190 protein-coding genes, 2 tRNA genes, 4 pseudogenes and 1 riboswitch (2 of these 197 running past the window's edge) are annotated in these 230,686 nt (G+C 61.9%); of the genes and pseudogenes, 89 read left to right on the top strand and 107 right to left on the bottom strand.

What is annotated here, in order from left to right:
* Window positions 1-2,460 carry the 3' portion of a dermonecrotic toxin domain-containing protein gene (locus AC3ISR_RS02685; RefSeq protein ID WP_489324566.1) on the top strand. Its footprint begins 1,497 nt before the window's first position, so only the last 2,460 of its 3,957 coding nucleotides appear in the window; its start codon lies beyond the left edge, outside the window; its stop codon occupies window positions 2,458-2,460.
* Between the two features lie 6 nt (window positions 2,461-2,466).
* On the opposite strand, the gene dnaB is transcribed toward AC3ISR_RS02685, so the two are convergent.
* The 7 genes from dnaB to rnr all read right to left on the bottom strand — a co-directional run bounded on the left by dnaB (window position 2,467) and on the right by rnr (window position 9,756).
* Complete coding sequence (gene dnaB / locus AC3ISR_RS02680; protein WP_192300266.1) at window positions 2,467-3,864, bottom strand: replicative DNA helicase; 1,398 nt, start codon at window positions 3,862-3,864, stop codon at window positions 2,467-2,469.
* Between the two features lie 110 nt (window positions 3,865-3,974).
* On the bottom strand, window positions 3,975-4,421 hold the full coding sequence (gene rplI / locus AC3ISR_RS02675; RefSeq protein WP_003171376.1) for a 50S ribosomal protein L9: 447 nt from the start codon (window positions 4,419-4,421) through the stop codon (window positions 3,975-3,977).
* Window positions 4,422-4,439: 18 nt separating this feature from the next.
* Window positions 4,440-5,333 (bottom strand): YybS family protein, encoded by an 894-nt coding sequence (locus AC3ISR_RS02670; protein WP_192300267.1) that lies wholly within the window; start codon window positions 5,331-5,333, stop codon window positions 4,440-4,442.
* A gap of 36 nt (window positions 5,334-5,369) precedes the next feature.
* Window positions 5,370-5,600: a 30S ribosomal protein S18 gene (gene rpsR, locus AC3ISR_RS02665; RefSeq protein WP_003171373.1), complete on the bottom strand. Its 231-nt coding sequence runs from the start codon at window positions 5,598-5,600 to the stop codon at window positions 5,370-5,372.
* 28 nt (window positions 5,601-5,628) lie between these two features.
* Entirely contained in the window at window positions 5,629-6,051 is a 423-nt protein-coding gene (gene rpsF / locus AC3ISR_RS02660) for a 30S ribosomal protein S6 (RefSeq protein WP_003217491.1), read from the bottom strand.
* A gap of 313 nt (window positions 6,052-6,364) precedes the next feature.
* A complete protein-coding gene (gene rlmB, locus AC3ISR_RS02655; protein ID WP_192300268.1) occupies window positions 6,365-7,126 on the bottom strand; it encodes a 23S rRNA (guanosine(2251)-2'-O)-methyltransferase RlmB in 762 nt (253 codons plus the stop codon).
* Entirely contained in the window at window positions 7,123-9,756 is a 2,634-nt protein-coding gene (gene rnr / locus AC3ISR_RS02650; RefSeq protein WP_192300269.1) for a ribonuclease R, read from the bottom strand. Before rnr ends, rlmB begins: the two co-directional genes overlap by 4 nt.
* A 225-nt stretch (window positions 9,757-9,981) precedes the next feature.
* Between rnr and AC3ISR_RS02645 the strand changes: the two genes are divergently transcribed.
* The 4 genes from AC3ISR_RS02645 (at window position 9,982) to AC3ISR_RS02630 (ending at window position 13,057) form a co-directional block, all read left to right on the top strand.
* Window positions 9,982-10,068, top strand: a tRNA-Leu gene (locus AC3ISR_RS02645).
* Between the two features lie 153 nt (window positions 10,069-10,221).
* Window positions 10,222-10,308 (top strand) — tRNA-Leu (locus tag AC3ISR_RS02640).
* A 158-nt stretch (window positions 10,309-10,466) separates the two neighbouring features.
* The gene (locus AC3ISR_RS02635; RefSeq protein WP_192300270.1) at window positions 10,467-11,492 is read left to right on the top strand and encodes an extracellular solute-binding protein; all 1,026 of its coding nucleotides are present in this window, start codon (window positions 10,467-10,469) and stop codon (window positions 11,490-11,492) included.
* Window positions 11,492-13,057: an ABC transporter permease gene (locus AC3ISR_RS02630; protein WP_192300271.1), complete on the top strand. Its 1,566-nt coding sequence runs from the start codon at window positions 11,492-11,494 to the stop codon at window positions 13,055-13,057. The genes AC3ISR_RS02635 and AC3ISR_RS02630 overlap by 1 nt, the downstream gene beginning before the upstream one ends.
* A gap of 100 nt (window positions 13,058-13,157) precedes the next feature.
* Here the strand turns inward: AC3ISR_RS02630 and AC3ISR_RS02625 are convergent, their stop codons facing one another.
* The 12 genes from AC3ISR_RS02625 to AC3ISR_RS02570 form a co-directional block, all read right to left on the bottom strand.
* Entirely contained in the window at window positions 13,158-15,092 is a 1,935-nt protein-coding gene (locus AC3ISR_RS02625) for a methyl-accepting chemotaxis protein (protein ID WP_489324565.1), read from the bottom strand.
* Window positions 15,093-15,231: 139 nt separating this feature from the next.
* Window positions 15,232-16,521 (bottom strand): adenylosuccinate synthase, encoded by a 1,290-nt coding sequence (locus AC3ISR_RS02620; RefSeq protein WP_192300273.1) that lies wholly within the window; start codon window positions 16,519-16,521, stop codon window positions 15,232-15,234.
* Window positions 16,522-16,575: 54 nt separating this feature from the next.
* Window positions 16,576-17,763, bottom strand: a complete 1,188-nt coding sequence (locus tag AC3ISR_RS02615) for an ATP phosphoribosyltransferase regulatory subunit (RefSeq protein ID WP_192300274.1) — start codon at window positions 17,761-17,763, stop codon at window positions 16,576-16,578.
* A 293-nt stretch (window positions 17,764-18,056) separates the two neighbouring features.
* A complete protein-coding gene (gene hflC, locus AC3ISR_RS02610; protein WP_192300275.1) occupies window positions 18,057-18,923 on the bottom strand; it encodes a protease modulator HflC in 867 nt (288 codons plus the stop codon).
* Entirely contained in the window at window positions 18,923-20,098 is a 1,176-nt protein-coding gene (gene hflK, locus AC3ISR_RS02605) for an FtsH protease activity modulator HflK (protein WP_192300276.1), read from the bottom strand. Before hflK ends, hflC begins: the two co-directional genes overlap by 1 nt.
* 96 nt (window positions 20,099-20,194) lie before the next feature.
* Window positions 20,195-21,496 carry a ribosome rescue GTPase HflX gene (hflX, locus tag AC3ISR_RS02600; protein ID WP_017734959.1) on the bottom strand — a complete coding sequence of 434 codons (1,302 nt, stop codon included), beginning with the start codon at window positions 21,494-21,496 and terminating at the stop codon, window positions 20,195-20,197.
* 12 nt (window positions 21,497-21,508) lie between these two features.
* A complete protein-coding gene (gene hfq / locus AC3ISR_RS02595) occupies window positions 21,509-21,769 on the bottom strand; it encodes an RNA chaperone Hfq (protein ID WP_176997135.1) in 261 nt (86 codons plus the stop codon).
* 95 nt (window positions 21,770-21,864) lie between these two features.
* Window positions 21,865-22,836, bottom strand: coding sequence for a tRNA (adenosine(37)-N6)-dimethylallyltransferase MiaA (gene miaA / locus AC3ISR_RS02590; protein ID WP_192300277.1), 972 nt, complete (start codon window positions 22,834-22,836; stop codon window positions 21,865-21,867).
* Window positions 22,836-24,749, bottom strand: a complete 1,914-nt coding sequence (gene mutL / locus AC3ISR_RS02585) for a DNA mismatch repair endonuclease MutL (protein WP_370694879.1) — start codon at window positions 24,747-24,749, stop codon at window positions 22,836-22,838. Before mutL ends, miaA begins: the two co-directional genes overlap by 1 nt.
* A complete protein-coding gene (locus tag AC3ISR_RS02580; protein WP_192300278.1) occupies window positions 24,749-26,170 on the bottom strand; it encodes an N-acetylmuramoyl-L-alanine amidase in 1,422 nt (473 codons plus the stop codon). The genes mutL and AC3ISR_RS02580 overlap by 1 nt, the downstream gene beginning before the upstream one ends.
* Window positions 26,171-26,185: 15 nt before the next feature.
* Window positions 26,186-26,656, bottom strand: coding sequence for a tRNA (adenosine(37)-N6)-threonylcarbamoyltransferase complex ATPase subunit type 1 TsaE (tsaE, locus tag AC3ISR_RS02575; protein ID WP_192300279.1), 471 nt, complete (start codon window positions 26,654-26,656; stop codon window positions 26,186-26,188).
* The gene (locus AC3ISR_RS02570; protein WP_463984688.1) at window positions 26,644-27,504 is read right to left on the bottom strand and encodes an NAD(P)H-hydrate dehydratase; all 861 of its coding nucleotides are present in this window, start codon (window positions 27,502-27,504) and stop codon (window positions 26,644-26,646) included. Before AC3ISR_RS02570 ends, tsaE begins: the two co-directional genes overlap by 13 nt.
* 63 nt (window positions 27,505-27,567) lie before the next feature.
* On the opposite strand from AC3ISR_RS02570, the gene queG reads away from it, so the two are divergent.
* Complete coding sequence (gene queG / locus AC3ISR_RS02565) at window positions 27,568-28,635, top strand: tRNA epoxyqueuosine(34) reductase QueG (RefSeq protein WP_463984687.1); 1,068 nt, start codon at window positions 27,568-27,570, stop codon at window positions 28,633-28,635.
* On the opposite strand, the gene AC3ISR_RS02560 is transcribed toward queG, so the two are convergent.
* Together AC3ISR_RS02560 and orn are read right to left on the bottom strand one after the other, a co-directional pair.
* Window positions 28,632-29,246 (bottom strand): trimeric intracellular cation channel family protein, encoded by a 615-nt coding sequence (locus AC3ISR_RS02560; RefSeq protein ID WP_012721908.1) that lies wholly within the window; start codon window positions 29,244-29,246, stop codon window positions 28,632-28,634. The genes queG and AC3ISR_RS02560 overlap by 4 nt on opposite strands.
* A gap of 185 nt (window positions 29,247-29,431) precedes the next feature.
* Window positions 29,432-29,974 carry an oligoribonuclease gene (gene orn, locus AC3ISR_RS02555; protein ID WP_003171343.1) on the bottom strand — a complete coding sequence of 181 codons (543 nt, stop codon included), beginning with the start codon at window positions 29,972-29,974 and terminating at the stop codon, window positions 29,432-29,434.
* Window positions 29,975-30,082: 108 nt separating this feature from the next.
* On the opposite strand from orn, the gene rsgA reads away from it, so the two are divergent.
* Window positions 30,083-31,114, top strand: a complete 1,032-nt coding sequence (gene rsgA, locus AC3ISR_RS02550; protein WP_192298253.1) for a small ribosomal subunit biogenesis GTPase RsgA — start codon at window positions 30,083-30,085, stop codon at window positions 31,112-31,114.
* A 125-nt stretch (window positions 31,115-31,239) separates the two neighbouring features.
* Here the strand turns inward: rsgA and motB are convergent, their stop codons facing one another.
* Together motB and motA are read right to left on the bottom strand one after the other, a co-directional pair.
* Window positions 31,240-32,256 (bottom strand): flagellar motor protein MotB, encoded by a 1,017-nt coding sequence (gene motB / locus AC3ISR_RS02545; protein ID WP_463984686.1) that lies wholly within the window; start codon window positions 32,254-32,256, stop codon window positions 31,240-31,242.
* Between the two features lie 3 nt (window positions 32,257-32,259).
* Entirely contained in the window at window positions 32,260-33,111 is an 852-nt protein-coding gene (motA, locus tag AC3ISR_RS02540) for a flagellar motor stator protein MotA (protein WP_122308461.1), read from the bottom strand.
* A gap of 167 nt (window positions 33,112-33,278) precedes the next feature.
* Between motA and AC3ISR_RS02535 the strand changes: the two genes are divergently transcribed.
* Genes AC3ISR_RS02535 through asd form a run of 3 tightly spaced genes read left to right on the top strand, consistent with a single transcriptional unit; the run spans window position 33,279 to window position 36,564 of the window.
* Complete coding sequence (locus AC3ISR_RS02535) at window positions 33,279-34,814, top strand: HDOD domain-containing protein (RefSeq protein ID WP_192298255.1); 1,536 nt, start codon at window positions 33,279-33,281, stop codon at window positions 34,812-34,814.
* Window positions 34,815-34,871: 57 nt separating this feature from the next.
* Complete coding sequence (locus tag AC3ISR_RS02530) at window positions 34,872-35,687, top strand: rhodanese-like domain-containing protein (protein ID WP_463984685.1); 816 nt, start codon at window positions 34,872-34,874, stop codon at window positions 35,685-35,687.
* A 16-nt stretch (window positions 35,688-35,703) separates the two neighbouring features.
* Window positions 35,704-36,564 carry an archaetidylserine decarboxylase gene (asd, locus tag AC3ISR_RS02525; protein WP_463984684.1) on the top strand — a complete coding sequence of 287 codons (861 nt, stop codon included), beginning with the start codon at window positions 35,704-35,706 and terminating at the stop codon, window positions 36,562-36,564.
* A gap of 123 nt (window positions 36,565-36,687) precedes the next feature.
* Here asd and serB read toward each other — a convergent pair whose 3' ends face one another.
* Window positions 36,688-37,902 (bottom strand): phosphoserine phosphatase SerB, encoded by a 1,215-nt coding sequence (gene serB, locus AC3ISR_RS02520; protein WP_028615502.1) that lies wholly within the window; start codon window positions 37,900-37,902, stop codon window positions 36,688-36,690.
* Window positions 37,903-38,035: 133 nt separating this feature from the next.
* Here serB and AC3ISR_RS02515 point away from each other — a divergent pair, with 133 nt between their 5' ends.
* A complete protein-coding gene (locus AC3ISR_RS02515; protein ID WP_192298258.1) occupies window positions 38,036-39,541 on the top strand; it encodes an AhpA/YtjB family protein in 1,506 nt (501 codons plus the stop codon).
* Window positions 39,542-39,748: 207 nt separating this feature from the next.
* Here AC3ISR_RS02515 and AC3ISR_RS02510 read toward each other — a convergent pair whose 3' ends face one another.
* The 8 genes from AC3ISR_RS02510 to AC3ISR_RS02475 all read right to left on the bottom strand — a co-directional run bounded on the left by AC3ISR_RS02510 (window position 39,749) and on the right by AC3ISR_RS02475 (window position 48,703).
* Window positions 39,749-40,459, bottom strand: coding sequence for a PqiC family protein (locus tag AC3ISR_RS02510; RefSeq protein ID WP_192298259.1), 711 nt, complete (start codon window positions 40,457-40,459; stop codon window positions 39,749-39,751).
* A 175-nt stretch (window positions 40,460-40,634) separates the two neighbouring features.
* On the bottom strand, window positions 40,635-42,899 hold the full coding sequence (gene parC, locus AC3ISR_RS02505; RefSeq protein WP_192298260.1) for a DNA topoisomerase IV subunit A: 2,265 nt from the start codon (window positions 42,897-42,899) through the stop codon (window positions 40,635-40,637).
* Between the two features lie 70 nt (window positions 42,900-42,969).
* Entirely contained in the window at window positions 42,970-43,965 is a 996-nt protein-coding gene (locus AC3ISR_RS02500; RefSeq protein ID WP_192298261.1) for an esterase-like activity of phytase family protein, read from the bottom strand.
* Complete coding sequence (gene parE, locus AC3ISR_RS02495) at window positions 43,965-45,872, bottom strand: DNA topoisomerase IV subunit B (RefSeq protein ID WP_192298262.1); 1,908 nt, start codon at window positions 45,870-45,872, stop codon at window positions 43,965-43,967. The genes AC3ISR_RS02500 and parE overlap by 1 nt, the downstream gene beginning before the upstream one ends.
* Window positions 45,873-45,917: 45 nt before the next feature.
* Window positions 45,918-46,526 carry a YqiA/YcfP family alpha/beta fold hydrolase gene (locus AC3ISR_RS02490; RefSeq protein ID WP_192298263.1) on the bottom strand — a complete coding sequence of 203 codons (609 nt, stop codon included), beginning with the start codon at window positions 46,524-46,526 and terminating at the stop codon, window positions 45,918-45,920.
* 206 nt (window positions 46,527-46,732) lie between these two features.
* Window positions 46,733-47,548 carry a 3',5'-cyclic-AMP phosphodiesterase gene (gene cpdA, locus AC3ISR_RS02485; RefSeq protein WP_463984683.1) on the bottom strand — a complete coding sequence of 272 codons (816 nt, stop codon included), beginning with the start codon at window positions 47,546-47,548 and terminating at the stop codon, window positions 46,733-46,735.
* Window positions 47,549-47,645: 97 nt separating this feature from the next.
* Window positions 47,646-48,095: a DUF1249 domain-containing protein gene (locus tag AC3ISR_RS02480; protein WP_017734937.1), complete on the bottom strand. Its 450-nt coding sequence runs from the start codon at window positions 48,093-48,095 to the stop codon at window positions 47,646-47,648.
* Complete coding sequence (locus AC3ISR_RS02475; protein WP_192298265.1) at window positions 48,086-48,703, bottom strand: NUDIX domain-containing protein; 618 nt, start codon at window positions 48,701-48,703, stop codon at window positions 48,086-48,088. The genes AC3ISR_RS02480 and AC3ISR_RS02475 overlap by 10 nt, the downstream gene beginning before the upstream one ends.
* Window positions 48,704-48,894: 191 nt before the next feature.
* Between AC3ISR_RS02475 and AC3ISR_RS02470 the strand changes: the two genes are divergently transcribed.
* Complete coding sequence (locus tag AC3ISR_RS02470) at window positions 48,895-49,641, top strand: RsiV family protein (RefSeq protein ID WP_192298266.1); 747 nt, start codon at window positions 48,895-48,897, stop codon at window positions 49,639-49,641.
* Here AC3ISR_RS02470 and cytX read toward each other — a convergent pair.
* Both cytX and thiC read right to left on the bottom strand, forming a co-directional pair.
* On the bottom strand, window positions 49,610-50,896 hold the full coding sequence (cytX, locus tag AC3ISR_RS02465) for a putative hydroxymethylpyrimidine transporter CytX (RefSeq protein ID WP_463984691.1): 1,287 nt from the start codon (window positions 50,894-50,896) through the stop codon (window positions 49,610-49,612). The two genes, AC3ISR_RS02470 and cytX, sit on opposite strands and share 32 nt — an antisense overlap.
* A 101-nt stretch (window positions 50,897-50,997) precedes the next feature.
* Entirely contained in the window at window positions 50,998-52,887 is a 1,890-nt protein-coding gene (gene thiC, locus AC3ISR_RS02460) for a phosphomethylpyrimidine synthase ThiC (RefSeq protein WP_192298267.1), read from the bottom strand.
* Window positions 52,888-53,039: 152 nt separating this feature from the next.
* Window positions 53,040-53,145: riboswitch (TPP riboswitch) on the bottom strand.
* A gap of 194 nt (window positions 53,146-53,339) precedes the next feature.
* On the opposite strand from thiC, the gene AC3ISR_RS02455 reads away from it, so the two are divergent.
* Window positions 53,340-54,779: a TolC family outer membrane protein gene (locus tag AC3ISR_RS02455; protein ID WP_192298268.1), complete on the top strand. Its 1,440-nt coding sequence runs from the start codon at window positions 53,340-53,342 to the stop codon at window positions 54,777-54,779.
* A gap of 137 nt (window positions 54,780-54,916) precedes the next feature.
* Here the strand turns inward: AC3ISR_RS02455 and waaA are convergent, their stop codons facing one another.
* Together waaA and AC3ISR_RS02445 are read right to left on the bottom strand one after the other, a co-directional pair.
* Window positions 54,917-56,194 (bottom strand): lipid IV(A) 3-deoxy-D-manno-octulosonic acid transferase, encoded by a 1,278-nt coding sequence (waaA, locus tag AC3ISR_RS02450; RefSeq protein ID WP_463984682.1) that lies wholly within the window; start codon window positions 56,192-56,194, stop codon window positions 54,917-54,919.
* Between the two features lie 23 nt (window positions 56,195-56,217).
* Window positions 56,218-57,108, bottom strand: a complete 891-nt coding sequence (locus tag AC3ISR_RS02445; protein WP_192298270.1) for a LysR family transcriptional regulator — start codon at window positions 57,106-57,108, stop codon at window positions 56,218-56,220.
* 102 nt (window positions 57,109-57,210) lie between these two features.
* On the opposite strand from AC3ISR_RS02445, the gene AC3ISR_RS02440 reads away from it, so the two are divergent.
* Genes AC3ISR_RS02440 through AC3ISR_RS02425 form a run of 4 tightly spaced genes read left to right on the top strand, consistent with a single transcriptional unit; the run spans window position 57,211 to window position 60,587 of the window.
* Window positions 57,211-57,546 (top strand): DMT family transporter, encoded by a 336-nt coding sequence (locus tag AC3ISR_RS02440; protein WP_192298271.1) that lies wholly within the window; start codon window positions 57,211-57,213, stop codon window positions 57,544-57,546.
* A 55-nt stretch (window positions 57,547-57,601) separates the two neighbouring features.
* On the top strand, window positions 57,602-58,777 hold the full coding sequence (locus AC3ISR_RS02435; protein ID WP_192298272.1) for an NAD(P)/FAD-dependent oxidoreductase: 1,176 nt from the start codon (window positions 57,602-57,604) through the stop codon (window positions 58,775-58,777).
* Window positions 58,774-59,586, top strand: coding sequence for an aldo/keto reductase (locus AC3ISR_RS02430; protein ID WP_192298273.1), 813 nt, complete (start codon window positions 58,774-58,776; stop codon window positions 59,584-59,586). Before AC3ISR_RS02435 ends, AC3ISR_RS02430 begins: the two co-directional genes overlap by 4 nt.
* A gap of 41 nt (window positions 59,587-59,627) precedes the next feature.
* On the top strand, window positions 59,628-60,587 hold the full coding sequence (locus AC3ISR_RS02425) for a metal ABC transporter ATPase (protein WP_192298274.1): 960 nt from the start codon (window positions 59,628-59,630) through the stop codon (window positions 60,585-60,587).
* A gap of 140 nt (window positions 60,588-60,727) precedes the next feature.
* Here AC3ISR_RS02425 and AC3ISR_RS02420 read toward each other — a convergent pair whose 3' ends face one another.
* From AC3ISR_RS02420 to AC3ISR_RS02405, 4 genes are all read right to left on the bottom strand, one after another.
* Window positions 60,728-61,654, bottom strand: coding sequence for an NAD-dependent epimerase/dehydratase family protein (locus AC3ISR_RS02420; protein ID WP_463984681.1), 927 nt, complete (start codon window positions 61,652-61,654; stop codon window positions 60,728-60,730).
* A complete protein-coding gene (gene hldE / locus AC3ISR_RS02415; protein ID WP_192298276.1) occupies window positions 61,647-63,071 on the bottom strand; it encodes a bifunctional D-glycero-beta-D-manno-heptose-7-phosphate kinase/D-glycero-beta-D-manno-heptose 1-phosphate adenylyltransferase HldE in 1,425 nt (474 codons plus the stop codon). The genes AC3ISR_RS02420 and hldE overlap by 8 nt, the downstream gene beginning before the upstream one ends.
* A 148-nt stretch (window positions 63,072-63,219) precedes the next feature.
* Complete coding sequence (gene msbA / locus AC3ISR_RS02410) at window positions 63,220-65,028, bottom strand: lipid A export permease/ATP-binding protein MsbA (RefSeq protein ID WP_192298277.1); 1,809 nt, start codon at window positions 65,026-65,028, stop codon at window positions 63,220-63,222.
* Between the two features lie 8 nt (window positions 65,029-65,036).
* Window positions 65,037-66,215, bottom strand: coding sequence for an O-antigen ligase family protein (locus AC3ISR_RS02405; protein ID WP_463984680.1), 1,179 nt, complete (start codon window positions 66,213-66,215; stop codon window positions 65,037-65,039).
* A 150-nt stretch (window positions 66,216-66,365) separates the two neighbouring features.
* On the opposite strand from AC3ISR_RS02405, the gene AC3ISR_RS02400 reads away from it, so the two are divergent.
* A complete protein-coding gene (locus AC3ISR_RS02400) occupies window positions 66,366-66,932 on the top strand; it encodes a BUD32 family EKC/KEOPS complex subunit (protein ID WP_192298279.1) in 567 nt (188 codons plus the stop codon).
* On the opposite strand, the gene AC3ISR_RS02395 is transcribed toward AC3ISR_RS02400, so the two are convergent.
* Genes AC3ISR_RS02395 through AC3ISR_RS02365 form a run of 7 tightly spaced genes read right to left on the bottom strand, consistent with a single transcriptional unit; the run spans window position 66,921 to window position 74,972 of the window.
* A complete protein-coding gene (locus tag AC3ISR_RS02395; RefSeq protein WP_463984679.1) occupies window positions 66,921-68,006 on the bottom strand; it encodes a glycosyltransferase in 1,086 nt (361 codons plus the stop codon). The genes AC3ISR_RS02400 and AC3ISR_RS02395 overlap by 12 nt on opposite strands.
* A gap of 46 nt (window positions 68,007-68,052) precedes the next feature.
* Window positions 68,053-68,814: a glycosyltransferase family 2 protein gene (locus AC3ISR_RS02390; RefSeq protein ID WP_192298281.1), complete on the bottom strand. Its 762-nt coding sequence runs from the start codon at window positions 68,812-68,814 to the stop codon at window positions 68,053-68,055.
* A gap of 46 nt (window positions 68,815-68,860) precedes the next feature.
* A complete protein-coding gene (locus AC3ISR_RS02385) occupies window positions 68,861-69,817 on the bottom strand; it encodes a glycosyltransferase family protein (RefSeq protein ID WP_226455583.1) in 957 nt (318 codons plus the stop codon).
* Window positions 69,818-69,834: 17 nt separating this feature from the next.
* Complete coding sequence (locus tag AC3ISR_RS02380; RefSeq protein WP_463984678.1) at window positions 69,835-71,208, bottom strand: PIG-L family deacetylase; 1,374 nt, start codon at window positions 71,206-71,208, stop codon at window positions 69,835-69,837.
* Window positions 71,205-72,101: an antimicrobial resistance protein Mig-14 gene (locus tag AC3ISR_RS02375; protein WP_192298284.1), complete on the bottom strand. Its 897-nt coding sequence runs from the start codon at window positions 72,099-72,101 to the stop codon at window positions 71,205-71,207. Before AC3ISR_RS02375 ends, AC3ISR_RS02380 begins: the two co-directional genes overlap by 4 nt.
* The gene (locus AC3ISR_RS02370; RefSeq protein WP_463984677.1) at window positions 72,101-73,231 is read right to left on the bottom strand and encodes a glycosyltransferase; all 1,131 of its coding nucleotides are present in this window, start codon (window positions 73,229-73,231) and stop codon (window positions 72,101-72,103) included. Before AC3ISR_RS02370 ends, AC3ISR_RS02375 begins: the two co-directional genes overlap by 1 nt.
* Entirely contained in the window at window positions 73,215-74,972 is a 1,758-nt protein-coding gene (locus AC3ISR_RS02365) for a carbamoyltransferase family protein (RefSeq protein WP_192298286.1), read from the bottom strand. The genes AC3ISR_RS02370 and AC3ISR_RS02365 overlap by 17 nt, the downstream gene beginning before the upstream one ends.
* A gap of 268 nt (window positions 74,973-75,240) precedes the next feature.
* On the opposite strand from AC3ISR_RS02365, the gene AC3ISR_RS02360 reads away from it, so the two are divergent.
* Window positions 75,241-77,331, top strand: coding sequence for a TonB-dependent receptor family protein (locus tag AC3ISR_RS02360; protein WP_463984676.1), 2,091 nt, complete (start codon window positions 75,241-75,243; stop codon window positions 77,329-77,331).
* 1,374 nt (window positions 77,332-78,705) lie between these two features.
* Here the strand turns inward: AC3ISR_RS02360 and AC3ISR_RS02355 are convergent.
* The 8 genes from AC3ISR_RS02355 to glnE are packed head-to-tail and all read right to left on the bottom strand — an operon-like array spanning window position 78,706 to window position 88,646.
* Window positions 78,706-80,145, bottom strand: coding sequence for a lipopolysaccharide kinase InaA family protein (locus AC3ISR_RS02355; protein ID WP_463983867.1), 1,440 nt, complete (start codon window positions 80,143-80,145; stop codon window positions 78,706-78,708).
* Window positions 80,145-80,897 carry a lipopolysaccharide kinase InaA family protein gene (locus tag AC3ISR_RS02350; RefSeq protein ID WP_192298289.1) on the bottom strand — a complete coding sequence of 251 codons (753 nt, stop codon included), beginning with the start codon at window positions 80,895-80,897 and terminating at the stop codon, window positions 80,145-80,147. Before AC3ISR_RS02350 ends, AC3ISR_RS02355 begins: the two co-directional genes overlap by 1 nt.
* Window positions 80,894-81,628, bottom strand: a complete 735-nt coding sequence (locus tag AC3ISR_RS02345) for a lipopolysaccharide kinase InaA family protein (RefSeq protein ID WP_192298290.1) — start codon at window positions 81,626-81,628, stop codon at window positions 80,894-80,896. Before AC3ISR_RS02345 ends, AC3ISR_RS02350 begins: the two co-directional genes overlap by 4 nt.
* On the bottom strand, window positions 81,628-82,434 hold the full coding sequence (rfaP, locus tag AC3ISR_RS02340; protein ID WP_192298291.1) for a lipopolysaccharide core heptose(I) kinase RfaP: 807 nt from the start codon (window positions 82,432-82,434) through the stop codon (window positions 81,628-81,630). Before rfaP ends, AC3ISR_RS02345 begins: the two co-directional genes overlap by 1 nt.
* A complete protein-coding gene (locus AC3ISR_RS02335) occupies window positions 82,431-83,555 on the bottom strand; it encodes a glycosyltransferase family 4 protein (RefSeq protein WP_192298292.1) in 1,125 nt (374 codons plus the stop codon). The genes rfaP and AC3ISR_RS02335 overlap by 4 nt, the downstream gene beginning before the upstream one ends.
* Complete coding sequence (waaC, locus tag AC3ISR_RS02330; protein WP_192298293.1) at window positions 83,555-84,616, bottom strand: lipopolysaccharide heptosyltransferase I; 1,062 nt, start codon at window positions 84,614-84,616, stop codon at window positions 83,555-83,557. Before waaC ends, AC3ISR_RS02335 begins: the two co-directional genes overlap by 1 nt.
* A 1-nt stretch (window position 84,617) precedes the next feature.
* Window positions 84,618-85,652 carry a lipopolysaccharide heptosyltransferase II gene (waaF, locus tag AC3ISR_RS02325; protein WP_489324563.1) on the bottom strand — a complete coding sequence of 345 codons (1,035 nt, stop codon included), beginning with the start codon at window positions 85,650-85,652 and terminating at the stop codon, window positions 84,618-84,620.
* 54 nt (window positions 85,653-85,706) lie between these two features.
* Window positions 85,707-88,646 (bottom strand): bifunctional [glutamate--ammonia ligase]-adenylyl-L-tyrosine phosphorylase/[glutamate--ammonia-ligase] adenylyltransferase, encoded by a 2,940-nt coding sequence (gene glnE, locus AC3ISR_RS02320; RefSeq protein WP_463983866.1) that lies wholly within the window; start codon window positions 88,644-88,646, stop codon window positions 85,707-85,709.
* 383 nt (window positions 88,647-89,029) lie between these two features.
* Between glnE and aceE the strand changes: the two genes are divergently transcribed.
* The 4 genes from aceE (at window position 89,030) to msrA (ending at window position 97,062) form a co-directional block, all read left to right on the top strand.
* Window positions 89,030-91,675, top strand: a complete 2,646-nt coding sequence (aceE, locus tag AC3ISR_RS02315) for a pyruvate dehydrogenase (acetyl-transferring), homodimeric type (RefSeq protein WP_192298296.1) — start codon at window positions 89,030-89,032, stop codon at window positions 91,673-91,675.
* An 11-nt stretch (window positions 91,676-91,686) separates the two neighbouring features.
* Complete coding sequence (gene aceF / locus AC3ISR_RS02310) at window positions 91,687-93,330, top strand: dihydrolipoyllysine-residue acetyltransferase (protein ID WP_463983865.1); 1,644 nt, start codon at window positions 91,687-91,689, stop codon at window positions 93,328-93,330.
* 317 nt (window positions 93,331-93,647) lie between these two features.
* Window positions 93,648-96,341, top strand: coding sequence for a putative bifunctional diguanylate cyclase/phosphodiesterase (locus tag AC3ISR_RS02305; RefSeq protein ID WP_463983864.1), 2,694 nt, complete (start codon window positions 93,648-93,650; stop codon window positions 96,339-96,341).
* Window positions 96,342-96,414: 73 nt separating this feature from the next.
* Entirely contained in the window at window positions 96,415-97,062 is a 648-nt protein-coding gene (msrA, locus tag AC3ISR_RS02300) for a peptide-methionine (S)-S-oxide reductase MsrA (protein WP_192298299.1), read from the top strand.
* 155 nt (window positions 97,063-97,217) lie between these two features.
* Here the strand turns inward: msrA and AC3ISR_RS02295 are convergent, their stop codons facing one another.
* Window positions 97,218-98,054: a 23S rRNA (adenine(2030)-N(6))-methyltransferase RlmJ gene (locus tag AC3ISR_RS02295; protein WP_192298300.1), complete on the bottom strand. Its 837-nt coding sequence runs from the start codon at window positions 98,052-98,054 to the stop codon at window positions 97,218-97,220.
* A 220-nt stretch (window positions 98,055-98,274) separates the two neighbouring features.
* Between AC3ISR_RS02295 and AC3ISR_RS02290 the strand changes: the two genes are divergently transcribed.
* A complete protein-coding gene (locus AC3ISR_RS02290; RefSeq protein ID WP_192298301.1) occupies window positions 98,275-99,552 on the top strand; it encodes an O-acetylhomoserine aminocarboxypropyltransferase/cysteine synthase family protein in 1,278 nt (425 codons plus the stop codon).
* Here the strand turns inward: AC3ISR_RS02290 and AC3ISR_RS02285 are convergent.
* Together AC3ISR_RS02285 and AC3ISR_RS02280 are read right to left on the bottom strand one after the other, a co-directional pair.
* Window positions 99,538-100,221 carry a DUF4123 domain-containing protein gene (locus tag AC3ISR_RS02285; RefSeq protein ID WP_463983863.1) on the bottom strand — a complete coding sequence of 228 codons (684 nt, stop codon included), beginning with the start codon at window positions 100,219-100,221 and terminating at the stop codon, window positions 99,538-99,540. The two genes, AC3ISR_RS02290 and AC3ISR_RS02285, sit on opposite strands and share 15 nt — an antisense overlap.
* A 16-nt stretch (window positions 100,222-100,237) precedes the next feature.
* Window positions 100,238-102,232 (bottom strand): type VI secretion system Vgr family protein, encoded by a 1,995-nt coding sequence (locus AC3ISR_RS02280; protein ID WP_463983862.1) that lies wholly within the window; start codon window positions 102,230-102,232, stop codon window positions 100,238-100,240.
* A 334-nt stretch (window positions 102,233-102,566) separates the two neighbouring features.
* Here AC3ISR_RS02280 and AC3ISR_RS02275 point away from each other — a divergent pair, with 334 nt between their 5' ends.
* Window positions 102,567-103,514: a hypothetical protein gene (locus AC3ISR_RS02275; protein ID WP_463983861.1), complete on the top strand. Its 948-nt coding sequence runs from the start codon at window positions 102,567-102,569 to the stop codon at window positions 103,512-103,514.
* Complete coding sequence (locus AC3ISR_RS02270) at window positions 103,504-103,878, top strand: hypothetical protein (RefSeq protein ID WP_463983860.1); 375 nt, start codon at window positions 103,504-103,506, stop codon at window positions 103,876-103,878. Before AC3ISR_RS02275 ends, AC3ISR_RS02270 begins: the two co-directional genes overlap by 11 nt.
* Before the next feature lie 68 nt (window positions 103,879-103,946).
* Here the strand turns inward: AC3ISR_RS02270 and putP are convergent, their stop codons facing one another.
* Complete coding sequence (putP, locus tag AC3ISR_RS02265) at window positions 103,947-105,431, bottom strand: sodium/proline symporter PutP (protein ID WP_192298306.1); 1,485 nt, start codon at window positions 105,429-105,431, stop codon at window positions 103,947-103,949.
* Between the two features lie 459 nt (window positions 105,432-105,890).
* On the opposite strand from putP, the gene putA reads away from it, so the two are divergent.
* Together putA and AC3ISR_RS02255 are read left to right on the top strand one after the other, a co-directional pair.
* Window positions 105,891-109,844 carry a trifunctional transcriptional regulator/proline dehydrogenase/L-glutamate gamma-semialdehyde dehydrogenase gene (gene putA, locus AC3ISR_RS02260; protein ID WP_192298307.1) on the top strand — a complete coding sequence of 1,318 codons (3,954 nt, stop codon included), beginning with the start codon at window positions 105,891-105,893 and terminating at the stop codon, window positions 109,842-109,844.
* A gap of 213 nt (window positions 109,845-110,057) precedes the next feature.
* Window positions 110,058-111,860 (top strand): acyl-CoA dehydrogenase, encoded by a 1,803-nt coding sequence (locus AC3ISR_RS02255; RefSeq protein WP_192298308.1) that lies wholly within the window; start codon window positions 110,058-110,060, stop codon window positions 111,858-111,860.
* A gap of 474 nt (window positions 111,861-112,334) precedes the next feature.
* Here AC3ISR_RS02255 and AC3ISR_RS02250 read toward each other — a convergent pair whose 3' ends face one another.
* Window positions 112,335-112,631: a cell division protein ZapA gene (locus AC3ISR_RS02250; RefSeq protein ID WP_192298309.1), complete on the bottom strand. Its 297-nt coding sequence runs from the start codon at window positions 112,629-112,631 to the stop codon at window positions 112,335-112,337.
* On the bottom strand, window positions 112,628-112,858 hold the full coding sequence (locus AC3ISR_RS02245; protein ID WP_124525484.1) for a hypothetical protein: 231 nt from the start codon (window positions 112,856-112,858) through the stop codon (window positions 112,628-112,630). The genes AC3ISR_RS02250 and AC3ISR_RS02245 overlap by 4 nt, the downstream gene beginning before the upstream one ends.
* Before the next feature lie 267 nt (window positions 112,859-113,125).
* Between AC3ISR_RS02245 and AC3ISR_RS02240 the strand changes: the two are divergent.
* From AC3ISR_RS02240 to trxC, 6 genes and pseudogenes are all read left to right on the top strand, one after another.
* Window positions 113,126-113,848, top strand: a pseudogene (locus AC3ISR_RS02240) (MCP four helix bundle domain-containing protein); the annotation flags it as partial.
* Between the two features lie 30 nt (window positions 113,849-113,878).
* Window positions 113,879-114,751 (top strand): methyl-accepting chemotaxis protein, encoded by an 873-nt coding sequence (locus tag AC3ISR_RS02235; protein WP_370694905.1) that lies wholly within the window; start codon window positions 113,879-113,881, stop codon window positions 114,749-114,751.
* 234 nt (window positions 114,752-114,985) lie between these two features.
* Window positions 114,986-116,728 carry a potassium/proton antiporter gene (locus AC3ISR_RS02230; protein ID WP_192298311.1) on the top strand — a complete coding sequence of 581 codons (1,743 nt, stop codon included), beginning with the start codon at window positions 114,986-114,988 and terminating at the stop codon, window positions 116,726-116,728.
* A 50-nt stretch (window positions 116,729-116,778) separates the two neighbouring features.
* On the top strand, window positions 116,779-120,117 hold the full coding sequence (gene mscK / locus AC3ISR_RS02225) for a mechanosensitive channel MscK (protein WP_192298312.1): 3,339 nt from the start codon (window positions 116,779-116,781) through the stop codon (window positions 120,115-120,117).
* A gap of 48 nt (window positions 120,118-120,165) precedes the next feature.
* Window positions 120,166-121,629, top strand: coding sequence for a protein adenylyltransferase SelO (selO, locus tag AC3ISR_RS02220; protein WP_463983859.1), 1,464 nt, complete (start codon window positions 120,166-120,168; stop codon window positions 121,627-121,629).
* A gap of 25 nt (window positions 121,630-121,654) precedes the next feature.
* Window positions 121,655-122,089: a thioredoxin TrxC gene (trxC, locus tag AC3ISR_RS02215; protein WP_192298314.1), complete on the top strand. Its 435-nt coding sequence runs from the start codon at window positions 121,655-121,657 to the stop codon at window positions 122,087-122,089.
* A gap of 100 nt (window positions 122,090-122,189) precedes the next feature.
* Here trxC and AC3ISR_RS02210 read toward each other — a convergent pair whose 3' ends face one another.
* Together AC3ISR_RS02210 and AC3ISR_RS02205 are read right to left on the bottom strand one after the other, a co-directional pair.
* On the bottom strand, window positions 122,190-122,405 hold the full coding sequence (locus tag AC3ISR_RS02210) for a DUF6124 family protein (RefSeq protein WP_192298315.1): 216 nt from the start codon (window positions 122,403-122,405) through the stop codon (window positions 122,190-122,192).
* Window positions 122,406-122,858: 453 nt separating this feature from the next.
* The gene (locus AC3ISR_RS02205; RefSeq protein WP_071482694.1) at window positions 122,859-123,629 is read right to left on the bottom strand and encodes a ParA family protein; all 771 of its coding nucleotides are present in this window, start codon (window positions 123,627-123,629) and stop codon (window positions 122,859-122,861) included.
* Between the two features lie 348 nt (window positions 123,630-123,977).
* Here AC3ISR_RS02205 and AC3ISR_RS02200 point away from each other — a divergent pair, with 348 nt between their 5' ends.
* From AC3ISR_RS02200 to AC3ISR_RS02105, 20 genes are read left to right on the top strand one after another with little or no spacing between them, the layout of a single operon-like run.
* Window positions 123,978-124,694, top strand: coding sequence for a beta-ketoacyl synthase chain length factor (locus AC3ISR_RS02200; protein ID WP_463983858.1), 717 nt, complete (start codon window positions 123,978-123,980; stop codon window positions 124,692-124,694).
* The gene (locus tag AC3ISR_RS02195) at window positions 124,673-125,488 is read left to right on the top strand and encodes a lysophospholipid acyltransferase family protein (RefSeq protein ID WP_192298317.1); all 816 of its coding nucleotides are present in this window, start codon (window positions 124,673-124,675) and stop codon (window positions 125,486-125,488) included. Before AC3ISR_RS02200 ends, AC3ISR_RS02195 begins: the two co-directional genes overlap by 22 nt.
* Window positions 125,463-125,735 (top strand): phosphopantetheine-binding protein, encoded by a 273-nt coding sequence (locus AC3ISR_RS02190; protein WP_192298318.1) that lies wholly within the window; start codon window positions 125,463-125,465, stop codon window positions 125,733-125,735. Before AC3ISR_RS02195 ends, AC3ISR_RS02190 begins: the two co-directional genes overlap by 26 nt.
* A 9-nt stretch (window positions 125,736-125,744) precedes the next feature.
* The gene (locus AC3ISR_RS02185; RefSeq protein ID WP_003209389.1) at window positions 125,745-125,999 is read left to right on the top strand and encodes an acyl carrier protein; all 255 of its coding nucleotides are present in this window, start codon (window positions 125,745-125,747) and stop codon (window positions 125,997-125,999) included.
* Window positions 125,996-126,541 (top strand): COG4648 family protein, encoded by a 546-nt coding sequence (locus AC3ISR_RS02180; protein ID WP_463983857.1) that lies wholly within the window; start codon window positions 125,996-125,998, stop codon window positions 126,539-126,541. The genes AC3ISR_RS02185 and AC3ISR_RS02180 overlap by 4 nt, the downstream gene beginning before the upstream one ends.
* Window positions 126,538-128,208, top strand: coding sequence for an ApeI family dehydratase (locus tag AC3ISR_RS02175; RefSeq protein WP_463983856.1), 1,671 nt, complete (start codon window positions 126,538-126,540; stop codon window positions 128,206-128,208). The genes AC3ISR_RS02180 and AC3ISR_RS02175 overlap by 4 nt, the downstream gene beginning before the upstream one ends.
* 17 nt (window positions 128,209-128,225) lie before the next feature.
* Window positions 128,226-128,960: a glycosyltransferase family 2 protein gene (locus AC3ISR_RS02170; RefSeq protein ID WP_463983855.1), complete on the top strand. Its 735-nt coding sequence runs from the start codon at window positions 128,226-128,228 to the stop codon at window positions 128,958-128,960.
* Window positions 128,957-129,892, top strand: a complete 936-nt coding sequence (locus AC3ISR_RS02165) for a lysophospholipid acyltransferase family protein (RefSeq protein ID WP_192298322.1) — start codon at window positions 128,957-128,959, stop codon at window positions 129,890-129,892. Before AC3ISR_RS02170 ends, AC3ISR_RS02165 begins: the two co-directional genes overlap by 4 nt.
* Window positions 129,876-131,417, top strand: coding sequence for an HAL/PAL/TAL family ammonia-lyase (locus AC3ISR_RS02160; protein WP_226455553.1), 1,542 nt, complete (start codon window positions 129,876-129,878; stop codon window positions 131,415-131,417). The genes AC3ISR_RS02165 and AC3ISR_RS02160 overlap by 17 nt, the downstream gene beginning before the upstream one ends.
* Window positions 131,410-131,835, top strand: coding sequence for an acyl-CoA thioesterase (locus tag AC3ISR_RS02155; protein WP_192298324.1), 426 nt, complete (start codon window positions 131,410-131,412; stop codon window positions 131,833-131,835). The genes AC3ISR_RS02160 and AC3ISR_RS02155 overlap by 8 nt, the downstream gene beginning before the upstream one ends.
* 29 nt (window positions 131,836-131,864) lie before the next feature.
* Window positions 131,865-132,518 carry an outer membrane lipoprotein carrier protein LolA gene (locus tag AC3ISR_RS02150; protein WP_192298593.1) on the top strand — a complete coding sequence of 218 codons (654 nt, stop codon included), beginning with the start codon at window positions 131,865-131,867 and terminating at the stop codon, window positions 132,516-132,518.
* Window positions 132,502-134,820, top strand: coding sequence for an MMPL family transporter (locus AC3ISR_RS02145; protein ID WP_463983854.1), 2,319 nt, complete (start codon window positions 132,502-132,504; stop codon window positions 134,818-134,820). Before AC3ISR_RS02150 ends, AC3ISR_RS02145 begins: the two co-directional genes overlap by 17 nt.
* A 33-nt stretch (window positions 134,821-134,853) precedes the next feature.
* A complete protein-coding gene (locus AC3ISR_RS02140; RefSeq protein WP_318652592.1) occupies window positions 134,854-136,101 on the top strand; it encodes an NAD(P)/FAD-dependent oxidoreductase in 1,248 nt (415 codons plus the stop codon).
* A complete protein-coding gene (locus AC3ISR_RS02135; protein WP_463983853.1) occupies window positions 136,098-136,832 on the top strand; it encodes a class I SAM-dependent methyltransferase in 735 nt (244 codons plus the stop codon). The genes AC3ISR_RS02140 and AC3ISR_RS02135 overlap by 4 nt, the downstream gene beginning before the upstream one ends.
* Entirely contained in the window at window positions 136,829-137,311 is a 483-nt protein-coding gene (locus tag AC3ISR_RS02130) for a hypothetical protein (RefSeq protein ID WP_192298326.1), read from the top strand. The genes AC3ISR_RS02135 and AC3ISR_RS02130 overlap by 4 nt, the downstream gene beginning before the upstream one ends.
* Window positions 137,308-138,474 carry a beta-ketoacyl-[acyl-carrier-protein] synthase family protein gene (locus tag AC3ISR_RS02125; protein WP_192298327.1) on the top strand — a complete coding sequence of 389 codons (1,167 nt, stop codon included), beginning with the start codon at window positions 137,308-137,310 and terminating at the stop codon, window positions 138,472-138,474. Before AC3ISR_RS02130 ends, AC3ISR_RS02125 begins: the two co-directional genes overlap by 4 nt.
* Window positions 138,471-138,932 carry a hotdog family protein gene (locus AC3ISR_RS02120; RefSeq protein WP_192298328.1) on the top strand — a complete coding sequence of 154 codons (462 nt, stop codon included), beginning with the start codon at window positions 138,471-138,473 and terminating at the stop codon, window positions 138,930-138,932. The genes AC3ISR_RS02125 and AC3ISR_RS02120 overlap by 4 nt, the downstream gene beginning before the upstream one ends.
* Complete coding sequence (fabG, locus tag AC3ISR_RS02115) at window positions 138,929-139,657, top strand: 3-oxoacyl-ACP reductase FabG (protein ID WP_226455547.1); 729 nt, start codon at window positions 138,929-138,931, stop codon at window positions 139,655-139,657. Before AC3ISR_RS02120 ends, fabG begins: the two co-directional genes overlap by 4 nt.
* Window positions 139,657-140,883, top strand: coding sequence for a beta-ketoacyl-ACP synthase (locus AC3ISR_RS02110; protein WP_463983851.1), 1,227 nt, complete (start codon window positions 139,657-139,659; stop codon window positions 140,881-140,883). Before fabG ends, AC3ISR_RS02110 begins: the two co-directional genes overlap by 1 nt.
* 26 nt (window positions 140,884-140,909) lie before the next feature.
* Complete coding sequence (locus AC3ISR_RS02105) at window positions 140,910-141,353, top strand: hypothetical protein (protein ID WP_192298331.1); 444 nt, start codon at window positions 140,910-140,912, stop codon at window positions 141,351-141,353.
* Window positions 141,354-141,578: 225 nt separating this feature from the next.
* On the opposite strand, the gene AC3ISR_RS02100 is transcribed toward AC3ISR_RS02105, so the two are convergent.
* Together AC3ISR_RS02100 and AC3ISR_RS02095 are read right to left on the bottom strand one after the other, a co-directional pair.
* Window positions 141,579-141,965, bottom strand: coding sequence for a type II toxin-antitoxin system PemK/MazF family toxin (locus AC3ISR_RS02100; RefSeq protein ID WP_192298332.1), 387 nt, complete (start codon window positions 141,963-141,965; stop codon window positions 141,579-141,581).
* An 87-nt stretch (window positions 141,966-142,052) separates the two neighbouring features.
* Window positions 142,053-142,946 (bottom strand): LysR family transcriptional regulator, encoded by an 894-nt coding sequence (locus AC3ISR_RS02095; RefSeq protein ID WP_463983850.1) that lies wholly within the window; start codon window positions 142,944-142,946, stop codon window positions 142,053-142,055.
* Between the two features lie 157 nt (window positions 142,947-143,103).
* Here AC3ISR_RS02095 and AC3ISR_RS02090 point away from each other — a divergent pair, with 157 nt between their 5' ends.
* From AC3ISR_RS02090 to AC3ISR_RS02080, 3 genes are all read left to right on the top strand, one after another.
* The gene (locus AC3ISR_RS02090; protein ID WP_463983868.1) at window positions 143,104-144,348 is read left to right on the top strand and encodes an MFS transporter; all 1,245 of its coding nucleotides are present in this window, start codon (window positions 143,104-143,106) and stop codon (window positions 144,346-144,348) included.
* Window positions 144,349-144,424: 76 nt separating this feature from the next.
* The gene (locus AC3ISR_RS02085; RefSeq protein WP_463983849.1) at window positions 144,425-145,693 is read left to right on the top strand and encodes an AAA family ATPase; all 1,269 of its coding nucleotides are present in this window, start codon (window positions 144,425-144,427) and stop codon (window positions 145,691-145,693) included.
* The gene (locus tag AC3ISR_RS02080) at window positions 145,690-146,334 is read left to right on the top strand and encodes a retron system putative HNH endonuclease (RefSeq protein WP_463983848.1); all 645 of its coding nucleotides are present in this window, start codon (window positions 145,690-145,692) and stop codon (window positions 146,332-146,334) included. The genes AC3ISR_RS02085 and AC3ISR_RS02080 overlap by 4 nt, the downstream gene beginning before the upstream one ends.
* Here AC3ISR_RS02080 and AC3ISR_RS02075 read toward each other — a convergent pair.
* The 11 genes and pseudogenes from AC3ISR_RS02075 to pilM form a co-directional block, all read right to left on the bottom strand.
* Entirely contained in the window at window positions 146,292-146,870 is a 579-nt protein-coding gene (locus tag AC3ISR_RS02075; protein ID WP_305391918.1) for a cytochrome b/b6 domain-containing protein, read from the bottom strand. The genes AC3ISR_RS02080 and AC3ISR_RS02075 overlap by 43 nt on opposite strands.
* 193 nt (window positions 146,871-147,063) lie before the next feature.
* Window positions 147,064-148,131 carry a uroporphyrinogen decarboxylase gene (hemE, locus tag AC3ISR_RS02070; RefSeq protein WP_192298336.1) on the bottom strand — a complete coding sequence of 356 codons (1,068 nt, stop codon included), beginning with the start codon at window positions 148,129-148,131 and terminating at the stop codon, window positions 147,064-147,066.
* A gap of 242 nt (window positions 148,132-148,373) precedes the next feature.
* Window positions 148,374-149,792, bottom strand: a complete 1,419-nt coding sequence (locus AC3ISR_RS02065; protein WP_463983847.1) for an FAD-dependent oxidoreductase — start codon at window positions 149,790-149,792, stop codon at window positions 148,374-148,376.
* 124 nt (window positions 149,793-149,916) lie between these two features.
* Entirely contained in the window at window positions 149,917-154,362 is a 4,446-nt protein-coding gene (gltB, locus tag AC3ISR_RS02060) for a glutamate synthase large subunit (RefSeq protein ID WP_489324562.1), read from the bottom strand.
* A 350-nt stretch (window positions 154,363-154,712) separates the two neighbouring features.
* Window positions 154,713-156,287 (bottom strand): SPOR domain-containing protein, encoded by a 1,575-nt coding sequence (locus tag AC3ISR_RS02055; RefSeq protein WP_192298339.1) that lies wholly within the window; start codon window positions 156,285-156,287, stop codon window positions 154,713-154,715.
* Window positions 156,288-156,297: 10 nt separating this feature from the next.
* Window positions 156,298-157,398 (bottom strand): 3-dehydroquinate synthase, encoded by a 1,101-nt coding sequence (gene aroB, locus AC3ISR_RS02050; protein ID WP_192298340.1) that lies wholly within the window; start codon window positions 157,396-157,398, stop codon window positions 156,298-156,300.
* A 125-nt stretch (window positions 157,399-157,523) separates the two neighbouring features.
* The gene (aroK, locus tag AC3ISR_RS02045) at window positions 157,524-158,042 is read right to left on the bottom strand and encodes a shikimate kinase AroK (RefSeq protein ID WP_192298341.1); all 519 of its coding nucleotides are present in this window, start codon (window positions 158,040-158,042) and stop codon (window positions 157,524-157,526) included.
* A gap of 4 nt (window positions 158,043-158,046) precedes the next feature.
* Window positions 158,047-159,303, bottom strand: a pseudogene (locus tag AC3ISR_RS02040) (type IV pilus secretin PilQ); the annotation flags it as partial.
* A gap of 124 nt (window positions 159,304-159,427) precedes the next feature.
* Window positions 159,428-160,399 carry a pilus assembly protein PilP gene (locus tag AC3ISR_RS02035; RefSeq protein WP_463983845.1) on the bottom strand — a complete coding sequence of 324 codons (972 nt, stop codon included), beginning with the start codon at window positions 160,397-160,399 and terminating at the stop codon, window positions 159,428-159,430.
* Complete coding sequence (locus tag AC3ISR_RS02030) at window positions 160,396-160,947, bottom strand: PilN domain-containing protein (RefSeq protein ID WP_192298343.1); 552 nt, start codon at window positions 160,945-160,947, stop codon at window positions 160,396-160,398. The genes AC3ISR_RS02035 and AC3ISR_RS02030 overlap by 4 nt, the downstream gene beginning before the upstream one ends.
* Window positions 160,947-161,600, bottom strand: coding sequence for a type IV pilus biogenesis protein PilM (gene pilM, locus AC3ISR_RS02025; RefSeq protein ID WP_463983844.1), 654 nt, complete (start codon window positions 161,598-161,600; stop codon window positions 160,947-160,949). The genes AC3ISR_RS02030 and pilM overlap by 1 nt, the downstream gene beginning before the upstream one ends.
* A 220-nt stretch (window positions 161,601-161,820) precedes the next feature.
* Here pilM and AC3ISR_RS02020 point away from each other — a divergent pair, with 220 nt between their 5' ends.
* Window positions 161,821-164,283, top strand: coding sequence for a penicillin-binding protein 1A (locus AC3ISR_RS02020; RefSeq protein WP_412547872.1), 2,463 nt, complete (start codon window positions 161,821-161,823; stop codon window positions 164,281-164,283).
* Window positions 164,284-164,416: 133 nt separating this feature from the next.
* Here the strand turns inward: AC3ISR_RS02020 and AC3ISR_RS02015 are convergent, their stop codons facing one another.
* The gene (locus AC3ISR_RS02015) at window positions 164,417-165,685 is read right to left on the bottom strand and encodes a malic enzyme-like NAD(P)-binding protein (protein ID WP_192298346.1); all 1,269 of its coding nucleotides are present in this window, start codon (window positions 165,683-165,685) and stop codon (window positions 164,417-164,419) included.
* A gap of 287 nt (window positions 165,686-165,972) precedes the next feature.
* On the bottom strand, window positions 165,973-166,206 hold the full coding sequence (gene rpmE / locus AC3ISR_RS02010; protein WP_005784030.1) for a 50S ribosomal protein L31: 234 nt from the start codon (window positions 166,204-166,206) through the stop codon (window positions 165,973-165,975).
* A 217-nt stretch (window positions 166,207-166,423) separates the two neighbouring features.
* Between rpmE and AC3ISR_RS02005 the strand changes: the two genes are divergently transcribed.
* From AC3ISR_RS02005 to AC3ISR_RS01960, 10 genes are all read left to right on the top strand, one after another.
* Complete coding sequence (locus tag AC3ISR_RS02005; protein WP_192298347.1) at window positions 166,424-168,643, top strand: primosomal protein N'; 2,220 nt, start codon at window positions 166,424-166,426, stop codon at window positions 168,641-168,643.
* Between the two features lie 182 nt (window positions 168,644-168,825).
* Window positions 168,826-170,562 carry an arginine--tRNA ligase gene (gene argS / locus AC3ISR_RS02000; RefSeq protein WP_192298348.1) on the top strand — a complete coding sequence of 579 codons (1,737 nt, stop codon included), beginning with the start codon at window positions 168,826-168,828 and terminating at the stop codon, window positions 170,560-170,562.
* Between the two features lies 1 nt (window position 170,563).
* The gene (locus tag AC3ISR_RS01995; protein WP_192298349.1) at window positions 170,564-171,265 is read left to right on the top strand and encodes an SPOR domain-containing protein; all 702 of its coding nucleotides are present in this window, start codon (window positions 170,564-170,566) and stop codon (window positions 171,263-171,265) included.
* A 257-nt stretch (window positions 171,266-171,522) separates the two neighbouring features.
* The gene (gene hslV / locus AC3ISR_RS01990) at window positions 171,523-172,053 is read left to right on the top strand and encodes an ATP-dependent protease subunit HslV (protein WP_003171209.1); all 531 of its coding nucleotides are present in this window, start codon (window positions 171,523-171,525) and stop codon (window positions 172,051-172,053) included.
* A 37-nt stretch (window positions 172,054-172,090) separates the two neighbouring features.
* Window positions 172,091-173,428, top strand: coding sequence for an ATP-dependent protease ATPase subunit HslU (hslU, locus tag AC3ISR_RS01985; protein WP_012721807.1), 1,338 nt, complete (start codon window positions 172,091-172,093; stop codon window positions 173,426-173,428).
* A gap of 149 nt (window positions 173,429-173,577) precedes the next feature.
* Complete coding sequence (locus AC3ISR_RS01980; RefSeq protein WP_192298350.1) at window positions 173,578-173,955, top strand: gamma-butyrobetaine hydroxylase family protein; 378 nt, start codon at window positions 173,578-173,580, stop codon at window positions 173,953-173,955.
* Window positions 173,956-174,206: 251 nt separating this feature from the next.
* Window positions 174,207-175,886 carry a class II poly(R)-hydroxyalkanoic acid synthase gene (phaC, locus tag AC3ISR_RS01975; RefSeq protein WP_192298351.1) on the top strand — a complete coding sequence of 560 codons (1,680 nt, stop codon included), beginning with the start codon at window positions 174,207-174,209 and terminating at the stop codon, window positions 175,884-175,886.
* 149 nt (window positions 175,887-176,035) lie between these two features.
* The gene (gene phaZ / locus AC3ISR_RS01970; RefSeq protein WP_017738853.1) at window positions 176,036-176,881 is read left to right on the top strand and encodes a poly(3-hydroxyalkanoate) depolymerase; all 846 of its coding nucleotides are present in this window, start codon (window positions 176,036-176,038) and stop codon (window positions 176,879-176,881) included.
* An 88-nt stretch (window positions 176,882-176,969) separates the two neighbouring features.
* Window positions 176,970-178,652 (top strand): class II poly(R)-hydroxyalkanoic acid synthase, encoded by a 1,683-nt coding sequence (gene phaC / locus AC3ISR_RS01965; RefSeq protein ID WP_192298352.1) that lies wholly within the window; start codon window positions 176,970-176,972, stop codon window positions 178,650-178,652.
* A 27-nt stretch (window positions 178,653-178,679) separates the two neighbouring features.
* Window positions 178,680-179,297, top strand: coding sequence for a TetR/AcrR family transcriptional regulator (locus AC3ISR_RS01960; RefSeq protein WP_192298353.1), 618 nt, complete (start codon window positions 178,680-178,682; stop codon window positions 179,295-179,297).
* Between the two features lie 41 nt (window positions 179,298-179,338).
* Here the strand turns inward: AC3ISR_RS01960 and AC3ISR_RS01955 are convergent, their stop codons facing one another.
* Window positions 179,339-180,034 (bottom strand): response regulator transcription factor, encoded by a 696-nt coding sequence (locus AC3ISR_RS01955; RefSeq protein ID WP_225595423.1) that lies wholly within the window; start codon window positions 180,032-180,034, stop codon window positions 179,339-179,341.
* A 307-nt stretch (window positions 180,035-180,341) separates the two neighbouring features.
* Here AC3ISR_RS01955 and AC3ISR_RS01950 point away from each other — a divergent pair, with 307 nt between their 5' ends.
* The 8 genes from AC3ISR_RS01950 (at window position 180,342) to AC3ISR_RS01915 (ending at window position 188,330) form a co-directional block, all read left to right on the top strand.
* The gene (locus AC3ISR_RS01950) at window positions 180,342-180,920 is read left to right on the top strand and encodes a fimbrial protein (RefSeq protein ID WP_192298354.1); all 579 of its coding nucleotides are present in this window, start codon (window positions 180,342-180,344) and stop codon (window positions 180,918-180,920) included.
* Between the two features lie 91 nt (window positions 180,921-181,011).
* Window positions 181,012-181,788, top strand: a complete 777-nt coding sequence (locus AC3ISR_RS01945; RefSeq protein ID WP_192298355.1) for a fimbrial biogenesis chaperone — start codon at window positions 181,012-181,014, stop codon at window positions 181,786-181,788.
* Between the two features lie 8 nt (window positions 181,789-181,796).
* Entirely contained in the window at window positions 181,797-182,564 is a 768-nt protein-coding gene (locus AC3ISR_RS01940) for a fimbrial biogenesis chaperone (protein ID WP_412547868.1), read from the top strand.
* Between the two features lie 123 nt (window positions 182,565-182,687).
* Window positions 182,688-185,255, top strand: coding sequence for a fimbria/pilus outer membrane usher protein (locus AC3ISR_RS01935; RefSeq protein WP_192298356.1), 2,568 nt, complete (start codon window positions 182,688-182,690; stop codon window positions 185,253-185,255).
* 64 nt (window positions 185,256-185,319) lie between these two features.
* Complete coding sequence (locus tag AC3ISR_RS01930; protein WP_318652593.1) at window positions 185,320-186,258, top strand: fimbrial protein; 939 nt, start codon at window positions 185,320-185,322, stop codon at window positions 186,256-186,258.
* 18 nt (window positions 186,259-186,276) lie between these two features.
* The gene (locus tag AC3ISR_RS01925; protein ID WP_192298358.1) at window positions 186,277-186,804 is read left to right on the top strand and encodes a fimbrial protein; all 528 of its coding nucleotides are present in this window, start codon (window positions 186,277-186,279) and stop codon (window positions 186,802-186,804) included.
* A 36-nt stretch (window positions 186,805-186,840) separates the two neighbouring features.
* Window positions 186,841-187,785: a fimbrial protein gene (locus tag AC3ISR_RS01920; RefSeq protein WP_192298359.1), complete on the top strand. Its 945-nt coding sequence runs from the start codon at window positions 186,841-186,843 to the stop codon at window positions 187,783-187,785.
* A 17-nt stretch (window positions 187,786-187,802) separates the two neighbouring features.
* On the top strand, window positions 187,803-188,330 hold the full coding sequence (locus AC3ISR_RS01915) for a fimbrial protein (RefSeq protein ID WP_192298360.1): 528 nt from the start codon (window positions 187,803-187,805) through the stop codon (window positions 188,328-188,330).
* Between the two features lie 409 nt (window positions 188,331-188,739).
* Here the strand turns inward: AC3ISR_RS01915 and AC3ISR_RS01910 are convergent, their stop codons facing one another.
* From AC3ISR_RS01910 to AC3ISR_RS01900, 3 genes are all read right to left on the bottom strand, one after another.
* Window positions 188,740-189,657, bottom strand: coding sequence for a phasin family protein (locus AC3ISR_RS01910; protein ID WP_192298361.1), 918 nt, complete (start codon window positions 189,655-189,657; stop codon window positions 188,740-188,742).
* 12 nt (window positions 189,658-189,669) lie between these two features.
* The gene (locus AC3ISR_RS01905) at window positions 189,670-190,092 is read right to left on the bottom strand and encodes a phasin family protein (protein WP_192298362.1); all 423 of its coding nucleotides are present in this window, start codon (window positions 190,090-190,092) and stop codon (window positions 189,670-189,672) included.
* 104 nt (window positions 190,093-190,196) lie between these two features.
* A complete protein-coding gene (locus AC3ISR_RS01900) occupies window positions 190,197-190,472 on the bottom strand; it encodes a polyhydroxyalkanoic acid system family protein (protein ID WP_053140503.1) in 276 nt (91 codons plus the stop codon).
* A 300-nt stretch (window positions 190,473-190,772) separates the two neighbouring features.
* Between AC3ISR_RS01900 and ubiE the strand changes: the two genes are divergently transcribed.
* The 12 genes and pseudogenes from ubiE to AC3ISR_RS01840 all read left to right on the top strand — a co-directional run bounded on the left by ubiE (window position 190,773) and on the right by AC3ISR_RS01840 (window position 200,763).
* Window positions 190,773-191,543, top strand: a complete 771-nt coding sequence (gene ubiE, locus AC3ISR_RS01895; protein ID WP_060754560.1) for a bifunctional demethylmenaquinone methyltransferase/2-methoxy-6-polyprenyl-1,4-benzoquinol methylase UbiE — start codon at window positions 190,773-190,775, stop codon at window positions 191,541-191,543.
* A complete protein-coding gene (locus AC3ISR_RS01890; RefSeq protein ID WP_192298363.1) occupies window positions 191,543-192,166 on the top strand; it encodes a ubiquinone biosynthesis accessory factor UbiJ in 624 nt (207 codons plus the stop codon). Before ubiE ends, AC3ISR_RS01890 begins: the two co-directional genes overlap by 1 nt.
* Window positions 192,163-193,767: a ubiquinone biosynthesis regulatory protein kinase UbiB gene (ubiB, locus tag AC3ISR_RS01885; RefSeq protein ID WP_463983843.1), complete on the top strand. Its 1,605-nt coding sequence runs from the start codon at window positions 192,163-192,165 to the stop codon at window positions 193,765-193,767. The genes AC3ISR_RS01890 and ubiB overlap by 4 nt, the downstream gene beginning before the upstream one ends.
* A 41-nt stretch (window positions 193,768-193,808) precedes the next feature.
* A complete protein-coding gene (gene hisI, locus AC3ISR_RS01880) occupies window positions 193,809-194,201 on the top strand; it encodes a phosphoribosyl-AMP cyclohydrolase (protein WP_122810867.1) in 393 nt (130 codons plus the stop codon).
* A 2-nt stretch (window positions 194,202-194,203) separates the two neighbouring features.
* Window positions 194,204-194,536 carry a phosphoribosyl-ATP diphosphatase gene (locus tag AC3ISR_RS01875; RefSeq protein ID WP_105695035.1) on the top strand — a complete coding sequence of 111 codons (333 nt, stop codon included), beginning with the start codon at window positions 194,204-194,206 and terminating at the stop codon, window positions 194,534-194,536.
* Between the two features lie 25 nt (window positions 194,537-194,561).
* Window positions 194,562-194,840, top strand: coding sequence for a twin-arginine translocase TatA/TatE family subunit (locus AC3ISR_RS01870; RefSeq protein ID WP_017738835.1), 279 nt, complete (start codon window positions 194,562-194,564; stop codon window positions 194,838-194,840).
* 10 nt (window positions 194,841-194,850) lie between these two features.
* Window positions 194,851-195,246 carry a Sec-independent protein translocase protein TatB gene (gene tatB / locus AC3ISR_RS01865; RefSeq protein ID WP_192298365.1) on the top strand — a complete coding sequence of 132 codons (396 nt, stop codon included), beginning with the start codon at window positions 194,851-194,853 and terminating at the stop codon, window positions 195,244-195,246.
* Complete coding sequence (gene tatC, locus AC3ISR_RS01860) at window positions 195,243-196,031, top strand: twin-arginine translocase subunit TatC (RefSeq protein ID WP_192298366.1); 789 nt, start codon at window positions 195,243-195,245, stop codon at window positions 196,029-196,031. The genes tatB and tatC overlap by 4 nt, the downstream gene beginning before the upstream one ends.
* Window positions 196,028-196,735: a 16S rRNA (uracil(1498)-N(3))-methyltransferase gene (locus AC3ISR_RS01855; RefSeq protein WP_192298367.1), complete on the top strand. Its 708-nt coding sequence runs from the start codon at window positions 196,028-196,030 to the stop codon at window positions 196,733-196,735. Before tatC ends, AC3ISR_RS01855 begins: the two co-directional genes overlap by 4 nt.
* 97 nt (window positions 196,736-196,832) lie before the next feature.
* Window positions 196,833-197,891, top strand: a pseudogene (locus AC3ISR_RS01850) (methyl-accepting chemotaxis protein); the annotation flags it as partial.
* Window positions 197,877-198,749: a methyl-accepting chemotaxis protein gene (locus tag AC3ISR_RS01845; RefSeq protein WP_370694902.1), complete on the top strand. Its 873-nt coding sequence runs from the start codon at window positions 197,877-197,879 to the stop codon at window positions 198,747-198,749. The pseudogene AC3ISR_RS01850 and the gene AC3ISR_RS01845, both read left to right, overlap by 15 nt.
* 106 nt (window positions 198,750-198,855) lie before the next feature.
* Entirely contained in the window at window positions 198,856-200,763 is a 1,908-nt protein-coding gene (locus AC3ISR_RS01840; protein ID WP_192298369.1) for a HAMP domain-containing methyl-accepting chemotaxis protein, read from the top strand.
* A gap of 139 nt (window positions 200,764-200,902) precedes the next feature.
* Here AC3ISR_RS01840 and AC3ISR_RS01835 read toward each other — a convergent pair whose 3' ends face one another.
* From AC3ISR_RS01835 to hutC, 20 genes and pseudogenes are all read right to left on the bottom strand, one after another.
* On the bottom strand, window positions 200,903-201,637 hold the full coding sequence (locus tag AC3ISR_RS01835; protein WP_017738829.1) for an amino acid ABC transporter ATP-binding protein: 735 nt from the start codon (window positions 201,635-201,637) through the stop codon (window positions 200,903-200,905).
* On the bottom strand, window positions 201,630-202,589 hold the full coding sequence (locus AC3ISR_RS01830; protein ID WP_192298370.1) for an amino acid ABC transporter permease: 960 nt from the start codon (window positions 202,587-202,589) through the stop codon (window positions 201,630-201,632). Before AC3ISR_RS01830 ends, AC3ISR_RS01835 begins: the two co-directional genes overlap by 8 nt.
* 141 nt (window positions 202,590-202,730) lie before the next feature.
* Window positions 202,731-203,528 (bottom strand): transporter substrate-binding domain-containing protein, encoded by a 798-nt coding sequence (locus AC3ISR_RS01825; protein ID WP_192298371.1) that lies wholly within the window; start codon window positions 203,526-203,528, stop codon window positions 202,731-202,733.
* 219 nt (window positions 203,529-203,747) lie between these two features.
* Window positions 203,748-204,548 (bottom strand): transporter substrate-binding domain-containing protein, encoded by an 801-nt coding sequence (locus AC3ISR_RS01820; protein ID WP_192298372.1) that lies wholly within the window; start codon window positions 204,546-204,548, stop codon window positions 203,748-203,750.
* Between the two features lie 186 nt (window positions 204,549-204,734).
* Window positions 204,735-207,305: a glucans biosynthesis glucosyltransferase MdoH gene (mdoH, locus tag AC3ISR_RS01815; RefSeq protein ID WP_192298373.1), complete on the bottom strand. Its 2,571-nt coding sequence runs from the start codon at window positions 207,303-207,305 to the stop codon at window positions 204,735-204,737.
* Window positions 207,298-209,034, bottom strand: coding sequence for a glucan biosynthesis protein G (locus tag AC3ISR_RS01810; RefSeq protein WP_318652594.1), 1,737 nt, complete (start codon window positions 209,032-209,034; stop codon window positions 207,298-207,300). Before AC3ISR_RS01810 ends, mdoH begins: the two co-directional genes overlap by 8 nt.
* Before the next feature lie 267 nt (window positions 209,035-209,301).
* Window positions 209,302-209,739: a D-aminoacyl-tRNA deacylase gene (dtd, locus tag AC3ISR_RS01805; protein WP_305391908.1), complete on the bottom strand. Its 438-nt coding sequence runs from the start codon at window positions 209,737-209,739 to the stop codon at window positions 209,302-209,304.
* Window positions 209,736-210,707 carry a prolyl aminopeptidase gene (pip, locus tag AC3ISR_RS01800; protein ID WP_192298376.1) on the bottom strand — a complete coding sequence of 324 codons (972 nt, stop codon included), beginning with the start codon at window positions 210,705-210,707 and terminating at the stop codon, window positions 209,736-209,738. Before pip ends, dtd begins: the two co-directional genes overlap by 4 nt.
* Window positions 210,708-210,810: 103 nt before the next feature.
* A pseudogene (locus AC3ISR_RS01795) lies at window positions 210,811-211,128 on the bottom strand (alpha/beta hydrolase); the annotation flags it as partial.
* A gap of 230 nt (window positions 211,129-211,358) precedes the next feature.
* Entirely contained in the window at window positions 211,359-212,159 is an 801-nt protein-coding gene (hutG, locus tag AC3ISR_RS01790) for an N-formylglutamate deformylase (RefSeq protein WP_489324561.1), read from the bottom strand.
* Between the two features lie 11 nt (window positions 212,160-212,170).
* A complete protein-coding gene (gene hutI, locus AC3ISR_RS01785) occupies window positions 212,171-213,376 on the bottom strand; it encodes an imidazolonepropionase (RefSeq protein ID WP_192298380.1) in 1,206 nt (401 codons plus the stop codon).
* 139 nt (window positions 213,377-213,515) lie between these two features.
* Window positions 213,516-215,048 carry a histidine ammonia-lyase gene (hutH, locus tag AC3ISR_RS01780; protein WP_192298381.1) on the bottom strand — a complete coding sequence of 511 codons (1,533 nt, stop codon included), beginning with the start codon at window positions 215,046-215,048 and terminating at the stop codon, window positions 213,516-213,518.
* A 23-nt stretch (window positions 215,049-215,071) separates the two neighbouring features.
* The gene (hutH, locus tag AC3ISR_RS01775) at window positions 215,072-216,580 is read right to left on the bottom strand and encodes a histidine ammonia-lyase (protein WP_489324560.1); all 1,509 of its coding nucleotides are present in this window, start codon (window positions 216,578-216,580) and stop codon (window positions 215,072-215,074) included.
* Window positions 216,581-216,717: 137 nt separating this feature from the next.
* Window positions 216,718-217,542: a quaternary amine ABC transporter ATP-binding protein gene (locus AC3ISR_RS01770; RefSeq protein ID WP_192298383.1), complete on the bottom strand. Its 825-nt coding sequence runs from the start codon at window positions 217,540-217,542 to the stop codon at window positions 216,718-216,720.
* Window positions 217,539-218,390, bottom strand: coding sequence for an ABC transporter permease (locus tag AC3ISR_RS01765; RefSeq protein ID WP_012721776.1), 852 nt, complete (start codon window positions 218,388-218,390; stop codon window positions 217,539-217,541). Before AC3ISR_RS01765 ends, AC3ISR_RS01770 begins: the two co-directional genes overlap by 4 nt.
* A gap of 72 nt (window positions 218,391-218,462) precedes the next feature.
* Window positions 218,463-219,428 (bottom strand): ABC transporter substrate-binding protein, encoded by a 966-nt coding sequence (locus AC3ISR_RS01760; protein WP_192298384.1) that lies wholly within the window; start codon window positions 219,426-219,428, stop codon window positions 218,463-218,465.
* Window positions 219,429-219,497: 69 nt separating this feature from the next.
* Entirely contained in the window at window positions 219,498-220,946 is a 1,449-nt protein-coding gene (locus AC3ISR_RS01755) for a purine-cytosine permease family protein (protein WP_192298385.1), read from the bottom strand.
* A 157-nt stretch (window positions 220,947-221,103) separates the two neighbouring features.
* The gene (gene hutU / locus AC3ISR_RS01750) at window positions 221,104-222,774 is read right to left on the bottom strand and encodes a urocanate hydratase (RefSeq protein ID WP_124525413.1); all 1,671 of its coding nucleotides are present in this window, start codon (window positions 222,772-222,774) and stop codon (window positions 221,104-221,106) included.
* Between the two features lie 404 nt (window positions 222,775-223,178).
* Window positions 223,179-223,739 carry a HutD/Ves family protein gene (locus AC3ISR_RS01745; RefSeq protein ID WP_192298387.1) on the bottom strand — a complete coding sequence of 187 codons (561 nt, stop codon included), beginning with the start codon at window positions 223,737-223,739 and terminating at the stop codon, window positions 223,179-223,181.
* Window positions 223,736-224,446 (bottom strand): histidine utilization transcriptional repressor HutC, encoded by a 711-nt coding sequence (gene hutC, locus AC3ISR_RS01740; protein WP_225595445.1) that lies wholly within the window; start codon window positions 224,444-224,446, stop codon window positions 223,736-223,738. The genes AC3ISR_RS01745 and hutC overlap by 4 nt, the downstream gene beginning before the upstream one ends.
* A gap of 147 nt (window positions 224,447-224,593) precedes the next feature.
* Between hutC and AC3ISR_RS01735 the strand changes: the two genes are divergently transcribed.
* Window positions 224,594-225,958 (top strand): formimidoylglutamate deiminase, encoded by a 1,365-nt coding sequence (locus AC3ISR_RS01735; RefSeq protein ID WP_463983838.1) that lies wholly within the window; start codon window positions 224,594-224,596, stop codon window positions 225,956-225,958.
* A 117-nt stretch (window positions 225,959-226,075) separates the two neighbouring features.
* On the opposite strand, the gene AC3ISR_RS01730 is transcribed toward AC3ISR_RS01735, so the two are convergent.
* The 5 genes from AC3ISR_RS01730 to AC3ISR_RS01710 form a co-directional block, all read right to left on the bottom strand.
* Window positions 226,076-226,645: a lipocalin family protein gene (locus tag AC3ISR_RS01730; RefSeq protein WP_192298390.1), complete on the bottom strand. Its 570-nt coding sequence runs from the start codon at window positions 226,643-226,645 to the stop codon at window positions 226,076-226,078.
* Between the two features lie 30 nt (window positions 226,646-226,675).
* Complete coding sequence (locus AC3ISR_RS01725; RefSeq protein ID WP_017734861.1) at window positions 226,676-226,930, bottom strand: hypothetical protein; 255 nt, start codon at window positions 226,928-226,930, stop codon at window positions 226,676-226,678.
* Between the two features lie 239 nt (window positions 226,931-227,169).
* Window positions 227,170-228,180, bottom strand: coding sequence for a class 1 fructose-bisphosphatase (locus AC3ISR_RS01720; RefSeq protein WP_033897713.1), 1,011 nt, complete (start codon window positions 228,178-228,180; stop codon window positions 227,170-227,172).
* 108 nt (window positions 228,181-228,288) lie between these two features.
* Window positions 228,289-229,638 carry a DUF3999 domain-containing protein gene (locus tag AC3ISR_RS01715; RefSeq protein ID WP_463983837.1) on the bottom strand — a complete coding sequence of 450 codons (1,350 nt, stop codon included), beginning with the start codon at window positions 229,636-229,638 and terminating at the stop codon, window positions 228,289-228,291.
* A protein-coding gene (locus AC3ISR_RS01710) for a DUF2339 domain-containing protein (RefSeq protein WP_463983836.1) crosses the window boundary here: on the bottom strand, window positions 229,638-230,686 show its final stretch. It continues 2,473 nt past the right edge of the window; 1,049 of the gene's 3,522 nt are visible here — the last part of the coding sequence; its start codon lies off the right edge, out of view; its stop codon occupies window positions 229,638-229,640. Before AC3ISR_RS01710 ends, AC3ISR_RS01715 begins: the two co-directional genes overlap by 1 nt.

Here is a 230,686-nt window from a genome sequence, read left to right as displayed (position 1 = left end):
CAGCAGCCGTATCTGAAGCTGGATGATCACCCCCATGCCATTCAGCGCTCACCCGATGGCACACAATGGGAGTTGTCACACCCCAGCGATGCGCACGCGTATTCACCTCCCTTGCTGAACAACGAAACCGGCGGCTGGCGCCATGTACACGAAACGCCAGATGAGTGGGACACACTCAAACTGATCAAGCGCCTGGGTCCCGATGCGGCCAACATAACCCAGCCGTGCGTGGAGCCCATCCTGCTGATCAGCGGACTGGACAGCGCCACATTGCGCCAGGCCCATCAAGAGATGGTGCGCCCTGCGCCCTTGCTGTGCGATACGGTTACACACTTCAACCTGGACCAGGAAATCAGTGATTTCAACCTGAGCCGCGCCGAGGGCAGCTCCGTGACGGCTCACTCGCCGCTGATTCAAGCCCACCTGCTCACCTCGCTGCCCGAATGGCCCGCCACTTACGGGCTGAAGGTGGTCGACCAGCAGCAACAGACCGTGATGCAGTTCGGCCAGGGCAGCGGCGAAATCAAGGTCAGCGAAGCCCGTTTCAGAAAGGGCGAGTTGTTGCATGCCGTAGAGGCGCAAATGCCTCAGACCGCGTTCAACAATCTGCTGCCCTCCCCGCCTATCGACTACTTCAGTAAAACCGAAAACCTGGCCATCCGATTGAGAGAGCAGGCCGCACAGAAAAAACAATGGCTGTTTTCCCAACTCAACGCGGCCAATGAAGCAGCGGTCACCCCCACCGAAAAAAGTCTGCGCACACTGATGCCGCAACTGTCCAAACGACATCTTGAAGAGATAGAGCGCACACTCCCGGCAAGCAAACGCCAACGCTTGCAAGCGGGAGGCGGCCTGGACCCCGTATCGCTCGAAGAAGCAGGCCACTACACCAAGATGGCAAAGGTCGCCCAGCTGCAAGCGAGTATTTTCCTGGATGCCTTGCGCAGCCGGGAAAGCGTGCAATTGATGCTCTACACACTGGAGCAGATACCCGGTTGGCCTGGGTCGCGCCGCATTGATGTGTATGACGACAGTACCGATGGGCCGCTTCTGGGGAGTATCGGTAACGCGGATGCCCCTTCGAGCCATACGCTGATCCGCAAGGGCGAGCTATACGCGCTTCACGCCTCACCAGGCACGCTCACGCCCCCGCTGACCGATCTGCCCGACGCCATCGCGCAAACACTTTCCCCCCTGGAGCAGCGTGCACTGCTGCGCCAATCGGGTGCGGATTCGTTTGAGCAGGCGCTGCACAAGTCCGGCGAGTCACTGATGGCCAGCAGCCTTGCACGTCTGCGCGGCAAGCCCCTTCCCCTCGAAACCCGGCCCCCGGCAGGGTTGCCACTCGACCCCTTGTTCGCCGAACCAACCCCGCCGGCCGGGCTGACAAGGCTGGCTGACCACAGCTTTCAAGCGCCGCCACTGCCTGACGGAAGTTTTCGCTATTACGTACAGGACAAGCAGAACTACTACCAGATCAAAAAAGACCCGCAGGGATGGCGACTGATCGATGCGCGCAGCCGTTTCCGGGCCTACTCGCCCTACCTGCGCAAAAACGCCGACGGGGGCTGGGAAATCGACCCCGCCAAGGGTGGATTACCGGGCGGAGGGGGCTCGCCTGCGCCATCACTCGAAAGCGTCGACTCCATTGACGGGTTTGAGTCGGCACACTCGTCCAGCCCTTACGGATCAGCCGAGGAAGGTCCTGTAAACGCGCTCTACACCCCGCAGGAATTGGCCCACATGCGCACCGAGCGCAGCTACCAGTACAGCCAGAACTATCGGCGTATTTATGACCGCGCCAACTGTGGCCGCTACCCCCTGCGCGATGAAAATGGCCAGCCCATGCGGATCCGGCTCATGCAAGCCCAAGGGAAGTCGTTAACGTCCGGCACGGTATTCAGCAAAGACCAACTGCTGCCGTACATTCGCTGGGAAGGTTATGAAAACGTCGCGCGCCTGTATGAAGACAAGCTTGAGGTTTTACCCTTCACCGCCGCTCATCAAAAATTCCCCCAGGAGGCCGCAATGATCGGCGAAGCCACGGTCATCACGCGGCGCCCGCTGAGAAAGGGCGAAGCGCTGGGCGTGTATGGAGGGGACATCCTGCCGTTTTTCGTGGCGAACGCGCGCCGAGATCCTTATCTGATGGCCGTCAAGGATGTGAGGCCTGTGTCGCCCCACGCGCTCAACACGCAGCCGGTACTGTCCGGCGACAACGCGTTGTCGAGGATCAATACCATTTTTGAATATGAGGCCGATGTTCCGGTGCGACAGGCCGCCTCGGGCTACAACGTTGAGGCGGCACAATTCAGGGTCCAGACCCAGGTCGGCAACCGACAGGATCAAATGATACTCACCGGATTATTTGCCAGCGAATCCATTCCCGCCGGCACTGAGTTGCGCTGGAACTACCAATACGACGAAGCCACCATCCGTGCGCTGTTTGCCCGGCCGTAAGGCGCGTTATTCGTCGTCGTCGAAGTTGTAGCTGCCCGGGGCGAGGTTTTCGAAGCGAGTGTACTTGCCGATGAACGCCAGGCGGATAAAGCCGATGGGGCCGTTCCGCTGTTTGCCGATGATGATTTCGGCAATGCCTTTGTGCTCGGTCTCGGGGTGATACACCTCGTCGCGATACACAAACATGATGACGTCGGCGTCCTGCTCGATCGCTCCGGATTCCCGCAAGTCGGAGTTCACCGGACGCTTGTTGGGACGCTGTTCCAGGGAGCGGTTGAGCTGGGACAACGCCACCACCGGGCAGTTGAATTCCTTGGCCAGGGCCTTGAGGGACCGGGAAATCTCGGAAATCTCGTTGGTGCGGTTGTCGCCGCTGGAGCCGGGAATCTGCATCAATTGCAGGTAGTCGATCATGATCAGCGCGATGTCGCCGTGCTCACGCACCAGGCGGCGGGTACGTGCGCGCATCTCCGACGGGCTGATGCCCGCGGTGTCATCGATGAACAACTTGCGATCGTTGAGCAGGTTGACCGCCGAGGTCAGGCGCGGCCAGTCGTCGTCTTCCAGGCGACCGGCACGGACCTTGGTCTGGTCGATACGGCCCAGGGACGAGAGCATCCGCATGATCAGCGATTCACCTGGCATCTCCAGGGAGTAAACCAATACGGTCTTGTCGCTGCGCAACACGGCGTTTTCCACCAGGTTCATCGCAAAGGTGGTTTTACCCATGGATGGACGGCCGGCGACGATGATCAGGTCGGCCGGTTGCAGGCCGCTGGTCTTCTCGTCGAGGTCGGTGTAGCCGGTGGAAATACCGGTGATGGCGTTGTCGGTGTTGAACAGCGTGTCGATACGGTCGATGGCCTTGGTCAACAGCTCGTTGACGCCCACCGGGCCGCCAGTCTTCGGGCGTGCTTCGGCGATCTGGAAGATCTGGCGTTCGGCTTCGTCGAGGATCTCGGCGGCGGTGCGGCCTTCGGGGTTGAAGGCGCTGTCGGCGATTTCGGTGCTGATGCCGATCAACTGGCGCAGGGTGGCGCGCTCGCGGACGATCTGCGCATACGCCTTGATGTTGGCGACGGACGGCGTATTTTTTGCCAGCTCACCGAGGTAGCCCAGACCGCCGACTTGGGAGGTCTGGCCTTCCTTGTCCAGCTGTTCGGCCAGGGTCACCACGTCGATCGGCGAGTTCTGGTCGGCCAGCTTGGCGATGGCACGGAAGATCAGGCGGTGGTCATGGCGATAGAAATCACCGTCCGAGACTTGATCCAGCACGCGCTCCCAGGCGTTGTTGTCCAGCATCAAGCCACCGAGCACGGCCTGTTCGGCCTCGATGGAATGCGGCGGCACCTTCAGGGCAGCGGTTTGCAGATCGTATTGCTCAGGAGCTGAAATATCGTTCATGGCCACTTGGAATTTGGGGTGTGTAGAAAAACAAAAGGCACGACCTGTAAACAGGATCGTGCCCGATGTTAACCGGCTGACACCGTAGGTGCCAGTCAGTTAGGTGCGACTTAAGCTGCTACCACGACAACGCGTACGGTGGCTTCAACTTCGGCGTGCAGGTGCACGGCTACGTCGAATTCGCCTACGTTGCGGATGGTGCCGTTCGGCAGACGAACTTCGCTCTTCTGCACTTCAACGCCGGAGGCGGTCAGTGCATCAGCGATGTCGTGGGTGCCGATCGAACCGAACAGCTTGCCTTCGTCACCGGCGGTGGCAGTGATAGTCACTTCCAGCTCAGCCAGTTGGGCAGCGCGAGTTTCGGCCGAAGCTTTCTTGTCTGCTGCTGCTTTTTCCAGCTCAGCACGACGCTCTTCAAACGCAGCCAGGTTGGCAGCGGTTGCAGCGGTGGCTTTGCCGTATGGCAGCAGGTAGTTACGACCGTAGCCGGCCTTAACGTTCACTTTGTCGCCCAGGTTGCCCAGGTTGGCGACTTTTTCCAGAAGGATCAGTTGCATGTGAAAATCCTCTAACTTTTAACCTTCACCGTTCGCGTTGTCGGCGTCTTTCGGCGCCAGACGACCGCGAAAATCAATCAGGCCGTCGACAATGGCCAAGACCACGAGTAACGGATAGATCAGCTGCATGAACAGCAACAGCGTGACGTACAACCCCACCAGCCAGAATTTGGCCAGGCGCTTTCGCGCAACCAGCCCATGAATCAGGGCCAATCCGGCAAACACCAGCGGTACGCTGCAAATCGGCGCCAACACGGCCATCTGTGGACCGAAATTCGGCCCGACAACCATGCACGCCAGCAGCAACATCGCCGGCCCCGCTGGGATTCTGATACTGCGAAATTCGCGACCAAAACCACCCGGGTTGTACAACAACGCCTGCCAATAGCGCCCAACAATCAGGCTCAGCACGCTGACGACCTGCAACAATGCCGCAATCAGGCCGGTCAGGACCGGGGCAATCAGTGACGCAAACCGCGCTCGCTCATCTACCGACAATTGCTGGTAGAGATCCCCGAGGGCCATCGGCAGGATCTTGACGATCTCTTGCGACAGCGCTTCGATTTGCGGGCGGAAAGCCGCGCCAAGCATCACTGAGTACACCAACCCCAATGCCACGCTGACCAGCAGCGTGCGGACCCAGGACTCACTTGCGCGCAGAACCAACGCAAGGCTCGATGACCCCAGCAGTACCAGAAGTACCCGTGGATCACCCAATTGCACCCACCAGATCAAGGCAGGCAACAATCCCAGGGCAAGAACGCCAAGGGCGTCCTTCAAACCGCGCCGCAGCAGCACAAGGCAACCAGCGGCAGCACCCAACCAATAAAGCAACGGCAATGCCGCACATCCAGCCACTACCAGAGTGGCCTGCACACGACCGCGCATGATGAACTCAGCTAAGGCGCGCATGCATTCAATCCCTTACTACTTGTCGACTGCCCGGTCTCAGCGGCCGTGGCTGTCGGTGTAGGCCAGCAGGGCCAGGAAGCGGGCGCGCTTGATAGCGGTGGCCAGCTGACGCTGATAACGAGCTTTGGTACCGGTGATACGGCTTGGAACGATTTTGCCGGTCTCGGATACGTAGGCTTTCAGAGTGTTGAGATCTTTGTAATCGATCTCCTTCACTTCTTCAGCGGTGAAGCGGCAGAATTTACGACGACGGAAGAAACGTGCCATTTGATAGGCTCCTTAAAAGGTCCGTGGATTACTCGTCAGCGTTGTCGCTGTTGTCGCTGTCATCACTATCAGCGCTTTCAGCGCCTTCGTGCTCAGGACGGTCGCGACGCTCACGGCGCTCACTGCGGTTTTCTTCAGCCTTGAGCATCTCGGATTGGCCGGTAACGGCTTCTTCGCGACGGATGACCAGGTTACGGATCACTGCATCGTTGTAGCGGAAGTTGTCTTCCAGCTCGGCCAGGGCCTTGCCAGTGCACTCAACGTTCAGCATCACGTAGTGAGCCTTGTGAACATTGTTGATTGCGTAGGCCAGTTGACGACGGCCCCAATCTTCCAGACGGTGGATTTTGCCGCCGTCTTCTTCGATCAGCTTGGTGTAACGCTCAACCATGCCGCCGACTTGCTCGCTTTGATCCGGGTGGACCAAAAAGATGATTTCGTAATGACGCATGAATGCTCCTTACGGGTTGTAGCCTGCCGCTCAAAAACGGTCAGACAAGGAGTGAATGACACTTATGGATCTTGCCGAAGGGGGACACATCGGTGCCCGCCAGGAAGGCAAGGGGCGCAATTGTAGAGAAGGGGGATCAAGGGTGCAAGGTGATTGGTGATTATTTGAACAATCACTCTCCCATGCTAAACACAAAACCAATGTGGGAGCGGGCTTGCTCGCGAAAGCGGTGTATCAGTCACCAAAAATGTTGACTGAAGTACCGTATTCGCGAGCAAGCCCGCTCCCACATTTTGACTTGCGCCAGACCCGATTACTTCTTCGGCTTGGCCTTGGCCTTGGCGCCGCGCTGGCGCTGGGCCTCGAACAGGCACACCCCGGTCGCAACCGAGACGTTCAAGCTGCTGACGCTACCGGCCATCGGCAGGTGCACCAGATAATCGCAGTGCTCACGGGTCAGGCGACGCATGCCCTTGCCTTCGGCGCCCATGATCAGGATGGTCGGGCCGGTGAGGTCCTGGTCATAAATGCTGACCTCCGCCTCCCCTGCCGTGCCCACGACCCACAAGCCGCGCTGCTGGAGTTTCTCCAGAGTGCGCGCCAGGTTGGTCACGGCCACCAGCGGAATCACTTCCGCTGCACCGCAGGCAACCTTGCGCACAACCGGCGTCAGGGTGGCCGACTTGTCTTTGGGCACGATCACCGCGAGTGCGCCGGCAGCATCTGCCGAACGCAGGCAGGCGCCGAGGTTGTGCGGGTCGGTCACGCCGTCCAGCACCAGCAACAGCGGCGCACCTTCGGTACGGTCGAGCAGCTCGTCGAGCATCGCCTCGCCCCAGACCTGGCTCGGGCTTACGTCTGCAACCACGCCCTGGTGAACGCCTTCGACCCACACGTCCATTTCACGACGCTCGGCTTGACCGATGGCAACCTTGTTTTGGTTCGCCAGCTCAACCAGCGCCTGAACGCGCGGCTCGCTGCGACCTTCTGCCAACCACACTTGCTTGACGCGCTTCGGGTGGTGACGCAGCAGTGCTTCCACGGCGTGTACGCCGTAGATTTTTTCCAGACTCATGACTTGGCCTTAGGTTTGCGCGACCCGCTGCTTTTGGCAGGGGCCGAGCCCGCTTTCGGCGGGCCTTTACGGTGTTTACTCGGCTTGCTCGACGGTTTTTCCGCCCCGTGGGACTTTCCCCCAGACGCCGCTTTACCACCGCTTTTGGCTTCGTTGAGCAACTGCTGCTTCAACTCACGACTCTTGCGCAGCTCGGCATTTTTCGCCGCGGCGTCGCTTGGGCGGTAAGCCTCGGGGGCTTTTTCCTTGGCCGCAGAGCGACGACCAGCCTTGGCCGGCTCAGGCTCAGGCGCTGCTTTGGCAGGGGCACCCTTGCCTTTGCTTGCCGGAGCAGTGGGTGTGCTGCCACGCTTCTTACGGCTACCCGGCGACTCGGCTGGCTTGTCGGACATACCAAAGTCGATCTTGCGCTCGTCGAGATCGACGCGCATGACCTGCACTTCCACGGTGTCGCCCAGACGGAAGCTGCGACCGGTGCGCTCGCCCGCCAGGCGGTGATGCACAGGATCGAAGTGGTAGTAGTCACCCGGCAAGGCGGTAACGTGTACCAGGCCTTCGACGTAGATGTCGGTCAGCTCCACAAACAGGCCAAAGCCGGTGACGGCGGTGATCACACCTGGGAACGACTCGCCTACGCGATCCTTCATGAACTCGCACTTGAGCCAGTTCACCACGTCACGGGTGGCTTCGTCGGCGCGGCGCTCGCTCATGGAGCACTGCTCGCCCAACTGTTCCAGGGCCGCTTCGTCGTACGGATAGATCCGTGCCTTCGGAATGGTCATGGCACCGGCGCGCTTGACGTGCGGGGTGTTCTGCTTGGAATGGATCACGCTGCGGATCGCGCGGTGCGTGAGCAAGTCCGGGTAACGACGGATCGGCGAAGTGAAGTGCGTGTACGCTTCGTAATTCAGGCCGAAGTGGCCCTGGTTATCGGCGCTGTACACCGCCTGGCTCAGGGAGCGCAGCATGACGGTCTGGATCACGTGGTAATCCGGACGATCCTTGATGCTCGCCAGCAGAGCCTGGTAGTCCTTCGGCGTCGGGCCGTCCTTGCCTTTGTGCAGGGACAGGCCGAGCTCGCCGAGGAACGCGCGCAGCTTCTCCAGACGCTCCGGCGGCGGGCCGTCGTGCACGCGATACAGCGCAGGAATTTCGTGCTTCTGCAGGAATTCGGCAGTGGCCACGTTGGCCGCCAGCATGCATTCCTCGATCAGCTTGTGGGCATCGTTACGCGTGGTCGGGGTAATCGCGGCGATCTTGCGTTCGGAACCGAAGACAATCCGGGTTTCCTGGGTTTCAAAATCGATCGCGCCACGGGTATGACGGGCGCCCAGCAACACTTTGTACAGCGAATAAAGCTGCTTGAGGTGCGGCACTACGCCAGCGTATTCAGTACGCAGGGCCTTGGCTTCGCTGGTCTTCGGCGTTTCCAGGATGGTGCTGACCTTGTTGTAGGTCAGACGCGCCTGGGAGTGGATGACCGCTTCATAGAACTGGTAGTCGGTCATTTCGCCGGTTTTCGAGATAGTCATCTCGCACACCATGGCCAAACGGTCGACTTTCGGGTTCAGGGAGCACAGGCCGTTGGACAGCTGCTCAGGCAGCATCGGAATCACGCGCTCAGGGAAATACACCGAGTTGCCGCGCACCTGGGCTTCGTTGTCCAGGGCCGAACCGATCTTCACATAGCTGGACACGTCGGCAATCGCGACGAACAACTTCCAGCCGCCGGAAAACAGACGCAGCTTGCCCGGCTTGGCTTCGCAGTAGACCGCATCGTCGAAGTCGCGGGCATCTTCGCCGTCGATGGTGACGAACGGCAGATGGCGCAGGTCGATGCGTTTTTCTTTGTCTTTTTCTTCCACTTCCGGCTTGAGCTTGGCGGCTTCTTTCAGCACAGCCTCAGGCCAGACGTGAGGAATATCGTAGGTGCGCAGCGCAACGTCGATTTCCATGCCCGGCGCCATGTAGTTGCCGACCACTTCAACAATATCGCCCTGTGGCTGGAACCGTGCGGTTGGCCAGTGGGTGATCTTCACCTCGACGAACTGACCGACCTTGGCGGCGCCATTGCGACCCGGGGTGATCAGCACTTCCTGCTGGACCTTCGGGTTATCCGGCACGACAAAGCCGATGCCGCCTTCTTCGAAGTAACGGCCAACGATGGACTCGTGGGCACGGGACACCACTTCGACGATCACGCCTTCACGGCGACCACGACGATCGAGGCCAGACACGCGCGCCAGCGCACGGTCGCCATCGAACACCAGACGCATTTGCGCCGGGCTCATGAACAGGTCGTCGCTGCCGTCGTCCGGGATCAGGAAGCCGAAGCCGTCACGGTGGCCGGCGATGCGGCCCAGGATCAGGTCAAGCTTATCCACAGGTGCATAAGTGCCACGGCGGGTGTAGATCAGTTGTGCGTCGCGCTCCATGGCACGCAAGCGGCGGCGCAGGGCTTCGAGCTGGTCTTCGGTGGTCAGACCGAATTCTTCAACCAACTGCTCGCGGCTAGCAGGCGAACCCCGATCGGCGAGATGCGCCAGGATCAGTTCGCGGCTAGGAATAGGGTTTTCATATTTTTCCGCTTCACGAGCGGCCTCGGGATCGAGGGACTGCCAATCGGCCATTAGAGAGTTTTCACCTTGTCTATATGCGGGTTAGTTTGGCATACGCGTATTGAAACGGGAAATTTCAGGCATCAACAAGCGTTTAAAAGCCTTTTGATGCCCTTTCCAGGCACCTTGCACGACCACTGGAGAAATATTCCAGGTTTTTTTCATGGCAGGGGTTTACAGCTCAAAAGCCCCTCCGTATAGTGCGCGCCATCGACGACGGCAACGTTGCTTGATAATGCCCAGGTGGTGAAATTGGTAGACACGCCAGCTTCAGGTGCTGGTGACCTTACGGTCGTGGAAGTTCGAGTCTTCTCCTGGGCACCAAATTCAGATCAAACCCGCGAAAGCGGGTTTTTTCGTTTCAGGCCTTTGATTTTTAACGCAAATCCCGATTTATTTTTTTGAATCAGGGGTTTACAGATCTAAAAGCCCGCCGTATAGTTCGCCCCATCAACAGCGGCAACGTTGCTTGATAATGCCCAGGTGGTGAAATTGGTAGACACGCCAGCTTCAGGTGCTGGTGATCGCAAGGTCGTGGAAGTTCGAGTCTTCTCCTGGGCACCAAATTCAGATCAAACCCGCGAAAGCGGGTTTTTTCGTTTCCGGGGTTTGAAAACCCCAACTTGAAAAGTTGCATACCTATTCCCCCCTCGCCCGCACTTGAGAAGTTTTATCGTTTATCCTTGCAATGATTTGTTGCACTCAAGCGAGGAAACCTCCGGATGATGATCCGCGATACCCGTCTCAAGACATCCCTTCTGCGTGGCCTGACCATCACTCTGCTCGGCCTGACCCTGCTCTCGCCCGCCGCTTATTCTGCCGACAAGGTCTCCCTGACCCTGTACAACGGTCAGCACAAGGAAGTCGGCGATGAACTCGCCAAGGCCTTCGAAGCCAAGACCGGCATTCACGTCAACGTGCGCAAAGGCAGCAGCAACCAGTTGGCCAGCCAGGTCGTCGAAGAAGGCGCGCGCTCCCCGGCCGATGTGATCTACACCGAAGAGTCGCCGCCGCTGAACAAACTCGGCGAGCAAGGCATGCTGGCCAAGATCGACGCCGCCACCCTCGATGTCTTGCCCAAGGACTATGTCGGCGCCAATGGCGACTGGATGGGCGTGACCGCGCGCACCCGCGTCGTGGCCTTCAACCCGAAACTGATCGCCGAAAAAGACCTGCCCAAGTCGGTGCTGGATTTCGCCGGCCCCGAGTGGCAAGGCAAGGTCGGCTTCGTGCCCACCAGCGGCGCGTTCCAGGAACAGGCCGTGGCGATCATCAAGCTGCACGGACGTGACGCCGCCGAAGAATGGCTGACCGGCCTGCGCGCATTCGGCAAGGTGTACAGCAACAACATGGTCGCCCTCAAAGCCGTGGAGAATGGCGAAGTGGCCACCGTGCTGGTGAACAACTACTACTGGTTTGCCCTGAAAAAGGAAAAAACCAACCTGGATTCGCAACTGCATTACTTCACGGATGGCGACGTTGGCGGGCTGATCACCGTGTCGTCCGCTGCTGCGCTGAAATCCAGCAAGCATCCCAAGGAAGCCCAGCAACTGCTGGCGTTCATGGCCAGTGAAGAAGGCCAGCGCGTGATCACCAACACCTCGGCCGAATACCCGCTGCGCAAGGGCATGGAATCCAGCCGCGGCCTCAAGCCTTTCAGCGAGTTGCAACCGCCGAAAGTCACCCCCGCCGACCTGGGCAACGCCGAAGAAGCCCTGGACCTGGAACGTGACGTTGGCTTGAACTGATGAACCCATCGCTCTGCGCCCCCGCCCTACGCGGGGGGTTAAGCCCGCGGCGCAAGCGGCCGTCGATCTGGCTGCTGTTGCCCGTGCTGTTTCTGGTGGGCTTGAGCCTGCTGCCGCTGGTGTATGTCGGGCTCAAGGCCTGGCAGGCGGGCTGGGCCGAGGCCGTGCACCTGCTGTGGCGCCCGTATGTATTCGGCCTGCTGCGCAACACCCTCGCGCTGATGGTCGGCGTGACGGTGACGTGCGCCGTGGTCGGGCTGTCCCTGGCGTGGCTGCTGGAACGCAGCAACCTGAGCGGTCGGCGTATCTGGGGCGTGATCCTGTGCCTGCCGTTTGCGGTACCGGCGTTCGTCAGCAGCTTTACCTGGGTGTCGTTGAGTGCCAACTTCGAAGGCCTCGGCGGCGCGATCCTGGTGATGAGCCTGTCGAAATACCCGCTGGTCTTCCTGCCGGTGGCGGCGACCCTGCGAAACCTCGACCCGTCCCTGGAAGAGTCCGCACGCACTCTGGGGCTGAACCGTTGGGGCGTGTTCTGGCGCGTCACCCTGCCCTTGCTGTGGCCGTCGCTGCTGGCCGGGGCGTTGTTGATCGCGCTGCATATGCTGGTGGAATTCGGCGCGCTGTCGATCATCGGCCTGCAAACATTCACCACCGCGATCTACCAGCAATTCGAGCTGGAATTCAGTAACGCCAACGCCGCGATGCTCTCGGCGGTATTGCTGGTGATGTGCCTGACATTGCTGTGGCTGGAGCTGCGTGTACGCGGCAAGGGCCGACACGTGCGCATCGGCCAGGGCGCGGCGCGACATGCCGGGCAGGTGCGATTGGGCAAGTGGGCACCGCTGGGGCAACTCTATTGCCTGGCACTGGCGATCATCGGCAGCGGCATTCCGTTGGGCATGCTTGGTTACTGGCTAGCGGTAGGTTCATCGGCAGCGTTTCCGGTGGCCGCGATCAGTGAGGCGCTGCTGTCCTCGCTGGCGCTGTCCCTCGGCGGCGCAGCGTTGTGCCTGGTGCTGGCGGTGCCGGTAGGCTTGCTGGTGGTGCGTTATAAAGGCCAGTTGGCGATCTGGGCCGAGCGCTTGCCCTACCTGCTGCACGCCCTGCCCGGCCTGGTGATTGCGTTGACGCTGGTGTATTTCGCACTGCATTACGTGCCGGCGCTGTATCAGACGTCGGCGCTGTTGCTGATTGCGTATGCGTTGCTGTTTTTGCCTTTGGCTCAAGCACCGATCCGTACGGCGTTGAACAAGGCCGCTCCGCAATTGGAAGAGGCTGCACGCACCTTGGGCGCGTCGTCGTTCAGCGCGTTTTGCCGGGTGACCTTGCCGATCATCTTTCCTGCATTGGGTGCGGCGTTCGCACTGGTATTTCTGGATGCCATGAAGGAATTGACGGCGACCTTGCTGCTCAGCCCGACCGGGTTGAATACCCTGGCGACGGCGGTGTGGGCGCACACTTCGAATGTGGAATTTGCAGCGGCGGCGCCGTATGCGGCGCTGCTGATTCTGGTGTCGGGGTTGCCGGTTTATCTGCTGACGACTCGGATGTATCTGAGCCGCTGATACCGCTATCGCAGGCAAGCCAGCCTCCCACATTTGACGGTATTCACAAATCAAAATGTGGGAGCTGGCTTGCCTGCGATGAGGCCGGAGCTGACGACCTTCAAGCCCGAAACTGCCCCAGGCTGGCCTTCAACTGCGCCGCCAACCCATCCAGCACCTTGCCACTGGCGGTCGTCTCCACCACCGCCTGCGCCGCCCGCTCGGCCTGGGCATGGATCACCTCGACCCGCCCACGCACCGCCTGCGCGCCTTGCGCCTGATGCTCCGCCGCACGCGTCGCCAAACCAATAGCCGCATGCACTTGCTCCACCGAAGCCTGTACGGTCTGCTGCAAGCGCACGCTGTCGCGCAGCACCAGCAAGCCTTCATTGGCCTGACGCCCGGCCTTGCCGATGGTTTCCACCGCTTCACGCGCGCCCTGCTGCAACGCGACGATATGCGCCTGAATGTCGCCGGTAGAGCTCTGGGTCTTGCTGGCCAATGCCCGCACTTCGTCCGCCACCACCGCAAAGCCGCGCCCGGTTTCGCCGGCACGTGCCGCCTCGATGGCGGCGTTGAGCGCCAACAGGTTGGTTTGCTCGGCAATGCCATGGATCACCGTCAACACCACCTCAATCTGCTCACTCTGCTGGGCCAGGCGCTCGATCACCTTGGAACCGGCCTGCACCTGCCCCGCCAGCGCTTCGATCAGGCTGCCGACTTCCGTCGAGGTGCGTGAGTTTTCATCCGTGGCCTGGCGAATGTCCACCACCTGCTGCAAGGCGGCCTGCATGGCATGGCTTTCGGCCTGGGCCTCGTCAGCCATTTGTGACAGCGCCCGCAGGCTCTCGGCCACCTCATCGCGTTGCAAACCGGCAGCGGCGTCGGCGCCAGCGTTGCGCAGGGTCATCGCGCCGATTTCCACGCCGGTGCGTTGGGCCACATCGCCGGCTTCACGCACGATGGGTTGCAACTTATCCACAAAGCGATTGACCGCCGAAGCCATGTCGCCGATTTCATCCTTGCTGCTGATTTGCACACGTTTGGTGAGGTCGCCCTCGCCCGCGGCCAGGTCATCCATTGCGGCAATCAACAGCTTCAGGCGATTGACCACACGGCGCCCGAGCACGATGGCGATCAGCAGCAGGACACCCAGACCGACCAGCGCGAGCCCCATGCCGATGCGCCAGCGCAGCCTGCCGGCGGCCTCCTGTACGGCGCTGGTGGTGTTGGCGGTCATCTGGGTGGCGGTGGCTTGTGCCGATTGCAGGCGTGCGCCCATGGCGGCAGCGCTGTCAGCGGCGGCGCCTTTGAGGCTGTCACCAACCAGTTGATCACCGCTGGCAATCAGGGTGGCGAAACGCTTATCCAGGGCTTGCAGGTCGGCCTCGACCGAAGCCGTCGAAACGCCCATCAGAACCTTGCCGATTTCCACGCCGTTGGGGCTTATGGAGGCCTCGACGTAGTACACCGACGGATCGTTCTTCGCCGCATTCAACACTTTGTCGAGTGCACGGTCACCCTGGCCTTTTTCCAGCAACGCCTTGTTGATCGGGTTTTCCCGGTTCAAGTAGCGCGTCAGGTGCTCACCCGCCGCGTCGTCGTAGACCACGAACAGCACGTTGGGATTGCGCTGGGCGCGCCGGGCGAACTCGGACAAGGTCGGCACATCGCTGTCCCACATGGCGCGTGGCGCCACCGAGGCCAGTAGTTGCGCCATATCGTTGGCGGAGTCTTTCAGGTCTTTTTCCAGGGTCGCACGCAGTTGCTTCTGTTCTTCCTGCAAGCGCGTCGAAAGTCCGGCGGTCAGACGCTGACGGGTACTGGTCGACAAGCTGTCGAGGCTGGACGTGACTTCCTTGCCGGCTTGCGCCAACTCGCCAGACAGTTTCTGGCTGTCGATCCCCAGGCGATTACCCAAATCCGCTTCCAATGCAGTCACCGTGCTCCGCGTCAGAGCGACGGCCACCAGCACTTGCACCAAAAGGGCGATACCTAGGGTAACGAACACGGGCCGCAACAGACGACTTTGTAACAATGAGAGAACGGCAGACATCGGGAATCCCTCCACCACGGGTGCCATTAAATTGATAGCACCGCGAAAGAAGGATTCAAAGCAAGGGTCGTGCCGCTTGGTCGCCAGAAACGACAAAGGGCTCCCGAAGGAGCCCTTTGCTTTTTACATCAACAGCTTATTAAGCGAACGGGTGACGCAGAACGATGGTTTCGTTGCGGTCCGGCCCCGTCGAAATAATGTCGATCGGTGCGCCGATCAGCGCTTCAACGCGCTTGATGTAGGCACGGGCGTTGGCCGGCAGTTCTTCCAGGGTTTTGGCGCCCACGGTCGATTCGGTCCAGCCCGGCACTTCTTCGTACACAGGCAGCAGGCCCACGTAGCTGTCAGCGTCGGTCGGGGCAACATCATTACCGTTTGCGTCTTTGTAGCCGACGCAAATGTTGATGGTTTCCAGGCCGTCGAGTACGTCCAGCTTGGTCAGGCAGATGCCCGAGATGCTGTTCACATCGATAGCGCGACGCAGGATAACGGCGTCGAACCAGCCGCAACGACGGGCACGGCCGGTGGTGGCACCGAACTCGTGGCCTTGCTTGGCCAGGTGAGCGCCGACTTCGTCGAACAGCTCAGTCGGGAACGGACCCGAACCTACACGGGTGGTGTAGGCCTTGGTGATGCCCAGGATGTAGTCCAGGAACATCGGGCCAACACCGGAACCGGTCGCAACGCCACCAGCGGTGGTGTTGGAGCTGGTCACGTACGGGTAGGTGCCGTGGTCGATGTCCAGCAGGGAGCCTTGGGCGCCTTCGAACATGATGTCTTTGCCGGCGCGACGCAGGTCGTGCAGCTCGGCGGTCACGTCCAGCATCAGCGGCTTGAGCAGCTCAGCGTATTCCTTGCACTCAGCCAGGGTCTTGTCGAATTCGATAGCCGGTTCTTTGTAGTAACCGACCAGCATGAAGTTGTGGTAATCCACCAGTTCACGCAGTTTGTCTTCGAAACGCGGCATGTTGAGCAGGTCGCCCACACGCAGGCCACGACGTGCGACCTTGTCTTCGTAGGCCGGGCCGATGCCGCGACCGGTCGTACCGATCTTCAGCTCGCCACGCGCCTTTTCACGGGCCTGGTCCAGCGCGACGTGGAAGGACAGGATCAGCGGGCAGGACGGGCTGATACGCAGGCGCTCGCGCACTGGTACGCCTTTCTCTTCCAACTTGATGATCTCGCGCAGCAGGGCGTCAGGTGCAACCACCACGCCGTTGCCGATCAGGCACTGCACGCCTTCGCGCAGCACGCCCGACGGGATCAGGTGCAAGACGGTTTTTTCGCCATCGATGACCAGGGTGTGGCCAGCGTTGTGGCCACCTTGGTAGCGCACTACGGCGGCAGCATGTTCGGTCAGCAGATCAACGATCTTGCCTTTGCCCTCATCACCCCATTGGGTGCCCAGGACTACGACATTCTTACCCATAACACTTGTCCTCATTCGCGCAAACTTGGTGCCGGCGATGGCCGGCAGGAAAACTCAAGAAGCCAGTGGCGATACTTGCCAAAGCCCGTTCTGCTGAATCAATTGCCGGTCGCAGTCCGCTTCACGGGCGGCGGCCAATGGCTGCCCAGGCAAAGCCTGGACGACACGCTGACCCTCACTGCGCAACTGGCAAACCTGCTGCCAGAGTGCCGCGTCCGTACTGTCGGGCATCCAGATGCCACCAGACGGCAGCTCGACCTCAGCACGCCCCAGGGTCACCAGGGTTTTCAAATCGGTAGAGAAGCCGGTCGCCGGACGGGCACGACCGAAGTCGGCGCCGATGTCGTCATAGCGACCGCCTTGGGCGATGGCCTGGCCAACACCCGGTACAAACACCGCGAACACCACACCAGTGTGGTAGTGGTAACCGCGCAATTCACCCAGGTCAAAGTACAGCGGTAACTGCGGGAAGCGCGCCGACAGTTGCTCGGCGATAGCCAGCACATCGTCCAGTGCAGCCAGTACCGGCGCCGGCGCCTTGGCCAGACGTTCGCGCGCAGCCACCAGCACTTCACGACCACCGCACAGGTTGACCAGTGCACGCAGCATCTCGGCCAACTGCGCAGGCACGCCTTCGGTCAAGGCAATCACTTCATCGATCGCCTTGCGTTGCAGGGCGTCGAACAGCTGTTGCTCCACTTCACCGGACAAACCGGCCGCACGGGCCAGGCCGCGGTAGATACCGACGTGGCCCAGGTCCATGTGGACATCAGGTACGTCAGCCAGTTGCAGCATGGCCAGCATCAAGCTGATCACTTCAACGTCGCTGCTCGGGCTGGCATCGCCATACAACTCGGCGCCCAGCTGGATCGGGCTACGGGAAGACGACAAGGCACGTGGCTGCGCATGCAGCACACTGCCGGCGTAGCACAGGCGGCTCGGGCCTTCGCGACGCAGGGTGTGCGCGTCAATGCGCGCCACTTGCGGCGTGATGTCGGCACGGAAGCCCATTTGCCGGCCCGATTGCGGGTCGATGACCTTGAAGGTGCGCAGATCCAGGTCCTGGCCCGCGCCGGTCAGCAGGGATTCCAGGTACTCGATATGGGGGGTCACGACAAACTCGTAACCCCAGCTCTGGAACAGATCCAACACCTGGCGACGCGCTACTTCAATGCGCGCAGCTTCCGGTGGCAGTACTTCTTCGATGCCATCTGGCAGCAGCCAGCGGTCTACCGTTGCCATTACGCCATTCCCCTTTGATCCGGGCGGCCAGCCCTAGGCCGAGCCTTGAGTGAAGCAGAAAATGCCCGCCGCCTGCATAAACCACGCGCAAGAGCGACGTGACGAATGGCCTGCAATCGGCCTCGTCGGGCACTTTCCTCGAAAAACCTGTCACGCCTGCCGAATCAAACATGCAGACGCAAAAAAGCCGGGAATTTCCCGGCTGCCGCATCATACACCCGTTTTCTGAAAGGATCACCCCGCCAGGCGTTTTAGCCGCCCGACGGAGTGCGTCCTACACAGTGACGAGCTGATTACTTGGCTTTTTCCAGGTAGCGGAAGAAATCGCTACTTGGGTCCAGCACCATGACGTCGGTTTTGTTCGCGAAGCTTTCACGGTAGGCGCGCAGGCTACGGTAGAACGCGTAGAACTCCTGGTCCTGGCCGTAGGCCTTGGCGTAGATCGCTGCGGCTTGAGCATCACCATCACCACGGGCCACTTCGGACTCGCGATAGGCTTCTGCCAGCAGTACACGGCGCTGACGGTCGGCATCCGCACGGATACCTTCAGCCAACTCGTTACCCTTGGCGCGGTGCTCACGAGCCTCACGCTCACGCTCGGTGCTCATACGCTCGAACACGCTGCGGTTCACTTCCTTCGGCAGGTCAATGGCCTTGACCCGGACATCAACCACTTCAATGCCCAGCTCTTTTTCCGCCATCGCGTTCAACGAACGCGTGATGTCAGCCATCAGCGCGTCACGTTCACCGGACACCACCTCGTGCAGCGTGCGTTTACCGAACTGGTCACGCAGGCCCGACTCAAGACGACGCGACAAACGATCGTCGGCGAGTTGCTTGATACCAGAAGTTGCCGTGTAGAAACGCTCGGCATCCTTGACGCGCCACTTGGCGTAGGCGTCAACCATCACGGCTTTCTTTTCCAGGGTCAGGAAGCGCTGCGTCGGTGCATCCAGGGTCATCAGGCGAGCATCGAACTTGCGCACCTGGTTGACGAAGGGGACTTTCACATGCAGGCCTGGCTGGACATCCGCCTGGACCACGCGACCGAATTGCAGCATCACCGCGCGCTCGGTCTGAGACACGATGTAGAAGCAGTTCCAGGCCGCGATGACCACGACGACGCCCACAATCAGGGCGGTCAGCGATTTATTGCTCATCAACGACTCTCCCTGCTACGTGTTTGCTGTTGCAGCAAGTCAGCGGCCGCACGGGCGCTCGCTTCATTGGCAGCGGCTGTCGAACCTGTGGCCGGTGCGCTGGTGCTGCTACGACCACCTTCGATCATCTTGTCCAGAGGCAGGTACAACAGGTTGTTCTGCCCACCTTTGTTGCCGGTCACGAGAACCTTGCTGGTGTTGCTGAAGACTTCCTGCATGGTGTCCAGGTACAGACGCTCGCGGGTGACTTCCGGAGCCTTGCGGTACTCGGCGACCAGCTTGGTAAAGCGATCCGCCTCACCCTTGGCGCGGGAGACCACTTCGTCACGGTAACCGTTGGCATCCTCAAGGATACGCTGGGCCTGACCACGGGCTTCCGGCACGACGCCGTTGGCGTAGGTTTCAGCCTGGTTGCGCGAACGCTGCTCGTCTTCACGGGCGCGGATCACGTCATCGAAGGCTTCCTGAACTTCACGCGGTGCGGCTGCGCTCTGTACGTTCACCTGGGTCACGGTGATACCGGTGCGATAGGTATCGAGGAACCGCTGCAGGCGCTCCTTGATCTCGCTGGCCATCAGTTCACGGCCTTCGGTCAGTACCTGGTCCATGGCGGTGGAACCCACCACGTGGCGCAGGGCACTTTCGGTCGCGTGTTGCAGGCTGATTTCCGGCTGGTCGACGTTCAGCACGAAGTCCTGCAGGTTGCTGATCTTGTACTGCACGGTCAGCGGCACTTCGACGATGTTCTCGTCTTCGGTCAGCATCTGGCCCTGCTTGGTGTAGGCACGCTCACGCGTGACGTTTTCCATGTACTTCTTGTCGATCGGCGGGAAGTAGATGTTCAGGCCCGGGCCGACAGTCTCGTAGTACTTGCCGAAGCGCAGCACCACGGCCTGCTCCTGCTCGTCCACGACGTAGACAGCGCTGTACAGCCAGACGGCTGCCAGCACGACAAGGCCCAGGCCCAGCAGGCCGTAGCCGCCGCCCTTGCTTGTGCGACCACTGTCGTCACCACCACGTTTTTTTCCACCACCGAACAACCCATTCAGGCTTTCCTGCAGCTTTCGGAAGGCCTCGTCGAGATCTGGTGGCCCCTTGCGGTCGCCATTATTGCGGCGTTTACCACCCCAAGGATCCTGATTATTCGAGTTGCCACCCGGCTCATTCCAAGCCATAGCGCTCTCCATCTGATAAAGCAAAGGCGCACCCACGGCGCGCCGACCAATGCTACAGAATGCCTGCTACTGCGGCACAACCGCTTTCGGAGGCTTTTATTGCAAAGTGTGTTGTTCGATGAACTCTGTCGGTACTACGCCTTCACGACTGACCAGCCGATTAAGCTCCGTGCGCGGCAATCGAACAGCCAGCAAGCTGACACCTTCTTCGTCGTATTCTTCTTTCTGTACTGCGCCCAACTCGAAAAACTGTGCACGCAGTCGAGCAAAACGCTGGGGCAAGCGCAAGGTGCCGACGAACAAATCGCTGCCGAGCAATTCGGCAATGGCTTGTTCAAGCAGCTCCAGGCCACTGCCGTCGCGCGCCGACAGCCATACCCGCTGGGGCTTGCCGTTCTCATCGCGCTGGATCTGTGGCTCAACGCCTTCAAGCAAATCGAGTTTGTTATAGACCTCGAGGATCGGCAAGTCCTGGGCGCCAATCTCGCCCAATACCAGCATCACCTGCTCGATCTGCAACATGCGATCCGGTTCGGCCGCATCGATCACGTGCAACAGCAAATCGGAATTGCTCGACTCTTCGAGCGTAGACCGAAATGCCTCGACCAGCTTGTGGGGCAAGTGACGAATGAAGCCCACGGTGTCCGCCAGGACAATCGGCCCCAGGTCGTCGAGATCCAGACGGCGCAAGGTCGGGTCGAGAGTGGCGAACAGTTGGTCGGCCGCGTACACGTCGGATTTGGTCACGTTGTTGAACAGCGTGGACTTGCCGGCGTTTGTGTAGCCCACCAGGGACACGGTAGGTATGTCCGCACGCGAACGCCCACGGCGCGATTGCTCGCGCTGGCTGCGCACTTTTTCCAGCCGGCCCTTGATCTGGCGCAGGCGCACCCGCAGCAGACGCCGGTCGGTTTCCAGTTGGGTTTCACCCGGGCCACGCATGCCGATACCGCCACCCTGACGTTCAAGGTGAGTCCAGCCGCGAACCAGCCGCGTGCTCATGTGGTCAAGCTGGGCCAGTTCAACCTGGAGCTTGCCTTCATGGGTACGGGCGCGTTGGGCGAAAATATCGAGAATCAGGCCGGTGCGGTCGATCACGCGACACTCGAAGACACGTTCGAGGTTGCGTTCCTGACTGGGCGTGAGGACGTGATTGAAGATCACCAGATCGGCTTCTTCGGCGTGGACCAGGTCGCGCAGTTCCTCGACCTTGCCGCTGCCAATCAGGAATTTGGCGGTTGGCCGATGACGCGGCACGTTAAAAAACGCAACGGTCTCGGCGCCGGCCGAATTTGCCAACTCCTGAAACTCCTGCGGATCTTCGCGCGCCTCAGGGTCCTGTCCATCCAAGTGAACGAGGATTACCCGCTCACCACCACCGTGGCGCTCAAAGAACAAAGGAGACTCCTATCAGGCGTTACCTGGCTCAGCGTCAGCTGCGTCATCACCGGTCGCGCTAGGCAGACGGATTGGACGAACTGGAACCACTGTAGAGATAGCGTGCTTGTAAACCATCTGGCTGACGGTGTTTTTCAGCAGGATGACGAACTGGTCGAACGATTCGATAGTGCCTTGCAGCTTGATACCGTTCACCAGGTAGATGGAAACCCCCACTTTCTCTTTACGTAAAGTATTCAAGTAAGGGTCTTGTAGCGAATGCCCTTTTGACATGTGCCGCACTCCTTTAAGGATCAATAATAAAAAAATCGGAAAATAGATAACTCATGGCCGTCACACCCCCAAGGATAGACGGCAATTGCAAGGACTCAGCTCAATATGGAGACCGTTCCCAAGTATTTCAAGGCGCGTGACAGATTGTCGCTGTCCAGGCTGTCCAGCCAGTGCAAATCGCTCCAGCTGCGCAACCAGGTGAACTGGCGTTTCGCCAATTGGCGCGTGGCGATGATGCCGCGCTCCTGCATTTCGGCTGACGTCAGCTTGCCATCCAGATGATCCCAGACTTGGCGGTAGCCTACAGCACGTATCGAAGGCAACCCTGGATGCAGGTCACCTCTGGAACGCAGTGCTACGACCTCGTCTATAAACCCCTGTTCCAACATAATTGTGAATCTTTGTGCAATTCGTTCATGCAGCACCTGGCGATTTGCCGGAGCGATGGCCAGATTCGCCACAGTATAGGGCAATTGTGACTGTCCAGATGCGCCTGCATCAGCACTTTGCGCAGATTGTCGCTGCCGATGCCAGGTCATGGTCTGGCCGCTGACACGCCAGACTTCCAGGGCGCGACTGAGCCGTTGGGGATCATTGGGGTGAATACGCGCGGCGGACACCGGGTCCACAGCCGCCAACTGGTCGTGCAAGGCTTGCCACCCAAGGCGTGCAGCCTCTTCTTCCAGCTCGGCGCGCACCTGGGGATCGGCCGGTGGCATCTGCGCCAGGCCTTCCTGCAAAGCCTTGTAGTAGAGCATCGTGCCCCCGACCAGCAGCGGAATATTGCCGCGCGCGGTGATCTCGGCCATGGCGGCCAGGGCATCGGTACGGAAATCCGCCGCCGAATAGCTCTGGGACGGGTCAATAATGTCGATCAGCTTGTGCGGATACTGCGCCAGCAGCTCTTTGGAAGGTTTAGCCGTGCCGATGTCCATGTCCCGGTAAACCAGGGCAGAGTCGACGCTGATCAGCTCGCACGGCAGCACCTTGGTCAGCTCGATGGCCAGGTCAGTCTTGCCGGCAGCCGTGGGGCCCATCAGGAAGATCGCGGGGGGCAGGGCACTCATCAGCGACCGCGCAAGAACAGTTTGTCCAGATCGTCCAGGCCCATCTGGGTCCAGGTCGGTCGGCCATGGTTGCACTGCCCGCTGCGCTCGGTGTTTTCCATGTCACGCAGCAGGCCGTTCATTTCCGGCAGCGCCAGGCGGCGGTTGGCGCGGATCGCACCGTGGCAGGCCATGGTGCCGAGCAGTTCGTTGATATGCGCCTGGACGCGGTCGCTGGTGCCGTATTCCATCAGGTCGGCAAGCACGTCGGCGACCAGGCGGTTGGCTTCGGCCTGCTTGAGCAGCGCGGGAATCTGGCGGATGGCCAGGGTTTCCGGGCCCAGGCGCTGCAACTCAAAGCCGAGCTTCTGGAACACCCCGGCATGCTCTTCGGCGCAGTCGGCTTCGCGCTGGCTGACCGCCAGGGATTCCGGCACCAGCAGCGGCTGGCCGCTGAGACCCTCGCTGGCCATGGCGATCTTGAGGCGCTCGTACATGATCCGCTCGTGGGCGGCGTGCATGTCCACCAGCACCAGGCCGTGGGCGTTTTCCGCGAGGATATAGATGCCCTTGAGCTGCGCCAACGCGTAACCCAACGGCGGAATATCACCGCCACCTTCCGGCAGAGCCACGGCACCGGGCTCGGCGCCCGGCAGCGGCGCGAAGAACTCGCGATACGCCGCCTGCGCTTCGGCTACCGGCACTGCCGATTGCGGACGCGGAGTGTATTGATACTGATAGCCGGCACCTGCGCCGGAACCCGGTGCAGCAAAGGACGGCTGTGGCGGCGTCGATTGCAGCAGGTTGCCCGCCAGGCTCATTTCGCCCTGAGGCCCGAACTCACCGGCCTGCGGACCGCTCGGGCGTACCACCGCGGTCACGATCGGCGCGGACAGCTGATCATCCGGACGCACATCGCCCAAGGTGCGGTGCAAAGTGCCATAAAGGAAGTCGTGCACCATGCGCCCATCACGGAAACGGACTTCGTGCTTGGTCGGGTGCACGTTGACGTCCACCACCGACGGGTCGACCTCAAAAAACAGCACAAACGTCGGATGCCGCCCGTTGAACAGCACATCGCGGTAGGCCTGGCGCACCGCGTGGGCCACCAGTTTGTCGCGCACGGCGCGACCGTTCACAAAGAAGTACTGCAAGTCCGCCTGACTGCGGGAAAAGGTCGGCAAACCGACCCAGCCCCACAGGCGCAAGCCGTTGCGTTCGATTTCAATCGGCAGCGCCTGCTCCAGAAAGCCCGCACCACAGATCGCCGAGACACGGCGCGCACGCGCTGCCTCGTCATGGGCCTCGTGCAGGCTGAGGATGGTCTTGCCGTTGTGGCGCAGGTGAAACGCCACGTCGAACCGCGCCAGGGCCAGGCGCTTGATGACTTCTTGCAGGTGATCGAATTCGGTTTTCTCGGCCTTGAGGAATTTGCGCCGCGCCGGGGTATTGAAGAACAGGTCGCGCACTTCCACCGAAGTGCCCACCGGATGAGCCGCCGGCTGGACCCGGGGCGCCATGTCGCGGCCCTCGGTTTCCACTTGCCAGGCCTGTTCGGCGGCGCGGGTGCGCGAGGTCAGGGTCAGGCGCGCCACGGAGCTGATGGACGCCAGCGCCTCACCCCGAAAGCCCAGGCTCATCACCCGCTCAAGGTCTTCCAGGTCGCGGATCTTGCTGGTGGCGTGACGGGCCAGGGCCAGCGGCAGGTCATCGGAGGAGATGCCGCTGCCGTCATCCCGCACCCGCAGCAGTTTGACGCCGCCCTGCTCCACGTCCACGTCGATGCGCTTGGCGCCGGAGTCGATGCTGTTTTCCAGCAGCTCCTTGATCACCGATGCCGGGCGCTCAACCACCTCACCGGCGGCAATCTGGTTGGCCAGGCGCGGGCTGAGCAGCTCGATACGCGAGCCGTTGTTCAACGCTGATTCACTCATTACTGTGCCGCCAATTCGGTGCCAGGGATGGTCAACACCTGGCCGACTTTCAATTCATCGGTCTTCAGGCTATTGGCGCTGCGCAACGTCGCGGCCGAGACCTGGAAACGCACGGCCAGCATGGCCAGGGTGTCGCCCGGCTGCACGCGATGGTCACGCGGGCCCTGGGCGATTTTGCCGGAGTCGCGCAGCCAGGCGATATAGGTGCCAGGCGGAGGATTCTGCTGGAAGAACTGACGAATACCGGCACTGATCGAACGCGCCAAGGCCTGCTGGTGACTGGCGCTGGCCAGCTTCGAGGCTTCGTTGGCGTTGGAGATAAACCCGGTTTCCACCAGGATCGACGGGATGTCCGGCGACTTCAGCACCATGAACCCGGCCTGCTCCACGCGTTGTTTGTGCAGCGACGTGACCCGGCCGATATTGCTCAGGACTTTCTGGCCGACGTTCAGGCTGGAGGTGAGCGAGGCGGTCATCGACAGGTCGAGCAACACGCCAGCGAGCATTTTGTCCTTGTCATCGAGGGACACGTTGCCGGCCCCACCGATCAAGTCGGAACGGTTTTCGCTGTCGGCCAGCCAACGGGCGGTCTCGGACGTGGCGCCGCGATCCGACAAGGCAAACACCGAAGCACCGAATGCGGCAGTGGACGGCGCGGCGTCGGCGTGGATCGAGACGAACAGGTCGGCGCCTTTCTTGCGCGCGATCTCGGTACGCCCGCGCAACGGGATGAAGTAGTCGCCAGTACGCGTCAGCTCGGCGCGGTAGCCTTTCATGGCATTGACCTGACGCTGCAGTTCGCGGGCGATGGCCAGCACCACGTCTTTTTCATGCTGCCCACGGGAACCCGAGGCACCCGGGTCTTCGCCACCGTGACCGGCGTCGATCACCACGATAATGTCGCGCTTGCCCGCCGGGGCCGGTGGCAACGGTGGCAACTTGACCTGCGGTTGCGCCGGGCTGACCGGGACGGCGGGCACGGTCGCCACGCTCGGGGTAGGTGCCGGTGGCGGGTTGGCGTCGGCGGCGTTGTCGAACAGGTCGACCACCAGCCGGTTGCCGTACTGGGCGTTGGGCGCCAGCACAAAGCTCTTCGGGGTCACGGCTTTTTTCAGGTCGATGACCACGCGCAAGTCAGTCGGCGTACGTTGGGCCGAACGCATGGACGTAATCGGGGTGTTGGCGGTGGAGACTTTCAGCGGCGCAGCCAAGGTCGCACCGTTGATGTCGATCACCAGTCGATCCGGCGCCGACAAGGTAAAGACACTGTGCTGGACCGGGCCAGACAGGTCGAACACCAGTCGCGTGTTATCCGGCGCTCGCCACAGGCGCACACTTTTCACCTGTGAAGCAGCCAGAACATTGACAGTCATTGCCGCAAGCAACACCCCTACGACAGCAACCAACGCGCGAAAGCGCATACCTAACCCCACCAATTATTTGAATTCCAATGCCAAAGCGGCGCACCACGACTGGCCGCGCGCGCTCTGGGGCAACAACTTCAACTGACGTCCTGTTTCATGCGGCGTAATGGTAATGGTCAGGTCCGGCTTTGGCAAAAAGCCTGTGCCTTTATCTGGCCACTCGATCAGGCACAACGCATCTTCATCGAAGTAATCCCGGATCCCCATGTACTCCAGCTCCTCGGGGTCGACCAAACGGTAGAGGTCGAAGTGAAAGGCGCGCACGGCGCCAATCTCGTAAGGCTCTACCAGGGTGAACGTCGGGCTTTTTACCGCGCCCGCATGGCCCAAGCCGCGAATGATTCCCCGGGACAACGTGGTCTTGCCCGCCCCCAGGTCGCCCTCGAGAAAGATCAGCCCCGCACCGGCCGTGACCTGCGCGATGCGCTGACCGAACGCGACCATGGCGTCTTCATCGGCCAGGAATAGGATTACTTCAGACACGGTGACTGTTCCTCCAGCAATTGACGAATGGCAGGTATCAGGTCACTGGCCGCCAGGCCGCGACCAAAGCTGCCCTGGCGATCCCCCGCCGTGGCGTGCAACCACACAGCCAGGCAGCTGGCGTCATAGGCTGGCATGCCCTGGGCCAGCAATGCTCCGACGAGACCGGCCAATACATCACCCAAGCCTGCCGTGGCCATTGCCGGATGGCCTTGGTCACAACGCGAAACACGTCCATCCGGGCTGGCAATCAAACTGCCAGCCCCCTTGAGAATAGCCACTGCATTGAATTTCCGGCTCAACGCGCGCGCCACCTTAAGACGATCAGCCTGAACCTCGGCTGTCGACAGGCCCAACAACCGCGCAGCCTCACCCGGATGCGGGGTGATGACACTGTTGGCCGGCAAGTTGACGTTGCCCGTGGCCAGTTGGTTCAAGGCGTCGGCGTCCCAGACCTGTGGCCGGTGCGCATTGGCAGCGACGGACAACAGGCTTTTGCCCCAGGCGGCATCGCCAAGGCCTGGACCAACCACGATGACCGAAATTTTCTCCAGCAAGCCCATCAACTGGTTGGCCGAGCTCACGCCAACGGTCATCACTTCCGGCAAACGGGCCAAGGCGGCAGGCACGTGCTCCGGGCGCGTCGCCAGGGAGACCAGGCCTGCGCCACTGCGCAAGGCACTTTCCGCGCTGAGCAGCGCAGCCCCGCCCAAGCCACGGTCACCGCCAATCACCAGCAGGTGGCCGAACCGGCCTTTGTGGGCGTCCGGGGAACGCGCAGCCAGTTGCGGTAAATCGCCAGGCAACAGGGGCTGAACGTCGTTAATTGAGTGTTTTGTCTGCGGCATGCGTCTTCGGGCTCCGATGTCTGGCAGAATTATACGCATCTAACCTGTGGTTTCCCCTGTCTCATGCCCGCGATTACCTCCGATCTGCCCGCCCTCGCCCAATCGATCAAAGACTGGGGTCGCGAACTGGGCTTTCAACAAGTCGGCATCAGCGGCCTGGACCTCGCCAAGCATGAACAGCACCTGCAACGCTGGCTCGACGCCGGCTACCACGGCGAGATGGACTACATGGGCGCCCACGGCAGCAAACGCTCCCATCCCGATGAACTGGTGCCCGGCACGCTGCGCGTGGTCTCGCTGCGCATGGACTACCTGCCCGGCGACACCCAAATGGCGCAACTACTGGCCAAGCCGGAAAAAGCCTACATCTCGCGCTACGCCCTCGGCCGCGACTACCACAAGCTGATCCGCAAGCGCGTGCAACAACTGGCCGACCGCATCCAGGCGCAGATCGGGCCGTTCGGTTTCCGCGCCTTCGTCGACAGCGCGCCGGTGCTGGAAAAAGCCATCGCCGAACAGGCCGGCCTGGGCTGGATCGGCAAGAACACCCTGGTGCTCAACCGCAAGGCCGGCAGTTACTTCTTCCTCAGCGAGCTGTTTGTCGACCTGCCGCTGCCGGTGGACGAGCCCCATGGCACCGAACACTGCGGGCGTTGCACGGCGTGCCTGGACATCTGTCCCACCAATGCCTTCGTCGGCCCCTATGTGCTGGATGCCCGGCGCTGCATTTCCTACCTGACCATCGAACTGAAGAACGCGATCCCGGAAGAGCTGCGCCCGCTGATCGGCAACCGGGTATTTGGCTGCGATGACTGTCAGATCGTGTGCCCGTGGAATCGTTTCGCCCGAGCCACCGACGAAAGCGATTTCAAGCCTCGCCACAACCTGGACAATGCCGAGTTGGCCGAGCTGTTTATGTGGGACGAGGACAAATTCCTCAGCAGCACCGAAGGTTCACCCCTGCGTCGCGCCGGGTACGAGCGCTGGCTGCGCAACCTGGCGGTGGGCCTGGGCAATGCGCCATCGAGCATCCCCGTGCTGGAAGCCTTGAAGGCACGGCGGGACTCCCCCTCAGAGCTGGTGCGCGAGCATGTGGAATGGGCGCTGAAGCAGCACGCCACGCGCGGCTAGTGGACGTCGTCGTTATAGACGAACTTGGGCATTTCCCAGTGAAAACGGATCGCCAGCAGGCGTAAGAGAAAGCCGCTGAACAAAGTCAGCAGAATCGCCTGTTCGCTGGGCAGCTCCAGATACAGACACAGCAGGTAGAACCAGGCGGCGAGGAACGACACGCTGGCGTACAGCTCACGTCGAAAGATCAGCGGGATGTCGTTGCAGAAAATGTCCCGCAGGATGCCGCCGAACACGCCGGTGATCACGCCACTGACCGACGCCACCAGCATGCCATGCCCCATTTCCAGGGCGGTCATGCAACCGATCAAGGTGAACGCCACCAACCCCACGGCATCCAGCGCCAGGAACAGCGAGCGCAGATGGCGCATCAACGGCGCGATAAAGATCGTCACCAGCGCCGCCACCGAGGTCAGCACCAGGTATTCCGGGTGTTTGACCCAGGTCAGCGGGTAATGCCCCAGCAGCACGTCACGCACCGAACCGCCGCCCAGCGCCGTCACGCAAGCGATCAGCACCACACCAAACCAGTCCATACCGCGCCGCCCGGCGGACAGGGCGCCAGTCATGGCTTCGGCGGTGATGGCGATGAGGTAGAGCATCAGCAGCATGGTGGCGATCCTTGCGATGTTGTAGTGAGCGGGCTTGCCCCGCGCTGGGGCGCGCAGCGGCCCCAAAGCAGGCAATGATACCTGCTTGGACGAGTATGTAGGCTGCATTCGGGGCGCTTCGCGCCCCAGCGCGGGGCAAGCCCGCTCACTACAGAAAGAGATAGGCGCTCATCGCAGGGGTTGGCTCAAGCCTTGATGAAATGCTTGCGGTAATGCTGCAACTCGGCGATCGACTCGCGAATATCATCCAGCGCCAGATGGGTGCTGCCTTTATGGAAGCTGTCTTTGACTTCCGGCGCCCAACGCGCGGCCAGCTCTTTCAAGGTGGACACATCCAGGTTGCGGTAGTGGAAGTAGCTCTCCAGCCCCTTCATGTGGGTATAGAGGAAGCGGCGGTCCTGGCAGATGCTATTGCCGCAGATCGGCGACTTGCCCTTGGGCACCCACTTTTCCAGGAACGCGATGGTCTCGGCTTCGGCTTCGGCCATGCTGATGCGGCTGTCGCGCACGCGCTGGGTCAGGCCGGAGTTGCCGTGGGTGCGGGTGTTCCATTCGTCCATGGTGGCCAGCACGGCGTCGCTGTGATGGATGGCGATCACCGGACCTTCGGCCAGGGTATTGAGGTTGCTGTCGGTGACAATGGTGGCCATCTCGATGATGACGTCGGTGTCGGGGTTCAGACCGGTCATTTCCAGATCGATCCAAATCAGGTTCTGTGGGTTTTGCATGGCTCTATTCTCTTGGCACCTTGGCGTAGCTGCGCAGTTTAGCAGGCGGGGCCGTGCTAGACTCGCGACCGTTTTACCCAACCTTTGCATTATCGACACGGAACACCAATGGCCAAACGCCAGCTCAATCGTCGCCAAAACTGGCGCATCGAAAAGATTCAAGGTGAACGCGCTGCTCGCGCCGCCAAACGTGAATCCTCCGCCGTGGAAGCGCTCGAGGGCGGCGACCTGGGCCCCGAGCAAACGGGCCTGGTGATCGCGCACTTTGGTGTGCAGGTCGAAGTCGAGGCGCTGGAAGGCGAACTCACAGGCCAGGTATTCCGTTGCCACCTGCGCGCCAACCTGCCTGCGCTGGTCACCGGCGACAAGGTGGTATGGCGTGCCGGCAACCAGGGCATCGGCGTGATCGTCGCCCAGTTGCCGCGCACCACTGAACTGCGCCGCCCGGACAGTCGCGGCCAGCTCAAGCCGGTGGCGGCCAACGTCGACATGATCGTGATCGTGTTTGCGCCGCTGCCCGAGCCCCACGCCAACCTGATCGACCGCTACCTGGTGGCAGCCGAGCACGCCGGCATCCGCCCGCTGCTGCTGCTGAACAAATTCGACCTGATCGACGAGCAGAACGCCCCGGCGCTCAATGCGCTGCTGGCGGTCTACCGCACCCTGGGTTACCCGGTGCTGGAAGTGTCGGCGCACCACGGCAACGGCATGGAGCAACTGCAACAGCAGTTGGATGGACGCATCAGCGTGTTTGTCGGCCAATCGGGCGTGGGTAAATCCTCGCTGGTCAACAGCCTGCTGCCGGAAGTCGAAACCCGTGTAGGCCCGTTGTCGGAACTGTCCGGGCAGGGCACCCACACCACCACCACCGCGCGGTTGTTCCACTTCCCCGGCGGCGGCGAACTGATCGACTCCCCGGGCATCCGCGAATTCGGCCTCGGCCACGTCAGCCGCAGCGATGTGGAAGCGGGCTTCATCGAGTTCAACGACCTCATCGGCACTTGCCGCTTCCGCGATTGCAAACACGACCGCGAGCCAGGCTGTGCGTTGCTCAAGGCGCTGGAAGATGGACGCGTGCAACAGCAGCGGATGAACAGCTATCGGTCGATTATTGCGAGTCTTCCTGAAAGCAGTTACTGACCCTTGCTTGCGCTGGGGTGCGCAGCGCCCCTAAAAAGTCGGTGACTGCTGCGCAGCATAGAAAGCTGCGCCACAGGGCAGGAACAAAAAGGCCGCGATCATCGCGGCCTTTTTGCGTGTGCAGCTTAAGAACCAGCTTTAGGCACCGTAGGATCTTTCACCCCACCATCGTCAAACAGGTTCAGCTTCTGCCGCAGCTCATGGGCCGGCAACGGCTCCTGCCCTGGCGGGAGGGCGTTCGGGTCGGCCGGTACTTCACCGGGCGCACCCGCACCTGAGGTCGGCGCCGGTTTGGGTTGATCACCTTCAATCGCACGCTGGGCCTTTTTGGTCAGCACGACGATGTCGATCCGCCGGTTGATCGGGTTGAACGGGTCTTTGGGATCAAACAGCTGCGAGGAGGCAAAGCCCACCACGCGCGCCACTTGCGGGTCCGGGTAGCTGCCGGCCACCAGCGCGCGGCGGGCGGCGTTGGCACGGTTGGCGGAGAGTTCCCAGTTGCCGAAGTCGCCTTGGCCCGCGTACGGCTTGGCGTCGGTGTGGCCGCTGATACTGATCTTGTTCGGCACCGCCTTGATGGTGTCGGCCATGGCCAGCAGGATGTCTTCGAAGTAAGGCTTCAGGCGCGCGCTGCCGGAGTCGAACATCGGCCGGTTGGCCGCGTCGGTGATCTGGATGCGCAGGCCGTCCGGGGTGATCTCAAACGAGATCTGATCCTTGAACTTCAGCAGTTGCGGGTTCTCCTCGACCTTGGTCTGCAACTCTTGCAGCAACAGTTCCAGGCGTTCCTGCTCGACCTGCTCGGCCATGGCTTCGACGGTGTCGCGCTCAATCGGGATATGTTCCTGCGGCGCTTCGGTCTTGACCTCCGGGTTGATGGTGCGCTCCGGCGCCAACTGCGGCGAGCCGCCCAGGTCGATCACGAAAGGCGTGCCGCTTTCCGAGAAGCCGATCGGGTCCTTGAAGTAACCGGCGATGGCGATCTTCTGTTCCGGCGTGGCGGTGGACATCAGCCACAGCACCAGGAAGAACGCCATCATCGCCGTGGCAAAGTCAGCGAAGGCGATTTTCCAGGCACCGCCATGGTGCCCCGCAGCGAAGCGCTTGACGCGCTTGATGATTATCGGCTGGTTGTTTTCCATGGCTTAGCGACCGCGAACCGCTTGTTCCAGCTCGGCGAAGCTTGGGCGATGTTTCGGGTACAACACTTTACGACCGAACTCCACCGCCAGCGATGGCGGCATGCCGGAAGCGGACGCTACCAGGCTGGCCTTGATCGATTCGTACAGGTTGATTTCTTCCTTGGCATCGTGGGCCAGGGAGGTGGCCAGCGGGCCGAAGAAGCCGTAGGCCGCGAGGATACCGAAGAACGTACCCACCAGCGCCGCACCTACGTGCATGCCGATGGCCGCCTGGTCGCCTTCGCCCAGGGAAGCCATGGTCACCACGATACCGAGTACCGCCGCAACGATACCGAAGCCGGGCATGCCGTCGGCGATGCCGGTCACGGCGTGGGACGGATGCTCCAGTTCTTCCTTGAGGCTGAACAACTCCATGTCGAACAAGCCTTCCAGCTCATGGGGGGCCATGTTGCCGGAGGACATGATGCGCAGGTAATCGCAGATGTAGGCGGTCATGCGCTCGTCTTTGAGCACCGCCGGGTACTTGGCGAAAATCGGGCTGGCGGCAGCGTCTTCGATGTCGGCCTCGATGGCCATCATGCCTTCGCGGCGGCTCTTGTTGAGGATCTCATACACCAGGCCCAGCACTTCAAGATAGAAGGTGTGGGTAAAGCGCGAACCGAACATCGCCAGGGATTTCTTGACCACGTGCATGGTCATGTAGCCGGGGTTCGCCTGCAGGAATGCGCCCAGTGCGGCGCCACCGATAATCATCACCTCGAAGGGTTGAATCAGCGCGGCAATTTTACCGTGGGACAGGACGTACCCACCGAGCACGCTTGCGAAGACGACGATGATGCCGATAATTTTAGCCATAGGGGATGAGTACTTGCGCCGTCGGGTTCATGGACATATTTGGTGGAACTGAAAAACTCTTGTTCTACTTATCGGCAAAACTGCGCCAGACTATAGCCCGTTAAGGCGAAAAGCCAGTTCGGCCCGCTCCGGGCGTGTTGACCGCAAGTGATGATCGCGCCCCAATCATGGCTAATGAAACGACAGTCCCAACTGCAAAACCCAATTCTCTCGCCGCTTGGATCAAGCGCCTGGACGATGTGCTGCTGCCCGTCCCCCAGGCCAGTCACGAGCGCGTGTGCAAAGCCATCCGCGATAACCGCAGTTCGTTGCGCGATATTGCCGAGCTGATGCAAAACAGCCCGGCGCTGGTGCTCAGCGTGATTCGCGAGGCCAACAGCCATACCCATGGCAGCTTCACGGAACCGGCGGAAAACCTCGAAGTGGCGCTCAACCGCCTCGGCCTCAAGCGCGCCGAAGAGCTACTGGCGCGCCTGCCGTCGGTGCCGGCCCAGGAAATACCGGTGGCCTTGCGCCAACTGTTGCTGGTCAGCCAGCACGCCTCGCAGCAGGCCAACGGTTTGTTCGCCAGCCGCCTGGCGCGGTTGTGGCAGGACATCCACTGGGGCAGCCTGTTGTTCCTGTCGCCGCTGTGGCCGATGGCCGTCGCCTACCCCAAGCTCCTTGAAGAATGGGAGCTGCGGGTGATCCACAAAGGCCAGTCCGCGCGCCAGGTCGAACAGGAACTGTTCGGCGTGCGCCTGCTCGACCTGTGCCTGGGCTTGACCGAAACCTGGCACCTGCCGATCTGGGTGTCCCAGGGCTACAACCTGCTACTCAAAGAGCAGCGCTTGCTGGTCAAGGCCCTGCGCATCGCCCGCGAGGACGACGCGCTGCGCCACCAGCAATTGCTCGACGCCGAACCCAACCTGCGACGCTGGCTGAACCAGCCGGCCAACACCGTGCTGCTGGCCAACGGCCTGGCGATGTCGGCCCAGGAATCCTGGACTTGCCCGCACACCGAGCGCTGGCAATACCTCACCGCCCTGTACCTGCAACAGCCGCTGGGCGATGTGCAGCAACAGGTGCACCAGCAAGCCGTGACCAGCGCCCGCAGCACCTTGATGCCCGACCTCTGGCACCCGGCGCTGTCGCTGATCTGGCCGTGGCATGTGCAAAAAATCCATCGCGGCCTGCTGCCGGCACCACCGCCCACCGCCGAAGCACTGGCCCTGTGGCGCAGCCGCTGCACCGAGTTGCTGGTGGAACCGAGCCGCTTCGCCAACGCCATGCACCTGACCACCTGCGCCAAAGAGGCACTGGTGGCCAGCGGCATGCAACGGGTCATGCTGCTGATGACCGACCGCGCCCAAAGCACCTTGCGTGTGCACCAGGCCGACGGCCTGCCAAAGGACGCCGCCAACCTGAGCCTTGATGTGACCAACAGCACCTTGCTGCAGCGCCTGCTGGAAAAATCCGCCCAGGTGCGCCTCAACCCGGACAACCACGCGCAGTTCTCGGCCTTGTTGCCGCCGATCCTGCGTCGCCTGTTCAACGGCGAGCACCTGCTGCTGCGCTCCCTGAGCTGCAACGGCAAGGTGGTGATGCTGATGGTGGCCGACCAGGGCGGCGGGCCGTTCTCGGAAACCACCGTGCAAGCCTTCGGCAAAACCGCCCAATGCATCGAGAAAGCCCTGCACTGCTTTACCAACCGCAGCGCCTGATGCTTGCGCTACAATCGCGGTCCTTTATCGCCAACATTTGTGCCCAGGAGACCTCACATGCCTGACTTCTCTGGCTTGCCGCTGGTGATCGAATCCAGCGACCTGCAAGGTCGCCTCGATGCCGAACACCTGATACTGGTGGACCTCACCAGTGCCGCCCGCTACGCCCAGGGGCATATCCCCGGCGCGCATTTCGTTGACCCCAAGCGCACCCAACTGGGCCAGGCGCCTGCACCGGGGCTGCTGCCCAACAAGGCAGACCTGGAAAAACTCTTCGGCGAACTGGGTCACACCCCGGACGCGACCTACGTGGTCTACGACGACGAAGGCGGTGGCTGGGCCGGCCGCTTCATCTGGATGCTCGACGTGATCGGTCACCAGAAGTATCACTACCTCGACGGCGGCCTGCTGGCCTGGCTGGAAGGCCAACACCCGGTCTCCACCGAGGTCCCCGCACCCGTCGGCGGCCCGGTCAGCCTGACGCTGCACGACGGCCCCACCGCCACCCGCGAATACCTGCAAAGCCGCCTCGGCGCTGCCGACCTGGGCATCTGGGACGCACGCGGCCCGCTGGAGTATTCCGGCGAGAAAGTCCTCGCCGCCAAAGGTGGGCACATCCCCGGCGCCGTGAACTTCGAATGGACCGCCGGCATGGACCCTGCGCGCAACCTGCGCATCCGCCGCGACATGCCGCAGATCCTCGAAAACCTCGGGCTGACCCGCGACAAAGAAATCATCACCCACTGCCAGACTCACCACCGCTCTGGCTTCACCTATCTGGTGGCCAAGGCGCTCGGTTATCCGCGAGTCAAAGGTTATGCCGGTTCCTGGGGCGAATGGGGCAACCACCCCGACACCCCCGTTGAGATTTAAGGTTTAAGGACAGTAAATGAAAAAGCAGTTGTTTATCCTCAGCCAGTACTTGCTGCCGCACCACTTGCTCTCGCGCTTGGCCGGCTGCATTGCCGAGTGCCGCGTGCGCTGGTTCAAGAACGCGTTCACCAGCTGGTTCGCCAAGCGCTATCAAGTGGACATGTCCCAGGCCCTGGTAGAAGACGTGACCGCCTATGAGCACTTCAACGCCTTCTTCACCCGCGCCCTGAAAGACGGCGCGCGCCCGCTGGATCAAACCCCAGGCGCGGTACTCAGCCCGGCCGATGGCGCCGTCAGCCAGTTGGGCCCGATCGAGCATGGCCGTGTGTTCCAGGCCAAGGGCCACAGCTTCAGCGTGCTGGAGTTGCTGGGGGGTGATTCCGCCGTGGCGGCACCGTTCATGGGCGGCGACTTCGCGACGGTCTACCTGTCGCCGAAGGATTACCACCGCGTGCACATGCCGCTGGCCGGCACCCTGCGCGAGATGATCTATATCCCGGGGCGCATCTTCTCGGTCAACCAGACCACCGCCGAAAACGTACCGGAGCTGTTCGCACGTAACGAACGCGTTGCCTGCATTTTCGACACCGAACGCGGTCCGATGGCGGTGGTATTGGTGGGCGCGATGATCGTCGCGTCGATTGAAACCGTGTGGGCTGGCTTGGTGACACCGCCCAAGCGCGAGTTGAAAACCTTCCGCTATGACGAAGCCGCACGTGCGCCGATTCATCTGGAGAAAGGTGCCGAGCTGGGCCGCTTCAAGCTGGGTTCGACGGCGATCGTGCTGTTCGGGCCGGATCAGGTGAAGTGGGCCGAAGAGTTGGCTGCGGGCACACCAGTGCAGATGGGCCAGGGCATGGCACTGCCAAAAGCCTAACGCAGAACCCAATGTGGGAGCTGGCTTGCCTGCGATGCAGGCACCTCGGTGCATCAGTGATGCCGAGGTGATGCTATCGCCGGCAAGCCAGCTCCCACATTTTTTACTGCGTTTCTTCAGTGACTACAGCTGGCCATCGCGGTCGCGGAAACCCAGCAGATACAACACCCCATCCAACCCCAACGTCGAAATCGCCTGCTTCGCCGACTGTTTCACCAATGGCTTCGCCCGGAATGCCACACCCAACCCGGCAATCGCCAGCATCGGCAAGTCATTTGCACCGTCGCCGACCGCAATGGTCTGCTCCAGACGCAAACCTTCCTTATGGGCCAATTCCTTCAGCAAGTCCGCCTTGCGCTGTGCGTCGACAATCGGCTCGACCGCCACGCCAGTCACCTTGCCATCCACCACTTCCAGCTCGTTGGCGAATACATAGTCGATGCCCAACTTGGCCTGCAGCTGCTTGGCGAAATAGGTGAAGCCGCCGGACAGGATCGCGGTCTTGTAGCCCAGGCGCTTGAGTTCGGCGAACAGGGTTTCGGCACCTTCCGTCAGGCGCAGCGAGGCACCGATGGAGTCCAGCACGCTCACGTCCAGGCCCTTGAGCAGCGCCAGGCGCTCCTTGAAGCTGGCGCGGAAGTCCAGCTCACCGGCCATGGCGCGCTCAGTGATCTCGGAGACCTGCTCCCCCACGCCGGCCGCCTTGGCCAGTTCGTCGATGACTTCGGCTTCGATCAGCGTCGAGTCCATGTCGAACACCGCCAGGCGGCGGTTACGGCGGAACAGCGAGTCTTCCTGGAAGGCGATGTCGACATTCAGCTCCTGGGCCACGCTGAGGAACTCGGCGCGCAGGGCTTGCGGGTCGGCCGGCTCACCGCGCACGGAGAATTCGATGCAGCCCTTGCCTTTGTCGGCCGGGGTGTCCAACGGCATGCGCCCCGACAGACGGTCGATATGGTCGATATTCAAGCCATACTGCGCCGTGATCGAGCTGACGCGCTGCAGTTGCTCGGCCGTGACCTTGCGGGTCAGCAGGGTGACGATATGGCGCTTCTTGCCCTGGCCGGCGACCCATTGCTGGTAGTCCTCTTCCGATACCGGGGTGAAACGCACCTGTTGATCGAGCTTGTACGCGGTAAACAGGATGTCCTTGAGTACCGAAGACGCCTGTTCAGTGCTCGGGATCTCAACCAGGATGCCGAATGACAACGTGTCGTGGATCACCGCCTGGCCGATGTCGAGAATGTTCACACCACCCTGGGCCAGAACACCGGTAATGGCGGCGGTGAGACCCGGGCGATCTTCACCAGTGATGTTAATCAGGACAATTTCGCGCAAGGCGCACCCCCAGGCTGGAAAAAAACCGCATTCTACCCACTTTCAGTGACCATCGGGCACAGCCAGCGCTTTGACGCTCTGGGGCCTGTCGCTATACTGCGCGTCAACTTCACGGACCAAGAGCCGAGCGCAAGTGAACCGGCCCACGCCAGTAAAAACCGACAACTTCTTCCTGCTGATCTTCCGGGCACTGCGCCATCGCCGTGTACCGATCGCATTACGCATCGCCAGCCATAACGTGATCCTGGTCGCCCTGGCCCTGGTGATCTACGCCTGCGTGATGGGTTTGCAGTTCAAGCAGGCCATGCACGAGCAAGCCGACGCCCTGGGCGAGAGCCTGACCACGCAAACCGCCACCTCGGCGACTGAGCTTTTGGTGTCCAACGACATCCTCAGCCTCAACGTGCTGCTCAACAACCTGACCAAGAACCCGCTGGTGGCCCACGCCGCCATCTACAGCGTGGACAACCGGATCATGGCCGAAGCCGGGCAGCGCCCGAAAAACGGCCTGCTGGGTGAGGCCGAAGGCTTGTACCAGAGCAACATCACGTTCCAGGACGTGAAGGCCGGCCAATTGCGCATCAGCCTGGACATGCAGCAATTCCAGCAGCCAATGACCATCAGCCTGCAAAGCATGGGCATCCTCAGCGCGATCCTGCTGGCCCTGGCGTTGGCCCTGAGCCTGCGCCTGGGTCGGCATATCTCCACGCCTCTGATGCAACTGCGCATCTGGCTGCGGGACATCGACGAACACACCCCGGCCACCGACCGCCAGGATGAAATCGGTGACCTTGCCCGCCAACTGCATGCCAGCTTCGCCCCGGAGCCGGTCGTGCGCGAACCTGAGCCCGAGCCGGAATACGACGACGAGCCCGAGTTCGACGTGGGCGAGCCAGGCTTTGCCGAAAGCGCACCGGTCGCCGGCCTCAAGCCTGCCACCCGTAAGGCGATCCGGGCCGAAGAAGACGAACTGGACGACGAAGACCCGTTCGCCGACCTGCGCGACACGGCGTCCGACAGCCCGGCCATCGCGCCGAAGCCTGCCCCGGTCAAAAACGCCGAACCCCAGCACAGTGCGGTGCTGGCTGTGCAACTGGGCTCCCAGGATCAACTGCGCCGCCTGCCCCGCACCCGTCTGACGGAACTGCTGGAACGCTACCGCGACTGCCTCGACCAGGCCGCATCGCTGTACCAGAGCGAACTGCACACCCTGAACGACGGCAGCACGCTGATGCTGTTCCACAGCGAAGACAGCGGCGAAGACTACCTGACCAACGCCATCTGCTGCGGCGAGTTGCTGCGTGCCCTGGGCCATGCCTTGCAGATCGAAGTGGCGGACAGCGGCATCACCTTGCAACTGCAACTGGGCCTGACGGTGGGTGATGATCTGTTCGGCATGAGCCAGATCGACCTGCTGCTCACCGAAATCGCCCAGGATGCCCTGGCCTTGTCGCAGCACAGCCGCAACCTGCTGCTGGTGGAGCGCAAGATCAGCGAAGACACGCTGATCCGCCAGCGCGCACGTATCCGCCCGATTGCCAGCCCTGAAGGCGCGAGCTGTGTAGAGCGGTTGATGGAGCCGTACCCGTCGATGCTGGAGCGCCAGTTGGCCCGGATGCACGAGACCCGCAAGCCCTAAGCAACACCGCAACATCCACTGTGGAGTGGGCTTGTGTGGGAGCGGGCTTGCTCGCGAATACGGAGTGTCAGTCGATACATCAGTGACTGAATCACCGCATTCGCGAGCAAGCCCGCTCCCACAATTGATCTTCAGTGCTCCCCACATCGCGCACAAACAAAAAGGCCCGCTGAGTCAGCGGGCCTTTTTTTGTGTCGGTGATTCAGCTCAGAACCTGAACACTTCCATATCCGTACGGATCGGCGTTGCCATCGGCATCTTTGGCTTCTGCGGTTCTGCCGGCTTGGCCGCCTGCACCGGTGCCTGTTTGCGCGGCGCCTCGGCAATCGGCGGTTGGTTGGCCAATGGCTTGAGGGCCACCGACAACTGCTCGGCCAAATGCTGCAACAACACGCCCTGAGCCTGGACCTGGGACGCAGTGGTGCCGGCATGTTCTTCCTGCAAGTGCACGATGCGGCTGTCACGCACTTGGCCACGACGGTCGATCAAGCGCCACTGCGCATCGAGGATCGCTGGCTGCGACTTGCCGGAGTCAAGGCGCGTGATGGTCAACAACACCTGTACATCCGGGCTGAAGCCCGTCGGTGCCGGCGACAGCACCACGCGCTGGCTGTCCAGGTGACCCGCCACCTGGCGCAGCATCAGCTGGTTGATGTCGGACGACAAACTGCCCGCCCAACGACCATCGATGGAACCTTGCAGGCTGCCGTCGTTCTGACGTTGCAGCAGGGTTTCGCGTTGCAGGTAGTCAGCCACGACCACAGGGCCGAGCAAAACGGCCATACCGGCAGCCTGGGCGGGCTGCGCCGGACTTCCGCTGTCCAGCTGGTACAGCGACACCGGCTGGTGTGTGCTGCAACCCGCCAGCCCCAAAAGGCCAGCGAGCATCAAAAATAAAGGCACGCGTGGAGCGGTCATCATCCCATCCAGGTGGCTGCCACAAGGCTAACCACAACTAATACTAAAAATACCCTAAACACGCGCGGCCACGCCGGCGCTGGAAAGGCCATATCATCCGTGAATATGCGCTATGACTCCAGCGCCAAAGCGTCGATCTACGCGTTAAATCGTAGATCGAGGGCTCTAATGCGCGTTAAACCGGCGCTTCCACCAGCAAAGCATCCACCCGCTGGAAGCCCCGTGGCAGTTTGTTACCGCGCCGGCCGCGCTCGCCTTTGTAATGCTCAAGGTCGTCAGGGCGCAGCGACAGCGTGCGCTTGCCGGCTTGCAGCACCAGCGTCGCGCCCTCCGGAATCACCGCGATGTCGGTCACATACTCTTCGCGACTGGCCACTCGCTCGCCAGGAATCCCGATGATCTTGTTGCCCTTGCCTTTGCCCAGCTGCGGCAGGTCGCTGATCTTGAACACCAGCAGGCGGCCTTCGGTGGTCACCGACGCCAGCCAGTTGCTCTCACGATCGTCCACCGGTCGCGGCAGGATCACCTTGGCGTTGTTCGGCAGGCTCAACAGCGCCTTGCCCGCCTTGTTCTTGGCCTGCAGGTCTTCACCCTTGACCACGAAACCGTAACCCGCGTCGGACGCGATCACGTACAGCGCATCATCCTCCGGCAGCAGCACACACTCGAAATTCGCCCCTGGCGGCGGCGTCAGACGCCCGGTCAGCGGCTCGCCCTGGCCCCGTGCAGACGGCAGGGTATGGGCCGGCACCGAATAACTGCGCCCGGTCGAGTCGATAAACACCGCAAACTGGTTGGAACGCCCAGCCGCAGCGGTCTTGAAGCCGTCGCCAGCCTTGTACGACAGACCAGTGGCGTCAATATCATGCCCCTTGGCCGATCGAACCCAACCCTTTTCCGACAGAACGACGGTAATTTTCTCGTTTGGCAGCAGCTCGGTCTCTGTCAGCGCCTTGGCTTCAGCGCGCTGCACGATGGGCGAGCGGCGGTCGTCGCCATAGGTTTCGGCGTCTTTGATCAGCTCGGTGCGCACCAGCTTCTTCAGCTTGGCTTCACTGCCCAGAAGGGCTTGCAGCTTGGCTTGTTCCTTGAGCAGCGCGTCTTGTTCGTCGCGCAGCTTCATTTCTTCCAGGCGTGCCAACTGGCGCAAGCGAGTATCGAGGATGTAATCGGCCTGGATCTCGCTCAGTTGGAACTCGGCGATCAGCTCAGCCTTGGGATGTTCGGCAGTACGGATGATGTGGATCACCCGGTCCAGATTGAGATAGGCAATCAGCAAGCCATCCAACAGGTGCAGGCGGCGCTCGACCTTGTCGAGGCGGAATTGCAGGCGGCGACGCACGGTCTGCACGCGGAACTCCAGCCACTCCACCAGCAGGTTGCGCAGGTTTTTCAGCTGCGGCTTGCCGTCCAGGCCGATGATGTTGACGTTGACCCGGTAGCTCGACTCCAGGTCGGTGCTGGCAAACAGATGCTGCATCAGCACTTCATGGTCGACCCGGCTGTTGGTCGGAATGATCACGATACGGCATGGGTTTTCGTGATCGGACTCGTCACGCAGGTCGGCAACCTGCGGTAGCTTCGACGGTTTGGCCTGCATCAGCGCCGCGATCTGCTCCAGCACCTTGGCGCCGGACACCTGGTGCGGCAAAGCGGTGACAATGATGTCGCCATCTTCGACGTGGTACACGGCGCGCATGCGCACCGAGCCCTTGCCGGTTTCGTACATCTTCAGCAGGTCGGCGCGCGGCGTGATGATTTCCGCTTCGGTCGGGTAGTCCGGGCCCTGGATATGCTCGCAGAGCTGCTCGACCGTGGCCTTTGGCTCATCGAGCAGGCGCACGCAGGCCGTGGCGACTTCGCGCAGGTTGTGCGGCGGCACGTCGGTGGCCATGCCCACGGCGATGCCGGTGGTGCCATTGAGGAGGATATTCGGCAAACGTGCCGGCAATACCAGGGGTTCGTCGAGAGTACCGTCAAAGTTCGGGCCCCAGTCGGCGGTGCCCTGCCCCAGTTCGCTGAGCAATACTTCCGAGTAACGCGACAAACGCGCCTCGGTGTATCGCATGGCGGCGAACGACTTCGGATCATCCGGCGCACCCCAGTTGCCCTGGCCGTCCACCAGCGTGTAGCGGTAGCTGAACGGCTGCGCCATCAGCACCATGGCTTCATAGCAGGCCGAATCGCCGTGGGGGTGGAACTTACCGAGCACGTCACCGACGGTACGCGCCGACTTCTTGTGTTTGGAGTCAGCGTCCAGGCCCAACTCACTCATGGCGTAAATGATGCGCCGCTGTACGGGCTTCAGGCCGTCGCCGATATGCGGCAAGGCACGGTCCATGATCACGTACATGGAGTAGTTGAGGTAGGCATTTTCGGTGAAGTCAGCCAGCGAACGGCGTTCTACGCCATCTAAGCTGTCTGCGAGGATGTCACTCATGCGGGCCTCATCATTGGGTAAGGCACAGCGGAAATGCCGCGGCGCCGGGTCAATTCAAAATAATCAAAATTCATGGCTGGGCACTCCAGCCACCGGCCGGGGCGGCGAAACGATAAACCACCGGGCGTTTTTCACCATCGGCACGCGGGCCGAAGTTGTTGTCGATGCCCAACCAGGCACCGTCGGCATCCACCACCAGGGCTTCGGCCAGGCCATAGGCCTGAGGGTAGCGCCGCGCTGGGGTCAGGGTCTCATCGGCAAACGACCAGCACAGCTCGACTTTGGCCGTGACCGCATCGCGCCGGCAGATCTGGAACGCATTGCGCTCAAGGGTAAACAGCTTGCCATTGAACAGCGCCAGGTCGGAAAAGTCCTTGGACACCGCCTTGGCATTGGAGAACTGGGCGGGCTGCACTTCCTGGCCGGCCTCGCTCAGCAACACACACGGGCCGTCGCAATCCCACAGGCTTTGCGGACGCTTGATCGAGATTAGGCCGCGCCGCTCGCGCTCGGCCGCGAGCCAAATCTGATTGCCTTCAGGATTTATCGCCAAGCCTTCAAACAACGCATTGAAGTGCAGCAATAGGCCACTGGCCCGCGCCTCGCGCACCATGCCCGGGGCGATCCGCAACCACTCGGGCGCCCCACTGGCCGGCACTTGCAGCACCGCAGCATGGGCTTCGCTGACAATGTAGCGGTTGCCCGCGGCGTCGCAACTGATGCCTTCAAAATCCAGGTCGCCACCGCGAATGAACGACGCGGCCTTGGTGCGCGAACGCAGCCCCCAAGGCAAACCGGACTCCGGCACCGGCGGCACGTCGATCTTCACCGTTTCGGCCTTCCAGGTCGGCGCGCTGATGTCCAGGCGATAGATCTGGTCGTCGTCGCGATCAGAAACGGTCCACAGTTCCTTGCCACACAACGCCAGGCCCGACAGGTTGCCGCCGCGCATGCCGTCTACCGGGTGTTCGGATACCAACTTGAGTTCAGCCACGGGCGCAGCAGCCACCGAGGCAGCCGCCAACCCGCTCAACACCAGGATCGCCAGGGCGAAACCTGTGCGCATCAGCCCAGGACCTCGGCGAGGTTGCCTTTGGATTCCAGCCAGGACTTGCGGTCTGGCGCGCGCTTCTTCGCCAGCAGCATGTCCATCATTTCCGACGTCGCGGCGAAGTCATCGCCCAGGGTCAGTTGCACCAGGCGCCGGGTGTTCGGGTCCATAGTGGTTTCGCGCAGCTGCGGCGGGTTCATCTCACCCAGGCCTTTGAATCGCGTGACCTGCGGCTTGCCGCGCTTCTTCTCGGCCACCAGGCGGTCGAGGATGCCATCGCGCTCGGCTTCGTCGAGGGCGTAGAAAATCTCTTTGCCCAGGTCGATCCGGTACAGCGGCGGCATGGCGACGTAGACGTGACCGGCATCCACCAACGGACGGAAGTGCTGCACGAACAGCGCGCACAGCAAGGTGGCGATGTGCAGGCCGTCGGAGTCGGCGTCGGCGAGGATACAGATCTTGCCGTAGCGCAGTTGGCTCATGTCCGCCGCGCCGGGATCGACGCCGATGGCCACGGCGATGTTGTGCACTTCCTGGCTGGCGAGGACTTCGCTGCCATCGACTTCCCAGGTGTTGAGGATCTTGCCGCGCAACGGCAGGATCGCCTGGAACTCTTTATCCCGCGCTTGCTTGGCGGAACCGCCGGCGGAATCACCTTCCACCAGGAACAGTTCGGAGCGCATCGGGTCTTGCCCGGCGCAATCGGCCAATTTGCCCGGCAGTGCCGGGCCGGCGGTGATGCGCTTGCGCTCGACCTTCTTGCTGGCCTTCAAGCGACGGCCGGCGTTGTTGATCGCCAGTTCGGCCAAGGCCAGGCCGAGTTCAGGGTGTTCGTTGAGCCACAGGCTGAAGGCGTCCTTGACCACGCCGGAGACAAACGCGGCCGCCTCGCGGGACGACAGGCGCTCCTTGGTCTGGCCGGAGAACTGTGGCTCCTGCATCTTCATCGACAGCACGAACGCGATGCGCTCCCACACGTCTTCCGGCGCCAGCTTCACGCCGCGCGGCAGCAGGCTGCGGTACTCGCAGAATTCGCGCATGGCATCCAGCAAACCCTGGCGCAAACCGTTGACGTGGGTGCCGCCCTGCGCCGTGGGGATCAGGTTGACGTAGCTTTCCTGCACGCTGTCGCCGCCTTCGGGCAGCCACAACAGCGCCCAGTCGACGGCTTCTTTATTACCGGCCAGGCTGCCGCAGAACGGCTCGTTGGGCAGGCGTTCGAAATCGCTGACGGAGTCTTCCAGGTAGGAGCGCAGGCCGTCTTCATAGTGCCACTCGACCTTCTCGCCGGTGCCTTTGTCTTCAAAGGTGACGAGCAGGCCCGGGCACAGCACGGCCTTGGCCTTGAGCACGTGCTTGAGGCGGCTGATGGAGAATTTCGGCGAATCGAAGTATTTCGGGTCCGGCGCGAAGTACACGCTGGTGCCGGTGTTGCGCTTGCCAACGGTGCCGATGACTGCCAGGTCGGTGGCCTTGTAGCCATCGGCGAAGGTCATCTCGTATTCGTTGCCATCGCGCTTGACCCTGACCCGCACTAGCGTGGACAGGGCGTTGACCACCGAAATGCCCACGCCGTGCAGGCCGCCGGAGAACTGGTAGTTCTTGTTGGAGAACTTGCCGCCCGCATGGAGCTTGGTGAGGATCAGCTCGACGCCTGGCACACCCTCTTCCGGGTGAATGTCCACCGGCATGCCGCGGCCGTCGTCGGACACTTCCAGGGAGTGGTCAGCGTGGAGAATGACATGCACCGACTTGGCGTGACCGGCCAGGGCTTCGTCGACGCTGTTGTCGATGACTTCCTGGGCAAGGTGGTTCGGCCGGCTGGTGTCGGTGTACATGCCGGGGCGTTTGCGCACCGGGTCGAGGCCCGAGAGGACTTCGATGGCGTCGGCGTTATAAGAGCTAGCGCTGGGAGTGGCCATGGTGTCTCGTCGTGAGTCGTTCGATTAAAAAATGACCTGCGATTTTTACAATGACGAAAAATCGAAGGATTGATACTGATCTGCGCCAATCCCGGCAAAGCTCAACAACGCCGGCAATTGCCTGGCGAACCCCTGGTAACCATGGTCGCCACCGGCCTGGATGCGCAAGGCGCAGGCACGGTAATACTGTTGGGCGAGGCGGTAGTCCAGCGTTTCATCGCCGGTCTGCAACCACACCTGGTAACGCGCGGCGTCCTGGGGCGCCGCCACTTCCAGTTCGGCCAGGGCCGCGACGTGGTCGTGGGTCAATTCCCAGGTTTCATCGGTGTAGAGGTTCTTCTGGGTGCCCAGGTAACCGTCGAACATCCGATGGGGGCTGACCGCCGGGTTGACCAGCAGCGCCTTGAGGCCATGGCGTTCGGCAAGATGGGTTGCATAGTAGCCGCCGAGTGAGCTGCCGACCAGCAGTGGCCGCCCCAGTTCAGCGATCGCCGCTTCCAGTTGGGGAATTGCCTGACGCGGGTGGTGATGCAGGGCCGGCACACGCAACTGGTCGGCCAGGCCGAGGGCGTCCATCACGGTGATCAGCTGGCTGGCCTTGTTGGACGCCGGCGCACTGTTGAAACCGTGGATATACAGGATCGAAGCGGACATGCCGGGCTCTCCGTGACGTGGGCCAAAGAGGCGCAGTTTACAGGGATAGCGGCCCTGTGTGATGACCTCAATCCACAGGACACCGAAGAACCAATGTGGGAGCGGGCTTGCTCGCGAATGCGGTGGGTCAGTCACTGCATCTGTTACTGAGCCACCGCATTCGCGAGCAAGCCCGCTCCCACATTTATGATCAGTATTTGCAGCGTTTAATAGCCGTTGCTGCCGTAATCCACCATAAATTCGAAGTCCTGGACCCGCTCCACGCCAGTTTCCAACCGCCCGTCGGCATGCAATCGCAACCAGCGATACCCCGGCGCCTGCTCGCTGACCTGGAAATCCTCGCTGCCCGGCGCGAACTGGATGCAGGTCGACGGCGAGGCCAACAACCGCACGCCGTTGCGCTCGCGGTCGATTTCCTGGTGCACATGCCCCCAGAGCACTGCCTTGACCTGCGGGAAGCGATCCAGCACGGCAAACAGCGCGTCGGGATTGCGCAGGCCGATGGGCTCCATCCAGGCACAGCCAATGGACACCGGGTGATGGTGGAAACACACCAAATGATGGCGATTCGGCGCTTCACTCAACGCCTGGACGAGCAGTTGCAGCTGCTGATCCTGCAAGTAACCGGGCACCGAGCCCGGCACGGCGGAGTCCAGCAGGATGATGCGCCAGTGGCCGACATCGACCACCGGTTCCAACAGATCACTGTGCACGGCAGCGTGGGCCATGATCTGGGGTTCGTCATGGTTGCCGGGAATCCAGCGTGCCGGCGCATCGATCTGCCGGGTCATGTCGCGAAATTGCTGGTACGACGCCAGCGTGCCGTCCTGGGACAGATCGCCAGTGGCCAGCATCAGGTCGATCTGCGGTTGTTGCGTGCGCACCAACGCGATCACCTGTTGCAGGCTTTCACGGGTGTTCATGCCCAGCAGCGTGCCGTCGGCCTCGGCAAACAGGTGGCTGTCGGACAGTTGCACCAGCAGCGCCGGCGCATCGGGGTTCACGGTGGATACGCTCGGCAAGGCGCTCTCCCAAGGCAATCACAGGAATGGACAGTTGGCGTGATTATGCTGGGCAGGACACAAAGAGGAAACCAGGGGAAGCAGACGCAGTTCACATCTACCGCACCGCTTCGAACTCATGGCCCAGGGCCAGGCAGTGACTCAACCATTCACCGAGGAACACATTGAGCTGTGCTTTCTCATCGGGCTGATGCATGAACACGTTCGGGTAAGGGTAGATGCTGCGAAAGCGCCGCGCATGTTCGGCGCTGATCACTTCAGCCATGCGCGCGTCGTGGTACACCTGCACCTCCAGTTGCGGCACCGGCAGCCACGGCAGGCTGTGCTCCTGGCGCACGCGCAGGGTAGTGGTGTACGGGCAATTGACGATGACTTCCAGGGTCAGCACGCCAAGCATCTGGTCGCCATGGGTCACGCCGATGCGCCTGGCCGCCGGGGCGTGGCGCATGTCGGGGAGCAGACGCATCAACCGCGCATAGTTGGCCTCGCAGGCTGCTTGCAGCCCGATCAGGTCGACGCGATAACGTTCCCGTGCCTTTACTGCCATAACCCCCTCACTTCCGCGCGATTAAGCGCAAGCCATTGCAGGGCGATGATGCTGGCTGCGTTGGAAATCCTGCCGTCGCGCACCGCTTGCAGGGCGTCTTCAAAAGCCCAGACGGTGACGCGGATGTCTTCTGCCTCTTCTTCCAGTCCATGGACGCCACCGGCGCCCGAGCTGTCGCAACGGCCCAGGAACAAGTGGACAAATTCGGTACTGCCGCCAGGCGATGGGAAATATTTGGTGATCGGCCACAGCGCGGAGAATGTCAGCCCAGCTTCCTCCTCGGCTTCGCGGTGTGCAACCTCCTCCGGCTCCTCATCCTTGTCGATCAGGCCGGCGACCATCTCGATCAGCCAGGGGTTGTCGGTACGGCCCAGGGCGCCGACGCGGAACTGTTCGATCAACACCACTTCGTCGCGCTGGGGGTCGTAGGGCAATACACACACGGCGTCATGACGAACGAAAACTTCGCGGTTGATCACACGGCTCATGCCACCGTCGAATTTTTCATGGCGCAATTGCACCCGATCAAGCTTGTAGAAGCCCTGATAGGCATTGTCGCGCTGAACAATCTCGACCGCGCTCGGCGTCGATTTCGCTGTATCCGTCATATCCTGCCTCGTTAAGCCTGTGCAATTCGCGCCATCCTAACGCGCTCGCGCCCGTTGGTGCAGCCCCTTTCCAGTTGCCGGGATAGACGGCGAACGTCAAACTCACTCTATTCAGCTTAGTGGCGAACTGACGGCCATGCCGGTAGTCGAACCTGCACAATTTCGCTCTTATCGATAGACGAAGGACATCCATGTCGCTTTTAAAAATCGCCTCCGTGGCCTGCATCGCACTGACCCTCGGCGCCTGTCAAAGCCTGTTCCAACCCAGCTGGCGCACGCCGCTGGAAGCCACCCGCGACACCACTGAGCAAAGCCAGGCCGGTTGTGCCAGCGCCGATTGCCCACTGGTGAACATCGACACCGTGCACTTCGCCAAGGAGCCCAAGCTGGACGCCCTGATCGAACAGCGCCTGCTGGAAATGACCCGCACCAACGCGAACGACCCGCTGCCGACCAGCCTTGAGACCTATCGCGAGCAATTCCTGCGCACCGCCGCGCCGCGCAACAGCATGTACTTGCAGGCCAAGGTACGTGAGCAGCATGACGGCTTGGTGATCATCGAGCTGTCCAGCTACCTGGACCAGGGCGTTACCCACGGCGAGCCGGGCCGCGGCTTCATCAACTATTCGCGCCAGCAACAAAAGGCCCTGACGTTGACCGACATGCTGCTGCCCGGCAAAGAGGACGCGTTCTGGAAAGCCGCCCAGGTGGCCCACAACAGCTGGCTGATCAGTACCCGCCTGAGCCTGGAACCGGAGTTCGTGAAGACCTACCCCTTCCAGAAAACCCCGAACGTGGCACTGACCTACGGTGGGGTGATCCTCAAGTACCCCACCTCCACCATCGCGCCTTACGCCCTGGGCCACGTCGAGTTGCAAATCCCCTACTCGCGCCTGGACGGTATCCTCAAGCCTGAATGGGTGCCTGCGCGCCGCTGAACACGCGCCCGAGGATGAACTGCAACAGCCCTGCCAGCAGCAGCGCCGGCAGGGTTGCGCCGACATCCGGATACAGGTTGGCCAGCAGGTGGTAAGTGCCGATGCCCCCCAACCACGCCAGCAGCGCCGGCCAACGCAGAGCGGCGACCAGACCCGGGCCACGACGGCGCAGAATGAAGTGATCCACCAGCACCACGCCGAACAGCGGCGCAAACACTGAACCGATCAGCAGCAGGAAATTCTGGTACTGGGCCAAAGGCGCGAAGCAGGCGATCAGCGTACAGATCACGCCAATCGCCAGGGCCAGGTGCTCGACTTTCAGGCGCAATAGGATGCCGCTGGACACCGCCGCCGAGTGAATATCGGCAAAGGCGTTTTCCGACTCATCCAGCAGGATCAGTAACAAAGGAATCCCCAGGCCCGCACCGGCCAAGGCCAACAGCAGCGCATTCACTTCAGCGCTTGGCGCAAACGCCAGGGTGTAGGCCACGCCCAGGCTCATCAGCCAGAAATTACCGATAAAAAAGCCCAGCGCGGTGCCGCCGAATACGCTTTTGGCGCGCTTGCCGAAGCGTGAGTAATCGGCAATCAGCGGCAGCCACGACAGCGGCATGGCGATGGCAATGTCGAAACCCACCGCAAACGGCATCGAACCATCGCCGGCCTGGGCCCACAGTGCGCCAAGATCGGCCTTGGCGAACAGGTTCCAGGTCAGCCACAGGCAGGCGGCGAGCAGCAGCCAGATGCCCCATTTGCGCAGGATCTGGCGCACAAAGGTCAGCGGCCCACTGACGGCCAGCAAGGTCGCCAGGCCACCGAAAAACAGCGTCCACACCAACGGACTGGCCAGCAGGCTGCCTTCGCTGAACGCCCGCGTGCCCAACAGGCTGGCGGCGTCGCGCATCACGATGATTTCGAACGAGCCCCAGCCGATCAACTGCAGCAGGTTGAGCAACGCCGGCAGGCTCGCGCCCTTGGCGCCGAGGCTGAGTTTCAGCGCGGCCATGGCAGACAGGCCGGTGTCGCTACCGATCACGCCGACGGCGGCCAGCAGCAACACGCCAACCAGGGTGCCAAGGAAGATCGCCAGCAGCGAGCCGGACAAGCCCAGGCCCGGTGCGAGCAAGGCGCCGGTTTGCAGGACCATCAGGCCGATGCCGAGGGAGAACCACAGGGAGAACAGGTCGCGGGCGCCGAAGACGCGCCTATCGGCGGGGACCGCGATGTCAGGGGAATAGGTGTTCAATTTAGGAATCTCGTGAGGGACATGGGCTACAAGCTGCAAGCTTCAAGCTGCAAGCTTCAAGAAAAAGCAGATTCGCCTTTGCTTCTAACTTGCAGCTTGCAGCTTGCCGCTTACACCTTCTTGTACAACTGGCTACCTTCCTGCTTGAACCGCTCCGCCTGCTCCGCCAAGCCCTTGGCCACCTCCACATCCACCGCGTCAATACGCTGGTTGGCCGCGTACTCACGCACTTCCTGGGTAATCTTCATCGAGCAGAACTTCGGCCCGCACATCGAGCAGAAATGCGCGACCTTGGCCGAATCCTTCGGCAGCGTTTCATCGTGGTACGAACGCGCGGTGTCCGGGTCCAGGCCGAGGTTGAACTGGTCCTCCCAACGGAATTCGAAGCGCGCCTTGCTCAGGGCGTTATCACGGATCTGCGCGCCCGGATGGCCTTTCGCGAGGTCAGCCGCATGCGCGGCGATCTTGTAGGTGATGATCCCGGTCTTCACATCATCCTTGTTCGGCAGGCCCAAGTGCTCCTTCGGTGTGACGTAGCAAAGCATCGCGCAGCCGAACCAGCCGATCATCGCCGCACCGATGCCCGAGGTGATGTGGTCGTAGCCCGGCGCAATGTCGGTGGTCAGCGGGCCGAGGGTGTAGAACGGCGCTTCGTCGCAGCATTCGAGCTGCTTGTCCATGTTCTCCTTGATCAACTGCATTGGCACGTGGCCAGGGCCTTCGATCATGGTTTGCACGTCGTGCTTCCAGGCGGTCTTGGTCAGCTCGCCAAGGGTTTCCAGCTCGCCGAATTGCGCGGCGTCGTTGGCATCGGCAATCGAGCCCGGGCGCAGGCCGTCGCCGAGGGAGAAGCTGACGTCATAGGCCTTCATGATTTCGCAGATTTCGTCGAAATGCGTGTAGGTGAAGTTCTCTTTGTGGTGCGCCAGGCACCACTTGGCCATGATCGAGCCGCCACGGGAGACGATGCCGGTGACACGCTTGGCGGTCAGCGGCACGTAGCGCAGCAACACGCCGGCGTGGATGGTGAAGTAATCGACGCCTTGCTCGGCCTGCTCCACCAGGGTGTCGCGGAACAGCTCCCAGGTCAGGTCCTCGGCGGCACCGCCAACTTTTTCCAGGGCCTGGTAGATCGGCACGGTGCCGATGGGTACTGGCGAGTTACGGATGATCCACTCACGGGTTTCGTGGATGTGCTTGCCGGTGGACAAGTCCATCACGGTGTCCGAACCCCAGCGAATGCCCCAGGTCAGTTTCGCAACTTCTTCTTCGATGGACGAGCCCAGGGCGCTGTTGCCGATGTTGCCGTTGATCTTCACCAGGAAGTTACGGCCGATGATCATCGGTTCCAGTTCGGTGTGGTTGATGTTGGCCGGGATGATCGCGCGGCCACGGGCGATTTCTTCGCGCACGAACTCAGGCGTGATGATCTTCGGCACGCTGGCGCCGAAACTGTGGCCGGCATGTTGCTGGTCGAGCAGGCCAGTGGCGCGGGCTTCTTCGAGCTTCATGTTTTCGCGGATGGCAACGTATTCCATCTCGGCGGTGATGATGCCTTTGCGCGCGTAGTGCATCTGCGTGACGTTGGCGCCGGCCTTGGCGCGGCGTGGGTTCTTCACGTGGGCGAAGCGCAGTGCGGTCAGCTCGGCATCGCTGAGGCGCTGTTGGCCGAAGTGCGAGCTGAGGCCCGGCAGGCGTTCGGTGTCGCCACGCACTTCGATCCACGGCGAGCGCACATCGCCCAGACCTTTGCGCACATCGATGATCACGTTGGGGTCGGTGTAGGGGCCGGAGGTGTCGTAGACGGTGACCGGCGCGTTGATCTCGCCGCCGAAATCGGTGGGGGTCACGTCCAGGCTGATCTCGCGCATCGGCACGCGGATGTCCGGGCGGGAGCCCTGTACGTAGATTTTCTGCGAGCGGGTAAAGGGTTGCACGGAGCCGGAATCAACCTTGGCCGATTCACTCAGGTGCACGGTGTTTTTTGGTTTTGTACTCATCACGGGCTCTCCAACTCTTTATCCAGGCGGTGGATTTTTGTCGGAGCGAACCTGTGACGGACGGACGCACTGGAACCAGTGCTGTGCTTGGCGCACGAGGGCTGTTCGATTGTCGAACAGCATCCCGGACGAAGCACAAGAGGACTCGCCGGGTGACGAGAAATCTTGTTCCCTACGCAGGCGCTAACCTGATCAGGTTCAACGGGATCCGGTATTTACCGATCTCAGCCTTCCAACAAGGCACCCCGACAAGAACGCGGCCAGTCTAGACCATGGCGTAGGCAAATTGCCAATGGCGGTGCATTCAGCATGATGAATGGCGCAATTGCAGGATTGTTGTGCCGTGATCGCGCCACTACACTCGGTACGGCTCCAAGGCTTGACGCTCTGAAGCTGCGGCCGTAGCCTTGGCCGACAAATTATCGCCGTAATATTTGATCAGGGAACGCCTCATGCTGCGCAAACTCTCACTGGCTCTTGCCGTGTCTTGTGCGACCAATGGAATGGTTTGGGCAGCAGAAGCGCCCTTGTCCGCCAACACTGACTTGGTCAGCGTCTACCAGGAAGCGGTAAACAACAACGCTGACCTGGCGGCCGCCCGCGCCCAATACGGCGCGCAAAAAGAAGTGGTGCCACAGGCCCGCGCCGGTTTGCTGCCGAACCTGTCGGCCGGTGCCGACAGCAACAACGTGCGCACCCAGCTCTCGCAGCCATCAGGCACTGCCAATCGCGATGCGCATTCGTGGCGCGCAACCTTGAGCCAGCCGCTGTTCCGCGCCGACCGCTGGTTCCAGCTGCAAGCCGCCGAAGCCGTCAACGAACAGGCCGCGCTGCAACTCTCGGCCACCGAACAGAACCTGATCCTGCAAAGCGCCGAAAACTACTTCGCCGTGCTGCGCGCCCAGGACAACCTGGCCTCCACCAAGGCCGAAGAAAATGCCTTCAAGCGCCAGCTGGACCAGTCCAACGAACGCTTCGACGTCGGCCTGTCGGACAAGACCGACGTGCTGCAATCCCAGGCCAGCTACGACACTGCCCGCGCCAACCGCATCCTCGCCCAGCGCCAGGTGGAAGACGCGTTCGAAGCGCTGATCACCCTGACCAACCGCCAGTACAATTCGATTCAGGGCATCGTCCACACCCTGCCGGTACTGCCGCCGCTGCCGAACGACGCCAAGTCCTGGGTCGAAACCGCCGGGCGCCAAAACCTGAACCTGCTGGCCAGCAACTACGCTGTCACCGCCGCCGAAGAAACCCTCAAGCAGCGCAAGGCCGGCCACGCGCCGACCCTCGACGCCGTGGCGCAGTACGAAAAAGGCGATAACGATGCGCTCGGCTTCAGCAACCCCAACCAATTGCCGGTGCCGTACGGCGGCGATGTGTCCCAACGCACCATCGGCCTGCGCCTGAGCATCCCGCTCTACAGCGGCGGGCTGACCAGCTCGCAAGTGCGCGAATCCTATTCGCGCCTGGACCAGACCGAGCAGCAACGCGAAGGCCTGCGTCGCCAGGTGGTGGAAAACACACGCAACCTGCACCGCGCGGTGAACACCGATGTGGAACAGGTGCAGGCACGTCGCCAGTCGATCATCTCCAACCAGAGCGCGGTGGAAGCCACGGAGATCGGCTATCAGGTGGGTACGCGCAATATCGTCGATGTGCTGGATTCGCAGCGCCAGCTGTACTCGTCGGTGCGCAACTACAACAACAGCCGTTATGACTACATCCTCGACAACCTGCGCTTGAAGCAGGCGGCGGGGACGTTGAACCCGGGAGATTTGCAGGATCTGGCGCGTTATCTGAAAGCGGACTACAACCCGGACCGCGACTTCCTGCCGCCGGACCTGGCCAAGGCTGCTGCCGAGCAGCTAAAAGCCCGACCGGGATATTGATAACACTGCAAAACCAATGTGGGAGCTGGCTTGTGTGGGAGCGGGCTTGCTCGCGAAGGCGGTGTATCAGTCGCCACATGTGCAGGCTGACCCGCCGCTTTCGCGAGCAAGCCCGCTCCCACATTTGACCTCTATTGTCAGTGGGTGATGAGTCTGCTCAAACCATCCAGCAAACGCTTCAAAGCACCTTGGTTCGCCTGCATCACCTTGAGCCCCGCCTGCCCCATCCTGCGCGCATCCTGCGGCAACTCGAACAACTGCCGCACCGCCTCAGCCAACCCTTCGGCATCATCCACCTGCCGCAACGCCCCGCCTTCACGCATCATCGCGGTGATTTCGAGGAAGTTGAATACGTGCGGCCCCATGATCACCGGCTTGGCCAACGCCGCCGGCTCCAGCGGGTTATGCCCACCAGTCACCACCAGGCTGCCGCCGACAAAGGCACTGTCGGCCAAGGCATACAGAAACAGCAATTCGCCCATGGTATCGCCGAGCAACACCGAGGTTTGCGAGGTGACGGGTTCGCCCGTGGAACGGCGCACCGTGGCGAATCCCTGTTGCCCACACAACTCGAACATTGGCCCGAAACGCTCCTGATGGCGCGGCACCAGGATCAATAACGCATTGGGATAGCTGTCGAGCAACTGGCGATGGGCGGCGAGCACCACTTCATCTTCGCCTTCGTGGGTACTGGCGGCGATCCACACCGGACGCTCACTGGCGCCCCATTGTTCGCGCAAAGCGGCGGCGCGCTGCGGCAGTTCGGGGTCGATGGTCAGGTCGAACTTGATCGAGCCGGTCACTTCAACGGCTTGCGGACGCGCACCGAGGCTTAAAAAGCGCTGGGCTTCGGTTTGCGTCTGAACGGCCAACAGACTCATCTCTGCCAGCATCGGCGCGGTGAGCTTGGCGAAACGCCCGTAACCCTTGGCCGAGCGCGCCGACAGCCGCCCATTGGCCAACGCCACGGGAATACCGCGCAGGGCACAGGCGTGGATGTGGTTGGGCCACAACTCGGTTTCCATGATCACCGCCAGCTTCGGCTGCACGCGATCAAGAAAGCGCTTGGCGGCGCAAGGCAAATCATAGGGCAGGTAGCAGTGTTGGATGCGCGGCTCGTTGGCGAACAGCGCCTGGATGCGCTCGGAACCCGTGGGCGTCATGCAGGTCACGGTGATCACAAGCGTCGGATAACGCTCCAGCAACCCGCGCACCATGGGCGCGGCGGCGATGCTCTCGCCCACCGACACCGCATGCACCCAGATCCCGCCCGGCTGCAACACCGGCAAGCCATAGGAGAAACGTTCGCTCACCCGCTTGGCATAGGCCGGGGCCTTGCGCGCGCGCAGCCACAGACGTAAAGCCACCAACGGCAGCGCCAGGTAAAACAGACAGCTGTAGAGAGTTCTATTCATGGCGGCGGAGTTTATCGGCTTTTTCAGTCAATCGCCCGTAGACACTCGGCAAAACGTTCCGCCAGAAAGCGTGCGGCCGGGCCGAGGGGCTCGTCGCGGCGCCAGACCAACTCAACCACCAACGCCGGCGGGGTCCATTCGCTGTCGAGTTCGACCATCTGGTTCTGGTAGGTCGGGTATTGCACCACATGCCGCGGCAGCCAGGCCCAGCCGAGGCCACGGGTCAGCCATTCGGCCAGCACGTAGAAGCTGTCGGCACGCCACACCTGTGGGCTGGCAGCTTCACTGCCGGGGTAGACGCTGGTCTGGGTCGACATCAGCAGTTGGCGGTATTGCGCGAGGCCCTGGCAGTCCACGGTTTTCTGCCGAGCCAACGGGTGATTGCGCCCGCAGACGGTGACCATTTCCACACTGCCGACTACCCGCCGCTCCAGTGCCTCGGGGATCTGATCGTGATAGAACAACATGCCCAGGTCGGCCTTGCGCTCCACCAGCTTGCGTGCGACATCGCCTTGGGCGGCGCTGGAAATCTGCACTTCCAGGTTGGGAAACTGCCCGGCGAGCGCGTCCAGGCTGTCGAGCACCGGCTGATACAGCATCGCCTCATCCTGAGCCAGGCGCAGGCAGGCTTCTTCGCCGCGCATCAACGACAGCGCCCGGCCATTGAGGCGCTCGCATTGACGCAGCACTTCCCGGGCTTCTTCAAGCAACACCGTGCCAGCCTCGGTCAGGCGCGGTTGGCGGCCGCTGCTACGCTCGAACAGGCTCACGCCGAGGTCGGCCTCCAGCAGCGCAATCCCATTACTCACCGCCGACTGCGCCTTGCGCTGCCCGCGTGCCACCGCCGAAAACGAACGCTGCTCGGCGACGCTGACAAACAGGCGCATCTGCTCCAGGTTCCATTGCACGCTCATGGCTCAACCCATCTCCAATTCAGATAGGTAATGACTTTACCCCATCTGGCCAGGCCCTAAAATGGCGACATTATCAAACGCGCTTCACACCGAGGATTACCCATGAACCCTGCCTACTACTACCTGGCCATCGCCATCTGCTCGGAAGTGATCGCCACTGTTTCCATGAAAGCCATCAAGGGCTGGAGCACACCTATCCCACTGCTACTGGTGATCGTCGGCTACGGCGTGGCGTTCTGGATGCTGACCCTGGTGGTGCGCACCGTGCCGGTGGGCGTGGCCTACGCGGTGTGGGCCGGGATGGGCATCGTGATGGTGAGCGTCGCAGCGCTGTTCATCTACGGGCAGAAACTCGACCTGCCGGCGATGCTCGGCATGGGCCTGATTGTGCTGGGTGTGGTGGTGATCCAGTTGTTTTCGAAAACCGCCGGGCACTGACCACCACGCAACAGCCTGTATACTGCGCCTCTTGTCTTGAACACTGAGGTCGCCCATGCCATCCGTTATTTCCACCGACGTCCTGATTGTCGGCGCCGGGGTTGCCGGCCTCTGGCTGAATGCGCGCCTGCGCCGCCAGGGGTTTTCCACGGTATTGGTGGAAAACGCTACCCTGGGTGGCGGGCAAAGCGTGAAGTCCCAAGGGATCATCCACGGCGGCGCGAAATACGCCCTGCACGGCGCCCTCACCGGCGCCTCCGAAGCCATCGCAGACATGCCGCGCCGCTGGCGTGAAGCCTTGGCGGGCAATGGCGAGCTGGACCTGACCGGCGTGCGCGTGCTCTCCCAGGCCCATTACCTGTGGTCCCCCGGCACGCTCGCCGGCAACCTCACCAGCTTCTTCGCCAGCAAGGCCGTGCGCGGCCGTGTCGACCAGGTCAAGGGCGACGACCTGCCCCCAGCCCTGCAAGATCGCCGCTTCAAGGGCAAGGTCTATCGCCTGGCCGAACTCGTGGTGGACGTCCCCAGTGTGATCGAACGCCTGGCTCAATTGGCCGGCGACGGCTTGCTCGCCGGGCAGCACATCGAGCCGCTGCTGGACGGCAACAAGCTGGTGGGCCTGAAGGTGGATGGCCGCGAGATCCGCGCCCAGCGCATCGTGCTGAGCGCCGGTGGCGGCACCGCCGACCTGCTGACCAGCCTGGGCTTGAGCAAGCCGGCGATGCAAAAACGCCCGCTGCACATGATCATCGCCAAAGGCCCCGGCCTGAAGCCGCTGTACGCCCACTGCCTGGGCGGCGGCACCAAGCCGCGCCTCACCGTGACCACCCACCCGGCCGCCGATGGCAACTGGGTCTGGTACATGGGCGGCGACATTGCCGAGGCCGATGGCGTGGCACGTACGCCTGAAGAACAGATCGCAACGGCGCAAAAAGAACTGGCGCAATTGCTGCCGTGGATCGACATGAGCCAGACCCAATGGGCCACCCTGCGCGTCGACCGCGCCGAGCCACTGCAAACGGGCCTGAGCCGCCCCGACAACGCCTTCGTGTTTGAGGACGGCCGCCTGCTGGTAGGCTGGCCGACCAAACTGGCACTGGCGCCGGACTTCGCCGACCGGGTGATCAACAGCTTCGAACGTGATGGCATCCGTCCAGCCGCCAGCGAGCCGCTGCCCGAGCTGCCAAAGCCCGCCATCGGCGTACCGGCCTGGGAGCAACTGCTGCCATGAGCCTGCCGACCTTGCACGACCTGCATCGCCCCCTGGGCAGCACCGGCCTGCTGGTGTCGCCGCTGGGCCTGGGCACCGTCAAGCTGGGCCGTGACCAGGGGGTCAAATACCCCAACGGCTTCCAGATTCCAGATGACGACGCAGCCCGGATGCTGCTGCGTCAGGCCCAGCAATTGGGCATCAACCTGATCGACACCGCCCCCGCCTACGGCCGCAGCGAAGAGCGCCTGGGCCCGCTGCTGCGCGGCCAGCGCAAGGACTGGGTGATTGTCAGCAAGGTCGGCGAGGAATTCGACAATGGCGTGTCCCGCCACGATTTCAGCGCGGCCCACACTCGACTGTCGATTGAACGCAGCTTGAAACGACTGGAAACGGATTTTATCGACCTGGTGCTGGTGCACTCCGACGGCAACGACCTGCATATCCTCAACGACTGCGAGGTCTACCAGACCCTCGCCGAGCTGAAACAGGAAGGCAAGATCCGCGGTTTCGGTTTTTCCGGGAAAACCGTCGAAGGCGGCGTGAAGGCTCTGGAGCAGGGCGATTGCGCGATGGTCACCTACAATTTGAACGAACAGGCCGAGAAAGCCGTCATTGACTATGCGGCCGCCCACGGCAAAGGCATCCTGGTGAAAAAAGCCCTGGCCAGTGGCCACGTTTGCCTGGAGCCTGGAATGGATCCAATACGTGCCAGTTTCATGCTGTTGTTTGCGCAAACGGGCGTTGCCAGTGCTATTGTCGGGACCATCAATCCGCTGCACCTGGCCCATAACGTGGCGACCGCTGCCCAGGTTATTCGTCAACTCTGATGCCGCCGACGCGGCCGACCCAGTCGCAAGCAGGAGCCGACATGGCGCGCACGCTCATACGAAAAAACCCCAGCAACTTCAAGACACTGCCGCTGCACGTCGAAGCCACCCCCGAAGGACTGAACTACCAGAGCGTCGGCATGCCGCTCAACTTCGCCCAGACCCTGCAACGGCGCAAGCCGGTGGAGGTGGCCGACCCCGAGCGTTTCGTGCTGGAACTGGCGAACCTCGGCGTGTCGGTACGACTGACCCTGCACTGGCAAAACAAGGACTACTGGGTGCTGGTACGCCAGCGGCGCCAGGACCGTGGCGACGTGGTACTCAAGCTGATCTCCGGCTACGTCCCCGCCCACGAACTGAACCTGCCGCTGCACACCGCCATCCAGGAAATCGCCGAAGAGTGCCTGCTGGAAACGCCCGAAGGCTGGCTCGGCGGGCGCTTCAACGACACCTGGCTGCCGGCGCCCTACTCCGCCGCGCTGCATTACCGCGAAGCACTGCCGTTTCGCCTCAGCCCGTTGTCCGGCGCAGCTCGCCCGGTGCGTTGCGCGACCACCCAATTGATCGAACGCCCACGGGCCTATGTGCACCTGCCCACGGCGTCACTGCAATTGATCTACGACTTGCGCCTGGAAGTGCCGAAGGAAGCCAAGTCCCTGAGCCTGTTCCATGTGGACGAGCGCCTGGAAGGCGACCAGTTGGTGGCGCGCCTCGACCGCCAGCGCCCGGACCTGTACCTGATGCCACTCAAGGATGGCCAGCCCGTCGCTGAGCTCTACACCGTGAAGAAAGACCAGTTGTACCCGGCCAGCACCCGGGGTTTATTCCTCGCGGAGAGCTTCGCCCAGCAGGAAGGCTGGCTGGTGCGTGAGGAGCGGATTCGCTGGAAGGATTGGCTGCGCCAGCAAGGCTTGGCGGAGCCGGAGAAAGAATCGAAATTGAAGCGTTTGGCCCAGCGGGTGCTGCGCAAGATTACGCCGAAGAAGAAGGCCAGCAGCTAGCGGCTCCACTCCAATGCCAAGCCCGGCGCAAATCCAAATGTGGGAGCGGGCTTGCTCGCGAAAGCGGTGGATCAGCCCGCACAGGCAGAGACTGGTACAGCGCCTTCGCGAGCAAGCCCGCTCCCACATTTATAATTGCGTCAGCCGTTGAGCAAGCGTTCCAGGCCAACCTTCAGGGGGGTCGGTTCGGGGAGCGTGAAGCTCGCCAACAAGCGCTGATTATTCGCCCGCGAGTGGCGAATATCCCCCGAACGCGCCGGCCCGTAAGTCACCGCTGGCAACTTGCCGACCACCTCTTCCAGCGCCTGCAACACCTGCTTGAGCGTCGTCGTTCGATTCCAGCCCACATTGATCGCGCCCAACGGCGCGTCCGGCGCCTCAATGGCTTGCACCAACACGTCAACCAGATCTTCCACATACATGAAGTCACGGGTCTGCTCGCCATCGCCAAACACGGCAATCGGCACGCCCTGCTGCACGCGCTCGCTGAAGATGCTGATCACTCCGGAGTACGGCGAGGACGGGTCCTGGCGCGGCCCGAAGATATTGAAGAAGCGGAAAATTACCGGTTCCAGACCGTGCTGGCGACGGTAAAAGTCGAAGTAATGCTCGCCGGCCAATTTGTCGGACGCATAGGGCGTCAACGGCGCCTTGGTGGTCTCTTCGTCAATCGAAGCGCCCTCGCCATTGTTGCCGTACACCGCCGCGCTGGAGGCGAAGACCACGCGCTTCACCGCCGCTTTGCGCATGGCTTCGCACACGTTCAGCGTACCGACGAAATTGCTCTGGTGCGTGCTGACCGGGTCATCCACCGATGCCTGCACCGAGGCCACCGCCGCCAGGTGCACCACCGCCGCCGTGCCGACTGCGGCACGCGCGACCAGCTCGGCGTCGGCGACATCACCCTCAAGCAACTCGACCCGCGGATTATCCAACGGCAGGTTGCTGCGCTTGCCGGTGGACAGGTTGTCCAACACGCGCACGCCGTAGCCCTTGGCCAACAACGCATCGACCAGGTGCGAGCCGATAAAGCCCGCACCGCCGGTTATCAGGACACACTTACTCATTGTTGCGAATCTTCTCTACGATGGCCGTGGTCGAGCTGTTTTCAACCAGCCCCAGCACTTTGACCGTGCCGCCATAGGCACTGACGATGTCGGCACCGACCACCTGGTCGACGGAGTAATCGCCGCCCTTGACCAGTACGTCCGGCTTGACCTGGGCCAGCAGGTTTTCCGGGGTACCTTCAGCGAAGCTGATCACCCAGTCCACCGCGCCCAGGCCAGCCAGGACCGCCATACGACGGTCGACACTGTTGATCGGACGGCCCGGGCCTTTGAGGCGGCTGACCGACGCGTCGTCGTTGACCGCGACGATCAGGCGATCGCCTTGGGCGCGCGCCTGTTCCAGATAGGTCACGTGGCCAGCATGCAGGATGTCGAAGCAGCCGTTGGTGAACACAATGCTTTCGTTGTGGGCACGGGCATCGTCGATCGCCAGCAGCAATTGCTCGATCCCCAGCACGCCACGCTCCGAACCTTCGGAACGCTGGATGGCGCGCCGCAGTTCCGGTGCACTGATGGCCGCCGTACCCAACTTGCCCACCACAATGCCCGCCGCCAGGTTGGCCAGGGCCACGGCGTGAGGCAGTTCTTCGCCGGCCGCAATCGAGGCGGCCAGGGTGGAGATCACGGTGTCGCCGGCGCCGGTGACGTCGAACACTTCACGGGCCCGCGCCGGCAGGTGCATCGCCGGATGATCCGGACGCAGCAGGGTCATGCCGTGCTCGCCACGGGTCACCAGCAAGGCGCCAAGGTCGAGGTCGGCCATCAATGCCGCGCCTTTGCTCACCAGCTCGTGCTCATCGGCGCAGCCGCCGACGATGGCTTCGAACTCGCTGAGGTTCGGCGTGATCAGGCTGGCACCGCGATAAATCGAGAAATCCTTGCCCTTGGGGTCGGCCAGCACCGGAATGCCCTTGGCCTTGGCGGCCTGGATCAGTGCCTGGTGGTTCTTCAAGGCGCCTTTGCCGTAATCGGACAACACCAGCACCTTGATGCCTTCGAGCAACGCATCGACCTGACCGCTGAGGGCCAGGGCGTCGGTGGCGAAGGGTTCTTCAAAATCGATCCGCAGCAATTGCTGGTGACGACTCATGACCCGCAGCTTGACGATGGTCGGCTGATGGGCAATGCGCTGGAACAGCGCACGCACGCCGGCACCGCGCAGGCTGTTGGCCAGGCTGTCGGCGGCTTCGTCATCGCCGGTCACGCCGACCAGGGAGGCCGGGGCGCCGAGGGCGGCAATATTGAGGGCAACGTTGGCAGCGCCGCCTGGACGGTCTTCGATTTGCTCGACCTTGACTACCGGTACCGGCGCCTCAGGGGAAATCCGTGAGGTACCACCATGCCAGTAACGGTCGAGCATGACATCGCCGACCACCAAGACAGGGGCTTGATCGAATCGCGGCATGGACAACTTCATGGAGCAACCCACATACAAAATGAACAGGGGCGCGATATTAGCACAGGGTGGGCGCTGCCTAGTTCGAGAGCTTTATCTGTAAGACATCCGACCGCGCAACTGCTCACTTTTTGAACAAAAAACGGGGCGCATTGCGCGCCCCGGTCGGTCAGACGATGTTGGCCGTTGCCGGCTCGTCCAGCCCCATGGCGTGCAAACGCGAGTAGTAGCCACCCAAGGCCAACAAATCGGCATGGGTGCCACGCTCGACGATTTCACCGTGATCCATCACCAGGATCAGGTCAGCCTTCTCGATGGTGGACAAGCGGTGCGCAATCACCAGGGTCGTACGGCCCTTCATGACTTTGTCCAGGGCGGCCTGGATATGCCGCTCGGACTCGGTGTCCAGCGCCGAGGTCGCCTCATCGAGGATCAGCAGCGGCGCGTTTTTCAGCAAGGCACGGGCAATCGCCAGACGCTGGCGCTGACCGCCGGAGAGCAGCACGCCGTTTTCGCCGACTTCGGTGTCCAGGCCCTTGGGCAGCTCGGCGATGAAGTCCATGGCGTAGGCATCACGGGCAGCTTTTTCGACGTCTTCACGCGGCGCGCCGGCCAGGTCGCCGTAGGCAATGTTGTTGGCCACGGTGTCGTTGAACAGCGTCACGTGCTGGGTCACCTGGGCCACATGACGGCGCAGGTTGCGCAGGCGGTAGTCCTCGATTTCCACTTCATCAAGCAGGATCTCGCCGACTTCATGATGGTAGAAACGCGGAATCAGCGCGGCCAGGGTGGACTTGCCACTGCCCGAACGCCCGACCAGCGCGACCATCTGGCCTGGCGCTGCGATGAAGCTGATGTTCTTGAGCACTTCGCGCTCGGTGCCGGGGTAGGTGAAGCTCAGGTTGCGCACCTCAAGGTGGCCGCTGACCCGCTCTTTTTCCACAGTGCCGGTGTCGACTTCAGGCACCACGTCCAGCTGTTCGAAGATGCTCTCGGCACCGGCGACGCCCTTCTGGATCGTCGAGCTGACTTCCGACAACTGGCGGATCGGCTTGGGCAGCAGGCCCGCAGCCGTGATATAGGCCACCAGGTCGCCGGCGGTCGCATCACCCCGCAGGAACAGCACCAGGAACATCAGCGCCGCCATCGCGGTGTAGATCACCAATTGCAGCATGGGCGTGTAGACCGCACCGGTCTTGGTCATGCGCATCTGCTTTTCGGTGTTGCTCATGCTCGCCTTGGCGAAACGCTGCTCTTCGTAGGTCTCCCCACCGAAGCTGCGCACCACGCGATAACCCTGGATGGTTTCCGAGGCCACGTGGGTCACGTCGCCCATCGCCACCTGGATTTTCTTGCTCTGCTTGCGGAATTTCTTGCTGGTGCTGCCGACCATCATGGCAATGATCGGCAGGATCGCCAGCATCACCAGGGTCAGCTTCCAGTTCATCCACAACAGGTAGCCGAACAGGAACACAACCGTCAGGCCTTCGCGGATCACGACCTTGATCGCATCCGTGGCGGCGCCGGTGACCATGGTCACGTTGAAGGTGATGCGGGAAATCAGGTGCCCGGAGCTGTGGGTATCGAAATAGCGGTTGGGCAGGACCAGCAGTTTGTTGAACAACTGCACCCGCAAATCGTGGACCAGCCCCAGGGAGACCTTGGCCAGGTAGTAATTGCCCAGGAAAGAGCCCAGCCCCTGCCACGCGGCGATCAGCACGATCAGCAGCGGCACGGCCATCAGCAGTTTCAGATCCTTGAGGTACGGAACACTGGGGAAAAACACCACGTCCGGGTTGCTCAGGCCATCCACGAAGTATTTGAGAATCCCGGCCAGCATGGGCTGGGTGGATGCGAAAATCACAAACCCGATAATGCTCACGAGGAACATGCCGATGTACGGCTTCACGTATCCCAGCAGCCTGAAATAAATTTTCAGGCTGGATTCCTGTTCCGCTTTAGGCGGTGCGTCACTCATTGTTGAGCTCACTGATTAGGTAGGGCGGCAACTTTATCACAAGCACCGGGTTTGGCCCGAGCCCAGACCGACACACTGACCAGCGCGATCGGCAGCCAGGTGATAAACCACTCGGCACGCGGGGTGCCGGTGAGGTTGGCCGCATCGAACTGCATCGCCAGGGTAGAGAACACCCACATGCCGATGAGGCCTTTGCCGTAATGGGTGTCACGCACTTTCCAGGCTTGCCACAGCACGCCGAACCACACCGCGCACCACAGCAGCAGGCCCGGCAGGCCCAGTTCGATGGCGACGTGGGTGAACAGGTTGTGGGAATGGTCGAAGCGGAATTCATTCCAGACCACGTTGTAATTACCACCCAGGCCCAGACCGGTCCAAGGGTGCTCGCCAATCATCTGCAGCGCCGCCATGAAAATCTGCGGCCGGAACGACACGCCACGGGACAGCATCAACGATTGCATCGACACGAATACCACCACCGCCGCCACCGCTGCTGCGATCGCGATCACCGTGCTGCGTCGGTCGCGGCTCCACAGCGGCATCGCCACCACGCTCAACAGCAAGGCCAGCGCGGCACCACGGCTCTGGCTCGCCACGACAAACAGGCCGAGCAGCCCGATCGCCGCCAGGGAGGCCACTTGCATCCAGCGTCCGCGGGGCATCCAGTGCAGCATCCACACAGCCGCGAGACCAATGACGTACGCACCCAGGATCGGATGGGACAGCTGCCCCAACCCTTCAAGACGAGCGTCCCAGGCATTGCCTTGAAGGCCATAGAACCTGACCATCGCCAGCAGCGACGACAACGCCAGGCCAAAGCCGCCCCACTGCATCAGGCGAACCACCTGCTCGGTGCGCCCTTGGGCAAGCACCGGCAAGAACAGCAGGAATACGCCGATATACAGCAGGCGCTTGGCTTCGCGGGAAGGGTCCTCGGCATTGGTCCACAGCAGGCTGATCAAGCCCCAGGCCGCCATTACGCCCAGCGCCAGGTAGACCCAGCGCTGAGCCTGCCAGACCTGCTTGAGCTGCTCACGGGCAGACCAGGCAAACACCATGGCCGGCAGCCACAAGAACAGCGTCAGCCCCTGTTGATAGATCTTATTGGTCGGCGCAAAGGCGATTGCCAGTAAAAACCACAGCAACCCGAACCCCATCCATACTTGCGCCCAACGACTTGCCTGCATCATCCGCTCCTAATACTACGGCCAACCTGCCACCCCGGCATGGTTAAAACCCAAAACTTTCGGCATCATTGCCGACTCATGTGCCCGCGACTCCCACAAGGCTTCCTGACGATGCAATGTTCAAGGCTTCCCCAAGCCGCTCTAAACACGATGATTGAAGGCGCCAGAATCCTGGAGAAGGACAGCTATGGGCCCAAAGTCTACCTGCTGACGGACGGGAACATCCTTAAACTGTTTCGTCGCAAGCGGTTTTTTTCTTCCGCCTTGTTTCGCCCGTACTCCAAGCGTTTCATCGATAACGCGCTCGGGTTGCAACAACGCGGCATTCCCACCCTCACCGTACTCGACAGCTTCCAGCTGGACGCGCCCGGCATGACCGCCGTGCTGTATCGCCCGCTACCGGGCGAGACGCTGCGCCAGATCGCCAACAAGGAAGGTTTTGACTGGGAGCAGAACCTGGAACCGCTGGTGACGCTGATTCGCCGCCTGCATGGCGCCGGGATCTACTTCCGCTCCCTGCACCTGGGCAACATTGTCGTGACACCGGACAACCAGATGGGCCTGATCGACGTGGCCGACCTGCGCTTCCTGCGTGCGCCGCTGAGTCCGGCGCTGGTCAAGCGCAACCTGCAGCACTTCGCCCGCTATATTGCGCGCGAGAAGCTGAACGAACGCTTTCCGATGCAAGCGCTCGAACAAGCCGTACTACCGGGGTGAGAGCAGCCGGCGGGCGGTGGCGGTGAAGTCCTGCCAGGCCTGTTCCGGCGCCAGCGCCGCCAACTGAGCCGCCACGGCGACGTGCGGGCTGGTTGAGAAAGCGCGCTCCAGCAGTTGCGTCCAGGCGTCGACAGCGTCAGCCGGTGCATACCAACCAGCGTCCGCCAATTGCTCGCGGAACACCGCCAGCTCGCTGGTCAGCACCGGCACACCGGCCATCACGGCCTCCTGCACGATCAACCCAAGCCCCTCCTCCGAAGACGGTATCGCCACCCAATCAAATGCGCGATACAGGGTCGCCGCGTCCGCCAGGTGCCCCGGCATGAAGACTTTGCCGCGCAAGCCAAGGTGCTCGATCTGCGCTTCAAGCTCCGCACGCGCAGTGCCTTCGCCAATGATCACCAAGCGCGCCTCGGGCCGACGCGAGGTCACGGCGGCAAACGCATCCAGCAAACAGGCAAAGCCCTTGCTGCCCACCAGGCGCCCCACAGCGCCCAGCACCGGCGCGTTGTCTGCGGCCAGGCCCAACTGCGCGCGGGCCTGCTCGCGGGACAGCATCGCGGCGCAAAACGCGCTGGGGTCAAAGGCGCTGCGCAGCACTGCCACCGGGCGATGCAATTCGCGCTGCAACGAGTCGGCCAGGGTCTGCGACACGGCTGCCACGGTCAGTCGGGTCTCGGAGAATTGCTCGAACAACTTGCGATCCGTGCGACGCAGGCGCGTCATGCCGTGAAACAGCACCACAGCACGTACCTCGGGTACGGTCTTGAGCACCGGCAACAACACCCGCGCAACGCCGACGCCATCGAGCAGCACGACCTTCACGTCCTGCGGCAGCGCCCGTCGAAAACGCGCGCGCATGCGCGGCAGCAGCAACGCCCACAGGTGACGACCCTTGAGCTGAGCCGATGAGAGATTCCATTCCAGCGCCCCATCTCCAGCTTGTGCACCGCCCTGAAGCAGCCAGGTATGCACGGCTGCACCGCAGTCGACGCTGCCAAGCACTTGCTGATGAACCTTCTGCACGGAAGCGAATGCAGTACCACCGGCCCACATGACGTTGAGGATGCTCATTGAATAATACGAACCTTCTGCGGTGTTCTGGAGGCGTGCATGCAACTCAATTGACCAGCCAGCCGATGGCGAGGCCCAACAGCAGCATGGCGACCAGCTTGATCCGCTCGCGCCGCTTGCGCTTGGCCTTGTTCAAGCGCTCGGCCGAGGTCGACACATGCAAGCCGAAGCCGGTGTGCAATACCGCATCGCCCTCAAGGGTCACGGCCATCAAGTTCAACTGCGCATAGCGCCGCGACAAGCCCTTCTCGCCCTCGAACCCGGCATAAGGCGCGCACAACGCGTACTCCTTGAGGCGGCGCAAACCGGGGTTCAGGGAAAACGCCTGCCACTCCGGCTTGTCGGAGATCAGCGGGTAGCACGGCACCCCACCGATCAGCTCACGCGGCCCCAGATGGATATAGGGGCTGTGCACCTGCAAGTCATAGACAAAGTTGCGCAACCACACCTGGAGCACATCCGGGCGCAGCTCCAACACCGTCTTGGAGTCCTCGACAAACCCCGGGCGGTAAAACTCCCAGTCATCTTCACAATGGAAAATATAGGGTGTCTTCACCGACGCGTAGGCCAGGTCGATGGATGCCAACTGCCCCAGCTTCGGGCGGTTGACGAAGAAAGTGCAATGTTCCTGCCAATGGGCCGGAATCGCCTGGCGTACCGCGTCGTCACCGGCGTCCTCGGTGATGAACACCTCGCGGATGTCAGCCGTGTTGAACACGTCGAAGCTTTCAAGCGTGCGCTTTAACAGATCAAAGCGACCGCAGCTGGTCACTACAAGGGTGATGTCGCTCTGTTCGGAAAATCGCACGTGGGCACCAACAATAAAATGACCGCAATCGACGGCCTGACAGAGGTTACACGCCCAGTTTCAGGCGCAGCGTTTCCAGCAAACTCAACGGCGCACGTGGCCGCAGAGGTGGCTGCAGCACTTCGACAATACGCTGGCCGATACGTGCAAAGCTAAACTGGCTGACAGCCAGCTCCTGGCCTTTACGCGCAATATCCGCCGCCAACTGAGGGTTGGCGCGCAACTCGGCGAGTTTTTCCTGCAATTGCGGGATGTCTTTATAGAACACTACGTTGACCTTGTCCTTGAAACCCAGGGCCTGGTTTTCCGCCTCGCCCTGGTCAAACGCCAGCAGCACGCAACCACAGGCCATGGCTTCGAAGTTCTTGATCATGTATTCGCCCATACCCACGTCGGCACTGACAAAAAAGCGGATCCGGTTGAGCGTCGCACAATATTCCTCACCCGACTTGGTACGCGTCACCACCAGCGGCTCGACCCGTGCCAGCTCATCGAGCAACGCCTTGCGCCCGCTGTAGGCCACGCTATTGGTGCTACCGACAAACGCCAGCTCGATGTCACGCTCACGCGCCTGCGGCTGCAACAGCGCCTGGTCGTAGCCCTTGGGCACGAACACCGCGTCGAAGCCTTCCGCACGCAGGCGCTCGGTCACCATGAAGCCCGAGCTGATCACCCGCGCCCAGGGTAAACGGCGGTAATGGGCACTGAATTTTCCGGTGTATTTGCAGGGAATGTAGTTCTGGTAGGCATCGTGTTCGAGGATCACCAGATTGGGGATCGTACGGATAAAACCGGCCTGGCGGATCTCCTGCTTGAAACGCAGGAAGAACACGATGCGGTCGTAGCGGGTCACATCGACTTCGCGGCGAAAGTAGCCGCGCAGGTTGCGCTGCTCGGCGCTGCTCAGCCAGCGGGTATCGCATTCGCAATGCTCGGCGATGCCTTCGTAAAGACGATCGAGGATGGCGCGCTGTTCTTTCTGCACCAGAAATAAAACTTTCATGCTCTTCCTTTCACAGGTCACAAACGCCAGAACAACTCATGTCGCCGCACCGCCTTGCGGAAAAACTCGTTCTCCCCGTAAGGCGAACGCGCGCGCCCGGCCAGTACACGCTGCAACAAGCGCCGGACACGCCGCTTGAAGGGTGGCGCGGGTTGCAGGTCGTGCATCATGCCCAGTGCCATGGCCTTGTCGCGCTGTTGCGCCAACGTCAGCGGCAGGCTGCACGGATGCAGCTCCTGGGTTGCATCGAACAGCGGCGGCAAGGCTATGCCACTGCCAGCGTCGCCCATGGGCCAGCGGTCATTGTCATGCAGATGATTGGCGTAGCCCAGCAGCGTGGTTGGCTGCCACTCCAGGCCTTGCAAGGCCTGCATGACGGCGCTCTGCGCGCAGATATGATCGGGGTGCGGGTCCAGCGCCGAGTACGGCAGCACGATCACTTCAGGGCGCGCCATCAACAGCACCGCGCGCAGATCGGCCAGCAGGTTATTCCAGGTCGGCAAGCCGTCGCTATCCGACGGCAGCGGGAACGGATTGAACTGGCGAAACGGCCGCACATCGCTCAGTTCGGCTTCACGGGAGGCGAAGGGCTGGGCTGGCGCGGCCTGCATGGCTTGCAATTGCAGGCAGAAATAACCCAGTTGCACGCAGTGTGCCTGGGGTACGCCCGCCCATAGCGGCACGGCGATGCTGTCCCAGGCGCGCAGGCGGCCCTTGATGCGCGCGGCTTCGACCGTGTCCAGGCCCATCTGCTGATAGTGTTCGGCTTCGATTTCGCCCGCCGTAAGGGTAACGATCCACGGCTTTTCGGCCTGGCTGTAGAGCCCGAAAGCGGCCAGTTCGGCATCGTCGGCGTGGGGCGCGATGACCATCACGCGCTGGGCGCTGTAATCCGGCTGGGTCCAGGCCCACAGCCGCGGTGTGCCGAGCAGGCGACAATGGCGACCGCGCAGCTGCAACTGATCCAGCGCCAAACCGCTGAGGTTGAGATAACGCACGCCGTTGACCCCACGCTCAAAGGTTTGGCGGTCGTCACCCAGGGCAATGTTCGGGTCGAGAAAGCGTCCCAGCCAGGTGCTTTTGACTGTGATCGCCAGCACCAGCGTGGCGTCTGCGGCGACCGGTTGATCGAGCAACAAGCGCCCGTTCTCCAGGCGCACGCCGGATAACTCGGCATCGGCCGAGAAGCGGTATTGATAGTCTTCGTTGGGAGCATAAAACAGGTGGTCGGCAAACCACGCTTCGTGAGCGATCCAGGCCAGCACGGCCAACAGCAACGGCAACCACCAGGCCACCAGGATGCCGATCAGCACCAGCAGCAACACACCAATCAACAGCGCCATGCGCTTGTTGCGCCGATGGCGCTTGAGCAATTGCTGCTTGCGAGTCATGAGCTGAACACCTGCACAGGGTTGCACCAGCGGTCCTTGTACTCGCGGTCGGCACGCCCAAACGAAAAGCGCAGCGGCTTGCCGACTTCGCGGGCCTGTTCCCAGGCGCTCTGGGTGTTGAGAAAGCTCAACACGCTGCCGGGGCTGAAGGCACGGGTCTCAGGGTCGACCCCGCCGTTGACGTACTCCACGCTGATCCACTCTGGCGACTCGACCCGGTACACCAACTGGATCGCGATAGGCGCATCGTTGAGGAAGATCACCGAACCGATCAACCACTCGCGCAGCAACTCGATCACCTCGGCCAGCCGCTCGGCCCCCGTTGCGACAAAGCCCCAGCGACGCAGGAACAGGTCGCAGTAGATCGACGCCAGCTCAGTGCTGGAAAACTCGCTGACCGGCCGTACCACCCCGCCCGCCTCTTCCAGCAGGCGCAGTTCGCGGCGCTGGTTGTAGCGGAATTTCTTCGACAAATCTTCGGGCGTGCGTGCCATGGCCAACTGCTCGGCCTGGGGCTTGAGCCCAGTGAAACGGCCTTCATTGAGGCCCGACAGGTAACGCCCACGCTGGCGCAGTGGCGCCTGCGCATCGGCAGCGGCCGGCAGGATGATCTCGGCATTGCCCAGGTCGAACAGGCCTTTCTTGCCGCTGCGCTTGAGCACGTCCTTGGACAAGGCCAAGTCGCGGCCCCAGGTGGCAATGCACGCCTTGAGTTCACCGGCCTGTTCCCAGGCCAGGTAGCGCACCGGAATAGCCGCCAGCCCGGCCAGGCGTTCGATCACTTGCGGATGCGTCGCGACGCTGCCGCCAAAACGCTGCCAGGCCTGGCTGTAGGCCGGTGCATCGACGACGGTCCAGCCGCGCTCGCGCCAGCCTTGGAATCGATTGAGCATCAAGCCCTCGCGGTCAGTTCAATAACGTGTGGCAGTTGCCAGAAAGCAGTGCGTACCGCCTGATCCGAGAAGCGCGCGTGCAGACGCTCCAGCATCAGCTCGGCGCACTGGCGTCGCTGGTGTTGATCCATCGCGGCCAGGTGCCCCAGGCCTTGGGCCAGGTGCTCGGCGTCGCCGAATGGGAACAGGATGCCCACGCCTTCGACCACTTCCTTGGCGCCGCCGCAAGCAGTGGCCAGCAACGGTACGCCGGCGGCCATGGCTTCAAGCAGCACCATGCCGAACGGCTCGTGGTCGGAGCTCAGGGCAAACACGTCAAACCCGCGGAAATAGCGACGCGCATCCGGCACCTGGCCGAGGAACAGGACCTTGTCGGCAATCCCCAGTTCACGCGCCAGCTCCTTGAGGTCCTGCTCCAGGCGGCCGGTGCCGAGGATCGCCAGGCGGCTTTCGGCGGGCAACCGAGGCAAGGCCAGGGCGAAGCCCTTGAGCAGCGTGGCCTGGTCCTTGTCCGGGTGCAGGCGGCCGACGTTGCCGACCACCCACTCATCCGGCGAGAGCCCGAGGGCGTCCCGCGCCTCGTCCCTCGAGACTTGCAGAGCCTGCATGGCCTCGACATCGATGCGGTTGTACAAGGTCTGGATGCGCGCCGCCGGCCAGTTCGGCAGGCAACGGCGGATGTCGTCGCGCACGGCGTCGGAGACACCCAGCAAGCTCAGGCGCTTGCGGAAAATCGAAGCGAACAGGCGGCGGCCACGACGTTGGTAGTCACCAAAGGCGTGATGCACGCCGATCACCTGCAAACGCGTCGCGAGCAAGGCGACGTAGATCGGCTTGGCACGGTGCGCAATACAGAAACTGAAATTGCGCGATGCGGCAATCTTGCGCATCTCGGCGATGGCGCCCAGCTTCAAGCCACGAATGGCCTTGGAGCTGAACTCCATGAACAACACTTCATCAGAGGCGCAACCGGCCGCGACCTCAGGGTCGGCGACCCCGGTGAGAAACACCGTGGTCACCTTGTAGCCGGAGCCTGCGAACAAACTGGCGTACTGCCGCGCGCAGTCCAGGAACGGCCCGTCATAGCCGTGGCAGAACTGCAGGACGTGGCGATCAGCCGAGCGAGTCATAAGGGTCCACGCCGTCCTTGACCACCAGGATGTCTTCCATGATCAGGTACTGCAGGTCGGACCCGAAGAACATGTCCAGCGCGTCTTTCGGCGAGCAGATCATCGCTTCGCCACGACGGTTGAGCGAGGTGTTCAGCGACACGCCGTTGCCGGTCAGCACTTCCAGCTCTTTCATCATGTCGTAGTAGCGCGGGTTGTATTCGCGCTTGAGCACCTGGGCGCGGGAAGTGCCATCTTCATGGACCACTTCCGGCACGCGGGTCTTCCACTCTTCCGACACTTCAAAGGTGAAGGTCATGAACGGCGCCGGGTGATCGACCTTGATCATCTGCGGGGCCACGGTGTCGAGCATCGACGGGCAGAAAGGCCTCCAGCGCTCGCGGAACTTGATCTGGTGGTTGATACGGTCAGCCACGCCGGTGGCGCTTGGGCAACCGATGATCGAACGACCGCCAAGGGCACGCGGGCCAAACTCCATGCGGCCCTGGAACCAGGCCACCGGGTTGCCGTCGACCATGATCTTGGCGATGCGTTTAGGCATGTTCTCGATCTTGCGCCATACCGGCTTGCTCGCGTGCTTGGCGCACGCCGCGATCACGTCTTCGTTGCTGTAGGACGGGCCGAGGTAGACGTGTTCCATCTTCTCCACGGGTACACCCCGGGCGTGGGACACGTAGGCCGCCGCGCCCACCGCAGTACCGGCATCGCCGGACGCCGGCTGCACGAACAGCTCTTTCACGTCGTCGCGGGCAATGATCTTCTGGTTCAGCTTGACGTTCAGCGCGCAACCGCCGGCGAAGGCCAGCTTGCCGGTGTCCTTGAGGATGTCGCCCAGGTAGTGGTCGATCATCTGCAAGGCCAGCTTTTCGAACAGTGCTTGCATGCTGGCGGCGTAGTGAATGTACGGCTCGTCGGCGATGTCGCCTTCGCGTTTCGGGCCCAGCCACTCGATCAGTTTCGGCGAGAAGTAGAAACCCTTGCCCTTCTCTTTGTAGCGACGCAGGCCGATGACGTTGGCGTAGTCGGTGTTGATCACCAGTTCGCCGTTTTCAAACGAGGCCAGGCGCGAGAAATCGTATTTGCTGGCGTCGCCGTACGGCGCCATGCCCATGACCTTGAACTCGCCGTCGAGCATCTCGAAACCGAGGAATTCGGTGATCGCGCCGTACAGGCCGCCGAGGGAGTCTGGATCGTAGAACTCCTTGATCTTGTGGATCTTGCCGTTCTCGCCATAACCGAAGAACGTGGTGGCGTACTCACCTTTACCGTCGATGCCGAGGATCGCGGTTTTCTCCTGGAAGCCGGAGCAGTGGTAGGCGCTGGAAGCGTGGGCCAGGTGGTGTTCAACCGGCTCGATCTTGATTTTCTTCGGATCGAAGCCCAGTTGCTCCAGGCACCAGACGATCTTGTTGCGATAGCGCTTGTAGCGACGGTTGCCCATCAGGATCGCGTCGAGGGCGCGGTCCGGGGCGTACCAGTAACGCTTGGCGTAGTGCCAGCGCGCCTCGCCGAACAGGCTGATCGGGGCGAACGGGATCGCCACTACGTCAACGTCGGAGGGCTTGATACCGGCTTGTTCCAGGCAGAACTTCGCCGATTCGTAGGGCATGCGGTTCTTTGCATGTTTGTCGCGTACGAAGCGCTCTTCTTCGGCGGCCGCGATCAGCTTGCCGTCGATATACAGGGCTGCGGAAGGATCATGGCTAAGGGCGCCGGACAGGCCAAGAATCGTCAATGCCACAGGGGTCTAGCCTCTTTTAGTCTGCATGCAGGCGGGTTACGCCGCGAAAAAGTGTGCTTCCCGCCTGGGCAGGAAACAGCTAAAGGGCGGGATTATAGCTTAAAACCAGTGGGGAGCTGTTAGCGGCAAGCGCCAAGCTGATGGGGGCAGTCTGTAGGATTGCGTCTAGAGTCAGGTCAGACGTAGCCAAAGGCGCAGCCAGAGGATTCGTTAAACAGTGAAAGAATCGCTAGAATCCCGCGTTTGCCGCACTCTGCCTGGTTATCTGATGAAAATTGCTGGTCCTGCTCACCTCCCTCTTATTGCCGGCTTGCTCGGTTTTTGCGGCCTCGCGATGGGCGACGATTTGCCACTGGTCCTCGACCCCAGCGTCGTCACCGGCTCACGCAGCGCCAGCCCGACGTTTGACCTGCCGTATTCGGTGGACGCCATCAGCCGCGAGCAGATCAGTGACGGCCAGCTCGGCATCAACGCTTCCGAAGCCCTCTCCCGCGTACCCGGCCTGGTGGTGCAGAACCGCCAGAACTATGCCCAGGACCTGCAGATTTCCTCCCGTGGCTTCGGCGCCCGCTCGGCGTTCGGAGTCCGCGGCCTCAAGCTGATCGCCGACGGCATCCCCGCCAGCACCCCGGACGGCCAGGGCCAGGCCGCTACGTTCAACCTCGACACCGCCGAGCGCATCGAAGTGCTGCGCGGCCCCGCGGCCACCCTGTACGGCAGCAACGCCGGTGGCGTGATCCAGATGTTCTCCCGCAACGGCGAAGGCCCGCCGCGCATCGGCGCCGAGACCCTGGTGGGCAGCGACGGCCTGAGCAAAAACCACCTGAGCGCCGAAGGCGCGGCCAACGGCGCCGGTTTTGTCCTCGACGCCTCGCGCATGGACACCGACGGCTACCGCGACCACAGCAGCGCACGGCGTGACCAGACGTTCGCCAAGCTCAATTTCCAGCCGGATGACGACAGCAAGTTGGCGCTGATCTACAGCAGTTTGGAGCAGGATGGTACACAGGATCCGCTGGGGCAAAAGTGGGCGGCGTATAAAGCAGACCCTCGTTCGGTAGACCCCGTAGCCTTGCAATACAACACACGTAAAAGCATCGACCATCAGCAGTTGGGTACAAACTACGAACGTTATTTCGGTGATGCGACGTTGCAGGTGAATGCGTATACGGGACGGCGGAGTGTGATTCAGTATTTGTCGATTCGGGGTGGTACCGATTCAGACAAGCGCGGCGGCGTGGTGGCCTTCGACCGCAAGTTCTACGGCGGCTCGATCCACTGGCTGCAACCGATCACCAGCGCTCCCGGCGACCTGACCCTGATCGCAGGCCTCGACTACGACCGTAGCGAAGATGATCGCCAAGGTTACTCCAACACCATCAACGGTGTGCACGGCGTGAAAGGCGCCTTGGGCCGCGACGAAATCGACACCGCCACCAGCATCGACCCGTTCGTGCAGGCCAACTGGCTGCTCGGCGACTGGACCCTGCAAGCCGGGCTGCGCCACAGCACCATGAAGATGGACGTGGACGATCACTTCATCACCGACAAAGACGGCGACGACAGCGGCAGCAAGACCTACCAGAAGAACACCCCGTCGGTCAGCGTGATGTATGCGTTCACGTCGGACTTGCATGGCTACGTCAGCGCAGGGAAAGGTTTCGAAACCCCGACCCAGGCTGAATCGGCGTACTCCAACAGCTCAAACGGTTTCAACTTCGCGCTCAAGCCATCGGTCAGCACGCAATATGAAGTGGGTTTGAAAGCCCGCGTCGGCCAGGATACTCGCGTCAATGCGGCAGTCTTCCAAATCACCACTGAAGACGAATTGGTGGTCAGCGAATCCAACGGCGGTCGCAGTACTTATCAAAACGCCGGCCGCACCCTGCGCCGCGGCTTCGAACTGGGCATTGAAAGCCAGCTCAGCGAACAGTGGAGCACCAACCTCGCCTACACCCGCCTGCAAGCCACCTACGACAGTGACTTCACCAACAACGCAAAGGCTATTGAAAAGGGCAACTACCTCCCCGGCGTGCCCCAAACCACCCTGTTCGCCGAACTCAACTGGAAGCCCCGCGACTGGGTCAGCACCGCCATCGAAGGCCTGTACCGCAGCAAGGTCTATGTCGAAGACACCAACAGCGAGCGCGCCGCACCGGCCTACAGCGTGTTCAACTGGCGTGCGCGCTTCGAGCAGAAGGTCGAACACTGGACCTTCCACCAGACCCTGCGCCTGGACAACCTGCTGGACCGTCAGTACGTCGGCTCGGTGATCGTCGGCGACAGCAACAACCGCTACTACGAAGCCGCCCCCGGCCGCTCGTGGTACGCCGGTGCCGGCGCCGAATACCAATTCTAAAACCGCCAAAAATCAAATGTGGAAGCTGGCTTATGTGGGAGCTGGCTTGCCTGCGATAGCGTTGCATCAGGCACTGATGTGCAAGCTGACACGCCGCCTTCGCGGGCAAGCCCGCTCCCACAGTTGATTGGTGTTGCTGGGCTGTCGCCGTTCGGCTGGGTATCAAGAACTTGCGGCAGGACGCAGGTCTGGCATGTGTGGGAGCTGGCTTGCCTGCGATAGCGGTGCATCAGGCACTGATGTGCAAACTGACACGCCGCCTTCGCGGGCAAGCCCGCTCCCACAGTTGATTGGTGTTACTGGGCTGTCGCCGTTCGGCTGGGTATCAAGAACTTGCGGCAGGACGCAGGTATCAGGCACTGATGTGCAAACTGACACGCCGTCTTCGCGGGCAAGCCCGCTCCCACAGTTGATTGGTGTTGCTGGGCTGTCGCCGTTCGGCTGGGTATCAAGAACTTGCGGCAGGACGCAGGTCTGGCTTGTGTGGGAGCTGGCTTGCCTGCGATAGCGTTGCATCAGGCGCTGATGTGCAAACTGACACGCCGCCTTCGCGGGCAAGCCCGCTCCCACAGTTGATTGGTGTTGCTGGGCTGTCGCCGTTCGGCTGGGTATCAAGAACTTGCGGCAGGACGCAGGTCTGGCATGTGTGGGAGCTGGCTTGCCTGCGAAGGCGGTGTATCAGGCACTGACGTGCAAACTGACACGCCGCCTTCGCGGGCAAGCCCGCTCCCACAGTTGATTGGTGTTGCTGGGCTGTCGCCGTTCGGCTGGGTATCAAGAACTTGCGGCAGGACGCAGGTCTGGCGTGTGTGGGAGCTGGCTTGCCTGCGATAGCGTTGCATCAGGCACTGATGTGCAAACTGACACGCCGCCTTCGCGGGCAAGCCCGCTCCCACAGTCGATTGGTGTTGCAGGGCTGTCGCCGTTCGGCTGGGTATCAAGAACTTACGGCAGGACGCAGGTATCAGGCACTGATGTGCAAACTGACACGCCGTCTTCGCGGGCAAGCCCGCTCCCACAGTTGATTGGTGTTGCTGGGCTGTCGCCGTTCGGCTGGGTATCAAGAACTTGCGGCAGGACGCAGGTCTGGCGTGTGTGGGAGCTGGCTTGCCTGCGATAGCGGTGCATCAGGCGCTGATGTGCAAACTGACACGCCGCCTTCGCGGGCAAGCCCGCTCCCACAGTTGATTGGTGTTGCTGGGCTGTCGCCGTTCGGCTGGGTATCAAGAACTTGCGGCAGGACGCAGGTCTGGCATGTGTGGGAGCTGGCTTGCCTGCGATAGCGTTGCATCAGGCACTGATGTGCAAGCTGACACGCCGCCTTCGCGGGCAAGCCCGCTCCCACATTGATCTGCTTCCACCTTTTGAGCGCGATCAGACCTGCACTGGCAAGCGCTGGTCGATGAGTTTGTACAGCGCACTCTCCGGCGCCCAGTTGCGCATAAACCGCGCGCGGTCCTTGGCGTAGGCCGGGGCGAAGCTGGCATTGCTGCTGTGTTGGCGCATTGCATCGAGGTCGATCAGCGACCAGCGCCCCTTATCCCAGAACAGGTTGTGCCCCTTGAAATCACCGTGACTGATGCGCTCGCGGATCAGTTCGGCGAATAAATGATCCAGGGCCAGCAACTCACTTTCCGGGGCGTCACCGCGTTCAACATAGGGCGCAAAACGCTCGATGATGTCCGGGCCCGGCAGGTGCTCGGTGATCAGGTAAGCGCGGCTGCGCAGCCAGAAAAAGCGCTTCTCCAACACCGCCAGCGGTTTGGGTGTGGCGATGCCGAGGAACGCCAGGCGATTGCCTTCGCGCCAGGAGTGCCACGCGCGGCTCGGGCGCCAGAAGCGCTTGAGCCAATGGACGAAACCCTTGATGTTGTAGCGCTTGATCACCAGCGGGCGGCCCGCCACGTCGACCTTGGCCACGGTGGCCGCGCCTCCGGTCTTGAAGAGGTGACCCCTGTCGAGCAACGCGTCGGCCTGGTCCAGCACCGGCAGCATCGCGGCCTCTTCTTCGCGACGGATCGCCCGCAAGGCAAACGGCCCACGCAGCACGCTGAACAGGGTGCACTCGCGGCCGACCTTGTTGAGGAAATCCTTCAGGCGCCAGGCACTGACCTTGCGCACCTGTTTTTCCAGGGCTTGCAGCGGCAAGGCGTGCTCACCGTTGCTCAGCAGGTAATACACCAACAACTCTTCGGTGAACGGCTCGAGGTTTTTCGGCAACTGGGCGAAAAATACCCCGAGGTTTTCCAGCACGCGGTCACGCGACAGCGGCTTGCCAGCCTCTTGCACGCGAATCCCGGCGCCATCGATCAAATACAGTTTGCCGTCCTGGCGCAGCAGGTTGTCCAGGTGCAGATCTTCCTGCCACAGGCCCTTGGCGTGCATCTGCGCAATCGCGCCCAGGGCTTCGGCGAGGACCGCGGTTTGTTCATCGGCCAACGGTGGCAGGTCTTCGACGGCCTGCCAGGCATCGGCCAGGCTTTCGGCGCCGTCGATGAACTCAAAGAGCAGCCAGCCGCCCTCACCTTCCTGCAAACCGTCGGCGAGCAACGGCGGCGTGGTCAGGCCTTGTGCGGCGAGCAGGCGCACGCCGTTGAGTTCGCGCTGAAAATGCCGCGCCGCCTTGCTACCCACCAGCAACTTGGCCAGTACCGGACGCCCGCGCCAAACCGCCGCGCCCACATAGCGCTCGCCCGGCAACACGCGTAACAGGCTCAGCAGTTGCAGTTGGCCGGGGCCCGCCGCGTCGGCCAGCTCAAGGGTCAGTGGCAAGTCGGGGGTACGGCCGGCGGTTTTCAGCTCGGACAAACGCATCAACGGTTTTCCTTGTGGCTACGACGGGCATTCAGGCGCTGATACCAAGTGGCGACCAGCGCGCTGTCCTCAGGCTGATCGAGGTACGCCGCCAACAGTTGGCGCACGTGGGCATCCGACCATTGCGGCGCGCGACGCAGCAACGGCTCCAGATCCTTGACCCGATCACGCCAGCCGAACAGCAGCGGGCGGGTCTTCTCCAGGTCGATCAGCTGCGCGGCGTAGCCGTCGCCGGTGGCCTGCAAAAAAATATGCTTGGGGTAAAAACAGCCGTGCACCTGGCCGACGCTGTGCAGATGCCGCGCCAATTGACCGCAGGCCCGCAGGATGGCGCCGTGCTGGGCGTCGCTCAGTTGCGGCCACTCGTCGAGCAGTGAATCCAGGTCATTCCAGCCGTCGAGGGCGCGGGTCAGCAGCATTGCACGATGCTCACCGGCGACCTTGCGCTCGCCGTAGAACGCCGCCTGCAATGCCGGGATACCGAGCTTGCGGTAACGGCTGATATTGCGGAATTCGCGGGAGAAACTCGGCTCGCCAAACGGCCGGTGCAGGCTGCGCGTCAGGTAGTTGCTCTGGCGCTTGAGGTAGTAGCCGTGGCCGTCGAGTTCCAGGCGAAACACGCTGCTCCAGCCACCACGGCTGGTGTTCGGCTCGTCCACCGCATCGAGTTGCTTGGCCCACAACGCATCAAACGTGGCGAGACCATGGCGCTCCAGCAGCGCACGGTCTTCAGCCGCCAGGAAGTCAGTCATTCGCGCCCCTCAAAAAACTTCACCACGTGGCGAATCCGCTGCTTGTCCGATGCACTCAGGTGCCGGCGCTGGCGGTACTGCATGTAGAAACGCAGGCGCTGGGTGGCCGACAAGTGATACTTGGCGACCTTGTCCAGGCACGCCAGGTCCTTGGTGATGCGGTACTTGAGCCAGAACCCGCGCCAGAAGTCGCCGTTGGGGCAATCGATCAGGTACAAGGTCGACTGGTCGTCGATCAGCAGGTTGCGCCACTTCAAGTCGTTATGGGTGAAGCGGTGATCGTGCATGGTGCGCGTGTATTCGGCGAGCTGACGGCTCACCGCATCGACCCACTTCGGATCGTGCAGGCGTGCATCGTCGCGCTCGGCCAGCACCGACAAATCTTCGGTGCGCGGCAATTCGCGGGTGATCATCGCGCCACGGTCATAGGCCAGGCCGTTGCGCTCCAGACCCCAGGCGACCACGTCGGCGGTGGGAATGCCCCATTTGGCGAAACGCTTGAGGTTCTGCCATTCGGACTTGACCCGCGGCTTGCCCAGGTAGCGGCGCAGGCCCTTGCCGGCGCCGGTGTAGCGCTTGACGTAGTAATTGACCCCACCGCGCTCCACGCGGATCACTTCCGACAGCGGGTCGTGGGTCAGTTGCTCGCCTTGCAGGGCGAAGACCGCTTCAAGGCTGCCAAAATCATGCGCCAGGCTGGCGTAGGCCGGCTCCAGGTTCCAACCCGCCATCAGATCGCATCTCCGTAGCGTTGTTTGCGTGCGTAGAGCTTGTCGGCCTTGCGTTGCATCAGGTTCAGCGACGCCGATTGCTCGGCGAGGACCTGGCGCAGCGGCTGGCGGAAATAGCCCTTGAGGAAGCGCAACTTGTCGCGTCGGGTCAGGCCGATGTCCAGCGCCGAGTAGTACAACGCGGACAGGTCCTTGTCGCGCCAGCGCAGCGGCAAATGCGCGCGCAATTGGGCGCGGTGCAGGTCGATCACCGACAGCTTGATGTTGTTGGCGTCGATCGGTTGCGAGGTGTCGAGCAGGAAGTGGCACAGGTAGCAGTCGCGATGGTTCACGCCGCCACGGTGCATATCGCCGACCATGCGCGCCAGCTCAAAGGTGAGCGCATGGCGCAATGCCGGTGCCGGCGGTTGCGCGACCCAGTCGAGGGTCAGATCTTCGAGGCTGAGGGTCGGCGCCAGTTCTTCGGTGATGATGAACGAGTGCTGATCCGCTGGATTGTTGCCCTTCTCGCCGAACGCCACGCCGGTCATGGTCGGCACGCCGAGATCCTGCAGGCGGTGAATGGCCGCCCACTCAAGGCCCGCGCCGAGCACCGGCAGCTTGGCGGTGATCAGGTTCTTGAAGATCTCGCCCCAGCCGATGCCACGGTGGATCTTCACGAAATAAGGACGGCCCTCAACCACGGTGCGCAATGTGCGCCGCGCCGCCAGTTCGCGGAATACTTCGCCTTGCAGTTTCTCGACTTCGGCAAAGGCGTCACGCCCGGCCCACAACGTCTTGAACGGTTCGGCAAGAATCAACTTCATCGTTTCGGCTCCGCCAGAATCACATCCGCAGCGTGCTGCGGCATGCTGTAGAGGTCGGCCGTCTCGGCGAAGGCCAACCCATTGCGGCCCCAGGCCGCGCGCTGTGCAGTGTCGCTGAGCATTTGCGTCAGGTAGCGGTTGAGCTGGGTTTGTTCGAATGGCTCATCCAGCACAAGGCCGCAATCGGCTTCGGCGATGTAATGGGCATAACCACATACCGCCGAGACCAGCACCGGCAGCCCGGCGACCAGGGCTTCGAGCAATACGGTGCCGGTGTTTTCGTTGTACGCCGGGTGGATCAACAGGTCGGCGCCCAGCAGGAAACGCGGGATGTCGCTGCGGCCCTTGAGGAACTGCACGTTATCCCCCAGGCCCAGCGTCGCGCTTTGCAGCTGGAATACCTTGGGGTCGTCCTGGCCGATTACAAACAGGCGCGTGCGTTTTTTCAGCTCCGCTGGCAGCGCGGCCACGGCCTTGAGGCTGCGGTCGACGCCCTTGGTCTTGAAGCCCGAGCCGATCTGCACCAGCAGCAGGTCGTCATCAGCGAGGTTGAATTCCTTGCGGAAACCTTCGCGGATTTCGGCGGCATTCGGCGGTGCGCGACGGTCCTGGGCAATGCCTGGCGGCAGCAGGTGGAAGCGTTCCAGCGGGGTGTCGTAATACTTGATGAACAGCGGCTGCTGCACTTCGGAGATCATCAGAACCTGGGTCTTGGCATCCTTGGCAAACACCGCGCGCTCGTACTCGGCGAAGTGCTTGTAGCGGCCAAAGTAGCGGTACAGCGAGTGCCGCAGGTTCTGCGCCTTGTCTTCAAAGCAGCCGTCGGCGGCGTAGTACACGTCAAGGCCGGGCATTTTGTTGAACCCGATCAGGCGGTCCACCGGGCGCTTGGCCAGGTCGGCAGCCATCCAGGCACTGAGTTTCTCGTTGCGTCGATGGTTGAAGAACGCCTTGACCGGCGCCACCAGCACTTCGAAGCCGGGCGGGATGTCGCCTTCCCAGATCAGTGTGTAGACACGGATCTGGTGGCCGCGCTGCTGGCACTCCAGGGCGATGCGCATGAAGTCGCGCTGCAAGCCGCCGAAGGGGAAGTATTTGTACAAAACGAAAGCCAGTTGCATCAGTGCAGCTCCTCAGCCAATAACAACGTGCTCAGTCGGCTGGCCACACGCTCAGGGTTCAGGCGCGTGAAACACAGGGGCGACTCGCGCTTGAGGTCGAACCGACGCTGGTCGTCGGCCGTCGGTTGATAGGTACATTGTTTTTGCAGGCACGGCGCGCACGGGAAGTCGCTGCCCAGGTGAATCTGGCCCTTGCCGTAGGCGCCGGTGAGGCCGGGGTTGGTCGGGCCGAACAGGGAGATGGTCGGCACATCCAGCGCGGCGGCCAGGTGGCCGAGGCCGGTGTCCACCGCCACACAGGCGCGGGCGCCGGCCAATACGCGGGCGATGCCGGCCAGGTTCAGCCTGGGCAGTACTTCGGCGTTTGGCAGGCCTTGGGCCAGGCGCTCGGCGCGGGCTTTTTCGGCGGCGTTGCCCCACGGCAACTTCACGTCCACACCCAGGCGACCCATGCGCTCGGCGAGTTCGCGCCAGTAGGCTTCGGGCCAGTGCTTGGTGTCCCAGGTGGTGCCGTGCAGCAGCAGGACGAAAGGCTTTTTCGGCGGCAGGCCGAGCAGCTTGTCGACGCTCAGACCGTAGTCGCCCAAGCCTTTGGGCAGGTCATAACCGAGGGCCACGGCAAACAGCTGGCGCAAGCGCTCCACCGCGTGCTGCCCACGGGCGACGGCCAGGCGGCGCGAGTAGAAGCGTGCAGCGATGGGCTCACGGGCGGAGTTTTTGTCGAAACCGGCAATCGGCGCACGCACGTAGCGGGTCAGCCAGGCACTTTTGAACAGGCCTTGGGCGTCGATCACCAAGTCGTATCTGGTCGACTGGACTTGCTGCTTGAAGCGCCGCCACTCGCCGCTCTTGATGGTCTGCCAGAGGTTCTTGCGCCAGCGGCGGATCGCCACCGGGATCACCTTGTCGACGGCCGGGTGCCAGGTCGGAATCTCGGCGAAGCCTTCTTCTACGACCCAGTCGAACCGGATGCCGGGGATCGCCCGCGCGGCGTCGGTGAGTGCCGGCAGCGCATGGATCACGTCGCCCAGGGATGAGGTCTTGATTACCAGTACGCGCAAACTATCGGACCTCGACCGCAGAGTCCTGCAAGCGCTGCAAGGCCTCGTTCACCGGCTGCGGCAGCAACTGGCGCATGCAGTTGTAGTGGCCGAAGCGGCAAGTGCGATCAAAACACGGGCTGCACTCCAGGCCCAGGCGCACCACTTCGACCTTGTCGGCCAGCGGCGGGGTGAAGCCAGGGGACGTGGAGCCGTACACCGCCACCAGAGGGCGGTTCAGCGCGGCGGCGACGTGCATCAGGCCGGAGTCGTTGGACACCACCGAATCGGCGCAGGACAGCAGGTCGATAGCCTCGGCGAGGGACGTGTCGCCACTCAGGTTGACCGCTTCTTCACGCAGGCCAGGAATCAGGCGCTGACGAATATCCTCGCCGACCGGATGGTCCTTCTTCGAACCAAACAGCCACACCTGCCAGCCTTCGCGGATTTTCATCTCGGCGACCTTGGCGTAATGCTCCGACGGCCAGCGCTTGGACTCGCCAAACTCAGCCCCCGGGCACAGCGCCAACACCGGACGGTCCAGGCTCAGGCCGAACTTGGCCAGGGCCGCATCGCGGCTCACCGGGTCGATCTGCAAGCTGGGGCGCGGATACGGCTTGGGCAGCTCGGCACCCGGCTCGTAGGCCAGGGCCATGAAGTGTTCGATCATCAGCGGGTAGCGTGTCTTGTCGAGCGTGCGCACGTCGTTGAGCAGCACGTAGCGGAACTCGCCGCGCCAGCCGGTGCGCTTGGGAATACCGGCAAAAAACGGCACCAACGCGGACTTCAGCGAGTTGGGCAGCAGGATCGCCTGGTCGTACGCGCCGGCCAGGGATTTGCCGATGCGACGACGGGTCGCAAGCTCCAGGGCCCCATGACCGAGCGGGAAGCTCAAGGCCTGGCGGACTTCGGGCATGCGTTCAAGGATCGGTCGGCTCCACTCGGGGGCGAGCACGTCGATCTGGCAGTCGGGATGACGTTGTTTCAGGCACTGGAACAGTGTCTGCGCCATCACCATGTCACCGACCCAACTGGGCCCAACGATCAAAATATTCATGTAGTTTCCACAAACGATGCGGGGAGGCTTATGCCTCCCCGCCCTAATAGTGTTTCAGCTCAAGCCCAGCTCCTGCCAGATTCGCATCACCTGGCGCCGTTCGTCGGCAAACTGCTCGCCGGTCACCGTCCCCGCCTCGTTTTGCAACGCCTGGCGGTGCGCGGCGGAACGGTAGGCCTTATACACCTCGCGCAGCAGATGGGCATCGGCGGCGGGCATCAACCCCACCTGCTCCAGACCTTCCAGAATGCGGATATTGTCGGTGTAGCGCAGCAACGATGGATGTTGCGCAGACCACGCCAAAGCCGCGTATTGCACCATAAATTCAATATCGACGATACCTCCGGCGTCCTGCTTGAGGTCGAACGCCACCGTGGCGTCGAAGGCATTGGCGCCGGTACCGGCCGCCGTGCCCTTGGTGCCCAGGTTGTCACGCATCTTGGCGCGCATCTCGCTGACCTCCTGGCGCAGCGTCGCCAGGTCGCGCTCACGCCCCAGCACCTTGGCCCGTACCTGCTCGAACGCATGGCCGACATCCTGGCTACCCACCAGCACCCGCGCGCGAATCAGAGCCTGATGTTCCCAGGTCCAGGCTTCGTTTTCCTGATAGCGCTCGAACGCGCCCAACGAACTGACCAGCAGCCCGGAGGCGCCGGACGGACGCAGGCGCATATCGACTTCATACAACTGGCCGGAGTTGGTCTGGGTGGTCAGCAAGTGAATGATGCGCTGGCCCAGGCGCGTGAAGAACTGCGCACCATCAATCGGCTTGGCGCCATCGGTTTCGGCCTGGGGGTCACCGTCGTGGATGAACACCAGGTCCAGATCCGAACCATGCCCCAGTTCGATGCCGCCGACTTTCCCATAACCGACAATGATGAACCCAGGATCGCACAGGGTGCCGTCCACCCGCTGCGGCGAGCCGTGGCGCGCCACGGTCTGGCGCCAGGCCAGGGCCAGCACTTGTTCGAGGATGGCCTCGGCGAGCCAGGTCAGGTAGTCGCTGACTTTCATCAACGGCAGGCTGCCGGCGATTTCCGAGGCCGCAACGCGCAGGCGGTGGGCCAGTTTGAAGTGGCGCAGGGCTTCCATCTGTTGCTCGAGGTCGTCCTCGGGGATGCGCGTGAGGCGCTCGCGCAGTTCGGCCGCCAACTCAGGGGCCAACGGCGGCTTGAACAGACGGCCTTCGTTGAGCAATTCGTCGAGCAGCAACGGGAAGCGCGTGATCTGCTCGGCGATCCACGGGCTGGCGGCGCACAGGGTCAGCAGGCGGCGCAGGGCGTCGGGGTTTTCCGTGAGCAGCACCAGGTAGGCGGAACGACGGGCCACGGCTTCCACCAGCGGCAATACGCGCTCCAGCACCAGGTCCGGGTTGGCATGCTCGACGGCCTGGGCCAGCAGGCGCGGGATAAATGCATCCAGGCGCTCGCGACCGAGGCGCTGCATCGCACGCAATTGCGGGCTGCTGCGCAGGCCGGCCAAGGCCTTGAGGGCCTTGGGCGCGTCACTGAAACCGCCTTCGGCCAACTGACGGCAAGCGGCCTCTTCATCCTGGGACTCTTCCCACAGCGGCAACCACTCGCCGCCCACGACCAACTCGCTTTCTTCGCCCTCTTCTTCATCCGGGTCGGCGATCACCTGACGGAAGTGCCAGTCCACTCGACCGCGCCAATACATCAAGCGCTCATGGAAGGCCGCCCAATCATCAAAGCCCAGAATGAAGGCAATACGCGCCTGATCTTCCTCGGTGTCCGGGAGCATTTGCGTCTGGCGGTCGGCAATCGCCTGGATCGCGTGTTCGGTGTAACGCAGGAATTCGTAGCCATCGCGCAACTCGGCGATCACCGCCGGCGGCAGGTAGCCCTGGCCTTCAAGGGTGCCAAGGACCTTGAGCAGCGGCCGTTGTTGCAGGCTGAGGTCGCGGCCGCCGTGGATCAGCTGGAAGGCCTGGGCGATGAACTCCACCTCGCGGATGCCGCCCGCGCCCAGCTTGATATTGTCGGCCATGCCCTTGCGCCGCACTTCCTGCTGGATCAGCTGCTTCATGGTGCGCAGCGCTTCGATGGCGGAGAAGTCCAGGTAACGGCGATAGACGAACGGTCGCAGCATGTCGAGCAACTGCGCACCGGCCACCTGGTCGCCCGCGACTACCCGCGCCTTGATCATGGCGTAGCGCTCCCAGTCGCGCCCCTGGTCCTGGTAATACTGCTCCAGCGCGTTGAAGCTGAGCACCAGCGAGCCCGACGAGCCATAAGGACGCAGGCGCATGTCGACGCGGAACACAAAACCGTCGACGGTCATCGGATCGAGGGCCTTGATCAGTTTTTGACCAAGGCGAATAAAGAACTCCTGATTATCCAGCGCCCGCTTCACACCCACCGTTTCGCCGCCTTCGGGGTACGCGAAGATCAGGTCGATGTCCGATGACAGGTTCAGCTCCACCGCACCGAGCTTGCCCATGCCGAGGATGACCATGTGCTGCGGCTCACCGCTGCGCCGGCCGGTGGGGATACCGAATTGTGCGCTGTGGCGCTGGTACAACCATTGGTACGCCTGGTCGATGCTGGCGTCGGCCATGTCGGAGAGGTCGCGACAGGTTTGTACCAGGTCTGCCTGACGGGTCAGGTCGCGCCAGATGATGCGCACTTGATGACGGGTACGCTGGCGGCGCAGGACGCGGCCCAGCTCATCTTCTGTTTCAGCCTGTTGCACAGCGCCAGCAATCTGCCCACACAGCTCGCCGGGGGCGAAACCGCGGTCCAGCTCGCCCCAGGCCACCAGCTCCAGCAACATCAAAGGGTCACGAACGCTCTGTTCAATCACGAAATCACTGGCGGCGCACACACGGGCAAAGTCGGCCCAGCGTTGCGGCGACCACGCAGAAAGGCCATGATCGTCGCCCAGCGCGGCCACTGCGTCACGAAATGACTGCTCGGCCCGGCTGGCGTAAGGCAGGAGGATGGCCGGCAAGTTGGCCAGCGTTGGAAGGCTCATGGTCTATCCTTGATCGGCGCGTAATTGACTGATTGCGGTGACGACAAGAACCCCACGCGGCGACGAACTGTCGAACAAAGGTTATAAATAGCTGAAAATTCATATTTTTTGGCAGGCAACATTAAACTTCTACCTTTTCTTGTCTGCAAAAGATCAACATTAACGATTATGCTCACCAGCCAGACCGAGCAATCCGCTCTGTCTTGTGTAGTTTTACTACTCGTATATACATTCGAAAGGCTGAAATGGCCGACGATTTGTAGTAAAACTACAGGACGCCGAAGCAACCTTCGGCCATCCAAGAATTTATGTCGTCTGCCCACAAGGCCAGTCGCAAACTTCAGGCAACCGATTCTGGTAGCCTTTCCGCCCTGGAGCAAGCCATGCAAGACCTCGATCCCGTCGAAACCCAGGAATGGCTGGACGCCCTGGAATCGGTTCTCGACAAAGAAGGCGAAGACCGTGCTCACTACCTGATGACCCGTATGGGCGAACTCGCAACCCGCAGCGGTTCGCAATTGCCTTACGCCATCACCACGCCATACCGCAATACCATCCCCGTTACCCACGAAGCACGCATGCCTGGCGACCTGTTCATGGAACGCCGCATTCGCTCGCTGGTACGTTGGAACGCCATGGCGATGGTAATGCGCACGAATCTGAAAGATTCGGACCTGGGCGGTCACATTTCCAGCTTCGCTTCCAGCGCAACCCTGTATGACATCGGCTTCAACTACTTCTTCCAGGCCCCGACCGACGAACACGGCGGCGACCTGATCTACTTCCAGGGCCACACCTCGCCAGGCGTCTATGCCCGCGCGTTCATGGAAGGTCGCATCAGCGAAGAACAAATGAACAACTTCCGCCAGGAAGTGGACGGTCAGGGCCTGTCGTCCTACCCGCACCCTTGGCTGATGCCTGATTTCTGGCAGTTCCCGACCGTTTCCATGGGTCTGGGTCCGATCCAGGCGATCTACCAGGCACGTTTCATGAAGTACCTGGAAGCCCGTGGCTTCATCCCTGAAGGCAAGCAGAAAGTCTGGTGCTTCCTGGGCGACGGCGAGTGTGACGAGCCGGAATCCCTGGGCGCCATCTCCCTGGCCGGCCGCGAGAAGCTCGACAACCTGATCTTCGTCATCAACTGCAACCTGCAGCGCCTCGACGGCCCGGTTCGCGGCAACGGCAAGATCATCCAGGAACTCGAAGGCGTGTTCCGCGGTGCTCAGTGGAACGTGACCAAAGTCATCTGGGGCCGTTTCTGGGACCCACTGCTGGCCAAGGACGTCGACGGCATCCTGCAACGTCGCATGGACGAAGTCATCGACGGCGAGTACCAGAACTACAAAGCCAAAGACGGCGCGTTCGTACGTGAACACTTCTTCAACACGCCTGAACTGAAGGCGATGGTTGCAGACCTGTCCGACGACGAGATCTGGAAACTCAACCGTGGCGGCCACGACCCGTACAAGGTCTACGCGGCGTACCACGAAGCGGTGAACCACAAGGAACAACCGACCGTCATCCTGGCCAAGACCATCAAGGGTTATGGCACCGGTGCCGGCGAAGCGAAGAACACCGCGCACAACACCAAGAAAGTCGACGTCGACAGCCTGAAGTTGTTCCGTGACCGCTTCGACATCCCGGTCAAGGACGAAGAGCTGGAAAACCTGCCGTTCTTCAAGCCGGAAGAAGGCAGCGCCGAAGCCCGCTACCTGAGCGAGCGTCGCAGTGCACTGGGCGGTTTCGTGCCACAGCGCCGCGCCAACAGCTTTGCCGTACCGACCCCGGACCTGAGCACGCTCAAGGCCATCCTGGATGGCTCGGGCGACCGTGAAATCTCCACCACCATGGCCTTCGTGCGTATCCTGGCGCAGCTGGTCAAGGACAAGGACATCGGCCCGCGCATCGTCCCGATCATCCCGGACGAAGCCCGTACCTTCGGTATGGAAGGCATGTTCCGTCAGTTGGGCATCTACTCCTCCGTCGGCCAGCTCTACGAGCCAGTCGATAAAGACCAGGTGATGTTCTACAAGGAAGACAAGAAGGGCCAGATCCTCGAAGAAGGCATCAACGAAGCGGGCGCCATGAGCTCCTTCATCGCTGCCGGTACTTCGTACTCCAGCCACAACCAGCCAATGCTGCCGTTCTACATCTTCTACTCGATGTTCGGTTTCCAGCGTATTGGCGACCTGGCTTGGGCAGCCGGCGACAGCCGTACCCGTGGCTTCCTGATCGGCGGTACTGCCGGCCGGACCACGCTGAACGGCGAAGGCCTGCAACACGAAGACGGTCACAGCCACATCCTGGCTGCCACCATCCCGAACTGCCGCACCTTTGATCCAACCTACGGCTACGAGCTGGCGGTGATCATCCAGGACGGCATGAAGAAGATGACCGAAGAGCAGCAGGACGTTTTCTACTACATCACCGTGATGAACGAGTCCTACCAGCAGCCAGCCATGCCGGCCGGTGTCGAGGAAGGCATCATCAAGGGCATGTACCTGCTCGAAGAAGACACCAAGGAAGCAGCGCACCACGTACAGCTGATGGGCTCCGGCACCATCCTGCGCGAAGTGCGTGAAGCGGCGAAGATCCTGCGTGAAGAGTTCAACGTCGGCGCTGACGTGTGGAGCGTTACCAGCTTCAACGAACTGCGTCGCGATGGCCTGGCCGTAGAGCGCAGCAACCGCCTCAAACCTGGTCAGAAACCTGCGAAGAGCTACGTCGAAGAGTGCCTGGCCGGCCGCAAGGGTCCAGTCATTGCCTCTACCGACTACATGAAGCTGTTCGCTGAACAAATTCGCCAGTGGGTCCCGTCCAAGGAATTCAAAGTCCTGGGCACCGACGGTTTCGGCCGCAGTGACAGCCGCAAGAAGCTGCGTCACTTCTTCGAAGTCGACCGTCACTTCGTGGTGTTGGCAGCCCTGGAAGCCTTGGCTGACCGCGGTGAGATCGAACCCAAGGTGGTAGCAGACGCTATCGTCAAGTTCGGTATCAACCCGGACAAACGCAACCCACTGGACTGCTGAGGAGACTTTTTGTGAGCGAACTCATTCGCGTACCTGACATCGGCAGCGGTGAAGGTGAAGTAATCGAGCTGTTTGTGAAGGTCGGCGACACCGTCGAAGCCGACCAGAGCATCCTGACCCTGGAATCGGACAAGGCGAGCATGGAAATCCCTGCTCCCAAGGCCGGCGTGGTCAAGAGCCTGAAAGTGAAGCTGGGCGACCGCCTGAAAGAAGGCGACGAACTGCTGGAACTGGAAATCGAAGGTGCCGCTGATGCGGCCCCTGCTCCAGCGGCTGCTCCGGCTGCCGCTGCTGCACCGGCGCCTGCCGAGAAGCCAGCCGAGGCCCCTGCGGCCCCGGCTGCTGCTCCGGCCGCTGCTTCGGTCCAGGACATCCACGTACCGGACATCGGTTCGTCGGGCAAGGCCAAGATCATCGAGCTGCTGGTCAAGGTCGGCGATACCGTCGAAGCCGACCAGTCGCTGATCACCCTGGAGTCCGACAAGGCCTCCATGGAAATCCCCTCGCCGGCTGCCGGTGTGGTGGAAAGCATCGCGGTCAAGCTGGAAGACGAAGTCGGCACTGGCGACTTCATCCTCAAGCTCAAAGTACAAGGCGCTGCGCCTGCTGCTGCACCTGCCCCGGCTGCTGCTCCAGCGGCCAAGGCTGAAGCGGCTCCGGCTGCTGCCGCGCCTGCACCTGCTGCAAAAGCCGAGGCCGCTCCGGCCCCTGTGGCTGCCGCACCTGCACCAAGCGGTGCCAAGGTTCACGCCGGCCCTGCCGTGCGTCAGCTGGCCCGTGAGTTCGGCGTCGAGCTGAGCGCCGTCGCGGCTACCGGCCCTCACGGCCGTGTGCTGAAGGAAGACGTGCAGGCTTACGTCAAGGCCATGATGCAGAAAGCCAAGGAAGCTCCGGCTGCCGGCGGCGCTACTGGCGGTTCGGGCATTCCGCCGATCCGCACCGTGGACTTCAGCCGCTTCGGCGAAATCGAAGAAGTGCCGATGACCCGCCTGATGCAAATCGGCGCGGCCGGCCTGCACGCCAGCTGGCTGAACATCCCACACGTGACCCAGTTCGACCACGCCGACATCACCGACCTGGAAGCTTTCCGCGTTGCGCAGAAAGCCGTGGCTGAAAAAGCCGGCGTGAAACTGACCGTGCTGCCACTGCTGCTCAAGGCCTGCGCGCACCTGCTCAAGGAGCTGCCGGACTTCAACGCCTCGCTGGCACCAAGCGGCAAGGCGATCATCCGCAAGAAGTACGTGCACATCGGCTTTGCCGTCGACACCCCGGATGGCCTGCTGGTACCGGTCATCAAGAACGTCGACCAGAAGAGCCTGCTGCAACTGGCTGCCGAAGCGGCTGCGCTGGCTGCCAAGGCCCGCGACAAGAAGCTCACCCCGGACGACATGCAGGGCGCGTGCTTCACCATCTCCAGCCTCGGTCACATTGGCGGCACTGGCTTCACGCCAATCGTCAACGCGCCGGAAGTGGCGATCCTGGGTGTGTCCAAGGCCACTATCCAGCCTGTGTGGGACGGCAAAGCGTTCCAGCCGAAGCTGATGCTGCCGCTGTCGTTGTCCTACGATCACCGTGTGATCAACGGCGCCGCTGCTGCACGCTTCACGCAGCGCCTGGGGCAACTGCTCGGCGACATCCGCACCATCCTGCTGTAAATCTCCACAGGCCTCCCTTTCACCGGGGAGGCCTGGTTGCATCGATTTCCGAGCGCCACGCTCGTACCTCAACCCCGCCACTTGGCGGGGCTTTTTTTGCCCGCTTTTCAGGTGAAAATTGGACAGACAAAACAGGTTTGTACACCTTCCGTCAGTACCATTTCAGAAATCCCCCGCGCGGCCGATAACACCCATATAGCACTTAGCCTTCATCCTCTCTTGTCAGTGCGTGCTGCATGATGCAACCTTGCTTGCAGGCGACAGAAAAGAGGGCGTGAGCCCGGCGCCGTGCGCATTTTCCCAAGCGAGTTTCCCCCATGAAAAGCCAACCCGATGTCGCCCGTATGGCGGCCGAGGTAGTGACGCAGTTACCGGTGCCTTCGCGCCTCGGTATGCTGCGTTTCGAGCGGCTGAATGAGGCAAGCTGGGCCCTGCTGTACCTCGACCCCAATTGCGAACGCCAGTTCGGCCTGCCGGCCGTTGAGCTGTGCGCCCTGCTCGGCACCCCCTACGCCAGCCTGATGGAGCCGCAAGTGCGCTATCAGTTGCATGACGCGATCCAGCAACAACTCAGCCACAGCCCCCACTACCTGGTGCGCTACACCCTGCACACCAGCGATGGCCCACTGAGCCTGCTGGAGATGGGTGAAGCCTACAAACAACACAATCGCCACCTGCTGCGCGGCTACCTGATGGTGGTCGATGGCCTGTTCAACGAAATCCCGACGACCGTCCCGACGGCCGACCTGGAAAGCCAGAACAGCCGCCTGCAGATCGCCCTGGAGCTCAACCAGCGTGCGCAACAGGAACAGTTGCAACATCTGGAGCGCGTACGCGCCCAGCAGGAGCTGATCCTGCTGCTGGCCCGCCAGCGCTACACCGCCAACAATTCGTTGCAGGAAGCCGCCGAGCTGATCACCCGCAGCGCCTGCGAGATCTATCAAGTCGACAGTGCGCGCATCTGGCACCTCGAAGACCAGCGCCTGGTGCCGATTGCCGCCTACCTGCGTGCCGAGCAGCAGCACTATCTGCCCGAGCCCATCGATGCCAGCGGTTTTCCGGATTATCTGGAAGCCCTGCACAGCAGCCGCGCCATCGACGCCACCAACGCCCTGCGAGACCCGCGCACCCGCGAGCTGGCCGAAGAACTGCGCGCCAAGGACATCCAGGCCCTGCTCGACGCCAGCATTCGTGTGGATGGCCAGGTGGTCGGCGTGCTCTGCCTGGAGCAAGGTCGCAACACGCGTATCTGGCAGGCCGACGAAATCGCCTTTGCCGGTGAGCTGGCGGACCAGTTCGCCCAGGTCATCAACAACCACAACCGGCGCACCGCCACCAGCGCCCTGCACCTGTTCCAGCGTGCGGTCGAGCAAAGCGCCAACGCCTTTCTGCTGGTCAATTGCGACGGCGTGGTCGAATACGTCAACCCGAGCTTTACCGCGATTACCCAGTACAGCGCCGAAGAAGTCCATGGTCACCGCCTGGCACAACTGCCGGCGCTGGAGAACCTCAGCGAGTTGCTGTTCGACGCCCCCTCCAGCCTGGCCAAGAGCAACAGCTGGCAGGGCGAATTCAAGAGCCGGCGTAAAAACCTCGAACCCTACTGGGGTCAGTTGTCGATTTCCAAGGTGTACGGCGACAACCGCGAGCTGACGCACTACATCGGCATCTACGAAGACATCACCCAGAGCAAGCTGGCCCAGCAGCGCATCGAGCGCCTGGCCTACACCGACAATCTGACAAACCTGGGCAACCGCCCGGCGTTTATCCGCAATCTCGACGAACGATTTGCCCGCGACAGCGACAGCCCGATCAGCCTGCTGCTGGTGGACATCGACAACTTCAAGCGGATCAACGACAGCCTCGGCCACCAGACCGGCGACAAACTGTTGATCAGCCTGGCCCGGCGCTTGCGCAACAGCCTCAGCGCCAGCGGCAGCCTGGCGCGGTTTGCCAGTAATGAATTCGCGGTACTGCTCGACGACACCGACCTGGAAACCGGCCAACAAGTCGCCGGCCAGCTGTTGGCAACCCTCGACAAACCGATGTTCGTCGACAACCAACTGATCAGCGTCACCGGCTCCGTGGGCCTGGCCTGCGCACCGCTGCATGGTCGCGACCCGCAGACCCTGATGCGCAACGCCGGCCTGGCCCTGCACAAGGCCAAGGCCAATGGCAAACATCAGGTGCAGGTATTCACCGAAGCGCTGAACGCCGAAGCCAGCTACAAGCTGTTTGTGGAAAACAACCTGCGCCGCGCCCTGACCCAGAACGAGCTGGACGTGTTCTACCAGCCCAAGCTGTGCCTGCGCAGCGGGCGTTTGCTGGGCATGGAAGCGCTGCTGCGCTGGAACCACCCGGAAAAGGGCATGATCCGCCCCGACCAGTTCATCAGCGTGGCCGAAGAGACCGGCTTGATCATCCCCATCGGCAAATGGATCGCGCGCCAGGCCTGCCGCATGAGCAAGCAACTGAGCGCCGCTGGCATGGGCAACTTGCAGGTCGCCATTAACCTGTCGCCCAAACAGTTCTCCGACCCGGACCTGGTGGCCTCGATTGCCACCATCCTCAAAGAAGAACAGTTGCCGGCCAACCTGCTGGAGCTGGAGCTGACCGAAGGCCTGCTGCTGGAAGCCACCGAGGACACGCGCCTGCAACTGGACCAGCTGAAAAGCTTCGGCCTGACCCTGGCCATGGACGATTTCGGCACCGGTTACTCGTCGCTGAGCTACTTGAAAAAATTCCCGATCGACATCATCAAGATCGATCGCAGCTTCATCCACGAAATCCCGGACAACCAGGACGACATGGAAATCACCTCGGCGGTGATCGCCATGGCCCACAACCTCAAGCTCAAGGTCGTGGCCGAAGGCATCGAGACCGCCGAACAGCTGGCGTTCCTGCGCCGGCATCGCTGTGACGTCGGCCAGGGCTACCTGTTCGACCGGCCAATCCCCGGCGCAGAGCTGTTTGCTATGCTCAAGCGCTACCCACGCGGACCTGTCGCCTGACAGCGTGGTAACACTCGGGCACACTGGCTGTCTGACTCTTTACCGCTAACCCAACCTGACGAGAGGACTGATCATGGTCTTGCGCTCGGAAATTCTGGTGAATAAAAACGTGCTTCCTACTGCAGAACAAGCTTTGCCTGGCCGCGAAACCCCGATGGCGCTGCCCGAAACCCACTTCGTCAACGGCAACCCGTTGCTCGGCCCTTTCCTGGATGACGTCGGTTTCGCGATCTTCGGCCTGGGATGCTTCTGGGGCGCCGAGCGTAAATTCTGGCAGCGCGACGGCGTCGTCAGCACGGTGGTCGGCTACGCCGGCGGCTTCACGCCGAACCCGACCTACGAAGAAGTCTGCTCGGGCCTGACCGGCCACAGCGAAGTGGTGCTGGTGGTGTACGACCAGGCCAAGGTGAAATACGAAGACTTGCTGAAGATGTTCTGGGAACTGCACAACCCGACCCAGGGCATGCGCCAGGGCAATGACATTGGCAGCCAATACCGCTCGGTGATCTATGCGACCACGCCGGAGCAATTGGCGGCGGCGCAAGCCAGCGCGCAGGCTTATCAGCAAGAGCTGAACAAGGCCGGGCTGGGTGAGATCACCACCGAGATCGACCAGGCACCCACGGTGTACTTCGCCGAGGCATATCACCAGCAGTATCTGGCGAAGAATCCGCAGGGCTACTGCGGGATCGGCGGCACAGGCGTGACCTGCCCGATCTAAGAGAGCGCCGCTAATCAAAATGTGGGAGCGGGCTTGCTCGCGAAAGCGTTGGATCAGTCAACTGATTCTGTGACTGACACTCCGTATTCGCGAGCAAGCCCGCTCCCACAAAAGCCCGCTCCCACATTTGGTTCTGTGTCTGGCCTTAGAGCTGATTACTCAGCGATCAACCAATCCATCTGCCACCCGCCCTGGGTCTGCCCCAGCTGCTTGGACAACCACGGCAGCAGCTCACGCAATTCCTCCTCCAAACCCCACGGCGGGTTGGCGATCGCCAGGCCCGAGCCGGTCAGGGTGTTCGGCGTATCCAGCGGATGCACCAACAACTCCACGCGCAGCAACTTCGGCGCACCAGTGCCGGCCAGGTCCTGGTAGAAGCGGCGCAACATGCGCTGGTCTTTCACCGGATACCAGATCGCAGCGACGGTCTGGCGCATGCGGCTCACGGCTTCCTTGAGGGAAGCGGCGCAGCGCTGCATCTCGTCGAGTTTCTCGAACGGCGGATCGATCAGCATCAGTGCGCGTTTTTCCGGCACCGGCAACAGGGCACGCGGCACGTGCCAGCCTTCGCCCAGGTGCACTTTGACGCGGCGATCACCCTTCATATTGTCCTTGAGCAGCAGGCCGTCTTCCGGGTGCTTCTCGTTGAGCAACACACGATCCTGCGGCCGCGTGAGGCGGCGCGCCAGCTCCGGCGAGCCCGGGTAGTAGCGCAACTGGCCATCCGGATTCATCTCGTGCAGCACGCGCATGTAATCGGCGGTCAGTGGCGGCAGGTCGCTTTGGCCCCACAGGCGCGCGATGCCTTCCAGGTATTCACCCGTGCGGTTGGCCTGGTCGCCCTGCAGGTCGTACAGACCGATACCGGCGTGGGTGTCGAGGTAGGCGAACGGCTGCTCCTTGCGCGACATCAGGGCGATGAGGCGGGTCAAGGTCAGGTGTTTGAAGACATCGGCGTGGTTGCCGGCGTGAAAGGCGTGACGATAATTCATGGTTGCTCCTGCGCAGGGGGCGAAGTTTACCTTTTACGCGGGCTCAGGTGCAGTGCGGTGCTTATGCTTAAAGCGCAGGAACCTCGCTGAAAATGATCTAGCCCGTTATGTGGAAGCGGGCTTGCCCGCGATGCAGGCGACGCGGTATTACCTGCACACCGCGGTGATGCTATCGCAGGCAAACCAGCTCCCACACTGTCCAAGGAGGTCAATAACAATCATGAAAGACGCCACTATCGCACTGCACCACGGCTTCAAGTCGGACCCCACCACCAAGGCCGTCGCGGTGCCGATCTACCAGAACGTCGCCTTCGAATTCGATAACGCCCAGCACGGCGCCGACCTGTTCAACCTGGACGTGCCCGGCAATATCTACACGCGCATCATGAACCCGACCAACGACGTGCTGGAGCAACGTATCGCAGCCTTGGAAGGCGGTATTGCGGCCCTGGCCGTGTCGGCTGGCAGCGCGGCGATCCACTATGCGATCCAGACCCTGACCCGCGCCGGCGACAACATCGTCACCACGCCGCAGCTCTACGGCGGCACCTACACCCTGTTTGCGCACCTGCTGCCAAGCTTTGGCGTGGACGTACGCTTCGCCCGTGACGACTCCGCGCAAGCCATCGCCGAGCTGATCGACGACAACACCAAGCTGGTGTACTGCGAAAGCATCGGCAACCCGGCGGGCAATATCGTCGACCTGCAAGCCCTGGCGGACGTCGCCCACGCCCGAGGCGTGCCGCTGATGGTGGATAACACCGTGGCCACGCCGATCCTGTGCAAGCCCATCAGCTTCGGCGCCGACATCGTGGTGCACTCGGTGACCAAGTACATCGGCGGCCATGGCAACTCCCTGGGCGGCGTGATCGTCGACAGCGGCACCTTCCCCTGGAGCGATTACCCGGAGAAATTCCCCGGCCTCAACAACCCCGAGCCGGCCTATCACGGCGTGGTCTACACCGAAAAATTCGGCCCCGCCGCCTTTATCGCCCGCGCCCGCACCGTGCCGCTGCGCAATACCGGCGCGGCGTTGGCCCCGATGAACGCGTTCCTGCTGCTGCAAGGCCTGGAAACCCTGGCCCTGCGCATGGAGCGCCACACCGAGAACGCATTGAAAGTTGCGCAGTTCCTGCAAGGCCATGCCGAGGTGGAGTGGGTCAGCTACGCGGGCCTGCCGGATCACCCGCACCACGCGCTGGCGCAGAAATACCTGCAAGGCAAACCGTCGGCGATCCTGTCGTTTGGCTTGAAGGGCGGCTACGCGGCCGGGGTGCGCTTCTACGACGCGCTGCAAATCTTCAAGCGCCTGGTGAATATCGGCGATGCCAAATCCCTGGCCTGCCACCCGGCCTCCACCACCCACCGGCAGATGAACGAGCAAGAACAGGCCAAGGCCGGGGTCAAGCCGGAGATGATTCGCCTGTCGGTGGGCATCGAGGCGATTGAAGACCTGATCGAGGATTTGCAGCAGGCGTTGGGCTCAACCCAGCTCTGAGGCGAGGTAACCGGCCAACCCCGCATGGCTGATCTGCCGCCCGCGCGCGAAGTAGGCGACCTTGTGCCGCAAGGTCGTCGGCGTGAAGGCGGTATGGAGGTCCGGGCGTTGCTCTTCGAGCCCTTGCAACAGGTTGTCGATAAGGGTTCGGCGCGATCGCCCGGCCAGCTGTTCGAGCAGCGACGCCGGCACGTGCCACCACGGGCCGGGGTTGGCAACCGCCACCGGGCCGGTCGCCACGCTCAGCGACTGACCGTTGATCAGGTAGCGTTGGAACACGGGCAATAGCTCCGCGCCGCACTGCTGAACGATCGGCCACCACTGCACCCCGTCCCAGAACCGCAAGAACACCTCCTGGCCATCCGGCAGGAAGACCTTGGTCAGGCTTTGCAGGTGCGCGACCACACTTTCCAGCGGGCTGGACGAAACCGCCAGCCAACCCCAGTCGGTGGTCTCGGTGGCGGCGACCCAGTCGAGGAACGGACTGCCCGGTTCGACGATGGCGACGTAGGGCATCACCTCGCTCCATGTCCCATAGGGCGTGCCGGCCCAAACGGGTTGCAGAGGCGTTCCGGCGGCCAGCGCTCGCCAGGCGTCCACTGGCTTGGCGTCGCTGGCGGCGCCCAGTATGGCGAAGACCTGTTCACCCGCACGCAAGGATTGATGCATCGATGTAGGCTCCTTTTCAGGCAACGGCGCACTGGCCATTTTTGCAACGCTCACACTCTTCGCAGAACGGCGCACTGCGCTTGAGGCTGGCGACTTGTACGCGACTCAACGGTGCAGGAATCACCGTCTGCAACGCCTCCTTCAGCCCAGGCCGCAACGGCGCCGACACCACAGTGGGTGCACCACCGGGCTGGATCGGCACGCTGCTGAAAATCCCGCCGGCCGACAAGGTGATCGATTGCCCCCCGGCCTGGATCGTCACGCTCGCGCCCGCATCGATCACCACGCTTTGCCCGGCGCCAATCTGAATGGTGCCTGCGGCCCGCATCTGCTGCGAACCGCCGACCAGCAGATGATCATCCCTCTTGAGTTCGATCAGGCGATTGCCGTGGGTGATGCGCTGCTCCTCGCCTTGCAGTTCGTGGTGCGACTCGCCGCCCACCGTGATCCGCCGCCGGTTGTCGACCTGCACCTGCTGGTCATGCAGCACATGCTGGGTCCAATCGCGCTGGGCACGCAGGTAGATTTCCTCGGCGCCCTTGCGGTCCTCGATGCGCAGCTCGTTGTAACCGCCACCCCCGGGGCTGCTGTGGCTGCGCAAGATGCTGCGGGTCTTGTCCGCCGGCAGGTCGAGGGGCAGCGGCGTCGCCGCGTTGGGCAGGCAACCCATCACCAACGGCATGTCCACGTCGCCATTGACGAAGCCCACCAACACTTCCATGCCCACTCGCGGGATCAGCACCGCGCCATAGCGGTCATGGGCCCAACCGCTGGCCACCCGCAGCCAGCAACTGGAATGGTCGTTGTGTTCGCCATTGCGATCCCAGGCCAGTTGCACCTTGACCCTTCCGTATTCGTCACAATGGATTTCGCTGTCGGCGGGGCCCGTGACCACTGCGTTCTGATACCCCGAAATACTCGGGCGCCCAGGCAACGGTGGACGAAAGATCACATCCCACGGTGCCGCCACAAATTCATTGCGATACCCCTGGCGAAACTCCCCGCCCGGCACCTCGGTGACCGCCTCTTCCAGAACCTGGGGTTGCTTGCCTTCGTGGACGATATGGGTCACCAGCCACAAATCATTCCACTCCTCGCGCGGGTGCCCGGCCAGCTTGAGAAACCCGCCACTGACCAACGCCGGTTCATCGCCACTGCCCCGGGCGATTCGATAGTCGCTGCGATAGCGCTCCAGGCCACGCTGCGCCAGGTACTTGCCATGGGCGCGGTCGCTGAAGTGCGCGGGGTAGTCCTGCGCCTCAAGGTGGGGAAGCTGCTCGCCGGCCACCGTGCTTTCCAGCGTCAGACGCGGCTTGCGCCAGTCGTAATCACGCAGATTCAGCGCTGTAGTACGCGTCTCCAATTGCACCGCAAAACGCTTGATCGCCGGGGCGTGCGCAACCATCCCGGAACCGGGGGAGTAAGGGCTGGGCCGGTCAGGCTGGGCAAACACCGTCTGGTCATCGCCAAACACCAGCAGGTGCCGCTCGACGCAATGCTGGAAGTGATAGTGCATGCCAGCCTCGGCACACAGCCGCTGGACGAACGCCAGGTCGGTCTCGCCAAACTGCACGCAATACTCACGCTCGGGATACGTACCACTGAGGCGGAACTCAAAACGATCGCCCTGAATGCCCTGCGCGGTCAGCACCTGCGCAACCATCTGCGGCACCGTCTTGTGTTGGAAGATGCGCTGGTGGCTGCTGTGGGCCAGGTAGGCCAACTGTGGAACCAGACTGAGTTGATAACGCGTCAGCCGGCGCCCCGAGTCACCTTGAGCCACGCGATAGACCACGCCGTGAATGCCATGACCCTGCGCGTCGAAACCCAGGTACATCTGACGATGCAGCAGGCCTTCGAGATCCAGATCAGGCTGTTCGCTGACCAATTCAAGATCAAAACAATAGGGTTGGCTGAGGGCTTCGGTGCCCGTGAAGCTCAAGACCTTTAAGTCACTGGCAAGCCCATCCAGGGTCAGGGTGAAGGCACTTTGATTGGCAGGAGCGAACATCCGGTGTTTCTCTGCGAAGGGGTGGGCCGGGGATAGTGCCTCAGCCACTTGCCGTACTGATCACAGCGCCAACAAATCAGTAATTCCTTACGTCACGGGTTTGCTTTTCGCCCGATCACGTTTGCCTGGGTTTTCAGCGCAAAAAAGCAGGCATCTGACGGAAGCTTTTCGTCACCGCGTAGCCCGTTTCCCAAACTGAAAAAACCACCCCCCAATTCCCCCTGCATAACCACGACGTTTTCCGGGCAACTGATTAAATTTCGCTGCCATGTTCACTCCAAAGGAATGCGTTCATGGCAGGACATCTCGACCCCCAATCGCTGAGGGACTTGTAATGCCTCAGCCCTATGCCTTTATCAATGAGCGGCCACTGACGTCTGTGGAACTCAAGGCGAGCTTGTGCATGAGCCGACACGCCGAAGCCAAGTTTGACGCGCTGAATACGCATATCCGCAATGTGGTGGTGCTGCCGGGACAACTGGTGATCATCGGTGACCACACCACCTCAGCCTGCACCGCAGAGGAGTCATGCCTGGTGCGCGCCGCCTGGGATGTCCGCCATAGCGTAACGGCCCATGGCGGGGCTGCCTTTGCGCTGCAGAATTATGATTTGCTGCAAAAACTACTCGGATACGCTTCGCTGGGGATAGGTACCGCGGGGGATGCCTGGAGCCGGCATTTGCAGGAAATCGTGAAAACTCTCGATGAAATCGAGGCCCTGCATAAACAGTCGCTGCGCCGAGGCGGTGGGGCTGCGCGAGATGATTTTTTGGCTCGGCGCAAAGTGCTGTTTGCCAAACTGGAAGCGCAAATGCGCAGCTTTGCGCGCTACGGCACGGGCCTGCGCAATGAAGGATCGATCAAGAAAATGCTGGGGATATCGACCAGGAGCTATTTGCACACAGGGGAGATCAATCGATACGCAGAAACGATTGCCAAAATTTCGAAGACGGCGAAGCTGCTTAAACACGGCACGCCGTTGGGGATAGCGTTGAGTACGACAGCGACGGCGCTGGAGATCAAGGAGGCGTGTTCTACCGGGAGGGAGGAACAGTGTACGAAGGCGAAGTATGTGGAACTAGGGAAGCTAAGTGCGGGGGTTGTTGGAGGTTCCGTGGGGGGGATTGCCGGGACAGCCCTATGCGTTGCTGTATTGGGTGCCAGCACTGGCCCAGGGGCCTTGGCCTGCTTATTGATTAGCGGAGGTATTGGCGGTGCAACGGGTGGATACTTCGGGGGCATGGGCGGAGAAAAGGTAGGTGAGTATTTATATGAGTATTGATGAATTCCTGAGGTTTCCACCCATCATATTGCTCGCCATTACCTCAATATCAGCAGCAATCATCACGAACATAATGATGATCTTCTTTTGCTACCTAAAACTTGAGTCCATGGAAGCGCGCCTGAACAAATGTCGTCTGGTCGCCGTTCACAGCAGTTTTTGGGGTTGCTCACATAGAGGCCGGGTGGCGAGGCTTTGCGCAGTGTATTGCGCTATCGCACTACCCCGGCTCAACGCAAGAAGAGGCATCGTTGACCTGGAGCAAGTGCGGGCCTTTCCCCGCAAAACAAAAATCCTGCTTCACATAATGTTCCTGCTCTGCACACTGAGCCTGGTGGGAATGGTCGTGGCTGCCACAGACTGACCCGCAGAAACAAAAACGGCCCGCCATCCAAAGGATGCGGGCCGTTTTCTCAACTCAACAAGAGATTTTTACTTGTTGAGGTTGTAGTCCTTCTCCGCCGCATCAAAGCGCTCGACCATACCTGCAGTCGGTGCGCCCAGCTTGCTCACGAAGTAGATCGCCAGGCTGGCGAAGATGAAGCCCGGGATGATTTCGTACAGGCCCAGTAGCTCGAAGTGTTTCCACACGATCACGGTGATCGCGCCGACCAGGATGCCAGCCAAGGCACCGTTGCGGGTCATGCCTTTCCAGATTACCGAGATCAGCACCACAGGGCCGAACGCCGCGCCGAAACCGGCCCAGGCGTAGCTCACCAGGCCCAGCACACGGTTGTTCGGGTTGGCGGCCATGGCGATGGCGATCAGGGCAACCAGCAGCACCATCAGGCGGCCAACCCATACCAGCTCACGCTGGGAAGCGTTTTTGCGCAGGAAAGTCTTGTAGAAGTCTTCGGTCAGGGCGCTGGAGCACACCAGCAACTGGCAGCTCAGGGTGCTCATCACGGCAGCCAGGATGGCCGACAGCAGCACGCCAGCAATCCACGGGTTGAACAGCAGCTTGGCCAGTTCGATGAACACACGCTCGTGGTTCTCGGTCACAGGGCCGGCCACTTCCGGGTGCGCCGAGAAGTAAGCGATGCCGAAGAAGCCTACGGCCACGGTGCCGCCCAGGCACAGGATCATCCAGGTCATGGAGATGCGGCGCGCCTTGGCAATCGACTTCACCGAATCCGCCGCCATGAAACGCGCGAGGATGTGCGGCTGGCCGAAGTAACCCAGGCCCCAGCCCATCAGCGAGATGATGCCGATGAAGGTGGTGTTCTTCAGCATGTTGAAGTTGTCAGGGTTCTTGGCTTCGATGGCCAGGAAGGTGGTGTCGACGCCGCCGGTGGCCAGCAGCACGATGATCGGCGTAAGGATCAGCGCGAAGATCATCAGGGTGGCTTGTACGGTATCTGTCCAGCTCACTGCCAGAAAACCACCGACGAAGGTGTAGGCAATGGTCGCAGCAGCACCGGCCCACAGCGCGGTCTCGTAGGACATGCCGAAGGTGCTTTCGAACAGACGGGCGCCAGCCACGATGCCCGAAGCGCAGTAGATGGTGAAGAACACCAGGATCACCACGGCGGAGATGATCCGCAGCAGGCCGCTCTTATCTTCGAAACGGCTGGAGAAGTAGTCCGGCAGGGTCAGGGCGTCGCCGTTGTGTTCGGTCTGTACCCGCAGGCGACCGGCCACGAACAGCCAGTTGAGGTAGGCACCGACGATCAGGCCGATGGCGATCCAGCTTTCCGACAGGCCGGACATGTAAATCGCGCCGGGCAGGCCCATCAACAACCAGCCACTCATATCGGACGCACCAGCCGACAAGGCCGTGACCACGCTACCGAGGCTGCGACCGCCGAGGATGTAATCGGAAAGGTTATTGGTGGAGCGATAGGCCATGAAGCCGATCAGCACCATTGCTGCGATGTAGATCACGAACGTGATCAGGGTTGGATTGCTAACGCTCATATGAGTGACGCCCTGGCTTTGTTTTTATGTAGCGACGGTCTGTCAGACGGCCACCCACTGAAAGTAGGTAGACGTAACTGCGTGCCGCGCATTTATGACTGACGTTTCCCCAGGAAAGCCGTCAGCCGATGAACCAAACCTTGCGGTGGTTGCACCTAGGGCGCGAATCCTATTCAACAAACTAAATAAGGTGCAACCAGTTTCTCGAGAATAAGTTGCACCTTGATGTTAATTCCAGAAAACACCCCGTTTTTGCTCCTTTTCGGAGCAAGTACAGCCGATCTAAGAAGCAAATGCACCACCGTGAAGCGGATTCTGTTGAGGGCCGATTTTTTTCATGCCCTCCTTCAAAAATTTCATGCATAAAAAGGGTTGCACCCGGTTGCACCTCTTCATGGGCGAAGCTAATCTTGCCGCCAGCTGATGCCACTCGGTAGTGGCACCCATGAGGATAAGAAAATGGCTACGACCACCCTTGGGGTCAAACTCGACGACCCGACCCGCGAACGCCTGAAGGCGGCCGCGACCTCCATTGATCGCACGCCGCACTGGCTGATCAAGCAGGCGATTTTCAATTACCTGGAGAAACTGGAGGGTGGTGCAACCCTGACCGAACTCAATGGCTTGAGCAGCAAGGACGGCGACGACGCTGGCGAGGTCCAGACCGACCACGCGCACCAGTGCTTCCTCGAATTTGCCGAGAGCATCCTGCCGCAATCCGTGCTGCGCGCCTCGATCACAGCCGCCTACCGCCGCCCTGAGCCGGAAGTGGTGCCGATGCTGATCGAACAGGCTCGTCTGCCAGCACCAATGGCCGAAGCCACCAACAAGCTGGCTGCGTCGATCGCTGAAAAACTGCGTAACCAGAAGAGTGCCGGCGGCCGTGCCGGTATTGTTCAGGGCCTGCTGCAAGAGTTTTCCCTGTCGTCCCAGGAAGGCGTGGCACTGATGTGCCTGGCCGAAGCGCTGCTGCGCATCCCGGACAAGGGCACCCGCGACGCGCTGATCCGCGACAAAATCAGCACCGGCAACTGGCAGCCGCACCTGGGCAACAGCCCGTCGCTGTTCGTCAACGCCGCCACCTGGGGCCTGCTGCTGACCGGCAAACTGGTCGCCACCCACAACGAAGCGGGCTTGACCTCGTCCCTGAGCCGCATCATCGGCAAGAGCGGCGAGCCGATGATCCGCAAGGGCGTCGACATGGCCATGCGCCTGATGGGCGAGCAGTTCGTCACGGGTGAAACCATCGCCGAAGCCCTGGCCAACGCGAGCAAGTTCGAAGCCAAGGGCTTCCGCTATTCCTACGACATGCTCGGTGAAGCCGCACTCACCGAACACGATGCGCAGAAGTACCTGGCCTCGTACGAACAAGCCATTCACTCCATCGGCAAAGCCTCCCACGGCCGCGGGATCTATGAAGGCCCGGGCATCTCCATCAAGCTGTCGGCACTGCACCCGCGTTACAGCCGTGCGCAGTACGAGCGTGTGATGGACGAGCTGTACCCACGCCTGCTGTCCCTGACCTTGCTGGCCAAGCAATACGACATCGGCTTGAACATCGACGCCGAAGAAGCCGACCGCCTGGAGCTGTCGCTGGACCTGCTGGAACGCCTGTGCTTCGAGCCGCAACTGACCGGCTGGAACGGCATCGGCTTCGTGATCCAGGCTTACCAGAAGCGCTGCCCGTATGTGATCGACTACGTGATCGACCTGGCGCGCCGCAGCCGTCATCGCCTGATGATCCGCCTGGTAAAAGGCGCGTACTGGGACAGCGAGATCAAGCGCGCCCAGGTCGAAGGCCTGGAAGGCTACCCGGTGTACACCCGCAAGGTTTACACCGACGTGTCCTACATCGCCTGCGCACGCAAACTGCTGTCGGTGCCGGAAGTCATCTACCCGCAGTTCGCCACGCACAACGCCCACACCCTGTCGGCCATCTACCATATTGCCGGCCAGAACTATTACCCGGGCCAGTACGAGTTCCAATGCCTGCACGGCATGGGTGAACCTCTGTACGAGCAGGTTGTAGGCAAGGTTTCCGATGGCAAGCTGAACCGTCCGTGCCGCGTGTACGCTCCGGTCGGCACCCACGAAACACTGTTGGCTTACCTGGTACGTCGCCTGCTGGAAAACGGCGCCAACACCTCGTTCGTCAACCGCATCGCCGACCAGTCCATCTCGATTCAGGAGCTGGTGGCCGATCCGGTGGCCAGCATCGAGCAAATGGCCACACTGGAAGGCGGCTTCGGCCTGCCACACCCGCGCATTCCATTGCCCCGCGACCTGTACGGCAGCGACCGCGCCAACTCGGCCGGTATCGACCTGGCCAACGAGCATCGCCTGGCATCGCTGTCCTGCGCCCTGCTGGCCACTGCCCACAACAACTGGAAGGCCGCGCCGATGCTCGGCTGCGCCGCCAGTGAGCAGCCGGCGGCACCAGTGCTGAACCCGTCCGACCTGCGCGACGTGGTCGGCCACGTACAAGAAGCTACGGTCGAAGACGTCGACAACGCCATCCAGTGCGCCATCGGCGCCGGTCCGATCTGGCAGGCCACCCCGCCCGCCGAGCGTGCCGCGATCCTGGAACGCGCCGCCGACCTGATGGAAAGCGAGATCCAACCGCTGATGGGCCTGCTGGCCCGCGAAGCCGGCAAGACCTTCGCCAACGCCATCGCCGAAGTGCGCGAAGCCGTGGACTTCCTGCGTTACTACGCGGTGCAGGCACGTAACGACTTCACCAATGACGCCCACCGTCCACTGGGTCCGGTGGTGTGCATCAGCCCGTGGAACTTCCCGCTGGCGATCTTCAGCGGCCAGGTCGCCGCTGCACTGGCCGCCGGCAACCCGGTACTGGCCAAGCCTGCCGAGCAAACCCCGCTGGTCGCCGCGCAAGCCGTGCGCATCCTGCTGGAAGCCGGTATCCCGCAAGGCGTGCTGCAACTGCTGCCGGGCCAGGGCGAAACCGTGGGTGCCCGCCTGGTGGGTGATGATCGTGTCAAAGGCGTGATGTTCACTGGTTCCACCGAGGTTGCGCGCCTGCTGCAGCGCAATGTCGCCGGTCGCCTGGATGCCCAGGGCCGTCCGATCCCGCTGATCGCCGAAACCGGCGGCCAGAACGCAATGATCGTCGACTCCTCGGCACTCACCGAACAAGTGGTCATCGACGTCGTGTCCTCGGCCTTCGACAGTGCCGGTCAACGCTGCTCGGCCCTGCGCGTACTGTGCTTGCAGGAAGATTCGGCAGACCGCGTCATCGAAATGCTCAAGGGCGCCATGGCCGAATGCCGTCTGGGCAACCCGGAGCGCCTGTCCGTAGACATCGGCCCGGTGATCGACGCCGAAGCCAAGGCGGGTATCGAGAAACACATCCAGGCCATGCGCGACAAGGGCCGCAATGTGTACCAGGTGGCAATCGCCGACGGTGAAGAGATCAAGCGCGGCACCTTCGTGATGCCAACCCTGATCGAACTGGAAAGCTTCGACGAACTGCAACGCGAAATCTTCGGCCCGGTACTGCACGTGGTGCGCTACAAGCGCAAAGAGATCGATCAGCTCATCGGCCAGATCAACGCGTCGGGCTACGGCCTGACCCTGGGCGTGCACACCCGTATCGACGAGACCATCGCCAAGGTGATCGACAACGTCCACGCCGGTAACGTCTACGTAAACCGCAACATCGTGGGTGCCGTGGTTGGCGTACAACCGTTCGGTGGCGAAGGCTTGTCGGGTACTGGCCCGAAAGCCGGTGGTCCGCTGTACCTGTATCGCCTGCTGTCGACTCGTCCTACGGATGCCATCGAGCAGTCCTTCGTACGTGGCGATGCCCTGGCCGCTCCAGATGTACGTCTGCGGGATGCCATGAGCCAGCCGCTGACCGCCCTGAAAACCTGGGCCGACGGCAACAAGCTCAGCGAGCTGAGCGCTCTGTGCAGCCAGTTCGCCGCGCAATCGCAAAGCGGTATCACCCGCCAACTGGCCGGCCCGACCGGCGAGCGCAACAGCTACGCCATCCTGCCCCGCGAGCACGTATTGTGCCTGGCGGAAGTAGAAGGCGACCTGCTGACGCAACTGGCGGCAGTGCTGGCGGTAGGCGGTTCGGCGGTATGGCCGGAAACTGACTTGACCAAGGCGTTGCTCCCACGCCTGCCGAAAGAAATTCAGGCGAAGATCAAGCGCGTGGCTGACTGGACCAAGGACGAAGTGGTATTCGACGCCGTTGTGCACCACGGCGACTCCGACCAACTGCGTGCGGTGTGCCAGCAAGTGGCGCAGCGCAGTGGCGCAATTGTCGGGGTGCATGGTTTGTCCCAAGGCGAGACGGCGATTGCGCTGGAACGCCTGGTGATCGAGCGGGCACTGAGCGTTAACACCGCGGCAGCGGGCGGTAACGCGAGCCTGATGACCATCGGCTAAACCTGCGGGAGCGGGCTTGCTCGCGAAAGCGGTGGGTCAGTCAACTAATTCAGTGACTGGCACTCCGTCTTCGCGGGCAAGCCCGCTCCCACATTTGGACTGCGTATCTCTCACCCGTCCGTGTTCTGCCCCTCCATCACCCAAATCAATCTTGCTATCCAGCCTCTATTTGCGCACTTAGACTCGGCCCTATTCCCACATAGGTGATCCGCCATGTCCGAGACGCTGCTCAGTTCCCGCAATCTGGCTTTCGAGCTGTACGAAGTCCTTGATGCCGAGAGCCTGACCAGGCGCGAGCGGTTTGCCGAGCACAATCGGGAAACGTTCGATGCGGCGATCAGCACCGCTCGAAACATCGCCGAAAAGTACTTCGCCCCCCATAACCGCAAGAACGACGAAAACGAGCCGCGCTACGAAAATGGCGCAGCCATCCTGATTCCCGAGGTCAAACCGGCCGTCGATGCATTCCTGGAAGCCGGCTTCCTCAACGCCGCGCGCAGCTTCGAAGCCGGTGGCATGCAGTTGCCCACCCTGCTCTCCCAGGCATGCTTTGCGCATTTCCAATCGGCCAACGCCGCATCCACGTCCTACCCGTTCCTGACCATGGGCGCCGCCAACCTGATCGAAAGCTTCGGCACCCAAGAGCAGAAACAGCGCTTCCTGCAGCCGATGATCGATGGCCGCTTCTTCGGCACCATGGCCCTGACCGAACCCCACGCGGGCTCGTCACTGTCGGATATTCGTACCCGCGCAGAACCTGCGGCCGACGGCACTTATCGTCTGAAGGGCAACAAGATCTTTATCTCCGGCGGCGATCACCCGCTGTCGGAAAACATCGTACATATGGTGCTGGCCAAGCTGCCGGACGCGCCCGCCGGGGTGAAGGGCATTTCGCTGTTCATCGTGCCCAAGTTCCTGGTCAACGACGATGGCAGCCTTGGCGAACGCAACGACGTGCTACTGGCCGGGCTGTTTCACAAGATGGGCTGGCGTGGCACCACGTCCACGGCGCTTAACTTCGGCGATAACGGCAACTGTGTCGGCTATCTGGTGGGCAAACCGCACCAGGGCTTGAGCTGCATGTTCCAGATGATGAACGAAGCGCGTATCGGCGTGGGCATGGGCGCGGTGATGCTCGGTTACGCCGGCTACCTGTATTCCCTGGAATACGCCCGTGAACGCCCGCAAGGTCGCCTGCCGGACAGCAAGGACCCGACAACGGCGCCGGTCTCGATCATTCAGCACGCGGATATAAAACGCATGCTGCTGACGCAAAAAGCCTACGTCGAAGGCGCCTTCGACCTTGGCTTGTACGCCGCACGCCTGTTCGACGACACCACCACCCTGGAGACTGAAACCGAGCGTAAACAGGCCCACGAACTGTTGGACCTGCTCACCCCCATCGTCAAATCCTGGCCCTCGGAGTTCTGCCTCAAGGCCAACGAACTGGCGATCCAGATCCTCGGCGGCCACGGCTACACCCGCGAATACCCGGTGGAGCAGTACTACCGCGACAACCGCCTGAACCCGATCCATGAAGGCACCCACGGCATCCAGTCCCTCGACTTGTTGGGGCGCAAGCTGGCGCAGAACGGCGGCGCGGGTTTGAAACAGTTGATCCGACTGATCGCCGAAACCGGCACCCGGGCGCAGGAATATCCATCACTCAATGCCCTGAGAGAACCCCTGGAGCAACTGGTCAACCGCTTGCAAAGCGTCACCATTGGCCTGCTCACGGATCTCGCCCAGGGCAAGGTCAACAGCAGCCTGGCGAATTCGGCGCTGTACTTGAAGGTGTTTGGGCATACGGTGATTGGCTGGCGCTGGCTGGAACAGGCGATTCGCGCCGAAGAAGGACTGGCCAAGGGCAATGCCGCCGACACGGCCTTCTATAAAGGCAAGCTCCAGGCCGCCCGCTACTTCCTGACCTGGGAAGTACCGGGCTGCCATCATGAATTGGCGATTCTGGAGGAGCGCGATGATACATGCCTGGGGATGCAGGATGAGTGGTTCTGATCAAACCACCCACAGCCCGTCAGCCTGATGAAAAAAGAACAGACCTGTAAGAGTTGACAGGTGCGCCTTGAGCTATTGCCCCTTAGTATCTTTGAACCGGATGGTTGTCTTGGTTTTCGTTCGGCACACGCCATTGGGCCAATCTAGAACGGAGATAACCTTCATGAGTGTCGTCGGCAAAGTCCACGCTTACATGGGCGGCAAGCAACTTCTGGGGGACGTAGTTCCCAAGAGTGAGTTTGCAACGCATATCCAGAGAGGTGACACATACAAAACGGGTGTGAACACCTACCTAGTACTCGAAAAACACTGGCACTTACTTCCCAGCAGCTCGAATGCAGAGATCACGCTAACAGTTGTCACGGTGGAGGGGCTGCCCCATTGATGACGGGCTAACCTATTCTTAGCCCATCATCGAATGAATAAATGACGCCACCAACATGGCGTCATTTATTCATTCTTGAGCCCGGGCATTTAGTCACCTTGCCCGACAGCTCGTGAGATCACCTCGACCGTGGCGCTGACTTGCTCTTGGTAACGGTCGAGTTCCTCCTGGTGCGCCTGCTGCATTTCGATCTGTTCGGCGCACAGGTTCAACGCCGCCAGCACCAGTAACTTGTCCCCGATCAGGGTCGGGTACTTTTTCTTGGTGGTGGCCAGGGAGGCCTTGAGCATGGTCACGGCGTGCATCAGGGTTTTGTCTTCCCCGGCTGGCGCCTTGATCGAGTAATCCTCGCCGAGAATCGAAACGACCTTTATCCCTTCATTCATGCGCCGACCGGACCTGCGCTCACACGCTCAACCAACGCTTGGATACGGGCGGCGGTGGCGCCTTGTTTTTCTTCCTGTTCCATCAGGCTCAGTTGCAGGCTGTCGTTCTCATCCTTGGCGCGAGCCAGTTCGGCCTTGAGGGATTCGTTGCTGCCCAACAGATCCTGGTTCTGCTGTACCAGGTCGCTGACCAGTTGTTCCAATTGGCTGAGGGATGCTTCTAACATTTTGATTTCTCGGGCTTTTTCAAAGGGCGGTGACGATAAAGAAAATTCACCTCGGATGCCAGGGTTATCCCCGGCGCGCAGCCTGATTATTCAGGGCCGGGCCGCGCTTTCGAGCCTTAGTGACTGCAATTCGCCCATCTGGTTCCTGAACCTCGTCGGATGCGACAAAAACGCACAGCCCCCTTTAGACTTTAGTCGTACGACCGATAGAGAGGCACACCCCGTATCACGCCCGCACGGATCGCGCTTCTCCCCCAGGATTCCAGCATGTCCCTTCGTAATATGAATATCGCGCCGCGCGCCTTTCTTGGCTTCGCGTTTATCGGCGCACTCATGTTGTTTCTCGGCGTGTTCGCCTTGAACCAGATGAGCAAGATCCGTGGCGCCGCCGAAGACATCACCCTGTCCAGCGTGCCGAGCATTCGCGCACTGGATGAGTTCACCCAGCTGACCCTGCGCCTGCGCGTCCTGTCCTACCGTTTGCTGACCAACCGCGAGCCGGACGTGCAGCAGAAGACCCTGGAAACCTTTGAACTGCGCGACCAGCAGATCCGCGCCGCCCAGGGCATTTACGAAAAACTCATCGACAGCCGCGAAGAGCGCGCCGCCTATGACGAGTACGTCACCTTGCTCGGCCAGTACCGTCAGATCGAAACGCGCATGAAGAGCCTGTCCCAGGCCAATCAGGTGGAAGCCCTGCGCACCCTGATCAACACCGAGCTGCTGAGCAACTCCGAGCAGGTCAACGCCGTGCTGGCACGCCTGCTGGACATCAACAACAAGATGGCCCTGGTCACCAATCAGCAAGCCAAGGATCAATACGACCTGGCTTTCGACCTGGTGGTAGGCCTGCTGGTACTGGCCACCGCGCTGACTGTACTGTTCGCCTGGCTGCTGACCCGCAGCATCACCGTGCCTATCGCCCAGGCCCTGGAAGCCGCCGAAGAAGTCGCCGAAGGCAACCTGACGCGCCCGATCAAGGTCGACGGCAACGACGAAGCCGGCCGCCTGCTGGCCGCCATGGCCAAGATGCAGGACAAACTGCGCGACACCCTGCAACGCATCGCCGGGTCCGCCACCCAACTCGCCTCGGCCGCCGAAGAGCTGAACGCCGTCACCGACGAAAGCGCCCGTGGCCTGACCCAGCAAAACAACGAGATCGAACAAGCCGCCACCGCCGTCAATGAAATGACCAGCGCCGTCGAAGAAGTCGCGCGCAATGCCGTAAGCACCTCCGAAGCCTCGCGCAACGCCACCACCTCGGCCGGTGACGGGCGTGATCTGGTGCAGGAAACCGTCAGCGCCATCGAACGCATGAGCGGTGATGTGCAAGCCACCGCCACATTGATTGGCGACCTGGCCAATGAGTCGCGGGACATCGGCAAGGTACTGGACGTGATTCGCGGCCTCGCCGACCAGACCAACCTGCTGGCCCTCAACGCCGCCATCGAAGCCGCCCGCGCCGGTGAAGCCGGACGTGGTTTCGCGGTGGTCGCCGATGAAGTGCGCGCCCTGGCACATCGTACCCAGCAATCCACCAGCGAGATCGAGCGGATGATCGGCAGCATCCAGGCCGGCACCGAACACGCGGTGGATTCGATGCGCAACAGCACCGAGCGTGCGGAATCGACGCTGAACATCGCCAAAGGTGCAGGGATGTCGCTGGATACCATCAACACTGCGATTGTCGAGATCAACGAGCGCAACCTGGTGATCGCCAGCGCCGCGGAAGAACAGGCGCAGGTGGCGCGGGAAGTGGACCGCAACCTGGTGAATATCCGCGATCTGTCGGTGCAATCGGCGACGGGCGCCAACCAGACCAGTGCGGCGAGCAGTGAGTTGTCGCGATTGGCGGTGGATTTGAATGGGATGGTCGGCCGTTTCCGCCTCTAACTGACACACCTCGGCCAAAAATGTGGGAGCGGGCTTGCTCGCGAAAGCGGTGTATCAGTCGCCAGGTGTATCGACTGGCACACCGCTTTCGCGAGCAAGCCCGCTCCCACATTGGATCTTCGCCAACCTGCAAAAGCTTTTTGACAGCGCAGCAATTCAACAGGTTAGAATCGCTGGCACGCAGACTGCATGGTCAGTTTGCGCCCCGTCTTGTTTGCCCATGGAGTACTGCCTTTGAATGCGACGACCATCAACAGCCTGTTCTTGATCGGCGCGTTGCTGGTGAGTGCGAGCATTCTGGTGAGTTCTCTTTCGTCCCGCCTGGGGATTCCGATCCTGGTGATCATCCTGGCCGTGGGCATGGTTGCCGGTGTCGATGGCGGCGGCATCATCTTTGACAATTACCCGACCGCCTACCTGGTGGGCAACCTCGCACTGGCCGTGATCCTGCTCGACGGCGGCTTGCGCACCCGGGTGGCGAGTTTCCGCGTGGCACTCTGGCCAGCGTTGTCGCTGGCCACGGTGGGGGTGTTGATTACCACCGGCCTCACCGGCATGGCCGCGGCCTGGCTGTTCGACCTCAATATCATCCAGGGCTTGTTGATTGGCGCGATTGTCGGCTCGACCGACGCCGCCGCCGTGTTCTCGCTGCTGGGCGGCAAGGGCCTCAACGAACGGGTGACCGCCAGCCTGGAGATCGAGTCCGGCAGCAACGACCCGATGGCGGTGTTTCTCACCGTCACCCTGATCGACATGCTCGCCAGCGGCCAGACCGGCCTGCACTGGAGCCTGCTGACCCACCTGGTACGCGAATTCGGCATCGGCGGCGTCGTCGGCCTCGGGGGCGGCTGGCTGATGCTGCAAATGGTCAACCGCATCAACCTGGCCACCGGCCTGTACCCGATCCTGGTGATCGCCGGCGGCCTGTTCGTCTTCGCCGTGACCAACGCCCTGCACGGCAGCGGCTTCCTCGCCGTGTACCTGTGCGGCCTGGTGATCGGCAACCGGCCGGTGCGCAGCCGTCATGGCATTTTGCATATGCTCGACGGCATGGCCTGGCTCGCACAGATCGGCATGTTCCTGGTGCTGGGCCTGCTGGTCACGCCCCATGACCTGCTGCCGATTGCCCTGCCGGCCCTGGGCCTGGCGCTATGGATGATCCTGTTTGCGCGGCCGCTGTCGGTGATCGTCGGCCTGCTGCCGTTCAAGGCGTTCCACGGCCGCGAAAAAGCCTTTATCGCCTGGGTAGGCCTGCGCGGCGCGGTGCCGATCATTCTCGCGGTGTTCCCGCTGATGGCCGGCCTGCCCCACGCGCAGCTGTACTTCAACCTGGCGTTCTTTATCGTGCTGGTCTCGCTGCTGGTGCAGGGCACGAGCCTGCCGTGGGTGGCCAAGCTGCTCAAGGTCACCGTACCACCGGACCCGGCGCCGATTTCCCGCGCGGCCCTGGAAGTGCACGTCACCAGCGAGTGGGAGCTGTTCGTCTACCGCCTGGGTGCCGAGAAATGGTGCATCGGCGCCGCCCTGCGCGAGCTGAAAATGCCCGAGGGCACGCGGATCGCCGCACTGTTCCGTGGCCAGCAACTGCTCCACCCGTCGGGTAGTACGGTGCTGGAAGTCGGCGACTTGCTCTGCGTGATCGGCCACGAACACAACCTGCCGGCCCTGGGCAAACTGTTCAGCCAGGCGCCGCAACGCGGCCTCGACCTGCGCTTCTTCGGCGACTTCGTCCTCGAAGGCGACGCCCAGCTGGGCGCAGTTTCCGCCCTGTACGGCCTGAAACTGGAAGGCATCGACCCAGACATGCCGCTGAGCAGCTTCATCACCCAGAAAGTCGGCGGCGCGCCCATCGTCGGCGACCAGGTGGAATGGAACAACACCATCTGGACCGTCGCGGTCATGGACGGGAACAAGATCGGCAAAGTGGGCGTCAGATTCCCCGAAGGAAGTCGCCCGGGCCCCGGACTCTTCCTCTAAACTGCGGGGCGACAACACCCCCGATTCTTCACCTTGCTCGACCGGTCTCTATGCCAATCCTGCGCTCGTTTCTCGCCACTGCCCTGCTGGGCCTGACCCTTTGTGTCGGCACCGTTCACGCGGCCGACCCGCCCAGCGCCGACGCCATCCAGCAAACCCTGGACAAGCTGCCCGACCGCAAGCTGCCCGACGCCGACATGAAGGCCTTGCAGACCATCCTGCAACAGACCCTGACGTACCTGGGCAACAAGCAGGATTACGAGCAGCGTCTGGTGGACCTCAAGCGCCAGCTGGGCGACGCGCCGCGCCAGACCGCCGAAAACCAGCGTGAACTGACCCGGCTCAAGGCCACCAAGGTCATCCCGGTGGCCCAGCGCTACGCCAGCCTGCCGGTGCCGCAGCTCGAACAATTGCTGGTGCAGCGCACCACCCAGCAAGGCGACCTGCAAAAAGAGCTGGCCGAAGCCAACAGCCTGAGCATCGCCGCCCAGACCCGCCCCGAGCGCGCCCAGACCGAAATCAGCAACAGCCAGACGCGCATCCTGCAGATCAACTCGACCCTCAAGGCTGGCAAAGACAACGGCAAGACCCTCAGCGCCGACCAGCGCAACCAGCTCAACGCCGAACTTGCCGCGCTCAACGCGCTGATCCCGCTGCGCCGCCAGGAACTGGCCGGCAACAGCCAACTGCAAGACCTGGGCAACAGCCAGCATGACCTGGTGATGGAAAAGACCGCGCGCCTGGAACAAGAGATCCAGGACCTGCAAACCCTGATCAACCAGAAACGTCTGGCACAGTCGCAACAGACCGTCACCCAGCAATCCATCGAAGCGCAGAAAGCCGGGGGCAGCAGCCTGCTGGCCACCGAAAGCGCGGCCAACCTGAAGCTGTCCGACTACCTGCTCAAAAGCACCGACCGCCTCAACGACCTGACCCAGAAAAACCTGCAGACCAAGCAGCAACTGGACACCGTGACCCAGAGCGATGCCGCCCTGGACGAGCAGATCAACGTGCTCAAGGGCAGCCTGCTGCTGTCCAAGATCCTCTACAAACAGAAGCAGGCCCTGCCGCGCCTCACCGTGGACCGCGACCTGGCGGACGACATCGCCAACATTCGCCTGTACCAGTTCGAGGTCAACCAACAGCGTGAGCTGATCAGTTCCCCGAGCGCGTATGTGGATAACCTGCTGGCGAACCAGTCGCCGGAAGACGTCACCCCGCAACTGCGCCGCACCCTGCTGGAACTGGCGATCACCCGCAGCGACCTGCTGGAGCGCCTTAGCCGTGAGCTGAGTGCGCTGCTGAATGAATCGATCACCCTGCAACTCAACCAGAAACAACTGCTGAGCACCGCCACCACCTTGCGCGCGACGCTGGATGAGCAGATGTTCTGGATCCCCAGCAACAAGCCGCTGGACACCGAGTGGCTGGAAACCGTACCGGCGAACCTGAGCAAGCAAATCACCACCCTGCCCTGGGCTTCCAGCGTCAGCGAGTTGTATGACGGCCTGACCCAGCGGCCGCTGCTGTTCCTGCCGTTGCTGCTGTTGATCGGCGCACTGCTGTGGCGGCGTAAAAACCTGTATCAGCGTCTGAACAAAGTCCATCAGGACATCGGCCACTTCAAGCGCGACAGCCAGTGGCATACGCCCCAGGCGATCCTGATCAATATCCTGCTGGCGATGCCGGTATCCCTGGGCCTGGCGCTATGCGGCTATGCCTTGCAGATCGACGCCCGCGGGCAAAACGCCAACCTGGGCGCTGCGCTGTTGCAGATCGCCCAGGCGTGGATGGTGTTCTACACCGCCTATCGCATCCTGGCGCCCGGCGGCGTGGCGGAGCTGCACTTTCGCTGGGAGAAACCCCAGGTCGAGTTCCTGCAAGGCTGGGTGCGCAAACTCGGCCTGGTGGTACTGGCCCTGGTGGCCGTGGTGGCCATCGCCGAGCACCAACCGGCGGCGCTGGCCGACGATGTGCTGGGCATCGGCGTGGTGCTGCTGTGCTACGCCTTGATGGCCTGGCTGCTGGGCCGCCTGTTGCTGCATAGCCCCACGCACGAAAAGGCCTCGCTGTTCCGCAAAACCGTGGGCGTGCTGTTTACCGCGCTGCCCATCGCACTGTTTATCGCCGTGTGCTTCGGCTACTACTACACCGCGCTCAAGCTCAGCGACCGCTTGATCAACACCCTGTACCTGCTGATGTTCTGGCTGGTGATCGAAGCCACTTTCGTCCGTGGCCTGGGTGTTGCCGCACGGCGCCTGGCCTATGCCCGCGCCCTGGCCAAACGCCAGGCGGCCAAGGAAGCCGGCGACGGCGAAGCGGTGATCGAAGAACCGACCCTGGACATCGAGCAGGTCAACGAACAGTCGATGCGCCTGATCCGCCTGGCCCTGCTCGGCGGCTTCATCGCGGCGCTGTACTGGGTGTGGAAGGACCTGATCACGGTGTTCTCCTACCTGGACAACGTGACCCTCTACGAATACACCAGCGGCACAGGTGCCAATATCAGCATGGTGCCCATCAGTATCGGCGACTTGCTGGGGGCTTCGATCATTGTCGGCATTACCTTTGCCCTGGCACGCAACCTGCCGGGCTTGCTGGAAGTGTTGGTGCTGTCCAAGCTGGACCTGGCCCAGGGCAGCGCGTACGCGACGACCACATTGCTCTCCTACGTGATTGCCGGCGTCGGCTTTGTGTCTACGCTGTCCACCCTCGGCGTGAGCTGGGACAAGTTGCAATGGCTGGTGGCGGCGCTGTCGGTGGGGTTGGGCTTCGGCATGCAGGAGATCTTCGCCAACTTTATCTCCGGCATCATGATCCTGTTCGAACGCCCGGTGCGGATCGGCGACACCATCACCATCGGCAACCTGTCGGGCACGGTGAGCAAGATCCGCATCCGCGCCACCACGATCACCGACTTTGACCGCAAGGACATCATCGTCCCGAACAAGACCTTCATCACCGGGCAGTTGATCAACTGGTCGCTGACCGACACCATCACCCGTGTGACCCTGAAACTGGGCGTGGACTACGGCTCGGATCTGGATCTGGTGAAGGAATTGCTGCTCAAGGCCGCCCGGGAAAACCCACGGGTGCTGAAGGAACCGGAACCTCATGTCTACTTCCTCAACTTCGGCGAAAGCACCCTCGACCACGAACTGCGCATGCACGTGCGCGACCTCGGTGACCGCAACCCGGTGATCGACGAGGTGAACCGCTTTATCAACCGCGAGTTCAAGAACCACCACATCAACATCTCGTTCCGCCAGATGGAGGTCTACCTCAAGAACCTCCACGGCCAGGAATACAAACTGGTGGAAGTCGACAGCCCGGCCAAGCCCGCCAACGACGGCGGCGTCACCGAACCGCCGCCGAGCAAACTCGACTAACCGCGTTATCCCCAGCAGAATGCTCGGACATTCTGCTGGAGATGGCCGGTGAAAGCCCTCGACGAACTGACCTTCGACAATCGCTTCGCACGCTTGGGCGACGCGTTCTCAACCCACGTTTTGCCCGAACCCCTCGATGCCCCCCGACTGGTGGTCGCAAGCCCTGCCGCCATGGCCCTGCTCGACCTCGACCCGGCCGAGGCCGAAACACCGGTGTTCGCCGAACTGTTCGGCGGGCACAAGCTGTGGGCAGAAGCGGAGCCGCGGGCGATGGTCTATTCCGGGCATCAGTTCGGCGGCTATACCCCGCAGCTCGGTGATGGACGGGGCTTGCTGCTGGGCGAGGTGTACAACGCCGCCGGCGAGCACTGGGACCTGCACCTCAAGGGCGCCGGGCAGACGCCCTACTCGCGCATGGGCGATGGGCGTGCGGTACTGCGCTCTTCGATTCGTGAATTCCTCGCCTCTGAAGCGCTGCATGCGCTGGGCATCCCGAGCAGTCGTGCACTGTGCGTGATCGGCTCCGACACCCCGGTGTGGCGCGAGAAACAGGAACATGGCGCGATGGTCTTGCGCATGGCGCCCAGCCATATCCGCTTTGGGCATTTCGAATACTTTTACTACACCAAAAAGCCCGAGCAGCAGGCGCTTTTGGCCGAGCACGTACTGAATCTTCACTACCCTGAATGCCGCGAACAGCCTGAGCCGTACCTGGCGATGTTCCGTGAAATCGTCGAGCGCAACGCCGAGCTGATTGCCAAATGGCAGGCCTATGGCTTCTGCCACGGGGTGATGAACACCGACAACATGTCGATCCTGGGCATCACCTTCGACTTTGGGCCGTTTGCCTTCCTGGATGATTTTGACGCGCACTTCATCTGCAACCATTCGGATCATGAAGGGCGTTACTCCTTCAGCAACCAGGTGCCGATCGGCCAGTGGAACCTGAGCGCATTGGCGCAGGCATTGACGCCGTTTATCAGTGTGGATGCGTTGAAAGAAGCGCTTGGCCTGTACCTGCCGCTGTATCAGGCGAACTACCTGGACTTGATGCGCCGCCGGCTGGGCCTCACCACCGCTGAAGATGACGACCAGAAACTGGTGGAGCGCCTGCTGAAGCTGATGCAGAACAGCGGCGTGGATTACACCCTGTTCTTCCGCCGCCTTGGCGATGAGTCGGCGGCGCTGGCCGTGGCGAAGCTGCGTGATGATTTTGTCGACATGGCCGGGTTTGACGCCTGGGCCGACCTGTACAAGGCCCGCGTTGAACGGGACGGGGATTACAGCCAGGAACAGCGCCGCGCACGGATGCACGCGGTGAACCCGCTGTACCTCCTGCGCAACTACCTGGCGCAGAACGCCATCACCGCTGCCGAGTCCGGGGACTACAGTGAAGTGCAGCGGCTGCATGAGGTGCTGAGCAAGCCGTTTGAAGAACAGCCGGGGATGGAGCAATACGCGCAGCGGCCGCCGGATTGGGGTAAACATTTGGAGATTAGTTGTTCGTCGTAACCTTTCAATTACTGTAGGAGCCCTCATGTCCAACCCTCTCGTCATCCCCTGCCCTCACTGCAACGGCCTCAACCGCATCCCCGGCGAACGCCTGGGCGACGCGCCCAAGTGCGGGCGCTGCAAGCAGCCAGTCTTACTGAGCAAGCCTTTCGAGCTGAAGCAAGGCGACTACGCCAGCCAGATCAAAGGAGACTTGCCGCTGCTGGTGGACGTGTGGGCCGACTGGTGTGGGCCCTGCAAATCCTTTGCGCCGGTGTTTGAGCAGGCGGCGGGGCAACTGGAGGGTAAGTGCCGGTTGGCCAAACTGGACAGTGAGGCCAATCAGCAGCTGTCGGCGCAGTTGGGGATTCGTTCGATTCCTAGCTTGATCCTGTTCAAGAACGGCCGCGAAGTGGCGCGCCAGAGCGGGGCGTTCCCGTTGCCGCAGTTGATGGCCTGGCTGCGCAGCCAGGGCGTGTAACTCGGTCGAAATGTGGGAGCTGGCTTGCCTGCGATGACAGTGTTGAATTCACTACAGCTATCGCAGGCAAGCCAGCTCCCACATTGATCGCATTGCAGGTTCAGGCCAGTGGGGCTTCGCGGTCCATCATCTGGCCGACCAGCAGCACGCCCAGTTCGCTCAATTGGTGGATCGCCAAGGCCACGTCGCGGTGTTCGCCGGTGAGGTCGTTGGACAGGTTGAGCAGCAGGGTGCGCACGGAAGAGAAGGTTTCGTAGCTGTTGAGCACGAGGGTTTCGGTGGGGAGGTTGGGGGTGACGCAATAAACATTAGCCATGGATCGTCTCCTAAATGGAGCTGCAACCGACCGCTACTAAACAGAGGGTGGCAGCTGTACGCAGGTTAGTAGACCGGGAGACGCAACCGGCGCGCTCGAAAGCGCCCTCCGTACAGCCACCATAAAATGGAGAATTGCTGTACGCCTCAACACGGGCTACTAAACCCGATCACTGAACATTCAGCGACCGGCGAACCTTAAGAGACACCCCTCCAGACGCACAAGCCGGCGGATTCTGGCGTACGCGTAGGCAACGATACAAGGCTCATGCCCTATTGCCAGACCTGTCCTACAGCCTCTGTGGGACAAATCCAAATCCCTCTGCCGGAATGCAAAACAAATGTGGGAGCGGGCTTGCTCGCGAATGCGGTGGGCCAGTCAAAATACCTGTGACTGATACACCGCATTCGCGAGCAAGCCCGCTCCCACAGGGATTTTCAGTGATCTGTCAGATCAGGCGTTTTCCAGCAAGTTATGCAACTCCACAAACTGCTGGGTCAGCTTGTGCCGTGGGTCCAGGTGGATCAGCGGTTTGCTCTCCTGGTGCGACTCACGCATGCGCACGGAGCTGGCCAGGTACACCGGCAGCACCGGCAACCCCTCGGCAATCAACTCGTCGAGCATCTGCTGCGGCAGGCTCGCCCGGGCCTGGAACTGGTTGACCACGATGCCTTCCACTTCAAGGCCTTCGTTGTGGTCTTCCTTCAACTCTTCGATTTCCGCCAGCAGGCCGTACAGGGCCTGGCGCGAAAAACTGTCGCAATCGAAGGGGATCAGCACGCGATCAGCGGCAATCAGCGCTGAAACCGCATAAAAATTCAGGGCTGGCGGGGTGTCCAGGTAAATCCGGTCGTAGTCTTCGCTCAGCTCGTCCAACAACTTTCGCAGCTTGTTGATCTTGTGCTTGGCCTCAAGCTTGGGCTGCAAGTCCGCCAGCTCGGCGGTGGCGGTGATCACGTGGAGGTTATCGAAGGGGGTTTCGTAGATGTCCACCTGGTTTTTCTTGGAAAACGGCCCGGAAGACAGGGTTTGCTTGAAGAAATCCGCGATCCCCATGGGGATGTCGTTGCCGGTCAGCCCGGTGAGGTACTGGGTTGAATTGGCTTGTGCATCGAGGTCCACCAACAGGGTTCGATAGCCTTCGCTGGCGCTGACTGCCGCCAGGTTGCAGGCGATGCTGGACTTGCCCACACCGCCTTTTTGATTGAACACCACACGCCGCATGGAAAAACCTCCGTGTATCAATGAATGTCCGAGTGTAGAGGGCAAAAGCGCCTGTTAGCTACCTCGTTCATCCATGCATTGCTGCATCACGGGCGATTGGCGCGCGGACTGTCATCCATCGCCGACAAATGAAACAGAACGAACCGACAATCCAACCGGACCTGCGGTAACGGACAATCTGTAAATCTTTCCAACACATTTGTAATCAGCCTTGAACAATTCATTACCAAAGTTTGCTAGAACTCCACGGCACCGGGATAATGCGCGCCATTCGGCCATTGCTCCCTGTCCCGGTATTCGGGGCCAACAGCCGCACATGGAAGCCCGCAGGGGCGGGATAACCTCTCAGTGATCAATTTCAATATCGCCCAATGGCGGGCCTGGGCCCCAGGTCTCGAAAGCGCGCAGGACTGGCACACCTGGTGCCAGGCCCCGGTGTTGCTGCCAGCCAGCGAAGCCTCCCCCGATGTGTCGTTCCTGCCGGCCATGCAGCGCCGTCGCCTCAGCCGCCTGGCGCGCATGGCGTTCAGCGTCGGCTGGCCATTGGCCGAAGGCCTGCAGGATCTGCCGCTGGTGTTCATCTCCCGGCATGGCGAAACCCCGCGCACCCTCGACATCCTCAGCGACCTGGCCAACGACCAGCCCCTGTCGCCGACCCAGTTCAGCCTGTCGGTGCATAACGCGGTGATTGGCCTGTGGTCGATCCTGCGCAATGAAACCAGCGAAATGACCGCCCTCGCCGCCGCCGGCGATGGCCTGGAGCACGGCGTGCTCGAAGCCGCCGCGCTGCTCAACGAAGGCGCCCCGGCGGTGTTGCTGGTGATCACCGAAGAACAGCCGCCCGCCGCCTACGCCAGCTGGATCAAAGACGTGCCATTCCCCTACGCCCTCGGCCTGTTGCTGACACCGGGCGACGAGTGGCAGCTGGAACTGCACACCGGCACTGTCCAACCCACTCAAACCCAGTGGCCCCACGCCCTGAACCTGCTGCGCACCCTGCTCACCGAGCAGGGCGCCTGCCAACATGCCTGGAAGAACCGCGTATGGAACTGGCAACGCAAGTAATGACCGACAAGCCACGGCAGGCCTACTACTGGCGCCTGTTCGCGACCGCCATCAGCTTCCTGACCTTTGGCATCGGCGGCCTGTGCCTGCGTTTGCTGGTATTCCCGCTGCTCAGTTGCCTGCCGGGCGATGCCAAGCAGCATCAACGGCGCGCCCGCCACACCATCAGTTGCCTGTTCTGGTTTTTCATTCGCCTGATGTACCGCCTGGGCATCCTCACCTACAGCGTCGAAGGTGCGGAAAAACTCGGCCGCCCAGGCCAGATGATCGTCGCCAACCACCCGTCGCTGATCGATGTGGTGTTTCTGATCGGCCTGATGCGCCAGACCAACTGCGTGGTCAAGCAGAGCCTGTTCCAGAACCCGTTCATGCGCGGCCCGGTGCGCGACGCGGGCTACATCAGCAATGACGGCAGCGCCGACATGCTCGACGCCGCCGCCGACGCCCTGCGCGACGGCCAGACCCTGATCATTTTCCCCGAAGGCACCCGCACCACACCCGGTGCCGCGCCCGCCTTTCATCGCGGCGCCGCCGCCATTGCCCTGCGCGGTGCGACAATCGTCACCCCGGTGGTGATCAAGGTCAGCCCCACGACCCTGACCAAGGCCGAACCCTGGTATCGCATCCCAAAACGCCGCTTTCACTTCAGTTTGCGCGTGGGTGCCGATATAGAACCACAGGCGTTCGCCACACTGGGGCCCGCGCCCCAGGCTTCACGCAAGCTCAACGATTACCTGCACGACTATTTTATTAAGGAGCTCGCCGAAGATGAGCAACCGAGACACACGCCTTGAGCAAGAAATAAAGGCGCTGATCATCGAGGCCCTGGGCCTTGAAGACATCAGCGTCGACGACATCGGTAGCGACCAAACCCTGTTCGGCGAAGGCCTGGGCCTGGACTCGGTAGACGCCCTGGAGTTGGGCCTGGCGATCCAGAAAAAGTACGGCATCAAGATCGATGCCGACGCCAAGGACACCCGCAATCACTTCACCGACGTGGCCAGCCTTGCGGCGTTCGTCACGGCCCGACAGGCAGCTTGAGACCGTACCATGCAAACTCGTGACGATATTTTCAACACCTTGCGCGATGCCCTGGTGGAACTGTTTGAACTGGAGCCGGAACGCGTCACCCTTGACGCCAACCTCTACCAGGACCTGGAAATCGACAGCATCGACGCGGTGGACTTGATCGACCATATCAAGCGCCAGACCGGCAAGAAAATCGCTGCCGAAGAGTTCAAGGCGGTGCGCACCGTGAACGACGTGGTTGAGGCGGTGTACCGTCTGGTCCAGCCCGCCGCATGAGCCGACTGATCGGCCTTGGCCTGTTGTTGGCGGGGCTGCTGTACCCCTTTGCGGTGTATTACGGCACCGAGCACTTTGCACCGTGGCAATTCGGCCTGCTGTTGGGCAGCCTGTGGCTGTTGCGCGCAATGACCGGCGCGCGGCGTCCGGGCAGCCGCTGGATGGCATTGGCGGTGATCGTGTTCTGCCTGCTGTTGGTCTGGTTCGACAACCCGCACTTGCTGCGCTGGTATCCGAGTCTGGTCAGCGCATTCATGCTGGCGCTGTTCGGCCTGAGCCTGAAATACGGCCCGCCGATGGTCGAGCGCCTGGCGCGCATGACCGATCCGCAACTGCCACCCCACGCGATTGTGTATACGCGCCAGGTCACCGTGGTCTGGAGCGCGTTTTTTCTAGGTAATGGCCTGCTCGCCGCCGCCCTCACCCTATGGGCGCCACTGAGCTGGTGGACGTTGTACAACGGCCTGATCGCCTACGGATTGATGGGGCTGTTGTTTGCCGTGGAATGGCTGGTACGACAAAGGGTTCGAGGCCGCGTATGAATGGGTTGAAACTTGAGCAGTTGCTGCTTGAGCCGCTGGAACAGCGTCCGGTCACGACCGAACCTGCAATGAATCACGCCCAGCTGTGGGAGCAATCCCTGAGCCTGGCCGCGGGCCTGCAAGCGCGTGGTATCCAGCACGTCGCCGTGCACCTGGAAGACGCCGGCCTGCTGGCGATCGCCCTGCTGGGTGCCTGGCGAGCCGGTGTCGGCGTACTGCTGCCCGCCGACCTGCAACCGCAAACCCGCCAACGCTGGGACGCAGCCGTCGACGCCTGGTTGACCGAAGTCGCGGACCTCGACGCCCTGTATCAGGCGCCGTTGAGCGCTGCGGCGCTGGATCTGGATACCTGCCAACTGAGCCTGTGCACCTCTGGTTCCAGCGGCGAACCCAAGCGCATCGACAAGACCCTGCGCCAACTGGCCAACGAAGTCGACGCCCTGGAAACCCTGTGGGGCGCAGACCTGAAAGACGCCTGCATCATCGGCAGCGTCGCCACCCAGCATATCTACGGGTTGCTGTTCCGCGTGCTGTGGCCCCTGTGTGCCGGGCGTACCTTTGTGCGCAAGCAACTGGCCTTTCCCGAGGACTTACAGCGCGCCAGCCGCGAACACCCACAATTCGCCTGGGTTGCCAGCCCGGCGCTGCTCAAGCGCATGGGCGACAACCTCGACTGGCCGGCGCTGAGCCAGGTGGCGCGGGTGTTTTCCTCCGGCGGTGCCTTGCCCATCGAGGCCGCTGGCGAATTGTACGACCGCTTGCAGCAATGGCCGACGGAAATCCTCGGCAGCTCGGAAACCGGCGGCATCGCCTGGCGCCAGGGCGCACAGCCCTGGCAGCCGTTCGCCGACGTGGCGCTGAGCCAGGACGCCGACGGTGCCCTGCGTATCGCCTCGCCCTATTTGCCCGCCGGGCATGTCGAACAGACCGCCGACGCCGCGCGCATCCATGCCGATGGCCGCTTCGAACTGCTCGGGCGCCTGGACCGCATCGTCAAGCTGGAAGAAAAACGCATCTCCCTGCCCATGCTCGAACAGGCGCTGATGGCCCACCCGTGGGTCGCCGAAACCCGCCTGGGCGTGGTCCAGGAAAACCGCGCCTCCCTCGGCGCGCTGGTGGTGCTGAGCGCCGAAGGCCTGCATGCCCTGCGCAATCAAGGCCGTCGTGCGCTCACCCAAACCCTGCGCCAGCACCTGAGCCAACACTGCGAAGCCTTGGCGCTGCCGCGTCGCTGGCGTGTGCTGCACCAGTTACCCCTCAACAGCCAAGGCAAACTGCCCCAGGCCCAGGTCGAGGCGTTGCTGCTGGCCCCACGGCCAAAAGCCCCGCAAGTGCTGGAACAAATCGAAGCCGACGGCGAATGGACCTTGCAACTGAGCATCCCGCCGGACCTGGCCTACTTCAGCGGCCACTTCCCGGTCACGCCGGTATTGCCGGGCGTAGTGCAGATCGAATGGGCGTTCAACCTCGGCCAGCAACTGCTCGACCTGCCCACGACCTTTGCCGGGATGGAAGTGCTCAAGTTCCAGCAACTCGTACGGCCGGGCGACCACATCCAACTGCACCTGCGCTTTGATCAGGAGCGCAGCAAGCTGTACTTCGCCTACCGCAATGGCGAGGCGGCCTGCTCCAGTGGGCGGATTTTGCTGGAGAAACCAAGTGAATAAGCTTCTGTGGGCAAACCATGCATAACCCCTGCGCCCTGATCCCGGTCTACAACCACGAAGCTGCCGTGCCCGCCGTGGTCCAGAGCCTGCTGAACAGCGGCCTGCCCTGCCTGCTGGTGGACGACGGCAGCAGCCCGGCCTGTGCGGCGGTGCTGGCACAACTGGCAAGCCTGGACAACGTCACCTTGCTGACCTTGCCGAACAACCAGGGCAAGGGCGGCGCGGTCATGGCCGGTTTCCGTGAAGCCGCACGCCTGGGCTTCAGCCACGCCCTGCAAGTGGACGCCGACGGCCAGCACGACCTGCGTGAAGTCGAGACCTTCCTCGACGCCTCGCGCACTCACCCCGACGCCGTCATCTGCGGCTACCCCGAATACGACGAGAGCGTGCCCAACGGACGGCTGTACGCGCGCTACCTGACCCACGTGTGGGTGTGGATCAACACCCTGTCGCTGCAGATCCGCGACTCGATGTGCGGCTTTCGCGTGTACCCGCTGGCCCCCACGCTGGCACTGATGGACTCGGCCTACATCGGCACGCGCATGGATTTCGACTCCGACATCCTGGTGCGCCTGGCCTGGCGCAACCAGCCAATGCGCTGGCTGCCGACCCAAGTGCATTACCCGGCTGATGGCCTGTCGCATTTCCGCCTGCTGCGCGACAACGTGCGTATCTCGGCGATGCACACCCGCTTGTTCTTCGGCATGCTGGTGCGTGCGCCGATGATCCTGTGGCGACGGTGGCAGGCATGAGCGACAGCGCCAAGCACTGGGCCGACCGCGAGGAGCGCGGCAGCTTCCTGCTGATGAAACTCACCGCGTTCGCCGCCAAGGTTCTTGGCCGCCGCGTGCTGAGCCCGTTGCTGTACGCCATCGTCCTGTACTTCTACTTGTTCGGCCGCACTGCGCGCCAGAGCGCCTGGCAATACCAGCAGCGCCTGGCCGACTGGAGCGGGCGTGACGAGCTGCGCCCGACCCAGCGCAAAGTCTTCGGCCAGTTCATGGCCTTCGCCGACTCCCTGCTCGACAAGCTCGACGTGTGGAACGGCAAGCTGCGCCTGGAGCAGATCGAGATCAACGATCCGGCCAAGTTACGCGGGCAACTGCGCGGCGAGCGCGGGCAAATGCTGGTGGGTGCACACCTGGGCAACCTCGAAGTGTGCCGCGCCCTCGCCGAAATCGGCGAGCAAGTGACCATGAACGTGCTGGTGCACACCAAGCACGCCGAACAATTCAACCGCCTGCTCGGGGAAGCCGGGGCGACCCACTTGCGCCTGATCCAGGTCAGCGAGCTGGACCCGGCCACCATGCTGCTGCTCAGTCAGCGCCTGGATGACGGCGAGTGGCTGGCCATCGCCGGCGATCGCGTGCCACTGCATGGCGGGCGCACGGTACGCGTGGACTTCCTCGGCCACGATGCCGCCTTCCCCCAAGGCCCGTGGCTGCTGGCCGGCTTGCTCAAATGCCCGGTGAACCTGCTGATGTGCCTCAAGCACCAAAGCCGCTATCGCCTGACCATCGAGCCGTTCACGCCGTTGATCGAATGGAAACGTAATACCCGCGAGCAGGTCATAGCCCTGTGGACCGCGCGTTACGCCGCACGCCTGGGTCAGTTCTGCCTGGAAGCGCCCCAACAATGGTTCAACTTTTACCCTTTCTGGAAGACCGATGACGACGCATCTTGAGCCGGTAACCTTTGGCGAACGCGCCTTGCGCATCGAAGACGTGCTGGCCCTGGCCAACCGTCAGGCGCCCACCCAATTGCAGGGCGATGCCGCCTATCGCCAGCGCATCGCCAAGGGCGCGCAGTTCCTCGACTCGCTGCTGGACAAGGAAGGCGTGATCTACGGCGTGACCACCGGCTACGGCGACTCGTGCGTGGTGGCCGTGCCGTTGCAGCACGTCGAAGCGTTGCCCCGCCACCTGTACACCTTCCACGGTTGCGGCCTGGGCAAGCTGCTCGACGCCCAAGCCACCCGCGCCGTGCTGGCTGCGCGTTTGCAGTCGCTGTGCCACGGCGTGTCCGGGGTACGCGTGGAACTGCTGGAGCGCCTGCATGCGTTCCTCGAACACGACGTGCTGCCGCTGATCCCGGAAGAAGGTTCGGTGGGCGCCAGCGGTGATCTGACGCCGCTGTCCTACGTGGCCGCGACCTTGTCCGGTGAACGTGAAGTGATGTTCCGTGGCGAACGCCGCCAGGCCGCCGACGTGCACCGTGAGCTGGGCTGGGACCCGCTGGTGTTGCGCCCCAAGGAAGCCCTGGCGCTGATGAACGGCACCGCCGTGATGACCGGCCTCGCCTGCCTGGCCTTCGCCCGCGCCGACTACCTGCTGCAACTGGCCACGCGCATCACCGCGCTGAACGTGGTGGCGCTGCAAGGCAACCCGGAACACTTCGACGAACGCCTGTTCGCCGCCAAGCCGCACCCGGGGCAGATGCAAGTCGCCGCCTGGCTGCGCAAGGACCTGGCGATCGACGCGCCGACTGCACCGCTGCATCGCTTGCAGGACCGCTACTCGCTGCGCTGCGCCCCCCACGTGTTGGGCGTGCTGGCCGACAGCCTGAACTGGCTGCGTTCGTTCATCGAAATCGAACTGAACAGTGCCAACGACAACCCGATCATCGACGCCGAAGAGGAACGCGTGCTGCACGGCGGCCACTTCTACGGCGGCCATATCGCCTTCGCCATGGACAGCCTCAAGACCCTGGTAGCCAACGTCGCCGACCTGCTCGACCGCCAGCTCGCACTGCTGGTGGACGTGCGTTACAACCACGGCCTGCCGAGCAACCTGTCCGGCGCCCCCAAGGACCGCGCGATGATCAACCACGGCTTCAAGGCCGTGCAGATCGGCACCAGCGCCTGGACCGCCGAAGCGTTGAAAAACACCATGCCGGCCAGCGTGTTCTCGCGCTCCACCGAATGCCATAACCAAGACAAAGTGAGCATGGGCACCATCGCCGCCCGCGATGCGATCCGCGTGCTGGAGCTGACCGAACAGGTCGCCGCCGCCACCTTGCTCGCCGCCAACCAAGGCGTTTGGCTACGCGCCCAGGCCGAAGACGCCCGGCCGTTGCCGCCAGCCCTGGCCGCGATGCACGAACAACTGGCCCAAGACTTCCCGCCAGTGATCGAAGACCGCGCCCTCGAAGGCGAACTGCGCCTGTGCCTGCAGCGCATTGCCGCACAACACTGGAGGCTGCATGCGTAGCCCGGGCGTGCTGCATTGCGACACCGAGATCCTCGTGCCGTTTTTCGACGTCGACACCATGAACGTCGTCTGGCACGGGCATTACGTGAAGTACCTGGAAGTGGCGCGCTGCGCGCTGCTCGACAAGCTCGGCCACAACTACACGCAGATGCTCGCGTCGGGCTACGCGTGGCCGGTGATCGACATGCAACTGCGCTACGTGCGCGGCGCCGTGTTTGGCCAGACCATCAACGTGCGTGCCAGCCTGGTGGAGTGGGAGAACCGTTTGAAGGTCAATTACCTGATCACCGACCTGGCCAGCGGCGAGCGCCTGACCCGCGCGAGCACGGTGCAAGTGGCGGTGGAAATCGCCAGCCGTGAGATGCAACTCGCTTCCCCAAAAATATTCACAGACGCCGTCGAGAGAGCCTTGAAATGAGATCCCCTGTGGGAGCGGGCTTGCCCGCGATGGACGTCAACGATAACGCGAACCGCCTGACACTGCGCAGCGCCCTCAGGCTCATCGCGGGCAAGCCCGCTCCCACCTTTTTGATCGGGTTGTTCCTGAGCTTTAGTGCACACGCCTTCGACTTGCAGCAACTCAGCGACCAACTCGCCAAACCCTCGGTGATCCACGGCAGCTTCACCCAGGAAAAACACCTGCGCGCCCTGCCCCAGCCGCTGGTCAGCAAAGGCACCTTCGTGCTCGCCAAGGACCACGGCCTGCTATGGCTGCTCAAAACCCCGCTGCAACAGGACTACCGCATCAGCGCCCAGGGCATTGCCCGCCGCGACGCCAACGGTTGGCAGCCGCTGCCGAACAAGAGCGCCGGTGCCGAGCAGAATCGCCTGTTCCTCGCCGTGCTTCAGGGCGACAGCAGCGGCTTGCAACGCGACTTCGAACTGCAACTGCAAGGCGAAGCCAACGACTGGAAACTGACCCTGATCCCACGCTCGCTGCTGTTAAAACAAGTCTTCACCCAGATCAATATCGACGGTGGCGAGCTGGTGCAAAACATCGAGCTGCTGGAAACCCAGGGCGACAGCACCCTACTGCGCATGCAAGACAGCACCGCAGCCTTGCCCCTGAGCGACGCGGAGCAACATGACTTTGCCCAGTGAGCGCCTGCTGCCGCGCCTGTTCCTGATCCTGCTGGTGGCCGTGCTGGCCCTGGCCGGTTGGCAGTGGCGCCATGGCGCGCCGTTGTCGGCCAACCTGATGGAACTGGTGCCGGGCAACACGCCGGACGCGCTCGAACAAAAAGCCGAACAGCGCATGCAAGAGCCGCTGAACCGCGAAATGCTGGTGCTGGTCGGGCATGCCGACCGCCAGCAAGCGGTGGCCGTGGCGCAACAGTTGGGCGAGCGCTGGCAGGCCAGCGGGCTGTTTGAAAAGGTCCAGTGGAACCTGCAAGCGGACCTGCCGGCGCTGCGCGAGCAACTGCTGCGCGGGCGCCTGGCGATGCTCTCGGCCAAGGACCGCGAACAACTGATCGAACAGCCCGACGCGTTTATCCAGCAACGTGTGCAAGCGCTGTTCGACCCCTTCACCGGCTTCAGCCTGGTGCCGAGCCAGGACGATTGGCTGGGCCTGACCGGGCGCATCCAGAACAGCCAGCCGCAGCACGGCGCGGTGCAGTTGGACATTGGCAGCGGCGCGTTGATCGCCGACGCCGATGGCAAGAGCTGGGTGCTGCTTCGCGCGCGCACCACCGGCAATGCCTTCGACATGAAATTGCCGCTGCAAGTGGCGGACCTGCTCCAAACCAGCCGTGCACAGGCCAGCGAGCAAGGCGCCCAGCTACTCGCCGCCAGCGGCCTGCTCTATGCGGCCAACGGTCAGCAGCAAGCCACGCGGGAGATCACCTGGGTCGGCGGTGGCGCCACCGTGGGCATCCTGCTGTTGCTGTTGCTCGCGTTTCGCCGCTGGCGCGTGCTGCTGGCGTTTGTGCCGGTGCTGGTGGGCATGCTGTTTGGCGCGGTGGCCTGTGTGGCGCTGTTCGGCCACATGCATGTAATGACCCTGGTGCTGGGCTCCAGCCTGATCGGCGTGGCGGTGGATTACCCGCTGCACTACCTGTCGAAAAGCTGGAGCCTGAAACCCTGGCGCAGCTGGCCAGCCTTGCGCCTGACGCTACCGGGGCTGAGCCTGAGCCTGGCCACCAGTTGCATCGGCTACCTGGCCCTGGCCTGGACACCGTTCCCGGCGCTGACCCAGATCGCGGTGTTCTCCGCTGCCGGCTTGGTCGGCGCCTACCTGTCCGCCGTGTGTCTGTTGCCGGCGCTGCTCAAGGGCGTGGAACTGCGCCCGGCGCAGTGGCCGCTGCGCATCGCCGAATGCCTGTGGCTGGTGCGTGCCTCGCTGCTCAAGCGCGTACCCAGCCCGGCATTGCTGGCGCTGCTGTTGCTGTTTTGCGCCGGTGGACTGTGGCAACTCGACAGCAAAAACGATATTCGCCAGTGGATCGGCGCGCCGCCGCAATTGCTCCAAGAGGCCCAGGCCGTGGCGCGGATCACCGGGTTCCAGCCCACCAGCCAGTTCTTCCTGGTGCGCGCCGAGAACCAGCAGCAGTTGCTGGAGCGTGAAAGTGCCTTGGGCCAACGCCTGGATCAACTGGTGAACATGGACAAGCTCCAGGGCTACCTGGCGCTCAATCAACTGGTCAGCCTACCCGCCGAGCAACAACGGGTGCGCGATGCGCTGAACAACCTGCCCCAACACTGGCAACCGCTGCTGGACCTCGGCGTCCCCGTCGCTGCCCTGCAGGCCGAAGTCGCACAACTGCAAGCGCTGCCCACCCAAGACATCGACGCCGCACTGGCCGGGCCCCTGGCCGAGCCTTGGCGCACGCTGTGGTTGGGCCCGGTGGACGGCGGCGTGGCAGCGATGGTCAGCCTGCAGGGCCTGAACAACCCGGCGTTGCTGCGCGTGCAGGCCGTGGATTTGCCAGGGGTGCAACTGGTCGATCGCCTCGGCGAATTGAACCGGGTATTTGCCGACACGCAGATCAGCGCGGCCGAATTGAAATTGATGTCGTGCGTGCTGATCGTGTTGTTGCTGATCCTGCCGTTCGGCTTTGGCGGCGCCTTGCGCATCGTCGCGCTGCCGTTGCTCGCCGCGCTGTGCAGCCTGGCCAGCCTTGGTTGGCTGGGCCAGCCGCTGACCCTGTTCAGCCTGTTCGGCCTGCTGCTGGTCACGGCGATCAGCGTCGATTACGCGATCTTGATGCGCGAGCAGATCGGCGGCCCGGCGGTCAGCCTGTTGGGCACGCTGCTGGCGGCGTTGACGACCTGGTTGTCGTTCGGCCTGCTGGCCGTGTCCAGCACGCCGGCGGTAAGTAATTTCGGCCTATCGGTCAGCCTCGGCCTGGCATTCAGCTTTATGCTGGCGCCCTGGGCCGGGCAACAGAAGCACGCCTTATGAATGTGATTATCGCCAAAGTGGCAAGGAGCCCTCGTGCCCATAGTTGAAATGGAACGTCGCCAGGTGGTGGTGATCGGTGCCGGTCCGTCCGGGGCCATCGCCGCCGCGCTGCTAAAGCGCAAAGGGCATGATGTATTGATCATCGAGCGCCAGCATTTCCCACGGTTCTCGATCGGCGAAAGCCTGCTGTCGCACTGCATCGATTTCATCGAAGAAGCCGGCATGCTCGACGCCGTGCAGGCCGCCGGGTTCCAGGTAAAAACCGGCGCCGCGTTCGCCTGGGGCGAGCGCTATAGCGCATTTGATTTCAGCGATACGTTCAGCCACGGCAAGCCGACCACCTTCCAGGTGCAGCGCGGCGAGTTCGACAAGTTGCTGGCCGATCAGGCAGCGCTGCAAGGCGTGGACATCCGCTACGGCGAAACCATCGTCGGCGTCGATTTCAAAGGCGAGACCCACTACCTGCACGTGCGCCGCGAGAACGGCAGCGAGTACCACCTCAAGGCCAAGTTCGTGCTCGACGCCAGCGGCTACGGCCGCGTGCTGCCGCGCCTGCTGGACCTGGAAGCACCGTCGGATTTCCCGGTGCGCCAGGCGGTGTTCACCCATATCGAAGACCGCATCGAACACCCCGGTTTCGACCGCACCAAAATCCTCATCACCACCCACCCGACCCAGCGTGACATCTGGTTCTGGAGCATCCCGTTCAGCAACGGCCGCTGCTCGGTGGGCGTGGTCGCGGCCAAGGAGCATTTCGACGGCCGCGACAGCGACCTCGACGCATGCCTGCGCGGGTTCATCGACGAAACCCCAAGCCTGTCCACCGTGCTGCACAACGCCGTGTGGGATACGCCGGCGCGCACCATCGGCGGCTACTCGGCCAACGTCAAGACCCTGCACGGCCCGGGCTTCGCGCTGCTGGGCAATGCGGCGGAGTTCCTCGACCCGGTGTTCTCCTCCGGGGTGACCATCGCCATGCGTTCGGCGAGCATGGCTGCCGGCCTGTTGCATCGCCAATTGAAGGGCGAGGCGGTGGACTGGCAAACCGAATTCGCCGAGCCATTGAAGCGCGGTGTCGACACCTTCCGCTGCTATGTCGAAGGCTGGTACGCCGGGACTTTCCAGGACGTGATCTATCATCCGGACAGCTCGCCGGAGATCCGCCGGATGATCTGCTCGATCCTCGCCGGCTACGCGTGGGATGAGCGTAACCCGTTTGTCAGCGAGCCCAAGCGGCGCCTGCGGATGTTGTCGGAAATCTGTGCGAGTGAGCCGGTATGAGCAGTCAGTACCTGAGTAAAAACTACGTCGAAGAAACCAAGTTCGGCTTCTGGTTCCTGCGCAGCCACACCTGGCAGCACCACGTGTTGCGCGTGGCGATCAACGACCTGCGCAGCCTGTTCAGCGACCCGTTGCCGCCCGCGCCGGTGTTGCTCGACGCCGGCTGCGGCCAGGGCAAGTCGTTCCAGTACTTGCAGCAGGTGTTTGCGCCGCAGCGCCTGATCGGCCTGGATGCCGACCCTCACAGCCTCGCACTGAGCCAAGCCGAAGCGGCGCGCCAGGGCCTGTCCGTCGAGTTGATCGGCAGCGACTGCGCCACCCTCGATGTGCCGGACGCAAGCGTCGACATCCTGTTCTGCCACCAGACCTTCCACCACCTGGTCGAGCAGCACCGCGCGCTGAAAGAGTTCTACCGCGTGCTCAAGCCGGGCGGTTATCTGCTGTTTGCCGAGTCCACCGAAGCCTATATCGACACCTGGGTGATCCGCTGGCTGTTCCGCCACCCGATGCATGTGCAGAAAAGCGCCGAGCAATACTTGGAGATGCTCCGCGAGCAGGGTTTTGAATTCGGTCCGCAGAACGTCTCGTACCCGTATCTGTGGTGGAGCCGTTCCAGCGATTTCGGCCTGCTCGAACGCTGGGGCCTGCGCAAGGCGCCGCCGGTGGGGCAGCGCGAAGAAACCCTGGTCAACTGTGTGGCCCGCAAACCATTGGCGAGCACCGCCCCATGATGCGTCTGTTGCTGATCGGTTGCCTGTTGCTGCTGAGCGCCTGCGCCAGCCAGCTGCCGCTGCCGGAGAAAACCCCGGCCCTGGCGTTGCCGTTGCAATTGCATGTGCAGCGCCTGGCCGACGGCCAGAGCCAGGACTGGCTGTTGGTGATCCAGCGCGAAGGCGCTGGCATCCGCTGGTCGATGATGGACCCGCTGGGCATTCCCCAGGCCCGACAAAAACTGGTCGATGGCCAATGGCAGGCCGACGGCCTGCTGCCGCCCAATCCCCAGGCCCGCGAGCTGTTTGCCGCATTGCTGTTTGCCCTGGCTTCGGCGGATGAGGTGCGCACGCTGTACCCCAGCGCCCAGGCCATGGACCTGACGCGCACACTGCCGGGGCATTGGCAGATCATCTACCAGTCGTCCGAGGTGTTCAGCGTGAACATCAGCGGGCAGCCGTTGAGCTACCGCATCACCCCGCTCGGAGCCGCCCAATGACCGCCTACCTGAATGCCCTCGGCGTGATCTGCGCCCTCGGCCGTGGCCAGGCCGAAGTCAGCCGCAGCCTGTTTGCCGGTGACTGTTCGGGCATGCGCGCCGAAAGCGGCTGGGTGCCCGAACGCGTGTTGCCGGTGGGCAGCGTGCACGGCGAACTGGCAGCCATCCCGCTGGAATTGGGCCAGCAGAGCAGCCGCAATAACCAGCTGTTGCTGGAGGCGGCATTGCAGATCGAGGGCGAGATTCGCCAGGCAATCCACACCTATGGCCCGTCGCGGGTCGGCGTTGTGCTCGGCACCAGCACCTCGGGCATCGACGAGGCCAGTCGCGGCATCGCCCATTACCTGCGCGAACACCAGTTCCCCGGCGACTACGATTACCAGCAACAGGAACTCAGCGCCCCGGCGAATTTCCTTGCCGACTGGCTGCAACTGAGCGGCCCGGCCTATGTGATCTCGACTGCCTGCACCTCCAGCGCCCGCGCGTTGATGAGTGCCCAACGCCTGTTGGACCTGGGCGTGTGCGACGCCGTGATCTGCGGTGGCGTCGACAGCTTGTGCAAGCTGACGCTCAACGGCTTCAGTTCGCTGGAAGCGGTGTCGAACGAGCGCTGCAACCCGTTTTCGGTGAACCGCAACGGCATCAATATCGGCGAAGCCGCGGTGCTGTTCGTGATGAGTAAAGAACCGGCGCCGATTGCCCTGCTGGGCAGCGGCGCGAGTTGCGATGCACACCATATCTCCGCCCCCGAGCCCAGCGGCAAGGGCGCGTTGCAATCGATGCGCAAGGCCCTCGCCAGCGCGCAACTGACGCCTGAGCAGATCGGCTACCTGAACCTGCACGGCACCGCCACCCAGCACAACGACGCCATGGAGAGCCTGGCCGTGGCCAACCTGTTCCCCGGCGGCGTGCCCTGCTCGTCGACCAAACCCATGAGCGGCCACACCCTGGGGGCCGCCGGAGCGCTGGAAGCGGCATTCTGCTGGCTGAGCCTGACCCACGGCCAACTGCCGCCGCACCTCTGGGACGGCCAGCCCGATCCGGCGCTGCCCGCCCTGAAGTGGGCGCACCTGGGCGAAACCCTGGAAAAACCCCGCCTGATGAGCAATTCGTTTGCCTTCGGCGGCAACAACGTCAGCCTGATTATCGGAGAGGCCCCATGACCCCTTGGCCACTCGCCGAACTGCTGCCCCATGCCGGCGACATGATCCTGATCGATCAGGTGCTGTCGTTCGATGAAGAGCAGATTCACACCCGCCTCACCGTCACCCCCGGCGGCCTGTTCAACCGCCCGGACGGCAGCCTGCCGGCCTGGGTCGGCATCGAGCTGATGGCGCAAAGCGTCGCCGCCTATGCCGGCTGCCGCGCGCGCCAGAACGGCGAAGCGGTGGAACTGGGCTTCCTGCTCGGCACACGCAAGTTCGAGTGCAACGTGGAGCACTTCCCGGCGGGCGCCGAGCTGAAGATCCACGGCATACGCTCCCTGGAAGACGACAACGGCATGGGTGTGTTCGAATGCCACCTCACTGGTGACGGGATCCAGGCCAGTGCGCGCTTGAATGTATTTCGACCGCCCCAGGCGGCCAACTATTTAGATGAATCGAAGGACGTAACGCCATGACTGAATCCGTACTGGTCACCGGCTCCAGCCGTGGTATCGGCCGCGCCATTGCCTTGCGCCTGGCCCAGGCCGGCCACGACATCGTGCTGCACTGCCGCAGTGGCCGTGCCGAAGCCGACGCGGTGCAGGTCGAGGTCCAAGCCCTGGGCCGCAAGGCGCGGGTGCTGCAATTCGATGTGGCGGACCGCGCGGCCTGCAAGGCAATCCTTGAAGCGGACGTTGAGACACACGGCGCCTATTACGGCGTGGTGCTCAACGCCGGCCTGACTCGCGACGGCGCGTTCCCGGCCTTGTCGGAAGACGATTGGGACGTGGTGCTACGTACCAACCTCGACGGTTTCTACAACGTGCTGCACCCGGTAATGATGCCGATGATCCGCCGCCGCGCCGCTGGACGCATCGTCTGCATCACTTCGGTTTCCGGGCTGATCGGCAACCGTGGCCAGGTCAACTACAGCGCCTCCAAAGCCGGCCTGATCGGGGCCGCCAAAGCGTTGGCCATCGAGTTGGGCAAGCGCAAGATCACCGTCAACTGCGTCGCACCGGGCCTGATCGACACAGCGATGCTGGATGAAAACGTGCCGGTGGAAGAGTTGATGAAGATGATCCCGGCACAGCGCATGGGCACCCCGGAAGAGGTCGCCGGTGCGGTGAATTTCCTGATGTCGGCCGAGGCCGGTTATATCACCCGCCAGGTCCTGGCCGTGAACGGAGGCCTGTGCTGATGAAACGCGTAGTAGTGACCGGCATGGCCGGCATGACTTCCCTGGGCAGCGATTGGGCGACCATCTCGGCCAACTTCCGCGCCAACCGCAGCGGCATCCGGCGCATGGATGAGTGGGACCGTTTCACCGAATTGAACACGCGCCTGGCCGGGCCGATCGACGATTTTGTCGTGCCCGCCCACTGGACGCGCAAGCAACTGCGCAGCATGGGCCGTGTCTCGCGCTTTGCGGTGTGGGCGGCGGAGCAGGCGTTGCAGGACGCCGGTTTGCTGGGTGACGAGTCGATCAAGGATGGGCGCATGGGCGTGGCCTGCGGTTCGTCCACCGGCAGCACCGACGAGATCAAGGCATTCGGCAATATGCTGCTGAACTCGGTGGCCGAGGGCCTGAATGCCAACTCCTACGTACGCATGATGCCGCACACCACGGCGGCGAATATCAGCATCTTCTTTGGCCTGACCGGGCGGCTGATCCCCACGTCCAGCGCCTGCACCAGCGGCAGCCAGGGCATCGGGTATGCCTACGAGGCGATCAAGTTCGGCCGCCTGCCGTTGATGCTCGCCGGTGGCGCCGAGGAACTGTGCCCCACCGAAGCCATGGTGTTTGATGCGCTTTACGCCACCAGCCTGAAAAACGATGCGCCGCAGACCAGCCCACGCCCCTACGACAGCGGCCGCGATGGCCTGGTGATCGGCGAAGGCGGCGGCATGCTGGTGCTCGAAGAACTGGAACATGCGCTGGCGCGCGGTGCCCATATCCACGCGGAACTGGTCGGTTTCGGCAGCAACGCCGACGGCCAGCACACCACGCGCCCGGAACAGAAAACCATGCGCCGCGCCATGGAGCTGGCGCTTGAGGATGCAGGTTTGGAGCCGGCGGCCATCGGCTACGTCAACGGCCACGGCACCGCCACCGACCAAGGTGACGTCGCCGAGACCCTGGCCACCCACGCCTTGTTCGGCAGCCGCATGCCCATCAGTTCGCAGAAAAGTTTTCTCGGCCACACCTTGGGCGCGTGCGGCGCGCTGGAGTCGTGGTTCAGCATCGAGATGATGAACCGCAACCAGTACGTGCACACCTTCAACCTGGACGTGGTGGACCCGCAATGCGGTGAGCTCGATTACCTGCAAGGCGAGTTCCGCGAGATGCAGCACGACTACGTGATGAACAACAACTTTGCCTTTGGCGGCGTCAACACGTCGCTGATCTTCCGCCGCTGGTCCTGACTTTTTAATCGATTGGAGAATACGGAATGTCTTCCTTGCTACGCGCCACCCTGATCACCCTCGCCCTGTTGACCACCGCCGGTTGCACCAGCAAGCCGGTGCTCAACACCCAGCACGAACTGCCGGCCGACGCCCAGGTCGGCGAAGAAAAAATCAAGCAGGTCATCCTCAGCGCCCTGCAAAAACGCGATTGGACGGTACAACGCCTGAGCCCACAACTGGTGCAGGCCGAGATCACCGTCCGCAACCAGTACTACGCGGCCGTCGACATCCGCTACACCCGCAACAGCTACGCCATCACCTACCGCGACAGCCGCGCCCTGGGCTACAAGGACGGCAAGATCCATCGCAACTACAACCGTTGGGTGAACAACCTGGACAGCGACATCATGGCCGGGCTGCGCAGCAACGGCGTGAGCGAGTCGGGCTCGGCGGCGCAGTTGTTTGAACAGACGGGCACGACCAAATAACACTGAGACCGCTCCCGCGCCACATCCAGAAACGACAAAGGGCGCCTTTCGGCGCCCTCTTCACAAACAGGTTGGCTTGTCATCGCCTCGTCCTGCCTGGCTCTGCGATGGCTGGTTGCCCAGGATCCTCAGAGTCTCACAAGCCCCTTTCGGGAACGTGGGCAGTATGCCTGAAAGCAGCTCGCCTGCAATCAGTGGCAAAAAGCCGCTCGCCCAGCGCCAAGCTCATCGCAACCCAAGTGCACTGCGCACCGCCGCTTTTATCGCGTGAAACTGCTCACTGGTGAGCTCAGCGATTTTGTAAGTTCGTTTGCCATGACGATCTTTGCTTTTTATTCGGTCCAGCCGGCCCAAACTCACGGTCGCCACAATGTCGCATTTTGCCCAACAGATCGGATTGGCGCCGTGAAGATGACTGTCGAGTTGTAAGTGGTGCTCCAATACCGTCTGTGGAGCGGTAGTACTCAGCGGCACTACCGTTACCAGCAGCTTATTGGTTCGGTGCCTGCGTATCACAATAACGGGCCGAATCTTGATGATTTCCGGGACTTCATAGCCGCGAAAATCACAAATCAACACGCTGCCCTCCTTGGGCTGGTAGAGAAGTGTCATCCATATCACTCACTTGAGAAAAAGCGATTCTGCGCAACTTTCTCGCGAATCACTAAGTCGCTTGCGTTACCTGATATGTGACCGCGCCTACACCGACGCCTTGCGCGTCAACAACTCCACAAACGCCGCTGCCATCGGCGTTTGCACGCCCTTGCGCTGCACCAGCCACACCGATGTCACCGCCTCCTCATCCAGCAAGGTGCGATAGACCACGCCATCAATCCGGATACGCTGGTACGACGCTGGCAGCACCGACACTCCCAACCCGGCCGCCACCAGGCCGATGATGGTCATCGCCTCCCCTGCCTCCTGGGCAAAGTGCGGGCTGAAGCCGGCGTCACGGCACAGGTTCAGCAACTGCGCATAGAGACCGCTGCCGTAACTGCGTGGGAAAAACACGAAGGGTTCCTCGGCCAACTGCGCCAGGTGCAAGCCGCGCTCGCTGCCTTGCGCCAAGGGGTGACCGGCGCTCAGTACGGCCACCAGCGGTTCGCGCATCAACTCGATCACACTCAGGGAGTCCGGCAACGGCAGCGGGCGCATCAAGCCGACCTGGATCGACTCGTCCACCAGTGACTCGGCCACTTGGGTACTGCTCATTTCCTGCAGGTTCAGATGCACCGCCGGGAACGCCTGGCGGAAGGCAAAAATCGCCTGGGGAATGCTTGCGTTGAACGGCGCCGACGAGGTGAAGCCGATCTTCAATTCACCCAGTTCACCCAATTGCGCACGCCTGGCCACATCGGCGGCCTTGTCGACCTGGGCCAACACCAATCGCGCCTCGTGCAGGAACAAGCGGCCAGCCTCGCTCAGCTCGACCCGACGATTGGTACGCTCGAACAACCGCGCGCCGACCTCCTGCTCCAGTGCCTGGATCTGCTGGCTCAGCGGCGGTTGCGAGATGCCCAGCACCTGCGCGGCGCGGCCGAAATGCAGTTCTTCGGCGACGGCGATGAAGTACCGCAGATGTCGTAATTCCATGCCAGCCTCATTAGGTCGTAAAAGCTCTCAAACAGGTCGAATAATATATTGGAAAGAATCATTAGCCAGCTATATTCTTTTTTGCATGGCCGGTCCTGGCACGCTTTCCCTCCCCGAGGTCCCCGTGAATTCTGCTGTCGCTCCACTCGCTCAAGAAGTGCCACCCACTGCCCTGGATGAGGTGGTGGCCCAGCTCAATGACGCGTACATCGAAAAAGGCACGCCGATGTTCATGCGCACGGTACTGGCGCTGTTCTCCGGCGGTTTTGCCACGTTTGCCCTGCTGTATTGCGTGCAGCCGATGATGCCGGCGCTGTCCCATGAGTTCTCGATCAATGCAGCGCAGAGCAGCCTGATCCTGTCGGTGTCCACCGCGATGCTGGCCCTGGGCTTGCTGATCACCGGACCGATCTCCGACACCCTGGGGCGCAAGCCGGTGATGGTCGCCGCGCTGTTCTGCGCAGCAACGGCGACGATTGCCAGCGGCCTGATGCCGACGTGGGAAGGGATTCTCTTGATGCGCGCGTTGGTGGGTTTGTCCCTGAGCGGCCTGGCCGCCGTGGCGATGACCTACCTGAGCGAAGAGATCCACCCGCAGCACATCGGCCTGGCCATGGGCTTATACATCGGTGGCAACGCGATTGGCGGCATGAGCGGGCGCCTGATCATTGGCGTGCTGATCGATTTCGTCAGCTGGCACACCGCGATGCTGATCATCGGCGCCCTGGCGCTGATCGCCGCCACGGTGTTCTGGAAGATCCTTCCCGAATCGCGCAACTTCCGCGCCAGCAGCCTCAGGCCGCGCAGCCTGCTGGATGGGTTCGTCATGCACTTCAAGGACGCGGGCCTGCCGTGGCTGTTTCTTGAAGCGTTTCTGCTGATGGGCGCATTCGTGACGATGTTCAACTACATCGGCTATCGCCTGTTGGCCGATCCCTACGACTTGAGCCAGGCCGTGGTCGGCCTGCTGTCGCTGGTGTACCTGTCGGGCATCTACAGTTCGGCGAAAATCGGCTCCCTGGCCGACCGCCTCGGCCGCCGCCGCGTGCTGTGGGCCACCATCGTGCTGATGCTCAGCGGCATGCTCCTGACCCTGTTCACCCCGTTGTGGCTGATCGTACCGGGCATGCTGATCTTCACCTTCGGCTTCTTCGGCGCCCACTCGGTGGCCAGCAGCTGGATCGGCCGCCGCGCGGTGAAGGCCAAGGGGCAGGCCTCATCGCTGTACCTGTTCTGCTATTACGCGGGATCGAGTGTGGCGGGGACGGCGGGTGGGTTCTTCTGGCATTACGCCGAGTGGAATGGGATTGGCGGGTTTATCGTGGCGTTGTTGGTGGGGGCGTTGCTGGTGGCGTTGAAGTTGGCGAAGTTGCCGCCGTTGCAAGACGCAAAAAGCACGTAACACCTGCGCCTCTGGCGGTTCTGACGGGCCAAGGTACACTGACGGCATTCGTCAGTCTTGGTAAAGGAAAGCCAGAATGCGCCTGGACCAGCTTCACATTCAGAATTTTCGTTGCTATGAAGATGCCACTTTTGACTTCCAGCCGGGGTTTAACCTAGTGGTGGGGGTTAATGGGAGTGGCAAGACTTCGTTGTTGCAGGCGGTGGCAACCAGTTTTTCAGATTTTGCTTCATCGACAGGGCACCACTCCTTTGCAGGGGCAGGAGATGAAGTCCGATTCGTGATAAATGCCTATGAAGGACACAGCAGGTTTGAGCGGTGCTTTCCGCTGGTTCTGAAGGCAAGTGGCGATGTATTCGGCGCCACTCATTGGGAGTTTTTCATCTCCCGCAAGGGCACACCGCCACTCGCAGATATAGAGTTCGAGATAGAGATAGCTAAAACAATTAACGAAATCAGTTCAAAGAGCGATCTGGACCTGCAAGTCTTGGCGTTTTATCGAGCTGGCCGCCGCTGGACAGCATCAAACGTCTCTGCCGAGTTCGCAGCAACACACAAGGTCTCACGCTTCGACGGTTACAAAGACTGGTTTGACGCAGCAACAAACCTCACTGACTTCGAAAGTTGGTTTATCGGAAAGACCCTGGAGCAACTTCAACAAGTATCTAAATCCGGGCATCCGAAAAATGGTTTTAACGACGAACTTACATGGGTCAATGAAGCAATAAAGTGTGCCCTACCCAACTGCCAAGGCATGCAGTACGACCTTGCTTCACGCAGCTTGATCGTCGATTTCGACAATAACAGCTTTCCTTTTGGCGACTTGAGCGATGGCCAACGAGGCATGGTTGCACTGTTCGCCGATATAGCCCGACGCATGTGCATTCTTAACCCCCATATGGGTAAGAACGTGCTCAAGAAAACTTCAGGCGTGGTCATCATTGATGAGTTGGACATACATCTTCATCCAGCATGGCAACGCATTGTGGTACCGGCACTGAGAGCTGCATTTCCAAAAGTACAGTTTATTGCGGCCAGCCATTCGCCTCAGATCATTGGCGGTCTAAAACCAGACGAAATCATGCTTTTGAGCAACGGTGATGTCTCACACCCGCGCGTGTCCTATGGGCTAGATTCAAGTCAGGTACTGGAAGAAGTCATGGGCGTATCCGAGCGCGAGCCCGAAATAGAGGCGCTTCTAAGCGAACTATTCAACACCATCGAAGACAACGATCTGGACAAAGCCAAGGCGCAACTCCAATCACTCAAGAAGAAAGCGCCGGACCTCCCCGAGTTCGCAGGTGCACAGGCATTGATCCGCCGCAAGGAGATCCTGGGAAAATGAAACAAGTGTTCAAAGGATCTGAGCCTGCTTCATTTACCCAGTGGAAAGCCAGTATCAACGAGGAATGGGCACCTACTTACCCAACCCTTCAAAACCCGGAAAAACGCGATCTGCATGAAAGCCTGCTACGAGAGCAAGGTTTTTTCTGCTGCTACTGCGGCAGAGAAATTGATGCCACATCCAGCCATATCGAACACTTCCGACCGCAAGAACATTTTGAAGAGCTGGAGCTGGAGTACCAGAATCTTCACGCATCCTGCATCAGGGAAACCAAACGTGGCTCCCCACTGCATTGCGGACATGTCAAAGGCGACTGGTTTGACGAAGCCGAGCACATATCACCGATGGAGGAAGGCTGCGAGGAGCGCTTTCGCTACTTATTGACCGGAGAAATACAAGCAACCAACACCGATGATTCGCCAGCAGCAAAAATGATCGAAGTCCTGGCTTTGGACATCGCCTACCTGAACAACCGACGCCAGAGTGCCATTAAGCGTGTTTTTGCCCCGGATTTTGTAGCGCAGGCCACCGATGAGGACTTCAAAACCCTGACTAAGGCGCTGCGCGAAACAGCACTCGCTGATCAGCAAGCCTTCGATCACGTCGTTGCACGATTCGCTGAACAGATTCTGACATCCTGATCCCTACGTACGGCAGCGGCTGTCTTATCAAACGACATCCGCGCCATCACCCGCTTACCACGCGTTTCATGCAGCACCACCGCACCAATATGTGCGACCAGCATCAGCAACAACCCCACACACGACAGCACATGCACGCGGGTGTACCAGACAATGGCCGCCGGGTCACTTTCGAACGGGGCGATGGTGAACAGGTTAAATACGTTGATCGGCCGGTCCATCATCAGCACGCCCGTGGCCAGTACCACCGCCAGCATCAGGTACATGGCCTTGTGCACCAGCAGCGCCAGGTACTCCTGCGGCGTACGTTTGATGGAAAAATCCAGGCCGTGGCCAAACGAGCAATACAGCCGCATGACAAAGACCGGGATGTACAGGCTGGTCAACGACACGTTGAAAAAGCCGACCCACGCCTTGACCGGGGCGGGCACGGTAAACATCGCCACAACAAAGCCTGACAGCAGCGCCCACAGAATAATGACGGCCGATATCCAGTGCAGGAGCTTCTGGATCGTTGAATAGGGGGAAGTCTTCATCTCGAAATCACCTGACAAGCAACGCCAATCAATGGCGAGTGGAAGAGTCGGGTAGGATTTTTACCGAGGCGCACTACCTAGACTGTAGGAGAAATCCTAAAGAACCGAGATTACCCAGACAGTGCTGAACGACGGCTGAAACGCAACGAGCCCCCCTTTGCAGGCAAAGGAGGGCTCGTGTCAGGCGGGATGTTTACTGGTGGTATTGCGCAGACAGTTCATGCACCGCACGCAAGAACGCACCCGCATGCTCCGGGTTCACTTCCGGCGTGATGCCATGGCCGAGGTTGAACACGTGCCCGCTGCCCTTGCCGTAGCTGGCCAGGATGCGGCCGACTTCAGCGCGGATCGCTTCCGGCTTGGCGTAGAGCACGGTCGGGTCCATGTTGCCTTGCAACGCGACACGGTTGCCGACGCGCTGGCGGGCTTCACCGAGGTCGCAGGTCCAGTCCAGCCCGAGGGCGTCGGCACCGGCGTCGGCGATGCTTTCCAGCCACAGGCCGCCGCCCTTGGTGAACATGATCACCGGCACTTTGCGGCCTTCGTGTTCGCGGATCAGGCCGCTGACGATCTTGCGCATATAGGCCAGGGAGAACTCCTGGTACGCCGCCGCCGACAGGTTACCGCCCCACGTATCGAAGATCTGCACCGCCTGCGCGCCGGCCATGATCTGGCCGTTGAGGTAGGAGGTGACCGACTGTGCCAGCTTGTCCAGCAGCAGGTGCATGGCTTGCGGGTTGTCGTAGAGCATGGCCTTGGTCTTGCGGAAGTCTTTCGACGAACCGCCTTCGACCATATAGGTGGCCAGGGTCCAGGGGCTGCCGGAGAAACCGATCAGCGGCACGCGGCCGTTGAGCTCGCGGCGGATGGTGCTGACGGCGTCCATCACGTAGCCAAGGTCTTTGTGCGGATCAGGGATCGGCAGGGCTTCGATGTCGGCCAGGGTGCTGACGACCTTCTTGAAACGTGGGCCTTCGCCGGTTTCGAAGTACAGGCCCTGACCCATGGCATCAGGAATGGTGAGGATGTCGGAGAACAGGATCGCCGCGTCCAGTTGCGGGTAGCGGTCCAACGGCTGCATCGTGACTTCGCAGGCGAACTCCGGGTTCATGCACAGGCTCATGAAGTCACCGGCATTGGCGCGACTGGCGCGGTATTCCGGCAGGTAGCGACCGGCCTGGCGCATCATCCACACAGGGGTGACGTCCACGGGTTGCTTGAGCAGGGCACGAAGGAAACGGTCGTTCTTCAGGGCAGTCATGTCGGCATCCGCAAAAAAAGTGCGGGCATTTTCTCAGAGCCGGACGCAAAAGGCACGGAGTGAGCCGTGCCTTTTGTCTATCGGGTTGATTTGCAGCAATGTCTTGAATGTACTGGAACCAAATGTGGGAGCGGGCTTGCTCGCGAATGCGGTGGGTCAGTCGACACATTTGGTGACTGATCCACCGCATTCGCGAGCAAGCCCGCTCCCACAGTTTGATCGCATTCCAACCCGGATTGGGGTTAGACGCCCAGGTAATCCAGGATGCCTTCGGCAGCATTGCGGCCTTCGAAGATCGCGGTTACCACCAGGTCAGAACCGCGCACCATGTCGCCACCGGCGAAGATCTTCGGGTTACTGGTCTGGTGCTTGTACTGGCCTTGTTCCGGGGCCACGACGCGGCCTTGGCTGTCGGTCTGGATCTGGAACTGTTCGAACCACGGCGCCGGGCTTGGACGGAAACCGAAGGCGATGACCACGGCGTCGGCCGGGATGATCTCTTCGGAACCCGGGATCGGCTCGGGGCTGCGACGGCCACGGGCGTCCGGTTCGCCGAGACGGGTCTCGACCACCTTCACGCCTTCGACGCGATCTTCACCGACAATCGCAATCGGCTGGCGGTTGTAGAGGAATTTCACGCCTTCTTCCTTGGCGTTCTTCACCTCTTTGCGCGAGCCGGGCATGTTGGCTTCGTCACGACGATAGGCACAGGTCACCGACTTGGCGCCCTGGCGGATCGAGGTACGGTTGCAGTCCATCGCGGTGTCACCACCGCCGAGTACCACGACCTTCTTGCCTTTCATGTCGACGAAGTCTTCCGGCGACTTTTCAAAGCCCAGGTTGCGATTGACGTTGGCGATGAGGAAGTCCAGCGCGTCATACACGCCCGGCAGGTCCTCACCGGCAAACCCGCCCTTCATGTAGGTGTAGGTGCCCATGCCCATGAACACGGCATCGTATTCTTCGAGCAGTTGTTCCATGGTCACGTCTTTGCCGATTTCGGTATTGAGACGGAACTCGATACCCATGCCGGTGAACACTTCGCGACGGTGGCTCAGGACGGTTTTTTCCAGCTTGAACTCGGGGATACCGAAGGTCAGCAGGCCACCGATTTCCGGGTTCTTGTCGAACACCACCGGGGTCACGCCGCCACGCACCAGCACGTCGGCACAACCGAGGCCGGCAGGACCGGCGCCGATAATGGCGACGCGCTTGCCGGTCGGCTTGACCTTGGACATGTCCGGACGCCAGCCCATGGCGAACGCGGTGTCGGTGATGTACTTCTCCACCGAACCGATGGTCACCGCGCCGAAGCCGTCGTTGAGGGTGCACGCACCCTCGCACAGACGGTCCTGCGGGCACACCCGGCCGCAGACTTCCGGCAGGGTATTGGTCTGGTGCGACAGCTCGGCGGCGGCGAGGATGTTGCCCTCGGCCACCAACTTCAGCCAGTTGGGAATGAAGTTGTGCACCGGGCACTTCCATTCGCAATACGGGTTACCGCAACCCAGGCAGCGGTGGGCCTGGTCGGCCGAGTGCTGGGGTTTGAAGGGTTCGTAGATCTCCACGAACTCTTTCTTGCGTTGACGCAACAGTTTCTTCTTCGGATCTTTGCGCCCGACATCGAGGAATTGGAAGTCGTTGCTGAGACGTTCGGCCATCTTTAAAACCTCGTACACGACAGCTGTAAGCTACAAGCTTCAAGCTGCAAGAAATCAATTGAACCGGCACACCGCGCACTGCTCTGTGCTTGCGGCTTGAAGCTTGCTACTTGCCGCTGCGTCGTCATTGCGGACTCGCAAGTGTGCTGGAGAGCAGAGATTTCAAACTCGCTGCCTTCGGTTTGACTAGCCAAAAACGACGCAGGTAATCATCGAGGTTTTCGGCGAGGTTGCGGCCCCATTCGCTGCCGGTCTCCTCGACGTACTCGTCCAGCACGTGCTGCAAGTGGTTCCGGTAGGACTCCATGGCTTCGCCGCTGATCCGCTGGATCTCGACCAACTCGTGGTTGACCTTGTCGACGAAGGTGTTGTCCTGGTCGAGCACGTAGGCGAAACCGCCGGTCATGCCCGAACCGAAGTTGTAACCGGTCTTGCCCAGTACCGCGACAAAGCCCCCGGTCATGTACTCGCAGCAGTGATCGCCGGTGCCTTCCACCACGGTGTGGGCACCGGAGTTACGTACGGCAAAACGCTCACCGGCGGTGCCGGCGGCGAACAGCTTGCCGCCGGTGGCGCCGTACAAGCAGGTGTTGCCGATGATGGCACTGTCCTGAGTCTTGTAGACGCTGCCTTTAGGCGGAACGATCACCAGCTTGCCGCCGGTCATGCCCTTGCCCACGTAATCGTTGGCGTCGCCTTCGAGGTACATGTGCAGGCCACCGGCGTTCCACACGCCAAAGCTCTGGCCCGCAGTGCCCTTGAAGCGGAAAGTGATCGGCGCCTTCGCCATGCCTTGGTTGCCATGCTTGCGCGCGATTTCGCCGGAGATGCGCGCGCCGATCGAACGGTCGCAGTTGCAGATGTCCAGGGCGAATTCGCCACCGCTGGCCTCCAGGATCGACGAGCCGGCGATCTCCACCATCTTCTCGGCCAGCAGGCCTTTGTCGAAGGGCGGGTTGCGCTCGACGCCGCAGAACTGTGGCTTGTCGGCCGGGATGTGATCGCTGCCGAGCAGCGGCGTCAGGTCCAGGTGATGTTGCTTGGCGGTCTGGCCCTGAAGGATTTCCAACAGATCGGTACGACCGATCAGCTCTTCGAGGGAGCGCACGCCCAGCTTGGCCAGCCACTCACGGGTCTCTTCGGCGACGTAGGTGAAGAAGTTCACCACCATGTCGACGGTGCCGATGTAGTGATCCTTGCGCAGCTTCTCGTTCTGAGTGGCGACGCCGGTGGCGCAGTTGTTCAGGTGGCAGATGCGCAGGTATTTGCAGCCCAGGGCGATCATCGGCGCAGTCCCGAAGCCGAAGCTTTCGGCGCCGAGGATTGCGGCCTTGATAACGTCGAGGCCGGTTTTCAGGCCACCATCGGTCTGCACCCGGACCTTGCCACGCAGGTCGTTGCCGCGCAGGGTCTGGTGGGTTTCGGCCAGGCCGAGTTCCCACGGTGCACCGGCGTACTTGATCGAGGTCAGCGGCGATGCGCCGGTGCCACCGTCGTAGCCGGAGATGGTGATCAGGTCGGCATAGGCCTTGGCCACACCGGCGGCGATGGTGCCCACGCCGGCTTCTGCTACCAGTTTCACCGAGACCAGGGCCTGCGGGTTGACTTGCTTGAGGTCGAAAATCAGCTGCGACAAGTCTTCGATCGAGTAGATGTCGTGGTGCGGCGGTGGCGAGATCAGGGTGACGCCCGGCACTGCGTAACGCAGCTTGGCGATCAGACCGTTGACCTTGCCGCCTGGCAGCTGGCCGCCTTCGCCGGGCTTGGCGCCCTGGGCGACCTTGATCTGCAGCACTTCGGCGTTGACCAGGTATTCCGGGGTCACGCCGAAACGGCCAGTCGCCACTTGCTTGATCTTCGAGCTCTTGATGGTGCCGTAGCGCGCCGGGTCTTCGCCGCCTTCACCGGAGTTGGAACGCGCACCCAGGCGGTTCATGGCTTCGGCCAGGGCTTCGTGGGCCTCGGGCGACAACGCGCCCAGGGAGATACCGGCAGAGTCAAAGCGCTTGAGGATCGATTCCAGCGGCTCGACTTCGTTGATGTCCATCGGCGTGTCCAGGGTCTTCACCTTGAACAGGTCGCGGATCATCGACACCGGGCGGTTGTCCACCAGGCTCGTGTATTCCTTGAACTTGGCGTAGTCGCCCTGCTGCACGGCGGCTTGCAGGGTGTTGACCACGTCCGGGTTGTACGCGTGGTACTCGCCACCGTGCACGAACTTGAGCAGGCCGCCTTGCTGGATCGGCTTGCGCGCGCTCCAGGCTTCGGCCGCCAGGGCTTTCTGCTCGGCTTCGATGTCGACGAAGCGCGCACCCTTGATACGGCTTGGCACGCCACGGAAGCTCAACTCGCAGACTTCTTCGGACAGGCCGATGGCTTCGAACAGTTGCGCACCGCGATAGGACGTGACGGTGGAGATGCCCATCTTCGACAGGATCTTCAACAGGCCCTTGGTGATGCCCTTACGGTAGTTCTTGAACACCTCATAGAGGTCGCCCAGCACTTCACCAGTACGGATCAGGTCGCCCAGCACTTCGTACGCGAGGAACGGGTACACCGCCGAGGCGCCGAAGCCGATCAATACCGCAAAGTGATGCGGGTCGCGGGCAGTGGCGGTTTCGACAAGGATGTTGGAGTCGCAGCGCAGGCCTTTTTCGGTCAGGCGGTGGTGCACCGCGCCGGTGGCCAGCGAGGCGTGGATCGGCAGCTTGCCCGGAGCGATGTGGCGGTCGGTCAGCACGATCTGGGTACGACCGGCGCGCACGGCTTCTTCGGCCTGGTCGGCGACGTTGCGCACAGCAGCTTCAAGGCCGAGGCTCTCGTCGTAGTTCAGGTCGATGATCTGGCGGTCGAAGCCCGGGCGGTCCAGGGTCATCAACGAACGCCACTTGGCCGGGGAAATAACCGGCGAGCTGAGGATCACGCGGGAGGCGTGCTCAGGCGATTCCTGGAAGATGTTGCGCTCGGCACCGAGGCACACTTCCAAAGACATCACGATGGCTTCGCGCAGCGGGTCGATCGGTGGGTTGGTCACCTGGGCGAACTGCTGGCGGAAGTAGTCGTACGGCGTACGCACGCGCTGGGACAGCACGGCCATCGGCGTGTCATCGCCCATGGAGCCGACGGCCTCGTAGCCTTGCTCGCCGAGCGGACGCAGTACCTGGTCGCGCTCTTCGAACGTGACCTGGTACATCTTCATGTATTGCTTGAGCTGATCGACATCGTAGAACGCCGAACCGTGGTCGTTGTCTTCCATGGTCGCCTGGATGCGCAGGGCGTTCTTGCGCAGCCATTGCTTGTACGGGTGACGCGACTTCAAGCGGTTGTCGATGGCATCGGTGTCGAGGATCTGCCCGGTTTCGGTGTCCACGGCCAGGATCTGGCCAGGGCCGACGCGGCCTTTGGCGATGACGTCTTCGGGCTGGTAGTTCCACACGCCGATTTCCGACGCGAGGGTGATGAAACCGTTGGTGGTCGTGACCCAACGCGCCGGGCGCAGACCGTTACGGTCGAGCAGGCACACCGCGTAGCGACCGTCGGTCATGACCACGCCGGCGGGGCCGTCCCACGGCTCCATGTGCATCGAGTTGTACTCGTAGAATGCACGCAAGTCCGGGTCCATGGTCTCAACGTTCTGCCACGCAGGCGGAATGATCATGCGCACGCCACGGAACAGGTCGATGCCGCCGGTGACCATCAGTTCGAGCATGTTGTCCATGCTGGAGGAGTCGGAACCCACGCGGTTGACCAGCGGGCCGAGCTCTTCGAGGTCCATCAGGTCGTTGGCGAACTTGGTGCGACGGGCCACGGCCCAGTTGCGGTTGCCGGTGATGGTGTTGATCTCGCCGTTGTGGGCAAGGAAGCGGAATGGCTGGGCCAGCGGCCATTTCGGCAGGGTGTTGGTGGAGAAGCGCTGGTGGAACACGCAGATCGCGGTTTGCAGGCGCTCATCACTCAGGTCTGGATAGAAGGCGGTGAGGTCCGCCGGCATCATCAGGCCTTTGTAGATAATGGTCTTGTGGGAAAAGCTGCAGATGTAGTGGTCGGCATCGGCGGCGTTGGCCACGGACGAACGACGACGGGAGGTAAACAGCTTGATCGCCATGTCCTGGTCGCTGAGGCCGTCGCCTGCGATGAACACTTGTTCGATCTGCGGCAGACGCTCGTTGGCCAGGCGGCCGAGTACGCTGGTGTCGATCGGCACTTTGCGCCAGCCGACCAGTTGCAGGCCGGCCGCGAGGATCTCGCGGTTCATGTTCGCGCGAGCGGCTTCGGCTTTTACCGGGTCCTGGTTGAAAAACACCATGCCCACGGCGTACTGCTTGGGCAGGTCGACCGCAAATTGCTCTTTGGCGACAGCGCGCAGGAACAGGTCGGGCTTTTGGATCAGCAAGCCGCAACCGTCACCGGTCTTGCCGTCGGCGTTGATCCCACCGCGGTGGGTCATGCAGGTCAGGGCCTCGATGGCCGTTTGCAAAAGGGTATGACTGGGCTCGCCCTGCATATGGGCTATCAGGCCGAAACCGCAGTTATCCTTGAATTCATCGGGTTGGTACAGACCTGCTTTCATAGACACTTTCTCACCAGGCTGCCTCTTATATCGAGGCAAATTTCTTTTCAATTCAACCGGTTACCTTCCACGCCGAACGTACGCCGGCTTAGCGGGGGCAAAAGGGAGGTCATTGTACACACCGACACAGACGCTCACAAATTTAGCGACGAAATGTCGCAAATCTATGTCGCATTTATGAAAGGTTTAAAGCGATATGCTGTGCTAGTCAAAACTTTTTTAATTCTGACCGCTACGACTCAAAAGCCACTGTGACGCAGACACCACAAAGCGCGCGGCCTCTAGAGACTGCACGCCATGCGATTTTTTTGAGGTGCCGGGAGGGCGGCCTGGGTAAGGCCGCCGGATCTTCAGCGAGTTGCTGCCAGTTCTTGTTGAACGCTGGCGACAGTGCGAGGCCAAGGTTTACCAGCCTGAACCTTCGCTGGCAAGGATTTGATCGCAGAATCAGCGGCCGCACGGCTGGAGAAGTTGCCGTAGGTGATCACGTAGAGAGGCTTGCCGTTGAGCACTTTCTTGAAATAACGGTACTCGCCGCCCTGCTCTTTCACGAACGCCTGGGCGTTGGCTTCGGAGCTGGTGCCGAGGATCTGCACCACGAAGTTGCTCGCAGGCTGGCTGCCGTACCAACCGCTACCCGCTGCACCGGCCTTGGCGACGGTGACAGGCTTTTCAGCCGGCTTGGCGGCCGGAGCCGGGGTTGGCTTGGCGGCTGGCGCTGGCGCCGCGACAACCGGCTTGGTCACTGGCGTCGGCTTGGCGGTGGCGACGGTCGGTGCCGGCGTCGGCGTCGGCTTGGCAACTGCCGCTGGCTGGCCTGCCGGCACGCCCGCAGGTGGCGCGGTGGTGGTCACGGTTGGCGGTGTGGCGCTGGAGCCTTCCACCGGCACGCCGTCGTCGCCTTCGGAGATACCGCCGGCTTCTTCGGCGAGCGGGCCGCGCATCACCGGCTGGCCGACCATCGGCAGGTTGGTTGGCTGGCCGGAGTTGGCGAATTCGACATTTGGCGTGGGCTTGCCCAGTGGCAACTGCGCCTGTTCGGTTGGCGCGCCAGCGGTGGTCGGGGCCTTGTTGCGGCCCGGGATCAACCAGGCGGCGGCGACGGCAACCACGACAACGGCGGAAATCGCCAATACGTGCTTCTTAGGCATAGTGAACCCCATCTTTGGACGCTTGACCGCAGAGCGGCTGGCAATCATGGCTTCGATCATCGCATCGCGGGCGACCTGGTTGATGGTGCCAGGCCAGCCGTCGGAGCTTTCGTGAATATCAGAGATCTGCTGGGCGGAGAAAAGTTCGATACCGGCCCCTGCGCCTTCCAGGCGTTGAGCCAGGTATTCGCGGGTTTCCTCTTCTTCGTACGGCTGCAATTCGATCACGTGGAACAGCTCTTGATCGCCACTGATCTGCTCCAGATCGGCGATCAACGACGACTCACCAAACAGGAACACGTGGGGACGGCCTTCCGGCGTGCCAGCTGCCAGCGCCAGCAGCGCTTCCAGCGCGGATTCGTCAAGCTGCTCGGCGTCATCCACCAGCAAATAGACTTCCTGGCCGGTCAGGCCCAATTGCACCACTTGCTTGAGGATCGCATTCGGCTCGGCGCTGGACACGTCCAGGGCCTGGGCCACCTGGCGCAGCACACCCGCCGCATCACCGGCCCCGCGAGCGGATACGACCACGCTCTGCACCGATTGCTTGTTGGTACTGGCCACCAGGGCCTGGCGCAGCAAGGTCTTGCCGCTGCCCAACGGGCCGGTGACCACCAGCAGCAACTGGCTGTAGCGCGCCAAGTGGTGCAGTTGCCCCAGCACTGGCTTGCGCTGGGCCGGGAAGAATTTGAAACCAGGCACCCGTGGAGCAAAAGGGTCGTGGCTTAACTGGTAATGGCCGAGGAACGCCTCGTCGGCATGCAAACTAGTCATCGGAATCTGGTTAACCTTTCAGCTGAGCCAGGGCGCGGTAATCCGCTCCCAGCGTGGCCTGTAGAATCTCTTTTGGATAATCGTCGGTCACCACCGCTTCGCCCATGCGGCGCAACAGCACCAGTCGTAGTCGACCGTCGATCACTTTCTTGTCTATCGCCATATGTTCGAGGAAGTCCGCCTCGGTCATTTCCTCAGGCGGAATGACCGGCAAACCGGCGCGCTGGAACAGGCGGATACCACGATCACGCTCCTGGGCACTGATCCAGCCCAGGCGCTGCGACATGTCCAATGCCATCACTGTGCCAGCCGCTACGGCCTCCCCATGCAACCACACACCATAGCCCATGTGCGTTTCGATCGCATGGCCGAAGGTGTGGCCGAGGTTCAGGGTGGCCCGTACGCCGGACTCCCGTTCATCGGCATTCACCACCAGCGCCTTGGCAGCGCAGGAGCGGGAAATCGCTTCGGTGAGGGCGACCTGATCGAGGTTGCGCAGGGCGTCGACGTGCTCTTCCAGCCAGGCCAGGAACGGCTCATCGCAGATCAGCCCGTACTTGATGACTTCCGCCAGGCCCGCCGATAACTCGCGCGGCGGCAAGGTATTGAGGGTGGCGGTGTCGATCAGCACAGCCTGAGGCTGGTAGAACGCGCCAACCATATTCTTGCCCAGCGGATGGTTGATACCGGTCTTGCCGCCCACCGACGAGTCGACCTGGGACAGCAAGGTGGTCGGCACCTGGATAAAGTCCACGCCACGCTGGTAGCAGGCCGCCGCAAAGCCGGCCATGTCGCCGATCACACCGCCGCCCAGGGCGATCACGGTGGTGCGGCGGTCATGGCGCGCGGTGAGCAGGCCATCAAAGATCAGTTGCAGGGTTTCCCAGTTCTTGTGGGCTTCGCCGTCGGGCAGGATCACCGAGATCACCGAATACGCCGCAAGACTGCGGCTCAGACGCTCAAGATACAGCGGCGCGACCGTTTCGTTGGAGATGATCGCCACTTGCCGCCCGGCAATATGCGGTGCGAGCAACTCGGGCTGGTCCAGCAGACCTTCGCCAATATGGATCGGGTAGCTGCGCTCGCCTAGATCGACCTTAAGTGTCTGCATGTGTCCCCGCGTTAGAGATGTATTGACGACCGGCAACGTCGAGACTCGGCGTTGCCTGATGGCTCTACGCCACACCTCAGAGGGTGATGGCGCGCCGCCGAGAATAGCGCATTTCGGGCCTGGCTTTAACGGGGTGGCAGCCGTTGCAGGCGCTCAAGAATATCGAGGACCACCATCCGAGGTGGCCGCTCATCGGTTTCCACCACCAGATCGGCGATCTCCCGATACAACGGATCTCGCAGCGCCAGCAGGTCCCGCAAGGTTTTTTCCGGGTTGGCCGTGCGCAGCAGCGGGCGATTGCGATCGCGGGCGGTGCGGCCAACCTGTTGCTCGACCGAGGCATGCAGGTAGACCACCCGACCACCGGCATGCAGTGCCCGACGGTTCTCTTCGCGCATGACTGCGCCACCGCCGGTGGCCAATACCACGCCGTCGAGGCCGCACAGCTCGGCGATCATCGCCTGCTCGCGGTCCCGAAAGCCCAGTTCGCCTTCCTTATCGAAGATCCATGGGATATTGGCACCCGTGCGCACTTCAATTTCCTTGTCGGAATCTTTGAATGGCAGGCGCAGCTCTTTGGCAAGCAAACGGCCGATGGTGCTTTTTCCAGCGCCCATCGGTCCTACAAGAATCAAATTTCGCACAGAATCAACGACTCACAGCAATCGCCTGGTTATTCATAATACGCGGAGTCAGGAATACCAGCAGCTCGGATTTTTTCTCCGCCAGCACATCGCGCCGGAAAAGGCGGCCAAGATACGGCACATCGCCCAAAAATGGCACTTTATCTACCACTTTGCTTTGGGTATTGGAGAAAACCCCGCCAATGACAATGGTCTCGCCATCCCGGACCAGCACCTTGGCGTTGACCTCGTTCTTCTTGATCGGCGGCACGTCGTTGAGTTTATTCAGGTAGTCGGGCTCATCCTTGGTGACCTTGACCTCCATGATCACGCGGTCATCCGGGGTGATCTGCGGGGTGACCTCCAGGGACAGCGAAGCCTCCTTGAACGACACCGATGTGGCGCCGCTGGAGCTCGATTCCTGGTACGGAATCTCGGTACCCTTGAGGATGCGTGCGGTTTCCTTATCGGATGTAACCACCTTGGGCTGTGAGACGATTTCGCCGTTACCGGTTTTCTCCATGGCGGTCAGTTCCAGGTCCAGCAGCAGGTTGTCGGTGATGTAGGCCACGCCCAGCCCCGAGGTGCCGGTAATCGCCCCCAAATCGACAAACGGTGAGCTGGGCGGGCTTTCCGGCAGCTCCGCGCCTTCCGGCAACGGCTTGCGGATGCCTCCGCCCGCCCAGTTTCCACGATTGAGCCGTCCGCCCCAGCGCGCCCCGAGGCTTTTGTCGTAATCCACGTTGGCCTCGACAATCCGCGCTTCGATCATCACCTGGCGCACCGGAATATCCAGTTGCGCCACAATCCGCCGCAGTTCCTCCAGGCGCTCGCCGGTCTGGTAGGCAATGATGTTATTGGTGCGTTCATCCACCGCCACCGAGCCACGCTCATCGGTGACACCCTCAAACCCGCTCATCGACTGGAACAGTTTGGCCAGATCAGCCGCCTTGGCGTAGTTGACCTGCAACAGTTCCCGGCGCAGCGGCGCCAATTCGGCCATCTGCCGGCGCGATTCCAAACTCAGCAATTCACGCGCAGCCAGCTCCTCGGCGGGTGCAACCAGCAAGGCACCGGCCTTGATCCGTTTATCCAGGCCTTTGGCTTGCAACACCAAGTCCAGCGCCTGGTCCCAGGGCACATCCTTGAGCCGCAGGGTAATCGAGCCTTGTACGTCGTCGCCGGCCACCAGGTTGAGGCCCGCCACATCGGCAATTTGCTGCAACACGGCGCGCAGCTCGACATTCTGGAAGTTGAGGTTGAGCTTGTCGCCAGCACCCGCCACCGGGGGCGGCAGGTGGATCAGGTCGACGCGATTGGGCACAGCAGCAGCCATCGGTGCCGTGAACGCTATCCATAGCGCCACACCGAAGGACAGGAAAGTCCTTTTCATTGGTTTTATTCCGTTATGAGTTGACGTTTAACGCGAGGGTTCGCGGGCGCTCCAACCAGTCACCCTGTTCATCGGGGAATAACTCGACCAGCTCGATATGCCCGGCGTAGATGGCGGTGATCCGACCGTGATGCGGCCCGAGGTAGTCGCCGACCGCCAGCCGATGCACCTCGGAAGCCGCGCGCAGCAAGACAAAGGCCTGCATACCACGGGACAGGGTGCCGACCATTTCGAATTGATCGACTGCCAGCGCTTCGAGGATGCCCCGTGGCCGCGCAAGGTCCGGCGCCTGGGCCGGCCGACCACGGGTGCGGGTGACTTGAACCGCAAGGGGCTGGAAAGGATCGCGCAATCCCTGGGGGTCGTAGACAAAGGACGGGGCCTGCGCCACGTACTCACCCGCCCCACCGCTTTGCTGCGCGTGCCAATAAGTCCTGGCCAGCAGATCAAGGCGCAACAGCTTGCCGTCAGGCCGCAGGGCGAGGTCATGCACCGTGGTGATCCGCGACAGGCCGCCCAGGGCACTCACGAACCTTGCCAGGTCGTGAAAGGTCCCGCTGACGCCAATCTGCACCGGCTGCTCGATATAGAACGGACGCGCCTGCTCATCCAACGGCGTGATGCTTTCTACCAACAGACCATTGGCCAGCGCCAACCGCGCCGTGTCGTCAAGCAGACCGGGCATTGCGGACTCGCCGGGCAATTGCCGCCAACGCGCCTCGACCTGCTCGCGCAGCACCTGCAACTGCTGGGTGCGCTGTTCAAGGCCGGCAGCCAGCACGCTTTTTTGCGCCAATTGCTGCTCAAGCGCCACGCCGTTCAGTTCAGCCTGGCGCAAACGCTCCTGTGACGCGTCGAGATACAGCCTATCGCCTACCAGCAGCACCAAACCTGCCAGCGCACAGCCTGACAAGAGCTTGCCAGCCAAAGGCCATGTTGCAGCGTTGTGATAGAGCGAGCCGACATCGAGCCTGACCCGGCTCATGGCTGAACCTCGCCTGGCGCTCCCTTGCGCACCATCAACTGGAATTCATTGTCGCCACGCACGCCTTCCGTTCGCACATGTTGCAAGCGGGTGGCGCTGGCACCTTGCGAGGCCTCCAGGCGGCGCATCAATTGGGCAATATCCTGGCTGGACTCGGCACTGCCACGGACACTCACCGCATCGCCCTTGGCCACCACCTCATGCAGGTGCACGCCATCAGGCACCGCGCGCGCCAACTGGTCCAACAGCTGGGCGCCGGACGAGCGAGCGTCGTGCAAGTCCTCGACCACCTTCATGCGCTGCGCCAATTGCCGGCCTTGCACGTGCAAGTCGTCGATGGTCTTGATGCGCGCATCCAGGACCGCAATGTCGCTATCGACGCGGCTATTGCGCGTGACCTGGCGGTCGATGGCCTGGTCGATCACTTGATTGGCCAGCCACACCGCTGCGAGCGCCACACCAGCGAATGCCAGCAGCAACATCAGGAAAAATTTGCGCCGCCGCTGCGCGAGTGCCTGGCGCCAGGGCAATAGGTTGATTCGTGTCATCAAGCGAAACTCCTCAGGGCCAACCCGCAAGCAACTCCCATTCCCTGGGCATCCATAGCCCATCGTTCACCATCGACTTGATGGCTCGGCGTGAAGCTGGCGAAATCCTGAAGGCAAGCGCGCGCCAATGCAAACCGTTCTATGTCCACCACCCTCGGCATCAACCCAGCCAGGGCCAGGACCGCCGCGCGCGCCTCGACCTGTTCCCTGAGGCACGCCGCCAGCAGCACCTCGACGCGCATGGGGTCATGGGCACAAGGGCCCTGCACATAAAAGTCGAGCGCCATGTCATCCAGTGGATAGGGAATGTATTGATCCGCCTCCATCTGGATCTTCCAGCCCATCTCGTCGTCGCTGAGCCCAGCCTCCATTTCGATCACCTGCGTGATGACCGAAGGCCCCGCCACGGCAACGGCCGCGTACCTGGTCGATGTGTGCAGCCGCGACAAGGCCTGGCGCAACGCCTGCCCGGCAGCCGCAAGGTCGAGCACGACGCCATCGACCACCACATGGGCCGGCAACGCCTGGATGACATAGCCTTGCACGCTGTAACCGCGACTTGAACGCCCCAGTTCGACCAGCTTGATCTCCTGATCATTAAGATCGACGCCCAGGACGCTGTCGACTTTTCGCCTGAAAAATCCCTTTTTCATAAAACTCCCCAAAACTTTCCCTGTCATACCGCCTGATTGCTGCCGCGCACCGTGCATTCGGTCGGCTTGTTTGAGAGGCGCGAATGACGCCCCAAGCCGAAAAATGCTTTAATGCGCAGCGTTTTTCCCCGCTTTTATCTGCAGCCCGGGTCGATCCATCGTTTGCCATGCATGCCCCGACGCCTAACCCATTCTTTTCTCTGGAAATCCAAAAGCCTTGATTCGTCTGCTGAAGTTTTTCGGGTACTCCATTGTCGCGATCGTCTGCGGGCTGCTGCTCGTACTCAGCGGGGCCTACCTCTACCTTAGTCCGGGTTTACCCTCCGTAGAGGCACTCAGAAGTATCCAGTTGCAGATTCCTTTGCGGGTCTACAGCAGCGATGAAAAGCTGATCGCGGAGTTCGGTGAAATGCGCCGCACCCCGATCCGTTTTGCCGATATTCCGCCCAATTTCATCAGCGCCTTGCTGTCGGCCGAAGACGACAATTTCGCCAACCACTACGGCGTAGACCCAAGCAGCCTGGTGCGTGCAGCCACGCAATTGGTAAAAAGCGGACACATTCAATCCGGCGGCAGCACCATCACCATGCAGGTGGCGAAGAACTTCTTCCTCACCAGCGAACGCAGTTTTTCGCGCAAGGCCACAGAGATCCTGCTGGCCTTGCAGATTGAACGCCAGTTGACCAAGGACGAGATCCTTGAGCTGTACGTCAACAAGATCTACCTGGGCAACCGCGCCTACGGCATCGAGGCGGCGTCGCAGGTCTACTACGGCAAGTCGATTCGTGATGCCAGCCTGGCGCAGATGGCTATGATCGCCGGCCTGCCCAAGGCGCCGTCGCGCTTCAACCCACTGGCCAACCCGGCGCGCAGCAAAGAGCGCCGCGACTGGATCCTGGGGCGCATGTACAAGCTGGGCAAGATCGACCAGCACGCCTATGAAACCGCCGTGGCCGAGCCGTTGAACGCCAGTTACCACGTGCCGACGCCAGAAGTGAACGCACCGTATATCGCCGAAATGGCCCGTGCCGAGATGGTCGGCCGGTATGGCAGCGAGGCCTACACCGAAGGTTTCCGCGTCACCACGACCGTTCCGAGCGACACCCAGGAAATCGCCAACAACGCCGTGCATTCGGGCCTGATCACCTACGACCAGCGCCACGGCTACCGCGGCCCCGAATCGCGTCTGCCGGGCAAGACCCTGAGCGCGTGGACCACCGAACTGGGCAAGCAGCGCGCGATCAGCGGCCTGGAGCCGGCCATCGTGACCCAGGTGAAGAAAGACGGCGTGCAGGTGCTGACCCGCACCGGCGAAGCCCATGTGTCGTGGGACAGCATGAAGTGGGCCCGCCCGTTCCTGAACACCAACAGCATGGGCCCGATGCCCAAGCAGCCGTCGGATGTGGCGCAGGTGGGCGATTTGATCCGCGTGCAACGCCAGAAGGACGATAGCCTCAAATTCAGCCAGGTGCCGGTCGCCCAGGGCGCGCTGGTCTCCCTGGACCCGCAGAACGGTGCGATCCGCGCCCTGGTCGGCGGCTTTGCCTTCGAGCAGAGCAACTACAACCGCGCCACCCAGGCCAAGCGCCAGCCGGGCTCGAGCTTCAAGCCGTTCATTTACAGCGCCGCGCTGGATAACGGCTACACAGCCGCCAGCCTGGTCAACGATGCCCCGATCGTGTTTGTCGACGAGTACCTGGACAAGGTCTGGCGTCCGAAGAACGACACCAACACCTTCCTCGGCCCGATCCGTATCCGCGAGGCGCTGTACAAGTCGCGCAACCTGGTATCGATCCGCCTGCTGCAAGCGATGGGCGTCGGCAAGACCATCGACTACATGACGCGCTTTGGCTTCAACAAGTCGGACCTGCCGCCGAACCTGTCCCTGGCCCTGGGCACCGCGACCCTCACGCCAATGGAAATCGCCACCGGCTGGAGCACCTTTGCCAACGGCGGCTACAAGATCACGCCGTACCTGATCGACAAGATCGAAAGCCGCAATGGCGACACCCTGTTCACCGCCAACCCACCACGTGTGCCGGGTGATGTGGTCAACGGCATCGCCGCCACGGACGGCCTGGCCGCGCCGAGCAACGGCGGTATCACGATCGAACCGACGCCAGGCGCCACGCCGGCCGCCAACGCCGCCGCACCTGCCGAGCCACAGGCGCCGGCAGTGGCCGAACGGATTGTGGATGGCCGCACCACTTACATCCTCAACAGCATCCTTGAAGATGTGATCAAGAAAGGCACCGGCCGCCGTGCCCTGGCCCTCGGCCGAGCAGACATCGCGGGCAAGACCGGCACCACCAACGACTCCAAGGACGCCTGGTTCTCCGGCTACAACGGCGACTACGTGACCACCGTATGGACCGGCTACGACCAGCCGGAAAGCCTCGGCCGTCGCGAATTCGGCGGCACCGTCGCGCTGCCGATCTGGATGAGCTACATGGGCGCTGCCTTGAAGGACAAGCCGTTGCATACCCAGCCTGAGCCGGAAGGCATCCTCAGCCTGCGGATCGATCCGGTCAGTGGCCGCGCCGCCTCGCCAAGCACGCCGAATGCGTACTTCGAGCTGTTCAAGAGCGAAGACACGCCGCCGTCGGTCAATGAACTGGGCAATGGTGTGGTGCCAGGCAGCCCGCTGCCGGCTGACGAGGCGGCGCCGATTGATCTCTTTTAGAGAGCGGCAAGCTGTTAGCTGCAAGCGACAAGTAAGAGCGATGCAGTCTCGCTCTTACTTGTAGCTTGCAGCTCAAAACTCCCCCATAAAAAAACCCGGCTTTCTGAGCCGGGTTTTTTTATGGGTCTACGGCTTAGCCGTTGAACACATCATCCACGCTTTGCAGCGGGTAGTTCTTCGGATACGGCAGGGTGGCCACACCGGTCTCGATGGCGGCTTTGGCCACGGCATCAGAGATCAGGGTGATCAGGCGCTTGTCCATTGGCTTCGGAATGATGTACTCACGACCGAATTCCAGCTTGGCGCCGCCGTAGGCGTCGCATACGTCCTGAGGCACCGGCAGCTTGGCCAGTTCGCGCAGGGCGTTGGCGGCAGCCACTTTCATCTCTTCGTTGATGCGCTTGGCGCGAACGTCCAGGGCGCCACGGAAGATGAACGGGAAGCCCAGTACGTTGTTGACCTGGTTCGGGTAGTCCGAGCGGCCGGTAGCCATGATCACGTCGTTACGGGTGGCGTGAGCCAGTTCCGGCGCGATCTCTGGGTCCGGGTTGGAGCAGGCGAACACGATCGGGTTGGCCGCCATGGACTTCAGGCCTTCGGCGCTCAGCAGGTTCGGGCCGGACAGGCCGACGAACACGTCTGCACCGTCAAGGGCATCAGCCAGGGTGCGCTTGGAGGACGGGTGGGCAAACATCGCCTTGTACTGGTTCAGGTCGGTGCGCTCGGACTGGATCACGCCCTTGCTATCGACCATGTAGATGTTTTCCAGCTTGGCGCCCATGCTCACGATCAGCTTCATGCACGAGATAGCTGCCGCACCGGCGCCCAGGCAGACGATCTTGGCGTCAGCCAGGGTCTTGCCGGCGATTTCCAGGGCGTTGATCATGCCGGCCGCGGTAACGATCGCGGTGCCGTGCTGGTCATCGTGGAATACCGGAATGTCGCACTGTTCGATCAGGGCCTTTTCGATCTCGAAGCACTCAGGTGCCTTGATGTCTTCCAGGTTGATGCCACCGAAAGTGATGGAAATGCGCTTTACGGTGTCGATGAAAGCCTGCGGGCTCTCGGAATCGACTTCGATGTCGAAAACGTCAATGCCGGCAAAGCGCTTGAACAGCACGCCCTTGCCTTCCATGACCGGCTTGGAAGCCAATGGGCCAAGGTTGCCCAGGCCCAGAATCGCGGTGCCATCGGAAATCACTGCAACGAGGTTGCCTTTGCCGGTGTACTTGTACGCCAGCTCAGGGTCGCGTGCGATTTCACGTACGGGCTCGGCCACGCCAGGGCTGTAGGCCAGCGACAGGTCGCGGGCGGTGGCGGTGGCTTTGGTGAGCTCTACACTCAGCTTTCCTGGACGAGGATGGGCATGATATTCGAGAGCGGCAGTTTTCAAATCAGACATATCGGCATTCCGCTTTTACTGTTGGTCGACGGACCGCCGAGGATACGCGTGTCGTAAAGTCCCTACAAGACTGGGTAGTCACCGGTGTCAAGGCCCCAAACCGACGTACTTTGGTCTAAGGCCACGGGATACAAGGGCTCAACTGTTCACAATCGCCTAAAAAAATGTCTACAATTTTTTATTAATGCAGCAATTAAATGCGATTCTCTCAAATTCCAGGCACAAAAAAGGCGTCCACAAGGGACGCCTCTTTTTTCAGCAGGAAAAGCCCAGGGGGCTTTTCAGCCTTACTCTGCTGGAGTAGCAGCAGGCTTCTTGCCGAAAGCGCCGAAACGGTCAGCAAAGCGCTGTACACGGCCGCCGGTGTCCAGAGTTTTCTGCTTACCGGTGTAGAACGGGTGGCACTCGTTGCATACGTCAGTACCCAGTGGCTTGCACAGGTTCGAACGAGTTTCGAACTTGTTACCGCAGCTGCAGGTTACTTCGATGGTTTCGTACGCTGGATGGATATCGGCTTTCATGGTGACTTCCTCGGGCTGCGTGCCGCCACTCGACACTATTGTCGAATACCGCACGTAATTAGGCCGCGGATTCTACCAGACCTTTTTAAACGCGCAAGCGGCGCTTTGGGCGTGAAACTTCCTTTCATCAGAAAACCATCGGCTACCCCAAGCCCTCCCCTGTCTGCTAGGCTCCCGCCCCTGCGCCACCGCCTGCCTTTATAGATGAGACCCCCGCGTGCCCGACGCCATCTTGCGCCTCGCCCTGCCTTCGCCCCTGCGCCGCCTGTTCGACTACCGGGCCCCGGCCGGCGTGCTGCGGACGCAGTTGCAACCAGGCATGCGCGTGCGCGTGCCGTTCGGGCGCCGGGAAATGATCGGCATCCTGGTAGAAGTCACCGACCACAGCGAAGTGCCGGCAGAGAAGCTCAAGCCTGCACTGGCAATCCTCGACGCCACGCCACCGCTGCCGCCCGCGCTGTTCAAGCTGTGCCTGTGGACCGCCCAGTATTACCAGCACAGCCTCGGCGACACCCTGAGCTGGGCGCTGCCGGTGCTGCTGCGCCAGGGCGAACTGGCCGAAGCGCGCCAGGAACGTTTCTGGTCGATGGTGCCCGGCGCGCGCCTCGATGACCCGCGCATCGCCCGCGCCCCGCGCCAGCGTGAGGCCCTGGCCACCCTGGCGCAGCATCCCCATGGCGTGGCCCATCAGCTGTTAAGCAAGCTGATGCTGAGCAAAGACAGTCTCGACCTGCTGCTGGCCAAAGGCCTGGTGCAGGTGGAAATCCGCAAGCACGCCCCCGACCCACGTCACGAACACTGGCTGGCCCAACCGGAACTGCCGCTGAACCCCGAGCAACGCGCCGCCTACGAGGCGATCCGTGCAGGCTTCGACAGTTTCCACGCGTTCCTGCTGGCCGGGGTCACTGGCAGCGGCAAGACCGAAGTGTATTTGCAACTGATCCGCGAAACCCTGCAGGCCGGCAAACAGGCGCTGGTGTTGATCCCCGAGATCAACCTGGGCCCGCAGACCCTGGCGCGTTTCGAGCAACGCTTCAACGCGCGCATCGCCCTGGTGCACTCGGCGGTCAACGACCGCGAACGCCTGGAGTCCTGGCTCGCCGCACGAGATGGCGAGGCCGACATTATTATCGGCACCCGCTCGGCGCTGTTCACCCCGATGAAAAACCCCGGGCTGATCATCATCGACGAAGAACACGACGGCTCCTACAAACAGCAGGAAGGCCTGCGCTACCACGCCCGCGACCTCGCGCTGGTACGCGCGCGCCAGGAAGACATCCCGATTGTGCTGGGTTCGGCCACGCCGTCCCTGGAGAGCCTGCACAACGCCTACACCGGCCGTTACGGCCTCCTGCGCCTGAACGAACGTGCAGGCGGCGCCAAGCAGCCACGTTTCCTGCGCCTGGACGTAAAAAGCCGCCCGCTGGACAGCGGCATTTCCGGGCCGATGCAACAAGCCATCGGCCAGACCCTCGCCGCCGGCCAGCAAGTACTGGTGTTCCTCAACCGTCGCGGCTTTGCGCCGACGCTGTTGTGCCATGACTGCGGCTGGATGTCCGAGTGCGAGCGCTGCGACGCGCGCATGACCGTGCATCAGCGCCACGGCGAGCTGCGTTGCCATCACTGTGGCCATGTGGAACGGGTGCCACGCCACTGCCCGCAGTGCGGCAAAGTCGACCTGCGGCCGGTGGGCGCGGGCACCGAACGGGCCGAAGAGCGCCTGGGCATCCTGTTCCCGGACTACCCGGTGTTGCGGGTCGACCGCGACAGTACCTCGCGCAAAGATGCGATGAACCAGCTGTTCGCCACCATCCAGAAAGGCCAGCCGTGCATTCTGATCGGCACGCAGATGCTGGCCAAAGGGCATCACTTTCCACGGGTGACCCTGGTTTCGATCCTGGATGCCGACGGCGGTCTGTTCTCCGGCGACTTCCGCGCCAGCGAGCGCATGGCGCAGTTGATCGTGCAGGTCGCCGGCCGTGCGGGGCGCGCTGAAGAGCCGGGCAAAGTGATTATCCAGACACACCTGGCCGACCATCCACTGCTGATTCAGCTGACAGAGCAAGGTTACTTTGCCTTCGCTGAACAGGCCTTGAGCGAACGCCGCTCCGCCGGCCTGCCGCCGTTTGCCCACTTGGCCTTGCTGCGCGCCGAAGCGCACAAGCCGGGGCAGGCCGAAGGTTTTCTCGACGAGGCATGCAGTGCCGCCGAACGTTTGCTCGGTGAGCTGGGTCTGACCGGCATCGAGTTGCTCGGCCCGGTGCCCGCCCCCATGGAGCGCCGCGCCGGGCGTTATCGTGCCCAGCTACTCTTGCAGGCGACGTCGCGAGCACCATTGCATCGGCTGTTAAGTAGCCTATTGCTTGCTCTGGAGCAAATGCCCAGCGGCCGGCAAGTGCGATGGTCGATGGACGTCGACCCCGTGGATTTGTATTGATCGATTGGTCCCACTGTTTGGATTGTGAACGCCCTGAAATGTAGGAGCGGGCTTGCCCGCGATGAGGCCCGCAGGTCCGCCAACCCGTCTGAACGGTTGGCAAGCCCGCCCTCGCCACGGATAATGCCCAGTTTTTCCACCTGCGCATCGCGCGCCGCCGCTTGCGGCACAAAGAGAACACCATGAAAGACACCATTCGCCAGCTGATCCAACAAGCCCTCACCCAACTCGTCAACGAAGGTGTGTTGCCTGAAGGCCTGACGCCGGCGATCCAGGTGGAAAATACCCGCGACAAGACCCACGGCGACTTTGCCAGCAACATCGCGATGATGCTGTCCAAGCCTGCGGGCATGAAGCCACGTGACCTGGCGGAAAAAATCATCGCCGCGCTGCCCGCCGATGACAGCGTGACCAAGGCCGAAATCGCCGGCCCTGGCTTTATCAACTTCTTCCAGAACGCCCAGGCCCTGGCCTCGCGCCTCGACGCCGCGCTGGCCGACGCCAAGATCGGCGTGCACAAGGCCGGCGACGCCCAGCGCGTGGTCATCGACCTGTCGGCGCCAAACCTGGCCAAAGAGATGCACGTGGGCCACCTGCGCTCCACCATCATTGGCGACGGCGTGGCCCGCGTCCTGGAGTTCCTCGGCGACACGGTGATCCGTCAGAACCACGTGGGCGACTGGGGCACCCAGTTCGGCATGCTGATGGCCTACCTGCAAGAAAACCCGATCACCAGCAACGAGCTGTCGGACCTGGAAAACTTCTACCGTGCCGCGAAGAAGCGCTTCGACGAATCCGAAGAGTTCGCCGACCGCGCCCGTGGCCTGGTGGTCAAGCTGCAAGCCGGCGACGCCGAATGCCTGGCGCTGTGGAACCGCTTCCGTGAGATTTCCCTGTCTCACTGCCAGGAAATCTACGAGCTGCTCAACGTCAAATTGACCATGGCCGACGTAATGGGCGAAAGCGCCTACAACGATGACCTGATCAACGTGGTCAACGACCTCAAGGCCAAGGGCCTCTTGGTCGAGAGCAACGGCGCGCAGTGCGTGTTCCTCGAAGAGTTCAAGACCGCCGATGGCGAGCCGCTGCCGGTGATCATCGTCAAGGCTGACGGCGGCTACCTGTATGCCACCACCGACCTGGCAGCCGTGCGCTACCGCAGCGGCGTGCTCAAGGCCGACCGTGCGCTGTACTTCGTCGACCAGCGCCAGGCCCTGCACTTCCAGCAGGTGTTCGAAGTGGCGCGTCGCGCAGGCTTCGTGACCCACCCGATGCACATGGAACACATGGGTTTCGGCACCATGAACGGCGCCGACGGCCGTCCGTTCAAGACCCGCGACGGCGGCACCGTCAAGCTGATCGACCTGCTCAACGAAGCCCAGGAACGCGCCTACACCCTGGTCAAGGAAAAGAACCCGGAGCTGGCCGAGGCCGACCTGCGCAACATCGCCCGCGTGGTGGGCATTGGCGCGGTGAAATACGCCGACCTGTCCAAGCACCGCACCAGTGACTACAGCTTCAACTTCGAACTGATGCTCAACTTCGAAGGCAACACCGCGCCGTACCTGCTGTACGCCTACACCCGCGTGGCCGGCGTGTTCCGCAAGTTGGGCAAGGACTTCAGCGAAGTCGAAGGCCATATCGTGCTGGATGCCCCGCACGAACAGGAACTGGCGGCCAAGCTGGCGCAGTTCGGCGAAGTGCTGAACAGCGTCGGCGAGAAAGGCACGCCGCACATCCTGTGCAGCTACCTGTATGAAGTTGCCGGCCTGTTCTCCAGCTTCTACGAGAACTGCCCGATCCTCACCGCCGACGACGAGGCCCAGAAGCAAAGCCGCCTGCGCCTCGCCGCCCTGGCTGGTCGTACCCTCAAGCAAGGCCTGGAACTGTTGGGCCTGGAAACCCTGGAGCGCATGTAAGTTGGCTGCCAAGAAAAAACCTGCACCCAAGCGCGGCGCCAGCCGCTACCAGGCCCCGGCGAAAAAGCCGATCCCGGGCTGGCTGTGGATGGCCATCGGCCTGTCGGTCGGCGCGTTTATCGTGTTCCTGATGAAGCTGGACCCGGGCAAGGGCGATGACGTCAAACGGGTCAAGCAGGAGCAGCAGAAGATCACGAAAATGGCCGAAGCCAACAAGACCGCGCCAAGTCCTACAGCACCAGTGAAGCCGAAGTACGACTTCTACACACTGTTGCCGGAGTCCGAAGTGATCGTGCCACCTGACGCCGTGCCGGAGAAAACCCTGCCGACCCCACAAGTGCCGACCACACCGGTCACGCCTGCGGAAGCGGCAAAGATCGACACCGCACGGGCCCAGGCCGCGCTGGCCGGGATCACCCCGCCGCCAGCACCGCCGGTTGCCGAGACCAAAGCGGCGCCGGTGACCAAGTTCTTCCTGCAAGCGGGCTCGTTCCCCAAGCAGGCGGACGCGGACCGTGTACGGGCGCAGATTATCTTGCTGGGCCAGGCGGTGACGGTGGAATCCGGCACGGTGAAAGATGCGACCTGGTATCGCGTGCTGGTGGGGCCGTTCAGCAACCGTGAACAGCTGACCGTGGCGCAGAAACAACTGGCTGGCGCAGGGTTCAGCAACCTGTTGTTACAACAACGCCAGAGCCGCTAAACCCAAGAACACAGCAGGCCCCATGTGGGAGCGGGCTTGCTCGCGAATGCGCTAGATCAGTCAATATTTTCGGCGGCTGACACACCGCTTTCGCGAGCAAGCCCGCTCCCACATTTGATCTATAGCGTTCTCAAGAGTGTGTCAGATCAATACACACCACTCGTCCGCACACCGCCCCCACGGTTGAAATCCCCCCCTCCATCCCCATATCAGTTTTCACCAGGGCATTTTCGCCCCGCTGTGTGGAGACTCTCCCCTTGACCACCATCGTTTCAGTACGTCGCCACGGCAAAGTCGTCATGGGCGGCGACGGCCAGGTTTCCCTTGGCAACACCGTGATGAAAGGCAACGCCAAGAAAGTGCGTCGCCTGTACCACGGCCAGGTTCTCGCGGGCTTTGCCGGCGCTACCGCCGACGCCTTCACCCTGTTCGAGCGTTTCGAAGGCCAGCTGGAAAAACACCAGGGCCACCTCGTGCGCGCCGCAGTTGAACTCGCCAAAGAATGGCGCACCGACCGTTCCCTCAGCCGCCTTGAAGCCATGCTGGCCGTGGCCAACAAAGACGCGTCCTTGATCATCACCGGCAACGGCGATGTGGTTGAGCCCGAGCATGGCCTGATCGCCATGGGTTCCGGCGGTGGCTACGCCCAGGCGGCCGCCAGCGCGCTGTTGAAGAAAACCGACCTGTCGGCCCGTGAAATCGTCGAGACCGCCCTGGGCATCGCCGGCGACATCTGCGTATTCACCAACCACAACCAGACCATTGAGGAGCAGGACCTCGCCGAGTAAGCCGTAGGCTTATTCCGGCTTGAGGCCGCCAAACATTATGTCCATGACTCCCCGCGAAATCGTCCACGAACTCAACCGCCATATCATCGGCCAGGACGATGCCAAGCGCGCCGTTGCCATCGCACTGCGTAACCGCTGGCGCCGGATGCAACTGCCCGAAGAACTGCGCGTTGAAGTAACGCCGAAGAACATCCTGATGATCGGCCCGACCGGCGTCGGTAAAACCGAGATCGCCCGCCGCCTGGCCAAACTGGCCAACGCACCGTTCATCAAGGTCGAAGCCACCAAGTTCACCGAAGTGGGCTACGTGGGCCGCGATGTCGAGTCGATCATCCGTGACCTGGCCGACGCCGCCCTGAAGCTGCTGCGCGAACAGGAAATGACCAAGGTCAGCCACCGCGCCGAAGACGCAGCCGAAGAGCGCATCCTCGACGCCCTGCTGCCGCCGGCACGCATGGGGTTCAACGAAGACGCCGCACCGGCCTCGGACTCCAACACCCGCCAGCTGTTCCGCAAGCGCCTGCGTGAAGGCCAGTTGGACGACAAGGAAATCGAGATCGAAGTCGCCGAAGTGTCCGGCGTCGACATCTCCGCCCCACCTGGCATGGAGGAAATGACCAGCCAGTTGCAGAACCTGTTCGCCAACATGGGCAAGGGCAAGAAGAAAAGCCGCAAGCTCAAGGTGAAGGAAGCGCTGAAACTGGTGCGCGACGAAGAAGCCGGGCGCCTGGTGAACGAAGAAGAACTCAAGGCCAAGGCCCTGGAAGCGGTCGAGCAGCACGGCATCGTGTTTATCGATGAGATCGACAAGGTGGCCAAGCGCGGCAACTCCGGTGGCGTCGATGTATCCCGTGAAGGCGTGCAGCGCGACCTGCTGCCGCTGATCGAAGGCTGCACCGTGAACACCAAGCTGGGCATGGTCAAGACCGACCACATCCTGTTTATTGCCTCCGGAGCGTTCCACCTGAGCAAGCCAAGCGACCTGGTGCCGGAGCTGCAAGGCCGCCTGCCGATTCGCGTGGAGCTCAAGGCGCTGACCCCGGGCGACTTCGAGCGCATCCTCAGCGAGCCCCATGCATCGCTGACCGAGCAGTACCGCGAGTTGCTGAAAACCGAAGGCCTGGGCATCGAGTTCCAGCCGGACGGCATCAAGCGCCTGGCGGAGATTGCCTGGCAGGTCAACGAGAAGACCGAGAACATCGGTGCCCGTCGTCTGCACACGTTGCTGGAGCGTTTGCTGGAGGAGGTGTCCTTCAGTGCCGGCGATCTGGCTGGGGCGCAGAATGGCGAAGTGATCAAGATCGACGCTGATTACGTCAACAGCCATCTGGGCGAATTGGCGCAGAACGAGGATCTGTCTCGCTACATTTTGTAAGCCGCACGCAGAGCCGCTTTGCTTTAATGTGGGAGCGGGCTTGCTCGCGAATGCGGTGTATCAGTCAATACTTGTGTGACTGGCACACCGCATTCGCGAGCAAGCCCGCTCCCACTTTTTTTGAGCCGGTTTCTTCAGGGTTATCTCCAATGACTAAATTTCCTACTGCCGTAAACCTGCACAAAACCTCCAACACCCTCGGCCTCACCTACGGGCCCGATGAGGTCTACCAACTCCCCGCCGAGCTGCTGCGCACCCACTCGCCTTCGGCCGAGGTCCAGGGCCACGGCAAACCCATCCTGCAATTCGGCAAGCTCAACGTGAAGTTGATCAAGATCGAACCGGCAGGCCAGTACGCACTGAAATTGACCTTCGACGACGGCCATGACAGCGGACTGTTCACCTGGGACTATCTCTACCAGCTGGCCGTGCGCCAGGATGCGCTGTGGGCCGATTATCTGGCCGAACTCAAAGCCGCTGGCAAAACCCGCGACCCTAGCCAATCGGTCGTGCGGCTGATGCTCTAGTCCAGGCGTCTTGCTCTTTAGAGGGCATTTTCTAATTTCATCTGCTTGAATGCCCTGTCGCGTGGCCAACGAATGGCCCGCTTGCGAAAAAAATTAAACTCGGGTAACCAATGGAACTGGCAAGTTCCCTGCATTTGACGATGCGGTATCAACGGTCACCCGAGTCGCAGTACCTGGCTTGTGTCGTGTATCGAAACCTGGTGCACAGAGCGGTAGCCGGTACTCGTCTTTCGGACAATGGAGCGTCGTAGATGAGTAACAAGAACAACGATGACTTGAAACGCCAGGCCTCGGAAAACACCCTGGGGCTGAACCCGATCATCGCGTTACGGAAAAAGGACTTACTCGCCTCGGCGAAGATGGTGCTGACCCAAGCCATCAAGCAACCGTTGCACAGCGTCAAGCATGTCGCGCACTTTGGCGTCGAACTCAAGAACGTGATGTTCGGCAAGTCCCAACTGGTGCCGGAAAGCGATGACCGTCGCTTCCATGACCCGGCCTGGAGCCAGAACCCGCTCTACAAGCGCTACCTGCAAACCTACCTGGCATGGCGCAAGGAACTGCACGACTGGATCGGCGACAGCAACCTGTCCCCCCAGGACATCAGCCGCGGCCACTTCGTGATCAACCTGATGACCGAAGCCATGGCCCCCACCAACAGTGCGGCCAACCCGGCGGCGGTCAAACGTTTCTTTGAAACCGGCGGCAAGAGCCTGCTCGACGGTTTGTCCCACCTGGCCAAGGACATGGTGCACAACGGCGGCATGCCGAGCCAGGTCAACATGGGCGCCTTTGAAGTGGGCAAGACCCTGGGCACCAGCGAAGGCGCCGTGGTGTTTCGCAACGACGTGCTGGAGCTGATCCAGTACAAGCCGATCACCGAACAGGTGCACGAGCGCCCGCTGTTGGTGGTGCCGCCGCAGATCAACAAATTCTACGTATTCGACCTGAGCCCGGATAAGAGCCTGGCGCGCTTCTGCCTGCGCAATGGCCAGCAGACCTTTATCGTCAGCTGGCGCAACCCGACCAAGGCCCAGCGTGAATGGGGCCTGTCGACCTATATCGAGGCGCTCAAGGAAGCGGTGGACGTCGTCACCGCGATCACCGGCAGCAAAGACATCAACATGCTCGGCGCCTGCTCCGGCGGCATTACCTGCACCGCCTTGCTCGGCCACTACGCCGCGCTGGGCGAAAAGAAGGTCAACGCCCTGACCCTGCTGGTCAGCGTGCTCGACACCACCCTGGACACCCAGGTGGCGCTGTTTGTCGACGAGCAAACCCTGGAAGCGGCCAAGCGCCACTCCTACCAATCCGGAGTGCTTGAGGGCCGCGACATGGCCAAGGTGTTCGCCTGGATGCGCCCCAACGACTTGATCTGGAACTACTGGGTCAACAACTACCTGCTGGGCAACGAGCCGCCGGTGTTCGACATCCTGTTCTGGAACAACGACACCACGCGCTTGCCGGCCGCGTTCCACGGCGACCTGATCGAACTGTTCAAAAACAACCCACTGGTACGCGCCAATGCCCTGGAAGTGTGCGGCACGCCCATCGACCTCAAGCAGGTCACCGCAGACATCTACTCACTGGCCGGCACCAACGACCACATCACACCCTGGCAGTCCTGCTACAAGTCGGCGCAGCTGTTTGGCGGCAAGGTCGAGTTCGTGCTGTCCAGCAGCGGGCATATCCAGAGCATCCTCAACCCGCCGGGCAACCCCAAGGCGCGCTACCAGACCAGCGACAGCCTGACGGCAACGCCGCTGGACTGGCAGGAAAATGCCACCAAGCACACCGACTCCTGGTGGCTGCATTGGCAGGCGTGGCAGGCGGAGCGGGCGGGGAAGCTGAAGAAGGCGCCGACAACATTAGGCAATAAAACCTACGTCGCGGCGGAAGCAGCGCCGGGCACCTACGTACACGAACGCTAGATTGAAATGAGATCCAAATGTGGGAGCGGGCTTGCTCGCGAATGCGGTGTGTCAGTCAGCACATCTGATACTGATGCACCGCTTTCGCGAGCAAGCCCGCTCCCACATTCAGACTGCATTCCGGCAGTAACACTTCACAGGGCTTGAGCATGCCGCAACCGTTCATCTTCCGTACCATCGACCTGGATGGCCAGACCATCCGCACGGCGGTGCGCCCGGGCAAGCCTCACTTGACGCCGCTGCTGATCTTCAATGGCATCGGTGCCAACCTTGAGTTGGTGTTTCCGTTCGTCCAGGCCCTGGACCCAGACCTCGAAGTGATCGCCTTCGATGTGCCGGGAGTGGGCGGTTCGTCGACGCCCAAGCGACCGTACCGGTTTCCCGGCCTGGCCAAGCTCACCGCGCGCATGCTCGATTACCTCGACTACGGCCAGGTCAGCGTGGTGGGCGTGTCCTGGGGCGGCGCGCTAGCACAGCAATTTGCCTACGACTACCCGGAGCGCTGCAAGAAGCTGATCCTGGCGGCCACGGCGGCAGGCGCGGTGATGGTGCCGGGCAAACCGAAGGTGTTATGGCTGATGGCCAGCCCGCGCCGGTATATCCAGCCGTCCCACGTGGTGCGCATTGCGCCGATGATTTATGGCGGCTCGTTCCGCCGCGATTCAAAACTCGCCGCCGAACATGCGAGCAAAGTGCGCTCGGCCGGCAAGCTCGGTTACTACTGGCAATTGTTCGCCGGGCTGGGCTGGACCAGCATCCACTGGCTGCACAAGATCCGCCAGCCGACCCTGGTGTTGGCGGGGGACGACGACCCGCTGATCCCGCTGATCAACATGCGCATGCTCGCCTGGCGCATTCCCAACGCACAGCTGCACATCATCGATGACGGCCACCTGTTCCTGATCACCCGGGCCGAAGCCGTGGCGCCGATCATCATGAAGTTTCTTGAAGAGGAGCGCATGCGTGCGGTGATTCATCCACGCCCGGCGGTGTAAGGACACACCGCCGCGCAACTTGCCAGGAACCGACTAAGGTTCTGAATTGGCGTGCCCGTTTGATGGCTTGACGAAGGAGTGTTGGCTCATGCGAGAAAGACCCGTGACAGACCCGGCGCCCACCCCGGCCGCGTTTATCAATGCGCAAAATGCGATCACCGGCCTCAGGGGGCGGGACTTGCTCTCGACCCTGCGCAGCGTGGCCGCCCACGGTTTGCGCAACCCGGTGCACACCGCCCGGCATGCCTGGGCGTTGAGCGGGCAACTGGGCCGCGTTTTGCTGGGCGAAACCATGCATGAACCCAACCCCAAAGACAGCCGCTTCAGCGATCCCACCTGGAAACTCAACCCCTTCTACCGTCGCAGCCTGCAGGCCTACCTAAGCTGGCAGAAACAGACCCGTCACTGGATCGACGACCTCTCCCTGAGCGCCGATGACCGCGCCCGCGCGCACTTCGTCTTTTCCCTGCTCAACGATGCGGTCTCCCCCTCCAACACCCTGCTCAACCCGCTGGCCATCAAGGAGCTGCTCAACTCCGGCGGCAACAGCGTGGTGCGCGGCGTGACCAACCTCTTCGAAGACCTGCTGCACAACAACGGCCTGCCGCGCCAGGTCAGCAAGCAAGCGTTCGAGGTCGGCAAGACAGTGGCCACCACCCCCGGCGCGGTGGTGTTTCGCAACGAGCTGCTGGAGCTGATCCAGTACAAGCCCATGAGCGAAAAGCAGTACGCCAAGCCGCTGCTGATCGTGCCGCCGCAAATCAACAAGTACTACATCTTCGACCTGAGCCCGGCCAACAGCTTTGTGCAGTACGCCCTGAAAAACAGCCTGCAGACGTTTATGGTCAGCTGGCGCAACCCGGATGTGCGGCATCGCGAATGGGGCCTGTCCACCTACGTCGCCGCGCTGGAAGAAGCGCTCAACGTATGCCGCGCGATCACCGGCGCCCGCGAGGTCAACCTGATGGGCGCCTGCGCCGGCGGCCTGACCATCGCCGCGTTGCAAGGCCACCTGCAAGCCAAGCGCCAGCTGCGGCGCGTCTCCAGCGCCAGCTACCTGGTTAGCCTGCTCGACAGCCAGATCGACAGCCCCGCGACCTTGTTTGTCGACGAGCAGACCCTGGAAGCGGCCAAGCGCCGCTCCTACCAGCAAGGCGTGCTGGATGGCCGCGACATGGCCAAGGTGTTTGCCTGGATGCGTCCCAACGACCTGATCTGGAATTACTGGATCAACAACTACCTGCTGGGCAAGGAACCGCCGGCCTTCGACATCCTGTACTGGAACAACGACAACACGCGCCTGCCCGCCGCGCTGCATGGCGACTTGCTGGACTTTTTCAAGCACAACCCGCTGAGCCATTGCGGTGGCCTTGAGGTGTGCGGCACGCCGATCGATTTGCAGAAGGTCACGGTGGACAGCTTCAGCGTGGCCGGGATCAACGACCACATCACGCCGTGGGATGCGGTGTATCGCTCCACCCAGCTGTTGGGCGGCGAGCGGCGCTTCGTGCTGTCCAACAGCGGGCATATCCAGAGCATCCTCAACCCGCCGGGCAACCCCAAGGCCAACTACGTCGAAAACCCCAAGCTGAGCAGCGACCCACGCGCCTGGTACTACGACGCCAACCATGTCGACGGCAGCTGGTGGCCGCGATGGCTGGAGTGGGTCCAACAGCGCTCCGGCGTGCAACGCGAAACCCTGACCGCCCTGGGCAACCAGAATTACCCACCGATGGAGGCGGCACCTGGCACTTATGTGCGGGTGCGCTGAGCCCAACGATCAGACTAAGAAGACTGGATGAAGACCCGCGACCGTATCCTTGAATGCGCCCTGCACCTGTTCAACCAGAAGGGCGAACCGAACGTATCGACCATGGAGGTGGCCAATGAAATGGGGATCAGCCCCGGCAACCTCTACTACCACTTCCATGGCAAGGAACCGCTGGTGCTCGGGCTGTTCGAACGATTCCAGAATGAGCTGGCGCCGTTGCTCGACCCGCCGGCGGACGCGCAGCTGGAGCCCCAGGACTACTGGCTGTTCCTGCACCTGATCGTCGAGCGCATGGCTCATTACCGGTTTCTGTTCCAGGACCTGTCAAACCTGGCCGGGCGCCTGCCAAAGCTGGCCAAGGGCATTCGCAACCTGTTGACGGCGCTCAAACGCACCCTCGCCTCTTTGCTGGCCCGGTTGAAAGCCGGCGGGCAGTTGGTCAGTGGCACCCAGGCACTGGGCCAACTGGTGGAGCAGATCACCATGACCCTGTTGTTTTCCCTGGATTACCAACGGATTCTCGACCGAGAAGGCGAAGTACAAGTGGTTGTCTACCAGATCATGATGCTGGTCGCACCGCATCTGTTACCACCGGCGCGACAGGCGACCGAAAGATTGGCACTACAGTATGTAGATGCCCCCTAGTTAAATGCCATTAACTACAGATGCTTCTTACAAACCGCTCATTAACCGGGCTCACCAAACTGCCGAGTAAACTTGAAAAGCTCGCTATCGGTTTTGATTCCCAGCTTTCGATAGGCCGACTGTTTCTGCGTACTGATCGTACTTGCACTGCGCGAAAATTTTGCTGCAATTGAATTCACCGACATGCCATCGAGAAAGCAACGCAATACTTCCTGCTCTTTGGGCGTCAGACAAGCGTTCAAGCGAAACGGTGATGACAACTCAAGTTTGGTCTTTATGTTCTCCCCTTCAGAAATGGGTTGCATACCTTGAATGGCCGATAACATACAAGGCTGCAGGTAAATCCGCCCCTGGGCGACGGTCCGGATGGCCGCGATCAATTCAGTCATCTTCTGGGTCTTGCCCAGCACCCCCCAACTTCCAGCTTTCAAGGCCAACGAAACGCTTGCGGGGGTGTAGTGCGACGACACCACAATTGGCTTGCACTGCTTGAAACGCCGGCTTAACGCGCGGATCAGGGTCAGGCCATCAATGTCCGATGGCCCGAGGATAAAGTCCATGATCACTATGTCCGCCGGGCGCCGTGCAAGTGCCTCCAGCAACTCCCGCCCCGTCCCGAAGGAGCCGATCACATCGAAGTCGCCTTCATTGGCCAGCCCTAGTTCGATCCCCTGTCGAACCATCTCATGATCATCAAGCAACATGAGGGTATGCGTATTGGAAGAAGAAGTAGGCATCAAAAAACCCGTTAAGTGAGAACAACCAAAAACTCTCTAGTTATAGCGAACACGGTATATCCCACCCACACCTGCGGATCAACACGGGAAAATAATAAGGACGGTTCTTTCAGGTGCGCCTTACAGTGGCGTCTTACACCGCAAAGTCAATGCAACAATTTTGATTGAATAGCGCATTTTTCGAATTATCACGAGATAAAACTCGCGACTTCTCTATAGGCAGTTTTCTTTTTCCCGCACACATTATGCCCTGCCCGCCAACTAGCAAAATGACGGGACATACTGAAAACTCATGATCGGGAATACTATGAAATTCAATACTCTGCCTACACTTGCTGCTATTGCCCTGGCCGCGGCCATCTCGCAAACCGCCCATGCCGCCAATGACGGCACCATCAACTTCAGCGGACTGGTCAACGATACAACCTGCACCATCGAAGGTTCGGCACCCGGTACGGGCGCTGTGGTCAAGGACGTCAACCTGGGCGGAGTCTCGGCTGCGCGCCTGGCGAAACCTGGCGACCGTGCCAACCTGACTGGCTTCACCATCCGCATCGGCGCACCGGGTGAAGGCAGCTGCACCAACGGCCGCACCGCAATGGTTGCGTTCGACCCCACCAGTCCGGCCATCGACGTAGCAACCGGCCGACTGAACATCGACGGCTACGACAACCCCGATGACACCGAAAACGCCAAGAACGTACAGGTGGAAGTCACCAACCGCAACGGCTCCCCAATCAACGTCTACACCGAAAAATCCGAAGGTGTGGTGATCGCCGACAACCAGGCTGTCATCCCGCTGGCCGCGCAAATGTACGCCACCGCCCCCGCTACCGAGGGTACGGTCAAGACGCGCGTAGGTTTTATGGTTGTGTACGCCGACTAAGGGGCCAGGGCCTGCGCACAAGCATGCCTTGTCTATAACGGACCTGCCGTAAACGGGCAGGTCCCTCCCCGATCCGAAGAGTTGCGAGACTATGAAAAAAATGGCCTGCCGAGTGCTTGCCACCTGTGCCTTGGGATGGTTAACGCTACAAGCGCTAACCGCCCATGCAGGCGTGATTATTTATGGCACACGTGTGATCTTTCCGGCTGAACAGCAGGAGGTCGTGGTGCGCCTGGAGAACAAGGGCGACCGTCCGGCACTGGTCCAAACCTGGCTGGATACCGGCGATGTGCGCTCGACACCCGCGACGGCGCAGACGCCCTTTACCCTCTCGCCGCCGATCTTTCGTATCGAGCCGAACCAGCAGCAAGCCCTGCGCCTGCGCTATCTGGGTGAAACAGCGCCCAACGATCGCGAAAGCCTGTACTGGCTGAATGTGCTGGAGGTGCCACCACGCTCAGCCAATTCCGAGCAAAACAACCAGATAGAACTGGCGTTCCGGACCCGTTTGCGTGTGTTCCTGCGCCCGCCGGCACTGCCCTATCCAGTGGCCAGCGCACCATCGAAACTGCAATGGCAGCTGGTGCCTCACGAGCAGGGGTATGCCCTGCAAGCGACCAACCCGACGCCATACCATATTTCCCTGACCTCGGTTGACTTGCTGAGCGAAGGAAGACGCTTCAGCAAAGCACCCAACAAGGAAGCCAACGACGGTCTGCTGATGCCGGCCGGTGACGTGAAACGGTTTGCGCTACCGCTGCTGCGTGATCGCCCCAACGGCACACCGAAAGTGGAGTTCACCACCGTGAGCGACTTCGGCGCCCGGGTGCGCCACTCGGCCAGTCTTACTCCTTCAGTCGCCAGATGATCTCGCCCATGAAATCGATCTTTATCTCGTCTTTGTCATTCCCGTTCATGGCATGGGCATTCGCGTTGTTTGGCGCCACGTCCGTGCATGCGAGCGTGGTGATCAACAGTACGCGGATCATCTATCCGCAGAACGAAAAGGAAGTCACCGTCAGGCTGGAAAGCAAGAATCAGGCGCCAGTACTGATCCAGGCCTGGCTGGACAGCGGTGACGAACACTCGACTCCGGATCTGGCCGCAATTCCCTTTATCGCCACGCCCCCGATTTTTCGCATGGAGCCAGGCAAGCAACAGGTGGTGCGCCTGGCGTATACGGGCGACAACCTGACGGCGAAGCAGGAAAGCCTGTTCTGGTTCAACCTGCTGGAGGTACCCGCACAGTCCCAGGACGCCAAGCAAGCCAATCAACTGCAGTTGGCCTTTCGCTCCCGGATCAAGCTGTTCCTGCGCCCGCCAAACCTGCCCTATGGGGTCGACGCCGCGCCGGCAAAACTGCAATGGCGCCATGAATCGACCGAGCGCGGCCAAATCCTGGAGGTCTATAACCCCACGCCTTACCACGTGACCTTCGACCAGATCGACGTGCTGGAGGCAAAGCTGCGCCATACACGCAAGGCCGCACTCTCTGGTGCCGAAAACATGGTGGCGCCTGGCGGCCGCAATCGCTTTGAACTGCCCAGCCTCAAGTCACCGCCGGGTGCTGCGACCACGGTGGAGTTCCAGACGCTTGACGACTTTGGCGTAAGGACCTCCCACAGCGCCAAGGTCTCGAAATGACCGACCTGGCCAGCCCGACACCGTAGTTCTCCAACCCCGGACACACCTGTTGGATGCCCTTTTTCCTGGGCAGGGCCTCCCCTTGCCCGAATTCGGACAGCACTTTTTTTGGAAATGGTAAACATGAGCTTGAACACGCCTGCCAGAGCAAGACACTGGTCCCCGACATGTCATCGTCTGAAGCTTACGGCGCAGAGCTTGTTGCTGCTCGGCGGAGCACACTCGATGGCCGCCCACGCGGTGGAGAATGTCGAGTTCAACCCGGCCTTCTTTCCGGATGGCGCGGGTGGCCAGCAGCTCGATATTTCAAAATTCAGCCAGGGCAACGTCGTACTGCCCGGCAACTACCGCAGCGACGTCTACCTCAACGGTCAGTGGATTGGCCGCGAAACGTTGTCCTTCGTCGCGGTCGAGGGCCAGGACTCGGCGCAGATGTGCCTGGAGCGTGATGCACTGCTCAGGTTCGGCATCGACCTGGACGCACCGCAAAAACAACCCGTCGAGGACGGCCAGGCGCCGATTCCCGAGTTTGCCGGTTGCGAGGATATTTCAACCTACCTGCCAGGCAGTACCAGCCAGTTCGACTCAGGCGAAAACCGCCTGACACTGCAGGTTCCACAGATCTACATGGCACGTACGGCACGCGGCTATGTCGACCCGAAACACTGGGACAGCGGCATCAATGCGGCCTTCGCACGCTACAACATCAACACCTTCAATACACGCACGAACGGCCGCTCGATCAACTCCCATTACCTGGGCCTGAACTCCGGGCTCAATCTGGGTGACTGGCATTTGCGTCATAACGGCAGCTTCAGCCAGACCGACGCCGCCTCGGGTTATCAAAGCAGCAGCACCTATGTGCAACGGGAACTGAGCCCGCTGCGCTCACAAATGATGGTGGGCGAGATCTACACCCCGGGCGAGCTGTTCGACAGCGTGCGCCTGCGCGGTGCCAGCCTGTTCAGCGATGACCGGATGCTGCCGGATTCCATGACCGGCTTTGCGCCTGTGGTGCGTGGTGTCGCCGAGACCAATGCCCGCGTGACCGTGCGCCAACGTGGCGTGTTGCTGGATGAAGTCTCCGTGGCCCCCGGCCCGTTTGTGCTCAACGACCTGTTCCCCACCGGCTATGGGGGTGACCTGACTGTCACCGTCACCGAGGCCGATGGCCGCCAGCGCGAATTCATCGTGCCGTTTGCCGCCAACGCCAACCTGCTGCGTGCGGGCTACAGCCGCTATTCACTGAGCGTCGGCCTGCTGGATGAAATCGGCCTGAACCATCCACCCAAACTGATGCAGGCGACCTACCAGCACGGCCTCAACAATCTGCTGACCGGCTACACAGGGGCGGTGGTGGGTGAGGACTATCACTCGCAGTTACTGGGGACGGCCTTCAATACCCCGTTTGGCGCGCTGTCCTTCGACCTGACCAATTCGAACGCAAACCTGCCCGGCCACGGGTCCCGGGACGGGCAAAGCGTGCAGTTGCGCTACAGCAAGAACTTCACCGATACCGGCACTCACTTTGCCCTCGGTGCCTATCGGTACTCCACGCAAGGCTTCCTGAGCATCGCCGACGCCGCGAGGGTGCGCGACCTGGCCATCGACGGGCGCAGCCTGGACAACCTGTCACGCCTGCGCGACAGAATGGATATCAGCCTCAACCAGAGCCTGGGCAACAGCTCGGTGTACCTCACCGGCTCTTCGCAGAACTACTGGAACCGCGCAAGCGGCAACCTGACCTTCACCGCAGGCTACACCGGCAGCTGGCGGGGCATGCACTACACCCTCAGCGCCCAGCGCACCAAGGACTTGCTGAGCGACAGGATCGACAAGCGAGTGGATCTGACCCTGAGCCTGCCACTGGGCAGGGATGCTCGCTCGCCGACCCTGACCACCACGGCCTTTCGCGGTAATCAAAGCAGCGGCGAACGTGTGAACCTCGGCGGCACCCTGGGTGAGCGCAACGAGTTCAGCTACGGCGTGGGCAGCAGCAGGACCCAGGGCAGTGACAACGCCCTGAGCGCCGACGTGAAATATCAGGCGAGCCATGGCGTGCTGTCCGCAGGGTATGGCCAGAGCAACAGCTACCGCGCAACGTCCCTCGGCATGACCGGCGGCATCGTCGCTCACTCGGGAGGCGTGACGTTCGCCCCGGAGCTCGGCGACACCATCGGCATCGTCCAGGCTCCCAGTGCACAGGGCGCGCGGATCAATGGCAACCACAGCGCCCAGGTCGGCAAGAGCGGTTACGCCGTGGTGCCCCACCTCACGCCGTACCGCCAGAACGTGGTGGAACTGGACCCCAAGGACTTGTCCGTGGATGTGGAGCTCAAGACCGCCGCACAAAACATCGCGCCGCGCGCCGGGTCGGTGGTGAAGTTGCAGTTCGATACGGTCAGCGGCCAGGCGCTCTTGATCACGGCGCAGCGTGAGGATGGCAGCCCGCTGCCGTTCGGTTCGGATGTGTTCGATGAGGATGGCGCCAGCGTGGGCATTGTTGGCCAGGGCGGCAAAGCGTTTGTGCGCGTTGCGAAGGATCAGGGGCTGTTGACCGTCAAGTGGGGCAGCAATGACGACGCCTCTTGCCGACTGCAATACGGCCTGCAGAAAGGCCCGGAGGGAGATGCGACACCGCGTTTACGCCATCTGGATGCTGGCACGTGCTCTGCCAACACACGTGGCTGATCCGGCGGGCGCGCACCTCGCGCCCGCGGTTCCCAACAACCTCTTCTGATTACAGGACATGAAGATGAAGTCCCCCATCCTGCTGGCTTCGACACTCCTTGCGCTTGGCATGCCGATCGCCGCCCAAGCGAGGTGCGACAGGTTTCAAAATGACACGTTCACCCTGAACCTGCCCGCGAACATCACGGTCCCGGACAGCCTTCCCGTCGGGAGTGTCATCACTCGCCAAGCCTTCAGCGGCACGGCTCCCGCCTACTTTGCAAATTGCACCGTTGCCACCCACAGCGGAGTGTTTGGAAGATATTCACGCCTGCAAGACCCGGCTACCGGCGCCTACCACACCGAGGTTCCAGGCATCGGCTTGCGCATTACGATGACGTGGGCCGGCGGCGGCCCCGCCGCCTTCGCACTGTACAACCAAGGTTACCAACAGGTTTACGGGAAAATTCCCAGCTTCACCTCAGCGGAGGCCACCTTCTACAAAATCGGCCCTGTGACCAGCGGGACAGTACCGAGCGGCATGTTCTGGGAAAAAACCTGGGTTATCGCTCCAGAGCGTTTCCGTCTACAACTCGGCAGCCCTGTGCGTTTTGTCAGGCCCGCCGCCACCTGCGACCTGGCAGCCGGTGACGTCAACCGCACCGTGACGTTGCCCACCATACAAGCCAGCGCCCTGAAGGATGTGGTCTATGCCGGCGTGCAGAATTTTGACCTGACAGCCAATTGCAGCAACGCAGCCAACGTCACCTTTCGTATTACCGGCACCCCTGCCGTCGGCAACCCCTTGCTCTTCGCCAATACCGGCACCGCCCGCGGCGTGTCGCTGTGGATGTATTCACGGATCAATGGTGCGCCCCAGACCATCAGCAACAACGATACCCGCGCAGTGGCTGTCTCCAGCAACCGCGCGGTGTTGCCGCTCAGTGTCGCGTATCACAAAAACGGCACGGTGAGCTCAGGCACGCTCATCAGCAGTGCCACCGTCAACATCACCTACAACTAAAAACCCAAGGACTCTCGAATGAACCTGCGCACACTGCCCCTACTGCTGGCAATCACTGCACTCTTCGGCCATCTCACCGCCCAGGCCGCGACAACAGGCACGTTGCGCTTTGTCGGCCAGATCAACTCAGGGACATGCAACCTGACCGCCGGGGACGTGAACCGCACCATCACGTTGCCCACCATCAAGATTTCCGACCTGGCCTCGGCCGTGTATGCGGGCGCGCACAATTTCGAGATTTCTGCCGACTGCGAAGCCGATATTCGCAACGTGCACTTTCTGTTCGCCGGCACACCTGCCACAGGCAATGGGCTGCTGTTTTCCAACACAGGTACTTCAAAAGGGACAGCGGTCTGGCTGGCGCATCGCACGCCCGGCTGGATAACCATCCCAGCCAATGGAACCCCCGCGCAGCGCACCCGCACCGTTGCGACCAGCGCCAACAAGGCAGTGCTGCCACTCATTGGCGCCTACCACATAACGGGTGAAGCGATTACCCAAGGCAGTCTGGCCAGCGCCATTACGATTTCCATCACTTACAACTGATGACGGCCAGGTGCGGCCCTGTTGCAGGAGCAGAAAATGAAGCGATGCCTCAGATTCCTTTCGGTGCCCTTGGCCTACGCTCTTCCCATGGCTGCTCAAGCAGCATGCGACCGCTACCCCAACATGCAACACAGCGTGTCCTTTCCCAGCACCATCACCGTGCCGGAAAGCCTTGGCATTGGCCAATTGATCACCAGCCAGGTATTCCCAGGGCCCTACCCTACGTTCTATATGAACTGCCCCACCGCGACCCCAACCTTCCTGACCGGGCGATTCACATCAGCCATATCGGCGCCGGGCGGGCTCATTTATCACACCAATGTGCCCGGTGTCGGCATGCGCGTAATGGTGACGCTGACCTCCGGCGCGCCGTACTCCGCCAAGCTCAAGACCGAGAGCCTGGTGTCGGCACCGGGGAGAATCCTGTGGGGGGCAACACGCCTGGTAGCGGAGTTCTACAAGTTGGGGCCGGTCACCACCGGCACGCTGCCCAGCGGTGACATCCAACACAACAATTGGGATGGGGGCAAAGGCCATTATCGAATGGTGCTCAACACCTCCATACGCTTCGTCAATCCGGCCTCCACGTGCGACCTGGCGACCGGAGACGTCAACCGCACAATCACATTGCCAACCGTGCAGGTGAACGCGTTCAACAACTCCGTCACCGCAGGCACGCGTGAATTCGAGTTGAGCGCAAACTGCAGCAACGCCTCGGATGTCACCTTTCGAGTGACGGGCACCCCGGCCCCCGGGAATAACTTGCTCTTCACCAACACAGGCTCTGCTGGCGGGGTAGCGCTGTGGATGTACTCGCGCATCAATGGCGTGCCCCAAACCATCAGCAACAACGACACGCGCACAGTGGCCGTTTTCGGCAACCGCGCTGTACTGCCACTCGGTGTGGCCTATCACAAAAACGGCACTGTCGGCTCTGGCACATTTGCCAGTACCGCCACCGTCAACATCACCTACAACTGAAACCTGAAGGACTTTCGATGAAGCGTCTAACCCTACCTCTGCTGATGGTCGTCACCGCAAGCCTCGTCGGCACTGCTGCCCAGGCGGCGACCACAGGCAGCCTGCGTTTTGCCGGCCAGGTCAATGCTGGCACCTGCAACCTGGCTGCGGGCGATGAAAACCGTTTGATCACGTTGCCCGAGGTCAAGATTTCAGACTTCGATTCGGTGGTCTACACGGGCGAGCTGGATTTCGAGATTGCCGCCGACTGCGAATCGGACGTGCGCAACGTGAGCTTCCTGTTCACCGGAACATCCTCCGTTGGCAATGCCGGGCTGTTTTCCAACACCGGCAGCTCCGGCGGCACCGCCCTTTGGCTGGCATCCCGGTTGCCCTCTGCCGCCACAATCCCTGCCAACGGCACGCCGGCCCAGCGGACGCGGACGGTAGCGACGAGTAGCAGCAAAGCGGTCTTGCCACTCAAAGCGGCCTACCACAAGACCGGTCAAGCGATTACCCAAGGCACACTGGCCAGCGCAGTTACGGTGTCGATCACCTACAACTGAAAAAGTCACTCGCACGCCGACGCATCCTGATCACTATACGAAGTGGCACGGATCTCGGGCTGAACCGGCATCCACGGAATAAAGGCGTGTCCCATCCCCCACCATAGCCCGGTCAGTGGAGCGCTTTTCAATGCGCTCCATTGTCATTGCGACAGAATAAAAAGGAAAAAGGATGAAGTTTCCCCTGACACTTATTCCTACACCATTACTGCTATTCCTGCCGGGAGTTGTTCAAGCAGCGTGTGACCGATATTTCAACCTTGAAACAGCGTCACCTTTGCAGCCACCATCTCCGTACCAGACAGCTTGCCCGTGGGCGCAATAATGCGCCATCTATAGGCACCCATGAAGTGAGCACGCAAAAAAATGCCCGACCTTACAGGCCGGGCATTGTTGGGTCCTGCAAAGATCAGGATTGACTGGAGGACGGCGGGGTTGACGGCGTCGCCGTCGGCGTCACAGCAGCAGGGGTCGGTGCGAGCACCGAGTTGGCTGTGGAAGCAGTTGGCGCAGATGCAGGCTTCGCTGCAGCAGCAGGCTTCGGTGCTGCCGGTTTTTTCGCTACTGCTGGCTTTTTCGCGGCGGCTGTTTTTGCCGCTGGCTTGGCTGCAGCAGACTTGGCTGCCGGTTTCGCGGCGGCCGGCTTGGCAGCTGATTTTGCAGCAGCGGGTTTCGCGGCGGCTTTGGCAGCGGGTTTAACCGCTGCCTTGGCGGCCGGCTTGGCGGCAGGTTTTGCAGCGACGGTTTTTGCCGCTGGTTTGGCAGCCGCTTTGACGGGCGCCTTGGCTGCAGCTTTCGCAGCCGGCTTGGCGGCCGCTTTGACCAGAGGCTTGGCCGCAGCTTTTGCAGCGGGTTTGGCGGCTGCGGTTTTCGCCGCTGGCTTAGCAGCAGGTTTTGCAGCAGCCGTTTTCACAGGAGCGACTTTAGCGCCGGTGAGTTTTTCGATTTGCTTGGTCAGGGTATCGACCTTGCTGTGCAGTGCCTTGATTTCAGTCTTGCTCGGCACGCCCAGACGCGAAATGGCACTGTTGAGGCGCTTGTCCAGAGCCCCTTCCAGTTCGCTCCAAGTACCCAGTACTTGTTTCTTCGCATCACTGATACGCGAACCGGCAGTTGCCTTGGCGGCAGTTACTTTTTTACCAACTGCGCTATTGGCTACTTTCTCGGCCTTCTCGCCGTCTTTAACCAGAGTCTCGAAGAGTTTGCTGCCGTCACTGTCGATCTTCGAGTAAACGCCTAAACCAGCCAGCCAGATTTTGCGGGAATATTCTTCAACTTTCCCGACCCACGAGCTGCCTTCTTTCTGAGGTTTCTTTTGAACAGCCATCCCGATGTCTCCTTAGTGTTTACGCGCGACACGTTCGAGCAATGCCGTCAGCTCTTCGAGCTTAGCAGAGAGTGTCTCCACGTCATGTTTAGACGCAATGCCGATTCGATTCAAGGCACTTGCAACACGAGTATCAAAAGCTTTTTCAACTTTATCCAGCTGAACTTCTACCAGACCTTTGACAGAGGAGACATTACTCTTTACTTGGTCAATCTGACTATTGGCAGCGTCAAGTTGTTCAACTGCAACTTTTTTACCTTTACTTTCAACATGTTGACCCGCCTTGACGAGTTCCTTGAAGTACTCGTTGCCCTCGCTTCCAACCTTGGCATACGCACCAAGGCCCGCCAGCCAGATCTTGCGGGCGTAGGTTTTAACCTCGCTCAGGGCAGTAGTCGGGGCATCGATTTTTTTCTTCAAGATAACTTTGGCCATGGTGCACCTCACGCGAAATAGGGTGGAGGAACGGCCCGCAGGAGTTGAGGGCTTGGGCACAAAGTAGGAGGAAAAATTAGAATCGGCACCCTAGAACACTCGGATCACGCCAATGCCTTATCCAGGGCTTTCTCGATTTCGGACTTGATGGTGCCACTCATGGCCGACATCAACAGGCCCAGTTCCACATCAATACGCAACGAATCATCTGCAACCAATACCGTGCCTTTAACCCCCGAACGCTTGAGGTTCAAGGTATCGCCAGACCACGATGGCTCCAGGCCATATTGCTCCTTGAGTTTATGCGCCAACTTCTCGGCCTTTGCCCGAGCGCCTTCTTTACCCAGGGAATGTGCACGCTCAACGGTAATACGGGCCATTGCAATGACTCCTCTTTATTGCGGTTTGGATACCTTCGATGCGGCAAAAGGTCTCGGTGACCATCCATCTTACCTATACGCAACTCGACAATCTGTAGTGAGCGGGCTTGCCCCGCGCTGGGTGGCGCAGCCGCCCCAAACCCAGGCAACGCGGTCTTTCTGAAACTCCCAGGCGTCCTTGTGGGGGGCGGCTTCGCCACCCAGTGCGGGGCAAACCCGCTCACTACAGATTGAGCCTTGCCAAGACAAAGCAGGCCTTGGGGATTATCATGTGCCGCATTCTCTTTTGGTGACAGCGATATGACTGATCAGCGCAAAGGCAGCGATGCCGAACCCACCACTCACTTCGGCTTCAAGAACGTCCCGGAAAGCCAAAAGGCGGAAAAAGTCGCTGAGGTGTTCCACTCCGTTGCGGCCAAGTACGACCTGATGAACGACGTGCTCTCCGGCGGCATGCACCGCCTGTGGAAGCGCTTCACCATCGAGCTGTCCGGCGTGCGCGCCGGCAATCGCGTGCTGGACATCGCCGGCGGCACGGGCGACCTGGCAGCCAAGTTCTCCAAGCTCGTCGGCCCCACCGGCCAGGTGGTACTGGCGGACATCAACGGTTCGATGCTCAAGGTCGGTCGCGACCGCCTGCTCGACAAAGGCGTGGCCGGCAATATCGAATTCGTCCAGGCCGACGCTGAAAAGCTGCCGTTCCCCGACAACCATTTCGACTGCGTGACCATCGCCTTCGGCCTGCGCAACGTGACCCATAAAGAAGACGCGATCCGCTCGATGCTGCGCGTACTCAAGCCGGGCGGCCGCCTGTTGGTGCTGGAGTTCTCCAAACCGACCAACGCACTGATGTCCAAGGTCTACGACACCTATTCCTTCGCCTTCATGCCGTTGATGGGCAAGCTGATCACCAATGACGCCGAAAGCTATCGCTACCTGGCCGAATCGATCCGCATGCACCCCGACCAGGAAACCCTGAAGTCGATGATGGTAGAAGCCGGTTTCGACCGCGTGACCTACCACAACATGACGTCCGGCATCGTCGCCCTGCACCGCGGCATCAAGCCCTGATGCTGCTCCAGGGCCTTCTCGCCAGCGTTGAGCACGGCCTCAACCGTGTGCTGCGCCTGGACAGCACCGCCCTGGCGCGGCTCGCGCACTTGACCGGCAAGGTGATTGCCGTCGATTGCCGCAGCCCCGCCGTGCAGCTGTTTATCCTGCCCAGCGATGAAGGCCTGCTGCTCGCCAGCACCTGGGCCTGTGATGCCGACTGCACCCTGCGCGCACCGGCGTCGAGCCTGCTGCACCTGGCATTGAGCCGCAACAAGACCGCGATCCTGCACAGCACCGAAGTCGAACTGGAAGGCGACAGCTCGGTGCTGATGGACCTGGCCGCCGTGTTGCAAGACCTGGAGCTGGATTGGGAATACGAGCTGTCACGCTGGATCGGCCCGGTGGCCACCCAGTTGATCAGCGGGCACCTGCGCAGCCGTTCGCGGTGGTATCAGCAAGGGTTCGCCAGCCTCAACCAGAACCTCGCCGAATACCTGAGCGAAGAATCGCGCACCCTGGTCGGACAACGGGAAGCGCAAGCGCGCTTTCGTGAACTCGACAAGGCCAAAATCGACCTGGAACGCCTTGAGGCACGCTTCGAGCGCCTGAGCCGTTCCCTTGATCCAAGCGATAACGCATGAAGCTGCTCGCCGTCCGCCGTTTGTTCCGTATCCAGCGCGTCGTAATCCGCTACCAACTCGATGACCTGCTGTTCGCCCTGCCGCTGCCGTGGTTCCTGCTGGCGGTTCGCTACGTGCTGCCGTGGCGCTGGTTCCCGCGCAAGAAGCTTGAACTCAGCAGAGGCGCACGCCTGCGCCTGGCATTGCAGGACCTGGGGCCGATCTTCATCAAGTTCGGGCAGATCCTCTCGACCCGTCGCGACCTGCTGCCCGAAGACATCGCCGACGAGCTGATGCTGTTGCAAGACCGCGTGCCGCCGTTCGACTCGCAACAGTCGATGAAGCTGATCGAAGAACAGCTGGGCCGGAAGATCAGTGAAGTATTCAGCCGTTTCGACGTCGAACCGCTGGCCTCCGCCTCGGTCGCCCAGGTGCACGCTGCGCAACTGAAGAGCGGCGAAGAAGTGGTGGTGAAAGTGATCCGCCCGGGTCTCAAGCCGATCATCGGCCAGGACCTGGCGTGGCTGTTCATCCTCGCCCGCGCCGCCGAGCGCTTCAGCGCCGATGCGCGCTTGCTGCACCCGGTGGACGTGGTTGCCGACTACGAAAAAACCATCTACGACGAACTCGACCTGCTGCGCGAAGCCGCCAACGCCAGCCAGCTCAAGCGCAACTTCGAAGGCTCGCCGCTGCTGTACGTGCCGCAGGTGTATTGGGACTGGTGCCGCCCCAAAGTGCTGGTGATGGAGCGCATCTACGGCGTGCAAGTCACTGACCTCGCGACCCTGGCCGACCAGCGCACCGACATGAAAATGCTCGCCGAGCGTGGCGTGGAGATCTTCTTCACCCAGGTGTTCCGCGACAGCTTCTTCCACGCCGACATGCACCCCGGCAACATCTTCGTCAGCACCGTCAACCCGTGGAGCCCGCAGTACATCGCGATCGACTGCGGCATCGTCGGCAGCCTGACCCCACAGGACCAGGACTACCTGGCGCGCAACCTGTTCGCCTTCTTCAAACGCGACTACCGCCGCGTGGCGCAGTTGCACATCGATTCGGGCTGGGTGCCGGCGGAAACCAAACTCAACGAATTCGAAGCTGCCATTCGCACGGTATGCGAGCCGATCTTTGAAAAACCGCTGAAGGACATTTCCTTTGGCCAGGTACTGATGCGCCTGTTCCAGACCGCCCGACGCTTCAATATGGAAGTGCAACCGCAGCTGGTCCTGTTGCAGAAAACCCTGCTGAACATCGAAGGCCTGGGCCGCCAGCTGTACCCGGACCTCGACCTGTGGAACACCGCCCAGCCGTTCCTCGAGCGCTGGATGCGCGAGCGGGTCAGCCCGAAAACCCTGATCGGCAATCTGCACAGCCAGTTCGAACAACTACCGCACTTGGCCAACATGACCCGCGACCTGCTGGAGCGCATGTCCCAGCCCCACGCCAAGGACCCATCGCCGCCGTGGCACAAGCGCAAGGACGACTGGTTCCTGCGCCTGCTCGGCGCCGCGCACCTGACCGGCGGCATTGTGCTGGCCCTGGGCGGGCCGTTGAATCAATTGGGCCACTGGCCGGCCGGTATCATGGTCGCCGTGGGTGTTTATCTGATCGTGCGCCGATAGCCAATCCGGTTATACACTGTCGCAAATTGCCGGAGCCGAACATGAAAGACTGGCTGGACGAGATCAAATGGGACAGTGACGGCCTGGTGCCGGCCATTGCCCAGGACTACAAGACCGGGCGCGTATTGATGATGGCCTGGATGAACCGCGAGGCCCTGAGCCTCACCGCCACTGAGCAGCGCGCCATTTACTGGTCACGTTCGCGTGGCAAACTGTGGCGCAAGGGCGAAGAGTCCGGGCACGTGCAGACCCTGCACGAGATGCGCATCGACTGCGATGCCGACGTGGTGATCCTCAAGGTCGAGCAGATCGGCAACATCGCCTGCCACACCGGCCGGCACAGCTGCTTCTACCGCGTGTTCGAAAACGGCGAGTGGAAGGTTGTCGAACCCGTGCTCAAAGACCCGCACGCCATCTACTCCGCAGGACACTAGACATGAGCGATACCCTGAACCGTGTGGCCCAGGTACTGGAAGACCGCAAAGGCGCGGACGCCGACAGTTCCTACGTCGCCAGCCTGTACCACAAGGGCCTGAACAAGATCCTGGAAAAACTCGGCGAAGAATCCGTCGAGACGATCATCGCCGCCAAGGACGCGCAAATCAGCGGCGACTGCAGCGATGTGATCTACGAAACCGCCGACCTGTGGTTCCACAGCCTGGTCATGCTCGCCCAACTGGGGCAGCACCCACAGGCCGTGCTGGATGAACTGGACCGTCGTTTCGGCTTGTCCGGGCATGCCGAAAAGGCTTCGCGCCCGACCACCTGAATAACTTTTACTGAGGATCTGCAGCATGGGCATTTTTGACTGGAAACACTGGATCGTCATTCTGGTGGTCGTGGTACTGGTATTCGGCACCAAGAAACTCAAGAACCTGGGCACTGACGTCGGCGAATCGATCAAGGGCTTTCGCAAAGCCATGAACGACGACGAAAAGCCTGCCGACCCGGCTGCCAATCCGGTGCCACCGGCGCAGCCTGTGCACCCGCAGGCCGCCCAGCCGATCACCGAGCGTCGTACCTTCGACGTGCAGGCTGAGAAAGTCGAAGAGCCGACCCGCAAAGACTCGTGAGCACTGACTAATGTTTGGTATCAGCTTCTCTGAACTGCTGCTCGTCGGCCTTGTGGCCCTGCTGGTACTGGGGCCGGAACGCCTGCCCGGTGCGGCACGCACGGCCGGCCTGTGGATCGGCCGCCTGAAACGCAGTTTCAATGCGATCAAACAGGAAGTTGAACGGGAAATCGGTGCCGACGAGATCCGTCGGCAACTGCACAACGAACATATCCTGTCGTTGGAGCAAGAGGCGCGCAAGATCCTGTCGCCGGTCCAGGAGCCCGCCAAACCGGTTGAGCCCGTGGCCGAGCAGAGCATCGCACCGACCACCCAGACCCCACCTGTTGCGCCCACCGAGCCTGCGCCGACGCCCGTTGCGTCGCCCGCGCCCCATGACCCTACATTGCCGCCGCGAGCCCCATGAGCGCTGATAAACCGGAAAACGACCAGCACATGCCGCTGGTCTCGCACCTCACCGAGCTGCGTACCCGCCTGCTGCGTTGCGTAGCGGCGATCTTCATCATCTTTGCCGGGCTGTTCGCCTTCACCCAGCAGATCTATACCTTTGTCTCGACGCCCCTGCGCCAGTATTTGCCGGCCGGCGCGACGATGATCGCCACCGACGTGTCGTCGCCGTTCCTCACGCCGTTGAAGCTGACGATGATGGTCTCGCTGTTCCTGGCGATCCCGGTGATCCTGCACCAGATCTGGGGCTTTATCGCACCGGGCCTGTACAAGCATGAGAAGCGCATCGCGGTGCCGTTGCTGGTATCGAGCATTTGCCTGTTCTACACCGGCATGGCGTTCGCCTACTTCCTGGTGTTCCCGTTGATCTTCAAGTTCTTCGCCGCCGCCACGCCGGCCGGTGTGGAAATGATGACCGACATCACCAGCTACCTCGACTTCGTGATGACACTGTTCTTCGCCTTTGGCGTGGCCTTCGAAATCCCGGTGGCCGTGGTGTTGCTGGTGTGGATCGGCGTGGTCAACGTGGCGTACCTGAAGAAGATCCGCCCGTATGTGATCATCGGCTGCTTTGTGGTCGGCATGATCCTCACCCCGCCGGACATCTTCTCCCAGACCCTGCTGGCCGTGCCGATGTGGATGCTGTTCGAGATCGGCATCCTGTTCAGCGGCTTGATCAGCAAGCGCGGCGAACACCCGGATGACCAGCCCGACGACGACCAACCGCCAGCAACCCAGCCGTGAACCTGCTGCTGCTTGAGGAGGCCGACTTCATCGCGGCCGACCGTGTGGTACTGCGTGATCGGCGCCTGGTGCACATGCAGGAAGTCCACCGCGCAGCCGTCGGCGACAGCCTGCGCGTGGGCCGCATCGGCGGGCTGATGGGCAATGCCCAACTGCTACGCCTGGAAAACAGCGAGGCCGAACTGCAAGTCAGCTTCGACCAGCCGCCGCCGGCCAAGCTGCCGCTGACCCTGCTGCTGGCCCTGCCCCGTCCGAAAATGCTGCGCCGGGTCCTGCAAACCGTGGCGGCCATGGGCGTGCCAAAGGTGGTGCTGCTCAACAGCTACCGTGTGGAAAAAAGTTTCTGGCAGACGCCATTCCTCGAGCCGCAAGCAATTCGCGAGCAACTGATCCTCGGCCTGGAACAGGCGCGGGACACGGTGCTGCCCGACATCATCATCGAGAAACGCTTCAAGCCGTTCGTCGAGGATCGCCTGCCGGCCATGGCCGCTGGCACCCTTGGCCTGATTGGCCATCCCGGCGACTACCCGGCCTGTCCGCGTGGGCTGGACGAACCGGTGACCCTGGCAATCGGCCCGGAAGGCGGCTGGATTCCCTACGAGGTCGACTTGCTGGCCAAGGCGGGTTTGCAGCCGGTGCAACTGGGCGCCCGCATCCTGCGCGTCGAAACCGCCGTCACCGCTCTCCTGGCCCGACTGTTCTGACCCAACCCCAGACATCTGATCGCGTCGCTACAGAATCCCCGACACAGGCCGATACACCCTGAATAAGTCCAAGCCTTGTTCCAGGGGAGTTCGCAGCATGTATCGTTGGTTAGCCGAAAAGCTGGGGAATGTCAGCGTCAAATCCAAGTTGGGTGTAGGTTTTGGCCTGGTGTTACTGCTCACGCTCATGATTACCTTCACCGGCTGGAGCGGCCTGAGTGGCGTGATCAGCCGTGGCGACAAGCTGGGTTTCATCTCCAGCGTCAATGAACTGACCAAGGATCTGCGCCTGGCGCGCCTGGACTACGAAATGCGGCGCGGCGAACAAGGCCCGGCGGCGGTCAACGCGCTGCTGGTGCAACTGGAAGCCGGCCTGAAAACCGCCGACGGCATGATCGATCAGCCGGCCGACAACCTCCTGGTGGACGATCAATTGGCCGCCGTCGAGCAATATCGCCGCGCATTCGAGGCCATGGTCCAGGCCGGGGCGAACCGTGAAAATGCGCGCAGCAAGCTGGGCGATACCGCCGACAACGCGGTGCTCAAAGTCGGCGAAATCGAGAAAGCCCTGCTGCAAGGCGACAGCGTCACGCAGTTCAACAGCGTGGTAGACCTGAGTAAGTTGATCCAGCAAGCGCGCTTCCAAGTGCGCGGCTACACCTACAGCGGCAAGGTCGAAGCCGAGCAGCCTGCGCTGGACGCCATCGATAACGCCCTGAAGAAAATCGCCAGCCTGAACGGCCAGGTCCCTGATCAATATTCGACCAACCTGCAACAGGCCAGCGTCTCGCTGCAAGCCTACCGCGCCGCCGTCAGCCAGTACCGTGACTCCCAGGTTGCCAGCGTCGCTGCCATGAAAATCATGGCCGAGCAAGGCGACATCCTGCTCGATCGCAGCAAAAAACTCACCGCGTCCCAGACCGTGGTGCGTGACAACGATGCCGCCCAAGCCAAGCAAATGCTGGCACTGGCCACCGTACTCGCACTGGCGTTCGGCCTGATTGCCGCGTGGGCCATCACTCGCCAGATCATCATTCCGCTGAACCAGACCCTCAAGGTCGCCGAGCGCGTAGCCTCCGGCGACTTGAGCCACAACCTCGACTCCGCACGCCAGGACGAACTGGGTCAGTTGCAACGCGCCATGCAGAGCATGACCGTCGGCCTGCGTGAACTGATCGGCGGCATCAGCGACGGTGTCACCCAGATCGCCAGCGCCGCCGAGCAACTGTCGGCCGTGACCGAACAGACCAGCGCCGGGGTCAACAGCCAAAAAGTCGAGACCGACCAAGTCGCTACCGCGATGAACGAGATGGCCGCGACCGTGCAAGAAGTGGCACGCAACGCCGAGGAAGCTTCCGAAGCCGCCGTCGCTGCTGACCAGCAAGCCCGCGAAGGCGACAAAGTGGTCGGCGAAGCCATCGCCCAGATCGAACGCCTGGCCAGCGAAGTCGGCAACTCGACGGTGGCCATGGGCGATCTGAAACGCGAAAGCGACAAGATCGGCAGTGTGCTCGACGTGATCAAGTCCGTAGCCCAGCAAACCAACCTGTTGGCGCTCAACGCCGCGATTGAAGCCGCACGTGCCGGCGAAGCCGGGCGTGGCTTCGCCGTGGTGGCCGACGAGGTGCGCAGCCTGGCCCTGCGCACCCAGAAGTCCACCGAAGAGATCGAAGAACTGATCGTCGGCCTGCAAAGCGGTACCCAACAGGTCGCGACCATCATGGACAACAGCCGCGACCTCACCGACAGCAGTGTCGAGCTGACGCGCCGCGCCGGCAGCGCACTGGCGAGCATCACGCGCACGGTGTCGACCATCCAGGCGATGAACTCGCAGATCGCCACCGCCGCCGAACAGCAAAGCGCCGTGGCCGAAGAGATTAACCGCAGTGTGTTGAACGTGCGGGACGTGTCCGAACAAACCTCTTCAGCCAGTGAAGAAACGGCCGCATCCAGCGCCGAGCTGGCACGCCTGGGGATTTACCTACAAACCCTGGTAGGACGCTTCCGCATTTAATTAGCAGCTTGTGAAATTTCCTACGCAGTTATCAGCCCGGCACTGAGCCAAATCGATTTAGCGTTTCCTTTACTGCGAAACGCTTAATTCGATTTGGAGGTGCGTCATGTTTTCCCGGCTGACCCGTTTGCTGGTCAACGCCAGCGTCCGCGTCAAGCTTGCCATCGGTTTCGGGCAAGTGCTGATGCTCAGCTTCGCCATCGCCGTCACCGGCTGGCAAGCCTTGAATGCCATGATCTACCGCTCCACCAACCTGACGACCCTGGGACAATTGGCGGTTGCTGGCCAAGCCATGCGTGCTGATCGCATCGTCTACCGCACGCTGACGGACCCGAACAGCCGGGGCAAACTCACCACACACATCGAGACCATCGAAACCCATCTGGCCGCCCTTTCAAGCCGCATGCGAGACCCCGCCGACCGCCAGCGCCTAGAACAGGCCACCCGCCTGGTCACCGACTTCAAGGCGGCACTCAGCGAGCTAGCGCCCCTGATCGAGCACCGCGAAAACGCCCGCAGCCCACTGGACAAGACCGCACAGCAAGCCAGCGACACCCTGGCCCAACTCGCCAGTGAGCTGCCCGACCAGCAAGATCAGACAGCCCTGGATGCCATCGAAAACCTGCGCCAGGCCATGGTCCGTGCCGATGAAGGCGCCCAGCGCCCCGCATGGGCCGCCGCGTCGCTGGAGGCCTATGCCCAGGCAGTCAGCGACGCGTTGCAGGCGCTGGAGGCCGCACTGGCCGCTGTCACGGCTCTGCCGGTGGACTCGACCCTGCTCAAGAGCGACATCGCCAATTACCGCGAGCAGCTACTCAACCTCAAGCAAGCCCAACTCAACGCCGAAACCGTGCAGAACCGCTTCGAACAACAGCTCGATCAGTTACTGGAACAAAGCGACCAGATGAGCCAAGGCCAAACCCTCAAACGCGACAACGAAGCCGGCAAGACCCGTCTGCTGCTGATCAGTGTGACCGTCGTCGCACTGTTGCTCGGCACCCTGGCCGCCTGGTGGATCGCCCGGCAAATTGCGGTGCCACTGCGTGAAGTGCTGGCCCGCGCCAACCGTATCGCCGAAGGCGACCTGAGCCACGACATGCCGGTGGGACGCCGCGATGAACTGGGCCAACTGCAGCACGCCATCGGGGACATGACCCACAACCTGCGCCACCTGATCAGCGGCATCGGCGACAGCGCCCGGCAGATCGCCAGCGCGGCCACCGAGTTATCAGCCGTCACCGAGCAGACCCGCAACGGGGTCAACAAGCAAAAAGATGAAACCGATCAGGTCGCCACCGCGATGAACCAAATGCTCGCCACCGCCCAGGAAGTCGCCCGGCATGCCGAGCAAGCGTCAATCGCGGCAAACGAGGCTGACCGCCAAGCGAGTGCCGGCGACAAGGTGGTGGCGCAGGCGGTTGAGCAGATCGGCCAGCTGGCCGAAGAAATGGCACTTTCAGGCCGCGCAATGCTGACGTTGCAGCAAGAAAGCCAGAAGATCGCCAGCGTGCTCGACGTGATCAAGTCCGTGTCCCAGCAGACCAACCTGCTGGCCTTGAATGCAGCCATCGAGGCCGCACGCGCAGGCAGTGCCGGCGAAGGCTTTGCGGTGGTGGCCGATGAAGTGCGCAGCCTGGCGCAACGCACCCAGGCGTCTGCCGAAGAGATCGAAGGTTTGATCCTCAGCCTGCACAACGGCACCCAGCACGTGGCCGAGACGCTGGACAGCAGCCGCAACCTGACCGACGACAGCGTCGACCTGACCCGCGACGCCGGCGAGGCACTGGCCGCGATTGCGCGCACGGTGGCGATCATTCAGGAAATGAACCCGCAGATTGCCGCGGCCGCCGAAGAACAAAGTGCGGTAGTCGAAGAGATCAATCGCAGCGTGTTGCAGGTGCGCGACGTGTCCGAACACACCGCCGCCGCCAGCGAAGAGACGGCGGCGGCGAGTGTTCAGTTGACGCGGTTGAGCATGGATCTGCAGGCGCTGGTGGGCAAATTCCAGCTCTGACCCCGTAGTGAGCGGGCTTGCCCCGCGCTGGGTGGCGCAGCCGCCCCAAACGGTCCACCGCGGTGTTTCAGGAAGACCGAGGCGCCTGGATTTGGGGCGGCTGCGCCGCCCGGCGCGGGGCAAGCCCGCTCACTACAAGTTACAGGACCTGGCGCAGGAAGGCCTGGGCGCGTGGGTCTTTTGGCGCGTCGAAGAATTCGGCCGGGGCGGCGTCTTCGAGCAATTTGCCATGATCGAAGAACAGCACGCGGTCCGCCACTTCGCGGGCAAAGCCCATTTCGTGGGTGACGCAGACCATGGTCATGCCTTCCAAGGCCAGGGTCTTCATCACGTCCAGCACTTCGCCGACCATTTCCGGGTCGAGCGCCGAGGTGGGTTCGTCGAACAGCATGACCTTGGGCTCCATCGCCAACGCACGGGCAATCGCCACGCGTTGCTGCTGGCCGCCGGAGAGGCGCGACGGAAACTCGTTGGCCTTCTGCGCAATACCGACCTTTTCCAGCAGCGCCAGGGCCTTGGCTTCGCGCTCTTTCTTGCCGCGCTTGCGCACGACTTTTTGCGCCAGGCAGAGGTTTTCCAGCACGGTCATGTGGGGGAACAGATTGAAGTGCTGGAACACCATGCCGACTTCGCGGCGGTAGGCGTTCACGTCGGTTTTCGGATCAGCCAGTTGCAGGCCGTCGATACTCACCGAGCCGGAATCGAACTCTTCCAGGCCATTGAGGCAGCGCAGGAAAGTGGACTTGCCAGAGCCCGACGGACCGATCACCACCAGCACTTCGCCCTTGGCCACCTGGGTGGTGACGTGGTCGACCGCGCGCACCACATGGCCACGGGTATCGAAGACTTTTACCAGATCGCGGACTTCAATCACTTTGGGCGAGCCTCCGCTCAAGCCGGCTGGCCATTTTCGACAGCGGCAGGTTGATCAGCAGGTACAGGCCTGCAACGCAGAACAGGATTTCAAACGGCGAGAACGAGGTGGTGATCACCTCGCGACCGCTCTTGAGCAGTTCGGTAATCGCGATCACCGAGACCAGCGAAGTGTCTTTCACCAGGCTGATAAATTGCCCGGCCAGCGGTGGCAGCACGCGCTTGAATGCCTGCGGCAACACCACGTGACGCATCGACTGGCTGGCGCTCAAGCCCAGGGAGCGCGCAGCTTCGTTCTGGCCACGGGTGATTGACTGCACGCCGGCGCGGACGATTTCCGCCACATAGGCGCCCGTGAACAGCGACAACGCGGCAATCCCGGCAAATTCCCGGGACAGGTTGAGCACCGTGCCGATAAAGAAATAGAAGATGAAGATCTGCACCAGCAGCGGCGTACCGCGCACCAACTCGACATAGATGGTCGACAGGTCGCGCAGGGTCGGGTTGTTGGACAGACGGCACAGGCCGGTCGCCAGCCCGATCGCCAGCCCCAGGATGCCGGAGACCACCGACAGCCACAGCGTGGTCCACAAGCCCCACATCAACGGGCCCAACGCCCAATGCCGGGTCACACCGATCACGTCGCCCTCGGCCACGTCATCGCCGCGCGCCACTTGCAGGCTGTTATCAGCCACGGTCAGCGTCTGCAGGGCACCCGCGTCGTTGCGCAGGGTCACTTCGGCGACATCGCCTTTGCGCACCAACTCAACCACGGTAGAAATATCCGCCGCGCGCTGGGACGTTTCAGCCTGGTAGGCGAAGTACTGCGGTACGCGGTTCCAGCGCCATTCGTAGGACATCAGCGAAGTGGCGTAATACAAGGCACCAGCCAGACCGACCAGCACGACCACGGTCAGCAGGTGCCAGGGCCATTGGGCTTTTTTCTGTTTCATTTCAAATTCCGCGATTTGTGTTGCTTGTCAGGCCGTCTTCGCGAGCAAGCCCGCTCCCACACTCGACCGAGTTCCAACATGAAATGCGGTCAAAATGTGGGAGCGGGCTTGCTCGCGAAGGGCGCGACTCGGTCTAAACCTTTATTCCATGTCCTTGAGCCACTCGGAGCTCTTGAACCACTTGTCATGGATGCGATCGTAGGTGCCGTCGTTACGGATCTGGTGCAGGAAGTTGTTGATGAAGTTGATGCTGTCGTAATCGCCTTTTTTCAGGCCAAACGCCAGGGGTTCGAAGGTGAACGGTTCTTCGAGGAACACCAGCTTGCCGTTGCCGACTTTCTTCTCGGCGACCACGTTGTACGGCGCGTCATACACAAAGGCATCGGCCTTGCCGTTGACCACGTCCAGCACGCCTTCCTGCTCGTTGTCGTAGCCGTGGTACTTGGCTTTGGAGATCAGCTTCTTGGCGACCATCTCGCCGGTGGTGCCGAGCTTGGAAGTCAGGCGGTACTTCTCGTCGTTCAGGTCTTTGTAGGACTTGATGGTGCCTTCCAGATCCTTGCGGATCAGCAGGGTCTGGCCGACCACGATGAACGGTTCGCTGAAGTTCAGGCGCAGGTTGCGCTCCTGAGTCAGGGTCATGCCGCTGCCGATCATGTCGAACTTGCCGGTCAGGAAGGCCGGGATGATGCCGTCGTAGCCGGTGGAAACCAGCTCCAGCTTGACGCCCATGGACTTGGCCAGGGCCTTGAGGATGTCGACTTCGAAGCCGATGATTTCACCGCGCTTGTCTGTCATTTCGAACGGCATGTAGGTCGGGTCCATGCCGACCTTCAGCGTGCCGCGCTTGACCGCATCGTCGATCGCGCCGGCCTGGGCCGCAGTGGCCGCGACCAGCGCGGTGACGCCAAGCAGCAGCATCGAAAGATACTTTTTCATCATCAAGTCCCCTGAACGATTCTTATGAGGTCGGCGCGCAAAAGGGCTGCACCATTTCGGGGTGCGATCCTAACCCACTCGTCTGCCGTCACAAAGGTTTCACGGGTATTTGTTGTCGGCGTATGTCGGAAATGCCCCACAAATGCCGGAAGAACCCCAGGGGCAGACACTTCAGCACCTGGATTCGGCAACCGGCGGATGTGTAAGCAGTTATGACTTTCACTCAATGTCCGCCATCCAGTCGGTGCCCCTGAACCACTTGTCGTGCAGCCGATCATAGGTGCCGTCCTGGGCCACCTGATTGAGGAAATGGTTGATCCAGTTGAGGCTGTCGTAATCGCCCTTTTTCAGGCCGAACGCCAAGGGCTCGTAGGTGAAGGGCTGCTCCAGGGCCAGCAAGCTGCTGTTTTCCGGCCGGCCACTGGCGATCAGGTTGTAAGGCGCATCGTGGATAAAGGCATCGGCCTTGCCTTCCACCACCTGCCGCACGCCTTCTTCGGGCGTGGCGAAACTGCTCAGCTGCGCCGCGCCCAGAAAACGTTGCGCGGCCAATTCCCCGGTAGTGCCCTCGGTGACGGCGATACGGTAGCCGGCCTCGTCCAGTTCTTCGACACTGCCGACCTTGCCCGCCAGGCTTGGATGCAGCAGCACGGTCTGGCCGACGACGATAAAGGAGTCGCTGAAATTCAGCTTGAGATTACGCTCCTGGGTGACGGTCATGCCGCTGCCGATCAGGTCGAACTTGTTGGCCAGCAGCCCCGGCAGCAAATCGGTGTAGGGCACCGCCACCAACTCCAACTCAACCCCCAGCGCACGACTCATCGTCTGAAGCAGGTCGATTTCGAAACCGACGATGCGTCCCTGCCGGTCAGTCATTTCAAACGGCACATAGGTGGGCGTGGTCCCGACCTTCAGCACACCGCGCCGCACCGCATCGTCCAACGCACCGGCATACAGCGGGCCACCCTCCATCAATGCGACAGCGCCTATCAGCAGTGCCGAACAATACCTTTTGAGCATGAAAATCCCCGTGGCCAATCAAATTTGCGCGGCGATGCTAACCCAGTCGCAGGCACGGCAATACGCCTCGAACCGGGGTCTTTTGTTTCGAAATAACAAGGAGTTAGCGCTTAAAGGAAGAAGCGCGAAACGCTGTAGGACCAGCGTTTCAAATGCCCCCGGAGTGAGCCTCCGGGGGCGTCTGAATCAGGCCGGTTGGGCCTGAGAGACTTGCGGTTGCAGCGGCAGCAGTGGCGCGTGAGGATCGGACTTGATCGATTCACGCCAGGCGCCCAGCCATTCGGCGTGGCCTTCGCTCCAGACCTGCTCGTGCAGGCGGGCCAGGGCGACCGGGTCGCTGAGCAACGCCACACGTTCGCCGTTGTTGAGGCCGGCAGGGCCGACTTTCAACGCATGGCGCACACGCTCGGCACGCAGGTACTCAATCGGCTCCGCTTCGCGGTGACGCGAGGTGGCCAGGGCGCAGGCCAAGGCGTTCTGCTGCGGATCGACCACGGCACGCACGAAGCCGTCGTTCAGCGCATGCCAACGGTTTTCGTGGGTGTACTTCTCGGTCGACAACAGCGCCTGCGGCGGATTGTATTCCTCAGGAATCAGGAACAGGCTCTCGTCACGGGACTTGAGGCCCAGCTTGACCCGACTGGAGATGACCGACACCGGGATCGACAGCATCAGCGAGCCGACAATCGGCACCAGCCACCACAGGAAGCTCGGGTTCAGCCACACCACCAGCAGGGCCCACAAGAAGCCCAGCACGGTTTGCGGACCGTGGCGCTTGACCGCTTCGCTCCATGGGGTGGAGTCATCGTCACGCTGCGGCGAGTTCCAGGTTGCCGCCCAGCCGAGGAACGCGGCCAGTACGAAACGGGTGTGGAAAATCATCCGCACCGGCGCCAGCAGCATGGAGAACAGCATCTCCAGCAGCATCGACACGGTCACCTTGAATTTGCCACCGAACTCTTTCGCGCCCTTGGCCCAGATCAGGATGATGCTCAGCAGTTTCGGCAGGAACAGCAGCACGATGGTGGTCGAGAACAACGCCACCGCCTTGTCCGGATGCCATTGCGGCCACAGCGGGTACAACTGGCGCGGGGCCATGAAGTACTGCGGTTCCATCAGCGTGTTCACCGCCAGCAGCGCAGTGGACAGCACCAGGAAGAAGAACCACAACGGCGCCGACAGGTACGACATCACGCCGGTCAGGAACACCGCGCGGTGCACCGGGTGCATGCCTTTTACCAGGAACAGGCGGAAGTTCATCAGGTTGCCGTGGCACCAGCGTCGGTCACGCTTGAGTTCGTCCAGCAGGTTCGGCGGCAGTTCTTCGTAGCTGCCCGGCAGATCGTAGGCAATCCACACGCCCCAGCCGGCACGGCGCATCAGCGCAGCTTCGACGAAGTCGTGGGAGAGGATCGCACCGGCAAACGCGCCTTTACCCGGCAACGGCGCCAGGGCGCAGTGCTCGATAAACGGCTGCATGCGGATGATCGCGTTGTGACCCCAGTAGTGGGATTCACCCAATTGCCAGAAGTGCAGGCCGGCGGTGAACAGCGGGCCGTACACACGGGTGGCGAACTGCTGCATGCGCGCATACAGGGTGTCCATGCCCGACGCACGCGGCGCGGTCTGGATAATCCCGGCATCCGGCGTGGCTTCCATCAGGCGCACCAGGCTGGTCAGGCACTCGCCGCTCATCACGCTGTCGGCGTCGAGAACGACCATGTACTTGTATTCACCGCCCCAGCGACGGCAGAAGTCGTCGAGGTTGCCGCTCTTGCGTTTGACGCGACGGCGACGGCGGCGATAGAAGATCTTGCCGAAACCACCGGCTTCACGGCACACGTCGAGCCAGGCTTGCTGTTCGGCGATGCAGATGTCGGCGTCGTTACTGTCGCTGAGCACAAAGAAGTCGAAACGGTCGAGGTCGCCAGTGGCGGCCACCGATTCGAAGGTAGCGCGCAGGCCGGCGAATACCCGGGGCACGTCTTCGTTGCAGATCGGCATCACCAGCGCGGTGCGGGCGTCTTTCGGGATCGGCTCGTCACCGGCACTTTTACCGGAAATGCGGTATTTATCGTGACCGGTCAGCAGTTCCAGGAAGCCCATCAACGCGGTCCAGAAACCGGCCGAGACCCAGCAGAACAAGATCCCGAACATGATCAGGATGCTGGTTTGCAGGGCGTAAGGCAGTACCTGGGTGGCGGTCTGCAGCAGGGTCTGGTTGCGGATCTCGTCGAAGTCGACCAGCGACCAGCCCTGGTACGGCATGATGCCCTTCATGTACCAGCCGGCGACGATGGTCTGGCCGAGCATCAGCACCAACAGGATGTAACGACGGATCGAACCCACGGTACGCCAGCGCGCAGCCGGCAGCACACGTTCGTCTTTCGGCGGCTTCGGCGGGTTGGTGCGACCTGTCAGCCGGCGCCAACCGCGCACCAGGATGTTGGTGCGCCAAGGCTCCGGCACCACTTTGGTCCGACGGATCGGCGGCGTGGCTTTCAGGCACACGCGCCCTTCGGCGTCGACCGCGAGCATTTCGGCGTCTTGCAGTTCTTCGGCACTGTTGAGGGTCAACCGGCGGCCGACCGACGCTTGGGCGGCGTCGGTTGGCGCGTCAAAGGTCGACGACGACAAGCGTTCGTGCAGTTCGCTGAAGGACTTGCAGCCCGCCAGTTCGGCGCGCTGCTCAGCGGTCATCGGGAGATGCGCCAGGTACTCTTGCAGAGTCTCTGGCGTGGCTTGGGAATTACTCATCGGCAGGCAACTGATAGCTCCAGGTCTCGGTCAGGACTTGTTCAGTCTTGGCCGGTTCCGGTGTGGCTGGGGCAGCTTCTGGCTGCTTGGCTTCCTTGTCTTTCGCGTCTTTCTTGGCTTGTTTCTCGTGTTGCTTGGCCAGCACCTTGTCGGCTTTGAGCACGTGGCTCGAATCCTTCTCCGGCTCAGGCTTGACGATGTCCTGCACCAGGGCCGCACGCATCTCGGTTGGCTTGCCGGCGTCCTTGATCTTCAGGCGCAGGGTCAAGCGCCAGCCTTTGGTGTGCTCGTTGTAGCGCACGCTGTTTTCGACCACTTCGGCGTTGTCGCCAACACTGACCTGGCTGCGCACCGCGGCATCCGCAGGCAGGGCCTTGAGGGACGGGCCTTCGAAGTCCACCAGATAAGCCACGCTGCCATCCGGCTGACGGATCAGGTTGGACTGTTTCACGTCGCCAGTGGAACGCAGGGTCTGCTTGACCCAGGCGCTGTCGGCCGGGTGCAGGGATTTTTCGTCCATGGTCCAGTGCAGACGGTAGGCGACATCCAGCGGCTGGCCGACTTCCGGCAGTTTTTCCGGGCTCCAGAACGCAACGATGTTGTCGTTGGTTTCGTCGGCGGTCGGAATCTCAACCAGGTTGACGGTGCCCTTGCCCCAATCGCCTTCAGGCTCGATCCAGGCACTTGGGCGCTTGTCGTAGTTGTCGTCGAGGTCTTCGTAGTGGCTGAAATCGCGACCACGTTGCAGCAGGCCGAAACCTTTCGGGTTCTCGACGCTGAAGTTGCTGACCGACAGGTGTTTCGGGTTGTTCAGTGGGCGCCAGATCCACTCGCCGTTGCCGGCATGGATCGACAGACCGCTGGAATCATGCAGCTCACGACGGTAGTTGAGCACTTTGGACGGCTGGTTCGCGCCGAACAGGAACATGCTGGTCAACGGGGCAACGCCCAGCTTGCTGACCTTGTCGCGCAGGTACATCTGGGATTTCACGTCGACAATGGTGTCGGTGCCCGGACGCAGGGTCAGGCGATACGCGCCGGTGGCACGCGGGGAATCCAGCAGGGCAAAGATCACCAGCTGTTTTTCACCCGGTTTCGGACGTTCGATCCAGAACTCGGTGAACCGCGGGAATTCTTCACCGGACGGCAACGCAGTGTCGATCGCCATGCCACGGGCGGACAAGCCATAGGCCTGGCCCTTGCCGACGACGCGGAAGTAGCTCGCGCCCAGCATGGTCATGATTTCGTCTTGCTTGTCGGCCTTGTTGATCGGGTACAGCACACGGAAACCGGCATAACCCAGCTGTTCGGTGGCTTTTGGATCAAGCTTCATGTCGCCGAAATCGAAACGCGTTGGGTCGTATTTGATTTCGTTGACGCTGTCGGCCGTGACTTCGTTGATTTTCACCGGTGTATCAAAGTGCATACCCTGGTGATAGAAGGACAGCTTGAACGGCGTGTTCTGGTCGGCCCACTCAGCTTTTTCGTTGCGGAAACGAATCTTCTGGTAATCAGCGAATTTCATTTCGCGGAATTCGTTCGGCAGATTGCTGCGCGGCGCTTCGTATTTCTGCCCGGCCAGCTCTTTAGCCTTGGCCGACACATCATCCAGACTGAATGCCCACAGTTGACCCGCGCCGAACAGGCAAAACAGGGCAGAGCCCGTCACCAGTGCGTTTCGTAACCGTTTGGCAGACAATTTTGGTGCATTACAGGGACTAACAATCACGAGCAACCCTCGCCGAAAACAGATCAAAAAACCAACGGCCAGCTATCTATATGCCAGGTTGGCGAGCATTGTTCCGACTCCCCTGGGTCAAAATGATTCCCCATTGGCGATCGGACAAGTCTCTACCTAAGTCAAAAATGGACCAAACAACGCTGATCCCCGTAGCGCGCGATTATCTAGTAGCCTGCGAGACAACGCATCAGGGGCGACCAAGTATTTGTAGTGAAATCCTGCGTTTTTAGGCATTAAAAGTCGTTTTTAATACATTCATGTCTGAAGCAGGAAGGTCACAGGGCCATCATTGACCAAATGCACCTGCATATCGGCGCCAAAACGCCCGGACCCCACCTTGCCATGCAATTGTTGCGCTTGTAACAGCAAATGTTCGAAAAGCGCCGCTCCCAGCGCCGGAGGGGCCGCCGTGGAGAAGCTCGGCCGCAGCCCGCTCTTGGTATCCGCCGCGAGAGTGAACTGCGACACCAGCAGCAAACCGCCGTCGATGTCCTTCAAGGACAAGTTCATCTTGCCCTCGTCGTCGCTGAACACCCGATAGTTAAGCAGCTTGTGCAGGAGTTTGTCGGCGCTCTCGGGCGTATCGCCCGGCTCGACGGCCACCAGCACCAGCAACCCCTGGTCGATGGCCCCGACAACCTCGCCTGCGACCTCGACCCGGGCGCCACGCACCCGTTGCAACAGGCCCTTCATGCTTCTTCAGGCGGCAAGTCGAGCAAACGGCGCGCCATCTCGCCAGTCGCCCGCACCAGCGCATCGGTGATTCCAGGCTCGGAGGCCGCATGGCCCGCCTCGCGAATCACCTGCAGCTCGCTGTTGGGCCAGGCCTGATGCAGCTCCCAGGCGTTATCCAGCGGGCAGATCATATCGTAGCGGCCGTGGATGATTACGCCAGGCAGGTGCGCGATCTTGTGCATGTCGCGGATCAGTTGGTTGGGCTCCAGGAAGGAGTTGTTGGTGAAGTAGTGGCACTCGATCCGCGCAATGGACAGCGCACGCTGCGGCTCGGAAAACCGCTCCACATGCTGTGGGCTCGGGCACAGGCCAAGCATGCGCCCTTCCCAACCGGACCAGGCCTTGGCTGCATGCATCTGGGCGATCTGGTCGTTGCCGGTGAGGCGCTTGTGGTAGGCCGCGATCATGTCGTGGCGCTCATCGGCCGGGATCGGCGCGATGTAGTCCTGCCAGTAATCCGGGAACAAGCGGCTCGCGCCTTCCTGGTAGAACCAATGGATGTCTTGCGGGCGGGCAAGGAAAATCCCGCGCACGATCAGGCCAAGCACGCGCTCGGGGTGGGTTTGCGCATAGGCCAGGGCCAGGGTCGACCCCCAGGAGCCGCCGAACAGCACCCACTTGTCGATGCCCAGGTGTTCGCGGATGCGCTCAAGGTCGGCGACCAGGTCCCAGGTGGTGTTGTTTTCCAGGCTCGCGCGCGGCGTGGAACGCCCGCAGCCGCGCTGGTCGAAGGTGACGATGTGATAGAGGTTCGGGTCGAAATAGCAGCGGCTGTTGGCATCGCAACCCGCGCCGGGACCGCCGTGGATGAAGACGACGGGCAAACCTTCGGGGGAGCCACTTTCATCGACGTACAGAGTATGCGTGTCATCGACGGCCAGATCGTGCCGGGCGTAGGGTTTGATCTGCGGAAACCAAGTCTGCATTGCGCGCTCCGTAAGGGGTCGAGTTCATCCCTGGGGGGACGTCTATTATTTTGCCGTCTGGCACTATAAACCCGAATTGTGCAATGAGCATGTCCTTGCGCGCTTAGACCTGTGTCAGCCCTTCGCTCCTGAGGTAATGCAGCAGGTGAGTGTAGAGTTGATCCACCTCCGCTACCTGCCCACGCGCCCGCAGGCAACCGTGCACCAGGCCTTTGCCGGGATACAGGAGCGTGTTGACGCCTGCGGCCTGCAAGCGTTCGGCGTACAGCCTGCCGTCGTCGCGCAACCCCAGGCATAACGCCGCCGCCAGATTGCCACCGGTACTGTCCCCCGCCACCACCAGACGCTGACGGTTGATGGCATACGGCCCCTGCCCCGCCTGGAGCGCCTGCCACACGCTGCGGCAATCGTCGTACGCCGCCGCCGTGCATATAAAGTAGGCACGGCCAGGGAGGTGTCGGTGCTGGTGAAAGATTCGGTCTTATCCACAAAGGCGAGCATTTGCGAAGAAATCGGGTATTCGACCATGCATCAGTCTCCCCGACACTTGAGAGCAAATGTGGGAACAGGCAAGCCAGCGCCCACCTTTGACTGCATTCCAAAGGTGGAACTCGGTCAACTGTGGGAGCTGGCTTGCCTGCGATAGCGATTTCAGCCGTAACGCTGTTGCCCCCAGGCCAACAACCCTTCCAGCAACTGCTTGAGCACCACCCGCGTCGGCTCAGCCAGATCCGCCCGATACCGAAACGGCTCGACCTCTTCCATGTACGTGCACTGCCCCAACTCCAGCTGCACCGCATGAATGTCCTGCGCCGGGTTGCCGTAGTGACGGGTGATATACCCGCCCTTGAAGCGCCCGTTCAGCACGTGGGTGTATTGCGGATGCTCGGCGCAGATGGCTTTCAGCTGGCTGGCCAGCGCGGGGTCGCAAGCGGCGCCGTTGAAGGTGCCGAGGTTGAAGTCCGGCAACTTGCCATCGAACAGGTGCGGGATCACCGAGCGGATCGAGTGGGCATCGAAGAGCAAGGCGTAGCCGAACTCGGCCTTGAGCCGCGCCAGTTCGTCTTGCAGGGTCTGGTGGTACGGGCCCCAGATCTGCTCGAGATAGGTGGCGCGCTCGGCCTTGCTCGGTTCCAGGCCTTCACGGAACAGCGGCACGCCGTCGAACAGCGTCGCTGGGTACAGCCCGGTGGTGGCACCGACGTACAGCGGCTTGTCGTCGGACGGGCGGTTCAGGTCGATCACAAAGCGCGAATATTCGGCAGCCAGGGTGCTGGCGCCGAGGTCCTCGGCAAAGTCATACAGCGTCGGGATATGCCAGTCAGTGTCCGGCAGGCTTTGCGCCTCGGGGATCAGCCCGGCCGCCACCGCAGGCGTGAGGCGCAGGCCGGCGTGGGGCATGCTGATCAGCAGCGGTACGCGGCCTCGTTTGAAGTTCAGAACCTTATCCACAGCATTGCTCCTTAGACGGTGACGTCGACGCCATGGCGCACGACGCGTTTATCCAGCTCGCCGCCCAGCCAGTAAGCCAGGTCGGCCGGGCGATCAATCTGCCAGGCGACAAAGTCGGCGACCTTGCCTACTTCCAACGAACCGTGGGTATCGCCCATGCCCAGGGCGGTGGCCGCGTGCTGGGTGACGCCGGCCAGGGCTTCTTCGGGGGTCATGCGGAACAGGGTGCAGGCCATGTTCAGCATCAGGCGCACCGACAACGCTGGCGAGGTGCCGGGGTTGAGGTCGCTGGCGATGGCGATCTTCACACCGTGTTTGCGCAGGGCATCCATCGGCGGCAATTGGGTCTCCCGCAGGAAGTAGAACGCGCCCGGCAGCAACACGGCGACGGTGCCGGCGGCGGCCATGGCGATGGCGTCTGCTTCGGTCATGAATTCCAGGTGATCCGCAGACAACGCCTGGTAACGCGCCGCCAGGCTGGAACCGTGCAGTGACGAGAGCTGCTCGGCATGCAGCTTGACCGGCAGGCCCAGTTGTTGCGCGACCTTGAACACGCGCTCCACCTGCTCGGTGGAAAACGCCAGGTATTCGCAGAACGCATCCACCGCATCCACCAGCCCTTCCGCCGCCAGGGTCGGCAGCATTTCGCTGCAGATGTGCTCGATGTAGTCGTCGGCGCGGTCCTTGTACTCCGGCGGTAACGCATGGGCCGCCAGGCAGGTGGCACGCACGCTGACCGGCAGTGCCTCGCCGAGGCGACGGGCTACCCGCAGCATCTTGCGTTCATTGGCCAGGTCCAGGCCGTAGCCGGACTTGATCTCCACCGTGGTCACTCCGTCGCGCAACAAACTGCGCAGGCGTTTGTGGCTGCTGTCGAACAGCTCATCTTCGCTGGCGGCACGGGTGGCGCGCACGGTGCTGGCAATACCGCCACCCTTGGCAGCGATCTCGGCGTAACTCACGCCTTCAAGGCGCTGCTCGAATTCGCCGCTGCGATTGCCGCCGAACACCGTGTGGGTGTGGCAGTCGATCAACCCGGGGGTCACCCAGGCGCCTTGCAGGTCATGGATAGCGCTGTAGTCCGCTGCGGGTACGTCGCTGCGTGGGCCGATCCATTCAATCAGCGATCCTGCCGTAACCAGAGCCCCATCCTCGATGATCGAGTATTTGCCGTGGGCCAGGGTCGCAATGTGGCAGTGTTGCCATAGCGTTTTCATCAACGCCTCCGTCAGTGGTCGGTGAAACTCATCCCTGTGGGAGCTGGCTTGCCTGCGACAGCGGTGGTTCAGGCTCAACCTTGCCATCGCCAGTGCTGCCGTGTTCGCAGCCTCGCTGGGGCTCGACAGCTCCCACACATTACAGGCTCGGCAGCAACTGGGCCGGCAGCAGCTCGTTGAGGCAGCGGCTGGCGAGCAGTTCGCTGGCGGCGATGATGTCCGGCGCGAAAAAGCGGTCCTTATCGTAGAACGCCACTTTGCTGCGCAGGATGCCACGCGCCTGTTCCAGCTTCGGCGAGGTTTTCAGGCCTTCGCGCAGGTCCAGGCCCTGGCATGCGGCCAACCACTCCACGGCCAGGATGCCCCGGGTGTTCTCGGCCATTTCCCACAGACGCTTGCCGGCAGCCGGGGCCATGGATACGTGGTCTTCCTGGTTGGCGGAGGTCGGCAGGCTGTCGACGCTGTGGGGATGGGCCAGTGCCTTGTTCTCGCTGGCGAGTGCGGCGGCAGTCACCTGGGCGATCATGAAACCGGAGTTGACCCCGCCATTGCCGACCAGGAACGGCGGCAGCTGGGACATGTGCTTGTCCATCATCAACGAGATGCGGCGCTCACTGAGGGAGCCGATTTCAGCGATGGCCAGCGCCATGTTATCGGCGGCCATGGCCACCGGCTCGGCGTGGAAGTTACCGCCGGAAATCACGTCGCCTTCGGCGGCGAACACCAGCGGGTTATCCGACACGGCATTGGCTTCCACCACGAGCACTTCGGCTGCCTGGCGCAACTGGGTCAGGCAGGCGCCCATGACTTGCGGCTGGCAGCGCAGGGAGTACGGGTCCTGGACCTTGTCGCAGTTCTGGTGCGACTGCGACACCTGGCTGCTTTCGCCCAGCAGGTCGCGATAGGCCGCGGCCGCATCGATCTGCCCCCGCTGACCACGCGCCGCGTGGATACGTGGGTCGAACGGCGAGCGCGAACCCAGCACCGCTTCCACGGTAAGGCCGCCGCAGGCGAGTGCGCCGGCAAACAGGTCTTCGCCTTCGAACAGGCCGCGCAGGGCATACGCGGTAGACACCTGGGTGCCGTTGAGCAGCGCCAGGCCTTCCTTGGCGGCGAGGGTCAACGGGGTCAGGCCGGCGACTTTGAGCGCGTCGCTGGCTTGCAGCCATTCGCCCTTGTAGCGCGCCTTGCCTTCGCCCAGCAGCACCAGGGACATGTGCGCCAACGGCGCCAGGTCGCCGGAAGCCCCCACCGAGCCTTTCAACGGAATGTGCGGATACACCTCGGCGTTGATCAGCGCGATCAACGCGTCGATCACCTGGCGACGAATCCCGGAGAAGCCCCGGCTGAGGCTGTTGACCTTGAGCACCATGACCAGCCGCACCAGCGCATCGCTGATCGGCTCGCCCACACCGGCGGCATGGGACAGCACCAGGGACCGCTGGAGGTTTTCCAGGTCTTCACTGGCGATACGGGTCGAGGCCAGCAGGCCGAAACCGGTGTTGATACCGTAGGCGGTGCGGTTCTCGGCGAGGATCTGCTCGACACACGCCACGCTGGCTTCGATCTGCGCCGAGGCGCTGTTATCCAGGCTGAGGGTCACCGGCTGCTGGTAGATGGCCCGCAGTTGGGCAAGGCTCAGTTGGCCGGGGATCAGGTTTAGCGCAGTCACATTCCTACTCCTTTGAATTGTTTTTAGTGCAAATCGGGTAATGCGGTGTCTTTGAGCAACTGGGCGGCAGCGGCAATATCCGGCGCCAGCCAGCGATCCTGCTCATAGGCCGGGACGACTTCACGCAGCAAGCGCCAGGCGCGGTCGGTGCCGGCGCCGAAGCGCCGGTCCTTGAGGAATTCAAACGCCTGGGCCGCCAGCAGGTACTCGATGGCGAGGATCTGGGTGACGTTGGCCAGCACCTGGTGCAGCTTGAGTGCGGCGTTGGTGCCCATGCTCAAGTGGTCTTCCTGCAGGCCCGAGGTGACGAAATTGTCGAGCACCGCCGGTTGCGCCAGCTGGCGGTTCTGCCCGCACAGGGACGCGGCGACGTACTGCACGATCATCATCCCGGAATTGACCCCGGGGTTGCTGACGAGGAACGCCGGCAAGCCGCTGACATGGGGGTTGATCAGCCGGTCCAGGCGACGCTCGGCCACCGAGCCGATCTCGGCCATGGCGATGGCGAGCATATCCGCCGCCAGCGCGACCGACTGACCGTGGGGGTTGGCCTGGGATACGACGCGGTAATTCTCCGGCGTGCCGAGCAGCAGCGGGTTGTCGGTGGCACTGTTGAGTTCGGTTTCGATCTGGCGCGTGGCGTGCTCGACTTGATCGCGGGCGGCGCCGTGGATCTGCGGGATCGAGCGCAGGCTCAACGCGTCCTGGGTGCGCAGGCCTTTGCTGCTGGCGATCACTTCACTGCCGTCGAGCAACGCACGCAAATTGCTGCCGACGTGCTGCATGCCGGGGTGCGGCTTGAGGGCGATGATGTGCTCATCGAACGCGTCGATCTGGCCGCGCAGAGCCTCGAAACTCATGGCGCCGATGACGTCGGCCCATTGCAGCAAATGGTGCGCATCAGCCAGGGCCAGGCAGCTCAGGCCGGTCATGCACGGCGTGCCGTTGACCAGGCACAGGCCGTCCTTGGCGCCCAGCACCACCGGCTGCAAGCCTTCGGCGCTCAGGGCCTGTTGCGCCGGAACGATCTGCCCGCGATAGCTCACCGTGCCGACACCCAGCAGCGCCACGCCGACATGGGCCATGTGGGTCAGGTAACCCACCGAACCCTGGGACGGCACTTGCGGCGTGATGCCGTGGTTGAGCAGTGCCAGCAACGCGTGCACCACCTGCGGGTGCAGGCCGGATTTGCCCTGGCTGTAATTGATGATGGCGGCGCAGATGATCGCGCGGGTCTGCTCGTCGCTGAGCACCGGGCCGACGCCGCAGGCATGGCTGAGCAGGGTGTTGCGCGACAGCTGGCTGAGTTGCTCGCCGGCGAGCGAGACATTGCACAACGCGCCCAGGCCGGTGTTGACCCCGTAGGCACGCTCGCCGCTGGTGACGATGCGCTGCACGATGGCTTGGGCGTTGTCGATGCGTGCCCAGGCCTGGCCGGAGAGTTCGAGGACGGCGCCGTGGCGGGCGACGGCGACCACGTCCTGCCAGCGTAATGGGGTGTTGGCGATGATGATTTTTGTTGGCTGGGACATCTTCATACCTTCTTCAATTCTTGTGCAGCTTTACCGGCCTCTTCGCGGGCAAGCCCGCTCCCACAGGGGGAATGCATTCCAAATGTGGGAGCGGGCTTGCTCGCGAAAGGGCCAGCAGGCGCACCACACCTTTTGGCTCAGACCACCGCCGCCCGCCGCTGAACAAACCGGTCCACATACTCATCCGCCGGCGAATGCAGGATCTCCCGCGGCGTGCCGACCTGGATCAGCCTGCCGTCCTTGAGGATCGCAATGCGGTTGCCGATGCGCACAGCTTCGTCGAGGTCGTGGGTGATAAACACGATGGTTTTGTGCAGGGTCTTTTGCAGCTCCAGCAACTGATCCTGCATCTCGGCGCGGATCAGCGGGTCGAGTGCGCTGAACGCTTCGTCCATCAGGATGATGTCGGTGTCGGCCGCCAACGCGCGGGCCAGGCCGACGCGCTGGCGCATGCCGCCGGAGAGCTGGTGCGGGTATTTGTTTTCGTAGCCCTTCAGGCCCACGGTCTCGATCCAGTGCAGGGCACGATCAACGCAGACCTGCTTGCTTTCGCCACGCACTTTCAGGCCGTAGGCAACGTTGTCGAGCACGCTCTTGTGGGGCAGCAGGCCGAAGCTCTGGAACACCATGCTGATCTTGTGGCGACGGAATTGACGCAGGGCGTCCATGTCCAGTTGCAGGATGTCTTCGCCGTCCACCAGGATCGCGCCGCTGGTGGGGTCGATCAGGCGGTTGAAGTGGCGCACCAGGGTGGATTTGCCGGAGCCCGACAGGCCCATGATCACGAAGATCTCGCCGGTGCCGATGCTCAGGGACAAGTCGTTCACGCCGACCACGCAGCCGGTTTCGGCCAGCACCTGATCCTTGGTCTTGCCCTGGCTGATCAACGACAGCGCTTCCTTGTCACGGGCGCCGAAGATCTTGAAGACGTTTTTAACTTCGATTTTGCTGACAGTAGTCATTTGCTCGCCTCATGCCGTGGACGACCATAGGCCTGGGTAATGCGGTCGATGACCACTGCGAGAATCACGATCGCCAGGCCGGCTTCAAGGCCACGACCGACGTTGAGGGTCTGGATGCCGACGAGTACGTCTTCACCCAAGCCACGGGCACCGATCATCGAGGCGATCACCACCATCGACAGGGCCATCATGGTGGTCTGGTTGATCCCGGCCATGATGCTTGGCAGCGCCAGCGGCAGTTGCACGCCGAACAGTTGCTGCCAGCGGTTGGCACCAAAAGCGTTGATGGCTTCCATGACTTCGCCGTCGACCTGGCGGATGCCCAGATCGGTCAGGCGGATCAGCGGTGGCGCGGCGTAGATCACCGTGGCGAAAATCGCCGGGACCTTGCCCAGGCCGAACAGCATCAGAACCGGGATCAAGTACACGAAGCTGGGCATGGTCTGCATGATGTCCAGCAGTGGCATCAGCACCGAACGCAGGCGATTGCTGCGTGCCGAGAGGATGCCCAGCGGAATGCCGATCAGCACCGAGATCACCGTGGCGACCATCATCAGCGCGAGGGTCTGCATCAGCTTGTCCCACAGGCCGACCGCCCCCACCAGAAACAGCAAACCGACGATCACCGCCGTGGTCACGACCTTGCGCGTGGCATGCCAGGCGACAGCGCCGACGATGGCCAGCATCAGCCACCAGGGCGCTGCGCGCAGCAGCCCTTCCAGGTTGACGATGGCCCACAACAGGGTGTCGGAGATGTGCCGGAACACATCGCCGTAGTTGGTGACCAGTGAGTCCACCCAACCGTTGACCCAGTCGGCGATGGAAAACGTAAAACTCTCAGGAAACATAGCGTGCTCTCGATCCAATGGGTTGTAGCCAGGCACCCGGCTGACCTCTGAGGGTAGCCGGGCACGCTTGACCTACAAGGCCGCGTCGATTTTCTTGGCTGCGTCTTCACTCACCCAGGCGTGCCAGACTTCAGGATGTTCCTTGAGGAAGATCTTCGCCAGTTTCGGCGACTCAATTCGCTCCTTGGCCATGCGCCCCAGGTTCTGGTTCAGCAGGTCGATTGGCAGGTTGACCTTTTCCAGCACGGCCACCAGTTCCGGGGCCTGCTCGTGGAAAGTCTTGGACAGGCCGACCTTGATGCTCACGCTTTTATCCACGCCGGGTTTTTCTTCCAGCTTGACCAGATCGACCTGGCCCATCAGCGGCGTTGGCGACCAGTAGTAGAACAGGATCGGCTCGCCACGCTTGTAGCTCGACAACACCGCCGCATCCAGCGCCGGGCCGGTACCTGGGCGGAAGTTGGTGTAGGTGCTTTCCAGGCCGTAGCTCTTGAGCATTTCGCTGTTGTCCAGCTCACAGGTCCAACCGGCCGGGCAGTTGTAGAAACGGCCTTTGGACGGTTCTTCCTGGTCCTTGAACACGGCGGCGTACTTGGCCAGGTCGGCGATGTTTTTCAGGCCCGGGGCCTTGGCTTCCAGCTTGCGCTTGGCGTCGCCTTCAATCACGTAGCGCGGCACGTACCAGCCTTCGATAGCCCCCACCACCGGGGCGCCGACGCCGACGACTTTGCCGGCCTTCTCGGCCTTGTTCCAGACTTCGCTGCGGCCCACCCATTCTTCGGCAAACACTTGGATGTCGTTGCTGCTCAGGGCGTTTTCCATGGTGATGGAGTTGCCTGGCAGGCTGTCGGTTTTGCAGTCGTAGCCTTTTTCCAGCACGGTTTGCAGGATGTCGGTTAGCAACATGCCGCTTTCCCAGTTCAGCCCGGCGAACTTCACCGGCTTGCCAGACTCGCACCAGCCGGCTGCCTGGGCACCGGCTGATGCCAGCACGCCAGCAGAGAACAAGGTGGCCAACAGGGTCTTATGCATTTTCATTGTTGTGACGCTCCCAATCTTGAAATGGATTACGGCAGTCAGTAGGCATCCAGCCATGTCCACGTCCCATCAGGCTTGTGCAACCAGCCCGTTTGTCGTCGTTGGTGCAGCGCCCTGCTCTACCGGCAGGATCAATTGATCGGGCACGCTGCCGTGCCATTTTTTCGCACACACGTAATACAGGGCGGCGGGCAGTACCAGGCCGATGATCCAGGAAATATCCACGTCGCCCAGGGCGGCCACCAGGGGGCCGGTGTAGAACTTGGTAGAGATGAACGGCAACTGCACCAGCACACCGAACACATAGACGCTGATACCCAGCAGGTTCCAGCGACCGTAGCGGCCATTGGGATCGGCCAGCGCCGGCACGTCATAGCGCTCGCGGGTGATGCAGTAGTAGTCCACCAGGTTGATCGCGCTCCAGGGCGTGAAGAACGCCAGCAGGAACAAGATGAACGACTTGAACGCGCCGAGGAACGAGTGCTGGCCGAGCAGTGCGATCAGGGTCGCCGTACCCACGATGGCCAGCACAAACACCAGGCGCTGCAAACGCGTGACCTCCAGGCGACCACGAAAGCCGCTGATGATGGTCGCGATGCACATGAAGCTGCCGTAGGAGTTCAGCGTGGAGATGGTCACCTTGCCGAACGCGATGCTGAAGTACAGCAGCGCAGCCGTGGCACCCGTGCCGCTCAAGCCGACGATGTAGGCCACTTCATGCCCGGCAAACTGGCCGTTGGACATGGCGGCGGCAAACACGCCGAGGATCATCGCCACCTGGGCGCCGATCACCGAACCGGCGCCAGCGGCGAGGAAGGTTTTCACCGACGACGTGCGGCTTGGCAGGTAACGCGAGTAGTCCGCCACGTAAGGGCCGAAGGCGATTTGCCAGGACGCCGCGAGCGACACCGCGAGCAAAAAGCTGCTCCAGCTGAAGTGACGGATTTGCAGGAGTGCACCCACGTCCGTCTGGCCCATCAGGCGGCTGAACAGATAAACAAAGGCGATCACCCCAATGACGCTGGCGACGCGGCCGATGAAGTGAATCACCCGGTAACCGAGCACCGTGACCAGCACGATGACACTGGCGAAGATCAGGATGCCGACGCTGTCGCTGACGCCAAACAACTGGCCCAGCGCCTGGCCGGACAGCACGGTGCCGGTGGCGGTGAACCCGAGGTACATCAGGCACACCAGCACAATCGGAATCGCCGCGCCGTACACCCCGAACTGCACCCGGCTGGAGATCATCTGCGGCAGGCCCAACTTGGGCCCTTGCGCCGCATGCAACGCCATCACGCCACCGCCGATCAGTTGGCCGATCAACAGACCGATCAACGACCAGAACACATCACCGCCCAGCACCACGGCCAGGGCCCCGGTGACAATCGCGGTGATCTGCAGGTTGGCCCCCATCCACAGGGTGAATTGGCTGAACAGACGACCGTGTCTTTCCGCTTCCGGGATGTAGTCGATCGAACGTTTCTCGATCAACGGGGTGGTGTCATTTGCAGCCATGTCGGTTCAACCTCTGGTGGATTGTTCAGTGTCTCGATTGCTCTTCTGTGGGAGCTGGCTTGCCTGCGATACAGGCGACTCGGTCTGTCGGTCAAACCGAGGTGATGCCATCGCAGGCAAGCCAGCTCCCACACAAAAGCACAGCTCCCACATTGGGTTACTTGATCATCGGGAGATTGAGGCCCTGCTCTTTGGCGCAGTCGATCGCGATCTGGTAACCCGCATCGGCGTGACGCATCACTCCGGTCGCCGGGTCGTTGTGCAGCACGCGGGCAATCCGCTCGGCCGCTTCGTCGGTGCCGTCGCAGACGATCACCATGCCGGAGTGCTGGGAGAAGCCCATGCCCACACCGCCGCCGTGGTGCAGCGAAACCCAGGTCGCGCCGCTGGCGGTATTGAGCAAGGCGTTGAGCAGTGGCCAGTCGGACACAGCGTCGGAACCGTCCTGCATGGCTTCGGTTTCACGGTTCGGGCTGGACACCGAGCCGGAGTCGAGGTGGTCACGGCCGATCACCACCGGCGCCGACAGCTCGCCGCTGCGTACCATTTCGTTGAACGCCAGGCCGAGCTTGGCGCGCTGGCCCAGGCCAACCCAGCAGATGCGCGCCGGCAGACCCTGGAAGCTGATGCGCTCGCGGGCCATGTCCAGCCAGTTGTGCAGGTGGGCGTCGTCGGGGATCAGCTCTTTGACTTTGGCGTCGGTCTTGTAGATGTCCTGCGGGTCGCCGGACAGGGCCGCCCAGCGGAACGGGCCGATGCCACGGCAGAACAGTGGGCGGATGTAGGCCGGGACGAAGCCAGGGAAGTCGAAGGCATTTTCCACGCCTTCTTCCTGGGCCATCTGACGGATGTTGTTGCCGTAGTCGAAGGTCGGGATCCCTTGTTTCTGGAAGTCCAGCATGGCTTTGACGTGCACGGCCATCGACTGTTTGGCGGCCTTGATCACGGCGGCCGGTTCGGTCTTGGCGCGGGCGCGGTATTCGTCCCAGGTCCAGCCGGCGGGCAGGTAGCCGTTGAGTGGGTCGTGGGCGCTGGTCTGGTCGGTGACCATGTCCGGGCGTACGCCGCGCTTGACCAGTTCCGGCAGGATTTCGGCGGCATTGCCCAGCAGCGCGATGGAGATCGCCTTGCCTTCCTTGGTGTATTTGGCAATGCGCGCCAGGGCGTCATCGAGGTCGGTGGCTTGCTCGTCGACGTAGCGGCTGGCCAGGCGGAAATCGATGCTGACCTGCTGGCACTCGATGTTCAGCGAGCACGCGCCGGCCAGGGTAGCCGCCAGCGGTTGTGCACCGCCCATGCCACCGAGGCCGGCGGTGAGCACCCAGCGGCCGGTCAGGTCGCTGTTGTAATGCTGGCGCCCGGCCTCGACGAAGGTTTCGTAGGTGCCCTGGACGATGCCCTGGCTGCCGATGTAGATCCAGCTGCCGGCGGTCATCTGGCCGTACATGGCCAGGCCCTTGGCATCCAGTTCGTTGAAGTGTTCCCAGCTGGCCCAGTGCGGCACCAGGTTGGAGTTGGCGATCAGTACGCGCGGGGCGTTGCTGTGGGTCTTGAACACGCCGACCGGCTTGCCGGATTGCACCAGCAGGGTTTCGTCGTCGTTCAGGTTGGTGAGGCTTTCGACGATCTGGTCGTAGCACTCCCAGTTGCGCGCCGCACGGCCGATGCCACCGTACACCACCAGTTCTTTCGGGTTCTCGGCCACTTGCGGGTCGAGGTTGTTCATCAGCATGCGCAGCGGCGCTTCAGTCAGCCAGCTTTTGGCGGTGAGCTTGTTACCGTGGGCGGCGCGGATTTCTACGTCACGGTATTTAGTAGGCTTGGTCACAACAAGAACTCCTCAGCGATCGATGCGCATACCTGATTGGTGCGAAGCGGACTCTTACGCACACATCTTTACTTGTACATACAAGCATATGCAATCGAGCGGCCAACTTGCTGAGGGAGCTGTTGAGAATTTTTTGGAAAGAGCGTGCGAGCCTTGGAAATTAAGGCTTCCGCGTTGGATGAAATTTCTTACGGGGGAGTTTTGTGGCGGGGGATAGTTGTCTTGTCCCCATGGCTTTGCGCCATGCTGGGGCGTTCGGTAACAAGTTGGTGCGCCGGTTGGAAACAGATCGAATGAACAGCGGGAAACACATGTGGGAGCTGGCTTGCCTGCGATAGCGGTGTGTCAGTCAGTAAATCTGCTACTGATACACCGCTATCGCAGGCAAGCCTGCTCCCACACTTTTAACCGCGTGCGGTCAGTTCGATGATGCAGCTGCGGCCGCTGACGGCGATGTCCAGCAGGCCGGCGTTACCGTCGATTTGCAGGCAATCGTGATGGCCAAGTTTCTGGTCCAGCACCTTCACTTCATCAGCGACACTGAACACCAGCACCGTCTGCGCCGTGCTGAAAAACCGCTGCTCGCCGTCGATCCACTGCAACCGCGCGTGATAACGCTGTGGCGAATAGATCAGGTTGAAATCGCGGATCGGCCCGGTGATCAGGCGGCATGACACCTGGCTGTCACCCTTGAACGCAAACGCCTGCAGCGGCAACAAGCCACGCTGCTCCTCGCCATCGACGGTCAACACCATGCCAGCGCCCTGGATCACGGTAATCACGCGCTGGTAACCGGCGAAGGTGGAAAAACCGCCCGACTCGCCAATATCGGCAATCGACAGGCGCCAGCCAAAACCGTCCAGGCCCTGGCCCGCATCACGGGTGATTTCTTCGGTGCTGCCGCCGCCGTTCTTCCACGGCATGCGCACGTAATCGGCGGCGCGCCAGACTTTGACTGCAGTCATTTGCTGAAACGTCCTTCGAGACTGTGGCGCGAGCCGGGGTGGATCAAACGGGCGGCGGTCACCGGCTGGCGGCCCGACCAGGTGCGGCGACGAATCAACAGGCAGGGTTCGCCGGGTTCGATTTGCAGCAACTTGCACTCGGCGGCGTCGGCAAGGATCGCCTCGACTACGTGCTCGCCTTCGGTCAACGGTGCGACCTGGTTCAGATAGGCGTAGGGGGTTTGCTGGGTGAAATCCTGTTGCAAGTATTCCGGCGCGACCAGGGCATTGACGAAACGGTCTTCGATTTGCACCGGAATATCGTTTTCGAAGTGCACGATCAACGAGTGGAACACCCGCCCGCCTTCGCGCATTTCCAGGGCGACGGCGCGCTCGGAACCGGCGGCCTCTTCGCCCAGGTGGATGACCTGGCAGGTGTGCCGGTGACCGCGGGAGGCGATCTCGTCGGCAATGTTGTGCACTTCAAACAGCGCTGACTGGCTCTTGGGTTCGGCGACGAACGTACCGACGCCTTGCATTCGCACCAGCAACCCTTCGGCGGTGAGCTCACGCAGGGCGCGGTTGATGGTCATGCGGCTGAAGCCCAGCTCGCTGACCAGTTCGCTCTCCGACGGCACGCGGTAATGGGGCGGCCAATTGCCGTTGAGGATCTGCTGGCTGATCATCTGTTTGACGCGGGCATACAAGGGCGCCGGACTTTCGTCCATGTGGGCAGCCAGCGAAGAGTTGGCGGGCGGAGTCGGCACAGGGAATCCTTGCAGGTGGAAAAGATGCATAGATTGCCGGAGTTTACCGAGCAGGCAAACGTCTGTATATGTATATACAAATAAACACACGACCGGGGTGCTCTGATCATGTCCGCTTTCTTTGCCGAACGCGCACTGCTGCCTAATGGATGGGCCAATGATGTACGTCTTGAAGTCAGCGCCGATGGCCTGCTGACAAAGGTTGCGGCCAATGCCAACGCAGACGGCGCCGAACGGCTGAGAGGCCCGGTTTTGGCGGGCATGCCGAACCTGCACTCCCACGCTTTCCAACGCGCGATGGCCGGTCTGGCCGAAGTGGCGGGCAACCCGAACGACAGTTTCTGGACCTGGCGCGAGCTGATGTACCGCATGGTCGGCAAGATCAGCCCAGAGCAATTGCAGGTGATCGCGCGCCAGCTGTATATCGAAATGCTCAAGGCCGGCTACACCTCGGTGGCCGAATTCCACTACGTGCACCATGACGTCAACGGCCAGCCGTACGCCGACCGTACCGAGCTGTCACGTCAGATCAGCCAGGCGGCGGCCAGCAGCGGCATCGGCCTGACGTTGCTGCCGGTGCTCTATACCCACTCCGGGTTTGGCGGCCAGGCACCGAATGAGGGCCAGCGACGGTTTATCAACAGCACTGAAAGCTATCTGGATCTGCGAGCGCGCCTGCAGCCCATCCTCGCCGCGCAACCGGCGCAGCAGTTGGGGCTGTGTTTCCACTCGCTGCGCGCGGTCACCCCGTCACAAATCAGCGCAGTGCTGAGCGCCAGCGACAAAGCCTGCCCGGTGCATATCCACATCGCCGAACAACAGAAGGAAGTCGACGACTGCCTGGCCTGGAGCGGCAAGCGCCCGCTGCAATGGCTGTTCGACAATGTTGCAGTGGATGAGCGCTGGTGCCTGGTGCATGCCACTCATGCCGATGCGGATGAAGTCGCGCGCATGGCCAAGAGCCGTGCGATTGCCGGGCTGTGCCTGACCACTGAGGCGAACCTGGGTGACGGGATTTTCCCGGCGGTAGACTTTCTCGCGCAAGGCGGGCGCATGGGGATTGGTTCCGATAGCCATGTGTCGTTGAGCGTGGTGGAGGAATTGCGTTGGCTGGAATACGGCCAGCGCCTGCGGGATCAGCGGCGCAACCGTTTGTATCGCAGCGATCAACCGATGGTGGGCCGTACGCTGTTTGATGCGGCACTGGACGGCGGCGCACAGGCGCTGGGCCAGCCGATTGGTCGTTTGGAAGTGGGTAGGCGCGCGGATTGGCTGGTGCTGGACGGCAATGATCCGTACCTGGCGACCGCGAGCGAAGATGGCATTCTCAATCGCTGGTTGTTTGCCGGTGGGGATCGGCAGGTGCGGGATGTGCTGGTGAACGGGAAGTGGGTGGTGCGGGAGGGTCGGCACGCTGACGAAGAAGACAGCAATCGCGCATTCACCCAAGTACTGAAGGACCTGCTCGGTTAAAAAATGTGGGAGCGGGCTTGCTCGCGAAAGCGGTGGGTCAGACAAAATATCTGCGTCTGATACACCGCTTTCGCGAGCAAGCCCGCTCCCACAATTTGATCGACGGTGGTCTCGGGGTTATTGCGAGGTCTTGGCCATCTCTTTGTCCGACGTGCGCCAGATCAACCGAGTGGTGTCATACCCCTGCTGGCGCGCCCTGCTCAGCAGGTCCTCGCGGGTGTCGGCACTGACCGTCGGCGAGCGCGACAAGATCCACATGTAGCGCCGGCTCGGGCTGCCCACGATTGCGGTCTTGTAGTCATCGCTGACATACAGCACCCAGTAATCGCCCTTGGCGACGCCCGGCAGTAGCGATGTGAACCAGTTATTGAATTCGACCCAGAGCTTGTCGGTCTTGCCCGGCACTTGCGGCGTGGCCGTGCCCTTGGCTTCTTCCCACTTCCATTCGGTCGTCAGGCAGCGGTTGAACACCGACATGTCGCCATCCGGCAGCAGGGTGTAGCGGGCCTCGGACTGCGCGCAGTTGCGCTGGAAGTACATCGGCAATCGCGCCAACTCATACCAGGTGCCCTGGTAACGCTTGAGGTTGACGTTGTTCGCTGTCTTGGGTTGCAGATCATCGCCAGAATGGCTGGCGCAGCCCGCCAAAAACAGGCTGGCACAAAGGAACACAACAAAACGGATCATTCTTCTTCTCCCGCAGGCTTACGCCCCGGTTTACTTCAGGCCTTGCCCGGAAAACATCAGAACCTTGTCACCGGCATATTGCACGCTGATAAAGCTGGTTTTATCGCCCCAGGTGCAGCTGGACATGCCCAGTGCGCCGGAACAATCGGTCGGCTTACCCAACAGCGACTCCACCTCGGCCTTGGCCATGCCAGCCGACAGCTTTGCGTAATTTTCTTGGTTGACCTTGCTGCAAGCGGCCAACAGCACGCAAAAAGTCAGCAAGGCGAGACGGCGTAACGACATGGAAAAACTCCTGGAGGGACGAAGCAGCATGGGGGTCTGCCAGAAGCTTAGAAGGGAAAAGAGGTGTCTGGTTCCCGATGGGCAAAAACAAAAAAAACCCCGAAAACGCTGAAACGTTTCGGGGCTTTCTAGCCAACACAAAATCTTGTAGTGAGCGGGCTTGCCCGCGCTGCGGTACACCAGGCGCCTCAAGCTAACCTGACACACCGCCGCGCGGGCAAGCCCGCTCACTACAAAGGTTACTTCTTGTGGTAGGCGGTTACACGCTCGACTTCTTCTTTCGAACCCAGGAACACCGCCACACGCTGGTGCAGGCCTTCAGGCTGGATGTCGAGGATGCGCTGGTGGCCGTCGGTGGACGCGCCGCCCGCTTGCTCAACCAGGAAGGACATCGGATTGGCTTCGTACATCAGGCGCAGTTTGCCTGGCTTGGATGGCTCGCGGCTGTCGCGTGGGTACATGAACAGGCCACCACGGGTCAGGATGCGGTGTACGTCGGCCACCATCGCGGCAACCCAGCGCATGTTGAAGTTTTTCTTCAGCGGGCCTTCTTCGCCAGCCATCAGCTCGCCCACGTAGCGGGTCACCGGCTCTTCCCAGTGGCGCTGGTTGGACATGTTGATCGCGAATTCCTGGGTCGATGCAGGAATGGTGATGTCTTCGTGGGTCAGCACGAAACTGCCCATTTCGCGGTCCAGGGTGAAACCCTTGACGCCATCGCCCAGGGTCAGCACCAGCATGGTCTGTGGGCCGTAGATCGCGTAACCGGCGGCAACCTGCTGGGTGCCGGGTTGCAGGAAGGCCTTCTCGTTCAGCGGCTCGTTCTGGCTCAGGTATTCGTTCGGGCAACGCAGTACCGAGAAGATGGTGCCGACCGGCGCGTTGATGTCGATGTTGGACGAACCGTCCAGTGGGTCGAATACCAGCAGGTACGCACCTTTCGGGTATTTGCCCGGAATCTGGTAGGCATTGTCCATTTCTTCGGACGCCATGCCGGCCAGGTGACCACCCCATTCGTTGGCTTCGAGCAGGATCTCGTTGGAGATCACGTCGAGTTTCTTCTGCACTTCGCCCTGCACGTTTTCAGTGCCCATGCTGCCCAGGACACCACCCAGTGCGCCTTTGGACACGGCGTGGCTGATTTCCTTGCAAGCACGCGCCACCACTTCGATAAGGAAGCGCAGATCGGCAGGCGTGTTGTTGCTGCGGGTCTGCTCGATCAAATAGCGACTCAAGGTAACGCGGGACATGTAAGGCTCCGGAGAATGGGGGGCTAAAAACCCGCGCAGTTTAGCGCGAGTCGGGGCGTATTTCCTCCTATCAGAGGATTTAAACCCAATAGAGTTCATGGACTTTATCTAACGTGCCACCGGCGGCTTGCGCAGCAAACTGTAGGCCATGGCGCCCAGCGCCGCCACGCCGAGCAGCAGCACGGCCCAGAGCCCGAATTTTTTCCAGTCGGGCCCGCTCTCGACGGCGGCAGCGGCAACAGGCGTGTTGACCACCGCGTCCCCGGCGACCGTGGCCTGGCCCAACGCCTTGAGGCGCTCGGCGCTGTAATCAGGAATCAGTGTCGACAACGGCAAATTCGCCGCCTTCGCCGCAGCATTGCCCAGCGCCAGGGTGAACGGCGGCTCACCCCGCGCCAGGAACACCAACTGCGTGCTGCGCACGGCAAAGTGCAGGGCCGGCGCCTCGACGCCCAGGCCTGCGCCGCGCTCGTCTACCTGCAACTTGAGTTCAGCGACGGCCTGCCCCGGCAGCTGCAACTCATCCTGCACCACCTCCTGGCCGTTACTGGTCAGGCGGTAGAGCAACCCGTTGCTCAACGGTTGCCAGGCCTGCTTGCTGTCGCGACGCCCCGACAAAGTGACAGGCGCCAGGGTATTGGGCTGTTTCAGTTCGATGCGCAAACGCTCGACATTCAGCCCGGTCGGCAACTGCCAGCTGTATTCCCCGGCGCTGAGCCGCGTGCCCGCCAACGGCTGCGACCATACCAACGGCAGTGGCAGGCTGCTGCTGGTGGCACTGACCAGCTTGGCCGAGGTCAGCAACGGCGCTGCCTGGCCTTGCCACACCAGGCGCAGGTAGCGCGCCGATTGCCCCGGCAGGTTTACGTCATGCTGCTCGACCCGCTCGTCGGCAAACGACAGGCGCGCAACCTGCCCGTCGCCCCACGGCGTCCAATGCTGCAAATCATCGCTGGCCTCGATGCTGAAGCGCTGGAAGCCGTCGTGCTCACGACTCCAATCCAGGCTCAGTTGCTGCAACGGTGCCTTGATCGCACTGGCGTCGAGCACCCAGCCGCGCAGCACCTGCGGCCCCTTGGCGGTGGACGGGCGAATTTCCAGCAGCGTGCCCTCGGTGGTGGATTTCATCACCACGCCGGGCAGCGCCTGCTGGGTATCGGCGGCATACAGCGGGAACCACTTCACCTCGGTGACAGTGCGGCTTTCGCTGCGCTGCGAGGATTGGCGCGACAACGCGTAGGCCTGCGGCTCACCGGCGGCGTTGAACACACGCACGTCACTGAGGTCTGCCTGGCGCGCACTCAACTGCACGGCCAGCGGCAACTCCAGCCGATACCACGGGCCGTTGCCGCTCACGGCCAATGGCACCCGCACCGAAAAGTCGGCCGGCGTTTCCTGGGCGCAGGCCGCCGAACCCAACAGCCACAGCGCCAACCCACTCAGACTCAGCTTGCCCATCAAGACGATGCTCCTTCAGTTTCAACGCGCTTGGGCGGCAGCGGCGCAAAGTAGCCCACCACCAGCAACAACCCGCCCACGCCGATAAACGACACGATCCGCGCCAGGCCGCCACGGTTACTCAATTCGACAAAGAACAACTTTGCCACCACCACGGCAATCAGCGCCGCACCGATCAACCACACTTCGCGACGATGGCGCAGGTGGCCGCCGATCATCAGCCCAAGGGCGATCAGGGTCCAAACTATCGACAGGCCGGCTTGCACCAGCATCGATTCAAGCAACGCCTCCAGCTGGAACGGCACGCCGCCCCAATGGTGCGCGGTGCGCATCACCAACGCGGTAAAGAACCCGAACAGCGACAGGCCCGCGACACCCTGGGCGAGCAACTCTGCGCGCGGCCCACGCTGCGGCGCGACACTGCGTGCCCACAGGTACACGCCCAACAACGCGAACAACAGGCCCAGGTCCAGCGGGTTGAGCAGCGGCACATACGGCAACGGTTCGGCGGTGCCGTCGCTGAAGATGTTCGCCAACCAGAACCAACCGAGCATCAGCACCGCCAATGGCAGCGCCGCGAGCACGCGGTATTCCCGTGGGTACGCCGACACCGGCCACGGCCAGTTGCGCGGCGCAGCGGCCAGCACCAGATACAGGCTTGGCAGAATCGCCCAACCGAGCCAGCGCCAGGCGTTGTACTGATCCGACAGCAACAGCAGGCCGTAACGCAGTTCCAGCGCGAGCACGCCGATCAGCATCCAGCAGCCCAGCACATGGGCCACGCTCAACACCGTGCCAGGCACTGTCGAAGCCAAGCGCCGCAGCGAAATGAAGTGCACGACAAAAACGGCCAACCACGCCAACCAGCCAAACTGCGCCGCCGGGTGGTAATAGGCATCCAGGGACGCCAGCAACACCACGCCCGCCGCCGGCATCAGCAAGGTGCCGAGCACGCCCAGCGACGGCCAGCGCAACCGCTGCGCGCCAAACGCCCAGAGCGCCACGCTTACGGCGGCGATGCCGAGCAAGGACGGGCCTTGCAAAGCGT

The sequence above is a fragment of the Pseudomonas sp. GL_117 genome (genome assembly GCF_057835125.1).
Note: the sequence above shows the minus strand (reverse complement) of the source record. Positions and strands in the feature narration are given on the sequence as shown.

Excerpts from the sequence above, each read along its gene's own strand:
- glnE (WP_463983866.1), bottom strand. The coding sequence starts at position 88,646 with ATGAGCCTTCCAACGCTGGCCAACTTGCCGGCCATCCTCCTGCCTTAC.
- AC3ISR_RS02670 (WP_192300267.1), bottom strand. The coding sequence starts at position 5,333 with ATGCGCGCCTTAGCTGAGTTCATCATGCGCGGTCGTGTGCAGGCCACT.
- AC3ISR_RS01920 (WP_192298359.1), top strand. The coding sequence starts at position 186,841 with ATGAAGCGATGCCTCAGATTCCTTTCGGTGCCCTTGGCCTACGCTCTT.
- AC3ISR_RS02285 (WP_463983863.1), bottom strand. The coding sequence starts at position 100,221 with ATGCATCAATCCTTGCGTGCGGGTGAACAGGTCTTCGCCATACTGGGC.
- aroB (WP_192298340.1), bottom strand. The coding sequence starts at position 157,398 with ATGCAGACACTTAAGGTCGATCTAGGCGAGCGCAGCTACCCGATCCAT.
- AC3ISR_RS02535 (WP_192298255.1), top strand. The coding sequence starts at position 33,279 with ATGGCTAATGAAACGACAGTCCCAACTGCAAAACCCAATTCTCTCGCC.
- AC3ISR_RS02190 (WP_192298318.1), top strand. The coding sequence starts at position 125,463 with ATGAGCAACCGAGACACACGCCTTGAGCAAGAAATAAAGGCGCTGATC.
- AC3ISR_RS02120 (WP_192298328.1), top strand. The coding sequence starts at position 138,471 with ATGACCCCTTGGCCACTCGCCGAACTGCTGCCCCATGCCGGCGACATG.
- rpmE (WP_005784030.1), bottom strand. The coding sequence starts at position 166,206 with ATGAAAGCCGATATCCATCCAGCGTACGAAACCATCGAAGTAACCTGC.
- AC3ISR_RS01730 (WP_192298390.1), bottom strand. The coding sequence starts at position 226,645 with ATGATCCGTTTTGTTGTGTTCCTTTGTGCCAGCCTGTTTTTGGCGGGC.
- trxC (WP_192298314.1), top strand. The coding sequence starts at position 121,655 with ATGTCCAACCCTCTCGTCATCCCCTGCCCTCACTGCAACGGCCTCAAC.
- gltB (WP_489324562.1), bottom strand. The coding sequence starts at position 154,362 with ATGAAAGCAGGTCTGTACCAACCCGATGAATTCAAGGATAACTGCGGT.
- AC3ISR_RS02385 (WP_226455583.1), bottom strand. The coding sequence starts at position 69,817 with ATGAAAGTTTTATTTCTGGTGCAGAAAGAACAGCGCGCCATCCTCGAT.
- pilM (WP_463983844.1), bottom strand. The coding sequence starts at position 161,600 with ATGAAAAAGGGATTTTTCAGGCGAAAAGTCGACAGCGTCCTGGGCGTC.
- rpsF (WP_003217491.1), bottom strand. The coding sequence starts at position 6,051 with ATGCGTCATTACGAAATCATCTTTTTGGTCCACCCGGATCAAAGCGAG.
- hutH (WP_489324560.1), bottom strand. The coding sequence starts at position 216,580 with ATGTCCCAGCCAACAAAAATCATCATCGCCAACACCCCATTACGCTGG.
- waaA (WP_463984682.1), bottom strand. The coding sequence starts at position 56,194 with ATGAATAGAACTCTCTACAGCTGTCTGTTTTACCTGGCGCTGCCGTTG.
- AC3ISR_RS02375 (WP_192298284.1), bottom strand. The coding sequence starts at position 72,101 with ATGCTCAATCGATTCCAAGGCTGGCGCGAGCGCGGCTGGACCGTCGTC.
- AC3ISR_RS01725 (WP_017734861.1), bottom strand. The coding sequence starts at position 226,930 with ATGTCGTTACGCCGTCTCGCCTTGCTGACTTTTTGCGTGCTGTTGGCC.
- AC3ISR_RS01980 (WP_192298350.1), top strand. The coding sequence starts at position 173,578 with ATGACTAAATTTCCTACTGCCGTAAACCTGCACAAAACCTCCAACACC.
- AC3ISR_RS02135 (WP_463983853.1), top strand. The coding sequence starts at position 136,098 with ATGAGCAGTCAGTACCTGAGTAAAAACTACGTCGAAGAAACCAAGTTC.
- AC3ISR_RS02445 (WP_192298270.1), bottom strand. The coding sequence starts at position 57,108 with ATGAGCGTGCAATGGAACCTGGAGCAGATGCGCCTGTTTGTCAGCGTC.
- AC3ISR_RS01735 (WP_463983838.1), top strand. The coding sequence starts at position 224,594 with ATGTCCGCTTTCTTTGCCGAACGCGCACTGCTGCCTAATGGATGGGCC.
- msrA (WP_192298299.1), top strand. The coding sequence starts at position 96,415 with ATGGTCTTGCGCTCGGAAATTCTGGTGAATAAAAACGTGCTTCCTACT.
- AC3ISR_RS01915 (WP_192298360.1), top strand. The coding sequence starts at position 187,803 with ATGAAGCGTCTAACCCTACCTCTGCTGATGGTCGTCACCGCAAGCCTC.
- AC3ISR_RS01945 (WP_192298355.1), top strand. The coding sequence starts at position 181,012 with ATGAAAAAAATGGCCTGCCGAGTGCTTGCCACCTGTGCCTTGGGATGG.
- AC3ISR_RS02105 (WP_192298331.1), top strand. The coding sequence starts at position 140,910 with ATGTCTTCCTTGCTACGCGCCACCCTGATCACCCTCGCCCTGTTGACC.
- msbA (WP_192298277.1), bottom strand. The coding sequence starts at position 65,028 with ATGAGTGACGCACCGCCTAAAGCGGAACAGGAATCCAGCCTGAAAATT.
- AC3ISR_RS02420 (WP_463984681.1), bottom strand. The coding sequence starts at position 61,654 with ATGAGTAAGTGTGTCCTGATAACCGGCGGTGCGGGCTTTATCGGCTCG.
- AC3ISR_RS02430 (WP_192298273.1), top strand. The coding sequence starts at position 58,774 with ATGAGCCTGCCGACCTTGCACGACCTGCATCGCCCCCTGGGCAGCACC.
- AC3ISR_RS02250 (WP_192298309.1), bottom strand. The coding sequence starts at position 112,631 with ATGAATGAAGGGATAAAGGTCGTTTCGATTCTCGGCGAGGATTACTCG.
- tatC (WP_192298366.1), top strand. The coding sequence starts at position 195,243 with ATGAGCGCTGATAAACCGGAAAACGACCAGCACATGCCGCTGGTCTCG.
- hemE (WP_192298336.1), bottom strand. The coding sequence starts at position 148,131 with ATGACTGCCCTGAAGAACGACCGTTTCCTTCGTGCCCTGCTCAAGCAA.
- AC3ISR_RS02305 (WP_463983864.1), top strand. The coding sequence starts at position 93,648 with ATGAAAAGCCAACCCGATGTCGCCCGTATGGCGGCCGAGGTAGTGACG.
- putA (WP_192298307.1), top strand. The coding sequence starts at position 105,891 with ATGGCTACGACCACCCTTGGGGTCAAACTCGACGACCCGACCCGCGAA.
- AC3ISR_RS02455 (WP_192298268.1), top strand. The coding sequence starts at position 53,340 with ATGCTGCGCAAACTCTCACTGGCTCTTGCCGTGTCTTGTGCGACCAAT.
- AC3ISR_RS02635 (WP_192300270.1), top strand. The coding sequence starts at position 10,467 with ATGATGATCCGCGATACCCGTCTCAAGACATCCCTTCTGCGTGGCCTG.
- rnr (WP_192300269.1), bottom strand. The coding sequence starts at position 9,756 with ATGGCCGATTGGCAGTCCCTCGATCCCGAGGCCGCTCGTGAAGCGGAA.
- AC3ISR_RS01715 (WP_463983837.1), bottom strand. The coding sequence starts at position 229,638 with ATGGGCAAGCTGAGTCTGAGTGGGTTGGCGCTGTGGCTGTTGGGTTCG.
- pip (WP_192298376.1), bottom strand. The coding sequence starts at position 210,707 with ATGCAGACTTGGTTTCCGCAGATCAAACCCTACGCCCGGCACGATCTG.
- AC3ISR_RS02145 (WP_463983854.1), top strand. The coding sequence starts at position 132,502 with ATGACTTTGCCCAGTGAGCGCCTGCTGCCGCGCCTGTTCCTGATCCTG.
- AC3ISR_RS02110 (WP_463983851.1), top strand. The coding sequence starts at position 139,657 with ATGAAACGCGTAGTAGTGACCGGCATGGCCGGCATGACTTCCCTGGGC.
- AC3ISR_RS02350 (WP_192298289.1), bottom strand. The coding sequence starts at position 80,897 with ATGACTGACTTCCTGGCGGCTGAAGACCGTGCGCTGCTGGAGCGCCAT.
- AC3ISR_RS02475 (WP_192298265.1), bottom strand. The coding sequence starts at position 48,703 with ATGACGGATACAGCGAAATCGACGCCGAGCGCGGTCGAGATTGTTCAG.
- AC3ISR_RS02125 (WP_192298327.1), top strand. The coding sequence starts at position 137,308 with ATGACCGCCTACCTGAATGCCCTCGGCGTGATCTGCGCCCTCGGCCGT.
- parE (WP_192298262.1), bottom strand. The coding sequence starts at position 45,872 with ATGGCCACTCCCAGCGCTAGCTCTTATAACGCCGACGCCATCGAAGTC.
- mscK (WP_192298312.1), top strand. The coding sequence starts at position 116,779 with ATGCCAATCCTGCGCTCGTTTCTCGCCACTGCCCTGCTGGGCCTGACC.
- AC3ISR_RS02530 (WP_463984685.1), top strand. The coding sequence starts at position 34,872 with ATGCCTGACTTCTCTGGCTTGCCGCTGGTGATCGAATCCAGCGACCTG.
- hutC (WP_225595445.1), bottom strand. The coding sequence starts at position 224,446 with ATGGACGAAAGTCCGGCGCCCTTGTATGCCCGCGTCAAACAGATGATC.
- AC3ISR_RS01840 (WP_192298369.1), top strand. The coding sequence starts at position 198,856 with ATGTTTTCCCGGCTGACCCGTTTGCTGGTCAACGCCAGCGTCCGCGTC.
- AC3ISR_RS02245 (WP_124525484.1), bottom strand. The coding sequence starts at position 112,858 with ATGTTAGAAGCATCCCTCAGCCAATTGGAACAACTGGTCAGCGACCTG.
- AC3ISR_RS02015 (WP_192298346.1), bottom strand. The coding sequence starts at position 165,685 with ATGTCTGATTTGAAAACTGCCGCTCTCGAATATCATGCCCATCCTCGT.
- AC3ISR_RS01720 (WP_033897713.1), bottom strand. The coding sequence starts at position 228,180 with ATGTCCCGCGTTACCTTGAGTCGCTATTTGATCGAGCAGACCCGCAGC.
- hflC (WP_192300275.1), bottom strand. The coding sequence starts at position 18,923 with ATGAGCAATAAATCGCTGACCGCCCTGATTGTGGGCGTCGTCGTGGTC.
- AC3ISR_RS02295 (WP_192298300.1), bottom strand. The coding sequence starts at position 98,054 with ATGAATTATCGTCACGCCTTTCACGCCGGCAACCACGCCGATGTCTTC.
- mdoH (WP_192298373.1), bottom strand. The coding sequence starts at position 207,305 with ATGAGTAATTCCCAAGCCACGCCAGAGACTCTGCAAGAGTACCTGGCG.
- AC3ISR_RS02470 (WP_192298266.1), top strand. The coding sequence starts at position 48,895 with ATGTCGCTTTTAAAAATCGCCTCCGTGGCCTGCATCGCACTGACCCTC.
- AC3ISR_RS02615 (WP_192300274.1), bottom strand. The coding sequence starts at position 17,763 with ATGGCAACGGTAGACCGCTGGCTGCTGCCAGATGGCATCGAAGAAGTA.
- AC3ISR_RS02425 (WP_192298274.1), top strand. The coding sequence starts at position 59,628 with ATGGCGCGCACGCTCATACGAAAAAACCCCAGCAACTTCAAGACACTG.
- AC3ISR_RS02480 (WP_017734937.1), bottom strand. The coding sequence starts at position 48,095 with ATGGCAGTAAAGGCACGGGAACGTTATCGCGTCGACCTGATCGGGCTG.
- AC3ISR_RS02400 (WP_192298279.1), top strand. The coding sequence starts at position 66,366 with ATGATTGAAGGCGCCAGAATCCTGGAGAAGGACAGCTATGGGCCCAAA.
- AC3ISR_RS02160 (WP_226455553.1), top strand. The coding sequence starts at position 129,876 with ATGACGACGCATCTTGAGCCGGTAACCTTTGGCGAACGCGCCTTGCGC.
- motA (WP_122308461.1), bottom strand. The coding sequence starts at position 33,111 with ATGGCTAAAATTATCGGCATCATCGTCGTCTTCGCAAGCGTGCTCGGT.
- AC3ISR_RS02155 (WP_192298324.1), top strand. The coding sequence starts at position 131,410 with ATGCGTAGCCCGGGCGTGCTGCATTGCGACACCGAGATCCTCGTGCCG.
- hutI (WP_192298380.1), bottom strand. The coding sequence starts at position 213,376 with ATGAAAACGCTATGGCAACACTGCCACATTGCGACCCTGGCCCACGGC.
- mutL (WP_370694879.1), bottom strand. The coding sequence starts at position 24,749 with ATGAGTGAATCAGCGTTGAACAACGGCTCGCGTATCGAGCTGCTCAGC.
- hisI (WP_122810867.1), top strand. The coding sequence starts at position 193,809 with ATGAAAGACTGGCTGGACGAGATCAAATGGGACAGTGACGGCCTGGTG.
- AC3ISR_RS02150 (WP_192298593.1), top strand. The coding sequence starts at position 131,865 with ATGGACGTCAACGATAACGCGAACCGCCTGACACTGCGCAGCGCCCTC.
- hfq (WP_176997135.1), bottom strand. The coding sequence starts at position 21,769 with ATGTCAAAAGGGCATTCGCTACAAGACCCTTACTTGAATACTTTACGT.
- AC3ISR_RS02175 (WP_463983856.1), top strand. The coding sequence starts at position 126,538 with ATGAATGGGTTGAAACTTGAGCAGTTGCTGCTTGAGCCGCTGGAACAG.
- AC3ISR_RS02345 (WP_192298290.1), bottom strand. The coding sequence starts at position 81,628 with ATGGCGGGTTGGAACCTGGAGCCGGCCTACGCCAGCCTGGCGCATGAT.
- AC3ISR_RS02380 (WP_463984678.1), bottom strand. The coding sequence starts at position 71,208 with ATGACTCGCAAGCAGCAATTGCTCAAGCGCCATCGGCGCAACAAGCGC.
- putP (WP_192298306.1), bottom strand. The coding sequence starts at position 105,431 with ATGAGCGTTAGCAATCCAACCCTGATCACGTTCGTGATCTACATCGCA.
- AC3ISR_RS01910 (WP_192298361.1), bottom strand. The coding sequence starts at position 189,657 with ATGGCTGTTCAAAAGAAACCTCAGAAAGAAGGCAGCTCGTGGGTCGGG.
- AC3ISR_RS02035 (WP_463983845.1), bottom strand. The coding sequence starts at position 160,399 with ATGAGCCGGGTCAGGCTCGATGTCGGCTCGCTCTATCACAACGCTGCA.
- AC3ISR_RS02335 (WP_192298292.1), bottom strand. The coding sequence starts at position 83,555 with ATGCAACTGGCTTTCGTTTTGTACAAATACTTCCCCTTCGGCGGCTTG.
- dtd (WP_305391908.1), bottom strand. The coding sequence starts at position 209,739 with ATGAAGGGCCTGTTGCAACGGGTGCGTGGCGCCCGGGTCGAGGTCGCA.
- AC3ISR_RS02490 (WP_192298263.1), bottom strand. The coding sequence starts at position 46,526 with ATGTCCGCTTCGATCCTGTATATCCACGGTTTCAACAGTGCGCCGGCG.
- miaA (WP_192300277.1), bottom strand. The coding sequence starts at position 22,836 with ATGAGTGCCCTGCCCCCCGCGATCTTCCTGATGGGCCCCACGGCTGCC.
- AC3ISR_RS02500 (WP_192298261.1), bottom strand. The coding sequence starts at position 43,965 with ATGCGCACAGGTTTCGCCCTGGCGATCCTGGTGTTGAGCGGGTTGGCG.
- phaC (WP_192298352.1), top strand. The coding sequence starts at position 176,970 with ATGCGAGAAAGACCCGTGACAGACCCGGCGCCCACCCCGGCCGCGTTT.
- AC3ISR_RS01755 (WP_192298385.1), bottom strand. The coding sequence starts at position 220,946 with ATGGCTGCAAATGACACCACCCCGTTGATCGAGAAACGTTCGATCGAC.
- AC3ISR_RS02620 (WP_192300273.1), bottom strand. The coding sequence starts at position 16,521 with ATGGGTAAGAATGTCGTAGTCCTGGGCACCCAATGGGGTGATGAGGGC.
- motB (WP_463984686.1), bottom strand. The coding sequence starts at position 32,256 with ATGGAAAACAACCAGCCGATAATCATCAAGCGCGTCAAGCGCTTCGCT.
- AC3ISR_RS02170 (WP_463983855.1), top strand. The coding sequence starts at position 128,226 with ATGCATAACCCCTGCGCCCTGATCCCGGTCTACAACCACGAAGCTGCC.
- hflK (WP_192300276.1), bottom strand. The coding sequence starts at position 20,098 with ATGGCTTGGAATGAGCCGGGTGGCAACTCGAATAATCAGGATCCTTGG.
- rplI (WP_003171376.1), bottom strand. The coding sequence starts at position 4,421 with ATGCAACTGATCCTTCTGGAAAAAGTCGCCAACCTGGGCAACCTGGGC.
- AC3ISR_RS01905 (WP_192298362.1), bottom strand. The coding sequence starts at position 190,092 with ATGGCCAAAGTTATCTTGAAGAAAAAAATCGATGCCCCGACTACTGCC.
- AC3ISR_RS02405 (WP_463984680.1), bottom strand. The coding sequence starts at position 66,215 with ATGCAGGCAAGTCGTTGGGCGCAAGTATGGATGGGGTTCGGGTTGCTG.
- AC3ISR_RS01825 (WP_192298371.1), bottom strand. The coding sequence starts at position 203,528 with ATGAAAAAGTATCTTTCGATGCTGCTGCTTGGCGTCACCGCGCTGGTC.
- phaC (WP_192298351.1), top strand. The coding sequence starts at position 174,207 with ATGAGTAACAAGAACAACGATGACTTGAAACGCCAGGCCTCGGAAAAC.
- AC3ISR_RS02395 (WP_463984679.1), bottom strand. The coding sequence starts at position 68,006 with ATGAGCATCCTCAACGTCATGTGGGCCGGTGGTACTGCATTCGCTTCC.
- AC3ISR_RS01960 (WP_192298353.1), top strand. The coding sequence starts at position 178,680 with ATGAAGACCCGCGACCGTATCCTTGAATGCGCCCTGCACCTGTTCAAC.
- aceE (WP_192298296.1), top strand. The coding sequence starts at position 89,030 with ATGCAAGACCTCGATCCCGTCGAAACCCAGGAATGGCTGGACGCCCTG.
- AC3ISR_RS02580 (WP_192300278.1), bottom strand. The coding sequence starts at position 26,170 with ATGCGCTTTCGCGCGTTGGTTGCTGTCGTAGGGGTGTTGCTTGCGGCA.
- AC3ISR_RS01890 (WP_192298363.1), top strand. The coding sequence starts at position 191,543 with ATGCTGCTCCAGGGCCTTCTCGCCAGCGTTGAGCACGGCCTCAACCGT.
- AC3ISR_RS02355 (WP_463983867.1), bottom strand. The coding sequence starts at position 80,145 with ATGCGTTTGTCCGAGCTGAAAACCGCCGGCCGTACCCCCGACTTGCCA.
- AC3ISR_RS01845 (WP_370694902.1), top strand. The coding sequence starts at position 197,877 with ATGCAGAGCATGACCGTCGGCCTGCGTGAACTGATCGGCGGCATCAGC.
- AC3ISR_RS02180 (WP_463983857.1), top strand. The coding sequence starts at position 125,996 with ATGAGCCGACTGATCGGCCTTGGCCTGTTGTTGGCGGGGCTGCTGTAC.
- AC3ISR_RS01875 (WP_105695035.1), top strand. The coding sequence starts at position 194,204 with ATGAGCGATACCCTGAACCGTGTGGCCCAGGTACTGGAAGACCGCAAA.
- AC3ISR_RS01930 (WP_318652593.1), top strand. The coding sequence starts at position 185,320 with ATGAAGTCCCCCATCCTGCTGGCTTCGACACTCCTTGCGCTTGGCATG.
- parC (WP_192298260.1), bottom strand. The coding sequence starts at position 42,899 with ATGAGTGACATCCTCGCAGACAGCTTAGATGGCGTAGAACGCCGTTCG.
- AC3ISR_RS02210 (WP_192298315.1), bottom strand. The coding sequence starts at position 122,405 with ATGGCTAATGTTTATTGCGTCACCCCCAACCTCCCCACCGAAACCCTC.
- hslU (WP_012721807.1), top strand. The coding sequence starts at position 172,091 with ATGTCCATGACTCCCCGCGAAATCGTCCACGAACTCAACCGCCATATC.
- AC3ISR_RS01745 (WP_192298387.1), bottom strand. The coding sequence starts at position 223,739 with ATGACTGCAGTCAAAGTCTGGCGCGCCGCCGATTACGTGCGCATGCCG.
- AC3ISR_RS02435 (WP_192298272.1), top strand. The coding sequence starts at position 57,602 with ATGCCATCCGTTATTTCCACCGACGTCCTGATTGTCGGCGCCGGGGTT.
- waaF (WP_489324563.1), bottom strand. The coding sequence starts at position 85,652 with ATGAATATTTTGATCGTTGGGCCCAGTTGGGTCGGTGACATGGTGATG.
- AC3ISR_RS02370 (WP_463984677.1), bottom strand. The coding sequence starts at position 73,231 with ATGACTCGCTCGGCTGATCGCCACGTCCTGCAGTTCTGCCACGGCTAT.
- AC3ISR_RS02275 (WP_463983861.1), top strand. The coding sequence starts at position 102,567 with ATGCCTCAGCCCTATGCCTTTATCAATGAGCGGCCACTGACGTCTGTG.
- AC3ISR_RS02065 (WP_463983847.1), bottom strand. The coding sequence starts at position 149,792 with ATGGCCGAACGTCTCAGCAACGACTTCCAATTCCTCGATGTCGGGCGC.
- AC3ISR_RS02630 (WP_192300271.1), top strand. The coding sequence starts at position 11,492 with ATGAACCCATCGCTCTGCGCCCCCGCCCTACGCGGGGGGTTAAGCCCG.
- AC3ISR_RS02100 (WP_192298332.1), bottom strand. The coding sequence starts at position 141,965 with ATGACACTTCTCTACCAGCCCAAGGAGGGCAGCGTGTTGATTTGTGAT.
- rsgA (WP_192298253.1), top strand. The coding sequence starts at position 30,083 with ATGGCCAAACGCCAGCTCAATCGTCGCCAAAACTGGCGCATCGAAAAG.
- AC3ISR_RS02055 (WP_192298339.1), bottom strand. The coding sequence starts at position 156,287 with ATGACTAGTTTGCATGCCGACGAGGCGTTCCTCGGCCATTACCAGTTA.
- AC3ISR_RS02095 (WP_463983850.1), bottom strand. The coding sequence starts at position 142,946 with ATGGAATTACGACATCTGCGGTACTTCATCGCCGTCGCCGAAGAACTG.
- tatB (WP_192298365.1), top strand. The coding sequence starts at position 194,851 with ATGTTTGGTATCAGCTTCTCTGAACTGCTGCTCGTCGGCCTTGTGGCC.
- AC3ISR_RS01940 (WP_412547868.1), top strand. The coding sequence starts at position 181,797 with ATGAAATCGATCTTTATCTCGTCTTTGTCATTCCCGTTCATGGCATGG.
- queG (WP_463984687.1), top strand. The coding sequence starts at position 27,568 with ATGCCCGCGATTACCTCCGATCTGCCCGCCCTCGCCCAATCGATCAAA.
- AC3ISR_RS02195 (WP_192298317.1), top strand. The coding sequence starts at position 124,673 with ATGGAACTGGCAACGCAAGTAATGACCGACAAGCCACGGCAGGCCTAC.
- AC3ISR_RS02255 (WP_192298308.1), top strand. The coding sequence starts at position 110,058 with ATGTCCGAGACGCTGCTCAGTTCCCGCAATCTGGCTTTCGAGCTGTAC.
- rfaP (WP_192298291.1), bottom strand. The coding sequence starts at position 82,434 with ATGAAGTTGATTCTTGCCGAACCGTTCAAGACGTTGTGGGCCGGGCGT.
- AC3ISR_RS02205 (WP_071482694.1), bottom strand. The coding sequence starts at position 123,629 with ATGCGGCGTGTGGTGTTCAATCAAAAAGGCGGTGTGGGCAAGTCCAGC.
- fabG (WP_226455547.1), top strand. The coding sequence starts at position 138,929 with ATGACTGAATCCGTACTGGTCACCGGCTCCAGCCGTGGTATCGGCCGC.
- AC3ISR_RS01955 (WP_225595423.1), bottom strand. The coding sequence starts at position 180,034 with ATGCCTACTTCTTCTTCCAATACGCATACCCTCATGTTGCTTGATGAT.
- ubiB (WP_463983843.1), top strand. The coding sequence starts at position 192,163 with ATGAAGCTGCTCGCCGTCCGCCGTTTGTTCCGTATCCAGCGCGTCGTA.
- rpsR (WP_003171373.1), bottom strand. The coding sequence starts at position 5,600 with ATGGCACGTTTCTTCCGTCGTCGTAAATTCTGCCGCTTCACCGCTGAA.
- ubiE (WP_060754560.1), top strand. The coding sequence starts at position 190,773 with ATGACTGATCAGCGCAAAGGCAGCGATGCCGAACCCACCACTCACTTC.
- AC3ISR_RS01770 (WP_192298383.1), bottom strand. The coding sequence starts at position 217,542 with ATGACTACTGTCAGCAAAATCGAAGTTAAAAACGTCTTCAAGATCTTC.
- AC3ISR_RS02570 (WP_463984688.1), bottom strand. The coding sequence starts at position 27,504 with ATGCCGCAGACAAAACACTCAATTAACGACGTTCAGCCCCTGTTGCCT.
- AC3ISR_RS02290 (WP_192298301.1), top strand. The coding sequence starts at position 98,275 with ATGAAAGACGCCACTATCGCACTGCACCACGGCTTCAAGTCGGACCCC.
- AC3ISR_RS01925 (WP_192298358.1), top strand. The coding sequence starts at position 186,277 with ATGAACCTGCGCACACTGCCCCTACTGCTGGCAATCACTGCACTCTTC.
- thiC (WP_192298267.1), bottom strand. The coding sequence starts at position 52,887 with ATGAGTACAAAACCAAAAAACACCGTGCACCTGAGTGAATCGGCCAAG.
- AC3ISR_RS02075 (WP_305391918.1), bottom strand. The coding sequence starts at position 146,870 with ATGAAGACTTCCCCCTATTCAACGATCCAGAAGCTCCTGCACTGGATA.
- AC3ISR_RS02085 (WP_463983849.1), top strand. The coding sequence starts at position 144,425 with ATGCGCCTGGACCAGCTTCACATTCAGAATTTTCGTTGCTATGAAGAT.
- AC3ISR_RS02625 (WP_489324565.1), bottom strand. The coding sequence starts at position 15,092 with ATGTCTGCCGTTCTCTCATTGTTACAAAGTCGTCTGTTGCGGCCCGTG.
- AC3ISR_RS02185 (WP_003209389.1), top strand. The coding sequence starts at position 125,745 with ATGCAAACTCGTGACGATATTTTCAACACCTTGCGCGATGCCCTGGTG.
- AC3ISR_RS01820 (WP_192298372.1), bottom strand. The coding sequence starts at position 204,548 with ATGCTCAAAAGGTATTGTTCGGCACTGCTGATAGGCGCTGTCGCATTG.
- AC3ISR_RS02030 (WP_192298343.1), bottom strand. The coding sequence starts at position 160,947 with ATGACACGAATCAACCTATTGCCCTGGCGCCAGGCACTCGCGCAGCGG.
- AC3ISR_RS01950 (WP_192298354.1), top strand. The coding sequence starts at position 180,342 with ATGAAATTCAATACTCTGCCTACACTTGCTGCTATTGCCCTGGCCGCG.
- phaZ (WP_017738853.1), top strand. The coding sequence starts at position 176,036 with ATGCCGCAACCGTTCATCTTCCGTACCATCGACCTGGATGGCCAGACC.
- AC3ISR_RS01900 (WP_053140503.1), bottom strand. The coding sequence starts at position 190,472 with ATGGCCCGTATTACCGTTGAGCGTGCACATTCCCTGGGTAAAGAAGGC.
- AC3ISR_RS01765 (WP_012721776.1), bottom strand. The coding sequence starts at position 218,390 with ATGTTTCCTGAGAGTTTTACGTTTTCCATCGCCGACTGGGTCAACGGT.
- AC3ISR_RS02280 (WP_463983862.1), bottom strand. The coding sequence starts at position 102,232 with ATGTTCGCTCCTGCCAATCAAAGTGCCTTCACCCTGACCCTGGATGGG.
- AC3ISR_RS02440 (WP_192298271.1), top strand. The coding sequence starts at position 57,211 with ATGAACCCTGCCTACTACTACCTGGCCATCGCCATCTGCTCGGAAGTG.
- hldE (WP_192298276.1), bottom strand. The coding sequence starts at position 63,071 with ATGAAGTTGTCCATGCCGCGATTCGATCAAGCCCCTGTCTTGGTGGTC.
- AC3ISR_RS02235 (WP_370694905.1), top strand. The coding sequence starts at position 113,879 with ATGGCCAAGATGCAGGACAAACTGCGCGACACCCTGCAACGCATCGCC.
- rlmB (WP_192300268.1), bottom strand. The coding sequence starts at position 7,126 with ATGAGTCTGGAAAAAATCTACGGCGTACACGCCGTGGAAGCACTGCTG.
- AC3ISR_RS02270 (WP_463983860.1), top strand. The coding sequence starts at position 103,504 with ATGAGTATTGATGAATTCCTGAGGTTTCCACCCATCATATTGCTCGCC.
- AC3ISR_RS02080 (WP_463983848.1), top strand. The coding sequence starts at position 145,690 with ATGAAACAAGTGTTCAAAGGATCTGAGCCTGCTTCATTTACCCAGTGG.
- AC3ISR_RS01935 (WP_192298356.1), top strand. The coding sequence starts at position 182,688 with ATGAGCTTGAACACGCCTGCCAGAGCAAGACACTGGTCCCCGACATGT.
- asd (WP_463984684.1), top strand. The coding sequence starts at position 35,704 with ATGAAAAAGCAGTTGTTTATCCTCAGCCAGTACTTGCTGCCGCACCAC.
- AC3ISR_RS01760 (WP_192298384.1), bottom strand. The coding sequence starts at position 219,428 with ATGAAAATGCATAAGACCCTGTTGGCCACCTTGTTCTCTGCTGGCGTG.
- AC3ISR_RS01870 (WP_017738835.1), top strand. The coding sequence starts at position 194,562 with ATGGGCATTTTTGACTGGAAACACTGGATCGTCATTCTGGTGGTCGTG.
- AC3ISR_RS02360 (WP_463984676.1), top strand. The coding sequence starts at position 75,241 with ATGAAAATTGCTGGTCCTGCTCACCTCCCTCTTATTGCCGGCTTGCTC.
- AC3ISR_RS02165 (WP_192298322.1), top strand. The coding sequence starts at position 128,957 with ATGAGCGACAGCGCCAAGCACTGGGCCGACCGCGAGGAGCGCGGCAGC.
- orn (WP_003171343.1), bottom strand. The coding sequence starts at position 29,974 with ATGCAAAACCCACAGAACCTGATTTGGATCGATCTGGAAATGACCGGT.
- argS (WP_192298348.1), top strand. The coding sequence starts at position 168,826 with ATGAAAGACACCATTCGCCAGCTGATCCAACAAGCCCTCACCCAACTC.
- dnaB (WP_192300266.1), bottom strand. The coding sequence starts at position 3,864 with ATGAACGATATTTCAGCTCCTGAGCAATACGATCTGCAAACCGCTGCC.
- AC3ISR_RS01830 (WP_192298370.1), bottom strand. The coding sequence starts at position 202,589 with ATGAAACAGAAAAAAGCCCAATGGCCCTGGCACCTGCTGACCGTGGTC.
- AC3ISR_RS02130 (WP_192298326.1), top strand. The coding sequence starts at position 136,829 with ATGATGCGTCTGTTGCTGATCGGTTGCCTGTTGCTGCTGAGCGCCTGC.
- AC3ISR_RS02560 (WP_012721908.1), bottom strand. The coding sequence starts at position 29,246 with ATGCTGCTGATGCTCTACCTCATCGCCATCACCGCCGAAGCCATGACT.
- AC3ISR_RS02510 (WP_192298259.1), bottom strand. The coding sequence starts at position 40,459 with ATGACCGCTCCACGCGTGCCTTTATTTTTGATGCTCGCTGGCCTTTTG.